At 69.9% G+C, this 228,401-nt stretch carries 214 protein-coding genes (2 of these 214 cut by a window edge); 116 read left to right on the top strand and 98 right to left on the bottom strand.

Translation table 11 applies throughout. The features are described 5' to 3' along the window. The 3 genes in view from KCQ71_RS10575 to KCQ71_RS10565 are tightly spaced (at most 37 nt apart) and all read left to right on the top strand, a layout consistent with a single transcriptional unit that may run on beyond the window. Window positions 1-345, top strand: partial view of a carbohydrate ABC transporter permease gene (locus KCQ71_RS10575; protein WP_223405592.1) — the final stretch only. It extends 627 nt beyond the left edge of the window; the window shows 345 of its 972 coding nt (coding positions 628-972); its start codon lies beyond the left edge, outside the window; the stop codon is at window positions 343-345. Next, a complete protein-coding gene (locus KCQ71_RS10570) occupies window positions 345-1,190 on the top strand; it encodes a carbohydrate ABC transporter permease (protein ID WP_223405590.1) in 846 nt (281 codons plus the stop codon). Before KCQ71_RS10575 ends, KCQ71_RS10570 begins: the two co-directional genes overlap by 1 nt. A 37-nt stretch (window positions 1,191-1,227) precedes the next feature. Then, window positions 1,228-2,496, top strand: a complete 1,269-nt coding sequence (locus KCQ71_RS10565) for an ABC transporter ATP-binding protein (protein WP_223405588.1) — start codon at window positions 1,228-1,230, stop codon at window positions 2,494-2,496. Window positions 2,497-2,551: 55 nt separating this feature from the next. On the opposite strand, the gene KCQ71_RS10560 is transcribed toward KCQ71_RS10565, so the two are convergent. The 4 genes from KCQ71_RS10560 to xseA are packed head-to-tail and all read right to left on the bottom strand — an operon-like array spanning window position 2,552 to window position 5,680. Then, window positions 2,552-3,211 (bottom strand): carbonic anhydrase, encoded by a 660-nt coding sequence (locus KCQ71_RS10560; protein ID WP_223405586.1) that lies wholly within the window; start codon window positions 3,209-3,211, stop codon window positions 2,552-2,554. Then, window positions 3,208-4,131, bottom strand: coding sequence for a PfkB family carbohydrate kinase (locus KCQ71_RS10555; RefSeq protein WP_223405584.1), 924 nt, complete (start codon window positions 4,129-4,131; stop codon window positions 3,208-3,210). The genes KCQ71_RS10560 and KCQ71_RS10555 overlap by 4 nt, the downstream gene beginning before the upstream one ends. Beyond that, window positions 4,128-4,403: an exodeoxyribonuclease VII small subunit gene (locus KCQ71_RS10550; RefSeq protein ID WP_223405582.1), complete on the bottom strand. Its 276-nt coding sequence runs from the start codon at window positions 4,401-4,403 to the stop codon at window positions 4,128-4,130. The genes KCQ71_RS10555 and KCQ71_RS10550 overlap by 4 nt, the downstream gene beginning before the upstream one ends. After that, window positions 4,400-5,680 carry an exodeoxyribonuclease VII large subunit gene (xseA, locus tag KCQ71_RS10545; protein ID WP_223405580.1) on the bottom strand — a complete coding sequence of 427 codons (1,281 nt, stop codon included), beginning with the start codon at window positions 5,678-5,680 and terminating at the stop codon, window positions 4,400-4,402. Before xseA ends, KCQ71_RS10550 begins: the two co-directional genes overlap by 4 nt. Before the next feature lie 111 nt (window positions 5,681-5,791). Here xseA and KCQ71_RS10540 point away from each other — a divergent pair, with 111 nt between their 5' ends. Continuing rightward, the gene (locus KCQ71_RS10540) at window positions 5,792-6,799 is read left to right on the top strand and encodes a 4-hydroxy-3-methylbut-2-enyl diphosphate reductase (protein ID WP_223405578.1); all 1,008 of its coding nucleotides are present in this window, start codon (window positions 5,792-5,794) and stop codon (window positions 6,797-6,799) included. Between the two features lie 30 nt (window positions 6,800-6,829). Here the strand turns inward: KCQ71_RS10540 and KCQ71_RS10535 are convergent, their stop codons facing one another. Next, complete coding sequence (locus KCQ71_RS10535) at window positions 6,830-7,765, bottom strand: sugar-binding transcriptional regulator (RefSeq protein ID WP_223405576.1); 936 nt, start codon at window positions 7,763-7,765, stop codon at window positions 6,830-6,832. A 140-nt stretch (window positions 7,766-7,905) separates the two neighbouring features. On the opposite strand from KCQ71_RS10535, the gene KCQ71_RS10530 reads away from it, so the two are divergent. After that, complete coding sequence (locus tag KCQ71_RS10530) at window positions 7,906-8,625, top strand: HAD-IA family hydrolase (protein WP_223405574.1); 720 nt, start codon at window positions 7,906-7,908, stop codon at window positions 8,623-8,625. Here KCQ71_RS10530 and KCQ71_RS10525 read toward each other — a convergent pair whose 3' ends face one another. The 5 genes from KCQ71_RS10525 to KCQ71_RS10505 all read right to left on the bottom strand — a co-directional run bounded on the left by KCQ71_RS10525 (window position 8,626) and on the right by KCQ71_RS10505 (window position 14,569). Next, a complete protein-coding gene (locus KCQ71_RS10525; RefSeq protein ID WP_223405572.1) occupies window positions 8,626-9,369 on the bottom strand; it encodes a glycerophosphodiester phosphodiesterase in 744 nt (247 codons plus the stop codon). Window position 9,370: 1 nt separating this feature from the next. Then, window positions 9,371-10,753, bottom strand: coding sequence for an ABC transporter substrate-binding protein (locus KCQ71_RS10520; RefSeq protein ID WP_223405571.1), 1,383 nt, complete (start codon window positions 10,751-10,753; stop codon window positions 9,371-9,373). A gap of 50 nt (window positions 10,754-10,803) precedes the next feature. Beyond that, window positions 10,804-11,730, bottom strand: coding sequence for a carbohydrate ABC transporter permease (locus KCQ71_RS10515; protein ID WP_223405569.1), 927 nt, complete (start codon window positions 11,728-11,730; stop codon window positions 10,804-10,806). Next, entirely contained in the window at window positions 11,730-12,662 is a 933-nt protein-coding gene (locus KCQ71_RS10510) for a carbohydrate ABC transporter permease (protein ID WP_223405567.1), read from the bottom strand. The genes KCQ71_RS10515 and KCQ71_RS10510 overlap by 1 nt, the downstream gene beginning before the upstream one ends. Window positions 12,663-12,862: 200 nt before the next feature. Beyond that, window positions 12,863-14,569 carry a DNA recombination protein RmuC gene (locus KCQ71_RS10505; protein ID WP_223405565.1) on the bottom strand — a complete coding sequence of 569 codons (1,707 nt, stop codon included), beginning with the start codon at window positions 14,567-14,569 and terminating at the stop codon, window positions 12,863-12,865. Window positions 14,570-14,671: 102 nt separating this feature from the next. On the opposite strand from KCQ71_RS10505, the gene KCQ71_RS10500 reads away from it, so the two are divergent. The 4 genes from KCQ71_RS10500 (at window position 14,672) to KCQ71_RS10485 (ending at window position 19,031) form a co-directional block, all read left to right on the top strand. Next, on the top strand, window positions 14,672-15,571 hold the full coding sequence (locus KCQ71_RS10500; protein WP_223405563.1) for an ABC transporter ATP-binding protein: 900 nt from the start codon (window positions 14,672-14,674) through the stop codon (window positions 15,569-15,571). Continuing rightward, a complete protein-coding gene (locus tag KCQ71_RS10495; protein ID WP_223405561.1) occupies window positions 15,553-17,142 on the top strand; it encodes a hypothetical protein in 1,590 nt (529 codons plus the stop codon). The genes KCQ71_RS10500 and KCQ71_RS10495 overlap by 19 nt, the downstream gene beginning before the upstream one ends. A gap of 22 nt (window positions 17,143-17,164) precedes the next feature. Further along, window positions 17,165-18,250 carry a redox-regulated ATPase YchF gene (gene ychF / locus KCQ71_RS10490; protein WP_223405559.1) on the top strand — a complete coding sequence of 362 codons (1,086 nt, stop codon included), beginning with the start codon at window positions 17,165-17,167 and terminating at the stop codon, window positions 18,248-18,250. A gap of 523 nt (window positions 18,251-18,773) precedes the next feature. After that, entirely contained in the window at window positions 18,774-19,031 is a 258-nt protein-coding gene (locus KCQ71_RS10485; protein WP_223405557.1) for a hypothetical protein, read from the top strand. Between the two features lie 205 nt (window positions 19,032-19,236). On the opposite strand, the gene KCQ71_RS10480 is transcribed toward KCQ71_RS10485, so the two are convergent. Beyond that, complete coding sequence (locus KCQ71_RS10480; RefSeq protein WP_223405555.1) at window positions 19,237-19,899, bottom strand: VOC family protein; 663 nt, start codon at window positions 19,897-19,899, stop codon at window positions 19,237-19,239. A 343-nt stretch (window positions 19,900-20,242) separates the two neighbouring features. Here KCQ71_RS10480 and KCQ71_RS10475 point away from each other — a divergent pair, with 343 nt between their 5' ends. Further along, complete coding sequence (locus tag KCQ71_RS10475; protein WP_223405553.1) at window positions 20,243-20,965, top strand: hypothetical protein; 723 nt, start codon at window positions 20,243-20,245, stop codon at window positions 20,963-20,965. A 63-nt stretch (window positions 20,966-21,028) separates the two neighbouring features. Here the strand turns inward: KCQ71_RS10475 and KCQ71_RS10470 are convergent, their stop codons facing one another. Further along, window positions 21,029-21,418, bottom strand: a complete 390-nt coding sequence (locus tag KCQ71_RS10470; protein WP_223405551.1) for a hypothetical protein — start codon at window positions 21,416-21,418, stop codon at window positions 21,029-21,031. Window positions 21,419-21,563: 145 nt separating this feature from the next. After that, complete coding sequence (locus KCQ71_RS10465; RefSeq protein ID WP_223405549.1) at window positions 21,564-21,950, bottom strand: hypothetical protein; 387 nt, start codon at window positions 21,948-21,950, stop codon at window positions 21,564-21,566. A gap of 18 nt (window positions 21,951-21,968) precedes the next feature. Between KCQ71_RS10465 and KCQ71_RS10460 the strand changes: the two genes are divergently transcribed. The 5 genes from KCQ71_RS10460 (at window position 21,969) to KCQ71_RS10440 (ending at window position 26,297) form a co-directional block, all read left to right on the top strand. Next, window positions 21,969-22,706, top strand: coding sequence for a hypothetical protein (locus KCQ71_RS10460; RefSeq protein ID WP_223405547.1), 738 nt, complete (start codon window positions 21,969-21,971; stop codon window positions 22,704-22,706). A 108-nt stretch (window positions 22,707-22,814) separates the two neighbouring features. Then, window positions 22,815-23,372: a type VII secretion system-associated protein gene (locus tag KCQ71_RS10455; RefSeq protein WP_223405545.1), complete on the top strand. Its 558-nt coding sequence runs from the start codon at window positions 22,815-22,817 to the stop codon at window positions 23,370-23,372. Between the two features lie 69 nt (window positions 23,373-23,441). After that, complete coding sequence (locus KCQ71_RS10450) at window positions 23,442-24,602, top strand: hypothetical protein (protein ID WP_223405543.1); 1,161 nt, start codon at window positions 23,442-23,444, stop codon at window positions 24,600-24,602. 58 nt (window positions 24,603-24,660) lie between these two features. Continuing rightward, window positions 24,661-25,206 (top strand): GNAT family N-acetyltransferase, encoded by a 546-nt coding sequence (locus KCQ71_RS10445; RefSeq protein WP_223405541.1) that lies wholly within the window; start codon window positions 24,661-24,663, stop codon window positions 25,204-25,206. Next, complete coding sequence (locus KCQ71_RS10440; protein ID WP_223405539.1) at window positions 25,203-26,297, top strand: hypothetical protein; 1,095 nt, start codon at window positions 25,203-25,205, stop codon at window positions 26,295-26,297. Before KCQ71_RS10445 ends, KCQ71_RS10440 begins: the two co-directional genes overlap by 4 nt. Before the next feature lie 23 nt (window positions 26,298-26,320). Here KCQ71_RS10440 and KCQ71_RS10435 read toward each other — a convergent pair whose 3' ends face one another. Then, complete coding sequence (locus KCQ71_RS10435) at window positions 26,321-26,959, bottom strand: hypothetical protein (RefSeq protein WP_223405537.1); 639 nt, start codon at window positions 26,957-26,959, stop codon at window positions 26,321-26,323. Window positions 26,960-27,050: 91 nt separating this feature from the next. Here KCQ71_RS10435 and KCQ71_RS10430 point away from each other — a divergent pair, with 91 nt between their 5' ends. Continuing rightward, the gene (locus KCQ71_RS10430) at window positions 27,051-27,620 is read left to right on the top strand and encodes a hypothetical protein (RefSeq protein ID WP_223405535.1); all 570 of its coding nucleotides are present in this window, start codon (window positions 27,051-27,053) and stop codon (window positions 27,618-27,620) included. Window positions 27,621-27,805: 185 nt separating this feature from the next. Here the strand turns inward: KCQ71_RS10430 and KCQ71_RS10425 are convergent, their stop codons facing one another. Continuing rightward, complete coding sequence (locus KCQ71_RS10425) at window positions 27,806-28,645, bottom strand: DUF4261 domain-containing protein (protein ID WP_223405534.1); 840 nt, start codon at window positions 28,643-28,645, stop codon at window positions 27,806-27,808. Window positions 28,646-28,904: 259 nt separating this feature from the next. Between KCQ71_RS10425 and KCQ71_RS10420 the strand changes: the two genes are divergently transcribed. Beyond that, window positions 28,905-29,768, top strand: a complete 864-nt coding sequence (locus KCQ71_RS10420; RefSeq protein ID WP_223405531.1) for an AraC family transcriptional regulator — start codon at window positions 28,905-28,907, stop codon at window positions 29,766-29,768. Window positions 29,769-29,851: 83 nt separating this feature from the next. Here KCQ71_RS10420 and KCQ71_RS10415 read toward each other — a convergent pair whose 3' ends face one another. Next, window positions 29,852-30,100: a metallophosphoesterase family protein gene (locus KCQ71_RS10415; protein WP_372453993.1), complete on the bottom strand. Its 249-nt coding sequence runs from the start codon at window positions 30,098-30,100 to the stop codon at window positions 29,852-29,854. Window positions 30,101-30,216: 116 nt separating this feature from the next. On the opposite strand from KCQ71_RS10415, the gene KCQ71_RS10410 reads away from it, so the two are divergent. From KCQ71_RS10410 to KCQ71_RS10395, 4 genes are all read left to right on the top strand, one after another. After that, complete coding sequence (locus KCQ71_RS10410; protein ID WP_223405529.1) at window positions 30,217-31,554, top strand: sensor histidine kinase; 1,338 nt, start codon at window positions 30,217-30,219, stop codon at window positions 31,552-31,554. 64 nt (window positions 31,555-31,618) lie between these two features. Continuing rightward, window positions 31,619-32,290, top strand: coding sequence for a response regulator (locus KCQ71_RS10405; protein ID WP_223405527.1), 672 nt, complete (start codon window positions 31,619-31,621; stop codon window positions 32,288-32,290). Window positions 32,291-32,374: 84 nt separating this feature from the next. Further along, window positions 32,375-33,502, top strand: a complete 1,128-nt coding sequence (locus KCQ71_RS10400; protein ID WP_223405525.1) for a fatty acid desaturase family protein — start codon at window positions 32,375-32,377, stop codon at window positions 33,500-33,502. A 168-nt stretch (window positions 33,503-33,670) separates the two neighbouring features. After that, window positions 33,671-33,832 (top strand): hypothetical protein, encoded by a 162-nt coding sequence (locus KCQ71_RS10395; RefSeq protein ID WP_223405523.1) that lies wholly within the window; start codon window positions 33,671-33,673, stop codon window positions 33,830-33,832. A 25-nt stretch (window positions 33,833-33,857) separates the two neighbouring features. Here KCQ71_RS10395 and KCQ71_RS10390 read toward each other — a convergent pair whose 3' ends face one another. After that, window positions 33,858-34,460, bottom strand: a complete 603-nt coding sequence (locus KCQ71_RS10390; RefSeq protein ID WP_223405521.1) for a TetR/AcrR family transcriptional regulator — start codon at window positions 34,458-34,460, stop codon at window positions 33,858-33,860. A 124-nt stretch (window positions 34,461-34,584) separates the two neighbouring features. Here KCQ71_RS10390 and KCQ71_RS10385 point away from each other — a divergent pair, with 124 nt between their 5' ends. The 3 genes from KCQ71_RS10385 to KCQ71_RS10375 all read left to right on the top strand — a co-directional run bounded on the left by KCQ71_RS10385 (window position 34,585) and on the right by KCQ71_RS10375 (window position 37,407). Continuing rightward, window positions 34,585-35,559, top strand: a complete 975-nt coding sequence (locus KCQ71_RS10385; protein WP_223405519.1) for an SDR family NAD(P)-dependent oxidoreductase — start codon at window positions 34,585-34,587, stop codon at window positions 35,557-35,559. A 97-nt stretch (window positions 35,560-35,656) separates the two neighbouring features. Continuing rightward, on the top strand, window positions 35,657-36,343 hold the full coding sequence (locus tag KCQ71_RS10380) for a nucleoside/nucleotide kinase family protein (RefSeq protein ID WP_223405517.1): 687 nt from the start codon (window positions 35,657-35,659) through the stop codon (window positions 36,341-36,343). A gap of 23 nt (window positions 36,344-36,366) precedes the next feature. Beyond that, window positions 36,367-37,407 carry a nitroreductase family protein gene (locus KCQ71_RS10375; protein WP_223405515.1) on the top strand — a complete coding sequence of 347 codons (1,041 nt, stop codon included), beginning with the start codon at window positions 36,367-36,369 and terminating at the stop codon, window positions 37,405-37,407. Window positions 37,408-37,413: 6 nt separating this feature from the next. On the opposite strand, the gene KCQ71_RS10370 is transcribed toward KCQ71_RS10375, so the two are convergent. After that, window positions 37,414-38,202, bottom strand: coding sequence for an alpha/beta fold hydrolase (locus KCQ71_RS10370; RefSeq protein WP_223405513.1), 789 nt, complete (start codon window positions 38,200-38,202; stop codon window positions 37,414-37,416). Between the two features lie 76 nt (window positions 38,203-38,278). Here KCQ71_RS10370 and KCQ71_RS10365 point away from each other — a divergent pair, with 76 nt between their 5' ends. Then, on the top strand, window positions 38,279-39,025 hold the full coding sequence (locus tag KCQ71_RS10365; RefSeq protein WP_223405511.1) for a nucleotidyltransferase domain-containing protein: 747 nt from the start codon (window positions 38,279-38,281) through the stop codon (window positions 39,023-39,025). Window positions 39,026-39,034: 9 nt separating this feature from the next. Continuing rightward, a complete protein-coding gene (locus KCQ71_RS10360; RefSeq protein WP_223405509.1) occupies window positions 39,035-39,424 on the top strand; it encodes a VOC family protein in 390 nt (129 codons plus the stop codon). Window positions 39,425-39,439: 15 nt separating this feature from the next. Here KCQ71_RS10360 and KCQ71_RS10355 read toward each other — a convergent pair whose 3' ends face one another. After that, a complete protein-coding gene (locus KCQ71_RS10355; protein WP_223405507.1) occupies window positions 39,440-39,838 on the bottom strand; it encodes a VOC family protein in 399 nt (132 codons plus the stop codon). Between the two features lie 51 nt (window positions 39,839-39,889). After that, window positions 39,890-40,501 (bottom strand): SHOCT domain-containing protein, encoded by a 612-nt coding sequence (locus tag KCQ71_RS27600; protein ID WP_223405505.1) that lies wholly within the window; start codon window positions 40,499-40,501, stop codon window positions 39,890-39,892. A 164-nt stretch (window positions 40,502-40,665) separates the two neighbouring features. Here KCQ71_RS27600 and KCQ71_RS10345 point away from each other — a divergent pair, with 164 nt between their 5' ends. The 4 genes from KCQ71_RS10345 to KCQ71_RS10330 all read left to right on the top strand — a co-directional run bounded on the left by KCQ71_RS10345 (window position 40,666) and on the right by KCQ71_RS10330 (window position 44,765). Continuing rightward, complete coding sequence (locus KCQ71_RS10345) at window positions 40,666-41,076, top strand: VOC family protein (RefSeq protein WP_223405503.1); 411 nt, start codon at window positions 40,666-40,668, stop codon at window positions 41,074-41,076. A 126-nt stretch (window positions 41,077-41,202) separates the two neighbouring features. Then, a complete protein-coding gene (locus KCQ71_RS10340) occupies window positions 41,203-42,213 on the top strand; it encodes a Gfo/Idh/MocA family protein (protein ID WP_223405501.1) in 1,011 nt (336 codons plus the stop codon). Next, complete coding sequence (locus tag KCQ71_RS10335; protein ID WP_223405499.1) at window positions 42,210-43,268, top strand: Gfo/Idh/MocA family protein; 1,059 nt, start codon at window positions 42,210-42,212, stop codon at window positions 43,266-43,268. The genes KCQ71_RS10340 and KCQ71_RS10335 overlap by 4 nt, the downstream gene beginning before the upstream one ends. A 90-nt stretch (window positions 43,269-43,358) precedes the next feature. After that, complete coding sequence (locus tag KCQ71_RS10330) at window positions 43,359-44,765, top strand: MFS transporter (RefSeq protein ID WP_223405497.1); 1,407 nt, start codon at window positions 43,359-43,361, stop codon at window positions 44,763-44,765. Here KCQ71_RS10330 and KCQ71_RS10325 read toward each other — a convergent pair. Continuing rightward, on the bottom strand, window positions 44,699-46,114 hold the full coding sequence (locus tag KCQ71_RS10325) for a glucose-6-phosphate dehydrogenase (RefSeq protein WP_223405495.1): 1,416 nt from the start codon (window positions 46,112-46,114) through the stop codon (window positions 44,699-44,701). The genes KCQ71_RS10330 and KCQ71_RS10325 overlap by 67 nt on opposite strands. Window positions 46,115-46,203: 89 nt before the next feature. On the opposite strand from KCQ71_RS10325, the gene KCQ71_RS10320 reads away from it, so the two are divergent. Beyond that, window positions 46,204-46,818 carry a DinB family protein gene (locus KCQ71_RS10320; protein ID WP_223405493.1) on the top strand — a complete coding sequence of 205 codons (615 nt, stop codon included), beginning with the start codon at window positions 46,204-46,206 and terminating at the stop codon, window positions 46,816-46,818. A 46-nt stretch (window positions 46,819-46,864) separates the two neighbouring features. Here the strand turns inward: KCQ71_RS10320 and KCQ71_RS10315 are convergent, their stop codons facing one another. After that, window positions 46,865-47,932: a hypothetical protein gene (locus tag KCQ71_RS10315; protein ID WP_223405491.1), complete on the bottom strand. Its 1,068-nt coding sequence runs from the start codon at window positions 47,930-47,932 to the stop codon at window positions 46,865-46,867. Window positions 47,933-47,967: 35 nt separating this feature from the next. Here KCQ71_RS10315 and KCQ71_RS10310 point away from each other — a divergent pair, with 35 nt between their 5' ends. Both KCQ71_RS10310 and KCQ71_RS10305 read left to right on the top strand, forming a co-directional pair. Continuing rightward, window positions 47,968-48,360 (top strand): mycothiol transferase, encoded by a 393-nt coding sequence (locus KCQ71_RS10310; RefSeq protein ID WP_223405489.1) that lies wholly within the window; start codon window positions 47,968-47,970, stop codon window positions 48,358-48,360. Window positions 48,361-48,452: 92 nt separating this feature from the next. Beyond that, the gene (locus KCQ71_RS10305) at window positions 48,453-49,643 is read left to right on the top strand and encodes an AI-2E family transporter (RefSeq protein WP_223405487.1); all 1,191 of its coding nucleotides are present in this window, start codon (window positions 48,453-48,455) and stop codon (window positions 49,641-49,643) included. Here KCQ71_RS10305 and KCQ71_RS10300 read toward each other — a convergent pair. Continuing rightward, complete coding sequence (locus KCQ71_RS10300; protein WP_223405486.1) at window positions 49,640-50,428, bottom strand: helix-turn-helix domain-containing protein; 789 nt, start codon at window positions 50,426-50,428, stop codon at window positions 49,640-49,642. The genes KCQ71_RS10305 and KCQ71_RS10300 overlap by 4 nt on opposite strands. A 165-nt stretch (window positions 50,429-50,593) precedes the next feature. On the opposite strand from KCQ71_RS10300, the gene KCQ71_RS10295 reads away from it, so the two are divergent. Then, on the top strand, window positions 50,594-51,001 hold the full coding sequence (locus KCQ71_RS10295) for an isomerase (protein WP_223405484.1): 408 nt from the start codon (window positions 50,594-50,596) through the stop codon (window positions 50,999-51,001). 68 nt (window positions 51,002-51,069) lie between these two features. Here KCQ71_RS10295 and KCQ71_RS10290 read toward each other — a convergent pair whose 3' ends face one another. Both KCQ71_RS10290 and KCQ71_RS10285 read right to left on the bottom strand, forming a co-directional pair. Next, window positions 51,070-53,289, bottom strand: a complete 2,220-nt coding sequence (locus KCQ71_RS10290; protein ID WP_223405482.1) for an NADP-dependent isocitrate dehydrogenase — start codon at window positions 53,287-53,289, stop codon at window positions 51,070-51,072. 178 nt (window positions 53,290-53,467) lie between these two features. Continuing rightward, a complete protein-coding gene (locus tag KCQ71_RS10285) occupies window positions 53,468-53,653 on the bottom strand; it encodes a hypothetical protein (protein ID WP_223405480.1) in 186 nt (61 codons plus the stop codon). A 200-nt stretch (window positions 53,654-53,853) separates the two neighbouring features. Between KCQ71_RS10285 and KCQ71_RS10280 the strand changes: the two genes are divergently transcribed. The 3 genes from KCQ71_RS10280 (at window position 53,854) to KCQ71_RS10270 (ending at window position 58,528) form a co-directional block, all read left to right on the top strand. Then, window positions 53,854-55,722, top strand: coding sequence for an ABC transporter family substrate-binding protein (locus KCQ71_RS10280; RefSeq protein WP_223405478.1), 1,869 nt, complete (start codon window positions 53,854-53,856; stop codon window positions 55,720-55,722). A gap of 197 nt (window positions 55,723-55,919) precedes the next feature. Further along, on the top strand, window positions 55,920-57,455 hold the full coding sequence (locus KCQ71_RS10275) for an ABC transporter permease (RefSeq protein WP_223405476.1): 1,536 nt from the start codon (window positions 55,920-55,922) through the stop codon (window positions 57,453-57,455). Next, entirely contained in the window at window positions 57,452-58,528 is a 1,077-nt protein-coding gene (locus tag KCQ71_RS10270; RefSeq protein WP_223405474.1) for an ABC transporter permease, read from the top strand. The genes KCQ71_RS10275 and KCQ71_RS10270 overlap by 4 nt, the downstream gene beginning before the upstream one ends. Before the next feature lie 17 nt (window positions 58,529-58,545). On the opposite strand, the gene KCQ71_RS10265 is transcribed toward KCQ71_RS10270, so the two are convergent. Continuing rightward, window positions 58,546-59,172, bottom strand: a complete 627-nt coding sequence (locus KCQ71_RS10265) for a PH domain-containing protein (RefSeq protein ID WP_223405472.1) — start codon at window positions 59,170-59,172, stop codon at window positions 58,546-58,548. A gap of 86 nt (window positions 59,173-59,258) precedes the next feature. Here KCQ71_RS10265 and KCQ71_RS10260 point away from each other — a divergent pair, with 86 nt between their 5' ends. The 5 genes from KCQ71_RS10260 to KCQ71_RS10240 all read left to right on the top strand — a co-directional run bounded on the left by KCQ71_RS10260 (window position 59,259) and on the right by KCQ71_RS10240 (window position 67,474). After that, on the top strand, window positions 59,259-61,076 hold the full coding sequence (locus KCQ71_RS10260) for an ABC transporter ATP-binding protein (RefSeq protein WP_223405470.1): 1,818 nt from the start codon (window positions 59,259-59,261) through the stop codon (window positions 61,074-61,076). A gap of 200 nt (window positions 61,077-61,276) precedes the next feature. Then, the gene (gene typA, locus KCQ71_RS10255) at window positions 61,277-63,205 is read left to right on the top strand and encodes a translational GTPase TypA (RefSeq protein ID WP_223405468.1); all 1,929 of its coding nucleotides are present in this window, start codon (window positions 61,277-61,279) and stop codon (window positions 63,203-63,205) included. 103 nt (window positions 63,206-63,308) lie between these two features. Beyond that, entirely contained in the window at window positions 63,309-64,751 is a 1,443-nt protein-coding gene (locus KCQ71_RS10250) for a PIG-L family deacetylase (RefSeq protein ID WP_223405466.1), read from the top strand. Continuing rightward, window positions 64,738-65,256: a flavin reductase family protein gene (locus tag KCQ71_RS10245; protein ID WP_223405464.1), complete on the top strand. Its 519-nt coding sequence runs from the start codon at window positions 64,738-64,740 to the stop codon at window positions 65,254-65,256. The genes KCQ71_RS10250 and KCQ71_RS10245 overlap by 14 nt, the downstream gene beginning before the upstream one ends. Window positions 65,257-65,365: 109 nt before the next feature. Continuing rightward, window positions 65,366-67,474 (top strand): VanW family protein, encoded by a 2,109-nt coding sequence (locus tag KCQ71_RS10240; RefSeq protein ID WP_223405462.1) that lies wholly within the window; start codon window positions 65,366-65,368, stop codon window positions 67,472-67,474. Window positions 67,475-67,483: 9 nt separating this feature from the next. Here KCQ71_RS10240 and KCQ71_RS10235 read toward each other — a convergent pair whose 3' ends face one another. Next, entirely contained in the window at window positions 67,484-67,726 is a 243-nt protein-coding gene (locus KCQ71_RS10235) for a putative acetyltransferase (protein WP_223405460.1), read from the bottom strand. 129 nt (window positions 67,727-67,855) lie between these two features. On the opposite strand from KCQ71_RS10235, the gene fdxA reads away from it, so the two are divergent. The 3 genes from fdxA (at window position 67,856) to KCQ71_RS10220 (ending at window position 70,727) form a co-directional block, all read left to right on the top strand. Further along, complete coding sequence (gene fdxA / locus KCQ71_RS10230; protein ID WP_223405458.1) at window positions 67,856-68,176, top strand: ferredoxin; 321 nt, start codon at window positions 67,856-67,858, stop codon at window positions 68,174-68,176. A 3-nt stretch (window positions 68,177-68,179) separates the two neighbouring features. Continuing rightward, window positions 68,180-69,307, top strand: coding sequence for a succinyldiaminopimelate transaminase (dapC, locus tag KCQ71_RS10225; protein ID WP_223405457.1), 1,128 nt, complete (start codon window positions 68,180-68,182; stop codon window positions 69,305-69,307). 121 nt (window positions 69,308-69,428) lie between these two features. Further along, window positions 69,429-70,727, top strand: a complete 1,299-nt coding sequence (locus KCQ71_RS10220; protein ID WP_223405454.1) for a citrate synthase — start codon at window positions 69,429-69,431, stop codon at window positions 70,725-70,727. 73 nt (window positions 70,728-70,800) lie between these two features. Here KCQ71_RS10220 and KCQ71_RS10215 read toward each other — a convergent pair whose 3' ends face one another. The 8 genes from KCQ71_RS10215 to KCQ71_RS10180 form a co-directional block, all read right to left on the bottom strand. Then, the gene (locus KCQ71_RS10215) at window positions 70,801-71,592 is read right to left on the bottom strand and encodes a hypothetical protein (protein ID WP_223405452.1); all 792 of its coding nucleotides are present in this window, start codon (window positions 71,590-71,592) and stop codon (window positions 70,801-70,803) included. 3 nt (window positions 71,593-71,595) lie between these two features. Further along, window positions 71,596-72,390, bottom strand: a complete 795-nt coding sequence (locus tag KCQ71_RS10210; protein ID WP_223405450.1) for a hypothetical protein — start codon at window positions 72,388-72,390, stop codon at window positions 71,596-71,598. A gap of 57 nt (window positions 72,391-72,447) precedes the next feature. Next, window positions 72,448-73,350, bottom strand: a complete 903-nt coding sequence (locus tag KCQ71_RS10205; RefSeq protein ID WP_223405448.1) for a hypothetical protein — start codon at window positions 73,348-73,350, stop codon at window positions 72,448-72,450. Between the two features lie 8 nt (window positions 73,351-73,358). Then, window positions 73,359-74,342 (bottom strand): 2,3,4,5-tetrahydropyridine-2,6-dicarboxylate N-succinyltransferase, encoded by a 984-nt coding sequence (gene dapD, locus KCQ71_RS10200; protein ID WP_223405446.1) that lies wholly within the window; start codon window positions 74,340-74,342, stop codon window positions 73,359-73,361. Window positions 74,343-74,482: 140 nt separating this feature from the next. Next, the gene (locus tag KCQ71_RS10195) at window positions 74,483-75,463 is read right to left on the bottom strand and encodes an NUDIX domain-containing protein (protein WP_223405444.1); all 981 of its coding nucleotides are present in this window, start codon (window positions 75,461-75,463) and stop codon (window positions 74,483-74,485) included. 88 nt (window positions 75,464-75,551) lie between these two features. Continuing rightward, window positions 75,552-77,396 carry an acetyl/propionyl/methylcrotonyl-CoA carboxylase subunit alpha gene (locus tag KCQ71_RS10190; protein ID WP_223405443.1) on the bottom strand — a complete coding sequence of 615 codons (1,845 nt, stop codon included), beginning with the start codon at window positions 77,394-77,396 and terminating at the stop codon, window positions 75,552-75,554. Between the two features lie 263 nt (window positions 77,397-77,659). Continuing rightward, complete coding sequence (locus KCQ71_RS10185) at window positions 77,660-78,301, bottom strand: Maf family protein (protein ID WP_223405441.1); 642 nt, start codon at window positions 78,299-78,301, stop codon at window positions 77,660-77,662. Window positions 78,302-78,352: 51 nt separating this feature from the next. After that, a complete protein-coding gene (locus tag KCQ71_RS10180) occupies window positions 78,353-79,186 on the bottom strand; it encodes a TetR/AcrR family transcriptional regulator (RefSeq protein WP_223405439.1) in 834 nt (277 codons plus the stop codon). Window positions 79,187-79,248: 62 nt separating this feature from the next. On the opposite strand from KCQ71_RS10180, the gene KCQ71_RS10175 reads away from it, so the two are divergent. Both KCQ71_RS10175 and KCQ71_RS10170 read left to right on the top strand, forming a co-directional pair. Then, complete coding sequence (locus KCQ71_RS10175) at window positions 79,249-80,244, top strand: NAD-dependent epimerase/dehydratase family protein (protein ID WP_223405437.1); 996 nt, start codon at window positions 79,249-79,251, stop codon at window positions 80,242-80,244. A 91-nt stretch (window positions 80,245-80,335) separates the two neighbouring features. After that, window positions 80,336-80,881 carry a hypothetical protein gene (locus KCQ71_RS10170; RefSeq protein WP_223405435.1) on the top strand — a complete coding sequence of 182 codons (546 nt, stop codon included), beginning with the start codon at window positions 80,336-80,338 and terminating at the stop codon, window positions 80,879-80,881. Window positions 80,882-80,921: 40 nt separating this feature from the next. Here the strand turns inward: KCQ71_RS10170 and KCQ71_RS10165 are convergent, their stop codons facing one another. Continuing rightward, window positions 80,922-81,533 (bottom strand): hypothetical protein, encoded by a 612-nt coding sequence (locus KCQ71_RS10165; protein WP_223405433.1) that lies wholly within the window; start codon window positions 81,531-81,533, stop codon window positions 80,922-80,924. Continuing rightward, on the bottom strand, window positions 81,530-83,212 hold the full coding sequence (locus tag KCQ71_RS10160; RefSeq protein ID WP_223405431.1) for a DUF885 domain-containing protein: 1,683 nt from the start codon (window positions 83,210-83,212) through the stop codon (window positions 81,530-81,532). Before KCQ71_RS10160 ends, KCQ71_RS10165 begins: the two co-directional genes overlap by 4 nt. Before the next feature lie 151 nt (window positions 83,213-83,363). On the opposite strand from KCQ71_RS10160, the gene KCQ71_RS10155 reads away from it, so the two are divergent. Genes KCQ71_RS10155 through KCQ71_RS10135 form a run of 5 tightly spaced genes read left to right on the top strand, consistent with a single transcriptional unit; the run spans window position 83,364 to window position 86,057 of the window. After that, complete coding sequence (locus KCQ71_RS10155) at window positions 83,364-83,825, top strand: YbaB/EbfC family nucleoid-associated protein (protein ID WP_223405429.1); 462 nt, start codon at window positions 83,364-83,366, stop codon at window positions 83,823-83,825. Between the two features lie 23 nt (window positions 83,826-83,848). Then, window positions 83,849-84,154, top strand: a complete 306-nt coding sequence (locus KCQ71_RS10150; RefSeq protein WP_223405427.1) for a hypothetical protein — start codon at window positions 83,849-83,851, stop codon at window positions 84,152-84,154. After that, the gene (locus KCQ71_RS10145; RefSeq protein WP_223405425.1) at window positions 84,151-84,972 is read left to right on the top strand and encodes a WXG100 family type VII secretion target; all 822 of its coding nucleotides are present in this window, start codon (window positions 84,151-84,153) and stop codon (window positions 84,970-84,972) included. Before KCQ71_RS10150 ends, KCQ71_RS10145 begins: the two co-directional genes overlap by 4 nt. Continuing rightward, the gene (locus KCQ71_RS10140; protein WP_223405423.1) at window positions 84,972-85,358 is read left to right on the top strand and encodes a YbaB/EbfC family nucleoid-associated protein; all 387 of its coding nucleotides are present in this window, start codon (window positions 84,972-84,974) and stop codon (window positions 85,356-85,358) included. Before KCQ71_RS10145 ends, KCQ71_RS10140 begins: the two co-directional genes overlap by 1 nt. A gap of 45 nt (window positions 85,359-85,403) precedes the next feature. After that, entirely contained in the window at window positions 85,404-86,057 is a 654-nt protein-coding gene (locus KCQ71_RS10135) for a hypothetical protein (protein WP_223405421.1), read from the top strand. A 36-nt stretch (window positions 86,058-86,093) separates the two neighbouring features. Here the strand turns inward: KCQ71_RS10135 and KCQ71_RS10130 are convergent, their stop codons facing one another. Then, window positions 86,094-88,739, bottom strand: coding sequence for a golvesin C-terminal-like domain-containing protein (locus tag KCQ71_RS10130; protein WP_223405419.1), 2,646 nt, complete (start codon window positions 88,737-88,739; stop codon window positions 86,094-86,096). A 215-nt stretch (window positions 88,740-88,954) separates the two neighbouring features. Between KCQ71_RS10130 and KCQ71_RS10125 the strand changes: the two genes are divergently transcribed. Genes KCQ71_RS10125 through KCQ71_RS10105 form a run of 5 tightly spaced genes read left to right on the top strand, consistent with a single transcriptional unit; the run spans window position 88,955 to window position 91,732 of the window. Further along, window positions 88,955-89,317, top strand: a complete 363-nt coding sequence (locus tag KCQ71_RS10125) for a hypothetical protein (RefSeq protein ID WP_223405418.1) — start codon at window positions 88,955-88,957, stop codon at window positions 89,315-89,317. Window positions 89,318-89,320: 3 nt separating this feature from the next. Beyond that, window positions 89,321-89,638, top strand: a complete 318-nt coding sequence (locus KCQ71_RS10120) for a type VII secretion target (protein WP_223405415.1) — start codon at window positions 89,321-89,323, stop codon at window positions 89,636-89,638. Continuing rightward, window positions 89,635-90,489 carry a hypothetical protein gene (locus KCQ71_RS10115; protein ID WP_223405413.1) on the top strand — a complete coding sequence of 285 codons (855 nt, stop codon included), beginning with the start codon at window positions 89,635-89,637 and terminating at the stop codon, window positions 90,487-90,489. Before KCQ71_RS10120 ends, KCQ71_RS10115 begins: the two co-directional genes overlap by 4 nt. Beyond that, window positions 90,489-90,884 (top strand): YbaB/EbfC family nucleoid-associated protein, encoded by a 396-nt coding sequence (locus KCQ71_RS10110; RefSeq protein WP_223405411.1) that lies wholly within the window; start codon window positions 90,489-90,491, stop codon window positions 90,882-90,884. Before KCQ71_RS10115 ends, KCQ71_RS10110 begins: the two co-directional genes overlap by 1 nt. Further along, window positions 90,881-91,732, top strand: coding sequence for a hypothetical protein (locus KCQ71_RS10105; protein ID WP_223405409.1), 852 nt, complete (start codon window positions 90,881-90,883; stop codon window positions 91,730-91,732). Before KCQ71_RS10110 ends, KCQ71_RS10105 begins: the two co-directional genes overlap by 4 nt. A 44-nt stretch (window positions 91,733-91,776) precedes the next feature. Here the strand turns inward: KCQ71_RS10105 and KCQ71_RS10100 are convergent, their stop codons facing one another. From KCQ71_RS10100 to KCQ71_RS10085, 4 genes are all read right to left on the bottom strand, one after another. Continuing rightward, the gene (locus tag KCQ71_RS10100; RefSeq protein WP_223405407.1) at window positions 91,777-92,040 is read right to left on the bottom strand and encodes an acyl-CoA carboxylase subunit epsilon; all 264 of its coding nucleotides are present in this window, start codon (window positions 92,038-92,040) and stop codon (window positions 91,777-91,779) included. Next, a complete protein-coding gene (locus KCQ71_RS10095) occupies window positions 92,037-93,632 on the bottom strand; it encodes an acyl-CoA carboxylase subunit beta (RefSeq protein ID WP_372453991.1) in 1,596 nt (531 codons plus the stop codon). Before KCQ71_RS10095 ends, KCQ71_RS10100 begins: the two co-directional genes overlap by 4 nt. A gap of 116 nt (window positions 93,633-93,748) precedes the next feature. Continuing rightward, window positions 93,749-94,153 (bottom strand): DUF4345 domain-containing protein, encoded by a 405-nt coding sequence (locus tag KCQ71_RS10090; protein WP_223405405.1) that lies wholly within the window; start codon window positions 94,151-94,153, stop codon window positions 93,749-93,751. 76 nt (window positions 94,154-94,229) lie between these two features. Next, complete coding sequence (locus KCQ71_RS10085) at window positions 94,230-95,678, bottom strand: NAD-dependent succinate-semialdehyde dehydrogenase (RefSeq protein WP_223405403.1); 1,449 nt, start codon at window positions 95,676-95,678, stop codon at window positions 94,230-94,232. A gap of 77 nt (window positions 95,679-95,755) precedes the next feature. Here KCQ71_RS10085 and KCQ71_RS10080 point away from each other — a divergent pair, with 77 nt between their 5' ends. Next, a complete protein-coding gene (locus tag KCQ71_RS10080) occupies window positions 95,756-96,997 on the top strand; it encodes an aspartate aminotransferase family protein (RefSeq protein ID WP_223405402.1) in 1,242 nt (413 codons plus the stop codon). Next, window positions 96,994-97,539, top strand: a complete 546-nt coding sequence (locus KCQ71_RS10075) for a DUF3830 family protein (protein WP_443683101.1) — start codon at window positions 96,994-96,996, stop codon at window positions 97,537-97,539. The genes KCQ71_RS10080 and KCQ71_RS10075 overlap by 4 nt, the downstream gene beginning before the upstream one ends. A 9-nt stretch (window positions 97,540-97,548) precedes the next feature. Here KCQ71_RS10075 and KCQ71_RS10070 read toward each other — a convergent pair whose 3' ends face one another. Then, on the bottom strand, window positions 97,549-98,916 hold the full coding sequence (locus tag KCQ71_RS10070; protein WP_223405400.1) for an amidase: 1,368 nt from the start codon (window positions 98,914-98,916) through the stop codon (window positions 97,549-97,551). Further along, window positions 98,913-99,899, bottom strand: a complete 987-nt coding sequence (locus tag KCQ71_RS10065) for a D-2-hydroxyacid dehydrogenase (RefSeq protein ID WP_223405398.1) — start codon at window positions 99,897-99,899, stop codon at window positions 98,913-98,915. Before KCQ71_RS10065 ends, KCQ71_RS10070 begins: the two co-directional genes overlap by 4 nt. Before the next feature lie 83 nt (window positions 99,900-99,982). Here KCQ71_RS10065 and KCQ71_RS10060 point away from each other — a divergent pair, with 83 nt between their 5' ends. The 3 genes from KCQ71_RS10060 to KCQ71_RS10050 are packed head-to-tail and all read left to right on the top strand — an operon-like array spanning window position 99,983 to window position 102,176. Then, entirely contained in the window at window positions 99,983-100,738 is a 756-nt protein-coding gene (locus KCQ71_RS10060; RefSeq protein WP_223405396.1) for a maleate cis-trans isomerase family protein, read from the top strand. Further along, a complete protein-coding gene (locus KCQ71_RS10055) occupies window positions 100,735-101,445 on the top strand; it encodes a maleate cis-trans isomerase family protein (RefSeq protein ID WP_223405395.1) in 711 nt (236 codons plus the stop codon). The genes KCQ71_RS10060 and KCQ71_RS10055 overlap by 4 nt, the downstream gene beginning before the upstream one ends. Window positions 101,446-101,495: 50 nt before the next feature. Then, complete coding sequence (locus KCQ71_RS10050) at window positions 101,496-102,176, top strand: GntR family transcriptional regulator (RefSeq protein WP_223405394.1); 681 nt, start codon at window positions 101,496-101,498, stop codon at window positions 102,174-102,176. A 60-nt stretch (window positions 102,177-102,236) separates the two neighbouring features. On the opposite strand, the gene KCQ71_RS10045 is transcribed toward KCQ71_RS10050, so the two are convergent. The 3 genes from KCQ71_RS10045 to KCQ71_RS10035 all read right to left on the bottom strand — a co-directional run bounded on the left by KCQ71_RS10045 (window position 102,237) and on the right by KCQ71_RS10035 (window position 104,154). Continuing rightward, entirely contained in the window at window positions 102,237-102,716 is a 480-nt protein-coding gene (locus tag KCQ71_RS10045) for a DUF421 domain-containing protein (RefSeq protein WP_223405393.1), read from the bottom strand. A gap of 39 nt (window positions 102,717-102,755) precedes the next feature. Then, a complete protein-coding gene (locus KCQ71_RS10040; RefSeq protein WP_223405392.1) occupies window positions 102,756-103,271 on the bottom strand; it encodes a hypothetical protein in 516 nt (171 codons plus the stop codon). A gap of 76 nt (window positions 103,272-103,347) precedes the next feature. Beyond that, complete coding sequence (locus tag KCQ71_RS10035) at window positions 103,348-104,154, bottom strand: helix-turn-helix transcriptional regulator (protein WP_223405391.1); 807 nt, start codon at window positions 104,152-104,154, stop codon at window positions 103,348-103,350. A gap of 170 nt (window positions 104,155-104,324) precedes the next feature. On the opposite strand from KCQ71_RS10035, the gene KCQ71_RS10030 reads away from it, so the two are divergent. The 4 genes from KCQ71_RS10030 to KCQ71_RS10015 all read left to right on the top strand — a co-directional run bounded on the left by KCQ71_RS10030 (window position 104,325) and on the right by KCQ71_RS10015 (window position 108,267). Further along, window positions 104,325-105,161: a biotin--[acetyl-CoA-carboxylase] ligase gene (locus KCQ71_RS10030; protein WP_223405390.1), complete on the top strand. Its 837-nt coding sequence runs from the start codon at window positions 104,325-104,327 to the stop codon at window positions 105,159-105,161. A 17-nt stretch (window positions 105,162-105,178) separates the two neighbouring features. Next, window positions 105,179-106,216 (top strand): adenylate/guanylate cyclase domain-containing protein, encoded by a 1,038-nt coding sequence (locus tag KCQ71_RS10025; RefSeq protein WP_223405389.1) that lies wholly within the window; start codon window positions 105,179-105,181, stop codon window positions 106,214-106,216. A gap of 34 nt (window positions 106,217-106,250) precedes the next feature. Continuing rightward, window positions 106,251-106,934, top strand: a complete 684-nt coding sequence (locus KCQ71_RS10020) for a response regulator transcription factor (RefSeq protein ID WP_223405387.1) — start codon at window positions 106,251-106,253, stop codon at window positions 106,932-106,934. Between the two features lie 70 nt (window positions 106,935-107,004). Continuing rightward, window positions 107,005-108,267 (top strand): ATP-binding protein, encoded by a 1,263-nt coding sequence (locus KCQ71_RS10015; protein ID WP_308116626.1) that lies wholly within the window; start codon window positions 107,005-107,007, stop codon window positions 108,265-108,267. Window positions 108,268-108,349: 82 nt separating this feature from the next. Here the strand turns inward: KCQ71_RS10015 and KCQ71_RS10010 are convergent, their stop codons facing one another. Beyond that, window positions 108,350-108,919, bottom strand: a complete 570-nt coding sequence (locus tag KCQ71_RS10010; protein WP_223405385.1) for a GtrA family protein — start codon at window positions 108,917-108,919, stop codon at window positions 108,350-108,352. Window positions 108,920-108,953: 34 nt separating this feature from the next. Between KCQ71_RS10010 and KCQ71_RS10005 the strand changes: the two genes are divergently transcribed. From KCQ71_RS10005 to KCQ71_RS09995, 3 genes are read left to right on the top strand one after another with little or no spacing between them, the layout of a single operon-like run. Further along, window positions 108,954-110,087, top strand: a complete 1,134-nt coding sequence (locus tag KCQ71_RS10005) for a 5-(carboxyamino)imidazole ribonucleotide synthase (protein ID WP_223405383.1) — start codon at window positions 108,954-108,956, stop codon at window positions 110,085-110,087. Beyond that, the gene (gene purE, locus KCQ71_RS10000; protein ID WP_223405381.1) at window positions 110,084-110,608 is read left to right on the top strand and encodes a 5-(carboxyamino)imidazole ribonucleotide mutase; all 525 of its coding nucleotides are present in this window, start codon (window positions 110,084-110,086) and stop codon (window positions 110,606-110,608) included. The genes KCQ71_RS10005 and purE overlap by 4 nt, the downstream gene beginning before the upstream one ends. A 33-nt stretch (window positions 110,609-110,641) precedes the next feature. Beyond that, the gene (locus KCQ71_RS09995) at window positions 110,642-111,358 is read left to right on the top strand and encodes a DUF1361 domain-containing protein (RefSeq protein ID WP_223405379.1); all 717 of its coding nucleotides are present in this window, start codon (window positions 110,642-110,644) and stop codon (window positions 111,356-111,358) included. Between the two features lie 7 nt (window positions 111,359-111,365). Here KCQ71_RS09995 and KCQ71_RS09990 read toward each other — a convergent pair whose 3' ends face one another. After that, window positions 111,366-112,154, bottom strand: coding sequence for a DUF8692 domain-containing protein (locus KCQ71_RS09990; protein WP_223405377.1), 789 nt, complete (start codon window positions 112,152-112,154; stop codon window positions 111,366-111,368). Between the two features lie 89 nt (window positions 112,155-112,243). Continuing rightward, window positions 112,244-112,690, bottom strand: coding sequence for a vWA domain-containing protein (locus KCQ71_RS09985; RefSeq protein WP_223405375.1), 447 nt, complete (start codon window positions 112,688-112,690; stop codon window positions 112,244-112,246). 112 nt (window positions 112,691-112,802) lie between these two features. Between KCQ71_RS09985 and KCQ71_RS09980 the strand changes: the two genes are divergently transcribed. Further along, the gene (locus KCQ71_RS09980) at window positions 112,803-113,513 is read left to right on the top strand and encodes a hypothetical protein (protein ID WP_223405373.1); all 711 of its coding nucleotides are present in this window, start codon (window positions 112,803-112,805) and stop codon (window positions 113,511-113,513) included. A 24-nt stretch (window positions 113,514-113,537) separates the two neighbouring features. Here KCQ71_RS09980 and KCQ71_RS09975 read toward each other — a convergent pair whose 3' ends face one another. The 7 genes from KCQ71_RS09975 to KCQ71_RS09945 all read right to left on the bottom strand — a co-directional run bounded on the left by KCQ71_RS09975 (window position 113,538) and on the right by KCQ71_RS09945 (window position 121,394). Further along, window positions 113,538-113,957, bottom strand: coding sequence for a CoA-binding protein (locus KCQ71_RS09975; RefSeq protein ID WP_223405371.1), 420 nt, complete (start codon window positions 113,955-113,957; stop codon window positions 113,538-113,540). A 50-nt stretch (window positions 113,958-114,007) separates the two neighbouring features. Further along, window positions 114,008-115,480: an LCP family protein gene (locus tag KCQ71_RS27595; RefSeq protein ID WP_223405369.1), complete on the bottom strand. Its 1,473-nt coding sequence runs from the start codon at window positions 115,478-115,480 to the stop codon at window positions 114,008-114,010. Next, window positions 115,477-116,898: an LCP family protein gene (locus KCQ71_RS09965; protein WP_223405367.1), complete on the bottom strand. Its 1,422-nt coding sequence runs from the start codon at window positions 116,896-116,898 to the stop codon at window positions 115,477-115,479. Before KCQ71_RS09965 ends, KCQ71_RS27595 begins: the two co-directional genes overlap by 4 nt. A gap of 82 nt (window positions 116,899-116,980) precedes the next feature. Then, on the bottom strand, window positions 116,981-118,162 hold the full coding sequence (locus tag KCQ71_RS09960; protein ID WP_223405365.1) for an LCP family protein: 1,182 nt from the start codon (window positions 118,160-118,162) through the stop codon (window positions 116,981-116,983). A gap of 89 nt (window positions 118,163-118,251) precedes the next feature. Further along, entirely contained in the window at window positions 118,252-120,234 is a 1,983-nt protein-coding gene (locus KCQ71_RS09955) for a DUF6541 family protein (protein ID WP_223405363.1), read from the bottom strand. A 4-nt stretch (window positions 120,235-120,238) separates the two neighbouring features. After that, complete coding sequence (locus tag KCQ71_RS09950; RefSeq protein ID WP_223405361.1) at window positions 120,239-120,691, bottom strand: DUF2304 domain-containing protein; 453 nt, start codon at window positions 120,689-120,691, stop codon at window positions 120,239-120,241. Window positions 120,692-120,719: 28 nt separating this feature from the next. Next, window positions 120,720-121,394, bottom strand: coding sequence for a glycosyltransferase family 2 protein (locus tag KCQ71_RS09945; RefSeq protein ID WP_223405359.1), 675 nt, complete (start codon window positions 121,392-121,394; stop codon window positions 120,720-120,722). 231 nt (window positions 121,395-121,625) lie between these two features. Between KCQ71_RS09945 and KCQ71_RS09940 the strand changes: the two genes are divergently transcribed. Next, window positions 121,626-124,559 carry an FG-GAP-like repeat-containing protein gene (locus tag KCQ71_RS09940; RefSeq protein WP_223405357.1) on the top strand — a complete coding sequence of 978 codons (2,934 nt, stop codon included), beginning with the start codon at window positions 121,626-121,628 and terminating at the stop codon, window positions 124,557-124,559. Next, window positions 124,556-125,725, top strand: a complete 1,170-nt coding sequence (locus KCQ71_RS09935) for a glycosyltransferase (RefSeq protein WP_223405355.1) — start codon at window positions 124,556-124,558, stop codon at window positions 125,723-125,725. The genes KCQ71_RS09940 and KCQ71_RS09935 overlap by 4 nt, the downstream gene beginning before the upstream one ends. A 1-nt stretch (window position 125,726) precedes the next feature. Here KCQ71_RS09935 and KCQ71_RS09930 read toward each other — a convergent pair whose 3' ends face one another. Continuing rightward, a complete protein-coding gene (locus KCQ71_RS09930; RefSeq protein WP_223405353.1) occupies window positions 125,727-126,683 on the bottom strand; it encodes an SGNH hydrolase domain-containing protein in 957 nt (318 codons plus the stop codon). A gap of 240 nt (window positions 126,684-126,923) precedes the next feature. Between KCQ71_RS09930 and KCQ71_RS09925 the strand changes: the two genes are divergently transcribed. The 4 genes from KCQ71_RS09925 to KCQ71_RS09910 all read left to right on the top strand — a co-directional run bounded on the left by KCQ71_RS09925 (window position 126,924) and on the right by KCQ71_RS09910 (window position 132,930). After that, window positions 126,924-128,732: an ABC transporter ATP-binding protein gene (locus KCQ71_RS09925; protein ID WP_223405351.1), complete on the top strand. Its 1,809-nt coding sequence runs from the start codon at window positions 126,924-126,926 to the stop codon at window positions 128,730-128,732. Next, the gene (locus KCQ71_RS09920) at window positions 128,729-130,213 is read left to right on the top strand and encodes a glycosyltransferase (RefSeq protein ID WP_223405349.1); all 1,485 of its coding nucleotides are present in this window, start codon (window positions 128,729-128,731) and stop codon (window positions 130,211-130,213) included. Before KCQ71_RS09925 ends, KCQ71_RS09920 begins: the two co-directional genes overlap by 4 nt. Beyond that, window positions 130,210-131,340: a glycosyltransferase family protein gene (locus tag KCQ71_RS09915; RefSeq protein ID WP_223405347.1), complete on the top strand. Its 1,131-nt coding sequence runs from the start codon at window positions 130,210-130,212 to the stop codon at window positions 131,338-131,340. The genes KCQ71_RS09920 and KCQ71_RS09915 overlap by 4 nt, the downstream gene beginning before the upstream one ends. Window positions 131,341-131,511: 171 nt before the next feature. Continuing rightward, a complete protein-coding gene (locus KCQ71_RS09910) occupies window positions 131,512-132,930 on the top strand; it encodes a glycosyltransferase (protein WP_223405344.1) in 1,419 nt (472 codons plus the stop codon). On the opposite strand, the gene KCQ71_RS09905 is transcribed toward KCQ71_RS09910, so the two are convergent. Together KCQ71_RS09905 and KCQ71_RS09900 are read right to left on the bottom strand one after the other, a co-directional pair. Continuing rightward, window positions 132,909-134,258 carry a D-glucuronyl C5-epimerase family protein gene (locus tag KCQ71_RS09905; RefSeq protein ID WP_223405342.1) on the bottom strand — a complete coding sequence of 450 codons (1,350 nt, stop codon included), beginning with the start codon at window positions 134,256-134,258 and terminating at the stop codon, window positions 132,909-132,911. The genes KCQ71_RS09910 and KCQ71_RS09905 overlap by 22 nt on opposite strands. 133 nt (window positions 134,259-134,391) lie before the next feature. Beyond that, complete coding sequence (locus tag KCQ71_RS09900) at window positions 134,392-135,477, bottom strand: prenyltransferase/squalene oxidase repeat-containing protein (RefSeq protein ID WP_223405340.1); 1,086 nt, start codon at window positions 135,475-135,477, stop codon at window positions 134,392-134,394. A gap of 118 nt (window positions 135,478-135,595) precedes the next feature. On the opposite strand from KCQ71_RS09900, the gene KCQ71_RS09895 reads away from it, so the two are divergent. Both KCQ71_RS09895 and KCQ71_RS09890 read left to right on the top strand, forming a co-directional pair. Then, entirely contained in the window at window positions 135,596-136,711 is a 1,116-nt protein-coding gene (locus KCQ71_RS09895) for a glycosyltransferase (protein ID WP_223405338.1), read from the top strand. Next, window positions 136,704-137,807 (top strand): glycosyltransferase, encoded by a 1,104-nt coding sequence (locus KCQ71_RS09890; protein ID WP_223405335.1) that lies wholly within the window; start codon window positions 136,704-136,706, stop codon window positions 137,805-137,807. Before KCQ71_RS09895 ends, KCQ71_RS09890 begins: the two co-directional genes overlap by 8 nt. 7 nt (window positions 137,808-137,814) lie before the next feature. Here the strand turns inward: KCQ71_RS09890 and KCQ71_RS09885 are convergent, their stop codons facing one another. The 7 genes from KCQ71_RS09885 to KCQ71_RS09855 form a co-directional block, all read right to left on the bottom strand. Then, entirely contained in the window at window positions 137,815-139,632 is a 1,818-nt protein-coding gene (locus KCQ71_RS09885) for a glycosyltransferase family 4 protein (RefSeq protein ID WP_223405334.1), read from the bottom strand. Beyond that, window positions 139,629-140,846: a glycosyltransferase gene (locus KCQ71_RS09880; protein ID WP_223405332.1), complete on the bottom strand. Its 1,218-nt coding sequence runs from the start codon at window positions 140,844-140,846 to the stop codon at window positions 139,629-139,631. Before KCQ71_RS09880 ends, KCQ71_RS09885 begins: the two co-directional genes overlap by 4 nt. A gap of 103 nt (window positions 140,847-140,949) precedes the next feature. After that, on the bottom strand, window positions 140,950-142,929 hold the full coding sequence (locus tag KCQ71_RS09875; RefSeq protein WP_223405329.1) for a SpoIID/LytB domain-containing protein: 1,980 nt from the start codon (window positions 142,927-142,929) through the stop codon (window positions 140,950-140,952). Between the two features lie 75 nt (window positions 142,930-143,004). Next, entirely contained in the window at window positions 143,005-144,423 is a 1,419-nt protein-coding gene (locus tag KCQ71_RS09870) for a glycosyltransferase family 4 protein (RefSeq protein ID WP_223405328.1), read from the bottom strand. After that, complete coding sequence (locus KCQ71_RS09865; protein WP_223405326.1) at window positions 144,420-146,003, bottom strand: glycosyltransferase family 4 protein; 1,584 nt, start codon at window positions 146,001-146,003, stop codon at window positions 144,420-144,422. The genes KCQ71_RS09870 and KCQ71_RS09865 overlap by 4 nt, the downstream gene beginning before the upstream one ends. Next, entirely contained in the window at window positions 146,000-147,106 is a 1,107-nt protein-coding gene (locus KCQ71_RS09860) for a glycosyltransferase (RefSeq protein WP_223405324.1), read from the bottom strand. The genes KCQ71_RS09865 and KCQ71_RS09860 overlap by 4 nt, the downstream gene beginning before the upstream one ends. Before the next feature lie 149 nt (window positions 147,107-147,255). Further along, a complete protein-coding gene (locus KCQ71_RS09855; protein ID WP_223405322.1) occupies window positions 147,256-148,413 on the bottom strand; it encodes a glycosyltransferase family protein in 1,158 nt (385 codons plus the stop codon). A 339-nt stretch (window positions 148,414-148,752) separates the two neighbouring features. Between KCQ71_RS09855 and KCQ71_RS09850 the strand changes: the two genes are divergently transcribed. Beyond that, window positions 148,753-150,000, top strand: coding sequence for a glycosyltransferase (locus KCQ71_RS09850; RefSeq protein WP_372453988.1), 1,248 nt, complete (start codon window positions 148,753-148,755; stop codon window positions 149,998-150,000). Beyond that, window positions 149,997-150,413: a hypothetical protein gene (locus KCQ71_RS09845; RefSeq protein ID WP_223405318.1), complete on the top strand. Its 417-nt coding sequence runs from the start codon at window positions 149,997-149,999 to the stop codon at window positions 150,411-150,413. Before KCQ71_RS09850 ends, KCQ71_RS09845 begins: the two co-directional genes overlap by 4 nt. Here the strand turns inward: KCQ71_RS09845 and KCQ71_RS09840 are convergent. The 4 genes from KCQ71_RS09840 to KCQ71_RS09825 all read right to left on the bottom strand — a co-directional run bounded on the left by KCQ71_RS09840 (window position 150,357) and on the right by KCQ71_RS09825 (window position 154,896). Next, the gene (locus tag KCQ71_RS09840; protein ID WP_223405316.1) at window positions 150,357-152,033 is read right to left on the bottom strand and encodes a glycosyltransferase family 4 protein; all 1,677 of its coding nucleotides are present in this window, start codon (window positions 152,031-152,033) and stop codon (window positions 150,357-150,359) included. The genes KCQ71_RS09845 and KCQ71_RS09840 overlap by 57 nt on opposite strands. Next, complete coding sequence (locus KCQ71_RS09835) at window positions 152,030-153,145, bottom strand: glycosyltransferase family protein (protein ID WP_223405314.1); 1,116 nt, start codon at window positions 153,143-153,145, stop codon at window positions 152,030-152,032. The genes KCQ71_RS09840 and KCQ71_RS09835 overlap by 4 nt, the downstream gene beginning before the upstream one ends. Before the next feature lie 7 nt (window positions 153,146-153,152). After that, window positions 153,153-153,908: an ABC transporter ATP-binding protein gene (locus tag KCQ71_RS09830; protein ID WP_223405312.1), complete on the bottom strand. Its 756-nt coding sequence runs from the start codon at window positions 153,906-153,908 to the stop codon at window positions 153,153-153,155. A 130-nt stretch (window positions 153,909-154,038) separates the two neighbouring features. Continuing rightward, window positions 154,039-154,896 carry an ABC transporter permease gene (locus KCQ71_RS09825; RefSeq protein WP_223405310.1) on the bottom strand — a complete coding sequence of 286 codons (858 nt, stop codon included), beginning with the start codon at window positions 154,894-154,896 and terminating at the stop codon, window positions 154,039-154,041. Window positions 154,897-155,131: 235 nt separating this feature from the next. On the opposite strand from KCQ71_RS09825, the gene KCQ71_RS09820 reads away from it, so the two are divergent. From KCQ71_RS09820 to KCQ71_RS09805, 4 genes are all read left to right on the top strand, one after another. Continuing rightward, window positions 155,132-157,156 (top strand): acyltransferase family protein, encoded by a 2,025-nt coding sequence (locus KCQ71_RS09820; RefSeq protein WP_249422797.1) that lies wholly within the window; start codon window positions 155,132-155,134, stop codon window positions 157,154-157,156. Window positions 157,157-157,283: 127 nt separating this feature from the next. Then, window positions 157,284-157,898: an acyltransferase gene (locus tag KCQ71_RS09815; protein WP_223405306.1), complete on the top strand. Its 615-nt coding sequence runs from the start codon at window positions 157,284-157,286 to the stop codon at window positions 157,896-157,898. Continuing rightward, complete coding sequence (locus tag KCQ71_RS09810; RefSeq protein WP_223405304.1) at window positions 157,895-158,995, top strand: DegT/DnrJ/EryC1/StrS family aminotransferase; 1,101 nt, start codon at window positions 157,895-157,897, stop codon at window positions 158,993-158,995. The genes KCQ71_RS09815 and KCQ71_RS09810 overlap by 4 nt, the downstream gene beginning before the upstream one ends. Further along, window positions 158,995-159,987, top strand: coding sequence for a Gfo/Idh/MocA family protein (locus KCQ71_RS09805; protein ID WP_223405302.1), 993 nt, complete (start codon window positions 158,995-158,997; stop codon window positions 159,985-159,987). Before KCQ71_RS09810 ends, KCQ71_RS09805 begins: the two co-directional genes overlap by 1 nt. Before the next feature lie 62 nt (window positions 159,988-160,049). Here the strand turns inward: KCQ71_RS09805 and wecB are convergent, their stop codons facing one another. Beyond that, window positions 160,050-161,114 carry a non-hydrolyzing UDP-N-acetylglucosamine 2-epimerase gene (gene wecB / locus KCQ71_RS09800; protein WP_223405300.1) on the bottom strand — a complete coding sequence of 355 codons (1,065 nt, stop codon included), beginning with the start codon at window positions 161,112-161,114 and terminating at the stop codon, window positions 160,050-160,052. A 100-nt stretch (window positions 161,115-161,214) separates the two neighbouring features. Here wecB and KCQ71_RS09795 point away from each other — a divergent pair, with 100 nt between their 5' ends. Continuing rightward, window positions 161,215-162,507: a nucleotide sugar dehydrogenase gene (locus KCQ71_RS09795; RefSeq protein WP_223405297.1), complete on the top strand. Its 1,293-nt coding sequence runs from the start codon at window positions 161,215-161,217 to the stop codon at window positions 162,505-162,507. A gap of 48 nt (window positions 162,508-162,555) precedes the next feature. On the opposite strand, the gene KCQ71_RS09790 is transcribed toward KCQ71_RS09795, so the two are convergent. Continuing rightward, on the bottom strand, window positions 162,556-163,308 hold the full coding sequence (locus tag KCQ71_RS09790; protein ID WP_223405295.1) for a glycosyltransferase family 2 protein: 753 nt from the start codon (window positions 163,306-163,308) through the stop codon (window positions 162,556-162,558). 182 nt (window positions 163,309-163,490) lie between these two features. Between KCQ71_RS09790 and KCQ71_RS09785 the strand changes: the two genes are divergently transcribed. Continuing rightward, window positions 163,491-164,555 carry an NAD-dependent epimerase/dehydratase family protein gene (locus tag KCQ71_RS09785; RefSeq protein ID WP_223405293.1) on the top strand — a complete coding sequence of 355 codons (1,065 nt, stop codon included), beginning with the start codon at window positions 163,491-163,493 and terminating at the stop codon, window positions 164,553-164,555. Next, window positions 164,552-165,739 carry a mannose-6-phosphate isomerase, class I gene (manA, locus tag KCQ71_RS09780; protein WP_223405292.1) on the top strand — a complete coding sequence of 396 codons (1,188 nt, stop codon included), beginning with the start codon at window positions 164,552-164,554 and terminating at the stop codon, window positions 165,737-165,739. Before KCQ71_RS09785 ends, manA begins: the two co-directional genes overlap by 4 nt. Window positions 165,740-165,762: 23 nt before the next feature. Here manA and KCQ71_RS09775 read toward each other — a convergent pair whose 3' ends face one another. Further along, window positions 165,763-166,572 carry a TIGR03089 family protein gene (locus KCQ71_RS09775; RefSeq protein WP_223405289.1) on the bottom strand — a complete coding sequence of 270 codons (810 nt, stop codon included), beginning with the start codon at window positions 166,570-166,572 and terminating at the stop codon, window positions 165,763-165,765. Between the two features lie 238 nt (window positions 166,573-166,810). Between KCQ71_RS09775 and KCQ71_RS09770 the strand changes: the two genes are divergently transcribed. Genes KCQ71_RS09770 through KCQ71_RS09760 form a run of 3 tightly spaced genes read left to right on the top strand, consistent with a single transcriptional unit; the run spans window position 166,811 to window position 172,392 of the window. Beyond that, window positions 166,811-167,056, top strand: a complete 246-nt coding sequence (locus tag KCQ71_RS09770; RefSeq protein ID WP_308116625.1) for a WhiB family transcriptional regulator — start codon at window positions 166,811-166,813, stop codon at window positions 167,054-167,056. Between the two features lie 31 nt (window positions 167,057-167,087). Continuing rightward, a complete protein-coding gene (locus KCQ71_RS09765; protein WP_223405287.1) occupies window positions 167,088-170,837 on the top strand; it encodes a glycosyltransferase in 3,750 nt (1,249 codons plus the stop codon). 1 nt (window position 170,838) lies between these two features. Next, complete coding sequence (locus tag KCQ71_RS09760) at window positions 170,839-172,392, top strand: DUF5719 family protein (protein ID WP_223405285.1); 1,554 nt, start codon at window positions 170,839-170,841, stop codon at window positions 172,390-172,392. 30 nt (window positions 172,393-172,422) lie between these two features. On the opposite strand, the gene KCQ71_RS09755 is transcribed toward KCQ71_RS09760, so the two are convergent. Beyond that, window positions 172,423-172,899 carry a metallopeptidase family protein gene (locus KCQ71_RS09755; protein ID WP_223405283.1) on the bottom strand — a complete coding sequence of 159 codons (477 nt, stop codon included), beginning with the start codon at window positions 172,897-172,899 and terminating at the stop codon, window positions 172,423-172,425. 73 nt (window positions 172,900-172,972) lie between these two features. On the opposite strand from KCQ71_RS09755, the gene KCQ71_RS09750 reads away from it, so the two are divergent. From KCQ71_RS09750 to KCQ71_RS09725, 6 genes are all read left to right on the top strand, one after another. Next, on the top strand, window positions 172,973-173,374 hold the full coding sequence (locus tag KCQ71_RS09750) for a DUF3499 domain-containing protein (RefSeq protein ID WP_223405281.1): 402 nt from the start codon (window positions 172,973-172,975) through the stop codon (window positions 173,372-173,374). Between the two features lie 23 nt (window positions 173,375-173,397). Then, window positions 173,398-174,882: a phosphomannomutase/phosphoglucomutase gene (locus KCQ71_RS09745; protein WP_372453987.1), complete on the top strand. Its 1,485-nt coding sequence runs from the start codon at window positions 173,398-173,400 to the stop codon at window positions 174,880-174,882. Then, entirely contained in the window at window positions 174,875-175,087 is a 213-nt protein-coding gene (locus KCQ71_RS09740) for a Trm112 family protein (protein ID WP_223405279.1), read from the top strand. The genes KCQ71_RS09745 and KCQ71_RS09740 overlap by 8 nt, the downstream gene beginning before the upstream one ends. A 45-nt stretch (window positions 175,088-175,132) precedes the next feature. Further along, complete coding sequence (locus KCQ71_RS09735) at window positions 175,133-176,056, top strand: cation diffusion facilitator family transporter (RefSeq protein WP_223405277.1); 924 nt, start codon at window positions 175,133-175,135, stop codon at window positions 176,054-176,056. A gap of 98 nt (window positions 176,057-176,154) precedes the next feature. Continuing rightward, window positions 176,155-177,114 (top strand): cation diffusion facilitator family transporter, encoded by a 960-nt coding sequence (locus tag KCQ71_RS09730; protein ID WP_223405275.1) that lies wholly within the window; start codon window positions 176,155-176,157, stop codon window positions 177,112-177,114. Beyond that, a complete protein-coding gene (locus KCQ71_RS09725; protein WP_223405274.1) occupies window positions 177,111-177,968 on the top strand; it encodes a glycosyltransferase in 858 nt (285 codons plus the stop codon). The genes KCQ71_RS09730 and KCQ71_RS09725 overlap by 4 nt, the downstream gene beginning before the upstream one ends. A gap of 36 nt (window positions 177,969-178,004) precedes the next feature. Here the strand turns inward: KCQ71_RS09725 and rfbB are convergent, their stop codons facing one another. Then, window positions 178,005-179,000 (bottom strand): dTDP-glucose 4,6-dehydratase, encoded by a 996-nt coding sequence (gene rfbB, locus KCQ71_RS09720; RefSeq protein WP_223405272.1) that lies wholly within the window; start codon window positions 178,998-179,000, stop codon window positions 178,005-178,007. 155 nt (window positions 179,001-179,155) lie between these two features. Between rfbB and KCQ71_RS09715 the strand changes: the two genes are divergently transcribed. From KCQ71_RS09715 to KCQ71_RS09695, 5 genes are read left to right on the top strand one after another with little or no spacing between them, the layout of a single operon-like run. Continuing rightward, a complete protein-coding gene (locus KCQ71_RS09715; protein ID WP_223405270.1) occupies window positions 179,156-179,989 on the top strand; it encodes an ABC transporter permease in 834 nt (277 codons plus the stop codon). Continuing rightward, window positions 179,986-181,251 (top strand): ABC transporter ATP-binding protein, encoded by a 1,266-nt coding sequence (locus KCQ71_RS09710; RefSeq protein ID WP_223405268.1) that lies wholly within the window; start codon window positions 179,986-179,988, stop codon window positions 181,249-181,251. The genes KCQ71_RS09715 and KCQ71_RS09710 overlap by 4 nt, the downstream gene beginning before the upstream one ends. Then, a complete protein-coding gene (locus KCQ71_RS09705; protein ID WP_223405266.1) occupies window positions 181,248-182,537 on the top strand; it encodes a class I SAM-dependent methyltransferase in 1,290 nt (429 codons plus the stop codon). Before KCQ71_RS09710 ends, KCQ71_RS09705 begins: the two co-directional genes overlap by 4 nt. A gap of 2 nt (window positions 182,538-182,539) precedes the next feature. Beyond that, window positions 182,540-183,370, top strand: a complete 831-nt coding sequence (locus KCQ71_RS09700; RefSeq protein WP_223405264.1) for a rhamnan synthesis F family protein — start codon at window positions 182,540-182,542, stop codon at window positions 183,368-183,370. A 10-nt stretch (window positions 183,371-183,380) separates the two neighbouring features. Beyond that, the gene (locus tag KCQ71_RS09695; RefSeq protein ID WP_223405261.1) at window positions 183,381-185,441 is read left to right on the top strand and encodes a glycoside hydrolase family 99-like domain-containing protein; all 2,061 of its coding nucleotides are present in this window, start codon (window positions 183,381-183,383) and stop codon (window positions 185,439-185,441) included. Here KCQ71_RS09695 and KCQ71_RS09690 read toward each other — a convergent pair. The 4 genes from KCQ71_RS09690 to KCQ71_RS09675 all read right to left on the bottom strand — a co-directional run bounded on the left by KCQ71_RS09690 (window position 185,438) and on the right by KCQ71_RS09675 (window position 190,212). Further along, window positions 185,438-186,163: a class I SAM-dependent methyltransferase gene (locus KCQ71_RS09690; RefSeq protein WP_223405259.1), complete on the bottom strand. Its 726-nt coding sequence runs from the start codon at window positions 186,161-186,163 to the stop codon at window positions 185,438-185,440. The two genes, KCQ71_RS09695 and KCQ71_RS09690, sit on opposite strands and share 4 nt — an antisense overlap. Next, on the bottom strand, window positions 186,156-187,070 hold the full coding sequence (locus KCQ71_RS09685; RefSeq protein ID WP_223405257.1) for a lysylphosphatidylglycerol synthase domain-containing protein: 915 nt from the start codon (window positions 187,068-187,070) through the stop codon (window positions 186,156-186,158). The genes KCQ71_RS09690 and KCQ71_RS09685 overlap by 8 nt, the downstream gene beginning before the upstream one ends. 101 nt (window positions 187,071-187,171) lie before the next feature. Further along, window positions 187,172-188,611, bottom strand: a complete 1,440-nt coding sequence (locus KCQ71_RS09680; RefSeq protein WP_223405255.1) for a glycosyltransferase family protein — start codon at window positions 188,609-188,611, stop codon at window positions 187,172-187,174. Continuing rightward, the gene (locus tag KCQ71_RS09675) at window positions 188,608-190,212 is read right to left on the bottom strand and encodes a DUF2142 domain-containing protein (RefSeq protein WP_223405879.1); all 1,605 of its coding nucleotides are present in this window, start codon (window positions 190,210-190,212) and stop codon (window positions 188,608-188,610) included. The genes KCQ71_RS09680 and KCQ71_RS09675 overlap by 4 nt, the downstream gene beginning before the upstream one ends. Window positions 190,213-190,327: 115 nt before the next feature. On the opposite strand from KCQ71_RS09675, the gene KCQ71_RS09670 reads away from it, so the two are divergent. Further along, window positions 190,328-191,470, top strand: a complete 1,143-nt coding sequence (locus KCQ71_RS09670; protein ID WP_223405252.1) for a glycosyltransferase family 2 protein — start codon at window positions 190,328-190,330, stop codon at window positions 191,468-191,470. On the opposite strand, the gene KCQ71_RS09665 is transcribed toward KCQ71_RS09670, so the two are convergent. From KCQ71_RS09665 to KCQ71_RS09640, 6 genes are all read right to left on the bottom strand, one after another. Continuing rightward, the gene (locus KCQ71_RS09665; protein ID WP_223405250.1) at window positions 191,448-192,356 is read right to left on the bottom strand and encodes a glycosyltransferase family 2 protein; all 909 of its coding nucleotides are present in this window, start codon (window positions 192,354-192,356) and stop codon (window positions 191,448-191,450) included. The two genes, KCQ71_RS09670 and KCQ71_RS09665, sit on opposite strands and share 23 nt — an antisense overlap. Window position 192,357: 1 nt before the next feature. Further along, on the bottom strand, window positions 192,358-192,975 hold the full coding sequence (locus KCQ71_RS09660) for a dTDP-4-dehydrorhamnose 3,5-epimerase family protein (RefSeq protein WP_223405248.1): 618 nt from the start codon (window positions 192,973-192,975) through the stop codon (window positions 192,358-192,360). A gap of 120 nt (window positions 192,976-193,095) precedes the next feature. After that, window positions 193,096-193,986, bottom strand: coding sequence for a glucose-1-phosphate thymidylyltransferase RfbA (rfbA, locus tag KCQ71_RS09655; RefSeq protein ID WP_223405246.1), 891 nt, complete (start codon window positions 193,984-193,986; stop codon window positions 193,096-193,098). A 122-nt stretch (window positions 193,987-194,108) separates the two neighbouring features. Then, window positions 194,109-195,032 (bottom strand): glycine betaine ABC transporter substrate-binding protein, encoded by a 924-nt coding sequence (locus KCQ71_RS09650; RefSeq protein ID WP_223405244.1) that lies wholly within the window; start codon window positions 195,030-195,032, stop codon window positions 194,109-194,111. A 71-nt stretch (window positions 195,033-195,103) separates the two neighbouring features. Beyond that, window positions 195,104-195,970, bottom strand: a complete 867-nt coding sequence (locus KCQ71_RS09645) for an ABC transporter permease (RefSeq protein WP_223405242.1) — start codon at window positions 195,968-195,970, stop codon at window positions 195,104-195,106. Continuing rightward, window positions 195,967-197,253, bottom strand: a complete 1,287-nt coding sequence (locus tag KCQ71_RS09640) for a quaternary amine ABC transporter ATP-binding protein (RefSeq protein WP_372453985.1) — start codon at window positions 197,251-197,253, stop codon at window positions 195,967-195,969. Before KCQ71_RS09640 ends, KCQ71_RS09645 begins: the two co-directional genes overlap by 4 nt. Before the next feature lie 412 nt (window positions 197,254-197,665). Here KCQ71_RS09640 and ahcY point away from each other — a divergent pair, with 412 nt between their 5' ends. Next, window positions 197,666-199,141, top strand: coding sequence for an adenosylhomocysteinase (gene ahcY, locus KCQ71_RS09635; protein ID WP_223405238.1), 1,476 nt, complete (start codon window positions 197,666-197,668; stop codon window positions 199,139-199,141). A 111-nt stretch (window positions 199,142-199,252) separates the two neighbouring features. Next, window positions 199,253-200,551, top strand: a complete 1,299-nt coding sequence (gene nhaA, locus KCQ71_RS09630) for a Na+/H+ antiporter NhaA (protein WP_372453984.1) — start codon at window positions 199,253-199,255, stop codon at window positions 200,549-200,551. A gap of 106 nt (window positions 200,552-200,657) precedes the next feature. On the opposite strand, the gene KCQ71_RS09625 is transcribed toward nhaA, so the two are convergent. Then, window positions 200,658-201,695, bottom strand: a complete 1,038-nt coding sequence (locus tag KCQ71_RS09625) for an RDD family protein (protein WP_223405234.1) — start codon at window positions 201,693-201,695, stop codon at window positions 200,658-200,660. A gap of 19 nt (window positions 201,696-201,714) precedes the next feature. Here KCQ71_RS09625 and KCQ71_RS09620 point away from each other — a divergent pair, with 19 nt between their 5' ends. Next, window positions 201,715-202,710, top strand: coding sequence for a stage II sporulation protein M (locus KCQ71_RS09620; RefSeq protein ID WP_223405232.1), 996 nt, complete (start codon window positions 201,715-201,717; stop codon window positions 202,708-202,710). Window positions 202,711-202,773: 63 nt separating this feature from the next. Here the strand turns inward: KCQ71_RS09620 and KCQ71_RS09615 are convergent, their stop codons facing one another. Then, window positions 202,774-203,895, bottom strand: coding sequence for an acetylxylan esterase (locus KCQ71_RS09615; RefSeq protein WP_223405230.1), 1,122 nt, complete (start codon window positions 203,893-203,895; stop codon window positions 202,774-202,776). Window positions 203,896-204,087: 192 nt separating this feature from the next. Between KCQ71_RS09615 and KCQ71_RS09610 the strand changes: the two genes are divergently transcribed. The 3 genes from KCQ71_RS09610 to KCQ71_RS09600 are packed head-to-tail and all read left to right on the top strand — an operon-like array spanning window position 204,088 to window position 207,297. Next, entirely contained in the window at window positions 204,088-205,416 is a 1,329-nt protein-coding gene (locus KCQ71_RS09610; RefSeq protein WP_223405229.1) for an ABC transporter substrate-binding protein, read from the top strand. A 49-nt stretch (window positions 205,417-205,465) separates the two neighbouring features. After that, window positions 205,466-206,395: a carbohydrate ABC transporter permease gene (locus KCQ71_RS09605; protein ID WP_223405226.1), complete on the top strand. Its 930-nt coding sequence runs from the start codon at window positions 205,466-205,468 to the stop codon at window positions 206,393-206,395. Further along, window positions 206,392-207,297: a carbohydrate ABC transporter permease gene (locus tag KCQ71_RS09600; RefSeq protein WP_223405224.1), complete on the top strand. Its 906-nt coding sequence runs from the start codon at window positions 206,392-206,394 to the stop codon at window positions 207,295-207,297. The genes KCQ71_RS09605 and KCQ71_RS09600 overlap by 4 nt, the downstream gene beginning before the upstream one ends. A gap of 24 nt (window positions 207,298-207,321) precedes the next feature. Here the strand turns inward: KCQ71_RS09600 and KCQ71_RS09595 are convergent, their stop codons facing one another. The 8 genes from KCQ71_RS09595 to KCQ71_RS09560 form a co-directional block, all read right to left on the bottom strand. Then, on the bottom strand, window positions 207,322-208,038 hold the full coding sequence (locus KCQ71_RS09595; RefSeq protein ID WP_223405221.1) for a FadR/GntR family transcriptional regulator: 717 nt from the start codon (window positions 208,036-208,038) through the stop codon (window positions 207,322-207,324). Between the two features lie 11 nt (window positions 208,039-208,049). Continuing rightward, a complete protein-coding gene (locus tag KCQ71_RS09590; RefSeq protein ID WP_223405877.1) occupies window positions 208,050-209,162 on the bottom strand; it encodes an L-talarate/galactarate dehydratase in 1,113 nt (370 codons plus the stop codon). Between the two features lie 385 nt (window positions 209,163-209,547). Continuing rightward, the gene (locus KCQ71_RS09585) at window positions 209,548-209,727 is read right to left on the bottom strand and encodes a hypothetical protein (protein WP_223405219.1); all 180 of its coding nucleotides are present in this window, start codon (window positions 209,725-209,727) and stop codon (window positions 209,548-209,550) included. 252 nt (window positions 209,728-209,979) lie between these two features. Next, window positions 209,980-211,272 carry a DUF58 domain-containing protein gene (locus KCQ71_RS09580; protein ID WP_223405216.1) on the bottom strand — a complete coding sequence of 431 codons (1,293 nt, stop codon included), beginning with the start codon at window positions 211,270-211,272 and terminating at the stop codon, window positions 209,980-209,982. Then, window positions 211,272-212,228, bottom strand: a complete 957-nt coding sequence (locus tag KCQ71_RS09575) for an AAA family ATPase (RefSeq protein WP_223405875.1) — start codon at window positions 212,226-212,228, stop codon at window positions 211,272-211,274. Before KCQ71_RS09575 ends, KCQ71_RS09580 begins: the two co-directional genes overlap by 1 nt. Before the next feature lie 971 nt (window positions 212,229-213,199). Next, window positions 213,200-214,426 carry a DUF4350 domain-containing protein gene (locus KCQ71_RS09570; protein WP_223405214.1) on the bottom strand — a complete coding sequence of 409 codons (1,227 nt, stop codon included), beginning with the start codon at window positions 214,424-214,426 and terminating at the stop codon, window positions 213,200-213,202. Beyond that, complete coding sequence (locus KCQ71_RS09565) at window positions 214,423-215,127, bottom strand: DUF4129 domain-containing protein (RefSeq protein WP_223405212.1); 705 nt, start codon at window positions 215,125-215,127, stop codon at window positions 214,423-214,425. Before KCQ71_RS09565 ends, KCQ71_RS09570 begins: the two co-directional genes overlap by 4 nt. Beyond that, window positions 215,124-216,359: a DUF7847 domain-containing protein gene (locus KCQ71_RS09560; RefSeq protein ID WP_223405210.1), complete on the bottom strand. Its 1,236-nt coding sequence runs from the start codon at window positions 216,357-216,359 to the stop codon at window positions 215,124-215,126. Before KCQ71_RS09560 ends, KCQ71_RS09565 begins: the two co-directional genes overlap by 4 nt. A 97-nt stretch (window positions 216,360-216,456) precedes the next feature. On the opposite strand from KCQ71_RS09560, the gene mtrA reads away from it, so the two are divergent. From mtrA to KCQ71_RS09520, 8 genes are all read left to right on the top strand, one after another. Continuing rightward, window positions 216,457-217,140: an MtrAB system response regulator MtrA gene (gene mtrA / locus KCQ71_RS09555; protein ID WP_223405208.1), complete on the top strand. Its 684-nt coding sequence runs from the start codon at window positions 216,457-216,459 to the stop codon at window positions 217,138-217,140. After that, window positions 217,137-218,876 carry an MtrAB system histidine kinase MtrB gene (gene mtrB, locus KCQ71_RS09550; RefSeq protein ID WP_223405207.1) on the top strand — a complete coding sequence of 580 codons (1,740 nt, stop codon included), beginning with the start codon at window positions 217,137-217,139 and terminating at the stop codon, window positions 218,874-218,876. The genes mtrA and mtrB overlap by 4 nt, the downstream gene beginning before the upstream one ends. Continuing rightward, a complete protein-coding gene (locus KCQ71_RS09545) occupies window positions 218,873-220,573 on the top strand; it encodes an LpqB family beta-propeller domain-containing protein (protein WP_223405205.1) in 1,701 nt (566 codons plus the stop codon). Before mtrB ends, KCQ71_RS09545 begins: the two co-directional genes overlap by 4 nt. A gap of 107 nt (window positions 220,574-220,680) precedes the next feature. Continuing rightward, complete coding sequence (locus KCQ71_RS09540) at window positions 220,681-221,463, top strand: ComF family protein (RefSeq protein ID WP_223405203.1); 783 nt, start codon at window positions 220,681-220,683, stop codon at window positions 221,461-221,463. Window positions 221,464-221,702: 239 nt separating this feature from the next. After that, entirely contained in the window at window positions 221,703-222,353 is a 651-nt protein-coding gene (gene hpf, locus KCQ71_RS09535) for a ribosome hibernation-promoting factor, HPF/YfiA family (protein WP_223405201.1), read from the top strand. A 156-nt stretch (window positions 222,354-222,509) separates the two neighbouring features. Then, a complete protein-coding gene (locus KCQ71_RS09530; protein ID WP_223405199.1) occupies window positions 222,510-223,748 on the top strand; it encodes a winged helix-turn-helix domain-containing protein in 1,239 nt (412 codons plus the stop codon). Window positions 223,749-223,867: 119 nt separating this feature from the next. After that, window positions 223,868-226,846: a preprotein translocase subunit SecA gene (gene secA / locus KCQ71_RS09525; protein ID WP_223405197.1), complete on the top strand. Its 2,979-nt coding sequence runs from the start codon at window positions 223,868-223,870 to the stop codon at window positions 226,844-226,846. A gap of 4 nt (window positions 226,847-226,850) precedes the next feature. Continuing rightward, entirely contained in the window at window positions 226,851-227,360 is a 510-nt protein-coding gene (locus KCQ71_RS09520; RefSeq protein WP_223405195.1) for a hypothetical protein, read from the top strand. Between the two features lie 17 nt (window positions 227,361-227,377). Here KCQ71_RS09520 and KCQ71_RS09515 read toward each other — a convergent pair whose 3' ends face one another. Together KCQ71_RS09515 and KCQ71_RS09510 are read right to left on the bottom strand one after the other, a co-directional pair. Further along, window positions 227,378-227,917: an Rv3235 family protein gene (locus KCQ71_RS09515; RefSeq protein ID WP_223405194.1), complete on the bottom strand. Its 540-nt coding sequence runs from the start codon at window positions 227,915-227,917 to the stop codon at window positions 227,378-227,380. Between the two features lie 10 nt (window positions 227,918-227,927). Further along, window positions 227,928-228,401, bottom strand: the 3' end of a protein-coding gene (locus KCQ71_RS09510) for a LysM peptidoglycan-binding domain-containing protein (protein WP_223405192.1). 549 nt of this gene lie beyond the right edge of the window; 474 of the gene's 1,023 nt are visible here — the last part of the coding sequence; the start codon falls outside the window, past its right edge; the stop codon is at window positions 227,928-227,930.

Below are 228,401 nucleotides of genomic sequence, written 5' to 3'. Positions count from 1 at the left end.
CAGGTCCCGGGGGAGCTGGAGGAGGCCGCGAAGGTGGACGGGGCCACCAGCTGGCAGGTGTTCAAGCGGGTGATCGTGCCGAACATGAAGGCCGCGATCATGGTGGCCGTGCTGTTCCGGGCACTGGACGCGTTCCGCATCTTCGACAACGTGTTCGTCATGACGAACGGCGCGAACGGCACCACCGTGCTCTCACTGCTCGCCTATCGAACGTCCATCGGGCGCCTCGAGATCGGACTCGGCTCCGCCGTCTCGGTGCTGCTGTTCCTGTCCGTGGTCGTCATCTGCTTCGTGGCGATCAAGCTGTTCAAAGTGGACCTCTCGAGCGCGCGAGGAGGCAACTGATGGCTCTCACCGGACGCCAGAAGATGTGGTGGGCCGTCATCACGGTGCTGGTGCTCGTCTATGCGCTGTTCCCGGTGTTCTCGATCCTGGCGACGTCGTTCAAGCTGCCGGGCGACCTCACCTCCGGCAGATTCCTGCCGACCACGTGGACGTGGGAGAACTACACGCAGATCCTCGGCCCGGACGGTTCCGCCCGCGACCTGTTCCTGCCGGCCCTGCGCAACTCCATCGGCATCTCGCTGATCGCGACGCTGATCGCCGTGGTGCTGGCCACCGTTGCGGCGTATGCGATCGCCCGGCTGGACTTCCCCGGCAAGCGGCTCGTGCTGACCACCGCCCTCGGGGTGTCGATCTTCCCGGTGATCTCGATCGTGACGCCGCTGTTCAACATCTGGCGCTCGATCGGGCTGTACGACACCTGGGCCGGGCTGATCATCCCGTACCTGTCGCTGACCCTGCCGATCTCGATGTGGACGCTGGCGGCCTTCTTCCGTCAGATCCCCTGGGAGCTGGAGCAGGCCGCGCAGGTCGACGGGGCCACCCCGATGCAGGCGTTCCGCAAGGCGATCGTCCCGCTGGCCGCGCCCGGGGTGTTCACCACGGCCCTGATCGCGTTCTTCATCGCGTGGAACGACTTCGTCTACGGGATCTCACTGACCTCCACCAGCGCCGCTCGACCGGTACCCGCCGCACTGGCGTTCTTCACCGGTGAGTCCTACTTCGAGGATCCCACGGGTGCCATCTCGGCGGCCGCGGTGGTGGTGACCATTCCGGTGATCGTGCTGGTGCTGCTGTTCCAACGACAGATCGTGGCCGGACTGACCCAGGGAGCCGTCAAGGGCTGACTGCCCTGACGCGAACGAGTAGAAGGAGACATCGGAGATGGCTTCGATCACCTTGAACCACATCGTGAAGAAGTACGGCGACGGGTTCCCGGCCGTGAACGACGTGAGCCTGGACATCGCGGACGGTGAGTTCGTGATCCTGGTGGGCCCGTCCGGATGTGGGAAGTCGACCCTGCTGCGCATGATCGTGGGCCTCGAGGACATCACCTCCGGCGACCTGGAGATCGGCGGGAAGCGGGTCAACGACCTCGCCCCGCGCCACCGGGACCTCGCCATGGTGTTCCAGAACTACGCGCTCTACCCGCACCTGACCGTCTACGAGAACATCGCGTTCCCGTTACGGCTGACCAAGGGTCAGTACACGGACACCGAGATCGACAGCAGGGTCCGCAACGCCTCCACGCTGCTCGAGCTGGACGAGCACCTCGAGCGCAAGCCGGCCAACCTCTCCGGCGGCCAGCGCCAGCGGGTCGCGATGGGACGCGCCATCGTGCGCCAGGCGCAGGCGTTCCTCTTCGATGAGCCGCTCTCCAACCTGGACGCCAAGCTGCGCGGGCAGATGCGCACCGAGATCGCCCGGCTGCAGCGGCGGTTGGCCACCACCACCGTGTACGTCACGCACGACCAGACCGAGGCCATGACGCTCGGTGACCGGGTCGCCGTGCTCCGGCGCGGGGTGCTGCAGCAGGTGGCCAGCCCGCGCGCCCTGTACGACCAGCCCGTGAACCTGTTCGTGGCCGGGTTCATCGGTTCACCCCCGATGAACTTCCTACCCGGGCGCGTCGAGGGTACCGATCTGGTGCTGCCGTTCGTGCGGGTGCCACTGGACGCCCGGCTCCGCGCCGCCATCGGGGACCGGGAACTGGTCATCGTCGGGATCCGACCGGACGCGTTCGAGGACGCCGACGTGGTCGCGCAGGACAAGCGCGGCAGCGGGGTGACCTTCGATGCCGACGTGGACGTCACCGAGTGGCTCGGGTCCGAGTTGTACGCCTACGTGCCGTTCGAGACCGACCCGGCGGTGCAGCAGCAGCTCGAGGAGCTCGACCGGGAGCTCGACGGCGAGGGCATGCGGACCCAGCTCGTGGTGGCGCTGGACTCGCTGAGCACCATCCGTGACGGCGACGCCGCCACGCTCTGGTTCGACCCGGCGTCGGTGCACGTGTTCGACCCGGAGAGCCAGGACAGCCTCACTCGCGACGACGAGAAGGCGGCCGCGATCGATGCCGAGGCCGCGCAGGCACGCCAGCGTGCGACCGCGCGGGCGAAGGAGCGCGCTGCACGCGAGGACGCGAAGGCTTCCTGAGCCGAGCTGAGCCGAGGGTGAGCAGGATCGGACGGCGACCGGCCGCCGTCGGGCGTCAGATCTTGCCGATCGTCTCCACCACGGACGCGCGGCCGTCCGCGAGGGTGTACTCGACGCCGACGATCGCGCACCGACCCTGACGCACGCCCTCGGCGAGGCTCGCCGAGTAACCCTGCAGCATCCGGACCGTGGCGCGCACGTGCTCACGGCGCAGTTCATCGGCGTCCGGGATCCGCATGGTCCGATCGTCGTCACGGAAGAACGAGGAGATCGACCAGGACGGGTCGGAGCGGGTGACCAGGCTCGGGATCACCCGGTCCACGATCGCGCGGACGAAGCCGGACGGCAGCTCCCCGGTGGCCAGGGCGTGGCTGGCTGCGGCGACCGCTCCACAGTGGTCGTGGCCGAGGACCACCACGAGCGGGGCGCCGAGGATGTCCACCCCGTACTCGATGGACCCGAGCACGGTGGTGTCCACCACGTGCCCGGCCGTGCGGACCACGAACATGTCACCGAGCCCGCGGTCGAAGATGATCTCCGCAGCTACCCGCGAGTCCGAGCACCCGAACAGCACCGCGAACGGGTGCTGTTCGGTGGAGACCTCGGCGCGCCGCTCGACGCCCTGACTGGGATGCTGCATCCGCCCTTCGACGAAGCGCGTGTTCCCGGCCATGAGTTCGGCCCAGGCCTGGGCAGGGGTGGGACGTCGGTTCATCGGGCACCATTCTCGAGTTCGCTGCGGGTCGGTGGGTTCGCGCCGGCCCGGGAGACGGTGACCGCCGCGATCGCAGCCGCGTGTGCCATCACCGCCCGCAGGGTATCGGCGTCGATGGCGTGCAGGGCCGGCCGCCGGGCCGCGCCGAGCAGGCCGGCGGTCCAGAGCCCGTCGATGAGCCCACCCATGTAGGAGTCGCCCGCGCCGACGGTGTCCACCACCTGCACCCGGGGCGAGGCGATGATGACCTCGACCCCAGCGCTGGTGACCGCGAACGACCCCTCGCCGCCGCGGGTCAGCACGACGACCGCGGGTCCCGACGTGGCCCAGTCGCGGACCACCTCCTCGGCGTCGTGGCCCGGCCGGAGCCAGGCCACGTCCTCGTCGGAGACCTTGACCAGGTCCGCGCCGGCGACGAGTGCGGTGATCGTGGGCAGCACCTGCTCCGCGGTGCCCATGATCGAGGGCCGGGCGTTCGGGTCGTAGCTGACGGTCGCGAACTCGCGGGCCGCCGCCGCGAGCTCGGCGACCGCCGCGCCTCCGGGCTGCAGGGTGGCGCCGATGGAGCCGACGTGCAGCGCGACCATGTCCGCGTCGAGCAGGACCTCGGGCACCCGCCAGTCGAGGTCGAACGTGTAGGTGGCGGCGCCGTCGGCGTCGAGCGTGGCGACGGCGGTCGACGTGCGTTCGGCGCGGTCGGAGCGCGGCACCAGGCGCACCCCGTTGCCGGTGAGGTGGTCGCGGATCAGGGCGCCGTGGGCGTCGTCACCGAACCAGGTGGCCAGCTCGGCGTCCCGGCCGAGCCGGGCCAGGCCGAGCGCGACGTTCGCGGGCGAGCCGCCAGGGTGCTCGCTCACCGTGCCGTCGGCCGCGTGCACGACGTCGACGAGGGCCTCGCCGATCACCAGCGCGTGCGTCATGACTCGGTCTCCTCATCGGCGTCCGCGCCGGCGTCGGCGGGGGATTCGACGAGCGAGACCGTCGCGTCGCCCTTGGCCGCGGCGAGCCGGTCCCGGGCGGCGTCCAGCCACCGCTGGCAGCGGTCCGCCAGAGCCTCGCCGCGCTCCCAGAGGGCAAGCGAGTCCTCGAGGTTCGCAGCGCCGGACTCGAGGCGGCCGACGACCTCGACGAGCTCGTTCCGTGCTTGTTCGTAGCTGAGTTCGGCAACGTCCGGGTTGTTCACGGCGTTCATCCAATCACCTCTTCGCCGGTGCGTGTGTCAGCGGTCCGCACCGTGACCCCCAGCCGCCCGGCGGCGACCAGCGCGGAGAGGTCCTGCCCGACGGTGACCTCGTCCGGCGAACGCACCACCACGCCGTCGTCGGTGCGCAGCACGGCGTAGCCGCGCTCCAGGGTCGCCTGTGGCGAGAGGGTGCGCAGCGCCGTCCGGAGGTTCGTCAGGTCCGCCTCGGCGCTGCCGAGGCGGCGCTCGATGGCGGCCCGCCCGGCCGTGCGGGCCTGTTCCAGCGCGCGCAGCCGGGGCGTCACGATCGAGGCGGGGTCGGCCAGCACCGGGCGGTTGCGGAGCAAGGTCAGGCGCTCGCCCTCGGTGCGCAGGCGCCGGGTCAGCGCGTTCGTCATCCGCTCACGAGCCTGGGCGATCCGGGCCAGTTCCTGGCCGACGTCCGGCACGATCCGCTTCGCGGCATCGGTGGGGGTCGAGGCGCGATAGTCGGCGACGAGATCGAGCAGCGGGGCATCGGTCTCGTGACCGATCGCCGAGACGAGCGGGGTGGTGCACTTCGCGGCGGCGCGGACCAGAGCCTCGTTGGAGAACGGCAGAAGGTCCTCCACGGAGCCACCGCCGCGGGCGATCACGATCACCTCGACGTCGGGTTCGGAGTCCAGGTCGGCGATCGCCCGGCTCACCTCGGGAACACAGTGCGGGCCCTGGACGGCGACCTCGCGGATCTCGAAGTGCACCTGGGGCCAGCGGGCCCGAGCGTTCACGAGCACGTCGTGCTTGGCCTTCGCATTAGCGCCGCAGATCAGCCCGATCCGCCCGGGCAGGAACGGCAGCGGGCGCTTGCGCTCGGCGTCGAAGAGACCCTCGGCGGCCAGGACCCGCTTGAGATGCTCGATCCGGGCCAGGAGTTCGCCGAGTCCGAGGGCCCGGATGTCGCTCGCGCGCAGGCTGAGCGTGCCGCGCTTGGTCCAGAAGCTCGGCTTGGCGTGCACCACCACGTGGGCGCCCTCGCTGATGGCCTCCCCGCGGGCCGCGAGGAGCCGCTTCAGCATGGTCACGGACAGCGACATGTCCACGTCGGTGTCCCGCAGCGTCAGATAGGCGCTGGCCGAGGCGTTGTGGCTGTTCACCTGGACGAGTTGGCCCTCGACCCAGACCGGGGCCATCTTGTCCACGTAGTCGGCGATCTTCGCGGCGAGCAGCCGCACCGGCCAGGGTTGCTCCGCAGTGGTGTCCAGCGCCTTGGCGGGGAACCCGCCGGGGCCGTTCGGGGGACTGCTCATCCCCCTAGGGTGCCTTACGGCGGGGACATCGGAGTCACACGGGTGGGTGCCGCCCGCCGGGGCTCGGCCGGGCCCGGCCGCTGCCGTCGCCCGGAACGTAGACTCGCTCGGGTGACCTCCTCTCCTGGACGCATCCTGCTCGCCGCCCCGCGGGGCTACTGCGCCGGCGTGGACCGGGCCGTCGAGGCGGTCGAGCGGGCGCTCGAGCACTACGGGGCTCCGGTGTACGTACGCAAGGAGATCGTGCACAACACGTTCGTCGTCGAGAGCCTCAGCGCCCGCGGCGCCGTCTTCGTCTCCGAGACCGACGAGGTGCCGGTGGGGGAGCGGGTCATCTTCTCCGCCCACGGCGTCTCACCGGCCGTGCACGCCGAGGCGGCGCAGCGCCACCTGGACACGATCGACGCCACCTGCCCGCTGGTGACCAAGGTGCACAAGGAGGCCGTGCGCTTCGCCGCCCGGGACATCGAGATCCTGCTCATCGGACACGAGGGTCATGAGGAGGTCGAGGGCACCGCGGGGGAGGCGCCCGATCACGTCCACCTGGTGACCGGCCCGGACGCCGTGGACGACGTCACCGTGCGGGACCCGGAGAAACTGGTCTGGCTGTCCCAGACCACGCTGTCCGTCGACGAGACCATGGAGACGGTCCGGCGCCTGCGCGAGCGGTTCCCCAAACTCGCGGACCCGCCGAGCGACGACATCTGCTACGCCACGCAGAACCGTCAGGTCGCGGTGAAGAAGATCGCCCCCGACGCGGACGTGTTCATCGTCGTCGGCTCCGCGAACTCCTCGAACTCGGTCCGCCTGGTGGAGGTGGCCCTCGAGTCCGGTGCGCGCGCCGCGCACCGCGTGGACACCGCCGCCGAGTTGGACCCGGCTTGGTTCGACGGGGCCGGCACGGTCGGCCTGAGCTCCGGGGCGTCGGTGCCGGAGATCCTGGTCCGCGACGTCATCGCCCGGCTCGGCGAGTGGGGCTTCGGCGACGTGCAGGAGGTGCGCACCGCCACCGAGGACCTGATCTTCTCCCTACCCCGGGAGCTGCGGGCCGAGCTGAAGAGCGCCGGGCAGAGCCACACGAGGGGGCGGAGCACGAGTCTGGACGTAGCCCCGCACTGATCGGGGCCGACCGGCCCACGGCGGGCTGCCTCAGGCGGCGAGAGCGGCCTTGGCGCAGCGGATGTCGGTGATCATGTGATTCACCACGCCTGCCCGTAGGGTCGCGAGCACCGCGTGCTCCTTGCCGGGACCGCCACCGATCGCCACTCGCATCTCGACGTTGCGGAGCTGCTCCTCGGAGATCCCGACGATCCGCTCCTCCAGGCCGTCCACCGTGTTGCCGTCGGCGTCCAGCAGCATCGTCCCGATCTCGGCGACGACGCCTTTCTCCTCGTACTCCTCGCGCTCACCCAGATCGAGCAACTGGCGTGCCATCCACGAAGCCTCCGGCCAGCCGCCGATGGTCAGGAACGCCTTCTGCATGTGGTCGAACCGGCGCAGTGTCCGCTGGATCGACGGGTGCTTGAGCAACAGCGTGGCTTCCGGGTCCTTCATCAGCACGGCCGGTGCGTAAAGCGGGTGGGTCGCCCCGCCGGTGAGGCGCCCGATGTTGGAGATGACCTCGATCCCGTCCTCCAGCCGCGGCGCACCGACCCCGGTCAGCTGGACGACGTCGGCGGAAGGGAGCCGCTCGATCAGGCGGGAGGCGAGCACCAGGGTCCGACCAGGCGCGAAGCCGAGGATGTCGTCCTCCGCGACGTTGTCGACGATGAAGCGAGCCGCGATCCGGGCGATCGCATCCCGGGACTCGACGACGTCGGAGGAATGCGTGGCCACGACCAGCGCCGCGCGCAGACCGTAGCGTTGGGTCAGTTGCGCCGACAACCCGACGTCCACCGGCGCGGACACCGTAGGGCGCACCTCGATCAGACCGAGGGCGCGGGCGCGCTTGACCATACGTGCGGTCGCGAACCGCGACTTGCCGATGTCGGCGGCGATGTCGTTCACGGATCGACCGTGCGCGAGGTTCTGCATGGCGACATGGACGTGCAGAACCTGCTGGTCGATGGTCAGCTGCCTGCTCATAAGAGCACCGTAGGGCACGGCTGAGCGTGCCATTTAGGCTCGGGCGATCCGCATCGATCCGACACAGGGAGATCCCACGCCATGCAGTGCTCCATGGACCGACCTTCGCTACGAACCTCCTGGCACGGGCGGGTGGGGGCGTGAGCGGGCCGGTCGTGACCGAGGAAGAACTTGACGCGCTGGCTACGGAGCTGCTCGCGGGTCGGGAGATCGCTGCGGCCGGGGCGTTGTTCGACATGGACGGCACGCTGGTGGACTCGGTCCCGGCGGTGGAGGCCTCCTGGCGGATGGTGGCCGACGAGTTCGGTGTGCCGCGGTTGCCGGCATCCCTGCACGGCATGACCGCCCAGGCCGTCGTCGTCGCTGCGGGGATCCACCCGGACCACCGGGAGCGGGCGGCGGCGCGCCTGGTCGAGATCGAGTCCCGGCCCGGCCAGGAGTTGGAGGCCCTGCCGGGGGTACGGCACTTCATCGAGTCGCTGCCCGAGGGGCACTGGGGTGTGGTCACGTCCGCGCCGCGTGAGGTTGCCCGCGCGCGCTACGGAGCAGCACGCCTGCCGCGGCCGGTGTTCTTCGTCACCGGTGACGACGTGACGGCAGGCAAGCCCGATCCCGAGCCGTTCCGCAGGGGCCTGGCCGCCCTCCGGGCCCGTGGCTGCGCGGGTGTCGTGGTCGCCGTGGAGGACACGGTTGCGGGCCTGCAGTCCGCCCGCGGCGCCGGCTGTCTTGCCCTCGGGGTCCCGGGTACCTGTACCGCGGCGGAACTGGCGCCTCATGCTCATCTGGTGATCGACTCCTTCGAGGTGCTTCGGACCCGGGCGACGGACCCCGGGTTCGGCCTGCAGGTCACGCTCCGCTGATCAGACCTTGGCCTTCCGCTCGTCGAGCACCTGCCGGTACCACTGCTGCGCCTGCGCCGGGTCGTCCGACGTGGTGCCGTCGGCACCGAGGGCGACGGCGGCGCGCATGTCCTCGAGGGTGCGCAGCATCCACACGTGCACATCGAGACCCCGGGCCTGGATCGCCTCGACCGTCTCCTTGGTCAGACCGGGGAACCCGCACGCGAACCTGGTCGAGCCGGTGTGTTCGAGCAGGCCGACGAGGCCGCCGACGAAGCGCTCGGCGTCGGCCAGCGTCTTGACGATGATGCACCGGCCGATCTGTGGCATCCGTTCGGCCGCCTGCCGGATCGCGTCCGGGTCGAAGCCGGTGACGATCGTGCGTGCGGCGTCATCGGGTCGTGCGGCGAAGAACTCTGCCAGGAACGGCACCGTCGCCGGGTCCTTGACCTCGAGCTGGATGAAGGTGGAGGTGGCGTCGTACATCTCGGCGAGGCTGACCACCCCGCGTCCGGAGTCGAGGACGACCCCCTGCAACTCGGCCAGGGTCATCTCGGCGGCGGGGCCACGCCCGCGCGCGGAGTCGTCGCCGGCGGTGCGGTCGAGGGTCGCATCGTGCAGCAGGAAGAGTTGCTGGTCCTTGCTCAGCCGCACGTCAAGCTCGATCTCGTCGACACCCACCTCCTCGGCCAGGGCATAGGACTCGAGGCTGTTCTCGGGCTTGTGGGCCATCGCACCGCGATGGCCGACGATCAGCAGGGTCATCTCAACCTTCCACTCGTTCTTCGTACTGGCTACGGATTCTGTCGATGGCCGACTCCAGATTGCTCTGCATGGTCGTCAGCGCGGACTCCGGGTCGTTGCCGCCGGAGTAGACGGCCTGAATGACGCCGTTGGCCTCCGGCACGCACTCGGGCACGTAGCGTCGGACCACGTCGGGCCCCTGAGCGATGTCCAGCTGGTCGATCGCCACCTGGTAGTTCGGGTTCTCCGCCGCCTTCTGGCGTACCTGGTCGGACTCCAGCGCCGCCTTCGTGGTCGGCAGGTAGCCGGTGCCGAGGGTCCAGTCGACCGACGCCGCACCGGTGCAGAGGAACTTCAGCACCTCCCAGGCGGCCTGCTTTCGTTCGTCCGACGCGTACCGCAGGATCGACAGCCCACCGCCGCCAGTGGGCACGCCGGTGGTCGCCTGCTGCGGCAGGAAGCCGCAGCCGTACTCGAACTCGGCGGCTTCGTCGATGCCGGTCAGTGCACCGGTGGACTGCAGCATCGAGGCCGCGGCACCGGAGATGAAATCCCCGGTGGGGTCGGCGGCCAGGTAACCCAGGCCCTCGTCGTGGATGAAGGCCCGGTCGAACTCCAGCGCGGCGATCGTCTCCTCGCTGGTGAAGAGCATGTCAAGGCCGTTGGAGTAGCCACCGCCGAACGCCCAGGACGAGCCCTGGAAGTACCAGTCGTCGGTGCCGGTGTAGGCCCGCATCGCCACGTCGGTGCTGTTCCTGCGGTAGCCCTTGAGCTCCATGCCCCAGTCGCGGTACTCCTCGTAGGTCTCCGGCGCGCGGTCCGGCAGGCCCACGTCGGCGAAGATGTCGCGGTTGAAGTAGAACAGCGGCGTCGAGCGGCCGAACGGAACCCACCAGACGTCGTTCTTCACCGTGCCCTCGGTGATGAACTTCTCGTGGAACGCGTCGGTACCGAAGTTCTCGTCGAAGTATCCGGTCAGTGGTTCCAGGGCTTGGTTGAGATAGAACCTGTTCCACACGACGTCGCTGAGTACCGAGATGTCCGGGACCTGCTTTGCCTGCAGGCTCGCGGCGAGCTTCGACTCGACGTTGTCGTAACCCTCGAAGATCTGGATCTCGCAGAAGATGTCCGCCTGGGCCTCATGGAAGGCGTCGATGTTGCGCTGCAGCACCTCTGCGTTGTGCGAGGTCCAGTTGCTCCACAGCACGACGCGCTGGCGGTCACTGAACTCGTCCGGGATGTCACCGCTGGGCTGGCCGTAGACGGTGTCCTCGGCGGCACCGGTGCCGCCGTTGAAGCAGGCCGCGAGGGCGGGTGTGGATGCTGCCACGAGGCCGGCGCCGAGCAGTTGGCGGCGGGTGAGCCCTGATCGGGCGCGGTCACGGCGGTGTGGTCGGGGGTGCATGGGGTCTCCTAAATGGTGGGGTCGGACGTTCAGGGCGTGCCGCGTGTGCGTCAGCGGCCTCCACCGGCTGCCGCCCCGGTGAGCCCGGTGACGATGTAGCGCTGCGCGAACAGGAAGACGAGCAGCATGGGCAGGACGACGATCAGCGTCCCGGACATGAGCACACCCCAGGCGGTGACGCCGTCGTTGGCCTTGAGGTACATCAGGCCGATCGGCAGCGTGCGCATGTTCACGGAGTTCGTGATGATCAGCGGCCAGACGAAGCTGTTCCACTCGTCGATGACGGCGACGAGTGCGACGGTCGCGATGGCGGGCACCGACATGGGCACCACCAGCGAGCGGAGGGTGCGAAAGTGCCCGGCGCCGTCGAGCTCGGCGGCCTCGAACACCTCGCCCGGCAGGGACATGAAGTGTTGCCGGAGCAGGAAGGTACCGAACGCCGACGCGACGCCGGGCAGGATCAGGCCCGCATACGTGTTGATCAGGCCAAGGTTCCCGATCGTGATGTAGTTCACCAGCAGGGTCACGTGGCCGGGCACCATCAGGGCGCCGAGCATCACCAGGAACAGGCCCTTCTTCCCAGGAAAGGGCAGGAAGGCGAAGGCGTAGGCGGTGAAGACCGCCAGGATCACCTTGGCGACCGAGCCGATCAACGTCACCAGCACCGAGTTCTTGATGAACGCGTCGAACGGCGCGACCTCCCACGCGGTGCGGAGGTTGCTCCAGGTGAACTCGGACGGGAAGAACCTCATCGGCCATGCGTAGATCTCCGCGTTCGTCTTGAACGCCGTCGTCACCAGCATGTACAGCGGGATGATGAACGCCAGCGCTGCCGCGACGAGCAGGAGTAGGCCCCACCAGGTGCGGCTCAGTTTCCCCAGGCGGCGCCCGCGCCCTCTTCGCTTCACGACGCCCCCGGACGGCGCCGCGACGTCGGCACGGCGCGGAGGGCTGGTCGTGGTGGTCGGCGCCGACATCAGTAGTGCACCTTCCTCTCGACGAACCGGAACTGCAGGATGGTGATGGCCATCAGGAGCACGAACATCACGGTGCCGGCAGCCGCCGAGTAGCCCACGTTCGACCGGTTGAAGGCCTGGTCGTAGATGAACCAGCTCAACGTGGTGGTTGCCGAGGCCGGTCCTCCGCCGGTCATCACGGCGATGACGTCGAAGGCCTGGAACGCGCCGATGGTCTGCGTGATGACCAGGAAGAACGTCGTCGGGGACAACAGCGGCAGGATGATGCGGCGGAACAACTGCCACCGGTTGGCGCCGTCCAGCCGGGCGGCCTCGAGCACGTCCGAAGGCATACCCTGCATTCCGGCCAGGTAGACGATCGAGACGAACCCGACCCCCTTCCAGATCGAGACGATGAGCAATGCGGGCAACGCCCACTTGGCATCGGTGATCCAGGAGGGTGAGCTCAGGCCGACGGCGTTGAAGAGCACTCGGGCCAGACCGTAGTTCGGGTCGAAGATGAACAGCCAGACGGCAGCGATCGCGGCACCGGCGATCACGTGCGGCGCGAACACGATGCCGGTGACCAGCGTCGTGCCCGGAAGCTTCATCGAGAACAGCGACGCGAGGGCGATGCCGAGGACAAGGCTGACGCCCACGACGACCACCACCCAGATCAGGGTGATCCTCAGGACGTCCACGAACGTGGCGGAGGTGAACAACTGGGCGTAGTTCTCCAGGCCGACGAAGAGCGGCGCCGGACCGATGAAGTCCCAGCGGGTGAGGCTGAGATAGAGGTTCTCCAGCACCGGCCAATACGCGAAGACGCCGATGAGCGCCAGGTTCGGGAAGGCGAACAGCGCGAACAGGGCGACGCCCCGTCTGTGTCGTTTCCGGTAGGTGGCCGACATCCGAGGTGTCGAGTGTGCCGTGGACGTCGCGAGTCCTGTCATCCGGAGCCTTCCTTCCACATAGCACCATCGCCCTCGAACCGAGGCGGGAGAGGCAAACCGCAAGGAACGCTAGTTGCGGGCAGGAAGGCGCCAGCGACCGCGCTCATATGTGCGGGCACCGGCCACGGAAACGAGCACGCGGCAACGGCCGCCGGCCGAGAGGCAGGCGGCCGTGGGCGCTCCGGATCGACGTCGGCGGGTTATGACCCCGTGGCTCGCCGGCCGCGGCCGAACTCGTCCGCCTCGTCCGTGGAACCGGACTCGAACAGGTCGAGCAGGCCGTCGCTGTCGGCGGCGAGCACGAGGTCGCGTTCGGCTCGCGCGCGAGCGTCGGTGGACCCGGCACGCCGCCTCGGCCCGCTGGTCAGCTCGGGGGCGTCGTAGGCGTCGGCCTTCTGCGCCGGCACCGCGAGGATCTCCAGCGGCGGCGGCACGTCCAGGGCCGGCTCGAGACCCTGCAGGGCGCTGAACCGCCGCGCCTGGGTGACCACCTGGGAGTCCAGCGAGGCGTTGAGCTTGTTGAACGCGTCCACGGTGGAGTTCAGTTTCTTGGACACGCTCTCCAGGTGCTTGCCCATGGTGCCGAGCCGCTTGTGGAGCTCCCGGCCCACGGTGAACACCTGCTGGGCCTCGGCGGCGAGCAGCTCCTGGCGCCACGTGTAGGCCACGGTGCGCAGCAGCGCGACCAGGGTGGCCGGGGTGGCCAGCACCACGTTCCGCTCGAACGCGTACTCCTGGATCGTGGCGTCCTGCTCCAGGGCCGCGTTGAGGAACGTCTCGGCGGGCAGGAACATGACCACGAACTCCGGTGTGTGCTCGAAGTGCTCCCAGTACGCCTTCGCGCCGAGGCTCTCGATGTGGGCGCGCACGTGCCGGGCGTGCGCCTGCAGGCGCTTGGCCCGGACAGTGTCGTCCTTGGCCTCCATCGCCTCGAGGTAGCCGCTGAAGGCCACCTTCGCGTCCACGATCACCTGCTTGCCGCCGGGCAGCTTCACCACGAGGTCCGGGCGGAGCGCGCCGTCATCGGTCGTGACGGTCTCCTGCTCCTCGAAGTCCACGTGCTCGACCATCCCGGCGGCTTCGACCACCCGGCGCAGCTGGAGCTCACCCCAGCGGCCCCGCACCTGCGGCGCCCGCAGCGCCGTCACGAGCTGGCTGGTCTCGCTGCGCAACGAGTCCGAGGACGTGCGCATCTGGTGGACCTGCTCGGACAGCACGGTGTGTGCCTCCAGCCGGGCCTTCTCCGCGCTGGTCATCTCCGCCTTGACCTCGCCGAGGGTTCGGCTGAGGGGCTCGACGAGGGCCTTGACCGCCTCCTCGCGCTTGGCCAGCTCGGCGTCCCCGGCCTGCTGGGCGCGCTTGAACCGCTCCTCGGCCTGGGCCAGGAACACCTGGGTGTTCGCGTCCAGTGCCTTGCGGGACAGCGCCTCGAAATCGTCCGAGAGCCGCTTGGTGTCCGCGCGCATCTCGTCGAGCCGCTCCTTCGTGACCGCCTGCTCGGCCTCGAGCCGTTCCCGGGCGGCCGCGCGCTCCGCCTCGAGTCGGGACTGGGCGTCGGCCCGCTCGGCATCCAACCGTTCCCGCGCGGCCACGGACTCCTGCTCCAGCCGCTGGGCGAAGTGCTCCTGCTGGGCAGCGAGCCGCTCGGCGAACCCGGTCCGCTCGTCCTCCAGGCGGGCGGCATGGGCACGCTCCAGCGTGGCGACCTGCTCGGCACCGGCGCGCTCGAGTGCCTCGACCCGCTCGGCGTGGGTGCGTTCCAGGGTGGCCGCGTGCGCATCCGCGGACCGGCGCTCCGAGGCGAGCCGCTCGCGCAGACCCGCGCCGCCGGCCCGGCCAGCGAACCATCCCGCCACCGCTCCCACGAGCAGTGCCGCGATGACCAGAAGAACCCCGATGACGTCCATGCGCACCACTCTCGCATCGGTCACCGACAAAGCGCGGAACTGACGCGCTCGCCAGCGAACACGCGGTGCGCCGTCGGGCCCGGACCCCATACCGTGGACGCCATGTCAGCCCACCTGCCGCCCGAAGGGCCGGCCCGACCGAACCCCTTCGCGCCGCCGCAGCCCGGCGCGGCAACCCCGCCGGCCGCGCCGTATCCGCACCCGGGAACGGTCCCGCAGGCCGCCGCGCCCCAGCAACCACCCGACCCGAGCGCCGCGTTCTCGATCCGCGGCCTCTGGAAGCGATTCGGTGACAAGGCCGCCGTCGCCGGCGTCGACCTCGACGTCCCGAGTGGCTCGTTCTACGGGATCGTCGGCCCCAACGGTGCCGGCAAGACGACCATGCTCTCGATGGCCACCGGCCTGCTGCGCCCCGACTTCGGCACGGTCAGCGTGCACGGCGGCGACTTCTGGTCCGACCCGGTCGCGGGCAAGAGGTCGCTCGGCGTCCTACCCGACGGTGTGCGCCTGTTCGACCGGCTCACCGGCGAGCAGCTGATCACCTACGCCGGCCTGCTCCGGGGGATGGACCGGGCCGTGGTGGCCGAGCGCACCGCGGACCTGCTGCGCGCCCTCGACCTCGCGGCGGACGCGAAGACGTTCGTGGTCGACTACTCGGCCGGCATGACCAAGAAGGTCGCGCTGGCGTCCGCGCTCATCCACGCGCCCCGGATCCTCGTGCTCGACGAACCGTTCGAGGCCGTCGACCCGGTTTCGGCAGCGAACATCCGGGACATCCTCGGCGAGTACGTGCGCAGTGGCGGCACGGTCGTGGTGTCCTCGCACGTGATGGACCTGGTGCAGCGCATGTGCGACCACGTCGCCATCATCGCGGCCGGGCGCATCCTGGCCGCCGGGACCGTGGATGAGGTCCGGGCGGGGCAGAGCCTCGAGGACCGGTTCGTGGCCCTGGTCGGTGGCCGCCAGTCGGCGGAGGGGCTGTCATGGTTGCGCTCTTCGTAAGGCTCCGGCTGACGCTGATGGCGAACAGTTTCAAGCGCAGCGTCTGGCAGCTGATCGGGTTCATCGTCGCGGTCCTGTATGCGGTCTGGATCGTGGGCGCGGCGATCTTCGGCACGGTCACCGGAGTCGACGCCGACCCGCGCATCACCGCGGACGTCGTCACGATCGTCGGTGCCGTGCTCGTGCTCGCCTGGTGGGTGATCCCGCTCTTCGCGTTCGGCGTGGACGCCACTCTCGACCCGCAGCGGTTCGTGACCTACGGGGTGCCCAGGCGCACGCTGCTCGCCGGGCTGGCCGCGGCCGGGCTGACGTCGGTTCCGGGCTTCTCGATGGTGGTCCTGGTCCTCGGCATGGCGCTGGCCTGGGTGGGCGAACCGCTGACCCTGCTCGCGGCGCTGGTCGGTGGGGTGCTCGCGGTCGCGCTCTGCGTGGTCGGTTCCCGGGCCATCACGACGGCGTTGGGCCCGTTGCTGGAGTCGCGCCGCTACCGGGAGGTGCTGACGATCGCGGCGTTCGTACCGATCGTGCTGGTCGGCCCCGCGGTCGCGTGGGGTGCCGCTCGCCTGGAGGAGTCCGGCGCGGACTTCGATGCGGTCCCGGCGCTGCTCGACCAGGTCGCGTCGGTCGTTGCGTGGACGCCGCTCGGCGCCCCGTGGGGGCTCGCCGGAGCCGTGCACGACGGCGTGTGGCCGCTGGTGCTGGTCAGGTTGCTGATCGCCGGGGTCACCCTTGGCCTGCTGTGGTGGCTCTGGGACGTATCGCTGGCCAGGTCCCTGGTCACCCCACCGACGTCGGGCGCGGGCAAGGGCCGGTCGAAGGGGCTCGGCTGGTTCGACCGGATGCCCGCCACGCCCGCTGGCGCCGTCGCCGCCCGGGCGCTGACCTACTGGTTCCGCGACCCCCGTTACGCGGCGTCGATCGCGGTACTCCCGCTGCTGCCCGTGATCCTGCTCGTCGCCGGCGGCGGCACGGCGTCGGAGATCCTGCTGATCCTGGCCCCACTGACCGCCTGGATCCTCGGCTACTCGGTCTCCGCCGACATCGCCTACGACAGCAGCGCGTTCGCGCTGCACGTCTCGACCGGGGTGTCAGGGCGAGACGACCGCACGGGCCGGGCACTCGCCGTCGGGCCTCCCGCCGTGGCGGTCGTGGCGATCTTCGCGGCGTTCTCACTCGGCTTCATGGGCCGGTGGGACCTGGCCCCGGTCGTGCTGGGGGTGAGCCTCGGCGCGCTCGGGGTCTCGCTCGGGGTGTCGAGCGTGACGTCGGCCCGGTTGCTGTACCCGGTGCCCAAGCCGGGCGACAGCCCGTTCAAGCAACCCCAGGGTGCGGCGATGGCCACGATCGTGTCGCAGCTGGTCGGGTCGCTGGCGACCGTGGTGCTGTCCCTGCCGTTCGTCGCCCTCGCGATCGCGGCGCTGATCACCTCGAGCGCGCTGCTGGGCTGGCTGACGTTGCTGGTCGGCGTGGTCGAGGGCGTGGTCATGTTACTGCTCGGCATCCGCTGGGGTGCCCGGATCTTCGACCGCCGTGGGCCCGAGCTGCTGCAGCAGGTCATGTCCTACGCGTGAGCGGCCCGTACACTGCTATTCCGTGGCTCTCACTATTGGCATCGCCGGCCTGCCCAACGTCGGCAAGTCCACCCTGTTCAATGCGCTGACCCGCGCGACCGTGCTCGCGGCGAACTACCCGTTCGCGACGATCGAGCCGAACATCGGGGTGGTCCCGCTCCCGGACGAGCGGCTGAAGGTCCTCGCCGGGATCTTCGGCAGCGAGCGGATCCTGCCGGCGACCGTGTCCTTCGTGGACATCGCCGGCATCGTGAAGGGCGCCAGCGAGGGTGAGGGGCTGGGCAACAAGTTCCTCGCGAACATTCGCGAGGCGGACGCCATCTGCCAGGTAACGCGGGCGTTCGCGGACCCGGACGTGGTCCACGTGGACGGCAAGGTGTCCCCGAAGGATGACATCGAGACCGTCAACACCGAGCTGATCCTGGCCGACCTGCAGACCCTCGAGAAGGCGATCCCGCGGCTCGAGAAGGAGGTCAAGGGCAGGAAGACCGACGCCAAGGTGCTCGAGACCGCGAAGGGTGCGCTCGCCCTGCTCGAGGCGGGCACCACGATCTCCGCCGGCGGCGCCGCCGCGGGTCTCGACCCGGAGATCGTCGCCGACCTCGGCCTGATGACCGCGAAGCCGTTCATCTACGTGTTCAACACCGACGACGACGGCCTCGCCGACGAGGCCATGCAGGCCGAGCTGCGCGCGCTCGTCGCACCCGCCGAGGCCATCTTCCTGGACGCCAAGTTCGAGGCTGAGCTGGTCGAGCTGGAGCCGGACGAAGCGGCCGAGATGCTCGCCGAGAACGGCCAGGACGAGGCCGGCCTCGACCAGCTCGCCCGCGTCGGGTTCGACACCCTCGGCCTGCAGACCTACCTCACCGCCGGCCCCAAGGAGTCCCGGGCCTGGACGATCCACAAGGGTTGGACGGCCCCGCAGGCAGCCGGTGTGATCCACACCGACTTCCAGCGTGGCTTCATCAAGGCCGAGGTGGTCTCGTTCGCGGACCTGGTGGACGCGGGGTCGATGGCCGAGGCCAAGGCGCGGGGCCGAGTGCGGATCGAGGGCAAGGACTACGTGATGGCCGACGGCGACGTGGTTGAGTTCAGGTTCAACGTCTGACGATCACTCTGATGGCGTCGCTCGGCAGGGCTCCCTGGGCGTCGCAGCTACTCTGGTGTTCATGATCCGTCGCGACATCGACGATGCAGCCACGGTGATGACGTTGCTGCACCGAACGGGGCGATCGACAGGGCTGAGGTCCCTGGTGTCCGGATGGGACATGCTGCAGGCGGATGTCCCCGATCGGGAACGCATGGAGACGGCATGGTCGATCCTGGTCGGGTCGGGCCTCGCCGAGGTCGACTCGGCCTGGTGTCTGAGTCTCACAGGGGAGGGCGGCCGCCTCCGTGGTGCGGTGAGAAGCCGCGGCGGGATGCGGACCATCCAGGCTGAGATCGCCGGCCGGTTGGCGCACTGTCATCTGGCCAGGACTTCGCTGCATCTTCCTCCCGAGGCGTTCGATCGTGCAGTTCGGGCCTACCGCGGGAGCGCCGGACACACGATGAGTGGCCGCAAACAGCGGTGGTGGTGGCCGGCTCCTTCCGTGGCCCCATCGACGTCCCGGGCGGAACGGACACACGTGGTGGCCGAGCGGATCGACGTGATCGCGCACGGTCTGCGGCAGCTCGGCCACCCGGAGACGGCCGTCGTGTTCACCCGGCTCGCCGAGCAGGTGCGCAACACGCCATCCCGAGCTCAGCGCAAGGTCGTCAAGAGGGAACTGGCGAGGCTCCTGCAGGCCGGCATTGGCCAGATCTCGGACCAGTGCCCAGGCTCACCGCAGGACAGCCGCGAGTATCGTGACGCGGTGGTGTGGCTGCAGACGTACGCACGCTCTTAGTGGTGACGCGCCCGTTCTCACACGCAGGGAGGGCCTTCCTGGAAGGACGAATGCCCATGCTGGGGGCGTGTCGGTGGGCGACCGGATCCTCACCTCAGCCTCGCGGTGGCAAATACGCTATGACCATCGGAATGCGGTCGAGTTCCGGTCCAACGTGTGACGTCGCCCCTACTCGAGACTCGTGGTCGAAGCTTCAGTGTGTGGATCACCGTCGGGACGGCTGGGCCGACGGCGTCCCGAAGAGGATGAGATTGCCGTCTGGGTCGCGGACGACGAACTCGTTGGCTCCCCATGGCTTCAGCTGCAGTCTCTCCTGAAAGTCGACGCCCGCAGCCTGGAACTCGAGGAAGAGGTCCTTGGCGTTGGTGGTCGCGACGTATGCCGACAGCAACTGCTCCTGCTCTCGCACATCTGCCACGAAAGGTGACTTGTCGACGTGGCGCACGTTGAAGCAGGCATCGCCGCGGCGGAGCTCGCCATAGAAGGGAGGCTCGCCATAGGTGAAGGCGATCTCGAATCCGAGAAGGGTGCGGTAGAAGGTCATTGCTCGCGGGAAGTCGGTGACGAACACCTGCGCGTTCGCTCGCTGAAGCCGGGGCGCGGACGTATCGGTGACGGGCATCGGTGGGTGCTCCTTCAGGTCGGACCAAGACGTGAACCCGAGTTCGGACGCGACGACCTCCTGCGCCTCGTGCAGAGCAAACTCCGCAGCGAGCACCTCGCGATCGGTCAGACCCGCAAACCGAGGCAACGAGAGGCGCAGGCGTGCGGCCACCGTATAGACGCCGGCACGGTGCTGGCGTACGAGGTGTTTCGCGCGCTTCCTGAGGTTCTCGAGTTCACCCATGATCGATGAACGAGTGGGCATGGCCCTTTCCGGACTCTCCAGTTGCGCCTCGGCCGCGCTGAGTTGACGCTACCGGTTCTGTGCTCAGGAGACAACGGATGCCGACAGTGAGGATGCACGACGCTCTACGGCGGATGGGGCGACGGTGCTCGAAGGTCAGTTCCTGTGGTGTCTCGACGAGGGGATACGCCACCGCGGTCGACGACGCGAGCCGGTGGACGCCGGGTCGGGTTTGCAGATGCCCGCCCACTCTGCCGAGAGCACCTGGTGTCAACAATCGCGGTTGAGTCTTCGAGTCAAGCACCGCAGGGATCGCCTCAGGTGGTTGCGGTTACAATCGGTCGACCCGTGGGCGCGGGGAGCAATGCGAGAGGTGCTGATGGGCGAGAGACGGCTTGTATTCCGGGATGCGCAAGGACACAAGCGCTCCTTCGCAATGGGCGATCATGACCATCTCAAGTTCTGGACTGCGTTCAGCAACTTTGTCAAGAAGCACCTGAGTGAAGAGAATTCGACATTTCGTCTTGAACGCGTGCTCACCGATGAGACGCTGATCATCGAGACCGCGCACGGCATCGTCGGACGTGTGCGCAATGGCGCGAGCCCCGAGGTCAGCTACCGCCGATACGAGCGGCGCACCGACGGCACCGACCTGCAGCTGCGCTTCGCCCATAGCGGTTACGCCGCTCTCGACGACCATGGTCCGTGGACGTCCGATCGTGAGAGTCTGCTGCCGGACGACTCGTTCGAGAACCTCGAGCTCGCGTGGGTGCGAGAAATGCGTGAAAGCGAACTGAGACGCCGCGAGATTGCCGCGCTGCCAAAACTCGACAAGAAGGCCCTGAATCAGTTCTGCAAGACTTGGGCGGACACCGGGCACAACGAGTACATCGGCGATTCGGACGAGTACTACGTGCTCTTCCACAGCCGGACGGTTGCCGAGGCGGGCGCGGCCCGAGACGAATTGCTGAAGACGGTTGGGGCTCTGGGTCTTCATCTGGTCGAGGCCCCGGCCAGTGCTCCTTCAGGTGAGGTGTGGGTGCGCTGTGACCCTCGCGTCGACCTCGAGCTCGAAAAGTGGGCGTGATGCGAGGCGGGGACTGGGGCTCCGTGCGACAGCGTCGGCGGGACCGTGGTGGGGCAGTGACCTTCAGCGCTCCGCTGAGAGTTCTCGGGTGAGGTCGAGTTCTCGGAGCACGTAGGGCGGGGAGACGATGTCGGTGAGGTAGTACGTGTAGAAGATCACGGCCGCCTCGTCAGCGGTGAACACTCCGTTCGAGAGCACCCGCACGGCTCGGGTGTCACTGATCGGTATCAGGATCGTGGTGCCGTCCACGGGCTCCGGGCGACTTACCGCATACAGATGGCCCTCTCCATCGGGGCCAGGAAGCCGCACCTCCACCGTCATCGCGTCAGCGGTACCGGCTGCCTGCATGAGCGACTCGCCCGCGTGATCGCGAAACCCGACGATGCTCTCCGGATCGGCACCCCGCCAGATGCTGTACGTATACCTCTCGTCACCGTTCAGGTGCCCCAGCATCAAACGCAGATGATCCGGAACCGGACGGCGTCGATCGTCGAGCCACCCTGTTTGCCCACGCGGAGTCGTTTCTGCGAACGGTCCGTAGCGTGTCATGGCCCCTCCGGGTGGCGACGTGGCCAGGTTGTCAGTCGAGCGGCCCGGATCACACGTGGAGGAACTGGGCGACGGGTTCGGCGCGATGGTACTCGGCGAGGGATCCGCCGAGGTCTCGCTCAGTGCGGTTCGGGTCCGCGCCGTGTGCCATGAGGCTATCGAAGACGCGGGTGAGATCGTCGACGAGTTCCGGGTTCAGAGGCTTCGGGTCCGCCCACTCGGGGTCGTTGTGGCGGTGCCGGGGGAGAACCTGTCGTGCGTCCAACACGGCGCGTCCGAGTGACGAGTTGCCGTACGAGTCGAGGGCCTGGACGTCGGCCCCGGACTCGAGGAGCAGGTGGAGCGCGTCGTAGGCGGCGTCGGCTCGTTCGGCGGTGTTGCGCGGCTGCCATGGCTCTTCCTCACGCAAGGTCTGTCGTAGCCAGCGAGAGCGCATCACGGCTGCCTTGATCGCGTGGTGGAGGACCGGCATCGCCCATGGTTCTCGGTCGCCGTGTTCGATGAAGTTCGGGTCTGCGCCCTGTGCCAGCAGGAGCGCCGCCGGACCGAGTCGATATCGCCAGCAATGATGTCCTTGAACACGATCTGCATGCTGCTTCCGTTTCTCTTGCGCCCCGCACTGTCGTCCACACACGAAGCCGTAGCGTTGCACGTTCAGCGCCCACCTGGCGACGTTCACTCCGGTCACACAGGCGGTCATGGTTCAATCTGCTGGAACGCCGAGCCGGACCCGAGGAGGACCATGTCGAATGACGTCACCATCGATCTCATCCGGTCGTTGATCGAGGCCATGAACGGGCCGTCCTTGGCCCGCGAGATGCGCGGGCCCGTCGAGGAAGACTGGGACTCGCTGGCGATGATCCTGGAGTTCGGCGACGGCTATCGCAGTGTGCACGGATACGCCTACTCGCCCGGCGGCGTCATCACAGCCGTGGCCTGCGACTGGTCGAGCATCGAATCGGCAGTCGATGCGTACTTGGGGAACCAGTACAAGGTCGGTGACCCGCTGCCTGTGAAGATCCTCGTGCAGTTCGACCGGACGACCGGCGAGTACCAGGTGACGTTCGAGGACACGGATGAGGAACGTTGGGCTGTGAAGCCGGCGAACTACCGGCAGATGCGCGAAGAGCTGCGCCCGAAGTTCGACGGACACAACCGTGACGGTGGGCTGACGTCTTCAGGTCCCCTCTGATCGTCGGTCATCACGTCGTCTGGTTGCGACAGTTCGCAGATCCGGTACTGACCAACCCGCAATACGGTGGCTGAAACTGACCGATCTCGCCATGGATGGGGACCACACATGACCAACCCGCCGGCCACACCGCCCATCACGGACGCACTCCGAGCCGAGGCCCGTGCGAACCCTGGCGCGTGGGTCTACGCGGTCGATCCCGAGTTCGATCCGGCCGGCCGTGTCCCGCCGCAGGGCATCGTAGGAGCATGGCGTGCGGACGAGAACGGTGAACTGAGCGAGGAGTTCACCCCCAATCCTCGGTATGTCCCGTCTCCGCTGGCGCGTGGGTGGGCCACGCCGGCCACCAAACTGGAGCGCGTCCTGCAGCTGGTGCTGGCCGGACACGCGCCGGGCGAGCAGATGGACCGCGAGTTCGCCTCGGCTGAAGTCGTCATCTTCAGTCGTCCTGAGGGCGGGATCTTCCTCGCTCCAGCCGGCGATGGCAGTCGCCTCGCCTATGCCTTCACCGACGCCGACAAGGCGACGGCGTCGGGCCACGCCGAACACAGCGTGATCCTCGGCAGCCAGCTGGCCGCGGCGCTGCCCGAGGGGGTGCGGATCGCGCTCAACCCTGGATCCGAGGTCTCGGCGATCATCGATCCGGCCGACATCAGGAGCACATGATCGGAGTCCGCGGGCGCCCGCCGTGGTCCGGCCCGCCTTCGGTGTCGGCAGCCGTGAGACAGTGAGATCGTGGCGAAGCGATCACCAGCAGCCCAGGCGTGGCTGGACGCTCTCCGTCCCGCGAGCCGTCGCCGCGGGATGCGGTTCGTCAGCGGGACCGCGTTCATTCTCGACGACGTCTACATCACCTCCGTCGAGGCGCACGTGGTCCACCCGGACCGGGACCGCGAACGGCTGCGGATCAACTGGGTCGTCGACGTCAAGCCGCTCGCTGTCGACGAGATCCTCTGGGCCGCGTTCCTACCCGATGTGGTGATGGGTCCGCAGAAACGGATCGACCACCGCATCGCCGGTGCCTTCCAGGTCCGGCCCTTGCGGATCGCCAGCGGCTCCCTGGACGTGGACGTGGGCGGCGCTCCCGACTGGGATCCGGTGCTTGACGAGTTCGACCGGGTCCGCAACGGCTTCATCACCGCCCATCCCGCGGTCGCCGACTTCGTGGCAGCGCTGGAGCAGGACCGCGGAAGTCGTGCATCGGGACAGGAACTGGTGCGCACGATCACCGCCCTGATCGCCGCCGACCGCGCGGCGGACGCCGCCCGCATCGCCGATGACGCGACCGCTCGCGGCGAGCGCGGTCCGATGTCGTCGACGGTCGATGTGCTGAAGTACTTGTCCGCGTACGCCAAGGGCCCGGATGCCTATGCGACGTTCACCGCGAGTTTGAGCCCCACGCACAACCTGCAGGTTCATCACGAGTCGCAGCGCAGCACCTCAACCGATCTGGCCCGTGAGCATCACCCCGGGAGAATCGGCCACCACCTCTCGTCCTTGGACGGCTCCAACCCGTGGGCAGTGGTCCTGGCTGCTCACCCGCCTACGGGGGCGCCGGACGATCACTCGACGTCGTTGTACATGCAGGCCGCCGGGACCGCCGAGGCCATGGTGCTCGAGTTCTGCCATCCGGGAGGAGCCGAGCTCGGGGCAGTATCCGTGCGCTCGGTCGTTGGCCGCCCGAACACCGACCAGGATCTGTCCGAAGTCGAGATCGTGCTGCCGCGCAGCACGGAGAGGATCGGCCCGCACGAGGTGTTCACCGCGGACGAAGCAGCCGAGTTGTTCGAGTTGTTCTACCGGACCGACACGATCGCCGACGGCTACACGCTTCGGCCGGTCGAGGGATACACCCCCAACGGCAGCAGCTTCGACCCGCACGACACGACGATCTGAGCCGACTCGATGGCGTGCTCGCCGACGACAGCGTCCACGGCTGTGCCACGGTGATCTCATGAACCTGTCGACCCCGACCTTGGAGACCGAGCGACTGCGCTTGCGTCCGTTCACCGACGCAGACGCCGACGACCTCTTCGCATTGCAGAGCGATGCCCACGTGCTGCGCTACTGGGACTCTCCGCCGTGGACCGACCGGACCTCGGTCACGCGCTTCATCGCCGGATGCCGACGGATGGCGGAGGACGGCAGCGGCGTGCGCGTGGCGATCGAGCGCAGATCCGACCGGGCTTTCGTCGGCTGGTGCACCTTCAACAGCTGGAACCCCGACTTTCGAAGCGCCTCCCTGGGCTACTGCCTCACTGAGGCTGCCTGGGATCACGGCTATGCGACCGAGGCGGCGCGCGTCCTGCTCCAATGGGCCTTCGACACCCTCGACCTCAACCGAATCCAGTCCGAGACCGATACCCGCAACGTGGCATCGGCCCGCGTGCTCGAGAAGCTCGGCTTCGTGCGTGAGGGGACGTTGCGCGAGGACTGCATCGTCAACGGTGGCGTGTCCGACTCATGGGTGTACGGCCTACTGCGGCGGGATCGGGCATGACCGCCGCCGCCGGGGCCGACGTCTGCGAGACCGGGATCCGCGCGCTGTCCTTTCGCTGGTCGGAGACCGACCGCCAACAGTTCCGGTCCCCGCCGTACCCGTTGCCGGCCGGGTTGGCACTCTTGATCGGGCGGCTGGATGCCGCGCTGCCCGCTGAGCATGAGGCCTTCCGGCAGGGACTGCTCCGGTCCGCTGACCTGACGCCTGGAGCAGATGTTCCCTCATCGGCCCACCGAGGGGTGTATGTCCCGTGGTCGGCCGGCGGAGGCTCCAGGGTGATGGCGCGCAGCGGTCTGCCGAGGGTGCTGCTGGACCTCCTGCTCTACGGCGTCCTCACTCCGGCCGACGGAGGCCGGCTGGTCGAGGCGGCCGAGTTGACGGACCTGTCAGCAGCGGACCGCGGGCTCGTTGTCCGGGACCTGCTGCTCCGGCTCGTCGAGGTGAACCTGATGTCGGGCGACGTGACATCCGCCGAGCAGGTTGCGGCACGCATGGCGCCCGAGTGGGAGTACCTGGGATGGCGTGAGATCGCCTCCTGCCACGCCGCGAACGGCGATGCCGGCCCGTTCTTCGGCGGCTGGAGCCGCTACGACGCGCGCCGGGACCGCGCCCAGATGCAGAGTCTGAAGACGCAGCTCGTCCAGGGTGTCGCCGTCCGAGAGGGCTGGCAGGCCGCCGTCGGTGTATGCGGCGACAAGAGGATAGGTGACAGCTTCCTCCGCCACGCCTTCGAGCCCCCGGCGTACGGATACGACGAACTGGTGACTGTCTTCGGCGGGGACGCCGCCGGCGTGCTCACCGAGGTCGACGAGTTGCACTGCCTGGTAGCGGCCGCCGTCGCGGAGTCGCGGCCTCGGCCGCTGGCGGACCATCGCGGCGCCGAAGACCTGCTCGCCCGGATAGGCGCGCTGAACCCGAACGAGAGCCGGCAGGCGATGCGTGCCCGCGACCACCTCCTGAGCACGCTGTACTTGGCGATCGGCAGCGAGGACACCCTCGCCCGCCTCCGCAAGCAACTCCGCACGCCACGCCTGCGCAGCGAAGCGAGGCGCCTGTTCACCGGACCGCCGGACAGCGGAACTCGTCCGTGAGTACGAGCGGTTCCGCGTCGATCTCACGCTGACGGCGGACGGCGTTGCCGTGCGAGCCAGGTGTAGTTGACGACTGCGGCGGTCACCGCTGTGCGGTACTTCTTGCTGTCCGGGCCGCGGAACAGGTCCCTCGGGGAGAATGGGGATCCCTGCCTGTGCGGGCCGTTGTTCTGGATGCGCCCGGCTAGGTCCGACAGGTAATCGTGGCCACCGTCCTGGTAGGCCACGAGCTCGGACCCGGCGAGGCGGATCAGGGCGGAATCGTCGGCGATGGAGTTGATGGTGTACCTGGCGTCGAGATAGAAGGTGCCCTGCTGCTCGACGAGGAACCAGGCCCCGGGCTCGTGGTCCACGTAGTGCATGGCGTCGCGTTCCTGCGCGATCCTGGTCGCGTCGCCCCACTGCTCGCCGGGTGGGATCGCATCGAGCGGTCGTTGCATCGCGTCGTTCATGACGTAGTACGCGAAGGTCGGGGGCGAGTCGCGGAACAGAGTGAAGCAGATGATCCGCTTGCAGGTGGTGCACGCGAGCTGGCTCTCGACCCACTCCATGAGCCCGGAGGCGTGAAGTGGCCGCAGATCGGTGAGCCTGACCCAGTGGGCATCCTGGGTGAGGAGACCGGCCGCGAGAGCCGCGGCGAGGGATCGGGTGGAGCCGTCCACGTCGACTCCGCCGTCCGAGTCGGACCTGCGAACGAGGAGATCGCTGCAGGACGGGCAGTCGTCGTCCTCGGGGAGGCAGGCAAGACCGGGCTTGTCCACGGTGATGGTGACGCTGACGAGGTTTCCCGCATCGTTCCAGCCGCGGTTGTCCCCGTGCGTATCCGCCGTCGACCGTGAAGTACGGGGTTCCGATCCCCGCGAAGTGGAGCGGAACGCCCATGGCTTCCTTGAGTTCGTCGAGGGTGGCGTCGTTGTCGACACCGGCGATCCACTCGGACAGGTCGAGCCCGGGCGGACCGAGCACCGTCGGGGCGAGGTGCAGGAGCACGGCTACGACCGAGTCGTCGTGCAGGATGATCTCCCCGCCGGAGGCGAACAGCAGCCGTCGCGACCGAAGGGCGGGTTCGCCGACGGTCCGCTCGCTGACCGCGACCGGAGTGCCTCCGAGCGCGTCGACCAACCGATGTGTCACTGGATCGGTTTCGGCCAGGCTCAGCGCGTCAAGTACCACCGGAAACCGGGTAGCCGTTCGCCATCGTTCCACCCGACCATATCCGTCCGTCGAGCCACGGCGGTCAGCGCGGTCAGACGGCCGATGGACCGTAGTCTCGGTGGCGTGGAGTTGACGACGTTCGAGGTTCGGCCCCGCGGTCGATCGTGATCGGGCCTCCGTCTGGGCGTTGGTCCAGCAGTTCGCGGTGTCCTGCCGGCCGCACCGCGAGCCCTTCGACGCGGCGTTCTCTGCTGTTCTGAGTGGTTGCGCTTGTCGCGGTCGGCGACGGTCGAACGACGGGGTACCTCCTGGCGAAACGCCATCAGATGGGCGGGTGGGTTTGGGCCGCCGCGTCAGCGCCGGCGAAACAGGCCCTTCTTCCGAGCCGGCGACTGGTTCGACACGAAGCTCAACGAGAGGACGGTCCGTTCGTCGCCGATGGCCGATGGTGCGTGGTGGGCGATGATCTGCGCCTCGGCGACCGACCCGATCGTGTCCGCGTTGCCGATCACGGGCCCGTTCTGCAATTGATAGTCGGCAATGCCGACGAGACGGTCCAGGAGGCCCGACGCATCTTCCGGGCTGTTCGGGATCTCGATGTCCATCACTCCGAGCTGGTCCAGGCCGAGCGTGTGCCCGGTCAGGACGCCGTCGGGCCGGGTGCCGACGTTCATCGCCACCCAGGCGAGTAGCAGCGGTGTCGGAAGTGTGTTCAGGGCCAGGTCGCGGAAGAGCACAGGCAGGATGACATGCTCAGCGGACCCCCAGTAGACGGCACGGATGCCGCCGCTGAGGCCGATCAGGGAGGCGATCACTTTCGATAGCAGGACGGCCTGATCGGTCGCCGCGCGATGTCCGGTGGCTTCGGCTGCGAACACACTCACGATCGAGTGAGCGGTGTAGTCGACCGGGACCGGCGCGTCATTCGGCCAGAGCCGGCTGTGTTGTGCGATATCGGCGAGGTCGTCGCCGATGGGGGAGCGCACCGACATGACGGCGATCATCGTCCCGCCGTAGTGGAGGAGAATCGGGGCAGGTTCACCAGCGTGTGCGGTCCGACTCGCGGAGTCATCGGTGCTGAGCAGGGCCGGATCGAGGTCCGGCCAATCGGTGAGCAGCTGCCTGCTCAGTGACTCCTCGGTGATCGAATCATCGGGTGCGTCCTGCATGAGGAAAGCGAGTTGCGCGGCCATCTGATCCCTTCGTCTCGCGGGCATCCTAGCCGGGCGAGGTAGCGCGGAAACCACGCCCGGGAATCACGCGGCCAGGGCCTCGGGAGAGGCCGGCAATCGGGTTGCGCGGCGCCTGGATGCGGTGGAGTCCTCGGCTCCCACCTCTGGTGTCATTGAGGTATCCCGTGACTTCGGGCCCTCGCCGCTGATCGAACCGGACCACGATGATCGGGTGCGGTTCACAGTGGCTGTGGAGGATGGTCACCGAAAGGAGGACCACATGATCGGCACACTCAACGCCCTGGTCGACCTGGTCGAGCGGAGCGTTGGCGAGGCGATCGACGTCGCCGGGTTCGCCCGCGAGCACGGCACCACCGAGTACCACCTGCGCAGGATGTTCTCGGCGCTGGCGCGGATGCCGCTGTCGGAGTACGCACGCCGACGTCGGATGACCCTCGCCGGCGCCGACCTCGCGGCGGGCGCTCCGGACCTGCTCGCAGTCGCGGTGCGATACGGCTACGGATCGGTCGAGGCGTTCGGGCGAGCGTTCCGGGCGGTGCACGGCACGAGTCCGGCCGATGTGCTCCGGCACGGTGGTCCGCTCAGCACACAACCCACGCTCAGGTTCCGCCTGAGCGTCGAAGGGAGCACTCCGATGGACGTCACCATCACAGCCCGACCCGAGTTCTTCCTCGCCGGACACGCGGCGCAGGTCCCGCTCATCCACGAGGGCGTCAACCCACGCATCCAGGAGCACATCGCCGTCATCGCACCTGACGAACACGGACGACTCAAGGCGCTCGGGAACACCGAGCCCTCCGGCATCCTGGCGGTCACGTCCGGTTCCGAACCGGACGCACCGGAGGGGTCGATGCTCACCTACCTCCACGGGGTCGCACTCGGCGCGGCCACCGTGCCGCCGGACGACCTCGACGTCATGGCGGTCGAGGCAGGGACCTGGGCCGTATTCTCCTCCAGCGGTCCGTTCCCCGAAGCGCTGCAGCGACTCTGGGCGGCGACCGCGACGGAGTGGTTCCCCTCCAACCCATGGCGACTGCGTCCGGGACCGTCGATCCTGCGCTACCTCGAGCTCACCGAGACCCATGCCACCTGCGAACTCTGGCTGCCCGTCGAGAAGGCCTGAGGCGAGCCGTGTGGTCGTGGGCGCACAATCGCCATTGGCAGGTGCTGTCGGACGCTCTGCAGGTCCCGGCGCAGCCGTGACGGTCATCGTCGCGGCGGCAGCCGGTGCAGAACGACCCCCTCGACCCCGCCCGCCCGAAGCGTGACCGTCAGAAAGGTGCAGTGCGGCTGGCGGCGCCGGTCAGTCGGCGAACCCGGGTTGAGCAGACGCAGCCCGTCGGCCTCGGTGTCCCACGGGATTTGGCTCTGCCCGAACACCAGCAGGTCGAGGTCCGGGTACGCAGCCCGCATCCGGGCCTCTCGTCCGGTGCGCGGCCCGCTCTCGTGGACCACGCCGATCCGCACCTCGCCGCTCTTGGCGCACCAGGTGGCTTGCCGTACTTGCTGTGACGACCGTCCGGCGGGCCCGCCAGGTGACGAGCCCGCCCGATGTGCGAGACCGTAAGCCCATGAGGGCACGTGGGCAGACGGCGGTGGGCACGCCGGAACGGGCAGCGTTCCCGGCCAACGTGCTCGAGCGCATCGACCGACTGCTGCATCGGATCGGAGTGCGGCTGCTGTCGCAGAGCTGGATCCGCGCGCTCGTGTGGCTGTCGATGATCGCCGTACTGATCGTCAATGCCTCGACCATGCCGGCGATGTACGGAGCGGTGGTCGCGATCGCGATCGTGGTCGCCGTGCTGCATGCGGCGACCCTCGTGTGGGCGCTGGGGAGGCCGTGGTTCGCGGTCGGTGCTGCCACGGTGGCGGTGGCTGCGACGACCCTGCTCACGGCCATGGGGCACGGGGATCGGCCGTGGCCGATGCCGGTCATCACGACGGTGACCTGTGCGCTGATGGTGTTCATCCTCGCGGTGCGGGAGAAGTGGCTGTTGCCGGTGGCAGGGGCGGTGCTCCCCGTGCTGGCGGCCACGTTCGCCGCGCTGCCGTGGCACACCGGAGGCTGGGGGCGGTTCGCGACCAATGTGATCACGGCGACCTCGGTCTGCGCGCTCGTGGTCGTCTTCGGGATTCTCATCCACCAGTGGCAGCAGAGCCGTGCTGAGCTGCTCAAGCAGCAGGAGATCGCGGCCACCGCACAGGAGCGTCGACTGCTGATGGAGGAGCGGAACCGGATCGCCCGGGAGCTCCACGACGTGGTGGCGCACGGGTTGTCGGTGATCTCCATCCAGGCCTCCACGTTGCAGTACCGGATCGAGGACGTCCCCGCTGAGGTCGTCGCGGAGCTCGACGACATCACCGACTCCGCGCGGAGCGCGCTGGTCGAGATGCGCGGGCTGCTGGCCGTGCTGCGGCAGGAGGACGGCGAGAACCTGCTCGCTCCGCAGCCGACGATGAGCTTCGTCCCGACCCTCATCGAGAGCACACGCCGAGGCGCGGAGTCGGTGCGCCTGCACGTCGAGGGTGAGCTAGACGACCCGCGCGTCTCCGAGGCGACCTCGCTGAGCGTCTACCGAATCGTGCAGGAGGCGCTGAGCAATGCGCTGCGGCACGCACCTGGCAGCGATATCGAGGTCAGCATCGCGGTCGCGCCGGAGCATGTGTTCGTCGAGGTGCTGAACTCGGCGCCGACCGCAGCGGTCCGTGCCACCGAGGGCCATGGGTTCGGCCTCCGCGGCATGCACGAGCGCGCCAGCTTCGTCCGGGGCTCGCTGACCGCCGAGCCCACGCCGGAGGGCGGCTTCGTGGTCCACGCGGTGCTGCCATGCTGGCTGGCGGAGGAGCCCGACCGACAGAGCGAGCCCGACGACGGAGCCCCGGCTCCGCCGTCGGACATCGAGGGCTGAGTTCGGTCCGGAGGCCCGAAAGGTGAGATCCTCGTCCTGAGCCCCCGATCAGAACGGAACACACGTGTACCACGAGGAGACCCGGGTTGCGATCGTCGACGACCAGGCGATGGTCCGGGCTGGGTTCGGCGCGCTGCTCAACGCCCAGGACGGCATCACGGTGGTGGGGGACGGCTCCGACGGGTCGGAGGCCGTGGAGCTGGTGACCCGCACTCGGCCGGACGTGGTGCTCATGGACATCCGTATGCCCGAGGTCGACGGGATCGAGGCGACCAGGCGGATCGCGGCGCTGAAGGACGTCGAGCCCCGAATCATCATCCTCACCACGTTCGACCTCGACTCCTACGTGTTCCAGGCACTGCGGGCAGGTGCGAGCGGATTCCTCCTCAAGGACGCGCCCGCCGCCGACCTCATCCACGCGGTGCGCGTGGTGGCCGGCGGGGACGCGCTGCTCAGCCCTTCGATCACGCGATCGGTCATCGCGGAGTTCGTGTCGCAGCCGGCACGCACGCACGCCGACGCCGCTCGGTTCAGGGAGTTGACCGACCGGGAGCTGGCGGTGGCGAAGCTGGTCGCGAGAGGCCTGTCGAACGCCGAGATCGCGGCCGAGCTGGTGCTCGCAGAGCAGACGGTCAAGACCCACGTCAGCCGGGTGCTGATGAAGCTCGGGCTGCGGGATCGGACCCAGATCGTCGTCGCGGCGTATGAGAGCGGGCTGATCGCCGTCGGGTCCTGAGACGGCTGCGTCACTCTTGGGTACTACTCAAGGTCGAACCGTGCGGGTGACGACACCGGGGCCTTGAGACCCGACGATGGATATATGACTGACACCATGGTCTCGGACGCGCCGGCGGATCAGGCCATCCCGGCCGCGGCTCCGCGCGTGCGCAAGGAGCGGAACACCCGGCACCTCAGCGACTTCACGGATCTGACCAAGCGGGTCAAGGCCGAGGGGCTGATGGCCCGCTCGCACGGGTGGTACATCTCCCGGATGGTTGCGTACCCGCTGCTGCTGGGCGGTCTGGCCTGGGCCTCGGTCATGATCGGCGACAGCTGGTGGCAGCTGGGCATGGCGTTCCTGGTTGCGGTGCTGATGACGCAGATCGCTTTCCTCGGTCACGACGCCGCGCACCGTCAGATCTTCACCTCCCCGAAGCTGAACGAGTGGACCTCACTCGTGGTGATCAACCTGTTCGTCGGTATGGGCCTCGGTTGGTGGCAGATCAAGCACAGCAAGCACCACGCGGCGCCGAACCAGGCCGGCCGCGACCCCGACGTCCGTCGTGGCACCGTCGCCTACACGCCCGAGGATGCCCGCAACCGCTCGACGGCGTTCCAGCGCTGGCTCTCTCGTTACCAGGGTGTGTGGTTCTTCCCGATCATGACGCTGGCGGGACTGCAGCTACACCTGGCCGGGTTCCAGCGGTTGCTGAGCCGCGAGCCCGTTGACCGCCGCTGGACCGAGATCGCGTTCATCGTGATCCGGCAGGCGACGCTGGTCACGTTCGCGTTCCTCGTGATGTCGTGGCCGATCGCCCTCGCGTTCATCGCTGTCGAGGTGATGGTGTTTGGTTTCTACCTGGGCATGTCCTTCGCCCCCAACCACATCGGGATGCCGATGGTGCCCAAGGAGGTCCGCATCGACTTCCTCCGCCGTCAGGTGCTCATGAGCCGGAACGTCAGTGGTGGCCGTCTCGTCGACGTCCTGCTGGGCGGACTGAACTACCAGATCGAGCACCACCTGTTCCCCTCGATGTCGCGCCCCAACCTCCGCAAGGTCGCCCCCATGGTCCGCGAGCACTGCGAGAAGCTCGACATCAAATACCACGAGACCTCGCTTGCCCGGTCCTACGTGGAGGTCGGGCGGTACATCAACCGTGTCGGCCGCGGGAACATCGACGTCTGGGCCTGCCCGCTCGCCGGCTCCCTCAGGGCCGGGTTGGTCTAGGGGTTGCTGTCCCGTCACGGCACACATTGGTGTGAGCAGGCCCGTGTGTTCGCGTGTGCTCGGCGAGCTTCCGCCCGATCGCGGGCAGCGTCGTCATCACGGTTCTCATGACCGCCAAGGCGGAGTGGACGACGGCGTAGCCCGGGTCACCCAGGCCCGTCGCCCTGGGTGGTCGCACTCGTCGCCGCCCTGTCCGTCTTGCTGCCCCGCCTGCGCCGGTCCGACGAACCCACCAGTCGCCTGGTGGGACCCGTCATGGGCGTCTCGCTGCTGGCGTTCGCGGTGCTCTCCGCCGTGGTGTTCCTCGTGCGCATCGGATCGCCCTGGTGAGGGTGCTTCCGCGGAAGCGCCAGGCTCATGAACCGCTCCCGATGGCGCGCAATGCGCCGGGAGCGACAGTCTCCAGATACCACCTGGCCACCTGCTCCGGAGGGTCGCGCGGGTCCTGCTCGAGCCACCAGGTCAGCGACCCGAGTCCCGCCGCGGCCAGGATCATCGCCACGACCCGGGGCGGCACCCGCGCGCCGTCCTGCGGAACCGCGGCCCGGCCGATCCGCTGCTCGAGCAGGCCCGCGAAGTAGGTGCGCAGGTCGGTGCGCAGCCGCTCGGAGCCGCCCTCGCCGAGCACCCCACGGTAGAACGGAGCGTCCCGATCGAGGTCGGCGAGGAAGGCGATCAGCCAGGCGGGCGGCGCCATCCCAGGTCGCCACGGGTCGGCCGCATCCTGCAGCAAGGGGTACTCGCGGACCGGCCGGAACGTCTCGCCGACGACCTCGAGGAGCAGGTCGTACTTGCTGCGGTAGTGGGCGTAGAACGTCGTCCGGTTGACCAGGGCCCGCTGGGTGAGGGCCGTGATGGAGACGGCCTCATAGCCGCGCTCCGCGACGAGGTCCGCCAACGCGTCGCGCAGCATCCGCCGGGTGCGGCGGACCCGCAGATCCCCGTCGTTGCCCGACATTCCGGCCCCTTCCGTCGTGGTACCCGACACTGCGCGGCTGCTCCTCTTGAGGTCGCGCAGCCTGCCCGTCACGGTGGTCCGAGCATCGCAGAGCGGTGCCGAGGGAGCCAACGAGGGAGCGGACATGGGAAGTCTGGACGGGCGGGTGGCGGTGGTCACGGGAGCCGGCCGCGGGATCGGCCGGGAGGAGGCGCGGTACCTCGCCGCGGCGGGCGCCGCCGTGGTGGTCAACGATCCCGGTGTGGCGCCGGACGGCAGCGGTGGCGACCGGTCGGTGGCCCAGCAGGTCGCCGACGAGATCGTCGCCGCCGGCGGTCGGGCCGTGGCGAATACCGACAGCGTCGCCGACTGGTCCGGTGCCGCACGGGTGGTGGAGACCGCCGTCGGGGCCTTCGGCGATCTGCATGTGGTCGTCAACAATGCCGGGATCGAGCGGGGCGGCGCGCTCGGTCACCTGAGCGAGGCCGCGTTCGACGATGTCATCGCGGTGAAGCTGAAGGGCACGTTCGCGATCAGCCATTGGGCGGCGAGGTACTTCCGTGAGCGGGATGCGGCGGGCGCCCGGGAGGACCGGAGCATCATCAACACCGCCTCCGGATCGGGGCTGCTCAACCCGCTGCCGACGCAGAGCAACTACGCCCCCGCCAACGCAGGGGTAGCGGCGATGACGATCGTGCACGCGCTCGAACTGGGCGTCCTGGGCGTGCGGGTGAACTGCCTGTCGCCCTCGATGGTCCGCACGCGGCTGACCGCCGGCGTCCCCGGCATGCCTGCCGCGCCGACGGCCACGGGTGAGTTCGACCCGAACCATCCCGCGGTGATCGCGCCCGTCGCCGCGTATCTCGCGGGTGCGGACTGTCCGCTCACCGGCCAGGTGCTGAGCGTGCGCGGGACCGCGGTGACGATCAACCGCGGTTGGTCCGCGGGAGAGACCATCAGCTCCGGCACCGAGCCGTGGACGGTCGGCCGGCTGGCCACTGCGGCTCGCGAACTGCCGGTCACCGACCCGTACGAGGACCTGGCCGCCTCGCTCAGCGGTGCCCTCGGTCCCATGAGCGCGGCACAGGTCCGCGCGCTGGTGGCTGCACAGGTCGGCTGAGCGAGCCGGACCGCACGGCGCGGCCTGCCTGGGGAGACCTCCGAGGGCTACGGATGCGCAGACCCGGGCGGACGGAGGGCCCTGGGATAGTGGCGACATGGACTCCTTCGTGCGGTGGCTCGCGGATGACCTCCTTGGTCGGGTCGGCGTAGGGCGCCGACTGGTCGCCATCGACGGTGTCGACGGAAGCGGCAAGACCTCGTTCGCCACCCTGCTCGCTTCGCACATCGAAGAACGGCGGCCAGCGGTCCTCATCCACGTCGATGCCTTCCTCAACCCTGCGCCCGTCAGACACGCCAAGGGGCGCACGTCACCGGAGGGCTACTGGCTGGACAGCTACGACTACCCCGCGCTCATCGAGCGCGTGCTGGGTCCCCTGAGCCCCGGAGGTACCGGCTGGTACTGCCCGGCCGTATACGACCTCGACTCCGAACGGTCGATCACGGTCGAGCCAACCTTCGCTCCGCCCGACGCCGTCATCGTCGTGGAGGGCCTGTTCCTGCACCGGGACGAACTCGCCCCGGTGTGGGATGCCTCGGCCTTCCTCGATGTGCCCTTCACGGTGACGGCCGCGCGGATGGCGGTTCGCGACGGCAGCCATCCGGATCCGGAGCACCCGACGATGCGGCGCTACGTCGGTGGTCAGCGCCTCTACTTCGCCGCCGCGCGCCCGTGGGAGCGCGCCACGTATGTCGTCGACAACTCCGACCACGCAGCGCCACGGAGGATCCAGCCCGAGATGGCCACAGCCGCTCGGTCACCTCGACCTCCTGGACAGCCGTGATGTCCTCCACCGAGAGTGAGTCGATGAACATCGACGAGCTCCCGACGGCGGAGCTCGCCTCTCCCGGTCCGTTGCGGGAGTCGCTGGTCGCCGCCGTCCTGGCGGGGACGAAGACGGCGACGAGCTCCCTGAGAGTCTCCTACGCCGTCGCCGGTGAGGCGGTGCCGGCGGTCGGCGCCCACCGGGCGCTCGTGGATTCTTCAGGTGAGCGGGTCGCGATCCTGGAGACCACCGAGGTCCGTGTGGTGCGCCTGGCGGATGTGGACGATGACTTCGCGCGGGCCGAGGGGGAGGGTTTCACGTCGAGGGCGCACTGGCGTGACGCACACGCGGACTTCTGGGACAGCCCCGAGGCACGGGCCGAGCTGCCTGCTGGGTTCGTCGTCGACGACGAAGCGCTGGTGGTGCAGGAGTACTTCCGCGTGCTCGGACTGCTCTCCTTGGGGCAGCTGAGCGATCGGGACGGACGATCCCCGCTGCATTCCCTGTTGGGGCGGCGCCGGACCAGCCGCCGATTCGGCGCGGACCCGGTGCGCGTGGCGCACCTGGGACGCCTCCTCCTGGCCGCTCAGGGACCGGTCGGAGCAGGGCGTCGCAGCGTGCCCTCGGCCCATGCCCGGTACCCACTCTCGCTGACCGTGGTCGCGGGCAACGTCGACGAACTCCCATCGGGTGTGTACCGGTACCAACCCGACACCGACTCGTTGACGCTGCGCGTGGCGGGGGACCACCGGTGGGCGTTCGCCGATGCGACCCTCGTCGACCGGGACTGGGTCGCCGGGGCCGCAGCCATCGTGGTGATCGGGGCTGATCTCGACGCCTCCGCACGGCACTTCGCCGACCAGTCGCCCGCCGGGGACCGCGGCGCGCGGTACGTGTGGCTGGAGGCCGGCCACGTCAGCCAGGACCTGTACCTACAGGCGACCGAGGATGGGCTCGGAGCCGCCCTCGTCGCCGGGGTCGACGACGACCGGCTGCATGCCGCGGCCGACGGTGTGCTTCCGGGCGGGCACCGTCCGCTCGTGCTGTTCACCGTCGGATCCATGATGGCGCCGGATCGGTGAGGCGGATCAGCCCACCCGTCGCAGGAAATCGCCGAGGATCCGATTGAACTCCTCCGGTCGGCACAGCGGCGTGGGGTCGCCCGAGTCCGGGACGTGGACCAGTTCGGTCCGCGGTACGGCGTGCTTCAACTCGTCCATGAACGTCGATGAGCGCGGCCAGGAGTCGGTTCCGACGACGGCGAGGAGCGGGTAGTCGGCCGCCGCGTGCGCCGGCAGGTAGTTGACCAGGTTGATCGCGATGCGGGTCTTGAAGCCGTCCCAGGCCCGCAGCCGACTCACCGCTTCGGCGAGGTACGCCGCCGCCGCCGGCCATCGTGCGTACTGCTGCCGCATGATGTCGGCCAGCAGCGTCCCGGGCAGCAGGTTGGAGACCGACCCGAGGTAGACGGAGGCGAGCCAGGCCGCCTTGCCCACCGTCGTCGGCCGGCTGTCGGAGTAGGTGTCGACGATGGCCAGGGCCTGGATCCGGTCCGGATGGCGGGCCGCGACGTGCTGGGCGATCACCCCACCGAAACTGACCCCGCAGACGGCGGCACGTGCAATGCCCAGGTGATCGAGCAGGGCGGCGACGTCGCCGGCGATGCGGGAGCGGATGTGGCGCCATCCGGTGATCGGGCCCGAGCGGTGCACACCGCGAGCGTCGAACACCACAACGCGGTGGCTGGCCGAGAAGTGCTCCACCTGCGCCCGCCACATATCGGCTCCCGAACTGATCGCGTGGATCAGCACGAGTGCCGGTCCATCGCCGTGGGTCTCGTAGTAGATTCCAGTGCCGTCGCTGTCCAGATAGGGCATGCCACGCCTTCATCGGGGACCTCGAGCCTACCGGCCCCGGCTCGGCGGGCCGCGCATGGGCCTACCATCGGCTCCCATGTTCACGACACGGTTCCGGGACGAGTTGGGCCAGCTCCTGGGTGAACGGGCCCGCTCCGATCCCCGGGTCGTCGGAGCGGCCCTGGTCGGCTCCGCGGCGACCGGTGGCCAGGACCGGTGGTCCGACATCGACCTGGCCCTGCAGATCGCCGACGGCGTGGACCCGGACGACGTCGCGGACGAGTGGACGGCGTGGCTGCGCGCGGAACAGGACGTCGCGGACACTCTCGACGTCCATGGCGCCGGCACCCTGTTCCGGGTGTTCCTGCTCGCGAACTCCCTCCAGGTGGACCTCTCGTTCTGGCGCCGCGACTCGTTCCGGGCCACCGAGCCCGGGTTCCGGGTGCTGTTCGGCGTGCCCAACCAGCCCACGGAGCCCAACCTGCCGGACCCGGTCGACCTGATCGCAATGGCCTGGCTGCACGCGCTGCACTCCCGCTCCGCCGTCGCCCGCGGCCGGCTCTGGCAGGCGACGATCATGCTCGACGGGATCCGCGAACGCCTGATCTCACTCGCGTGCCTGCGCCACGGACTCAACCCCCACCAGGGTCGCGGCGCCGACCGACTGCCTGCCTGCGAACTGGACGCGCTCGCCGCGACCCGGCCCTGCGCCGTCGAACCGGAGGAACTGCGCCGAGCGCACACAGCCAGCCTGGCTGCGTTGGCCGAGGAGGCCGCCCGTCATGACGAGGGACTTGCCGATCGGCTCGCCCCCGCCCTTCAGCCGCTCGCGCTCACGCAGTAGCGTCGAGGTATGGAGTTCTACGACCCGCAGGTGATCCTGTTCGTCGCCGACTGCGAGCGCGCCGCCGCGTTCTACGCGAACTTCTCCTTCGCGGAGACGTTCCGGTCCGGCCCGACGGCGCCCGTCAAGATCGAGATGACGCTCGGTGGGTTCGGGCTCGGGCTGGCGCTGCCCGACCCAGCCGCGAGCAGCCACGGGCTCACCCCGGTGACCGCAGGGCACCGGGCATGCGTGACGATCTGGACCGACGACGTCGACGGCGCATACGCGCTCGCTCTCGCCGCGGGCGCCGCCGACCACGAGGGCCCGCACCCGTTCCTGGACGGGCAGCTTCGGGTGGCCTTCGTCGAGGACCCGGACGGCCACCCGATCCAGCTCGTCCAGCGCGTCGCCGCCTGACGCGACAGTCCCTCGTCAGGCGACGCAGAACTCGTTGCCCTCCGGGTCCGTCATCACTACGTGCCCGAGGATGGCCCGGCCGTCGTCGTCGCGGTACTGCTCGTCGCGGACCCGGGTGGCGCCCGCGGTGGTCAGTTCCGACACCTTCGCACGGATCAGCTCCGCCCGCCGGACCCAGTCCCATGGCGGCTCACCGGCTACCCGGATGTCGATGTGCAGCCGGTTCTTCGCGCTCTTGCCCTCGGGCACGCGCAGCCATCCGATCGCGGGGCCGTGCCCGTCCGGGTCGATGATCGAGGCGCCGTCGGGATCGTCGTAGCCCGGCTCGGCGACGTAGCCGAGGGCCACCGACCAGAAGTCCGCGAGAAGCCGCGGGTCGTTCGCGTCACCACCGAGGGTCCAGTGCACGGCCATGATCGCGAGACTAGGGACCGTTCCGGTCGTTCTCCACCCGGATTCTCGGCATCATTCGAGCAGTTGCCGCTTGGCCGCCGCGAACTCGGCCTCGCTCAGGCTGCCGTCCGCCCGCAACCGGGCGAGGACCGCGAGCTGATCGCCGATTCCGACCGGGGCCGCCACCGGCTCGGAGCCGGCCGGCGCCCCCGCGGCCAGTTGCATCACGACCACGGCGCCATCCGTGCCCAACCACAGGTGCACGCGGCTACCGACCGGCGGCACCTCGGTCTGGAGCAGGCGCGTATTGGCGTCCGCCACGGTGCGCCGGGCCCGCCGGTGCCAGGCGAACTCGACGGCTGCCACGACGCCGGTGATCGTGCCCTCGGAGGTGCCGACCGCCACCTCACGCAGGATCCCCTCGACGTGGGTGGTGCCTCGGCGGAGCACGTCGTAGTCCGCGGCGAAGGCGTTGGACCGGCGCGAGCGGGCCAGGAATGACCAGTGCCGTGCCAAGGACCGCGGCGACCGCGGCCCCGCGGCTCCACGCACCGGCGCGAGGTCGTGCGGGTCCTCGGGCAGCACGGCCGCGTCGCCTCGGGTGACCACGCGCATCCTGATGCTCGGGTCGGCGAGCCGGCGGGCGTCGAGGTACGAGCGGGGCAGGGGCTCGGTGGTGGTCACGACGCCCAGATTAGGCCGTGGGCTCGGCTACCGATCCCAGAGGATCCGGGCTCAGGTGTAGGTCGTGATCATGACGGCGGTGTGCTGGTCTGGCTCACCCGGCGGCCGGAGACGAGCGGGCATCCGGACGGACATCGTCCGGAGCCGCGGCTACCGTCGCCGGCATGACTGACGTACCGATCGCGAAGCCGGTCCTCGACCTGATCATCCTCGACTGCCCCGACGCGCTCGAGCTCGGGGGCTTCTACTCCGAGCTGCTCGGCTGGCCCATGGAGCCGGGCGCGGACCGGGACTGGGTCAACCTGGTTCCGCCCGGCGGCGGGGTGAGCCCGGAGCGCCCGGACGGGCGCCCGACCCTCGCCTTCCAGCGGATCGAGGACTGGGTCACGCCGACCTGGCCCGGGGGCGCCCACCCCCAGCAGGTCCACCTCGACCTCACCGTCGCGAACATCGATGCCTCCGAACCCTCGGTGCTCGCCCTCGGCGCCCGGCGCCACGAGCACCAGCCCTCGAAGGACGGCGGCTTCCGGGTCTACCTCGATCCGGCGGGCCACCCTTTCTGTCTCATCCAGTGACCCGCGGGCGCTCACGGTTCGATACGGTGGCTCCGTGAGCCTTGTGCGCCAGACCCTTCTCGACCTGTCCGCAACCACCCGGGACGCTGCCCACCAGATCGGCCGCGTGCCGGCGGCGAGGAAGGCGTGAGCGCGCCACGCGTCGGCCTCATCGGTGCCGGCGGGATCTCCGGGGTGCACGCCGCCGGCTGGCGAGCCCTGGGCGCGGACGTCGTGGTGCACTCCGAGCATGGTGCGCAGGCCCTCGCCGACCGGTTCGGCTTCCGGACCGCGGACACTCTCGCGGACCTCTGGCCGCAAGTGGATCTGGTGGACATCGTCACCCCCACCGCCACCCACGCCGAGCTGGCCCTCGCGGCGATCGCCGCCGGCAGGCACGTGGTCTGCGAGAAGCCGCTCGCGCGCACGTCCGTCGAGGCGGCGGCCGTCGTCGAGGCCGCGGAGTCGGCCGGAGTGCGGCTGTTCCCCGCCCATGTGGTGCGCTACTTCCCCGAATACGCCGCCGCCCGCGCCGCGATCCGCGGTGGGCGGATCGGCACCGTCGCGGTGGCCCGGTTCCGCCGGATGAGCGCGGCGCCGAAGGCGGACTGGTTCTTCGACGAGGCACGATCCGGCGGGATCGTGCTCGATCAGATGATCCACGACCTCGACCAGGCCGAATGGCTCGCCGGGCCGGTGGCCCGGGTCTTCGCCCGGTCGACGGCGAAGGCCGGCGACGGCGGTCGCGTCGCCAGTGCCGCGGTGACGCTCACCCATACCTCCGGCGCGATCAGCCAGGTCTACGGCGTCTGGGGGCATCCCGGCCTGCCGTTCACGTCCTCGTTCGAGATCGCCGGCGACGCCGGCCTGCTCCGGTACGACATGGCCCGGACGGACTCCGCCCGGATCCACCTCGCCGGCCCGGCCACCGCGGGTGGCTACCTTCCGGCGACGGACCCCTCCGACAGCCCGTACGCGGCCGAACTCGCCGACTTCTGGGCGGCCATCAGCACGAGCGCGGAAGCGTCCGTGAGAGGCGTCGACGGTGTCCGGGCCGTGGCCATCGCCGAGGCGGTGCTGGCGTCGGCCGCGAGCGGCGAGGTCGTGGAGCTGCCCCTGGAACCTACGGAACCGAGTACCGAGGGGAGCCTGCCATGACGACCGCACTCGGGCCGATCAGCACGAGCCCGACGACCGAGCCGACGACCGTGCCGCTCACCGTTGGCATCCTGTCGTTCGCACACACCCACGCGTCCTCCTACGCGCGGATCCTCGCCGCCACGCCGGGCGTCGAGGTGCTCGGCACCGACCCCGGGCCGTACGACCCGGGCACCGTGCGCGGCGCGGCGTTCGCCGCGGAACACGGCGTCACCTACGTCGAGGACGTGGCGACGCTCCTCGCGAAGGCGCCGGACGCCGTCGTCATCTGCGCGGAGAACACCTCGCACCGTGAGCTGACCGAACTGGCGACCGCCGCCGGCGCGCACGTGCTCTGCGAGAAGCCGCTGGCCACCTCCGACGCGGACGCTGCCGCCATGCTCGCCGCCGCGGACGCGGCCGGCGTGATCCTGATGACGGCGTACCCGGTGCGCTTCGCGAGCGCGTTCACCGACCTCGTGGCGCGGGTCCGGGCCGGTCAGCTCGGGGACATCTACTCCATCCTCGGTACCAACAACGGCAAGATGCCACTCGCACAGCGGTCCTGGTTCACCGACCCGGCCCGGTCCGGTGGCGGCGCGCTCCTTGACCACGTGGTGCACGTCGCGGACCTGATCGACGCCCTGCTGGGCGAGGGGGCCGAGGAGGTGCACGCCGTGACGAACCGCATCCTGCGGGCCGACGCAGGCGTGGACGTGGAGACCGGGGGCATGGTCTCGATCCGGTACCCCTCCGGCGTGATCGCCACGATCGACTGCTCGTGGAGCCACCCGGAGTCCGCACCGAACTGGGGCGGGCTCACCCTGGAGGTGCACGGCACCGCCGGGTCGGTGCGGATCGACCCGTTCGCGGCGCACGTGGCCGGGTACGACGCCGACGGCGAGCTCTGGGCCGGCTTCGGGGCCGACCTGGACGCCCGGATGCTCGGCGAGTTCCTCGACGCCGTGCGCACCGGCCGAACCCCGCAGCCCGACGGTGCCGTGGGGGCTCGCACGCTGGCGATCGTGACGGCGGCGCAGCGGTCGGTCGAGGCGGGTCAGCCGGTCACGCTCTGAACCTCGGTCACGCTCGGAACCGGGGCTGCTTGCGGCGGGGTGTCGCAATAGCCATGGACCGATGACGGTGGTCGGGACGACGATGGAGGCATGTCCACCCGTCCACCCGACGAACCCGGCACGCCGGACCCCGCCGACGACGTCGCCGCGAAGCCGACGTGGCGCCGGGACACCACGATCTTCCTGAGCGGCCAGACCGTCTCCCTGTTCGGGTCGATGCTGGTCCAGTACGCGATCATGTGGCACCTGACCCTCGAGACGAAGTCCGGCACCGTCATGGCGCTGGCCTCGGTGTTCGGCTTTCTGCCGCAGGCGATCGTCTCGATCTTCGGCGGCGTGTGGGCAGACCGGCTCGACCGCAAGCGGCTCATCATGGCCGCCGACGCATCGATCGCGGTGACCACCCTCGCGCTCGCACTCCTGATGCTGTCCGGGTTCGACCACCTCTGGCTCATCTACGGCACGCTGGCGATCCGCTCGGTGGGCGCCGGCATCCAGATGCCCGCGGTCTCGGCCCTGATCCCGCAGATCGTGCCGACCTCCAAGCTGATGCGCGTGAACGGCCTGAACGGCACGATCCAGTCGGCGATGATGCTCCTCGCACCTGCGGCCGCGGCGGCGGTGTACGCGAACTTCTCGATCGTGGCGATCTTCTTCGTCGATGTGACCACGGCCGCCATCGGCATCGGGTTCCTGCTCGCGCTCTCGGTGCCGCGCATCGTCCGCAGCGATTCCGACGGGCCGCTGCCGGGCTACTTCGACGACCTCGTCGGCGGTGTCCGGTACGTGGCGCACCACGCATTCATCCGTTGGCTCCTCGCGCTCTACGCGATCGTGTTCCTCCTGGTGGTGGCGCCCAGCTACCTCACCCCGCTGATGATCGTGCGGACGTTCGGGGAGGAGGTCTGGAAGCTCACCGCGAACGAACTCGCGTTCAGCATCGGGATGATGCTCGGGGGCGCGCTGATCGCGGCCTGGGGCGGGCTCAAGAACAAGATCGCGATGGTGGTCGCCTCCACGTTCGTGTTCGGCGGTCTCACCGCCGCACTCGGACTCGCCCCGAACCTGTGGGTGTTCTTCGCCTTCATGTTCGGGTTCGGCCTGTTCGTGCCGTTCTTCTCGACGCCGTCTTTCACCATCCTCCAGGAGACCGTCGAGCCGGAGCGTCAGGGCCGGGTGTTCGGATTCGTCGGCATCGTGATGGCGGTGTCGATGCCGCTCGGCATGGCGGTCTTCGGGCCACTCGCGGACATCTACAGCGTCGAGTCCCTGCTCGTCGCCGCCGGCGGGCTCCTGATCGCCGTGGCCGCGGTCGCGGTGCTGGTGCCGGTCGGGCGGCGCGCGATGCTCGCCGCCGGGGCGCAACTCAACAGCGCGCCGGTGCTCAAGGAGACGCAGGAACCCGAGAGCGGTCAGGAACCCGAGGCGGGTCAGGCGCCGGAGTCGCGAGCGGGCACCGAACCCCAGCCCTCGGGCCCTGCTGACCCGGCCGGGTAGTCCTGCATCGGTACCTCGCCGGCCCGCCACGCGGCGAGCACCGGCGTCACGATCCGCCAGCAATCCTCGGCGACGTCGCCGCGGATCGAGAGCAACGGGTCACCGTCGAGCATCCGGTCCAGAACCTCCCCGTACGGCAGCATCCGGGACACGCCGAGAGTCGCGCGCAGGTCCTTCTGCTCCAGCTCGAACGGGTCGCCCTCGGCGTTGACGGACATCGAGATGAGCATCTCGGCGGGCTTCAGCCCGAGGACGAGCATGTCCGGATGGCCGGTGCCGTGCAGGCCGGTCGGCACGTGGGCCGGTTCCCGGAAGAAGACCTCGATCTGCTTGACGGCCTCGCCCAGGGCCTTGCCGCTGCGCAACACGAACGGAGTCCCGCTCCAGCGCTCGTTGTCGATCTCGACGATCACCTCGGCGAGGGTCTCGGTGTCAAGGGCCGGGTCGACACCCTCCTCGTCGACGTAGTCCGGCACGCGGCGTTCGCCGATGGTGCCCCCGGTGTACCTGGCCCGCCGGGACGAGGCGGCCGGATCGTCGGCCCAGATCCTGGTGGCCCGCAGCACCTGCGCCTTGAGCGCGCGTACCTGCTCCGCGTCCAACGTCTGCGGCGCCTCCATGGCGAAGAACGCGAGCACCTGCAGCAGGTGGGACTGGATCATGTCCACGAGCGCGCCGGCCCGGTCGTAGTAGCCCGCCCGACCCTCCAGGGCCAGGTCCTCGTCGTAGCGGATGACCACCTTCTCGATGTGCTCGGACGTCCACACCGGCGCCAGCAGCCGGTTCGCGAACCGCACACCGAAGAGGTTCAGCACCGAGCTGAGGCCGAGGAAGTGGTCCACCCGGAAGATCCGGTTCTCCTCGACCACCTTGAGCAGCTGGGCGTTCAGCGCTTCCGCGGAGGCGAGGTCGGTGCCGAACGGCTTCTCCAGGGCGAGACGGGTCCCGGGGGCGACACCGCGCCGCTCGAGCAGCTCACAGACCTTGACCGAGATGCGTGGAGGGAGCGCGAAGTAGACGACGGTCGGTCCGTCGACGGAGTCCAACAGCCGACCGAGCGCGTCGGCGTCGAGGACGTCGGCCCGGACGTACCGGGTGTCTTCGACGATCGCGCCGGCGGCAGCGTCGGGCACCCCGGCGCCGCTCAGGCCGGACCGGACGCGCTCGGCCCAGTCCTGCTCGGAGAGATCGGCGATGTCCGCACCCACCACGCGGACCCGACGCCCCGGTTCGGCGGCCAGGAGGGAACCCAGACCCGGCAGCAGCAGCCGGTTCGTGAGGTCGCCCGAGGCGCCGAGGATGAGGAGGGTGTTGACACTGTCGATTCCAGGCGGCGTGGCATCGCTCATTTCGTCAGTGTCGCAGGAGTGTCGGGGCCCTGCGATCGGGGCGGGCATGGCCTGCCCAGGTGTCGTGCGCCCGCGCTAGCGTTCGGGGCATGGATGATCTGAAGCAGATTCTGGCCCACTACCTCGACGTGCAGCACGAGGCGTTGCTGTGGAAGCTGGACGGCTTGAGCGAGTACGACCTGCGGCGGCCGTTGACGTCCAGCGGCACGAATCTGCTCGGCCTCGTCAAGCACGTCTCCGGCGTGGAGGCCGACTACCTGGGCAGCGTCTTCGGGCGACCGTTCCCGGACCCGCTGCCCTGGATGGCCGAGGATGCCGAGGCGAACGCGGACATGTGGGTCACACCGCAGGAGTCCACGGCCTCGATCCTCGACGTGTTCGCCCGGGTGCGCGCCCACGGCGCCACAACGATCGCGGCGCTCGACCTCGACGCACCCGGCGTGGTGCCGTGGTGGGGCGAGCACGGCCAGGTCACGCTCGGTCGCATACTCGTCCACGTGGCCACGGAGGTCGCCCGGCACACCGGTCACGCGGACATCGTGCGCGAGCAGATCGACGGCGCCGCGGGCCTGCGCGCCGGCGCCACGAACCTGCCTGAGGACGGAAACAAGCCGTGGTGGGACGACTACACGGCCCGCGTGGAGGCGGCGGCCCAGGAGGCAGCCGCCCAGGAGGCAGCCGCCCAGGAGGAGGCAGCTCAGTAGCGAGCGGCCACGGGGCCGGCCTCCGGTGCGGGCACCGGAACCCCGCTCACTGGGCGCGGCGCTGCTTCTTCCTCAGGACGACGATCCCGTCGACGAGATCGTGCAGGAATCCGAGATGCAGCGTGTCCCGGCCGATGACGTACTCGAGAGTTCCGCGCGCACCCCATTTCGAGTACCCGGGTTCGCCGAGCGCCTCGACGACATCCCACGGCGTCGCGGCCGAGAAGTCGAAGCCGTGGATGAGGTCGCGCGAGCGCGGGTAGGGAGCGCCCCGCCGACCGCGCGGGAACAGCACGACGCGCTCGAGCCTGCCGTTCTTGAACCGTGCCTCGAATCCTTCATCCGGCGACGCGTGGGTCTCGAGCCGCTCGCGCTTCGTCTCCCGGGTCACCTCGATCTCGAGCGGCAGCGCCGCGAGTGCCAGCACCGCAGCGACGCGCTCGTCCTCGAGCGGCTTGCCGATGCCGGCGCGGATCACATCGAGATCGCCGGTGGGCTCGACCGGCCCGTCGTGCGCATCCCGGTGCCGCGCGAGCGCCTCGGCGATCCTGGCCTCGCGCTGAGCGGCGTGCTCGTCGGCCGCCCGCTGCCGCTGCTCGCGCTCGATCGTGGCTGCGTTCTGGTTCTCGGCGTGGAGCGCGCGCACGCGGGCGAGCCGCTCGGCCTCGGCGGCGGCGGCCGCCTCGTCGCTCTCGTGGACGGGCAACGTGACGGCGCTGAGCTCGGCCTGCTCGAGCCGGAAGGAGCGCAGCAGTTCGAGTGCGCGACCGCTGGCCATGAGCCCTGTCGCCGGCTCGGTCGCGAAGTCGTCCCCGTCGCGGCGCTTGCCGGTCGGCACGAGCCGCTCCCATCGCTCGGGCAGCTCGAACTCGTGCTTCATCAGACCCCAGTCGGGGTGTTTCGTGAGGTGCACGGGTGCGAGGTGGTAGCCGGTGAGGTCGGATGCGCGCAGCGCGTCGGCCAGACGCGCGGACACGATCCACCGGTCGACGAGGTCGAGCAGGTCGTCGCCGAGCCAGCCCTGGAACTCGACGTCGATGGCGCCGTCCGTGCTGCGTGCGCCACGACGCGACGCCGGGACCGCCGATGCCTCGCCCTCGATGTACGTGTACACGTGTGCCCCCAATTGTCGGCCGGTAGCGTTCGGTCATGAACGACCTCAAGGAGATTCTGGCGCACTACCTCGACGTGGAGAACCACGCGCTGCTTTCGAAGCTGGAGGGCTTGGGTGAGTACGACCTGCGCCGCCCGCTGACTCCGAGCGGCACGAACCTGCTCGACCTTGATGCGCCCGGTGCGGTGCCGCCCTGGGGCGAGCACGGCCAGGTCACGCTCGGCCGCATCCTCGTCCATGTGGCCACGGAGGTCGCACGGCACGCCGGTCATGCGGACATCGTGCGCGAGCAGATCGATGGCGCCGCGGGGCTGCGAGCCGGCGCCAGGAACCTGCCGGACCGGAATCAGCAGTGGTGGACCGACTACACGGCCCGTGTGGAGGTAGCGGCCCGGGTCGCCGCAGAGTCAGCCGCCTTCTCGGGGTGATCGACGACGGCTCGTCGGGTCGTCGGGGCACACCGCTGTTAGCGTGGCGAAGGCCGGACCGGCGAGGGTTCGGCCGGCACCCGGAGGCAGACATGACGATCCGTAGGCGGCGACGCAGACGCGAGGCGGGTGAGCCGGCGCGGGGGCGTACCGGGCACGAGGTCGTCCCGGAGCCGCTCGTCGTGGACGCGCACGCACCACGAGGCACCGCCCACCTCTGGACCGACCGACTCGGACGCTCGAGCATCCGCACGCTGCAGGTGATGATCCTGATCGCGGGCGCGGCGATCGTCGTCCTGGGCCTCATCCAGGTCAAGCTGGTCGTGATTCCGCTGATGGTCGCGCTGATCCTCGCCGCGGCGCTCACTCCGGTAGTGGCGTGGCTGCGCCGGCGGGGTGTCCCGGGCCTGCTCGCCACGTGGCTGACCCTGATCGGCGCGGTCGTGGTGATCGGCGGCGTGGTCACCGGCATCGTCTTCGCGGTGCGGAACCAGTGGGAGGAACTCGCCGTGGCCGCAGGGGAGGGCCTGGCCGAGCTCCAGGACATCCTGCAGCGGTTCCAGCTCTCGTTCGACCTCGACTGGGACGCCGTGCTCGATGCCGCGACCCAGTTCATGACGAGTGCGCAGTTCGGCTCCGGCGCCGTCGCGGGCCTGTCGGCCGTCGGCCAGGTCATCACGGGCCTGATCCTGATCGTCGTCGTCCTGTTCTTCTTCCTCAAGGACGGGGAGAAGATCTGGAACTTCTTCCTCACGCCGCTGCGCGGCGAGCCGCTGGCGCGGGGCGAGCGGATTGGCACCACTGCCGTCAAGGTGCTCGGCGGGTACGTGCGGGGCACGGCGCTGGTCGCCCTGGTGGACGCCGTCGCCATCGGTGTCGGCCTGGCGGTCCTGCGGGTCCCGCTCGCGCTGCCGCTCGCCGTCGTCGTGTTCTTTGGCGCGTTCATCCCACTCGTCGGCGCCACGGTGGCGGGCATCTTCGCCGCGCTCGTGGCCCTGGTCGCGAACGGACCGCTGACCGCACTCATCGTGGTCATCCTCGTGATCGCCGTGAACCAGCTCGAGGGCGACTTCCTCCAGCCTGTCGTGATGGGGCAGTCGCTCAAACTGCACCCACTGGTCATCCTGCTCTCGCTGACGATCGGCACCATCCTCGGTGGCATTCTTGGCGCCATCCTCGCCGTTCCTGTCACCGCGGTCGGCTGGGCGGTCGCCAAGATCGTGCTCGAACCCGAGCGCGAGCCGACGCCCGAGCAGCTGATCGGTCGCCGGGAGTCTGGCTAGGCGCCGCCGCCGGCCGCCACCAGGATTCTGCGGGTCGCGTCGTCGGCAGGGAAGAACGTCTCGATGGCGATCTCGTCGAGGGTCACGTCCCGCGGTGACCCGAACACGGTGACGGTGTACAGCAGCGCGAGGTCCCCGAACTCGGTGGTGAGCCGCATCGGAACGGCGATGTCGTCGCCGGTGGTCTCGACGTCCCCGCCGGGTGGGGGAGCGGGGTAGGACTCCAGCTCGGCGAGCAGGTCCGCAAGCGCCGGGTCGTCGGTGCGCTCCCACTGCCGGCGGACGCGCCGAAGCACGTGAGCGCGCCACTGCGCTGGGTTCTGCAGCAGGCTCGCGAGGCCGTCCGGGTGCATGGTCGCGCGCAGCATGTTCAGCGGCGGACCGGCGAGCTCGGCCGGGATATCCGTCAGGAACCGCCACATCGCGTCGTTGGCCGCGAGCAGGTCCCACCGGCTGTCGACGGCGACGGCGGGGTTCGGGCCGTGTCCGGCGAGCACGGCATCGATCGCCACGCGAGCCGCACCGAGATCGGCCAGCGGCCGGGCCCGGTGCGGGGGTGCCAGGCCGGCAGCGAGGTGGAACGCGTTCCGCTCCCGCAGCGGTACGTCGAGCTCGTCGCAGAGCCGCTCGATCATGTCCCGGCTGGGCGTGGACCGCCCGGTCTCGATGAAGCTCAGGTGCCGCGTCGAGACGTCGGCGGCGATGGACACATCGAGCTGGGACCGGTGGCGGCGTTCCCGCCATCGTCGCACCAGGGGTCCCACACCGTCCGCCGTCGTGGTCATGTCCGACAGCCTGCCTGCAACCGGCGACGCCCGGCAATGACGTCCGAGGTCATCGGCGCCGGCCCGGCATGACCTCCCGGGTCATCGACGCGGGGCGGGGCGGACCCGCACCGTGGAGCCGTCGGTTCCACCCCGGAGCCGACCGAACGAGAGGAAGACGAGAAAATGGGCACACCCACCATCACCACGGACAGGATCCTCGACGACTACGCACGCTTCTGGAACACGGCGGACCCCGCCGAACGCAGCCGGATCGCGGCGGGGGTGTTCTCCGGGGACGTCGACTACCACGCGGCCGTCGGCGTCCTCACCGGCGCGCAGGCGCTGGGCGGCTTCCGTGACGAGTTCATCGAGCACATGGGTGAAGCGACCCTGGTGCACCTCGGCGAACCGGACCGGCTCACCGACCGGGCCCGGCTGCGCTGGGAGATCGTTCTGGCCGACGGCACCTCGTTCGCGGCGGGCACCGATGTGCTGGTGCTCGCCGAGGACGGCCGGATCTCCTCCGTGACCGCGTTCCTGGACCGCGCACCGGAGGGGTTCGCGGACCACCATGACGAGCACGAAGGCTGAGGCGACCAACGGCGACGGCGACCGTCACCACCCGCGGTGACGGTCGCCGTCGTACCTCGCAGCGCTGCTCAGGCGAGCGTGGCGAGTACCTCGTTCAAGGTCACCGACGGGCGCATGATCGCCGACGCCTTCTTCTCGTCCGGCCGGTAGTAGCCGCCGAGGTCGACGGGCGAGCCCTGCACCGCGAGCAGCTCGGCCGTGATGGCCTCCTCGTTCTCGCTCAGGCCTGCCGCGACCGCCGCGAACGCGGCTGCCAGCTCCGCATCCTGGGTCTGCGCGGCCAGCTCCTGCGCCCAGTACTTCGCAAGGAAGAAGTGGCTGCCACGGTTGTCGATCTGCCCGGCCTTGCGGCTGGGCGACTTGTTCTCGTTCAGGAACGTGGCCGTCGCCCGGTCCAGGGTGTCCGCGAGGATCTGGGCGCGGGCGTTCCCGGTGGTGGTGGCCAGGTGCTCGAAGCTGACGGCCAGGGCGAGGAACTCACCGAGGCTGTCCCAGCGCAGGTGGTTCTCCTCGACCAGCTGCTGCACGTGCTTCGGCGCGGAGCCACCCGCCCCGGTCTCGAACAGGCCGCCACCGTTGATCAGCGGCACCACCGAGAGCATCTTGGCGCTGGTGCCGAGTTCGAGGATCGGGAACAGGTCGGTCAGGTAGTCACGCAGCACGTTGCCGGTCACCGAGATGGTGTCCTCGCCGCGACGGATGCGCTCCAGGGAGAACCGGGTGGCCTCGACCGGGGACATGATCTCGATCTGCAGGCCCTCGGTGTCGTGGTCGGCGAGGTAGGTGCGGACCTTGGCGGCCAGGTTCACGTCGTGGGCACGGGCCGGGTCCAGCCAGAACACGGCGGGGGAGCCGCTGGCGCGGGCGCGGGTCACGGCCAGCTTCACCCAGTCCTGGATCGGGACGTCCTTGGTCTGGCAGGCGCGCCAGATGTCGCCGGGGGAGACCTCGTGCTCGATCAGCACGGTGCCGGCGGAGTCGACCACCTGCACGGTGCCGGGCGTGGTGATCTCGAACGTCTTGTCGTGGCTGCCGTACTCCTCGGCCTTCTGGGCCATCAGACCGACGTTCGGAACCGAGCCCATCGTGGTCGGGTCGAAGGCGCCGTTCGCGCGGCAGTCGTCGATCACGGTCTGGTACACACCGGCGTAGGAGGAGTCCGGGATCACCGCGAGGGTGTCCGCCTCGGCGCCGTCCGGGCCCCACATGTGGCCGGAGGTCCGGATCATCGCGGGCATCGAGGCGTCCACGATCACGTCGCTGGGCACGTGCAGGTTGGTGATGCCCTTGTCCGAGTTCACCATCGCCAGCGCCGGGCCGTGGGCGAAGCCCTCGGTGATCGCGGCCTGCACGCCGGCGCGGGTGGCCGGGTCCAGCGCTTCAAGGCCGGCGAGGATGGAACCGAGCCCGTTGTTCGGGCTGAGGCCGGCCGCGGCGAGCTGCTCGCCGTGGACCGCGAACAGGTCCGGGAAGAACGCGCGCACCACGCGGCCGAAGATGATCGGGTCCGAGACCTTCATCATGGTGGCCTTCAGGTGCACGGAGAACAGGACGTCGTCCGTCTTGGCATGCGCGATCTGCTCGGCCAGGAACGCGTCCAGCGCGGCGGCCCGCATGACCGTGCCGTCCACGACCTCACCGGCGAGGACCGGCAGCGAGTCCTTCAGGACGGTGGTGGCGCCGTTCGCGGCGACGTGGCGGATCTGCAGGGTGTCATCGGCGGCGAGCACCACGGACTTCTCGTTGGAACGGAAGTCGTCCGCATCCATGGTGGCGACGTTCGTCTTGGAGTCCGAGGTCCAGGCGCCCATCGAGTGCGGGTGCGAGCGCGCGTAGCCCTTCACCGACGCGGGCGCGCGGCGGTCGGAGTTGCCCTCGCGCAGGACCGGGTTGACCGCGCTGCCCTTGACCTTGTCGTAGCGGGCGCGGACTTCCTTCTCCTCGTCCGTGGCCGGCTCGTCCGGGTAGTTCGGGAGCGCGTAGCCCTGGCCCTGCAGCTCGGTGATGGCTGCCTTCAGCTGCGGCACGGAGGCGCTGATGTTCGGCAGCTTGATGATGTTCGCCTCGGGCCGCTTGGCGAGCTCGCCGAGCTCGGTCAGGGCGTCGGGCAGCCGCTGGTCCTCGGCGAGGTACTCGCCGAACAACGCGATGATGCGACCCGAGAGCGAGATGTCCCGGGTCTGCACCTCGACGCCTGCCGTCGATGCGTAGGCCTCGATGATCGGCAGGAACGAGTACGTCGCGAGCAGCGGCGCCTCGTCGGTGTGGGTGTAGATGATGGTGGACATACGAAGAAGTTCCTCTGCTGGTCGGGGAATCGCTCGACATCAAGATATCTGGTGTCCGGCGCGTGGGTCACGCCGGTGTGAGGGCCGCCGACGACTGCCACTCGAGGTAGCGGCACCCCTCGAGCGAGGCGGCCCACTCCCGAACCGCAGCGAACGGCGCGGTGGCGACGCACCGCCGTCAGGCCTGGGCACTACATAGAGGTCGTGCAGCGATGAGGCGGGACTGGTCGGTCAGTACGCCCGCGATCCGTGCCGCGACGGCGGCGGGCGCGTCCACCTCGGGAGGTACCCCGCTCGGTGCCACGTCGGTTGTGGTCGCGGCAGCGGGGATGACCCGGGCATAGCCGAGACGTTTCCGTCTCATTACCACTTCCTGGAGAGGGGCGAATTCGTGTCTCACTTGGATAACGATGCGGCCACAACCTTGTGACCAAAGGGCGAGATGGCAACTGAGCGTGTGTACAGTTCCCGTGTCCATGGCGGACGCTCTGCCTCGTCAGACCCATCAGGTCTTTCCGGAACCGGTCCGGGACAGGGGGCTCCATGCCATCCATAGGAGGAACATTGAAGATCCGGCGCATATCCGCCCTGGCTGCGACCGTCGCAGCAGGTGCGCTCGTGCTCAGTGCTTGCACCCCGCCCGGGGATGAAGGCACCGATGGTGACGGCGGCGGTAACGCCGGCATCGACGAGGGCACTTCCATCAACATCGGCTGGAACCAGCCGTTCTACGAGTACAACTCGAACTCGGCGACCGGTAACGCGACGGCCAACGCGATCGTCCTGTACCTGATGAACAGCAGTTTCAACTATTACGACAAGGACCTGAACCTCGTCACCGACGAGTCGTTCGGCACCTACGAGAAGGTCAGCGACGACCCGCTCACCGTGACCTACACGATCAACGATGACGTGACCTGGTCCGACGGCACGCCCGTCGACGCCGCGGACATGCTGCTCACCTGGGCGGCCACCAGTGGCCACATGAACACCGTGGAGGCCGAGGAGGACGAGGAGGGCAACGTCACCAACCAGGACGAGGTCGACGCCGGCGTCTTCTTCAACAACACCAGCGCAGGTCTCGCTCTGGTCGAGGAGACGCCCGAGATCTCCGAGGACGGGCAGAGCATCACGCTCGTCTACACCAAGCCGTTCGCTGACTGGGAGGTCAACTTCGGTGTGGGCGTGCCCGCGCACGTCGTGGCCAGCCACGCCCTCGACATCGAGGACGCGCAGGAAGCCAAGGACGCGCTGATCGCGGCCGTCAACGACCGCGACGCGGCGGCGCTCAGCCCGATCTCGCAGTTCTGGAACACCGGCTTCCAGTTCGGGAACGCACTCCCGGACGACGAGTCCCTGTACCTGTCCTCCGGCGCGTACCTGCTCGAGGAGTACGTGAACGAGCAGTACGTGACCCTGGTCGCGAACCCGGACTACACCGGTGACCACGCGCCGACGGTCGAGCGGGTCACCATCCGCTACAACGAGGACCCGATGGCCCAGGTCCAGGCGCTGGAGAACGGTGAGGTCGACGTGATCTCCCCGCAGTCCACCGCGGACGTGCTGGCCTCGCTCGAGGCTCTCGGCGACGGCTACAACATCATCACCCAGGACGAGGGCACCTACGAGCACGTCGACGTCATGTTCGACAACGGCGGCCCGTTCGACCCGGCCACCTACGGCGGCGACGAGGCGACGGCCCTGGCCGTGCGTCAGGCGTTCCTCAAGCTGATCCCGCGTCAGGACATCATCGACCGGCTCATCGTGTCGCTGAACCCCGAGGCCGAGATCCGCAACTCCTACACCTCGATCCCCGGCTCGCCGAACTACGACGTCGTCTCTGCCGTCAACGGCATGGCGGAGCAGTTCCCGGGTGCGACCGACCTCGACGCAGCCACCGCGCTGATCGAGGAGGCCGGGGTCGAGACCCCGATCGACGTGCGGTTCCTGTACGGAGCGAGCAACGTGCGTCGCCAGCAGGAGTACCAGCTGATCGCCGAGTCGGCGGGCCAGAACGGCCTGTTCAACGTGATCGACGGCGGTGACGACAACTGGGGCACCCTCCTCGAGGACAGCAGCGGTTACGACGCGTCGCTGTTCGGCTGGCAGTCCACCTCCACGGCCGTGTCGGAGTCCGACGCGAACTACCGCACCGGTGGTCTGAACAACTTCGGTGGGTACTCCAACGCCGAGGTTGACGCACTGTTCGACGAGCTGCAGGTCGAGACCGACACGACGCGCCAGGGCGAGATCCTGGCCGAGGTGGAGACCCACCTCGTCGACGACGCGTTCGGTGTCACGATCTTCCAGTTCCCGGGTGTGACGGCGAACAACACGGAGGTCGAGGGCATCGACCCGATCTCCATCTCGCCGACCATCTTCTGGAACTTCTGGGAGTGGAGCACGACCGCCACCGAAGAGGCCTCGAGCTGATTCGACCGCGGTCAGCGCTAGCCTCTGGCTGACAAGTAGTACGTGAGGGGCGCCGGGACGAGGTGTCCCGGCGCCCCTCACGCGACTACGATTCGGCTGATCCCCACCCCTAGAGGTTCGGGCAGCACCCTGTGTGGCGTCGGCGTAGACTCCACGGCCAAGTGCGGTCCGAGCCGGTTGCGAGGTATCTCTCCACGATGTTGACGTTCATCATCCGCAGAGTCCTGATCGGACTCGGCATTCTGCTCGTCTCGTCATTCCTTCTCTATCTGCTCGTCGACCTGACGATCGATCCGCTAGAGGACCTGGCCCAATCCACGGCCACGAACAAGGAATTCCTGATCGCCCAGCGGATCGAGCAGCTCGAGCTCGACAAGCCGGTCATCCAGCGCTACTTCGAGTGGATCGGTGGCATCTTCACCGGCGACCTCGGCACCGCGTGGCGTACGAACCGCCCCGTCGGCGACCTACTACAGGGCGCGATCATCTCCACGGTGCAGTTGGTCAGCGCCGCGACGGTGCTGTCCATTCTGCTCGGCGTGGCCGTCGGCATCGTCTCCGCGCTGCGTCAGTACAGCGGTTTCGACTACCTGATCACGTTCGTCTCGTTCCTGCTGTTCTCGCTGCCGTCCTTCTGGGTCGCCGTGCTGCTCAAGCAGTGGGGCGCGATCGGCTTCAACGACTTCCTGGCCAACCCATGGATCGCGTGGGGCATCGTGATCGGTCTGGGCATCATTGCCGGCTTCCTCTGGCAGCTCGCCATCGGTGGCGCCCTCAAACGCCGGCTGATCAACGGCGCGATCGGCGCCGCGGCCACCATCGGCGCGCTCGCGTTCCTGCAGCTGTCCGGTTGGTGGGAGACACCCAACATCGGTCCCGTGATCCTCGCGGTGACCTCCGTGGTGATCGCGTTCGCGGTCACCGCGCTGTCCACCGGCCTGAAGAACCGTCGTGCGCTCTACACCGCACTGACCTGTGCCGCGCTCGGGGTGGCGCTCTGGTACCCGGTCCGGTTCTACCTGTTCTACTACCTGACCGACTACATGAACTGGGGAGTCGTCGCCCTCCTGGGCCTGCTCGCGGCGGGTGTCGGGATCGGGATCGGGGTCCTGTACCGCGGACCGGACTGGAAGCAGTCCGCGCGCACCGGCGGCATCGTTGCCTTCCTGGTGGCCGGGCTGATCTTCATCGACCAGGTGATGAGCGTCTGGGGTCCGTACTACAACTCGAACGCCATCAACGGCCGGCCGATCCCGACCATCGGGGACCGGACGCCGAACCTCGGCGGGAACTGGTGGGTCGGCGTGCTCGACTCCTACACCCACCTGCTGCTGCCCACGCTTGCCCTGATGCTGATCTCGTTCGCCGGGTACACCCGCTACTCGCGCGGCAGCATGCTCGAGGTGATGAACCAGGACTACATCCGCACGGCCCGGGCGAAGGGACTCACCGAGCGCACCGTGGTGGTGCGGCACGGCTTCCGCAACTCGCTCATCCCGTTGGCGACGATCGTGCCGCTGGACGTGATCACGCTGATCGGTGGTGCGATCATCACCGAACGCATCTTCGGCAGACCCGGCATGGGCCAGCTCTTCCTGCAATCGTTGGACGGCGCCGAGATCGAGCCGGTGATGGCCTACCTGTTGATCGTGTCGTTCCTGGCGATCGTGGCCAACATCATCGCGGACCTGATCTACGCAGTCCTTGACCCACGAATCCGGGTGAACGCATGACCTCCAACAACATGACGGACCCGACCCCGGACGACGGCCGGATCGAGACGGCGGAGAACGCCATCGAGCTCAGAGAGGTCGAGGGCAAGTCGCAGGGCCAGATCGTCAGGTCCCGGTTCCTCCGCCACAAGGGCGCGATGACCGGCCTGATCGTGATGGCGTTCATCCTCGTCCTCGCGCTGACCTCGATCGGGTTCCCGGTGTTCACCGACTCCTGGTACATCTCCGGCTGGTGGGCCTACGGTCCGAATGAGACCAACCCGATCGTGAACCCCGGCGGCACGCCGACGCTGACCATGCCGTGGAGCCCGGAGGGGTTCGCGATCGGACCGCACCCGTTCGGTCAGGACGAGATCGGGCACGACATCTTCGCCCGCGTCATGCGCGGCGTGCAGACCTCGCTGCTCGTGATGTTCGTGGTGGGCCTGGTCTCCACTGCCGTCGGGGTCCTCGTCGGAGCCCTGTCCGGCTTCTTCCGGGGCTGGGCGGACACCGCGCTGATGCGGATGACCGACCTGGTCATCACGGTCCCGACGATCGTCATCGGCGCCGTGCTAGGGAAGCTGTTCGGTGGCGCGGACCCGCTGCCGCTGGCGATCGCGCTCGGTGCGGTGACCTGGACCGGCCTCGCCCGGCTCGTCCGCGGTGACTTCCTCTCGTTGCGCGAGCGGGAGTTCGTGGACGCCGCGCGCGTGGCGGGCGCGAGCAACTCTCGGATCATCTTCAAGCACATCCTGCCGAACGCGATCGGCGTCATCATCGTGTCCACCACGCTGCTGATGAGTTCGGCCATCCTGCTCGAGACCGCGCTCAGCTACCTCGGCTTCGGCATCACCCCGCCGAACGTCTCGCTCGGTCAGCTGATCAACCAGTACCAGTCGTCGTTCAACACCCGGCCCTGGCTGTTCTGGTGGCCCGGTCTGTTCATCATCGCGATCGCGCTGTGCGTGAACTTCATCGGTGACGGACTCCGGGACGCGTTCGACCCACGGCAGCGCCGGATTCCGTCGGCCCGGAAGATGGCTCGCGCGGCAGCCCGCGGCGAGGCCGAGGTCCAGGCCCACGCGTCATGACGGCGGACCTGACGATCTCAGCCGAACGTGAGGCCCAGCACACCGAGCGCGGCCAGCACCCCGAGTACGGCCAGGATCTGCCCGTTCCAGGTCACGGTCGGGCGTACCTCGCCGACGGTCGACCGCGATCCGGTCAGGTGTCCGGCCTCGGTCAGCGCCGTGAGTCGCTGGCCGATGGCCAGCGCCACGGCGTCCGCGCTGGCGCCGGAGATCCTGGTGCGGGAGTCGTCGGCCGCGCCACGTGCGGCCGCATCGTCGCGGCCGCCGGCGCGCTCCGGCCGGCGGGTCCGCGCCGCCATGCCACTGCTGGCGGGGACGGCCCAGGACGAGTAGTTGCCGCCGTCGTGGGTGCGTACCCGCAGCGCCCACTGGCTGTCCACGCTGGCGACCGTGGGCCACGGGATGTGCACGGTGCGCAGGACGTTCACGATGGTGACGCCGCCGTCGGACACCTCGACCAGAGGGTTCCAGAACAGCGCCCACACGGCCGCGACCACGAACAGGGTCACCGGGCCGGAGCGCGCCAGTTCCCGCCAGCCGCCGTCGAGGACGAAGAAGACCACGGCGCACGCCGCCACGACCGCGATCACGATGGTCAGCACGCGTGCGAACAGCGTGCGGAACGTCAGGGTCGGACCGATCATTGCTCAATGCTCCCACTCGCAGGTCCTGTGCCTGCTCGCCAGCGCCGTGAGATCCGCGCGCGCCGAAGGAAGGAAGGTGTGCGCGCGTGACCACGCAGACCACCGAAGACACACCCGCCCGCACCGGAGCGCCGATCCTGTCGGTGAACGGGCTCAACGTCGACTTCTACGTCGAGGGTGAGTGGTTCCCGGCCGCGATCGACATCAGTTACGACGTCTACCCGGGCGAGGTGCTCGCCATCGTCGGTGAGTCCGGCTCCGGTAAGAGCCAGTCCTCGATGTCACTGCTGGGCCTGCTGCCCCCGAACGGGCGAGCCACCGGCAGCGCCGAGATCGGTGGTCGCGAGCTCATCGGGCTCACCGGGCCCGCGATGCGGAAGATCCGGGGCAAGGAGATCTCGGTCATCTTCCAGGAGCCGATGACTGCCCTGAACCCGGTGTACACGGTCGGGTTCCAGATCGTGGAGACGCTCCGGACCCACTTCGACCTGGGGCCCTCCGCCGCGAAGGAGCGAGCCCTCGAGCTCCTCCGGCTCGTGGAGATGCCGAACCCCGAGGTGCGCTTCCACTCCTACCCGCACCAACTCTCCGGTGGCCAGCGCCAGCGCGCCATGATCGCGCAGTCGCTGTCCTGTGACCCGAAACTGCTGATCGCGGACGAGCCGACCACCGCCCTGGACGTGACGGTGCAGGCCGAGATCCTCAAGCTGATGCGAGACCTGCGGTCACGGATCGACTCGGGCATCGTGCTGATCACCCACGACATGGGCGTGGTGGCGGACATGGCCGACAAGATCATCGTGATGCGCCGCGGCCGCGTGGTCGAGCACGGCACCGCGGACAAGATCTTCAACCACCCCGAGCACGACTACACCAAGGAACTCCTGGCCGCGGTGCCGCACCTCGGTGCGCACAGCCAGGCCCAGGTGATCGAGCCTGCTCCCGTGACCACGGACGCACCTGCCGAGGCGCTGTTCGGTGAGCGGGTGATGGAGGCCGTGGGGATGGAGATCGAGTATCCCAAGCGAGGTCGGACGCCGGCGTTCCGGGCTGTCGACGGTGTGGACCTCACCATCGACCGCGGCGAGGTCGTCGGCCTGGTGGGGGAGTCCGGCTCCGGGAAGACCACCATCGGGCGTGCCGTGGTGGGGTTGCTGCCGGTGACCGGCGGCTCGCTGAGGATCAACGGCGCCGACATGGTCGGCATCGACCCCAAGGACCTGCGCACCCTGCGCAAGAGCATCGGCATCGTGTTCCAGGACCCGGGCTCGTCGCTGAATCCCCGGTTGCCGATCGGTGAGTCCATCGGGGAGCCGCTGATGCTGCACACCGGCATCAAGGGCCCCGAGCTCGCGAAGCGGGTCGAGGTGCTGCTGGACCAGGTCGAGCTGCCGCGGAGCATGCGCAACCGCTACCCCCACGAGCTGTCCGGCGGGCAGCGCCAGCGTGTCGGCATCGCCCGTGCACTCAGTCTCGAGCCCGCCCTGCTGGTCGCCGACGAGCCGACCTCCGCGCTCGACGTGTCGGTCCAGGCGCACGTGCTGGAACTGTTCACCGAGCTGCAGCGCGAACACGGGTTCGCCTGCCTGTTCATCAGCCACGACCTCGCGGTCGTGGAGATGCTGTCCAGCCGGATCGCCGTGATGCACCACGGCAAGCTCGTCGAGATCGGCTCGACCGCGCAGGTCGTGAACAACCCCCAGGACCCGTACACCCAACGGCTGATCGCGGCCGTGCCGGTGCCCAACCCCGAGGAGCAGCGGGTGCGCCGGGAGACTCGCGACGCCCTGCTCAGTGCTGCCGCCGCCGAACTCGCGGCGGAGGAGGAGTACGAGGCCGAGCACGCCGGTGGCGACCCGCTGGCCGGGTTGGACACGCAGCGCAGCTCCGGCACCGGGGTCTAGTCGCAGCCGCTGCGCCGGCACACCGGCGGGGCTCGAGCGGGGGTGACCCGCTCGGGCCCCGCCTGCATGTGTGGGCCAACTCACCGGCCCTGGAGCCCTCATCGCCTAGGCCTCCACTGGCGGGCACCGGTAGGATGATGACGGTGCCCCGTGATGAATTGGCGCCTCCCCCTTCCCCCTCCCGGAATTGAGTACTGCGGATGAGTGTGCCCACGACTGGCCTGCTGCAGCGCACCGATCTGCGCAATGTCGCGATCGTCGCGCACGTCGACCATGGCAAGACGACCCTGGTGGACGCGATGCTGTGGCAGTCCGGCGCGTTCGGCGCGCACGACCACGTGGACGAGCGTGCGATGGACTCCGGTGACCTCGAGCGCGAGAAGGGCATCACGATCCTCGCGAAGAACACCGCGGTGGAGTACGCCGGCCCGGCCGCCGCCGCCGCTGGTCACCCCGAGGGCGTGACCATCAACGTCATCGACACCCCGGGGCACGCCGACTTCGGCGGCGAGGTGGAGCGCGGGCTGTCCATGGTCGACGGCGTCGTGCTGCTCGTGGACGCCTCCGAGGGCCCGCTGCCGCAGACCCGGTTCGTGCTCCGCAAGGCGCTCGCGGCCAACCTGCCGGTGATCCTGGTGGTCAACAAGGTCGACCGACCGGACGCCCGGATCACCGAGGTCGTCGCGGAGGCCCAGGACCTGCTCCTCTCGCTCGCCTCCGACCTCTCCGACGAGGTGCCGGACCTGGACCTGGACGCGATCCTCGACGTCCCGGTCGTCTACGCCTCCGCGAAGGCCGGCCGCGCCAGCATCACCCAGCCCGCCGACGGCGAACTGCCGGATGCGGCGGACCTCGAGCCGCTGTTCAGCACCATCCTCGAGCGCATCCCCGCACCCGCCTACACCGAGAACGCGCCGCTGCAGGCGCACGTGACGAACCTGGATGCCTCCCCGTTCCTCGGCCGTCTCGCGCTGTTGCGGATCTACAACGGGACCCTGCGCAAGGGGCAGACGGTCGCCTGGGCGCGTCGCGACGGCAGCCTGCAGAACGTGCGAATCAGCGAGCTGCTGCGCACCAAGGCCCTCGACCGGGTGCCCACGGATGTCGCGAACCCCGGTGACATCGTCGCCGTCGCCGGCATCGAGGACATCACCATCGGTGAGACCCTGACCGATGCGGACGACCCGCGCCCGTTGCCGCTGATCACCGTGGACGACCCGGCGATCTCGATGACGATCGGGATCAACACCTCCCCGCTCGCCGGCCGGGAGAAGGGCTCCAAGGTCACGGCGCGCCAGGTCAAGTACCGCCTCGACCGCGAGCTCATCGGCAACGTCTCACTGAAGGTGCTGCCCACGGACCGCCCGGACTCCTGGGAGGTGCAGGGCCGTGGTGAGCTGGCGCTGGCCATCCTGGTCGAGCAGATGCGCCGGGAAGGCTTCGAGCTGACCGTCGGCAAGCCGCAGGTGGTCACCCGGGAGATCGACGGCAAGCTGCACGAGCCGGTCGAGCGGATGACCATCGACGTGCCCGAGGAGTACCTCGGCTCGGTCACCCAGTTGCTCGCCGCCCGCAAGGGCCGCATGGAGAACATGTCCAACCACGGCACCGGCTGGGTGCGGATGGAGTTCCTGGTTCCGGCCCGTGGCCTGATCGGGTTCCGGACCCGGTTCCTCACCGACACCCGCGGCACCGGGATCGCCTCGTCGATCGCGGAGGGGTACGAGCCGTGGGCCGGGCCGATCGAGTTCCGCACCACCGGGTCGCTGGTCGCCGACCGCGCCGGGGTTGCCACGCCGTTCGCGATGCTGAACCTGCAGGAGCGCGGCTCCTTCTTCATCGAGGCCACCTCCGAGGTGTACGAGGGCCAGATCGTCGGCGAGAACTCCCGCGGTGACGACATGGACGTGAACATCACCAAGGAGAAGAAGCTCAACAACATCCGGTCGGCCACGTCGGAGTCGTTCGAGAACGTCATCCCGCCGCGCAAGCTCACCCTTGAGGAGTCCCTCGAGTTCGCCCGCGACGACGAGTGCGTCGAGGTCACCCCGATCTCGGTGCGGATCCGCAAGGTGATCCTGAACCAGAACGACCGGAGCAAGGCGGTCTCACGCTCGCGCAAGGCCTGACCGGTCCGAGGAGCCCTGCAGAAGCTCTGCAAGGAGTTCTGCGGGTCCTCGGCGATCCCTGCCGGGTGCGTACGCGCCCGGCAGGTGATGCGAGGATGCTCCGGTGACAGATCCGATCAACGCCCGGCCGTTGCGGGTGTTCGCCACGTTCGCGCACCCCGACGACGAGACCCTCGGCGCCGGCGCGGTGCTGGCGACGCTCGCCCGGCGGGCCGAGGTGACCGTGGTGACCGCCACCCGCGGTGAGCGCGGCGAGGTGATCCCGCTCGACCTGAAGCATGTGGAGGGCGACGGGCCGGCCCTGGCAGCCGTGCGCGAGGAGGAGCTGTCCGCGGCGCTGGCCGCCCTCGGCGTGGGTCGCCACTTCTTCCTCGACTCCCTCGCCGAGCCCGGCACCGCCGGCTACACCGATTCCGGGATGGCGTGGGCACCCGGTTCGACGGTGCGCGCCGTGCCCGCCCCGGACGCCACGGCCGACGCGTTCTCACTCGCCGGCGTCGACGCACCGGCCCGGCTGCTGGCTGGGCTGATCCGGACGCTACGGCCCGACCTGGTGATCACCGAGGAGCCCGACGGCGGATACGGGCACCCCGATCACGTGCACATCCATCGGGTCACCATGCGCGCCGTCGAGCTGGCGGCCGACCCTGTGGAGGCGGGAGGCCCTGGTGCGGCCGTGGGCACCGGTTCGGCAGCCGGCGCCGAAGGGCCCGCGGGTCCGTGGTCGGTGCCGGTGGTCGCGTTCTCGGTGCGCGGCGCTGACGCGTCGCGTCGGGCCGCTGCGTGGCTGCAGGCGGCGCCGGACCGGCCGCTGACCGCGACCAGTGGGCGCGCCCTGAGCGTGCCGAACCCCGACGGCGAGATGGCCAGCCAGGTGGTGCCCGACGGCGACCTGGACCTCGAGGTCGACGTCGCCCAGGTGGCCGATCAACTCGTCGCCGCGATGGCGGCCCACCGCACCCAGGTCCAGCTGGCCACCCGGGTCGACGCCACGGACGCCGTCGGGTGGTTCGCACTCAGCAACGACATCCTGGTGCCCATCCCCGCACGGGCCGGGCTGCAGGTCGCCCCCGGTCACGGCACGTCCGAAGACCTGCACCGACTGGTGGCGCAGGCCACCGGGCCGAGCGGGACGGACGGCGCCGCGAGTGCCGCCGTGGACCCGGGCGACGGCGACGATGGCGCGGTGGAACCCCCGCCGTCCTGGTACCCACCGGTCATGGCGATCTTCTCCGTGTTGCTCGGGGTGATCCTCGGTGCCACCGGCACCGCGTTCCATCGCTGGTCCGAGCCCTGGGGTCTCGTCATCGGCCTAGTGGCCATCCTCGCCGCGGGGGTGCTGTCGCGGACCTTCGCGGACGGCCGCGGGCTGTTCGGCTACGGCATCGGCGTGGTCCTCACGGTGCTCGCGATGACGTATCTCGGCCCGGGCGGCGATGTGGTCGTGGTCGATGATGCGATCGGTGTCGCGTGGCTGCTCGGTTCCATGCTGGCGGTGCTCCTGGGGGCGTTCGCACCGCGGAGGTGGTTCCGTGACGACGTCTGAGCCGGATCCCGGGGTGAGCGAGGAGGCCCGGGAGGAGTTCCGCGCGACCATGTCCCGGCTCGCCTCCGGGGTGTGCGTGGTGGCGGCGCGCGAGCGCAACCAGGACCTCGCGATGACCGCGACGTCCCTGGTCTCGGTGTCCCTCGATCCGCCCACCGTGCTGTTCACCGTCCATTCGGACGCGCGGCTGCGGGAGGCCGTCGAGCCGGGCTCCCGGTGGGCCGTCAGCATCCTCGGCAGCGGTGCGTTGGCGGCGGCGGACTGGCTCGCTACGCCGGGCCGGCCGGCGTTCGGCCAGCTCGCGACGGTCGCCCACCACCGCGGCGAGCTGAGCGGCGCCGCGATCCTGGACGACGCGAGCGCCTGGCTCGAGTGTGAGACGCAATGGATCCGCCCGGCGGCGACCCATGACGTGGTGGTCGGGCGGGTGCTGGCGTCCGCGCGGGTGTCGGGCTCGGGCGGCGCGGTCCTGCATTTCCATGGACGGATGACCACGATTCCGTGATGCTTTTGTTGCCTTCCCGCGCGGACTCCGGTCCCGGGCGGGACCGTTCGGGCCGGTAGACTACCGCGCCAGGGGGCCACGTCGGGTGGCTGACACGAAGGACATCTGCTTGCGACGCGAACACGAGACGCCGGACACGGCCGCCGGGACCCACGGTCCCGACGGCCCCGAAGAGGCACCGCCGGGCGGCACGCCCGCCGAGCCATCGGATGCCGAGGCGACGCAGGTCATCGCTGAGCAGGTGCCAGAGCCCGCGGTGCCGGCCGAGCCCTCGGTTCCGGACGAGCCCCCGGTTCCGGACGAGCCATCGGACGCCGAGGCGACGCAGGTCATCGCCGACCCCGTCGCTGAGCCCGCGGCACCTGCCGAGCCGGCTGTCGCGGCCGAGCCGGCCCCCGATTTCGACGACGTGGTCGCCGGCGATTCCGCCGGTGGGCCGGATGAACCAGCAGGGGACGAGAGCGCAGTGGCAGCTGGCGGCAAGGGGCGCAAGCCGAAGGGCAAGCGCAAGAGGCGGGCCAGGAAGGTGCTGATCTGGGCGGCCGCCGTGATCGTCGTGCTCGCCGGCGCCTACGTGGCGTCGGCCTGGTTCCTCGGCGACCGGGTTCCCGGTGACACCCGGGTGGCCGGTGTGGACATCTCCGGCCTCCCGGTGGACGAAGCCGTCCGTACCCTCGACGAGGGCCTCGCCGAGGCCCGGACCGTGCCGGTTCCGGTGCATTTCGGCGACGTCTCCGGCGAGCTCGACCCGACCACGGCAGGCCTCGACGTGGACACCGAGGCGACCGTCGCGCGGATCACCGGATTCACCCTCGACCCGCGCGTGGTCCTCGGGCACGTGTTCGGCCTGGGCGACCAGCCCGCGGTCTCCGCGATCGACGAGGCCGCGCTCGACGGTGCCGTCGAGGCGCTCGCGGGGAGCCTGGACGTGCCGCCCACCGAGGGTGTCATCGAGTTCGTCGACGGCGCCCCCGTCGTCACCGAGCCCGCGGACGGGACCTCGCTCGACGTCGAGGGCGCGAGCGAACTCCTCGCCGACGAGTGGCTCACCGGCCAGCGCCCGCTCGAGCTGCCCTCCGACGCGGTGTCCCCGATGGTGGACTCCGACGTGATCGCCACGGCCATGAGCGAACAGGTCGAGCCGATGCTGAGCGGGCCGGTCACGGTCGCCCTCAACGACACGACGGCGGAACTCGCGCCCGCCGAGATCGCCTCGGCCGCGACCATGGCGATGGACGATGCGAGCGGATCCTTGGTCCTCGCCCTCGACGGGGCCGTGCTCGCCGACCTGGTGACGGCGAAGGTCCCGTCGATCGGAGAGGCGCCCCAGGACGCGCAGATCGTCCTCGGCGACAACGGGCCCACCATCGTCCCGGCCGTCACCGGCACCGGCCTGGACCCGGCCGCGCTCGCCGAGGGCGTGCGTGCCGCGGCCGTGAACACGGACCCGGCGGCCCGGACCGCAACGCTGGAGCTGACCCAGACCGAGGCGGAGTTCTCCACCGCGGACGCGGAGGCACTCGGGGTCACCGAGGTCATCGGCACCTTCGCGACCCCGTACCCGTACGACCCGACCCGGACGGAGAACCTGGTCGCCGGGACCGCACACATCAACGGCACCCTGGTGCTTCCGGGCGAGCAGTTCTCGCTGCTTGACGCCCTCCGGCCGATCACGGCCGCGAACGGGTACACCGTCTCCGGCGTGGTCGTGAACGGATTCGAGGGCGAGGCCATCGGCGGTGGGCTGTCACAGGTCTCGACCACCTCGTTCAACGCCGGGTTCGAGGCGGGTCTGACCGACGTCACCCACCAGCCGCACTCCCGGTGGTTCTCCCGGTACCCCGAGGGGCGCGAGGCCACCGTCTACGACCCGAGCATCGACATGGTCTGGGAGAACAACACCGGCTACGGCGTGCTCATCCAGGCCTACGTCACCGACTCCGAGGTCGTCGTGACCCTCTGGGGCACCGACGTGTTCGACGTGAGCATCGTCACCGGTGGCCGGTATGCGTTCACCTCGCCGCAGACCGTCTACAACACCTCCGCCAACTGCATCCCCGAGCGGGGCGGTTCGAACGGGTTCTCCGTGGACGTCACCCGGACCGTCACCCGTGACGGCGAGGTGGTCACCGACGACACCTACAGCCACCGCTACTCGGCCTGGAACCGGGTGGTCTGCGGACCGGCGCCGTCGGGTGACGACGCCGACGACGGCTGACCCGCCGGCTCAGCCGCGGGGCCGCCGCGGCATCGGCGCCGGCGGTACCCGCTTGCCCAACGCGATGTCACCGGCCGCGACCGCGACCAGGCCGCGCCGGGTGGCGACCTCGACCCCGGCATCGTCCACCCGGACGAGCTCACCGAGGGCGTCACTGACCCCACCGGCGTCGAGCCGGTACCGCACCACGACCCGCTCACCCACCTGCCAGTCGTGCCAGAACGGCTCAACGCACGCGCCGTCGTCGACCATGTCTCGTCCCCTCCGGGTGGCAGTACGCGACGAATCGCTGCCGGACCCTCTGATGGGAGATACTAGGCGGAGCAGCCCGCACGTCGGGCGAGTCGTGACGACACCAGCAAGGTTCAGGAGGGATCATCCATGACCTACGTGATCGCACAGCCGTGCGTGGACGTCAAGGACAAGGCCTGCATCGACGAGTGTCCCGTCGACTGCATCTACGAGGGCCAACGCTCGTTGTACATCCACCCGGACGAATGCGTGGACTGTGGGGCATGTGAGCCGGTCTGCCCGGTCGAGGCCATCTACTTCGAGGACGACGTGCCGACCCAGTGGTCGGAGTACTACCGCGCCAACGTCGACTTCTTCGACGACATCGGCTCGCCCGGAGGTGCCGCCAAGATGGGGCTGATCGAGAAGGACCACCCGCTCATCGCGGCACTCCCGCCGCAGGGCGAGTGACGCGTGGGCTTCGTCCAACTCACTGACGCCTACCCCTGGGACGCGCTGGCCCCGTACCTCGAGCGGGCCGGCCGGCATCCCGACGGTGTTGTGGACCTGTCCATCGGTACCCCGGTCGACCCGACGCCGCTCGTGGTCCAGGACGCGCTCGCCGACGCGGCCGACGCGCCCGGCTACCCGACGGCGCACGGCACGCCGGCCCTGCGGGCCGCGGTCGTGGACTGGTTCGCCCGGTGCCGCGGCGTGGCCGGACTGGACCCGGCGGGCGTGCTGCCCACGATCGGCTCCAAGGAGTTCGTGGCAGCCCTGCCGTCCCTGCTCGGGCTCGGCCCCGGGGACAAGGTCGTGGTGCCGAGTGCGGCCTACCCCACCTATGACGTGGGCGCCCGCCTGGCCGGGGCGCAGGTGGTCGTCGCCGATGATGCCGCCGCCTGGGCCGGCGACGCCGCCGTGCGACTGGTCTGGGTGAACTCGCCGAGCAACCCCACCGGGGAGGTCCTCGGCGCCGAGCGCTTGCGCGCCGTGGTGCGGGCCGCCCGGGAGATCGGTGCCGTGGTCGCTTCGGACGAGTGCTACGCGCAGTTGCCGTGGGCCTCGCCATGGACGGACGACGGCGTCCCATGCCTTCTGCAGGAATCGGTCGCCGAGGGCGACCGTTCCGGGCTCCTGGTCGTCTACTCCCTGTCGAAGCAGTCCAACGTCGCCGGGTACCGGGCCGCGTTCGCGGCCGGGGACCCGGACCTGATCGAACGGATCCTGCTGCTGCGCCGGCACATGGGGATGATGATTCCGGCGCCGGTCCAGGCTGCGATGATCGCCGCGCTCGGTGACGACGCCCACGTCGACGCCCAGCGCGAGACCTACCGGGCCCGCCGCGAGCTGATGGTGAGCGCCCTGACCACGGCGGGCTACGCCGTCGACCATTCCGAAGCGGGCCTGTACCTGTGGGTGCGGCCGGCCGCCGGGGGCGGCGACTGCTGGTCGACGCTCGGCGACCTCGCCGACGCGGGCATCATCGCCGGGCCAGGGGCGTTCTACGGCGAGGCGGCGGCGTCCCACGTGCGAATCGCGCTGACCGCCACCGACGAACGGATCCGGGCGGCCGCACAGCGGTTGTCCAGCATGCGGTAGGACAGCGGCCGCGACCAGTGGGCGTTTGGGAAACACGCGGATCGGCGAGTACGTTGGTCTGGAAGTTCTTCAGCCCGGGCACTGTCGGCCCGAAGGCAACCAGAATCAAGGAAGGGACATGATGTCCGACGCCACACTGAGCCCCGCGACGTTCCGGGTCGATGACCATGAACTCGAGTTCGCGCGGGTGCCGGCGGTCGAGGGGAACGACGGCGTCGTCATCTCGAACCTGCTGAAGGAGACGGGTCTGGTGACCCTGGACTCCGGCTTCATGAACACGGCGAGCTGCGAGTCGAAGATCACCTACATCGACGGCGACGAGGGCATCCTGCGCTACCGCGGATACCCGATCGAGCAGCTCGCTGCGCAGTCCTCGTTCCTCGAGGTCGCCTACCTGCTGATCCACGGCGACCTGCCCAGCTCCGAGGAGTTGAGCCAGTTCACGGAGCGGGTCGAGCGGCACACCCACCTGCACGACAACTTCAAGAACCTGATCGGGGCGTTCCCGACCGACGCGCACCCGATGGCCGTGCTGTCCTCCGCCGTCTCGGCACTGCCCGGGTACTACCCGGAGAGCGTGGACCCGTTCGACTCCCACGCCGTCGAGCTCGCCACCGTGCTGCTGCTCGCGAAGCTGCCGACCATCGCGGCCTACGCGTTCCGGCAGTCCCGCGGCCAGGAGATGATCGGCCCGGACCCCTCGCTCGGCTACGTGCCGGACTTCCTGCGGATGAGCTTCTCCACCAACGGCGAGCCCTACGAGGTCGACGACGCCCTCGTGCAGGCGCTGAACCTGCTGCTGATCCTGCACGCGGACCACGAGCAGAACTGCTCCACGTCGACCGTGCGGATCGTCGGTTCGGCCCACGCGAACCTCTACGCGAGCGTCTCGGCCGGGATCGGCGCGCTCTCCGGCCCGCTGCACGGTGGCGCCAACGAGGCCGTGCTCGCGATGCTCAGCGAGATCCAGGCCAGCGACGATGACGTGGACACGTACATGGACCGGGTCAAGAACAAGGAGAAGGGCGTACGCCTGATGGGCTTCGGCCACCGGGTGTACAAGAACTACGACCCGCGCGCCGCCATCGTGAAGAAGGTCGCCGACAAGGTCCTGGCCCGCCTCGGCCAGAGCGACGAGCTCCTCGACATCGCCAAGCGGCTGGAGGAGATCGCCCTCTCCGACGACTACTTCATCCAGCGCAAACTCTACCCGAACGTGGACTTCTACACCGGGCTGATCTACAAGGCGATGGGCTTCCCCACCAACATGTTCACCCCGCTGTTCGCGGTGGGCCGCGCGCCCGGCTGGGTCGCCCAGTGGCGCGAGATGATGGAGGACCCGACCACGAAGATCGGCCGCCCTCGGCAGGTCTACACCGGCAGCCCGTCGCGCGACTACCTCGGCATCAACGAGCGCTGACGAGCGCTGAAGTCAGGCCCGCGGGGCCGGTCGATCACTGATCGACCGGCCCTGTCCCGTTCCATCGGCTGTCTCAGTTCACCGGCAGGGCGAGGGCGATCCGCTGCTCGTCCCAGGGCAGCACCCGCACCTGGACGACCCGCCCGACCTGGACCGCCGCGATTGCCGACTGCGGGACGAACGAGGTCTTCGTGGCCGGGTACTGGCTGCCGTCCGGGCGGTTCACGAGCAGCTGCACCTCCACCTCCGTGTGGTCCTGCCTGACCCGGCCGGTGGGCAGCAGCGCCGTGACGACGCCCGTGGTGGGCACCCCGCGCTCGGCGACCTCGATCGCCTCCGGCGCCGTCAGCCCGCGACGCACCATGACGGCGTTGAACGCGGTCTGGATCTCGTCCGGGTCGGCGTCGACGGCGAACTCCACCGTGCTCAGGTCCTCCGGGCGGTACCGGACCGGGTAGTGCGCACCGACGGTGAGCTGCCCCAGTTCGTGGTGGGCGAACAGGGTCCTGGCCTCGGCGCGGAAGCGCTGGCCCTGCGGGGTCTCCACGTCCAGTACCAGATCCAGCTGGGGCATGTCGTTGACGGTCCAGCCGGTGTGCTCGGCGTCCACGAGGGTGCCGATCGCGACCGGGGCGTCCGCGAAGTCACGGGTGGCGCGCCCCCGTGCGGTCCGGAGCTGGCCGCCCACGCCGCCGCTGCTGGTGATGCTCAGGCACACGCCGGCCAGGATCACCACGGTGAGGACCACGCCGATCGGCCCGTCGAACCAGACGTCGAGGCCACCGCCGGCGCTCAGCGCACCGGCGACGTACCAGCCGACAGCGACGACGATCGCGAGGATCGAGACGATTCGGAGGATCCTCATGACTCAGACCGCCAGTCCGACGCTGACCCGCTGTTCGTCCTCGGGCAGGACGAATGTGGCCACCCGGGAGCCGACGTGCACCCGCGACAGCTGCGACGCCGGCACGAAGAGCCGTTGCGTGACCGGGTACTGGGATCCGTCCGGACGGGCCACCAGGACGTCGAGCTGAAGCTGGGTGTGCCCGTCGCGGACCTGCCCGGTGGGCGTGGCCGCCGTCACCACCGCGGACGTGCGCACGCCCCGGCGGGCGACGTCCAGGTCCTGGGGGGTGATGAGTCCCTTGCCGACCAGGTAGTCGTTCAGCGCCGCCTGGGCGGCGTCGGAGGAGTCGGCGATCAGGGAGACGGACCTGGTGCGCCCGGGCCGGTAGCGGACCGGGAGCAGGGCGCCGGGCTCGAAGGCGCCCAACTCGTGCTCGGGGATCAGCTGCGTCGCCTGGGAGCGGAACCGGCCGCCGTCCGGGGTCTCGACGTCGAGCACGAGGCGCTGCTGCGGGACGTCGTTGACGCTCAGGGCGGTCCGGTTGAGGGAGACCACCCGGCCGACGGCGATGCCCGAGTCGGCGGTGGCGTTCTCATCCCTCATGATCCAGCGCATGAGCGGCCCGCGCAGGGTGGCACCGAACACCGCGATCAGGACCGGGATCGCGACCCAGGCGAGCCGGCGGGCCCGGCGGGCCGAGGCAGGCAGGGCGTCGAAGAGCTGATCACCCCAGACGCCCATGACGACGACGAGGGCGAGCACCAGGACAACGATCACGCCGACGAGGACGAGGACCTTCTTCATCACGGAGTTCATGACCCAGATCCTCGCGACCGGGCCACTGCTACCGGTCCCAGGTACCGCCGGCGGACGTCAGCGGAGCCGGACGGTACCCACCGGGTCGTCGACGCCGACGGCGCCGTCGGGCAGCGGCGCCCAGGCGGCCCGGCCGCCGTCCGCGCGGACCCAGTGCTGCCCGGACACGACCACCTCACCGACACCGGTCTCGTGGGCGGTCGCGACGGCCCACTGGGCCACCGCCCAGGCGAGCCGGTCGAGGGAGTCCGCTCCGCCGTCGGGCGTCAGCGCCTGGACCTCGAGCAGGTGGTCGGTGCCGGAGGCGACCATGACGACGCTGGGCAGGTCCCGGGCGAGGCGGGTCGTCAGCGTCGCGGGCAGCGCGGCGGTCGTGGCTGCGTCGGGCTCGGCAAGACGGCACACCAGGGCGGCGGAGGAGTGCCCGGTCAACGAGGACGCGAACAGCCGCGCGAGCTGCTCGTGCTGGGCGTAAGCGTCCGGGAACCCCGAGCGCTGCACCTCCTGCGCGGCGACCGTGATCTCGAGGCTCTCGTAGTCCGGCACGCGGACGAGGGCGTCATAGAAGGCGTTCGTGGCGTGGACCGGGTCGGTCACCTGCTCGATCGTGCCCCAGCCCTGCGAGGGACGCTGCTGGAAGAGCCCGAGCGAGTCCCGGTCGCCGTAGTCGAGGTTCGCGAGCCGGGACTCCTGCATGGCGGTGGCCAGCCCGATCGTGACGGCGCGTGCCGGCAGGCCACGTTCGGTGGCGATCGCGGAGATCAGCGCCGCGTAGGCCGCCTGCTCGGGGTCGAGGGCGACCGAGTCCTGCCCATCGGTGGCGATGCAGCGCTGCACCAGCGGTGGGGTCGGGGTGCGCAGCACGGTCTGCACCACGTTCACGGCGGCGATGATCAGCCCGAGGGTGGCCAGGACGGCCAGGGCAACCCGCCACGGGCGGCGTCGACGGCGTTCGGGCACCGCCGGTCCTACTGCGTGTGCAGCGCGGCGTTGAGGGCGATGCCGGAGCCGGAGCGCTCGAAGGCCTCCACCGCGCCGGTGGTGGAGTTGCGCCGGAACAGCAGGTTGGAGGTGCCGGACAGCTCGCGGGCGCTGACGATCCGTGGGGCAGAGCCCGCAGAGCCGTCCGCGTCGGCAGTGTCGTCGATCAAGGTCACCTTCGTGCCAGCGGTGACGTACAGTCCGGCCTCGATGATGCAGTCGTCGCCGAGGGAGATGCCGAGCCCGGCGTTCGCGCCGAGCAGGCACCGGGCGCCGATGGACACGCGCACGGAGCCGCCGCCGGAGAGGGTACCCATGATCGAGGCGCCGCCACCGATGTCCGTCCCCTCGCCGACCACGACGCCCTGGGAGATGCGGCCCTCGACCATCGAGGTGCCGAGGGTGCCCGCGTTGAAGTTCACGAACCCCTCGTGCATCACCGTGGTGCCCTCGGCCAGGTGGGCGCCGAGCCGGACCCGGTCCGCGTCCGCGATCCGCACGCCGGCGGGCAGCACGTAGTCGGTCATCCGGGGGAACTTGTCCACGCCGTAGACCTGGATGTGGGCGCCCTTCGTGGCCGCTCGCAGCCGGAGCCGGGTCTGTTCGAAGTCGTCGACCGCGCACGGACCGGCCGACGTCCAGACGACGTTCGGCAGGACCCCGAAGATGCCGTCCAGGTTGATCGTGTTCGGCTCCACGAGCCGGTGCGAGAGCAGGTGCAGGCGCAGGTAGGCGTCCGCAGTGTCCGACGGCGGAGCATCCAGATCGGTGGTCACGTGGCGGATCACCTGGCGGGTGCCGCGGTCCGGGTCGATCACCGCGAGCGCCGCGAGGTTCGCAGGCACTCCGTACGGGCCCGAGCTCTGCGCAGGCGTCGGGCCAAGGCCCGGCGCCGGGTACCAGACATCCAGCACCTGGCCGCTCCCGGTCAGGGTTGCCAGTCCGATTCCCCAAGCGGTGCGTGTACTCATGGGGTCAGCCTACGGGGGACAGGCACCGGGGATACGAAGTCTCTCAGTCGGCGGAATCGGCGGTCGACGGGGCGCGGTCGGTGGTCGGGCCCGGTCGCCGGCTCAGTGTGCGGCTCGGTCGGCGGCGCTCAGTCGCCGGCTCAGCCGGCGGCGTCGAGCACCGCGCGCAGCGCGGACACGCCGACCCACCGTGCGCCGGCCGCGCTCACGCGCTCACGCAGCTCGCGGTCGGAGGTGACCACGGTGACGGCGGGGGTGCCGGGAATGGCCGTTGACGTCGCCCGGGCCGCGGTGGCCTGACGGACGATCTCGTCATCTCCCGAGCCGGGCGCGTCGACGATCCGCACCGCTGGGAACGTCGGGCCGGACCCCGGTGCCGAGGAGCGATCGCCGCCGTCCGTGGGCACCGCCACCCCACGCGCGGCGCCCTCGACCACCATGACGACGTCGGGCCACCAGTGGTCGGCCGGCAGGCCGAGCAGGTCGGCGGGCACGCCCCGGGCGGCCATCGCGCAGAGGCCCCGGGCGAGGCGTTCGGCGGCCCCGGCCCGGTCCCGCCACCAGCCGTCCGGACGGGAGCCGACCACGTTCGCGGCGTCCACGACGAGCACCGGCCGGACCCGCAGCAGCGGCGCCAGGCTCGGCCAGGCGTCCGCGAAGGCGGGCAGCAGCTCCCGGTCGGTGACGTCGTCGAGGTCGACCCAGGCGACGTCCGCGCTCTCGGCGTCCGTCGGGGCGGGGTCGACCGGGGCGACGGCCCGGCCCAGCACCGTGGTGTAGGACCAGTCCGGGTGCCGGAGCACCGACGTGGCCAGCGGAGCGACGGCGGCGGGGGCGATCCCGGCCTCCTCCTCGGCCTCGCGCAGCGCCCCGGTCAGGGAGTCCTCGTCGGGGTCCAGGGCGCCACCCGGCACGCCCCAGGTTCCGCCGTGGTGGGACCAGGCGGCTCGGAACTGCAGGACGACGCGGGTGGGCGGCGCGATCGAGGAGGCACCGCCGTCGGCGAGGAGCAGTCCGGCGGCGCCGGCGGTACCCCAGTGGCGCTGCCCGCAGCCGCACTCGACCCACGCGTCGGCGGGTCCGTGGGCACGGCGGCCGTCGGGGTTCAGCGCGTGGGTCACCCGGCCAGCCTATGGCGAGGGTTCGCGGCCGCCCGTGCGTCTCAGCGCTCGGGCACCTGGCCCGCTCGGGTGCGGTGCCACGGGCGGGTCAGGCGTTGTCGTCGAGTGTGTCGATCTGGCAGATCACGGTGCCGGAGCCGATGGTCTGGCCGACGGCGGCCGTGAGGCCGTGGACCCGGCCGGCGCGGTGGGCGACGAGCGGCTGCTCCATCTTCATGGCCTCGAGGACCACGACGAGGTCGCCCTCGTTGATGATCTCGCCGTCGGCCACCGCGACCTTCACGATCGTGCCCTGCATCGGGCTGGCGAGGGCGTTGCCGCCACTACCGACCGCGCTGCTCGCGCGACTCGCGGAACGGCGCGGCGGACGCTTCGGGTTGCGCGCGCGACCGCCGCCGCCGAAGCTGAGGCCGGCCGGCAACACCACCTCGAGCCGCTTGCCACCCACCTCGACGACCACCCGCTCGGTGGCCGCCTCGGTCGGGGCGGGTGCGGTCGGCGCCGCCGCCGGGATGGGGCGGTCGCCGTCGACCTGCGGGGTGAGGCGCTTGGCGAACTCGCTCTCGATCCAGGTGGTGTGGACGCGGAAGTCCTCGACGCGCTCCGCCGCGAAGTCGTCATCGGCGAGCACCGCGCGGAAGAACGGCAGGACCGTGGGGATGCCGGTGACCTCGGTCTCCGCGATGGCCCGGCGGGCTCGCTGCAGGGCCTGGGTCCGTGTCGCGCCGGTGACGATGACCTTCGCCAGCATGGAGTCGAAGGCGCCGGAGATGACGTCCCCGCCGACCACGCCGGAGTCCACCCGCACGCCCGGGCCGCTGGGCCAACGGAGCGTGTTGATGGTGCCGGGGGAGGGCAGGAAGTTGCCGAACGGGTCCTCGCCGTTGATGCGGAACTCGAACGAGTGGCCGCGCGTGCTCACCTCGGTGTAGCCCAGCGGCTCACCGGCCGCGATCCGGAACTGCTCGCGGACGAGGTCGATGCCGGCGATCTCCTCGGTGACGCAGTGCTCGACCTGCAGGCGGGTGTTCACCTCGAGGAAGGAGATGGTCCCGTCGGTGCCGATGAGGAACTCGCAGGTGCCGGCGCCGCGGTAGCCGGCCTCGCGGAGGATGTCGATGGACGCCCGCCGGAGCTCGGCGTCCTGCTCGGGGGTGAGGAACGGCGCGGGGGCCTCCTCGACGAGCTTCTGGTGGCGGCGCTGGAGGGTGCAGTCGCGGGTGGAGACCACGACGACGGTGCCGTGCTCGTCGGCCAGGCACTGGGTCTCGACGTGCCGGGGCCGGTCGAGGAACCGCTCCACGAAGCACTCACCGCGGCCGAACGCGGCGGTGGCCTCGCGGACCGCGGACTCGAACTGCTCGTCGATCTCCTCGACGGTTCGGGCCACCTTCAGCCCGCGGCCGCCACCGCCGAAGGCCGCCTTGATCGCGACCGGCAGGCCGTGCTCGGCGGCGAAGGCATGCACCTCGCTGGCGTCGGCCACCGGGTCGGGCGTGCCGGCCACGAGCGGTGCGCCGGCCCGCTGGGCGATGTGCCGGGCGCTGACCTTGTCCCCCAGGGCGTCGATCGCGGCGGGCGGCGGGCCGATCCAGGTCAGTCCCGCGGCGATCACCGCGCGGGCGAAATCGGGGTTCTCGGAGAGGAAGCCGTACCCGGGGTGGATCGCGTCCGCGCCGGATCGGCGTGCCACGTCGAGGATCTTGGCCGAGTCGAGGTAGGTCTCCGCGGCGCGGACCCCGTGCAGCGCGAACGCCTCGTCGGTGAGCAGGACGTGCTGGGCGTCGCGGTCGGAGTCGGCGTACACGCCGACGGATGCGATGCCGGCGTCCCGACATGCGCGGGCCACCCGGACCGCGATCTCACCACGGTTGGCGATGAGCACCTTGCGCAGCGGTTGGATCTGGGTGGTGGTCGCCGCGCTGGTCGACATGCACTCTCCTCGCTCGGTCGGCGCGCCGTCGCTACGCCTGTGGTCCAAGCCGGTCACCGCCCCTCGGGCGCACCAGCGTCGGTCCACGCTAGTCCTGCTGCAGCGATGTGCCCAATTGCGACCCCCGGGTGCCCAGAAGTCTGTCCTTCGACGCAACCCGCCTCCAAGTCGTTTGTGGAGTCTCTACAAACGGAGCCGTAGGTTGCGCCCCGGCTCGCGGATGGCGTAGTGCAAGAGGTACAAACTTCAGGTCCGGCGCCGGGCTACGCCCAGAAGTCCGTCCAGGTCAGCCCGAGCTCGGCCAGCATCGTCCGCAGCAGCGGCAGGCTGATCCCGACGACGCCGTGGTGATCGCCCTCGATCCCGGTGATGAAGGCGGCCCCGCGCCCGTCGATCGTGAAGGCGCCGGCCACCCGGAGCGGCTCGCCGGTACCCACGTAGGCCTCGATCTCGGCGTCGGTGATGTCGGCGAAGTGGACGGTGGTGCTCGAGACCTTCCCGACGCTGCGTCCGTCCGAGCCGACGAGCCAGTGGCCCGTGTGCAGCACGCCGGTCCGGCCGCGCATCCGGTGCCAGCGTCGCACCGCACGCTCGGCCGTGCCGGGCTTGCCCAGTGCGCGGCCGTCGAGGTCGAGCAGCGAGTCGCAGCCGAGGATCACGTCCGGCCGGTCGGCGGTGGTTGCTCCGGCGGACGCGCGGGCGACGTGCTCGGCCTTCGCGCGGGCGAGGATCAGGACGGCCTCGGCCACCGTGGCGGCGGGTTGGCCGGCCGGTCGGGACCGGGCGTGCTCGGCCAGGATCGCGTCCTCGTCGACGTCGGCGACTCGGATCAGGGGCTCGACGCCGGCGGCGCGCAGGGTCGCGGCGCGGGCCGGGGACGCGGAGGCAAGAAGCAGCGTGCTCACCCGGTGAGGGTAACCGCCGGGCGGGCCACCGCCGTCGAAGGTGTGCCCGCCTCAGTCCTGCTCGGGTAGCCCGACCTGACGGGCGGAGGCGGCAGCGAGCGTGTCGAGGTGCTCGGCGTGGCGGGTGATGCTGCGGACGTAGTGACCGAACAGCTCGAACGAGATGGCCCCGAACAGCTCACTCCAAGCGTTCACCACCCGCAGCGGGTCGGCCGGGTCCAGGTCGTCCGGGACGGCCACGCCGAGCTCACGGATCGTCGCCATGAGGGCCTCGGCGTCCGCCCGCAGGCCCGCGGTCGGCGCTGGGTCGCTGAGGTCGAGGCGCTCGGTGAGCAGTCCACGCCGTGCCGCGTGGAAGAGAATCTCGGCGAGGCGGACCACCACGCGGGTGGCCGGCTCGACCGTCTCCGGTGGCGCGGCGTACCCGATCACGGGCGTGCCGTAGAGCAGCGCGTACTCGTGCGGGTTGGCCACGGCCCAGTCCCGGGTGCTGTGCCAGACCCGGTGCCAGCGGGTGGTCACCCGATCCGGGGGGAGGGCGTCATCGGCGTCGGTCACGGCTGCGCCGAGGCGGGAGTAGCCCTCGACGAGCAGGGCCGTGAGGATGTGGTCGCGGCTCGCGAAGTACCGGTAGACGGCGGACGGCGAGATGCCCAGTTCCCGGGTGACCGACCGCACCGACAGCCCTGCCGCGCCGACCTCTCCGAGCTGGCGCCGAGCCACGGTGATGACGTCGTCGATCATCGCCCCGCGGGCCCGTTCGCGCGGTGTCGTGCCGCGTGGGCCGGTGCCGGCCGACGGCGTGGGTCCCGGCGGGCCGGACGGGGCGTGCTGCATGGGCGCGAGCTGCTTCCGGTCGAAGAGTGTGAACAGTGTTCTTGACATGCCAGCCTACCCGGGTGAACACTGTTCGCAACAGAGAACACTGTTCACAGAATGGAGGAATCATGGCTCAGATCGTTGTCCTCGGCGCCGGACCCATCGGTGCGACCACGGCCCGACTCTTCGCCGATCGTGGTGACCGGGTCACGGTCGTCACGCGGTCGGGGACCGGACCGCAGCGGCCCGGGATCACCCGCGTCGCGATGGACCTCTCGGCCGGTTCACGCTCCGCGGACTCGCTCAGCGACCTGACGGCTGACGCGTCCGTCATCGTCAACGCCGTCAACCTGCCGTACGCGCAGTGGGCGACGGGCTGGCCGCCGATCCACCAGGCGATCATGGCGGCCGCCGAGTCGAGCGGCGCCGTCCTGGCCGTCGCCGGCAACTTCTACCTCTACGCCGCGGGTTCCAGCCCGATGACGGCCCGGACCCCGATCGACCCGCCCACCCGCAAGGGTGCCGTTCGGGCTCGGATGTGGGCGGACCTCGTCCAGGCGTACGAGGCGGGCCGGATCCGGACCCTGGAGCTTCGTGCCTCGGACTACGTCGGTCCGCAGGTGGTCTCCACCGAGGGTGCCCACGCCGGCCCGCGCCTGGTCGACCCGGTCCTGCGGGGCAAGCGCGCCGCCGTCGTCGGCGATCCGGACGCCCCGCACACGTGGACCGCGGTCGACGACATCGCCCGGACCATCGTGACCCTCGCCGAGGACGACCGCGCCTGGGGCCGCGCCTGGCACGTGCCGAGCGCGCCCGCGCGATCGATCCGGCAGGTGGCCGACGACGTCGCGAAGGCCGCCGGTCTGCCCGGCGCACGGGTCTCCCGGATCCCACGCCTGGCACTGCGTGCCGTGGGGATGGTGCAACCGCAGATGCGGGAGATCATCGAGATGCTCTACCAGTTCGACGACACGTTCGTCGCCGCGCACGAGGAGACCACCGAGGTCTTCGGCCTCACGCCGACGCCGTGGACGCAGACCGTGGACGCCGTCGCCGCGGCGGCCCAGGCGCGGATCTCGCGTGCCGGTGCAACGGCGGCGGTGGGGGTGACACAAGCACGGTGACGGCAGACCACCCGCGGCGACCTGCCGCGAACGTGGTCACGGGCAGGACACGGGTGACATTGCGCCCGCGGAACCGGGGGGGAGCGGCGAGATGGACAGGGTCAACGCCCGACACAGGCTGGGCATCTGGGTTCTCGGTGTGCCGGCCGCGGCCGTCGTGGGGTTCGTGCTGGGCGGATGCGGGGTGGCGACGTCCGGTCCGGCGCCGATCGACTCGCCCTACTCCGCGTCCGAGCCCACCGACCCGGCCGTCTCCTCGGCGGCGCCGGAAAGCTCCGTGATCGGGGCTTCGCGAACCTCGGACGCCGCGCCCCCGGAGTTCCGGGACCGGGAACCGCTGCCGGGTTGCGGCGACGTGGTCTTCGAGCAGGGCGCGTTCGTGTGGCCCGCCGACGTCGTGACCTGCCTGAACGCGGCCGGTGGCCCGGACGGTCCGGGTGCCGAGGTCGCGGTCCAGGGCCCGACGACGGAGGGCGATCCGATCGTCACGTACTACCGCGTCGGCGCCGGCATCGACGGCGTCGAGATCTTCACCGACGCGACCCAGGACAGATACGGGTCGGGGACCTGGGGGTACCGGACCTGTGCGGACACGGCCGAGTTCGACGAGGCCGGCCCGCTCTGTGAGCGGGCCTGAGCCGGTCCGGCATCCGAGCGGCCGCGCCCGCCGAACCGGGTCACGCTGCGAGCGCCGTCGAGAACCGCAGCAGCACCACCGAGTGGTCCTGGCTGTGCCACACCGCCACGGGTGCGTACAGGGCGGGCGGCTCAACGCCCCCGGCCCGGGGCACGACGCCGCCGGGGATCGTGACGACGTGTTCGATGCCGGCGCCATCCCGGTAGGTCACCGACCCCTCGATGCCGAAACTCCGTGTGTTCCCCTCCTTCAGGGTCACGTCGCTCAGTCTGCCGATCGTGTACTCGGGGTCCGCCACCAGCCGGGGCCAGCCGGCCAGCCAGGCCTTCTCCTGGGCTGCCACCTTCCGCTCGGCCTGCCTGAAACGAAACGCGAGGAGTCCGGCGACCAGTCCCACGGCCACGAGGATGGGAGGGCCGGGGAGCTGCAGGATCGCGAGGATCACGCTGAGGATGAGCAGAACGGCACCGAGCCACACCAGCCGGACCGCGACGGAGGCCCGCGGGCCGGGGTCCTGCAGGTCCGCCGCCGCCGGCGGCGTATCGAAACCCTCCGCGGTCGGGTAGTAGACCGCGATCACCACAGGATCGGCGGCCGACCGGGCCACACCGCCGTCGGGCGTGGCGTCCGGCCCGCCGCCGGACTGGGTCACGCCAGCGCCTCGCGCAGGGTGTCCAGGCCGACGGAACCGACGTCCAGGGCGCGCCGGTGGAACGCCTTGAGGTCGAAGTCGGCGCCCTCGCGGGCGGCCGTCTCGTCCCGGATCTGCTCCCAGAGCCGCTGGCCCACCTTGTAGGCGGGCGCCTGCCCGGGCCAGCCGAGGTACCGGTTGAGCTCGAACCGCAGGAAGCCCTCGGCCATGTTGGCGTTCGCCGTCAGGAACGGCCATGCCTTCTCGGCGTTCCAGGTGCCGCCGCCCCACTCGTCCGGGCACGGCTTGCCCAGGTGCACGCCGAGGTCGATGACCACCCGTGCGGCCCGGAGCCGCTGACCGTCGAGCATGCCCATGCGGTCGCCCGGGTCGTCGAGGAAGCCGAGATCGGCCATCAGCCGCTCCGCGTACAGGGCCCAGCCCTCGCCGTGTCCGCTGACCCAGCAGGCCATCCGGCGCCAGCGGTTCAGCAGGGCGGAGCGGTAGACCGTCTGGCCGACCTGCAGGTGGTGACCGGGCACGCCCTCGTGGTAGACGGTGGTCTTCTCGACCCAGGTGTCGAACTCGGTCACGCCCGCCGGCACGGACCACCACATCCGGCCCGGCCTGGAGAAGTCCTCGCTCGGGCCGGTGTAGTAGATGCCACCGGACTGAGTCGGTGCGATGCGGCACTCCAGCCGACGGACCGGCTCGGGGATGTCGAACTGGGTGTCGGCGAGGGCGTCGAGGGCGGCGTCGGAGGTGGTCTGCATCCACTCCCGCAGCGCCTCCGTGCCGTGGAGTTTGCGGGCGGGATCGGCGCTCAGCGCGGCCATGGCGTCGCGGATGGCCGTGCCCGGACCGCCGATCTGGGCGGCCACCTGCTCCTGCTCGGCGACGATCCGCGCGAGCTCCTCCAGGCCCCACTCGTAGGTCTCGTCGAGGTCGATCGCGGCGCCGAGGAAGCGGCGCGAGAAGCGCGCGTAGCGCTCCCGCCCGACGGCGTCGTCGGCCGGGGCCTGGTCGGACAGTTCTCGCAGGGCCGAGGCGAGCGTGCCGTAGGCGGCCCGGGCCTGTTCGGCGCCGTCGGCCAGGTGGCCGGCGAGCGCGCTCGCGGGTGCGGCGCCGTCGGGCTGGGCGCCGGTCGCGAAGGTGGTCCAGAACGAGGTGTCCCCGGCGAGGTCGTCGGCCTCCTTGACGCATTCCTCAACCTGGCGAACGGCGGCGACGAGGCCACGGGAGGCGGCCAGTCGCAGCGACTCGATGTACCCCTCGACGGCGCCGGGCACGGCGTGCATGCGCTCGGCGATGGTCTCCCAGTCCGCGGCCGTGTCCGTGGGCATGAGGTCGAAGATCTCGCGGATCCCCTGGACCGGCGAGGCGATCACGTTGAGGTCGGCGAGGTGCTCGTTCGCCTCGGCGAGCTCGATGAGCAGCCCTTGGCGCTCCCGCATCGCGGACTGCGTGATGCGGTCGATGTCGTCGACCGGGTCGACGTCCGCCAGGTCGGCGAGCACCTTCCGGGCGGCGGCCACGCGGGCGTCCTCGCCCGCCGGGGAGAAGTCGTCGAGCAGGTGATCGTGGCCGGGAATGCCCATCGACGTCGCGGAGATCGGGCTCAGTTCGGCGATGGTGTCGACGAAGGCGTCCGCGATGGCGTCGGTCGGCGTGGAGGTGCGGGCGGTGGGGGCTTCGGTCATGAGGCCTCACGCTACCCGGCAGGTTCGGGCGGCGCCGGACTCCGGAGTGGCTGCCCATCGGCTCGAGCGGGCGGATGCGCGCCACGGATGGGGACCTCTGTCCGTTGCCGGCCACGAAGCGCCCTTGCTCCCACGGGTAACGTGCTGCCTTATGAGTTTCGACAGCCTTGAGTCCATCCAGGCCTTCGTGCAGCAGCGTGTGACGCAGGCGCTGGCCGAGGATGCCGCCTCGCGCGGTGCAGACGTTCCGCAGTCGGGCACCGGCGAGTCGGTCGAGGGCGAGATCACCGTCGACGTCGACGGAAAGGGCTTCGTCCGGCAGGTCCGGTACGACGACTCGATCGCCGAACTGGACGCCGACGAACTCCGCGAGGCCACCCTGCAGGCGATCCAGGCCGCGCACGCGGACCTGCGGCCGGGCGGCCGGCCGGCGAAGGACCCGACGGCGGCTCTCCACGACAACAGCGTGGATCAGGCCTACCGGGACTACTTCGACCAGCGGATGGCCGGCGGCGCGAGTGGTCCGTTCGGGGCGGGCGGCGCGTTCGGCGGTCCCCGGCCCGGTGGGACACCGGGACCCGGCCAGCCGGGCGGCACCCAGACCAGCATCTGAACCAGTACGGGGGAGTGTGAATCATGACGGAAGTAGTGGCCGATTTCGGCGCGATGGAGTCCTATTGCGGGCAGACGAGCTCGAACGCCGCACAGTTCGATGAGGCGGTCCAGGCGGCCCAGGTCGGGACGGCGTTGTCGCCCATCGCCTTCGGGATCCTCTGCCAGTTCCTGACGCCGGCCGCCGTCGCGGTCCAGGGCGCGGTGCTGGGCGCCATGACCATCACGAGCGCCGCGGTGCGCGCCGGTGAGGGTGGCGTGCGGGCATGTGCCACCTCCTATCGGGAGACGGACGAACGGATCGCCGTCGGGTTCAAGGGGATGGCATGAACGACCTCATCGCCGTCAACGCCGGCGACCTGTTCCACACCTACGAGGCGCTCGCGAACGATCCCTGGAGCATCGGCGACAACATCGCCGGGGTCGGTCCGCTCCGCAACTACGTGGGCGACCTCGCCAGCGGCGACTGGGCGGGCGCCGTCTGGAACGGCGCGCTGACCGTCGCCGCCGTCGCGTCCTGGGCCATCGACCCGTTCGGCACCCTGCTCTCCAGCGCGGCGGGCTTCCTGATGGACTACATGCCGCCACTACCCATGATGCTCGACGCGCTCGCGGGCAACCCGGCAATGGTCGAGGGCATCTCGGCCACCTGGTCCAACGTGGCCGGCCGGCTCAGCGAGGTCGCAGCGGCGCTCGAGACCGAGTTGGCGCAGCTCATGGCGCGCTGGACGGGCCCGGCCGCGCTCGCCTACGAGGCCTACATGCGGACCGTGATCACGGTCATCAAGGCGGAGGGCATCGCCGCCGTCGGGATCGGGGCCGGTATGGCGATCGCGAGCGTGATCGTCGCCATCGTGCGGGAGATCACGAAGCAGATCATCGCCGACCTGGTCGGTCGCCTGATCGCCTACATCATCGAGACGGGCGCGACCCTGGGCGTCGCCCTGCCGATCGTGATCGGCCAGGCCGTGACCGCGATCACCAACACGATCCTGCTCGTCACCGACTGGTCCGGCAAACTGGTCCGGTGCGCCGAGCAGGGGATGGAGTTGATGACCATGATCGGTGACGCCCTCGGTCAGCTCCAGGCGGCTATCTCCGTGATTCAGTCCGGCGTCAACCAAGGTCAATCAGCGGCAGGTGGATGATGACTCAGGACCCAGCGGCCATCCTGGCCCAGCTCGACCAGATCCGGGCCGGCGCCGAGCAGCGCGGCCGGGCCGCCCAGCGTGCCACCCAGCGGATGCAAGCGATCCGGGTCGAGGCGTACTCGCCGCGCCGGGAGGTGCGCGTCGTGCTGGGTGCGAGCGGACTGGTCGAGGACGTCGAGTACTCGCACGCGGCACCGACCTCGTCGCCGCTCGCCCTGGCCCGCGCCTTCCAGCGCGCCCACGACGACGCGATCGAGAAGTGGTCCGAGGCCATGGACGCGATCAACGACGAGGAGTTCGCGGGAGACCCGGTGCTGCACTCGGCCATGCGCACCGCGGCACACGAGTCACTGCCGCCGCGACTCAGCGAGCCGCCGGAGTGAGGCGAACCCGGTCCGGGGGCGACCCGACACGGACGGAGCGCCGCGATGGCTGATCTCCTCCTGGTCGTCGCGATCGCGGTGCCCGTCCTGATCGGCGTGGCGATCGTCGTCGCAGTGGCGAGCAGCCAGCGCAAGGTCGGCGGTTCGGTGGCCGTGGATCGCGAGCAGTCCGTCGGCGGCTGGCTGGTCGCCTCGGGCTGGCAGGCCGGCCCGACCGAGGGGGCGCAGTTCCCGCCCGCGCTGCGGGCGGAGGCTGCCGTCCCGCAGCGGTGTGCGCTCAATGCGTCCGGAACGGTCGACGGCGTACCCGTCACCGTTCAGCTGTGGTCGGCCCAGTACCGCCGCAAGACCAATCCGTGGCGGCACTCGCTGTTCCTGAGCCTGGTCATGGCCGGCGCCCCGGCCCAGGTCCCGCACGCCGCGCTCGCCGACGCCAACCAGTCACCCTGGGTGCTCATGCACCTGACCCCACCGCTGGCGCAGACCCGGATGCAGCGCAAGCTGGGCCTGCTCACCTGGAACGTGGACGACGGCCTCGCCGCTCGGCTCGCGCCCTTCGCCGGCGCACTCGCCGGCACCGGCGCCTGGCTGATCCTGAACCAGGGCCTGGTCGCCGTCGCCGGCCATGACCAACCGACACCGAGCGAACTCGAGTCACGCACGCGGCTGGCGGCCGCCGTCGCCCGTGCCTTGAACTGAAGGCACGCACGACGGCGACCGGTTGGGCCCGCCCGCCTACTCGACCGGAATGAACTTCGCCGCGCTGGTGCGCAGGTAGTTCGCGACGGCTCCGTTGGAGACCACCACGTTCCCACCGGTGCCCGCCTCGAACGGGTACCGCCCGAGCAGGATCCAGCGACTGCCGCCGGTGGTCTGGTCGATGTCGACGACGTCGGTGCCGCCCGAGAAGGAGACCGTGTAGCGGGCGCCGACGGTGCTGTTGGTGTGGTTCGGCACCCATACCCACACGTCGTAGGAGCCCGCGCCGGTCAGGTCCGGCGTCCACGTCGCGGTCGCGGAGGTCACGTTCGTGGTCCGGGTCGGCGCGCTCAACCATCCCGGCACGCTCGACGGCGTCCAGGTGCCCTGCTCGGCGTAGCCCGGGTCCGCCGGGGTGATGATCGTCATCGGCAGCGCCGTGATCGAAACGGTAGCGGCAGCGGACTCGTTGCCGGACAGGTCCACCGCGCGGACCTCGATGGCATGCTCGACGTTGTTCGCGAGCTCGTCGAGGGAGTACCCGAGCCGCGGGAAGTCCGGGTTCGCCGGGTGGCCCACCGGTCCGTCCGGGTTGGCGAGGGTGCCGTCCACGTAGACGTTGTAGCCGAGCAGGTCGACCTCGTCGTTCTGCGACCAGTACAGGATCCCTCGCTCGTTCGCCGCCTCGCCGACGAGGTCCGCGGGAGCAGCCGGGGCGAGGGAGTCGCTGGGGATCCGGACCCGGGCCGGTCGCGACGGCACCGATTCGTTGCCTGAGGCATCGACCGCGGTCACGGTGAGCATGACGGTCGTGCCGGCGCGCATCTCGCCCATCGTGAACGAGGTCCGGTGCACCGGGTTGCCGTTCACGCGCTGACCGTCGAGGTAGACGTGGTAGCCGACCACGTCCGCGGCCGCGCCGGCCCGCCACTGCCACGTGAGCGCGAGGTCGCCGTTGCCGGGATCGGCCTCGATATCGCCGTCGAGGCGCAGCGGGGCACTCGGCGCTGTGACGTCCGGCGTGGGCACCGGGACGAACCGCACCGCGTCTCCTCGCACATATCCGGGCGTCCCGTACGGCTTGCTGAGCTCCACGAAGCCGGTGCTGCCGGCCTCGAACGTGTAGGTGCCGAGCGGTGCCCAGCGATCGACGCTGGTCACCTCGACCGGGGTCGCGCCCGTCGCGTGGGTCACCGTGTACCGGGCGACGGCGGTGTTCAGCTCGTGCGAGGGCGTCCAGGCGTAGACGGCGTACGTCCCGCCGTCGGCCAGCGTGGGCGTCCAGCGGGCGGTGGACGCCGAGTCACTGGCGAACCGGGTCGCCGAGTCGAGCCATCCGGTGACCGCCGCAGAGGACGCCCAGTTGCCGGTCTCGGTGTAGCCCGGGCCGCCGTCGTCGACGACGACGGCCGGGGTGAACATCACGGCGTCCGTGCGCAACGTGCCCACACCGTCGGTGCCGGCGACCACCCGGACGCCCTGCCCCGTGCCCGGGGCGAAGCCGTAGGAGCCGAGGCTGACCCACTGCTGGCCGGCGGTGGACTGATCGATCACCACGTCGGAGGTCCCGCCGTCGTGGGTCACGGAGAAGTGCGCGGCGGTGGTGCCCGTGGACAGGAAGCTGGGGTTCCAGGCCAGCACCTCGTGGGATCCGGCCTCGGTCAGGTCCGGGACCCAGGTGGCGGAGGCGTCCGTCGACAGGGCGCGGCGGGTCTCGCGGTCCTGGAAGCCGAAGGCCTCCTGGTTGCCGCCGGTGACCGTGTCGGAGTCCTCCCAGTCACCCTGCTCGGAGTAGCCGGGGTCGCCGTTGTCCACGACCACGCTGCCCGGGGTGGCGCCGTTCGGGTCCGCGGTGGGTGCGTAGTAGCGGAAGTAGTCCCAGGTGGTCTCGCCGGGGAGGTTCGTCTCGTCGACCGGGGCGGTGTACCCCAGCGTGGTGAGCCAGATGCTCTGCAACCCGTGCGGGCCGGAGAACGCCTGGACCCGCGCCAGTTCGCCGTCGACGAAGTACCGGATCTGGTCCGGCAGCCACTCGAATCCGTAGGTGTGGTAGCCGTCGGAGGAGTCCGGGCCCGTGTAGAGGCCACCCTGGTTGCCCACGTGATGCGGCACGAACCAGTGCGAGTGGTGCGCGATCCGGTCGGGTGCGTGCGAGTCGATCTCGAACCCGTCGATCTCGTTGATCCGGTTGTTCGGGCCGCGGTAGTCCGGGGTGTCCGGCATCGCGTCGGACAGGCCCGTGGTCCAGAACGCCGAGTGGAAGCCCTGGTCGCCCCACAACTGCGCGCGGGTCTCGTAGTAGCCGTAGCCGAACCACTCCTGCGAGATCACGCCTCCGCAGGTGTAGTCCGGGCCGAAGCTGTCGTCGGCCACGAGCGCGATGTGCATCAGCCCGTCGGCGACCGAGACGTTCTCGGGCCGGTTCATGCACTCGGCCTTCTCGCCCTCGCGGTAGTACCAGGCCGACGTGTCGAGGCCGGTCCCGTCGGCCCGGGTGCCGTCGAACTCGTCCGCCCAGGCGAGCGCATAGCCGGGTGGGATGTCCGGTGCCGGTTCCGTGGGTGGCAGATCCGCATCGTCCGGCCCGACGGCGGTGGCGACGCCGGGCAGAGGCGTCAGCGTGAGCGTGGCGAGGACCAGGGCGAACGTGGTCGCCGACGTGAGGACAGGACGGACGCGCATGGCGATACCCCCGAGTGTGATGCCGCCCTTCGTCGGGCGGCGTTCTTCGATGCTCGTGGGATCACCCTAACTCTGTGTGGTCGTATCGTCCATCATGTAGGAGAGTGAGCGTGCATCTAGATGGAACATCCAGAAATGTCGAAGGGTGTGCACGGGGCACTTCTCCCCATGTCGACCGTTTGGAGGCGCCCCGCCCAGTCGTGCATCCTCGTACGGTGGAGTCACAATCCGAGATGCTCGAAGCCGTCCGCGCCCGGATCCGGGCCCAGCTCGAGGATGCGCAGGCGAAGGCGACGGCGCTCGCCGGTGAGGACCTTCCGGACCGTGGGATCGGTGAGTCGGACGACGGCATCGTGCAGGCGACGGTCGATCGTCAGGGCCTGCTGGTGGACGCACAGTTCGGGCCGCAGATCATCGAGCTCACACCCGAGGAACTGCGCGAGAATATGATGGGAGCCCTGGCTGCCGCCCGCCGCGATCTCACCGGTGGCGCGACGCCCCGCCGGCCGGACCCGAGCCTGCTGACGGACACCTCCACGATCGACGCGTTGGACGACATCATCAACGGGAGGCTCTGAGACATGGGATTCGACCTCGAGGTCGACACGGACGCGGTGCGCGCCCACGCGGCCGACGTCAGTGGGATCGCCGCACGGATCGGGGAGGCCACCTCGGCGGCCGGCACCGCAATGACCATGGGGCCCCACGCGTTCGGCATCCTGTGCAGCTTCCTCACCCTCCCGGCGAACGTCGTGCAGGGTGCCGGGCTGGCCGGGATCGCGGGCAGTCAGGCCGTCGTCGGCGGGCTCGGCACCACGCTGACGTCCATCGCGGACAACTACGACGCCGTCGACCAGGTCACGGCCGGCCGCCTCACGAAGTTCATCGAGTCGCTGTGAGTGAACTGGTAGCGTCCGCCGTCAACGACCGGCCCGAACTGGGCGAGTGGTACAAGAGCCTCAAGATCGTCGGGCCGATCGACCAGACCGTGACCTCGGTCCAGGACGGGAACTGGGCGGGAGCGCTGTTCGGGCTCGCGGGCGGTGTGACCGACCTCGCGGACGCCGTCCTCGACCCGATCGCCACGCTCGCCTCGAGCGTCGCCGGATTCCTGCTCGACTACATGCCGCCGCTTCCGGAGTTCCTCGACATCCTCGCCGGTGACCCAGCCGAGGTCACGGCGATCTCGGACACCTGGTCGAACATCTCCGGCCACCTCACCACGGTCGCCGCCGACTTCGATGCCGCCGTCGAGACGGCCCTGACCCCGTGGGTCGGCCTGACCGCGGACACCTACCGGGAGGTCGCGAACGTCACCAGCGGCACCATCTCCTCGATGGCGGGCGTCGCGACCGGCCTGAGCGTCGGGTTCGCCATCGCGAGCGGCATCGTCGCCGCGGTCCGCGCGATCGTCAGGGACCTGATCGCGGACCTGGTCGGCAAGCTCATCTCCTGGGTGGTCGAGTGCCTGGCCACGGTCGGCATCGGGCTGGCCTGGATCGGGGCGCAGGCCTCGGCGGCGATCGCGAAGTGGAGCACGAAGGCCGCGGACTGGATCCAGAAGGTCACCGAGGCCATCGAGAAGTTCGCCACGCTGGTCCAGAAGCTCGACGGTGCCCTCACCGAGTTGGTCCCGTCGCTGAAGAAGCTCGAGGGCATCCTCAACATGCCGGGCGGTCCGCAGTTCGGCGATGCCATCCCCGGCATCGCCGGGCTGGGCAATGCCGGGTACCAGGGAGCGACGAACTGATGTCCTGGCAAGCCGGCTACGAGGAATCACTGAGCAAGCTCAAGGCACTCACCGAGATCGCCACGACGCGAGCTTCTGCCATGCAGGGCGCCAACGCGCGCCTGGGCGGCGTCCGGATCGAGTCGTGGTCGCCGCAGCGGGACGTCAAGGTCGTGATCGACTCGACGGGGCTGATCCAGGACGTCGAGTTCACCGAGGCCGCGACCAGGTCCTCGCCCCTGGCGCTGAACCGTGGCCTGATGCGGGCGCACGACGACGCCCTGCGCGCCCTCGCGGCCCAGGTCGAGGAGATCGCCGCGGACGAGCTCGCGGACTCCCCGGAGCTGCGGGAGTCGCTGCAGAGCACGTACCGGAACGGGCTGCCGCAGCGGATCTTCGACGACGCCCCCGAATGAGCCGATCCGAGCACCAAGCACCCACCCCCTCGGGGCGCCCACAGCACGACCGGACCCGGCGCGGTCTGCCGATCGTGCTCGGCGCCGTCGTGGCGCCGGTCGTGGTCCTGGCGTTGTTGGCCGCCACGGGCGTGCTGGGCCGGATCGGGCAGCCCTGGACCACGATCATCGTCGTGGTCCTGCTGGTCGTCGCGTTCGGCGCCGGCGCCATGCTGTACGCCCGGGTCGCCGAGACGCGGGCGGTCGCCGAGGAGCAGGTCTACGACGGCGAGTGGTCGGGCTGGGCGCAGGCGAACGGCTGGCGTGTGCAGACGCAGGAGACGCCTCACCCGGGGCTCGTGCCGCTGGCGCTTCCGCGTGGTCACCGGCTGGTGGGGCCGCGCAGGGCGATGGCCGGCCGGGTCGACGGGCGTGACGCGCGGGTCGAGTCCTGGCGCAGCGAGGAGCCGCTGCACCGGGTCAACGCCTACGGCGAGGCCCGGCGCGAGCTCGTGGTGCTGGCCGCCCGCGCGCCGCTGCCGGTCTTCGCGGCCGGGGTGAACGCCGATCGCGGGTTCGATCGCTGGGAGCCGTTCCCGGGCATCGTGGGGGGCCACGGCATGACCCTGCACTCCGGTCCGGAACTGCCCGCGAAGGTGACCCTGATGGCGGCGCCGACTGATCTCCCGGCCGTGACGCCCGTCGTCGCGTTCCTGCTCGGCGAGCTGGTCGGGCACGTGGATGCCCCGGTGACCGTGGCCTCCGACGGCACCCGCGTGGTGGTCTCCGCGCCGGACGGCACGGGACCGGGCGACCGGGCCCAGCGGATCGGTCTGGCGCAGTCGTTCCTCGCCGCGTTCGGGGCCTGAGCGGCGTCGTAGGGGTCGCTGGGCCGGGCGCGCAGCCGGCTCGGTCAGGCCCGGTGGGAACTCCACCGCCAGGCCGCACGGCCCGGGCGGACCGGTAGGCCGAGGTGGTGCCCGGGGTCGCGCCACACCGAGGTGTGGGTGCCGTCGTCGATGTCGTCCGGCGTGCCCGCGCGGGCGGCCAGGATCCCGGCGACCAGTGCGGCCAGCTCGACGTCGTCGGGCTCACCGCGCATGACCCGGACCACGTCGTCAGGCACCTCGCCGACGGCGGCGTAGGTGCCGTTCCCGTTCCCGTTCGGCGCACTCATAGCGGGATGTTCCCGTGCTTCTTGGCGGGCAGCGATGCCCGTTTCGTCCGCAGCGCCCGCAGCCCGCGCACGATCTGCGTGCGGGTCTGGGACGGCTCGATGACGGCGTCGACGTAGCCGCGCTGCGCGGCGTCCCACGGGTTCACGATCGCCTCCTCGTACTCGGCGACCAGCCGGGCGCGCTCGGCCTCGACGTCGCCGCCGCTCTCGGCCACCTTCTTCAGTGCGCCCCGCTGGAGGATGTTCACGGCGCCGCCCGCGCCCATGACGGCGATCTGCGCCGTCGGCCAGGCCAGGTTGATGTCCGCGCCGAGCTGCTTGGACCCCATCACGATGTAGGCGCCGCCGTACGCCTTGCGGGTGATCACGGTGATCAGCGGGACGGTGGCCTCCGCGTAGGCGAAGATCAGCTTCGCGCCGCGGCGGATGATGCCGTTCCACTCCTGGTCGGTGCCGGGCAGGAACCCGGGCACGTCCACGAACGTGAGCACCGGGATGTTGAACGCGTCGCAGGTGCGCACGAACCGGGCGGCCTTCTCGGCGGCGTTGATGTCCAGCGTGCCGGCCATCGTCTGGGGCTGGTTCGCCACGATCCCCACGGGGTGGCCCTCGACGTGCCCGAACCCGATGATCACATTGCGTGCGTACAGGGCCTGGACCTCGAGGAACTCCTCGTCGTCGAGCACGTGCTCGATGACGGTGCGCATGTCGTAGGGCTGGTTGTCCGAGTCCGGGATCAGGGTGTCCAGCTCGAGGTCGGCGTCGCTGACGTCGAGGTCCGCCTCGACCGGGTACGTCTCCGGATCGGTCAGGTTGTTCGTGGGCAGGTAGTGCAGCAGTGCCTTGACGTAGTCGTAGGCGTCGTCCTCGTCGGCGGCGAGGTAGTGGGCCACCCCGGAACGCTCGTTGTGGGTGTGTGCGCCGCCGAGCTCCTCGAAGCCGACGTCCTCGCCGGTGACCGCGCGGATCACGTCCGGGCCGGTGATGAACATGTTCGAGGTCTGGTCCGCCATCACGATGAAGTCGGTGAGCGCGGGGGAGTAGACGGCGCCGCCGGCGCTCGGGCCGAGGATCAGCGAGATCTGCGGGATCACCCCGGACGCCGCCACGTTGCGGCGGAAGATCTCCGCGAACTGGGTCAGCGCCGCGACGCCCTCCTGGATGCGGGCGCCACCACCGTCGGAGATCCCGATCAGCGGCACCCCGGTGCGTAGGGCGAGGTCCATCACCTTCGTGATCTTCTGACCGTGCACCTCGCCGAGGGACCCACCGAACACGGAGAAGTCCTGGGAGTAGATGCACACCTGCCGGCCATCGATGGTGCCGTACCCGACCACGACGCCGTCGCCCGGGATCTTCTTGGCGTCCAGGCCGAAGTTGCTGGAGCGGTGGGTGGCGAAGGCGTCCAGCTCGACGAAGCTGTCCTCGTCCAGCAGGCCCTCGATGCGTTCCCGCGCGGACCGCTTGCCACGCGCCGCCTGCTTCTCGGACGCGACGGCCGCCAGGGACCGAGGACCCTTCTCGTTGCGCGCATCGAGATCGGCGATCTTGCCGGCAGTGGTGGTCAGATCGGGGGCGTCGGAAGAAGTCACATCAGGCACTGTAGTTGTCACAGATCGCCAACGCGGTTCGGGGAGGCGACGTGTCGGGGCCGGGCCCCGTTGTGGGATCCCTACAAGGTCAGCCGACGGGACGCGCAGTCAGTGACTCACGGACTGGGGCGAATCACCCGGCGATGCCAGCCGAGCACGAGCGGCACCACCACCAGCTCCAGCACCAACGCCCCCTGGAACACCGGGTGCGGACGGCCCACCTTGCGCACCGAGAGCAGCCTCGGTATCCCACCGACGGCCGCCAGACCGAGCACGGACCGGGTGACGGCGGACCGCTGCTCCGGGCGGCGCAACGACCACCACAGCGTTCCGCCGGCTGCGGCCCAGAAGAGGTTCACGAACCGGTACTCGCTGTCCACGCTGGCGGTGGTCGGCCCGCCGCCGGGTGCAGCCGCCGGCCCACCGATCATGGCGGACAGACCCGTGGCCACCGGCACCGCGCCCAGCGTGGCGATCGTGGCGAGCAGTGCCGTGCGTTCTGCTGGTGTGACCGGGCGCATGCGACCCACAGTAGGTGCCCGCCGGGCACTCCCGCACCGGCAGGCCCCGCGGTGCGGTGGCACACTCCCTCGGTGGTCAGGCCGGGACGCCGATGTACTTCGTCTCCAGGAACTCCTCGATGCCGACCCGGCCGCCCTCGCGGCCCAGCCCGGACTCCTTCACCCCACCGAACGGTGCGGCGGGGTTGGAGACCACCCCGAGGTTGAGGCCCACCATGCCGGCCTCCAGGGCCTCACTCACGCGCAGTCCGCGGGCCAGGCCCTCGGTGAACACGTAGGAGACCAGGCCGTACGGGGTGTTGTTGGCGCGGCGGACGGCCTCGGTCTCGGTGTCGAACTCCGAGATCGCCGCCACCGGGCCGAAGATCTCGGTGTGGCACAGCCGCGCATCGTCGGGAACACCGGTGAGCACCGTGGCCGGGTAGAAATTGCCGGCGCCCTCGGCGCGCGTACCGCCGGTGCGCACCTGTGCGCCGCGTCCGGTCGCATCGGCGACGAGCGCGGCGACCTTGTCCACGGCGGCCCGGTCGATGAGTGGGCCCACCACCACCCCGTCCGCCACGCCTCGACCCATCGGCAGCGCCGCCATCCGCTCGGTGAGCCGGCGGGTGAACTCCGCTGCCACCGTGCGGTGCACCAGGATGCGGTTCGCCGCCGTGCAGGCCTGGCCGATGTTGCGCATCTTCGCGGCCAGGGCACCGGCCACGGGGGCGTCGAGATCGGCGTCGTCGAAGACCAGGAACGGGGCATTGCCACCGAGTTCCATCGAGGTGCGCATCACGGTGCGGGCGCAGAGCTCGAGCAGGTGCTTGCCGACGGCGGTCGAGCCGGTGAAGGAGAGCTTGCGGGCCCGGCCGTCCAGGATGAGCGGCGTCATCACGTCCGCGGCGCGGCTGGTGGTGATCACGTTCACCACCCCGGCGGGTAGGCCGGCCTCGGTCAGCAGGTCCACCAGGGCCAGCGTGCACAGCGGAGTCTGCGGTGCCGGCTTGATCACGCAGGTGCAGCCCGCGGCCAGGGCCGGGCCGATCTTGCGGGCGCCCATCGCCAACGGGAAGTTCCACGGCGTCACGAGCAGGGACGGCCCCACGGGCTGGCGGGTGATCAGGAACCGGGACCCACCACCGGGCGCACTCATATAGCCGCCGTCGACGCGTACCGCCTCCTCGGCGAACCAGCGCAGGAACTCGGCGGCATAGACCACCTCGCCGCGGGCCTCGGTCAGCGGCTTGCCCATCTCCAGCGTCATGATCAGCGCCAGCCGATCCGCGTGTTCGAGCACCAGGGCGTGCGCGCGGGAGAGGATCTCACTACGTGCCCGCGGCGACGTGCTGGCCCATCCGGCCTGCGCGGCCACGGCGGCATCGAGCGCGCCGGCGGCCTCTCCCGGATCGGCGTCGGCCACGGTGCACAGCACCTCGCCGGTGGACGGGTCCTCCACATCCATCCGGCGAGCGGTGCGCTGCCACGCACCACCGATGAACAGATCCGTGGGTACGGACGCGATCGCGTCGGGCTCCAGCATCGCCTGCCTCCATTGCCTTCGACCAGCCACTCATGATAGACCTATTGTCGACAATCCGACAATGTTGGGATGGTGTCATGACTCAGCTCTCGCCTCGCCTGGCGCAGGCCACCCCCGTCATCGCCGAGCGCGGTGAGGGCTGTTACCTCTACGGGACGGACGGTCGGCGCTACCTGGATTTCACCGCGGGCATCGGCGTGACCAGCACCGGCCACTGCCACCCGCACGTGGTCCGTGCCGCCCAGCAGCAGGTGGCCACCCTGATCCATGGGCAGTACACGACGGTGCTGCATCAGCCGTTGCTGGAACTCACCAGCCGGCTGGGCGAGGTGCTGCCCGCGGGCCTGGACTCGGTGTTCTTCGCGAACTCCGGCAGCGAGGCCGTCGAAGCGTCCCTACGCCTCGCCCGGCAGGCCACCGGCCGGCCGAACGTGATCGTCTTCCACGGCGGCTTCCACGGCCGAACCGTGGCCGCAGCGTCCATGACCACGTCCGGCACCCGGTTCTCGGCAGGGTTCTCGCCACTGATGGCCGGTGTGCACGTGGCACCGTTCCCCACCGCGTTCCGGTACGGCTGGACCGAGCAGGAGGCCACCGACTTCGCGCTGCGCGAGCTCGACTACATCTTCGCGACCATCTGCGCCCCGGCGGAGACGGCGGCATTCGTGGTCGAGCCGGTGCTCGGCGAAGGGGGCTACGTGCCGGGCAACACCCGGTTCTTCCAGGGGCTGCGTGAGCGGGCCGACGCCCACGGGATCCTGCTGGTGATGGACGAGATCCAGACCGGGTTCGGGCGCACCGGGAAGTTCTTCGGCCACCAGCACTTCGGGGTGACACCGGACATCATCACGATGGCGAAGGGTTTGGCCAGCGGCTTCCCGCTGTCCGGCATCGCCGCATCGACGGAGCTGATGGCGAAGGCCTGGCCGGGCTCCCAGGGCGGCACCTACGGTGGCAACGCCGTCGCCTGCGCGGCGGCCATCGCCACCCTCGAGGTGATCGAGGACGAACATCTGGTCGCCAATGCCGCGGAGCGCGGGACCCAGCTGCTCGACGGTGCGCGCCGGACCGCCGGCGACGCCATCGGGGACGTCCGTGGACTCGGCCTCCTGGTCGGCTCCGAGTTCACCACGGATGACGGCAAGCCGGACCGGGAGCGAGCCACGGCCGCCCAGCAGCTCGCCGCCGTCAAGGGGCTGCTGTTGCTCACCTGCGGCGCCCACATGAACGTGGTCCGGATGATCCCGCCACTGGTGGTCTCCGCCGATCAGGTCGATACCGCACTGTCGATCTGGTCGGATGTCCTCACCGAGGTGTGAGCCGGCCCGACCCGACCACCCTGCTCGCCCCGTCCCGACCGGAGGTTCCCGTGGCCCGCTACATCACGATCACCCTGGAGGCCCGCGGCGCCAGCTGCCGGGCCCGACTGCTCGACGACGAGGCCCCCGGCACCAGCGCCGCGGTCTGGGACGCGCTGCCGCAGTCCGGCGACGCGTTCCATGCCAAGTACGCGCGCAACGAGGTCTACACCCTGATCCCACGCCTGAGCGCACCCCGGCGGGAGAATCCCACGGTCACCCCGATCCCGGGGGATGTCTGCCTGTTCGACTTCGAGCCCTGGGAGATCGGCAACGCGGCGTACGGCTACGAGCCCGGATCCGAGGCACACGCGGCCCAGGGGGCGACGGACCTGGCGATCTTCTACGGACGCAACAACCTGCTCCTCAACGGGGACGTCGGATGGGTGCCGGGCAACGTGTTCGCCACCATCGAGTCGGGCCTCGAGGACGTCGCGGCCGCTTGCAGCGACCTCTGGCTGCGGGGTGTGGAGGGGGAACGGCTGAGCTTCGCCCGGGGCTGACCCGGGGACTCAGCCCAACAGCCACTCGGTGAACCGCGCCACGGCCAGGACGAGGTCGTCGGAATGCCGCGGGCCGACGATCTGCAGGCCCACCGGCAGCCCCGCCGCGGTGGTGCCCACCGGGATGCTGATGGCCGGCTGCTGGGTCAGGTTGAACGGATAGCTGAACGGGGTCCACTGCGGCCAGCCGGTCAGTCCGCTGCCGGGCGGCACGTCATGCCCGGCTTCGAACGCGGGGATCGGCACGGTTGGCGTGAGCAGGAGGTTGTGGGTGCGGTGGAACGCGCCCATCCGGATCCCCAGCTCGGCCGCGACCGCGCGGGCGTCGACGTAGTCGACCGCGCTGAGGCTCCGGCCCCGCTGCCAGACCGCGGCCAGGCCAGGGTCGAGGGTCTCGGCAGCCCCGGGCATCCGGTTCAGCATCGCGGCGGCACCGGCGGCCCAGAGCACGTCGAACGCCTCGAGCGGGTCGGTGAACCCTGGGTCGATCGCCGTCACCGGCAGGCCGGCCTCGTCGAGCCGAGCGACCGCCCGATCGACGATCTCACCCACCTCCGGATCCACTCGGACGTAGCCGAGGTCCCGGGAGTAGGCCACGCCGATGCCGGTGACCTCACGATTGAACTCGCTGCGGTAGGTGGTGCGCGGCGGCGCGAGCGCGGTGGGGTCGCGATGGTCCGGCAGCACCATGATGTCCATCAGCAACGCGGCGTCCTCCACGGTGCGCGTGATCGGTCCCGCATGGGCGAGCGGACCGAACGGGCTGGCCGGGTACAACGGCACCCGGCCGTAGGTGGGCTTGAAGCCGACCACCCCGCAGAACGAGGCCGGGATCCGGATGCTGCCACCGCCGTCGGTCCCGATCGAGACGGGGCCCAGGCCGGCGGCGACGGCTGCCGCACTGCCGCCGGAGGAGCCGCCCGCGGTCCTCGAGGGATCCGCCGGGTTGCGCGTGATGCCGGTGAGGGCGCTGTCGGTGACCGCCTTCCAGGCGATCTCCGGGGTGTTGGTCTTGCCGAGGAGCACCATGCCGTCCTCGCGCAGCCGGGCCACGGCGGGGGAGTCCACCTCCCACGGACCGTCGGCAGCGATCGCACGTGATCCGCGCCGGGTCGGCCACGCCTTGGTGAGGAACACGTCTTTGATCGAGACCGGGACGCCGTCGAGCAGGCCCTTGGCGTGTCCGGAGCGCCACCGTTGCTCGGACTCGGCGGCCTGCGTGAGCGCGCGCTCGGGATCGACGAGGCAGTAGGCGTTCAGCTCCGGGTCCCGGGCTTCGATGGCGTCGAGTACGGCGCGGGTGGCCTCGACCGGGGACAGGTCACCGCTGGAGTAGGCGGTGGCCAGGCCGACGGCGGTCATCTCCACGGGATTCATGGTGCGGCTCCTTCGCTCGGCACGTATCCGAGGTTCTTGTCGACGACGTTCATCAGTGTTGCCCCGGTGATCCACCGCTGGAAGTTCAGGGCGAACAGGGCCACCAGTTCCTCCCGCCAGCCGAGCACGTCCCCCGACCGGTGAGCGGTGATCACCACGTTCGGTGCCTCCCAGAGCGGGTGCTCGCGCGGCAGTGGTTCGGGATCGAGCACGTCCAGCGCAGCGCCGGCGATGGTCCCGTTGCGGAGCGCCTCGAGGAGGTCCGGGGTGCGCACCAGTTCCCCGCGGCCCACGTTGATGAATCGGGCACCCGGGCGCATCGCCGCGAACGCGTCCGCGTCGAACAGGTGCCGGGTGAGGTCGGTCAGCGGGGCCGCCGCGATCACCCAGTCGGCTCGGGCGAGCTCGGTGGCGAGGTCCTCCGCCGCGGCCACGGCGGTGAAGTCCGGGTCGCCGGTCCGGGCGCGGCGGCCGGTGCCACGGACCTCGACGCCGACGGCTCCGAGCAGCCGCGCGATCGCTCGCCCGATCGGGCCGGTGCCGACCACCAGCGCCGTTGACCCGGCCAGTCGCTGCGAGTCGGTGTGTTGCCAGGTGTGGGAGCGTTGCCGGTGCCAGGACCCGGGCAGATCCTTGGCGAAGGAGAGCATCTGAGCCAGGACGTATTCGGCGATCGCGACGTCGAAGATGCCGCGTGAGTTCGTGACCACCACCTCACTGGCTCGAATCTCGGGAAACATCACCGGGTCCACGCCGGCGGCGGCGATGTGCAGCCACTGCAGCGAGTCGGCCGCGTGCCACGCGCCGGGCACCGCGTTGCTGAGGAAGTGATGGACGAACAGCACCTGCGCACCCACGAGCGAACCGGCCAGCTGGGACTCGTCGCAGTATCGGATCTCGGCATGTGCGGCCACCGGCGCCAGGGCCTCGGCGCGCGGGGCACGGCCGTCGTGGAGCACCACCACGACCGGGCGAATCGACATATTGACAACCTAGGGAAGGCTCGTAGTATTGTCAACAATCTGTCGATACTACCGAAGCGGCTGAACGAAGGTGAGGCCCGCTATTGGAACTGAGCAGCCTCGAGTTCGAGGGTCCGCTGCTACAACGCGGAATCGGGGTCATCGCGCCGTTCGACCTTGCCCTGGAGCGGGAGCTGTGGCGCTGGACACCACTCGAGGTGAGCCTCCACCTGGCTCGCACCCCGTATGAACCGGTGCCGGTGAGTCTGGCCATGGCCGAGCTGGTCTCGGACCGGCGGCACCTGATGAGTGCCACCCGGGATGTGCTGCACGTCGAGCCGGAGGTGGTGGCCTTCCTGTGCACCTCGGGCAGCTTCATCCACGGGGTGGCCTACGAGCAGGAGCTCTGCGCGGCGATCCTCGAGGCGGGCGCACCGAAGGCGCTGACCACGTCGGGAGCGTTGATGGAAGCGATCCGGGCGCTCGCTCTGACCCGGGTCTCGGTCCTCACCCCGTACGACGAGCCACTCACCGACCGGTTGCACGACTTCCTCGGCGAGCTCGGCACCGAGGTGGTTCGCTCCGACTTCCTCGGGCTCGGCGGCGGCATCTGGAAGGTGAACTACCGCACCGTCGCCGAGCGGATCATCGCCGCCGACGATCCCCGTTCGGAAGCGGTCTTCGTCAGCTGCACGAACCTGCCCACCTATGACCTGATCGCGCCCCTGGAACGCGACCTCGGCAAGCCCGTGCTGACCGCGAACCAACTGACGATCTGGGCCTGCCTCGGCCGGATGGGACTGCCGATGATGGGACCGGGCAACTGGCTCCGGGACGTCTTCAGACAGGAGAGTCCATGACCGTCGGCTTCATCTACCCCGACCACGCGGCCGAGGACGACTACCCGTTCGCGGCGGACCTGCTCGGCGTGCACCTGCCGGTGGCGCACGTCTACGGCACCGACCTGCACGCCGTCCCCGAGCTGCTGGACCTGGGCAGCCCGGCGAGGCTCGCCGAGGGAGCGCGGCAGCTCGAACGGGCGCAGCCCGACGCGGTGATCTGGGCCTGCACCTCCGGCAGCTTCGTGTTCGGACCCGACGGCGCCCGCGCACAGGCCGACGCGCTGGCCGCCGTGGCCGGGGTGCCGGCCTCGAGCACCAGCTTCGCGTTCGTGCACGCCCTTCAGGCGCTGGGGATCCGCCGGGTGACGGTGGTGGCGAGCTATCCGACGGACGTCGCGACCCTGTTCGGCCAGTTCCTGGCCGCGGCCGGGATCGAGATCGTGTCCATGTCCAGTGCCGGGATCCACACGGCAGCGGAGGTCGCCACGCTCACCGGGGACCAGGTCCTCGAGCTCGCGACGGACAACGACCACCCCGACGCCGAGGCCATGCTGATCCCGGACACGGCCATGCACACGCTCCGAGAGGTCATGGCCCTCGAACAGCGGATCGGCCGGCCGGTGCTGACGGCGAACCAGGTGAGCGTCTGGGAGGGTCTACGTCTGGCCGGCCTCGCCCGCTCCCACCCGCGGCTCGGTCGGTTGTTCAGGCGTGCGGTGGGTTGATGGCGGGCGTGCACCAGACAAATGCGGATGTTCACAGGAGAGGCGAGTCGATGGCGTTCGATCAGATGGAGCCGGTGAACAGCCGCTCGACCGCGGAGCTGATCGCCGAGCAGTTGCGCGCGGCCATCACCTCCGGCGCCCTCGCGCCGGGCCAGCAGCTCGGCGAGGCGGAGCTGGTCAGGCACTTCGCGGTATCGCGCGGACCGTTGCGTGAGGCCATGCAGCGGCTCGTCTCCGAAGGGATCCTGTACAGCATCCGCAATCGCGGCACGTTCGTACCGGAGCTGTCCCTCGAGGACATGATCGACGTCTATCGCAGCCGATCCATCATCGAGCGTGGCGCCGCGGAGCTGATCCTCGACGGCCGACGGGACGAGGCCTACACCGCCCTGGAGGCTCCGCTCGTGGCGATGCGCGCGGGCGCCGAGCGCACTGACGCCGCTGCCGTCTCCGATGCGGATCAGGCCTTTCACGAGACCCTGGTGCGCAGCGCCGGGAGCCCCCGGCTGATGCGCGCCCTGCGCACGCTGCTGGTCGAGACCCGGATGTGCCTGGGTGCCCTGCAGACCACCTACCCGGACCTGAGCGAGCAGGTGCGCGAGCACGTCGCGTTGCGTGAGGCCGTGCGCTCGGCTCCGCGCAAGGAACTGCTGGCGCTGCTGACGGAACACCTGGACGACGCCGTCGAACGCCTGCGACTGGGCCACGAACCCGTGGCGCCGAAGGGGTGACCGCGTCGGCCTCGAGGCCGCACCCGATCCAGTGCGGGCGCAGGGTGCGCATGGGCGTGCTCAGCCTGGCTGCGGCTCTTCGGGGGCGCCGGCCTCCGGTCCTTCGGCCGTGATGAACGAGAGCTGGCCGTTCGTCTCGAGCACGGCCAGCCGGATCTGCGCGAACGACGTGATCCCCTGGCCGCGCGCGGCGGCCATGAAGTCGTCGAGGCTGAGCCGTTCCCGCCGCATCACCGGCAGCGCCGGCTCGCCGTCGGCGAACACCACCACGGGCAGCCCGTGGGTGACCCGCGCGGCGGGGCGCCACCGTGCGTTCACCCAGGAGATCGCGATCGTCAGGATCGCGAAGGTGCCGACGGCGAGCACCGCGGCGGTCACCGAGTAGTCCTGCTGGGTCACGGCCTGCTGCACCAGGTCACCCATGGTGATGAACACGATGAGCTGGAACGAGCTCAGCTCACCCAGTGTCGAGCGACCCACCACCCGGGTGATGAACCACAGGAACAGGAAGATGACGGCGGCGCGGATCACGATGTCCATCTCGGGCGGCTCCTTACCGGTGGCTGAGCGGGACGAGGCTCAGGGAAACAGGACGGTGCGGATCGGCACCTCGGCGACCCGGGCGTCGCCGGTGACGAGCGCCACCACGCCGCTGCGGCCGACGTTCGCGTTCGGCTGGATGTAGGCGTCGTAGTCGAGCACGAACGTGGTGCCCGACGGCGTATCGAAGGTCAGGTAGAGCCACTCGCCGTCGCGCGTGGTCGCGCTGGGTTCGGGGTGGAACCCCTGGGTCTCGTAGATCTCGAGGTAGGCGGCGGTCACGGCGATGGTGAGTTCCGGGCCGAAGCCCTCGGGACTGCTCACCTGGACCCGCCACGGCACGTCCTGACCCGGTCGCGCGGCGGCGGCCGTGGTCACCGTGAGGGTGTAGCCCTCGGCCTGCGCGGAGGCGGTCGACTCGCGGTCGCCGAGGAAACCGCCCAGCGCCGCGAGCAGGACCAGCGCCAGGGCCGCGGTGCCGATCCGGCGCATCAGCACCGATCTGGGACCCGCGTCCAACGGGTGCACGTCCTCGAGCGTCGAACGGGCAGCCATGGATTGGGTCTAGCACCATCGGACCGCCCTCGCGAGCCAGGCGGGTGGGTCCGCTCACCGCCGCCTGTCCGGTCGCTCACCGCACATCCGGGTGCGCCCGCTGCGAACTCGCCGAGGCCCGTGCCAGGTGCTCCCGATGTCGCAGGATCGCGGCCGAGGTTCCGGACGTCCACACGCTAGCGGCCGCGACGCGCAGCCTGCGTTCCGCCGTTCGGATCACGCGTGCCTCAAGGCGGCGACAGGTGAGCACCCAGCGGCGCCGGGCGAGCTCGTCCACGGTGGGGTGGTCGATCTCGTCGGCGCGGACAGCGCGATAGCAGTCTCGCGTCGATCGGTGGTGGCACCAGGCCTTTGTCGGCATCCGGTCGTACCTCGGACGAGATATCCGGTGCGACGGCACCTGGTCCGGCGGGAACACATCCAGGTGGGCGGGAAACCGACGTCCGCCATTGTCCCTGACCTCCCGGGCCGACACCGGCTCGATCTCGGTTCCCGTCTCGTCGAGGACCGCCAGCCGAAGCCCTGCCTCGGCGAGCACCTGCGCGAACCGTCCCACCGCGAGGTCGGCGCCGGGCTGCTCGTAGCGGTTCACCGTGGACTGCGAGACCCCGAGCAGTATGGCGAGCTCACGCTGGCTCAGGTCCCCTCGCCGCCGAGCCCGCAGCACGTGTCCGGCCACGTCGAACTCCGGCCGCCCCGCCGCGCCGTCGGACTCCGCGGACCGCTCCTCAACGTCAACGTCGCCGAACCGAACCGGCCCGACCGCCGCCCAATCGAGCGCAGCCAGGCGTGCCCGCGCCTTCCAGACCTCGACACCCTCGGCCACCCACGCGGCCCGTTCCTGCACCGACTCCATCGTCGCCTCCCAGCTCGCTCGATTCACGATCGATCCTGCGCTGGCAGAGACCCTGCCACCGACTACCGACATCTCGGCGTGACCGGCCGAACGACAACTGCGTCCGCAGCGTTGCGTCACTGATCCGTCTGCCGGGTCAGTGACGCAACGGTGTGGGTGGATCGGCGACCGGCCACCTCCGATGGCAGGCTGGGCGGATGAACCAGCCGTACCTGAGGATCGTCGAGTCGACCGGCTCCACGAACGCCGACCTGCTCCAGGCCGCGACGGCCGAGCCCGAAGCCTGGCCGCACCTGTCCGGGATCCTGGCCCGGCACCAGCGGGGCGGCCGTGGCCGCACCGGCCGGTCCTGGGACACCGATGCCCATACGGCGCTCACGTTCTCGGTGGTGCTGCGCCCGGACCGGCCCCGCGAGCAGTGGTCGTGGCTGCCGCTGCTCGCCGGGGTCGCCGTGCTGCGCGCGGCAGCGGGGCAGCCGGTGGCCGGCGAGCCTGACGAGGCGGGAAAGGAGCAGGCGGTAGCAGCGGTCGGAGGGACGGTCACTGACGCTGCGCTGGGTAGCCGACTTGCCCTGAAGTGGCCGAACGACCTGGTCCACACGGATGGCGCGCAGGACCTGCCCGACTGGCACCGGCTCCGCAAGGTCGGCGGGCTGCTCGCCGAGGTGCTCCCGGACGGCACCGGGGTGGTACTCGGCATCGGTGTGAACCTCGCCGGTGCGTCCCTGCCGGTGCCGTGGGCCGGGACCCTCGCCGAGGTCGGCATCGAGACCGACGCGCAGACCCTCGCCGAGCGGATCGTCGCGTCGCTCGCGCACGTGCTCGCCGACCCGGCGATCACCACGGACCCACGCTCCGCCGTCGGGCCCCACGTGGTGACCCTCGGCACCCAGGTGCGCGTGGACCTGCCCACCGGGCCGGCCGTGCACGGGGAGGCGACCGGCCTCGCGGACGACGGCGCGCTGGTGGTGCGTACCGGGGACGGGGCACGGCACGTGCACGCCGGGGACGTCGCGCATGTTCGCCTGGGGTGAGGCGATAGCCTCGGGTCGTGACTGAGTCCACCGAGCCGCGCCCGGAGCGATCGACGATCCGCGACCAGGAGGAACGGCTGCTGGGCGGTCCGCCGACGCTCGACGTCGCGGAGATGGCGGCCGCCGTCGGGATCCCCACCCAGGTGCTGCGGGTCTACTGGCGTTCCCTCGGTTTCGCCGACGTGCCCGAGGGCGTCAAGCACTTCACCCAGGTGGACGTCGACGGGCTCAAGGCGATCGTGGACCTGGTCCTCACCGACGCCGTGAACCTGGAGACCGCGCAGGACCTGGTCCGTGCGCAGGGCCACTCGATGGACCGGCTGGTGCTGTGGCAGGTCGAGTCGCTCGTCGCCGACGCCCGGCACCGGTACCGCCTCGACGACACCAGCGCCCGTCTCGTGGTGCTCGACCGGCTCGCGGTGATCGGCCCCGTGCTGCGCGACCAACTGGGCTACGTGTGGCGCCGTCAGCTGGCTGCCCTGCTGGCCCGGATGGACAAGGACGTCGCCCTCAGCAAGGACACCGCAACCACCGACCGGCTCCCCCTGGAGCGTGCGATCGGGTTCATCGACATCATCTCCTACACCTCCCGCGCGGCCCGGTTGGCGCCCACCGAGCTCTCGTCACTGATGCAGGTCTTCGAGTCCGGGGCCCGGGACGTCATCGCAGCCCACGGCGCCCGGGTCGTCAAGACGATCGGGGACGCCGTGCTGTTCGTCGCCGACGACCTCGAGACCGGCGCGATGGTCGCGACCGGCCTGCTCGACGTGATGGACGCGCGGGGCCTGCCGATCCGGGGCTCGGTGGTGTGGGGCCGGGTCCTGTCCCGGTCCGGCGATGTGTTCGGCCCCGTCGTGAACCTCGCCTCCAGGCTCAGCGACCTCGCCGGGCCGGCCTCGATCCTGATGGACGACGTCAGCGCCGCACTGCTGGAGGGCATGGACTCCGCGTCGATGTTCTCGTTCGAGGAGTTGAAGCCCGTGGACGTGCACGGACTGGGTGAGGTGAGGCCGGTCCGGCTGGCGCGGCACGCCACATCCGACTGGGCACAATGAGCGCTTCGCCAGTTCGTGGCATTAGCATGGGCGAGTGACCCGAGTTCTATTAGCAGAAGATGACCCGGCCATTGCCGAGCCGTTGGCGAGGGCTCTGACTCGCGAGGGCTACACCGTCTCCGTGCACGGCACCGGACGCGGAGCGATCGACGAAGCGGCTCAGGCCGACCTGTTCGTCCTCGACCTCGGCCTACCCGACATGGACGGCCTCGACGTGGCCCGGTGGGTCCGCAACCAGGGGCTGACCACGCCGATCCTGGTGCTCACCGCGCGCGCGGACGAGGTCGACCTGGTGGTGGGCCTGGACGCCGGCGCCGACGACTACGTGACCAAGCCGTTCCGGCTGGCCGAGCTGCTCGCACGGGTGCGGGCGCTGCTGCGTCGGGCCGGGAGCGAGGGTGGCGAGGAGGACGAGATCGCCTCCCAGGACGTCCGCGTCGACATCGCCGCGCACCGGGCCTTCCAGGGCGAGCGGGAGCTCCAGCTGACCGCCAAGGAGTTCGAACTGCTCCGGGTACTTGTGCGGGAAGCCGGCGCCGTGGTGTCCCGGGACTCGCTGATGCGCGAGGTCTGGGCCTCGGACCCGAACGGTTCCACGAAGACGCTGGACATGCACGTGTCCTGGCTGCGCCGCAAGCTCGGCGACGACGCCAACGCGCCCCGGTACATCTCCACCGTGCGGGGCATGGGCTTCCGGTTCGAGAACGGGGAGCACTGACCTGCGAAGACGTGTCCTGACCGCGACCATCGCGGCGGTCACCGTCGCGGTGCTCCTGCTCGGCGGCCCGATGGCGGTCTTCGGAGCACTGATGGTCCGCGAGAGCGTGGCGCAGAACATGCAGCTGCGGACCCAGTCGGTCTCGCGCGCCGTGGAGACCCGGATCGCGTTCGAGACGCCTCTCGACGACGAGATGCTCGAGCGCTGGGTCGTCGACGAGGAGTCCGGGATCCCGGTCCGGATCACCGTGACGGACGTCGACGGCACCGTCTACAGTGCCGGGCCGGAGATCGACGACAAGACGTTCTCGGTCTCGCAGAACACACCTTCGGGCGCCCGGGTCGAGGTCGCGATCGCTGCGTCCGCCCTCTTCTGGCGCGGCGCCCAGGTGGTGATCCTCGTGATCATCGCCTCCGTGGTCGCGTTCGGCGTGGCCGCGCTGGTGGCGGTGTGGTCGGCCCGCCGGCTCGCCGCTCCACTGATCTACCTGGCCGCCTCCGCCGAGCAGATCGGGTCCGGCCAGGTGCGCCCCCGGATGGAGAAGTCCGGGGTCGAGGAGATCGACCTGGTCGCCGCCGAGCTCAGCCGCACCAGCGACCGGCTCGCCGGCCGGATCGCCGCCGAGCGCCAGTTCGCCGCGAACGTCAGTCACCAGCTGCGGACCCCGCTCACGGCCCTCTCGATGCGCCTCGAGGAGATCCAGATGCTCTCCGAGGACGAGGAGGTGCGGGAGGAGGCGCGGATCTCGCTCGACCAGGTGGAGCGCCTGGTGCACGTCGTGGACGACCTGCTCAAGTCCGCCCGCAAGGCCGACGGCGGCACCACCGAGGCCCTGCACGTCGCCGACATCTTCGCCCAGCAGCAGGAGGAATGGGTCCCGACGTTCAAGCGGGCCAGGCGCACCCTCACGTTCGGCGACCCGGGCGACGCCGCCGTGCTGGCCACCCCGGGCGCCCTCGCCCAGGTCCTGTCGACGCTGCTGGAGAACTCCCTCAAGTACGGCGCCGGTACCACCGAGGTCCGGGTCCGACCGACCCGGGACAGCGCCGAGAGCGGGGTGGTGATCGAGGTGGCCGACGACGGCCCGGGGGTCAGCGACGAGCTGGCGCCGAAGATCTTCGACAGGCACGTCACCTCCGGCAAGGGCACCGGCCTCGGGCTCGGCCTGGCCCGCACGCTCGTCACCGCCGACGGTGGGCGGCTGGAGCTCGCGCAGCGGCGCCCGCCGGTCTTCGCGATCTTCCTGAACGCGGTGCCGCCCCGGCTCGACCCCGACGTCGTGTTGCCGCCCGGCGCGCTCGTGGTGGTCGGCCGCCGGCGTCGACGCCGCTGAGGCGGGGCCGCGGCCGCTGAGACAGAGGGTTACGCCTGAGTCAGAACTTTGTACCCGTCTGTCTCAGGAACAAGGTTCTGTGTCAGCGGGGGAGGTCGGCCTGGGGGGCACGGGCAGCGGCCGGGATGTCCGCCTGCTCGGCGTCCGCGTCCGTCACGCTCGTGAACACCCAGTACCGGTAGGCGAGGTACCGGAAGATCGTGCCAAGCACGAGGCCGACCCCGTTGGCGGAGATGTTGTCCGCGAGCGGTGACGTGAACCCCAGCAGGTAGTGCGAGACGGCCAGGCAGCCGACGCCGATAGCCATGCCGGCCACGTTCACCAGGGCGAACTGCATGAGTTCGCGGCTGCGGGCAGCGGCGGTCTCCCGGCTGCGTTTGGCGGCGAACGTCCAGTACCGGTTGCCCAGCCACGCGACGAGCACCGCCACCGTGACGGAGACGACCTTCGCCGTCAGCGGCTTGTGCCCGAGCAGCTCGCCGGGGCCGAACCGGAGCAGGTTGAACAGCCCGGTGTCCACCACGAAGGCGATCAGCCCGACGGTCCCGAACCGCATCATCTCGCTGAACCAGGCCCACAGACGGGCCCGGTCGCGCCACATCGGCACGGCTCGGGGCGTCTCGTTCGGAGCCGCGGATGGGGACGAGGTCACCAGTCGAGGATACCCGCCATTACGCTGGACCCCCATGGGACCAGTGGTAGCCGTCGTCGGGGGCGGGCAGTTGGCACGCATGATGGCCGAGCCGGCGGGGGCGCTGCAGATCCATCTGCGCGCGCTCGTGGAAGCGGCCGACGGCGCGGCGGCGCAGGTCATTCCGGACGCTCCGGTGGGCGCGGCGGGGGACCTCGAGGCAGTCGCCGCGGTCGCGGCGGGCGCCGACGTGCTCACGTTCGAGCACGAGCACGTGCCGCAGGACCTGCTCACCCGGCTCATCGCCGACGGCGTGAACGTCCAGCCCGGCCCGGGGGCCCTCCGGCATGCCCAGGACAAGATCGTCATGCGCACCCGGCTCACCGAGCTCGGGGTGCCGTGCCCGCGATGGGCGGCGGTTGCCACCCCCGCGGAGCTGACCGCGTTCGGCGACCGCGTCGGCTGGCCGGTGATCGCGAAGATCCCGGTCGGCGGCTACGACGGCAAGGGCGTGCTCGTGGTGCACGACGCCGCCGAGGCGGCGCACTGGTTCGATACCGACCACGGGCAGATCCTCGTCGAGGAGCGCGTCGCCTTCCGCCGGGAGCTGGCCGCGCTCGTCGCGCGCCGGCCGAGCGGGCAGGTGGCCACCTGGCCGGTGGTGGAGACCATCCAGGCGAACGGGGTGTGTGCCGAGGTGATCGCCCCGGCGCCGGACCTGCCCGTCCACGTGGCCGAGGATGCGCTGGACATCGCCCGCACGATCGCCGAGGGCCTGGACGTGACCGGGGTACTCGCCGTCGAGATGTTCGAGGCTGCCGACGGCGTGCTGCTCGTCAACGAGCTCGCGATGCGCCCGCACAACAGCGGCCACTTCAGCCTCGACGGCTCCGTGACCAGCCAGTTCGAGCAGCACCTGCGGGCCGTGCTCGACCTGCCGCTCGGGGACACCAGCGCCACCGCGCCGTGGTCGGTCATGGTGAACCTGCTCGGCTCCGAGCTCGTGGACCCGGCCTCGGCCTACCCGGAGCTGATGGCGACCTTCCCGGACGCGAAGGTGCACCTCTACGGCAAGTCGGTCCGTCCGGGCCGCAAACTGGGCCACGTGACGGTGACCGGCACGGACCTGGCCGAGGTCCGCCGTCGGGCCCGTGCCGCAACCACGATCCTGGGAGGGACCCCCGCATGAATACCGTCGCCGTGGTGATGGGCTCCGATTCGGACTGGCCCGTGATGAAGGAGGCCGCCGATGCGCTCGCGGAGTTCGGTCTCGAACCCGAGGTGGACGTGATCTCGGCCCACCGGATGCCGCAGGACATGATCGCGTTCGGCCAGGAGGCCGCCGGGCGGGGGGTCGGCGTGATCATCGCCGGCGCCGGGGGAGCCGCGCACCTGCCCGGGATGCTCGCGTCCGTCACACCGCTGCCCGTGATCGGGGTGCCGGTGCCGCTCAAGCACCTGGACGGGATGGACTCGCTGCTGTCCATCGTGCAGATGCCGGCCGGGGTGCCGGTGGCGACCGTGTCCGTGGGTGGGGCCCGCAACGCCGGGCTGCTCGCCGTACGGATCCTCGCCGCCGGGGCCGACGACGGCGCCGCCGCGCTCCGCGAGAAGATGGTCACCTTCCAGGAGGGGTTGCGTCAGGCCGCCCTGGACAAGGGCGCGCGGCTGCGCGCCTCGCGCACGCAGCGCACCGGCTTCGGCGCCTGAGCCGGCCGGCCCGGTCGAAGGAGCAGGGCGCCCATGCTGACCAGCCTGCTCGTCGGTGTCGCGGGCATGAACGTGTTCGCGCTCGCCCTGATCCTGCTGCGCGGCCCGATGTTCCGGGCACGGCTCTACACGCCGATGCTGTGGAACGTGATGCTCTCGGTCGCGCCGGTGCTGCTGATGGGCGCGCTCGTGTTCGTGGTGCCGATCCTGGTCGCGCTGGTGCAGGGCTGGCTCGCGCTGGCCGTCGGTCTGGTCCTCGGGGTGGTCTGGCTGCTCCTGCTGCCGAACGCCGGCTACCTCATCACCGAGCTCAACATGTCCCACCGGCGCGAGCAGGAGAGCGTGCCGATGTGGTTCGACGTGGTGCAGGTGATCACGCTCGCGATGTCCGGGGTGCTGAACACCGTGCTCAACGTGTTCCTGGCCCAGCTGCTGTTCGTGCTGCTGGTCTACGGGGACGTGGCGGCGCCGCTGCAGGCCGCCGTGCCCAGGCTGATCGTGGTGGCGATCCTGCTCGCGGTCTCGTTCGGGATGTACCTGGGCCGGTACGTGCGGCTGAACAGCTGGGACGTGCGGCACCCGCCCGCGCTGGTGCGCAAGGTGGCCACGCACCTGCGTGAGCCCGGCCGGCTGCGCAGCAGTGTGGCCTTCGTCGTGCTGTACACGCTGTTCCTGGGGCTGATGTACCTGGCGGTCGCCGGCCCGGTGATCGAGGGTCTGATCCTGATCGAGCACGCCCGCGGGTCATGAGCGCGCACTAGGCGCCGGCGGCTACCGGGGCCGCCGCACCCGGGTCTGCCTCGGGGATGAAGAACGCCCGCGGCCCGGACTGCAGGTCCAGGACCCGGAGCATCCTCAGGGCGGCCACGACGGCAACGATGCAGGCGCTCATCTCCAGACCCTCCTCCAGGGCCGTCACCGCGGCATAGGCGGCACCGACCCCGTAGGCGCCCTCGATCCATCCGGAGAACGCCTCGACCACCACGGCTCCGAGGCCGTACAGGAGCACTGCGATCCGGAGCAGCCAGGACGTGTGGTGCGGTTTGCGGGCGGTCCACCACCAGACCAACGCGATTCCGCCGAGCGCCACCACCAGGCCGGGCAACACCCAGGAGTACGTGGGAAGGGAAGCCGGCGTGTTCTCGAGCAGCCAGGCGCCCACCGTGCGCAGCCGCTCGTGCAGCTTGAGCACCTCGTCGGTGGCCAGGGCCAGGCTGAGGACCGCCGCGACGATCCAGCCGGTCCGTCGCCGGCGTTGCTCCAGTCCCGCGACGAGCAGACACGCGGTCCCGACGCCGAGCAGCAGCGCAGCGTTCCACATCGTGGGGATGTTCGTCTCGAGGTTCACGTCGAACAGGCCCACGTACGGCGCCGGGCGCTCGGGCGTGGACAGCGCCTTCAGCACCAGGTTGATCGCGACGAGGGCGAGGGTGCCCGCCATCAGGATGACGATGAGGGCGCGCAGATCCAGGTCGCGGGCACCGTCGTCAGGAGCCGGCGACGCACCCCGGATCGAGCCGTGACCATCGTCGGTCTGACTGCTCATAACGGGCTCCTACAGGTGCTGCGGATCCTCCGACCTTAGCGGCGGCGAGTCGCGCCCGTGGCGATGCCACTCCGGTGATCCCGGCGCCCTCAGCCGACCGGCGTCACCACGTAGACCACCCGGGTGTCGGAGGCGATCAGTTTCACGTCGTGGGCGTCGGAGCTGAGCTGAGCGATGAGCCCGGCGTCGTGGGTGACCACGTTGTCGACCTCGAAGCCCGCGTCCTCCAGGGTGCTGCGCGCGACGGTGCCGGAGTCGGCCGCCGTCACCAGCGCCACCCAGGTGGTGACGCCGTCGGCGTCGGTGCGGGCCGCGCCACGGGCCGGGCCCTCCACCACGACGACCTCCGCGGGGAAGCCCTCGGGCAGCCCGTCGCTGAGGTCGAGGCCGTCCACGGCCTCCTCGATGGCGCGTTCGACGGCGTCCCCGGCGGCACCGGAGATCGCGTCGCAGCCGCTGAGGGCGCCTACGCCGACTCCTGCGAGCAGAGCCAGCAGCAGGGCGGCGATCCGGGACCGGAGCGGGGTGGTGGCCATGGACTCCACGATAGACGCGCCCGCCGTGGGTCATCGCCCCATGCGTGAGGGGCGGTCCTGTCCCTGGTACGTCCGAGCAGCGCCCGCGCGGCTTCCGCTACTCTCCCGAGCCATGTCGATCACCACCCTGCACCAGGAACTGAGCGATCCCAGGCAGTTCGCCAAGCGGGTCAAGATCAGCCGCGGCTCCACCGCCTTCGGGACCATGTGCCTGGTTCTCGGGGGCCTGCTCGCGCTGTGGAACCTGCGCTCCACGCTCCGCACCCTCGACAACGACCTCTCGACCATCGGCTCACCGCTGTTCTGGCGGGTGTTCTGGTCCACCAACGGTGAGGGCCAGGCGGTCTCCTACTGGCTGTACCTGGTCGTCTACGGGCCCGTTGTTCTCGTCACCCTCGGGCTGCTCGTGCTCGGGTACGCACTGATCTCGCGTCAGGCGGCACAGCGCAAGCTCTACGACGCGTTCCGCCGCCGCGGTTACGTGGCGATCGGCACCCCGATCGGGCTCAGCGTCCGCGCGGACCGCAAGTCCCCGCCGCGGCCCGTGCAGATCCTCACCCACCCCTCGCTCAGCGTGCAGGCGAATGCGGACCTGGCCCAGGCGATCCAGCGCCAGGTCGTCCAGGCCGGGCCTCAGGTCACCGAGTGGGAGAAGGCCGCGCGCAGGGCCGGGGTGGTCGGCGGCCTGGTGCCGCTGTCCCAGATCTTCCCTGGCACGCCCCAGGGACCGATGCTCGGCACCGGCACCGAGCTGAGCGACGGGGCCGTGGTGATCGATTCCGCGAAGCCCGGCGGGAAGCCGACCAGCTACCTGCTGCGCTGAGGGGCGGCTGGCCCGACCGAGCCGTCAGCCCAGCCCCAGCAGCGGTCCCTCGATCGCCGGACAGGTGTCCATCACGACGTCCAGCCCGGCATCGGCCGCGCGGCGGGCGGCCGCCTCGTCGATGATGTCCAGCTGCAGCCAGACCGCCTTGGCCCCGCGGGCGATCGCCTGGTCCACCACGTCACCGGCGAGCGAGGCGTTCACGAACACGTCGACGACGTCGATGTCGCCCGGTACGTCCGCGAGCGTCGCGTATCCGGGCTCGCCATGAACGGTCTCCGCCTTCGGGTGCACGGGCACGATCTGCTGCCCGAGATTCCCTTGCAGATAGCGGGCGACCCCGTACGCCGCGCGTACGGTGTTCGAGGACAGGCCCACGACGGCCCAGCGGCCGGGGGTGGTCAGCAACCGCCGCACGACGGCGGGATCGTTCACATGGGTCATGCCGACCAGCGAACCATAGAGCGTGTGTCCCGGCGCGCCGGTCCGGCTCGTTAGGAGTTCAGGTCCGCCGTGGTGACCGTGCCGTCGGCCACCGCGGCGAAGAACGCGTCCACCCGGTCCGGGTCGAGCAGGACGGTCTCGCCGATACCGCCCGGCCGGTAAGCAAGGTCGGAGATCGGTGGTGCGCCGCGGACGCCGTCGGGCCCGGTCGCCGCCCGGAACGCGAGCGCCATCTGGGCCATGTCGATGATGCCGGTGTTCTCGTCGACGAGCAGGGCAGCGAGGCCGGCGTCGGCCAGGCGCACCTGCTCACCGGGCTGGAACACCAAGGACGGCTGTGCGACGGCGGAGGTCACCGCCTGGATCACCTGCTGTTGGCGCTGGGTGCGGCCGATGTCGCCGAGCGGGTCGGCCTTGCGCATCCGGGCGAACGCGAGCGCGGTCTCACCGTCCACGACGTGGCAGCCGGCCGTCCACTCCAGGCCGCTGTCCGCGTCGCTCACGTCGTAGTCGAGGCACAGCTCCACGCCGCCGACGGCGTCCACGACGTTCGCGACCCCGCCCATCCCGATCTCCACGTAGTGGTCGACCTCGATGCCGGTGAGCCCCTCCACGGTCGAGACCAGTAGTTCCGGTCCTCCGAACGCGTACGCCGCGTTGAGCTTGTTCGCGCCGTAGCCCGGGATGTCGACGTAGGTGTCCCGGGGCAGCGAGATCATCGAGGTCGCGCCGCTCGGCGGCACCGTGATCAGGATCATCGTGTCGGTGCGCTGACCCTCGGTGGTGTCGCCCGAGAGCTGGCCGTCGGCACGCGAGTCCGAACCGGCCAGCAGGTACGTGGTGCCGGGGGTGCTCAGGGTGCTGGCTGCGAGGGCGTCGGTGTGCTGGATCTTCCCGTTCGCCCAGACCAGCATGCCGACCGGCCAGGCGAGCACGAGGATGAGCAGGACCGCGAGCACGGCCACGATCCGGCGCCCGCGCCGGCGCGGCTTGCGGGCCTTCGGCTCAGTCTGTGACGCTGGACCGTCCGGCGGGCGGGTGCTCCCCGGCGGGCGGGCGCCGCTCGCCCGCCGAGCCGGGTCGCCGGCGGGGCGCTGCGGGCGCCGCACCTGGGGTGTGCTCTCGCCACCCTGCACCGGCATCACCCGGGTCGCGTTCGCGGACGGGCGGGGTCCGGTGCCGCTCGGACGGTCGGTGCGTTCGCCCGAGCCGGGGGCGAAACTGGGCGGCGGCGCGTCGGCTCCGGCGGCCGGACGGGAAGCCTTGCCGGTGCCCGACGGCGTGCGGCGCACGCTGCGCTCCGGCACGCGCGCGGAACCTCCCGACGGCGCAGCGGACCGAGCGCTCGCGCGTTCGCCTCCGCGGGTGGCCGCCACGGGCTGCGCCGAGCCGCCGGTGCGGGCGCGGCTGGCGCCGCGGGCCGGCTTGCGGCCCGGAGCCGTGCGCCGAGGCGCATCCGCGAACGGGTCGCTGGAGGCGGCCTCGGGCTCCCGTTCGTTGTCGAACGGCTCGTCTCGGCTCACCCGCACTGGGCACTCCCGTCGTCGGCGGTGGTTCCCTCGAGGGTAGGTCCGGGGGTGGGTGTGGTCTGGGAGGACGCGGCGTCGGTCGCCGGTGCGCTCGGATCCGTCGCCGGGTCGGTGGCGTCCGTGCCGGTTCCGGCGGCCCCGTCCGTGGGCTGCGAGCCGGTGTCCGCATCGTCCGCGTCGGACTCGGCACCCTCGATCGTGAGCGGCTGGTCGGCGGCGACCGCCTCCCACATCTCGTCGGCCGCGTCGGTCCAGAGCACGTTCGCGCCGTCGCCGCGGTCCACGACCGGCACGGTCACGAACGAGATGTCGTCCGAGTCCAGGCCCCGCAGGGAGTACGCGAGGCCGGACATCGCGGCGATCGAGGCGTAGTTCGAGCTGGTGGTCAGGGACGCCGTCGCGGCGTCGAGGAACTGGTAGAGCCGGGGCGCGTCGGTGAGCACGTTCTGGTTCAGGACCTGGCGCACGGTGGCGCCCAGGAGCGCCTGCTGCCGGCCGATGCGCCCGATGTCGCTGCCGTCGCCGATCGACTTGCGGACCCGGGCGTAGCCGAGGGCCTGGGTGCCGTCCAGGACCTGTTCGCCCGCGCTGAGCTGGAGGTGGGCGTTGTCGTCGTCGATATCCTCCGGGATGCAGATCGGGATGCCCCCGATGGCGTCGACCATGTCCACGAACCCGCCGAAGTCCACGGCGACGAAGCCGTCGATGCGGACGTCGGTGAGGGACTCGATGGTGCGGATCGTGCAGGCCGCGGCGTACCCGACGTCGCCGGTCTGCCCGCCCTGGTGGAAGGCCTTGTTGAACTTCCCGGTGGTCGGTGCGGACATCGAGCCGTCGGGCAGTTCACAGGCGGGGATGTCCACCCAGGAGTCGCGGGGGATCGAGATCAGCTCCACCCGGGACCGGTCCGCCGAGATGTGCGCGACGATCACGGTGTCCGAGCGGATCCCGGACTCGACGTTGCCGCCGCCGATCGACTGGTTCTCCCCGGACCGGTCGTCGGAGCCGACCAGGAGCAGGTTCACCGCGGTGCCGGCGGAGCCGTCGACCGGTGGCGGCGCCGGCTCCGGCCGATCGGTGCCGAGCAGGGGCTCGACGTCCGTCCCGCCGATGTTGCGGTTCAGGTCGTCGTAGACCAGGCCCGCGCCGCTGATGGCGAACAGGGCCACTGCGAGCGCGGCCAGGGGAGCGGTGTGCCGGCGTGGGCGCCGACGCCTACGGGCGTGGCGCACCCCGGCGAGCGCGTGGTTGTTGGCCGGTGTGCGCCGCTGCGAGCCAACGATGTCGCGTTCGACGGTCGTGCCGGATGCGGTTGCGGCGGCGACTGGGGTGCGGGCACGGCCGACGTCGGCGCGGCGCCGTCCGCTTGGCGCGGCGTGGCGGGCGCGAGGCCTGCTGGGCTGCCGATTCATCGCTTCCATCGTCTCATCGCCGGCGCTTCGGTCGACGTGCCGGTCCGGGGATGTTGTGCCCCGGGACGGACGCAGCGGGCGCTCAACCCTGGCCGGTCTCGTCCCCGGTGCCACCGTCGGTCGCGGTGCCGTCGGTCCCGGAGCCGTCGGTCGCGGTGCCGTCGGTGGCCTCGGGGTCCGGCGGCAGCACCAGCGGCTGGTCGGCCACCACCGACTCCCAGAGCGCCTCGGAGTCGGCGTTCTGGAGGACCACGTTTCCGGACCAGTCGAACGGCACGGTGGCGAACGTGAAGTTGTCGATCCCGACGCCGTTGAGTGAGTACGCGAGCCCAGCCATCGAGGTGATGTTGCCGATGCCGTCACTGGTACTCAGCGACGCGGTCGCGGCCTGCAGGAACTGGTAGAGCGCGCTCGAGTCGGTGAGCAGGTTCTTCGCCATCACCTGTTCGACCATCGCCGTCAGGAGCTCCTGCTGGCGGCCGATCCGGCTGATGTCGCTGCCGTCGTCGACGCCCTTGCGGGCCCGAGCCACGGCGAGGGCGGTCTCGCCGTCGAGGGTCTGGCAGCCCGCGGCGATGTCCAGATTGGCCTCCGGGGAGACCATGGCCTCCTCGAAGCACATCTCCACGCCGCCGATGGCGTCCACCATGTCCTTGAATCCCTCCATGTCCACCACGACGAAGTCGTCGATGAACAGGCCGGTCATCTCCTCCACGGTCAGGATCGCGCAGGCTGCGGCATAGGCCGTGTCACCGGTCTGGCCGCCGTAGGCGAAGGCCGCGTTGAAGCGCTGGTCGGAGGACTCGCCGGTCGAGGAACCGTCCGGCAGGGGGCAGCTGGGGATGTCCACGATCAGGTCACGCGGGATCGAGATCACGTCCACCCGGGACCGGTCCGCGGAGATGTGCACCACGAGCGTGGTGTCCGAACGCTGCCCCTCGGCCTCGCCGTAGTCGGCGTTGTCGCCCACCCGGGTGTCCGAACCGAGGACCAGCAGGTTGTAGGCACGACCTTCGGCCGGGTCGCCCGGCTGCGCCGCCTCGCTCTCACGCTCGTCGCCGAGGATTGCGGAGAGGTCGTGCTGGTCGATGTTGCGTTGCAACGAGTTGTAGGCGAGGGCCGCCCCGGTGCCGGTGAACGCGACCACGCCGATGAGCGCGAGCAGCACCCCACGCAGCACGTGGGTGCGCCGAAGTCGCCGGCTGTGCCGCGGTGCGCGGCGCCGACCATGGGCAGGGCGCGGGGAGTTCTCGGTGGAAGGCATCGATCAACGATCGTACGGATTCCCGGCACCGGACCGGCGGACCAGCCGCGCCGTTCCAGGGGAGGTTCTGTGCAGGCCGGAGACCCCGGTCACATTTCCGCGCAGTCCGGCAGGCGCAGGATCCGGGCCGTGTCCGCCTCCGCGACGACTTCCGAACCGGGCACCTCGAGGTCGTCCAGCCGCTGATAGTCGCCGGACGCCTGGTACGGGCGGGAGTCCTGGTACAGGTACCGCACGCCGAGGTCCTCCAGCGCCGCACAGACCTCCGGGTCGGAGAGGTCGTCCAGACCGTCCATGATGGTCTGCTGGGCCGGGGACCACACCTGCCCGGCGATCGGGAACACCACCGGCACCCCGCGCAGTCCGTACAACAGCGGTGCACCGGAGAACGGGCTGCCGAGCACCGCGGCACCAGGCTCGAGGTCCAGGTCGGCGAGCATCTCCAACTCGGCGGCAGTCACGAACCGGGGCACGCCGGTGGCAGCCGGGTCGTAGAGCTTCGCGGTGCGCTCGGCCTTGTACACCGACGACGCGACAATCGCCGCGGCGAGCAGCACCACGAGGGCGCCGGCCGCGATCGCCCGGCTGCGTTCGGCCGGCCACCGGCGGGCAGCCGCGGCGCCCGCGTGCACCAGGGCGCCGACGGCCAGCACCACGGTCACCATTGCGGTGACCACGCTCACCCGCGCGGGGCTCGTGTACCAGAGCGCGGAGACCCCGGTCGGTCCGCCCATGGCGGCATCGACGTACAGCAGCCACACCACCGCGAGCATGCCTGCCGACCACGGCGCGCCACGACGCCACGCCAGCACCGCGCCGTACGGGGCCCCGATGACCACCGCTGCGGTCACCACGTGCGGCCACAGCTCGTACCAGCCGATCAGGACCGCCCCGACGGCGGCGCCGGGGCCGTCTGGTTCGTCACCGACGTAGCCGGTCACGGCGCCGGCCAGTGGGGATTTGACGAATGCGAGCGCGCCACCCACGGTGAGCACGGCCACCACAGCGGGCAGCACGACGGCCGCCGGGCGTCGTCCCGAGGCCCACGCCGTGCGGGATATCCGGTCCACGGCGACCACGGCCACCGGCAACGCCAGGGCCGCGAGGGCGAGGAAGGCGTTCGGGTGGGTCAGCCCCAGGCCGACGGCTCCGGCGGCGAGGACCACCACACCGGCGGCGTGCTGCTGCCAGCCGATGGTCACCCCGCCCGGGCCCGGGGAACCGGCTGGATCGACGCCGGACCCGAACCGAGCCGTCGCCGAGACGCCGGCCCGTTCCAGGACGCCGATCCCGAACGCGAGCACGCCGGGGGTCATCGCGAGCGCCGCCGCGTTCGGCAGGTGCCCCCACCCGACCCACAGGCTCATCGGGGTGGCCGTGATCAGCCCGGCGGCGAAACCCACCAGGGCCGGTGCGGGCGGCAGCTGCGGCCACACGCGGCGCGCCAGCGCCGCGCAGCCCAAGACCCACGCCGGACCGGCGGTGAGCGTCCCGGCAAGGTTCAGCACCGCCGTCGGGCTGGACAGCGGCAACAGGGACGCGAAGGCGTGCCACCCGGCCGGGTAGACGTGTGCCTGTCCGGTCCCGTAGGACAGGGCGCCGACGGTCAGCGACGATGCCGACCGGGTCTCCTCGATGAGTCGCAGTGCGCTCAGGTGATAGACGGCGTCCCAGCGTTGCAGCAGGGAGTCCACGCCGCCGGCTCCGACGGCGACCGGCACCACCGCGAGGATGAGGCCGGCCGCCAGGCCGACGACCAGGACCGTCTTGAACCTCCGGGCGCCAGGCACGTGCTCGGGGGTGAGCACGATGCCGAGGGCACGCAGCACCAGGGCCGCGCCGAACGTGGCGGCAAGGCCGATCGTGGCCGGCACCAGACCCCAGTCCTTCCCGGCGAACCGGGTCAGGATCGCCGTCAGGGACAGGGCCGCGATCGTCACCGGCGGAGCCAGCGCGGCGAGGCTCAGCCCGCGCAGGCCGACGAGGCGCAGGGTGAGGACCCCGGGGGCGTACAGCAGCAGGATCCCGAATCCGAACACTGCCAGCGCGAGGAAGGCGTTGGTGGTGGGCACGTGGTCAGGGCCGCCGCTCTGCGGGGTCGGTCCCGGTGGGGGTCGGCCCGGGGGCCGGCTCAAGGGCGGGCGGCGGTGCCGAATCGATGGTCTCGGTCGGGCCGGTCGGGTAGCCGGCCTGCTCCAGGCGCACCTTGGCGAGGGCGATCTCGCGGGTCAGCGCCGTGACCTGCCGGTCCATCATCTTCATCCGCCGGTACATCGTGGCCACGTAGGAGAGGAACGCGATGACGAGGGCGTAGAGCACGAGGTCGGTACCTCGGCCGACCCCGACCAGGCGGGCGAGCTGGCTCAGGAACGTCGGGTACAGGATCGCCGAGGCAGCCACCAGCACGAAGCCGACCAACAGCACCCGGCGCACCGCCTGGTGGCGTGCGTCCGCGGTGGATCGGGTCAGCGTCACCGCCACGACGGCGACGCCCACGAGCAGGATCAGCTGGATCCAGATCTTCTCCATGGCGCCTACCTCCTCACTTGACGACAGCTCACTTGAACACCAGGTCGACGAGGATGTTGACCGAGTTCAGGACGGACTGTCCCTTGCCCTTGGAGTATTCCGTGTACAGCACGTGCACGGGGTACTCACGCCAGGGCAGCCGCGTCCGACCCAACTGGAGGACGATCTCGCTGGCGTGCGCCATCCGGTTCTGGATGAGGTTCACCCGAGCGGCCGCGTCCCGGCGGATCACCCGCAGGCCGTTGTGGGCGTCGGTCAGGCGCAGCCCGGTGCTCTGGTTCGTCACCCACACGGCCGTCTTCAGGATGACCTTCTTCAGGAAACCGGCCTTCGTGCGGTCGTCGAGGAACCGTGAGCCGAACACGATCGCCAGGTCCTCCTCGCGGGCCAGGGCAACCATCGCCTCGGCGTCGGAGACCTGATGCTGGCCGTCCGCGTCGAAGGTGACCAGGTAGGCGGCGTCGGTCTGCGTGACCACGTAGGAGATGCCGGTCTGCAGGGCGGCACCCTGGCCCAGGTTGGTGGCGTGATGGACCACCAGCGCGCCCGCCGCGCGGGCCGCGGCCGCGGAGGAGTCCGTGGAGCCGTCGTCCACGCAGACGATGTTGGCGAACGTCGGCAGGGCCGCCCGGATCACGTCGCCGATCACGGTGGCCTCGTTGTACAACGGCACCACGAGCCAGGTGTCGTCGTTCGCGCGCATGCGGACATTGTGGCAGGGCCGCGACATCCGCCCAGCCCACGACTCAACGTTCTCCGCGCGTGGTTCGTCACAGGGGGTGGGGACGGGGATCGTGCCGGGGGCCGCGGAGGGCGGCCCTCGGCGCGGCGCCGAAGGTGCGCCGACCGCGCTTCTGGCACTCTGGACCCGAACCATCCCGTCATTGTGAGGTAGCTCATGCGCCCGGCCCGTCGTCGTACCTTGTCCGCAATCGTGGCAACCACCTCCACCTCCCTGGTCCTGGCACTCCTGGTCGGCGCACCCGCCCAGGCCGAACCCGACGACGCACCGGCCGACCAGCCGGCCGTCGAATCGGAAGACGTCCCGAGCGCCGAGGAGATCACCGCTGAGGTCTCCGACGACGCCCATCCGGTGGAGTCGGAGGTGGATCTCGTGACGTTCGCTCCGGCGGAGGAGAGTGACACGGCGGAGTCCGGTGGCGCCGTAGGGACCGACGAGGCGGCCACGAGCGACGAGCCTGCTGAGACCGATGAGGCGGCGCCGTTCGGGATCCAGTCGCAGGGCCTCACCGACGCCGAGGACGGCACCGACGACACGGTCGGAGGAGCTGAGGAGCTGACAGCGACCGACGGTGGCCAGACGCAGGCCCCGGAGAGTGAGGCACCGGCGGCAACCGAGGAGCCCGAGTCCACCGAGGAGCCGGAGACGACCGAGGCTCCGGCGGACGAGCCGACCGAGGCTCCCGAGACAGACTCCCCGGAGTCCACCGACACCGTCGTGATCGCCGCGGCCGACACCCCCGAGCTCGCCGTCGTCGGCGTGACCTGGGACGCCGGGGCGCCGGCCGACCTCGCCGTCGACGTGCGCACTCTGACCACCGACGGCTGGACGGAGTGGGAGGAGCTGGAGATCGACAACCGGCTCGCCGACGAGGACCTGACCGACCGTCAGGGCACCGAACCGCTCGCCGTCGTGGACGCGAGCCAGATCGAGGTCAGGCTCACGACCGCCGAGGCCGCGCCCACCGGTGCGAACCTCTCCGTCATCGACCCGGGCACCTCCACGGCCGACTCGGCTCCCGTGACCGCCGCCGCCATGTCCACGACCGCGACGGCGCGGCCGACGATCTACTCGCGAGCCCAGTGGGGCGCCGACGAGAGCATCCGGACCTGGGCACCGGAAGTGGGCCGAGTCACGGGGATCGATATCCACCACACTGCGGGCGTGAACGGCTACTCGTCCAGCCAGGTGCCCTCGATCCTGCGTGGCATCTACGCCTACCACGCGGAGGAATGGGGCCGGGACTGGGGGGACATCGGCTACAACGTCCTCGTCGACCGGTTCGGCCGAGCCTGGGAGGGACGCTACGGCGGCCTCGACCAGGCGATCATCGGCGCCCACGCCACGGGACTCAACGGCAACATGGCCGGCATCTCCCTGATCGGGAACTACGACACGGTTGCCGTGCCCACCGCGCTGTTCGACATGGTCGCCCGGGTGGCCGCGTGGAAGCTGTCGATCCACGGCACCACCCCGCACGGTACGACGACGTTCGACGGGAACACCTGGAACCGAATTGTGGGGCACCGGGACGCGAAACAGACGACCTGCCCCGGGCAGTACATGTATTCGCGGTTGGATGAGTTGAAGAATCGGATCGCGGCGTATCAGGGCTCGTTCTCGGACCGCGAGCTGAACAGGGACCTGGACGGGGACGGAGCCGCAGATCTTGTGGTGCGGCAGGGGACCAACGTCTCTCTCATGTCCACCGCGCCAACACTGGACTGGACCGTCGAGCGGATCGGCCATGGCTGGACACCATCGCGCACGACCATCGCCGGCGACTGGAACGGCGACGGCACGGTCGACATGATGCTGCGAACCGCCGACGGCAGCCTGCTCCTGTATGCAGGACGCCCCGACGGCAGCGTGAGCAACGGCGTCCGAGTCGGTTGGGGGTGGACCGCGTTCAACCTCCTCATCGGGGGTGACGATTGGAATGGGGACGGGCACCTCGACCTCCTGGCCCGGCACACGAACGGCACTCTGTGGCTCTACGCCTCTGACGGGCGGGGCAACTTCCACAGAGGTGTTCAGATCGGTTCCGGTTGGAACGGTATGGAGTCCATCTCGATGGCCGATGGATTCATCGGTGGTCGACCCACGATCCTCGGTGTCCACGGTTCGAACGGGCACCTCTATGCATACTCCTCCAACGGCCGCGGTGCGATAACTGGGACTGTGACTGTGAGTTCATCCTGGAACGGCGTGACGGCCACCGCTGGGGTCGCCGACCTGACCGGTGACGGCCGGTCCGACCTGGTCGCTGTCTCGCAGGCCGGCGAACTCCTGATCTATCCAGGCAGCGGCACCGGTACTGTCCGGCCGCGAGGCGTCCTCGACACGGGCTGGAACGGCACCACGATGATCCTGGATGCCGGTGCTCGATCCGCGGGCAGAATCTTCTATCGGTTGGACACCGGCGGGGTGCTGTACCGCGCCACGTACGGAGCGGTAGCGCCCGGATACGCCGAACTCACACCCACCGGGATCACCGTGGCCGCCAGTGACCTGGACGTGGTGCCCGTGGGCGACTGGAACGGAGATGGTCGGGCGGACCTGGTCGTCCGCCGCGCGAGCGGCGCTCTGATGCTCCACCTCGGCACCGGTGGCGGACGCTTCGCCGCCACCGGTACCCAGATCGGCAATGGGTGGCAGAGCTTCGACGCGATCGTCGGGGCGGGCAACTGGCGCGGTGATGGACTGCCGGGCATCGTGGCGTACAGCCGCGCCGACGCCAAGGCCTGGCTCTACTCGGCGACCCCGACCGGCACGTTCAGCCCGAGCGTCCTCGTCATGACGAACGCACCGAGCATCTACCAACTTGCCAACGTGGGCCAATGGAACGGTGCCGGTGCCGTGGACCTGATCGCCCGCGCTGGGACGCGGTTGCACTTCTACAACGGAACGGGCGCAGGCTTGGCGGTCGGACCGACCGAGATCGGTTCCGGCTGGGGCTCGTTCAACTCGCTCGTGGGGGTGAACGACGTCACATCCGACGGGGTCTCGGACCTCGTCGCGGTAACCACGTCCGGCCAGATCATGCTGTATCCCGGCAACGGTCTCGGCCGATTCCTGTCGGGACGACTGGTCGGGACGGTGCCGAGCGGTGCCGAGGTGAGTTGAGCCGCCGGTCCGGGGTAGCGATGGTCAGCCGGATCTTCGCACCGGAGGTCTCCGCTGCGTCGTTCCGGCTCTCCGCACTTGCGGCGGCGCTCGCCGAGGCCGTGGACGTCACGGTTCTGACGGTCATTCCACCGGAGGGCGCCGACCTGACCGACCCGGGTGGGACGCCAAGACTGCGGGTGCTCCGGTGGCCCGTGCGGCGCGACCGCACCGGGTACGTGCGTGGGTACCTGGAGTACATGAGCTTCGACCTCCCACTGCTGGTCCGCCTAGCATTGACACCGCGACCAGAGGTGGTGGTGGTCGAGCCGCCACCGACCACCGGCGCAGTGGTTCGTCTCGTGTGCGCACTGCGTCGGATCCCGTACGTGTACAATGCGGCGGACGTCTGGTCCGACGCCACCGAGTCGACCGGAGCGCCCCGGCTCGTGGTGGGGGTTGTGCGCGCTCTTGAGCGATCGGTGCTGCGGGGCGCGCGGGCCGTGCTGTCCGTGTCCGACGGCGTCACCGCCCGGGTGCGCGAGCTTGGCGCCCGCGAGGTGGTCACCGTGGGGAATGGCGTGGACACCACCGTGTTCACGCCCGAGGGCGAGTCCCGGGGCGAGGGCAGGTTCCTGTTGTACGCCGGCACGGCGTCGGAGTGGCAGGGCGCCGACATCTTCGTTCGGGCGATGCCGCAAGTGCTGGAGCAGCACCCTGATGCGCGCCTGGTGTTCCTTGGGCAGGGAAGTTCATGGCCGAGGTTGCAGGATCTGGCGCGCGACCTCGCGCCCAGGTCGGTTGACTTCCACTTGCTTGCACCCCCGGCGGAGTCTGCTGCGTGGCTGCGGGGGGCACGGGCCGCCGTCGTGTCGCTGCGACCTGGGCAGAAATACGACTTCGCGTTCCCGACAAAGGTGCTCGCCGCGCTGGGCACGGGCACGCCGGTGGTGTACGCAGGCCCGGGGGAAGCAGGCGAACTCCTCGAGAGCGAGGGAATGGGCTGGCGCTGCCGATATGACGTCGACGCCGTGGCTGAGGCGATGATCGCCGCACTGGACCACCAGCCCCCGGACAACGAGGGGAGCCGTCTAGCCCGCTGGGTCGAAGCCAATCGCTCCCTGCGAGCCGTGGCGCGCCGGAGCGCGGACGTTGTCCTGAGTGCGGGCGGAGCAGCGGCCGGCTGAGCTAGGAGGTCGCGAGGGCCGAGGTGATGGCCTCGCCGAGGACGTCCGCCATCGAGGCGCTGAAGGTCGCGGTCAGGTGGTGGTCGTCCCGGTACACGAGGATGTTCTGCTGGATGACAGGACAAGTGTCCGTGCAGAAGCGGTCCGTGAGGTCTGCATACGCGCCGCCAGCGGCCGTTGTCGCGGCCCGCTCCTCGGCGGCGTACTCGTCATTGATCGCGTCGGCCCGCAGCGGATCGCAGGCCCCATAGTCGTCCATGTTGGTGGACAGGCAAGCGACGGGGGCGACCTCGAAGTTCGGCGTGTCCGCGACCACCAGGACGGTGGTGACAACCGACAGTCTTCGGACGGTCGCGGTGATACCGGCGCTCCACTCCGGCAGCGGCACTTGGGCCGCCGTGCCCCGAGGGAGGCCGGACATCACCACGATGTCCGGCGGGTCCGCCTCGATCCTGGTGAGGACGCCCTCGCGCCAGGTTGCACACTCCGGATACGGCTCGGTCATGTAGTCGTCGGACACATGGTAGGCCGGGCAGCCACTCTTGGTGTGAGAGGTGACGTACATGTCCCCGCGCGCCGCGAGGGCTTCCAAAGCCGGGTGCCAGTTCGCCGCATGGGAGTCCCCGAACAGAGCGACGTCGAGTTGTGCCGATTGCGAGCCACTCGTGCACCCGACCGGAGCGGTCCCTGGAACCGGCAGGTGACAACCGGTGCCGTACGTGCTCGGTTGGTCGGCACCGGCCTCCTCGAGAGACGGCGTCAGGTCATTCGGCACACCCTGGCGTCCGACCTGTGTGACCGCGTGGCCAACGGCGGTGACCTGACCCGTTTTCACGCCCTCGGAGCCGAGGATCCGGTTCCCGGCGACGCAGGTCATCGCCAGGACAAGGCCCATGGCCACCACCCTGAGGATCGCACCGGTGCGGGTCCCCATCAACCTCCGGACGTCGACGGTCACTGGGCCACCCTATGCGGAGCGAACCCTGAGATCGTGTCACCGGAGCGACCAGACGGCCGTAAATTGCGTGCGAAGGACTCCCGAAAGCGCGTCCGCTGCCACGCAGGCGCCCCGGGTGCCGGAGCCTCCCCGGCATGTGTTCGTGCGATGGAGCCGTGCCGGCGTTCTAGGCTGGCGTCCCGAGGGTCCGTTGGTGCGGACTCCGATGCTCAGGTTCGGAGAAGGAGGCGGAGGTGAGGCATGGCCGCCCTGTGGCGCATCGTTCGTGACCTGCTCGCCGTGCTGCCGCGCGGGAGTTCTCGCTTCATCGTGACCTTCGCCGCACTGTCCGCGGCGCTGTCCATCCTCGACGTGGCGGCCCTAGGCCTGCTCGCGATCACCATGGCCCCGATGATCTCCGGCACCAAGCTGACCGTCCCGGTCCTCGATTGGACGCTCAGCGAGCCCGCCGACTTTCGGAACATGCTCGTGATCGTCGGGGCTCTGATCATCGCCAAGAGCGTGTGCGCGATCACCCTGCAGTACTTCGCCACCCGCCGGTTCGCCCGGTTCGAACAGGACCTCGGCAGCCAGCTCCTCAACGCGTTCTTCGAGTCACCGTGGACGGACCGCCTCGGGCGCAACTCCACGGATCTGGTCCGCTCCACGGACGTTGGGGTCGCCACCACCGTTTCCGGTGTCCTCATTCCGGCCGCCATGCTGTCCGGCGAGATCTTCACGTTCGTGGCCGTGCTGATGGTTCTCATCATCGCCCAGCCGGTGATCGCACTCGTGGCCATCGCGTACTTCGGCATCATCGGTGCGTTCCTGTACCTGTGGGTGCTCCGCAAGGCCGTGGAGGCCGGCCGCGTGAACCGGAACTACTCCACCCGTTCGGTCCGCCTGGTCAGCGAGATGGTGCACTCGCTCAAGGAGATCACCCTGCGCGGCAAGGGGCCCGAGGTGGCGGGCGTTGTGCGGAAAGTGCGTCTGAAGAGCTCGCAGGCCCGGGCGAACATGTCGTTCCTGGGCGTGGTGCCCCGCTACGTCCTCGAGGCCGGCCTCATCGGCGGCCTCGCGATCGGGGGCGGCGTCGGATATCTGCAGGACGGAGTCACGGGTGCCCTCAGCGCGGTCGCACTCTTCGGGGTGGCCGGGTTCCGGATCGTGCCGTCACTGACCCGATTCCAGTCGATCATGGCGCAGACCGGCGCCTCGATGCCGTTCGCCCAGCAGGTCCTCGACGAGATCCGCAAGGGCGATCAGCGCCGCGAGGGGAGGCCCGCCGCGGGTACGACCGCACCGATCCCCGCCGAGGCGGACCGACTCAGACTTGACGATGTGAGTTTCACCTACCCGAGCGGATCGACCGAGGCAGTCCGCGGGGTGAGCATGACGCTCCCGTTCGGGAGCTCATTGGCGCTCGTCGGTGCTTCGGGCTCGGGCAAGTCGACGCTTGTAGACCTGATGCTCGGTCTGCTCGAGCCGAGTTCGGGGCAGATCCTGGTCGGGCGGACCCCGATGGGCACCGTGCTCGACGACTGGCGATCCCGCGTGGGCTACGTGCCGCAGGAGGTCTCCCTGTTCGACTCCACCGTGGCGCAGAACGTGGCGCTGACATGGATCCCGGAGCAGGTGGACTCCGACCGGGTCCGCCGCGCGCTGGCCCGGGCGCAGATCCTTGACGTGATCGAGGCGCGCGAGGGCGGGATCCACGCCCGGATCGGCGAGCGCGGGCTGAACCTGTCCGGTGGCCAGCGGCAGCGGATCGGTATCGCACGGGCCCTGTACAACGATCCCCTCGTGCTGATCATGGACGAGGCCACCAGCGCCCTGGACACCTCCACCGAGGCGGCCGTGACCTCGGCGATCCGCGAACTGCGCGGCGACGTCACGATGGTCGTGGTCGCACACCGGCTCGCCACGATCCGGCACAGCGACATCGTGTGCTTCATGCGCGACGGGGAGCTCGTGGCACACGGCACGTTCGACGAGGTCGTCGCCGCCGAGGCGGACTTCGCCCAGCAGGCTGCTCTGGCCGGCCTGACCGGGGAGATCGAGCCACAGTGACGGCGCAGGACCTGCGGGTCGACGGCCGGCCCGCCCGCGTCGCCGTGCTCGTCTACAACGATGCGCACGCCGACTCCCGGGTGCTCAAGACCGCGGCGAGCCTGCACGCGGCCGGTGCAGTCGTGAAGATCTTTGCAGTGGCCCGGTCCCGCTCGGGCTACCCGGTCACGACCGAACGACTCGAGACCGGCGTGGAACTCGAGCGCCTGCCCGAGTTCGAGCTGGCCCGCTCCGCGCCGTGGTTGGCCGGTGCCCATCGCTGGGTGATGGCGCGGGTGAACCGCCTCGCCGAACGTGGCGAGGTACGCCCGGCAGAGGAGGCCGACGACGCCCTCGCGGCCGAGAGCGATGAGGCTTCTGCGACGGAGGTCCCCACGGCACGCGGCCCGTCTAGCACGGAGAGCACGATCGCGCCGGAATCTGCGTTCGCGGGGGCGCAGCCGCCGCTGGTTGAACCGACTGAGACCGCGCATTTGCGCGCCCGGGCGTTCGCTACGGTCTTCGATCTCTGGCTCAAGGTCTATCGGACCGTCAGTCTCGCCGTGTACTGGGCGGGGGCCGTCGGAGCCGTACCGCGCTGGCGACCGGACATCGTCCACGCCAACGACGGCAACACACTCGCTCCAGCGATGGTGATCGCCCGTCGCACCGGCGCACGCATGATCTACGACGCCCACGAACTGTGGCGCCATCGCAACGTCCGCAAGCGTCCGGTGGCACCCCACGTGGAGCATCTGATCGAGCGCCTCGCCATCCGCCGCGCCGCAGGGGTCATCACCGTGTCCCCGAGCATCGCCAGGTGGCTCCAGCGCACCTACGGACTGGACCGCTTCCCGGTGCTCGTCCGGAATATCCCCGCGGGCCGTGACCGGCCGAACGCGGCCGGCACCGGCCGTCTCCGTGACCTCGCCGGACTACCCGCGGACACCAAGGTCATCGCATACAGCGGCCGGCTCACGACGAACCGCGGTATCGAGGAGACGATCGAGGCCCTGACCCTGATGGACCGCGACGTCCACCTCGCGCTTCTCGGGTACGGCGAACCCGACTACGTCGAACCACTCGCCGCGCGCGCCCGCACAGCAGGGCTTGGCGATCGGGTCCATTTCGTCGGTAGGGTCCCGTCCGCCGAGGTCGCGGACGCGCTGGCCGACGGCGACCTTGCCGTCGTGTACGTGCGACCCACCTGCCTGAGCTACTACTACTCGCTGCCGAACAAGCTGTTCGAGTCGATCCACGCAGGCCTGCCGATCGCCGCCGCGGATCTCCCGGACACCGCAGGCATCGTCAATGAGTACGCCGTCGGCGTCGTCTTCGACTCTGACCGGCCCGAGGATCTCGCGGCGGCGATGACGAAGGTGCTCGCGAACCCCGAGCGGTACCGGGCGGCCTCGCGAGCAGCCGCCACCGACCTCAGTTGGGAACATGAGGTCGAGCACCTGCTCGGCCTCTATCGGCGCATCCTACAGGCGGGGCCGTGAGCCGACCGTCGCTCCTGATCATTGCCTTCTCGCCCATCCACGAGGACGCGCGGGTCCTCAAGCAGGTTCGTCTGTTCACGCAGACCTACGACGTGACCACGGTCGGGTACGGGCCTGCGCCCGACGGCGTTGCGGCCCACCATGAGATCCCCTCGCACCTGGTCGCCTGGCACAAGGACCGCCGTGCCCTCATCCTGCGCCACTATGGCGCCGTGCAGCGCACCAACGCGGTCATCGCGCACCTGCGGTCAGTTCTGCCGACGGGGGGCCACGACGTGGTCCTCGCCAACGACGCCGACACCGTGCCGCTGGCGCTGAGCCTGCGCCCGCGAGCCGGGGTGCACGTGGACCTGCACGAGTACGCACCCCGTGAGAACGAGGAGTCCTGGCGCTGGCGGCTGTTCGTGGCCCCCTACTACCGCTGGCTCTGCCGGGAGTACGTCGCTCGGGCGGCGTCGGTGACCACCGTGGGACAGGGACTGGCCGATGAGTACCTGCGGGAGTTCGGCATCGACGCGACCGTGGTGCCGAACGCCACCCCGTTCCACGACCTTGAGCCGACCCCGGTGCACACGCCACTGCGTCTCGTGCATTCCGGCAACGCCCGCCGCAACCGCGACCTCGGGCTGATGATCGATGCCGTGCGGTTGACACGGGCCGATGTGACGCTCGACCTGTACCTGATGCCGAACGACCCGACATACCTCGCAGAGATCCGGGCGCAGGCAGCGGGGGTGCCCGGCGTCACCGTGCACGACCCGGTGCCTTATGCCGATCTGGTCCGGACACTGAACGACTACGACGTCGGGGTGTTCGTGCTGCCGCCCGTCACGTTCAACTACGAGTGGACCCTGCCGAACAAGTTCTTCGACTACGTCCAGGCCCGCGTCGGGATCATGGTCGGACCATCGCCCGAGATGGCGGCGCTCGTGCGCGAGCACTCTCTGGGTGCGGTTACGGAGGGCTTCAACCCGCGTTCGTTGGCCGATGCGCTGGAGGGCCTCGATGAACGGCTGATCCGCGACTGGAAGTGGGCGTCGCATGGAGCCGCATCGGAGCTCTCCGCGGGCACTCAGGTGAGCGCATGGGAGTCTGCTCTGGCGTGCCTGACCCGGTCGGTGCAGTGACCTGGTGACGCACCCAACACCGTGAACGAGCGGGCCGGTGGCCGGCGTGGTAATGGACCGATTCGGCAGCACCTAGGATGACAATCGTTTCACTGAGACAACGGGGCGTGAACTGTGGCATTTGTACCGAAGGCTATGAGAGCCGAGCGGGGTGATCGGCGGAAGGTCGTGATGATCGTCAATCACGACATCGCTGCCGATGCGCGCGTTCGAAAGTCCGCGCAGTCCGTCCAGCAGCTCGGGTTTGATGTGACGTTGCTCTACGGCCTGCAAGGGATCACGGAGCCAGTTCGCGGCAGGCTCGGCGAGGTCACGACATTGGGCATTCCGCTGCCCTACGGGATGACGGCCACGAAGGCGAGGCTGGAGCGGGAGCGCCGGGCCTATCGGTCGGGTTTCCCCGGATTCATCTCGGAGTCCGATCTCGAATGGGCTCGCTACCAGAACACGCTGGCGGGGTTGCGCGCGTCTCGGTACCCGCGTCCCGTACGCGCGGTGCTCAGGTTGCGCCGGCTGTTCTTCGAATGGCGGGTTCGCTTCCAAGGGCGCAGGGAAGAGCGCATCCGCCGGTACTGGGAGCAGCAGTCCGATCCCGATGCCATTCCGCGGCGGCTGGACTGGCGTCACGAGGTGACCCAGTTCTCTGACCTGAGCCTGTCCTTCACGCGTGAGATCTGGCGGCAGAAGCCTGACATCATCCACGCTCACGACGCTCACGTCCTCAAGGCAGCGGTCAACGCCACCAACCACATGCGTGCACACAGAGCCCGGCCCACGTTGATCTACGACGCGCATGAGTTCGTGGTCGGTGCGGTGCGTACCTCCGAGCGGCAACGACGCGCGTGGGCCCAGATGGAAAGGCACTACATCAGGGCTGCTGATTCGGTCATCACAGTGAGTGAGTCGATCGCGGACGCTCTGCAACGGGTCTACCGACTACGGGACCGTCCGACGGTAGTTCTCAACGCCCCAGTGGTCGGGGATATCGCGGAGGCGCCGTCAGACATCCGCACGGATTGTGGTCTGGCCAGCGATGTGCCGCTCCTCGCGTACTCCGGTTCGACGGCACAGAAACGAGGCGTCGCAACCGTGGTCGAGGCACTGACCTTCATGCCGGAGATGCACCTTGCCATCGTCTGTGTCCCCAGCGTGACGCACAAGCTCTCACGCGAGTTGGCCAGACGAGCGGCCGAGCTCGGCGTTGCCGACCGGGTGCACCTGCTCGATCCTGTGAAGCCCGAGGAGGTGCTCAGCTATCTGCGTTCCGCCGATGTCGGGGTGCACCCGATGATCGGTGACATCCCGAACCACGAGATGGCCCTGCCGAACAAACTGTTCGACTACGTCTTCGCCGGGTTGCCGATCGTGGTCAGCGACCTTCAGGAGATGGGCGCCTTCGTGCGGCGGACCGGCGTGGGCGAGACATTCTCCTTCGGTGATTCCGCCGACTGCGCGAGGGCGCTCAAGGAGGTCTTCGGATCGCTGGACGAGTATCGCGCGACGATCACAAGGAGTTCGCTCGAGAACGGGTACTCCTGGGAGAGCCAAGAGGTCAAGCTGAGGGAGCTCTACTTGCGCGTGACTGGCTGATCAGTTCCCGACCCAGAACCACTCGGCTGCGGAAGCTGGTCCGTCACGGATCGTACCTTCCCACTGATCGGGTCCCGGAAGGCCAGCCCGGCGTACGTCGGCATCGTCGCCCAGTCGGTGATGTATCCGTGCCACTTGTCCGCCCACGTGCGGAGGTCGTCGACGCCGGTCCGACCGTGGAGCTGCCGTAGTCGCTGAATGTGGATGCTGTGGTAGACGTTGACGTTCTGCCCATCGATCCTCTTGGCGAAGTTGGTGGGATAGACAGTCGAGTCGACGACGGCTTGCGGGATATCGAGGATGCAGTGTGAGGTCCCTGAAGGAATCGTGGTCCTGCCGGCTTCCTTCCACTGAGCGTTCACGGGTGACGATGCAGTCGGCTCGTATGTGCCGAGCATCACCTCGAGAATCACCGTTGCCGGCTGGTCCGTCATGGCCGTGAAGCCGACCCGGTTGGGTTCTGGCGCACTCGCGAGCGAGAGGACTGCGTTGAACCGAACTGTCGTCGCCTTGGGAGTGGTGCCCACCATGTCCGCGGCAAAGACGTAGGGCTGCCAACGCGTGCCTGATCCGACTGGGAGTACGATGTCCCGCTCGCCGGCGATGTACAGGGTCACGTCCTGTAGGGACTGTGGGCGGTTTTCGAAGCGAAGGCGAAGGTACACGAAACCGGTCAGGCCGTATCGGCTGGTCCGCTTCACCGGTTCGTCATATAGGTGGAGAACGCGTGCCATGGTTCGAGTGCTGTCGTGGAGGAGGTCTCCGGCCTCCGCCAACCCAGTGATGTCGGAGAACTCCTGCACAGAAGCGAGCGCCGAGAGCCAACCGTTCAGGATCCAACTGTTCGGCGTCTGTGGGACTTCGGCGATCACTGGGCCAGCCGGCGTGCTGTGAAGCACGCCGCCGTCTTCGGCTGGGACCAGGAGGCTGCGGAACACGGACTCCGCTGCAGCGCGTACCGCAGCGTCCTCAAGAACCCTGCCGGCTCGGGCCAGTTGCACTGCGTAGTATGCCTGTGTCAATCCGGAGTAGTGGTCCGCATAGAGGCGGGCACCAATGCTCGGATTCGCCTCGTACCAGAACACAAGGGAGTTGTTGAACTCGCTCATGCGCGAGATTGCGGCGTGAGCGACGCGCGAAATTGCGTGCAGCAGTTCCGGTCGTGGCTCCCTCGCATACTGTTTCAGGTAGTCAATGAGTGCATAGGTGCCATAGATGGGGTGTGGAAAGACCGACCCATCAGGCTCTGCGCGACCGGGGTAGCCGTCAGGAAGGAACTCGAAACGGTAGAAGTCCTGCATCTTTGCGAAGTGGACGAACGGGGGCATGTCGGGCGAGCGATCCGGCTCGTATTCGACGGCGTCGATTCGACGATCCGCGGACGAGGCAGCAACCGACTCGCCAGGTCCTCGATGCATCGCCCCGGACGGGCGTCGGCGTGCCCGTAGCCAACGGCGAAGGTCAGGCCGCACGTCGGTCCTGATCCGCACGAAGGACGCGCAGTGTGCTCGCGAGGCCGTGCGCTATGTGCATCGAGTGTCGGAACCAGGTCTCTGGCAGTTGCTCGTCAATGGTCGATCGTGCCAACGGGCGCAATTGGGTCATCCAGTAGCGTCCCGTCGTGGGGCGAGCAGCCGCCTCGGAGATGACGACAAGGAGTTCGCCCATCGACCAAGACCGGGCGGGTGCATCGAAGCCGACCAGGGCGTTCCCATCTACCACGTGAACTGTTCGTTTGAGTCCTGGCACCTGACCCGTCAGGAGGTCGGAGAGGGCGTGTACATCGTAACGATCGACCCAGATGGGGGCACGGCTGAATCGCAGGATGTCCTCAAGGAGCATGCGGTCCAGCTCGTCGGTGCGGTCGGCGAGCGCCATCGTCAGCCCGACGCCGATGTAGCACGTGTGAAGGAGGTCTGCGCGGCTGGATCCGGGTCCGTAGGTCCAACCTCCCCCGGGGATGCGACGTCCCAGGAGGTCGCTCGCCACCTGTCGGATGCTGGCCGCGTCGGGGTGGCGCGGCCCGACGACCTGGGTGAGGACGCCACTCCACATCGCGGTGACGTTGTAGGTCGGGAGAGCATTGCCCGGAGAGTAGGCGATCAGGTCACCGTCCGAAGTCTCCAGTCGCGCTGCCCGGAGGAGGTAACCAGTGGCCGACCGCAGCAGCTCGTGCCATCCCGGAGGAGCCGCAGCGGGCGCGAACCTCACCACGCTGTGGAGTGCGTGGAGCACTAGTGCAGTCGTGATCACATACGTCTCATCGGCCGAACCGGCGTCGTAGGCGAAGCCGAGGCCCCACCCGGTAACACCGGCGTCGCACACCCGATGAGCCTCGAGGCGCGTCAACGACTCCACCATGCGAGTGGTCAGTTCGTCCTCACTCATGAGCGAGCTTCTGAACATTTCGACGCAGGCAAGGACGTACTTGGCCTCGGCCATAGGGTGTTGCTGAACTTCATCGTGGTGTTCGTCCGTCGAGAAACCATCCATACCTTGGTAGGTGTCCAGCAGCTCGCCGACCGTGGCGCGGATGGTTGCGGGCATGACGCTCCAGGAGGTTTGATGGCCGGGGGCACCGTAAGTCTCTCAGACACCGCGAGGTCGAATCGACACAGGCACGGGCTCGAGAGCCTCATCCTCGACGATCGGATAGTTTCAGCGTATGCGGATCGTCGCCGTCACAACCTGGTTCCCCACCGAACGCGCCACCAGCAGTGGCGCGTTCGTGGAGAAGGACGTGGCCGCGATCGCCGCGCGGCCGGGGATCGACTCGGTGGACGTGTTGCACCTCGTCCCGCCGCACCAGGACGACGGCTCTCGTGCATTCACGCACAACGGCATCCGGGTCCGGCGGGTGCCGATGTCCACCCGCTCCCCGCTCGATATCCTGACCGTCGCCCGTTCGTTAGGCGTACTCCTAGCCGGTGCGGACGTCGTCCACACGATGGCGTTCTCGTCGCTCCTGCCGTTCCGGATGCACCGCCCCGACGTGCCCTGGGTGCACACCGAGCACTGGTCCGGCCTCACCACGCCGGCGACGCTTCCACTGGCCGGGCGGGCGGCGCTGCCCCTGCTCAAGCCGCTGCTGCGGATGCCCGACGTCGTCACCGGGGTCTGTGAATACCTCGCCGCCCCGATCCGTGCCGTCCGCGGCGACGCGGCCACCGCCGTCGTGCCATGCATAGTGCCACCGCGCGAACACCTCACGCCACGACCGATGCGGCCACGTGCGCCGATGCGACTGGTCGCCGTCGGCGGCCTCGTCGAGCGCAAGGACCCGCTCCTCGCCGTCGACACGATCGCGGAGCTCGCGCGCCGGGGGGTGACGGCGGAGCTCACGTGGGTGGGCGGCGGCGAGTTGCACGACCAGGTCGTCCGGCGGGCTCGCAAGCGCAAGGTCGGCCACCTCATCCGACTCGCCGGGACCGCCGACTCGGCGGGCGTCTCGGCGGCGCTCGACGCCGCAGACCTGTTCTTCCTGCCCACGAGAGCGGACAACTTCTGCGTCTCGGCCGCAGAGGCACTGGTGCACGGACGGCCGGTGGTCGTGGGCGCCACCGGGGGGCAGGGGGAGTACATCCGCCCTGAGGTCGGCACCCTGGTGGACGTCCAGGATGCCGAGGCGTACGCGGACGCGATCGTCGAGACGGAGCGGCGGACCCGGCACCTGAACGCCTCCGACGTCGCCGGCACGATCGGTGACGCGTTCTCGGCTGCCCGCGTGGGAGCCGGATACGTCGCTGCCTACGCCGCGGCCGCAGCGGGTCATCGTGGTTGAACCGGACACCGTGGACGAACCGGCGGACGAGGTCGGGGTCGACGTCATCATCGCTGTCCACTCGAGGGAGCGGCCGATCGCGCGGGCCGTCAGATCCGTGCTCGACCGCAACGGCGAGGGTGTTCGCCTCACGGTGGTCTGTCACAACATCGGTGCCGACGAGATCCGCCCACTGCTCGACGCCCATCACCGCGACAAGGTCCGGTTCCTCGAACACACCGACGCCCACCGGAGCGCGTCAGGACCTTTCAACGCGGGAATCGACGCTGCGACCGCGGAGTACGTCTCCATCATGGGCTCGGACGACACCCTGCTGCCCGGGGCGATCGCGTCATGGTTCTGGCTCGCGCGGCGGACCGGCGCGGACGCTGTGATGGCTCGTCTCGTGCTGGGGTTGGAGCACAGGATCGTTCGGAGCCCACCAACCCGACCGCTCCGACGTAGGGACCTGGATCCGGTCGCCGACCGGCTCTCGTACCGGAGCGCGCCTCTCGGGCTGGTCTCCCGGGCCGCCATCATCCGACTCGGTCTGCGGCTCGAGGAGGGCGCCCAGGTGGGGGGCGACGTCGGCTTCGTGACCCGGCTGTGGTTCGGCGGGAAGACCGTGTTCGACCGGTGGGGGCCGGCGTACGTGATCGGGGAGGACGCGGGGGACCGGGTCACCTACGTCCAGCGTCCGATCAAGGCCGAGCTCAGATTCCTGCGGCATCTGGTGCGGCAGCCGTGGTTCGAGGAACTGTCGTTGGAGCAGCGACGCGCGGCATGCGTGAAGTACATCCGAATCCACCTGTTCGGTGCCGTTCACAATCGGACGGATCCGGAGTTCTGGACGCCTTCTGAGCGTGCCGCGCTCGCGAAAGTGGCACGCCGTCTGCTCAACGCCGCGCCGGGCGTCGAGGCGGTGCTCTCGATCACCGACCGCCGGCTCCTCGACGAGATCCTCGGACAACGCGACGACGCGGAACTGCTGATCTCGCTTGCACTCCAGCGACGCCGGCACGGCCGACCCGCGACGCTCGTGACACGGGACCTCACCCAACTCTTCGCGGCTGATGCGCCGCTGCGCATGATGGGGGCATCCATCCTGACCCGCTGAGCCGACCTCAGCCGACCGGCTCCGGTGGCGTCGGGCGGACGAGATCCCAGTAATCAATCGTCCGAGGTAGGCGCTCGACGCGAAGCCCCGGACGGTCGCGCGCCAGTCGCCAGGCGATCGCCAGCGACTCACTGTCCGCGTAGAAGACGTCGGTCGGGTCGAAGTCGTCGATGCCTGCTTGCCCGTGACGCATCACGAAGCGGGCGTTCGGGATGGGTTCGGTGACGGCGTAGATCATCGGGTGGAGCACTCGGTCATGAATGCGAGTGGCGAGTCCGGTGGTGGCAGCGCGTGCGTTGCCTACCCGCCGTTGGATGGCATGGGCCGCGCGCCCGGCACGGCCCGGTGCCCCGCCGGCGATCCCGGTCAGTCCCTCTAGGGCACCCAGTGCCAGTTGCGGGAGTGCGACAAGCATGGTCGACTCGAGGAGGTGGAGCGGCAGCCGGGACGTGGCCCGCTGAATATCGAGGACGCGCACCCGGCGGTCGAGGGCAACGGTCAGCGAAGACCGGTTCGTGATGACCATCAGGGCGGCGTCGCCGCGTAGGGTCGCCGGGACGAGGTCGCGCACCTTGCGACATCCGGAGGGGGAGTTCGCCAGGACCAGGACCCGAGGATCAGCGACGACAAGCCTTTCCGCCTCGCCGTCGGTGTCGGCTCCAGCGGGCTGAAGCATCTCGGTGACCCGATGCCCCCACGGACCAGCCGCGTAGCGTTCGTACAGATCCGCCAGGACTCGGGCCGCGTGTGGGTCGGGCGGCGACGATTCGAGTGAGTGGACCGCGGCGACAACGGCCTGTGGTTTCGCGCCGACGGGCACGAACCGGACGACCCCGGCAGCGGCAGCTTCGAGCAGGGTCTCCTCCGGGCCACCGCATCGCGTGACGACCACTGCCAGCCCGTTCAAGGCCGCCTCGACGGGAGTCAGCCCGAAGGTCTCGAACGCGGACAGGTGCACGAGCACGTCACCCCAGCTGGCCAGGTCGGCGAGGTCCTCGGGCTCCTGCGGCCCGGCGAACCTCACCCGCTCGGCGAGCCCGAGCTCGGCAGCACGCTCGCGCAAGGCGGTTTCGAGTGGACCACCGCCGACAAGGGTTAGGTGCGCGGTCGGGCGGTCAGTGTGGAACAGCGCGAACGACTCGAGCAACTCCTGCACGCCCTTGCGCGGGATCAGGTTACCGATATAGAGCCACCGGTCGAGTGCTCCAGGGCTCCGTGGCGCCACCGGGCGCCGTGGTCCTCGGACCGGGTTACCGACGGCGACCACCCGCGAGCCGTGTTGCGGATACAGGGACCGGACCCGCTCCGCCTCGGCCTCGCCCACCATCAGCAGTGCGGAGAGCCGCTCGAGAACCTGCCCGTACGACCTCCTGCCGGTGACGGTCCGAAGTTCCTCGCGCAGGTATGTGGCATGTTCGGTGACCACGAGGCGGACGCCGGCCGGAGCGGCGGCTGCCGCGGCCCATCCTGTCGGTAGACCCACATGCGCGTGGATGACCTCGGCGCCGGCGAGCGCGTCGTACCTGAGGAGCGCGTCGCGCTGCAGTCGGGCGACCTCCGAGCGTGCCGTGCTCGGTCGGATCGGGATACCGATCCGCAGGAGCTGACCCTCGGGTGTGTCGAGGATCTGTGTCGACTCGGCCGTGTCCGGCGCCAGACGGGTGAGGTGGACGATCCGGATCCGCGACGAGGGGATCCTGAGCGCCGCAACCGTGTCCCGGACGAAGACGCCGTGGTACGGATCGCCAGGCGTCGGGTACCAGGGCGTGACGATCACCACGTCTCGAGTCGGCGCCGGCGTCTGCTCGGTCGGCGCGGGCGTCATCGGATCAGCCCTCTGACTCGGGTCTCGAACGGTTCGAGGAGGACGTCCCGCCGGTACTGCTCGGCGTGCACGATGGCGGCCTCGTGGTCGTCGAGGGTCAACGTGCGGGCGCGCCTCGCCGCTGCCAGGAGGGCACTCGCCACGCTCGCCGGGCTGAGGTCTGTGCATGGGAAGGCGAGCGGATAACCGCGCATCGGGATCGCCGCCGCGGTCTGCGGGCTGTGGATGGCGACGATCGGTCTGCCGGTGGCCATGTACTCGTAGGTCTTGCCTGCCGTGACGTACCGGGAGCTGGGGATCATCATCACCAGGACGTCGAGTGAGGTGTAGACGCCCGTTAGGTCCGCCTTCGGCACCGGCCCTTCCCAGACAACGTGGCTCTGCGGCCCCGGAAGCATCGCCCTGATCGCCGGCGCCGCGCTCGGTGTGAAGCCCAGGTGACCGTACAGATGGAGGACGGCGCCGGCCAGCTCTGGCTCGGTGCGCACCAGGTCCCAACCCTGCCAGGCCTCATGCGGCCAGTGCTCGGTGATCGTGCCGATGCTGCCGAACCGCAGTGGCTCGTCACTCGGCGGGCGGAACGGTACCGCTCCCAGAAGGCCGGGGTCATAGCCGTTCTCAAGGATGGTCATCCGGTTCGCGGCGCCGGGATAGCGGTCCGCGTGCCACCCGCGCATCGGCTCGTTGACGAAGACGATCAGGTCGGCGGCGGCCATCACTCGCCCTTCGGCGGCCCGGGCCCGGTGGTCGGGTCCGTATGCATCACGCTCAGCGAACTGGTTGAGCGTCCAGGAGTCCCGGTAGTCGAGGACAAGGCGGGCCGACGTCAACCGCTTGATGATGCGTCCGGCCTCGAAGGCGCTCCAGGGATTGCCGGTCGCCAGTACGACGTCGATCGGTCGGCGCCGATTGACCCGGAACGCCCTGCGCACGACCCCGGGGATCCAGGCACTGTACTTCTCCGGGAACAGGGCGCGCTCCCGTGCCCTCGCCCAGGCACCGACGACCTTCGGGAGGTGAGCGCGCCGCCAACTCATGCGACGGATGTCGGTGACGAGATGATCCGACGGAAGACGCACTCGCTCCACCACGACCCGGGGGTCGACGTGCTTCAGGAGGTCGTCGTCCATGGACCCGGTGACGTCTTCGAAGAAGTCCCTCGTCGCGGTGACGACGGTGACATCCCAGCCGGTCGAGACGAGGTGGTTGGCCATCGCCAACGGTCGGAACACGCCGCTCGCGCGCGACGGTGGGAAATGCAGCGCGATCAGGAGGAGGTGGGGTCGATCCGACGACCGATCGAGTGTTGGCAATGGCTCAGCGAACCAGGTCGAAGCCTGTCCAACCGTGGCCCACCTGCTGGCGAGGACGGAAGGACCCGGCTCCATCGGAGGGATACAACCAGAGGGCGCCGGTGGCGGCATCGCGGGCCAGGATGTCCACCGTGCCGTCCTGATCCCAATCCGCGGCGCCCACCATGGCGTCCATGGTGCCCCACCCCGTACCGACCCTTGCCCCGGAGAGGAATCCACCCCGCCCGTTTCCGCGGTAGAGGTAGAGGTACCCGGTCGCGGCTTGCCTGGCCAGGAGGTCAGCATGGCCGTCACCGTCCCAGTCGCCGGCGGCGAAGATCATGTCCATCCCGTTCCAGCCCGTACCGATCTGGACGCCGGGGGACAGGCCTCCGGAGCCGTTCGCTGCGTAGTACAACAGCGTGCCGGAGGTACGGTTCCGCACGATCAGTCCGGTGCTGCCCGGCCCTGACCAGTCCTGGATACCGACGAACTGGTCGAAGCCGCGCCAGCCGCGTCCCATCACGCGTGGCGTGCCCCAACCGCCTCGGCCGTCACCGGGGTACACGAACAGCTGGGCGGTCGAGGGTTGGATTGCAATCAGTTCCGGGGTCCTGGTGCCGGAGAGGTTCCAGACCTGAGTCATGGCGCCCATGCTCTGCCAGCCACGTCCGATCGGGACCCGTGACCGCCAGCTCGCCGGACCGTTGCCGAGATAGGCGTAGAGAACTCCGTCGGGTCCGCGTGCGATCAGGTCCGGCTGCTGATCACCGTTCCAGTCGCGCTGGGGCGAACTCAGCGGCACACCGTCGAGCGTGACCGACAGCAGGGTGGAGCGCAGGCCGAACGCGGACCGGAACTGCGCCCCGGTGATCGTGACGGCACCCTGGCCGCCGGTCAGCGTGACCGAGGTGAGCCGGCCACCGTACGGGCCGCGACCGTCGCGCGCGACCGTCAGATCCCGGAACACTCCGATGCTCGGATACGCGGCCGTGATCTGGGCCCCGGTCAGCGTGACCCGCCACGGTGCATATCCGTCGTAAGGGTCCGCGGCCGCCGTCAGGTAGGGCCGAGACCCTTGCACCGAGTAGCCGCCGTTGGATGCGCTGAACTGGGTGAACGCGGGCGTCCCGCCGTAGAGCAGCACCACACCCGAGGTGTCCGACACAGCGCTGATGGTGCGTGGATGGGTATGGGTGCGTATGAGCGTCCCCGCGGCGGTGTAGTCCGCCAGTCCCTGAAAAACCTGGCATGACGTCGTATCGCAGGTGTCGTACCAAGCGGACGTGGGCTTGCTGGCCTGGTCGAACCGGGCGTAGGTACGGGCCGCCACCGCCTGCGCCCGAAGCGCCTGAATATGCCAGCTCGCCGGCATCTCCGAGGTGACCACCGACGGTAGATAGTTGGCATAGGTCGAGACCACAACTGTGCGCAGGTCCGTGGTCGAGCCGGGAACTCGAACCGCGCGTACGGCGCCGCGGTACTCGCGGTACGTCGAGGTGACCAGTTGCACGGTGCCGTCGCCGGCGACGAATTCTGCGGCGGTCGCACCGCTGAGAAGCGTGCTGAGGCCGGGCACACCGGGCGCGCGCCAGGTGTTGCTCACGTTCGCCTCGATCACCAGGGCACCGGAAACGAGCCTGAGCCGCCAGAGCGTGACCGTCCCGGCACTGATCGTTGTCGGGAGCGCGACCGACGAGGTTCCCACACGCAGCGAGAGGTTCGGCTCCGCCCTGACCCAGGTCTGTCGGTCGGTGTCTCCCTGGATCCAGACCCGGACGGACTGGGAGTCCGCCAGCGATCCGGTGGTCGTGCCGGGGTAGTAGGCAGCGAGGATCTGACTGTAGGCCTGGCCCGCTTCGGCCCGGCCGGCAGCGCCGTACTGGGACATGCCGATCCCGTGGCCGAATCCGCGTCCGTCGAGCGTGACTGTGACGGCTGCGACGGCCGACTGGCTGACGACGCCCGTGCCGGCCAGGAGCAGGCCGGTCAGGGCGGCAACCATCAGCCGCAGAAACCACCGTCGCTCGAACCGAGTTGGCCCGTCGACCACCGAGTGCATCATTGCGGAGCCCTCCTACTACAGCCCAGCGTACGTCTGGGCCAGGTGCTCCGCCTGGCGTTCCCAGGAGAATCGGGCCGTGAATTCCTCCGACCGTGCGGAACCGCCGTAGATGTCTGCATTGTCCAGGGCGTCCCGGATAGCTCTTGCGCAATCGCGGTGATCACTTGCCGTGAACGTCGTACCGATCCGGTTCTCACGGACGAAGGCGCCCATCAGTTTGAGATCGCTCACCACGATGGGTAGGCCGGCGAACAGGTAGTCGAACAGCTTGTTCGGGAGCGCCATCTCATGATTCGGGAGCCCAGCGATGAGCGGATGGATCCCGACGTCGGCCGTCCGCAGGTAGGCGAGGATCTCCTCGGGCGCAACCGGATCGATGAGGTGGACCCGATCTTCGACGCCCGCCTTGCGTGCTGCCTTCATCAGGAGGGCCGCACGCCAGTGGCTCGCATCCGGGACACAGACGACGGCGAAGTGGACCTCGGGCAGCAGGGAGAGGGCCTGGACCACCGTGGGCAGCCCGCGCTTCTCGTTCAGGACCCCGGAGTACACGACCAGCGGCGTTCCGGCTTCGACCCCGGACGCCGTGCGCACATCCGTGTCGCACGTTGACTCAACCGTCAGCGATGGGCTGTTCAGCACCACGCTCGGGGTGTCTGGGAGGGCATAACGGTCACGGAGAGCCTCTGCGATGGGCTCGCTCACCGTGATGACCGCGTCCGCTTCTTCGATGAGATCCGCCTCCATGGCCTTGAGCGCGTTCTCCTCGATCACCGTTCGCGCCACGGTGCCGGGGATGTATTCGTGGGCGTCGTAGACCAGGCTCACGCTTCGGCCGGCGCGGGCGCTGTCCTGCTTGACGCGAGCACCGGCACTGAGCAGGTGGATGTCGTGTACGTGCAGGATGTCCGGTGCCTCCGCGGCCATCCGGGCGGCGAACACCCGGTCAAGATCCGCAATGTTGGGCAGTTCGCTGCGCCAGATCCGGTCGACGAACCGTGCTCGCAAGCCGTCCACCTTGCCCCAGGCGGTCCGGAAGACGGGGTCCTGTGCGGCGCGGACCCTGCGGCGGGTCCAGTGGATGCCGCGACGGAACAGGATCTCGGGGGTGTCGCCGGTACGGGCCCGGCGGGTATTGAGCGCCGTCCGACCGAGTTCCTCCTGGTCGCCGTCGCGGTAGGCGGGCCAGGACGGCCGCCACGCGCGGCGTGCACGGCGGCGCTCGACCTGCTCGTCGCGGAGCGTGTACGCGACCGGCAGGCCGACTGTCCGGACCGGGCCGAGGGTGCCCTCCACCGGCGCGGTTGCCTCGAGTTCGCCGTACAGCAGGGTTACCCGGTGACCGAGGTCGGCCACGGCGACGGCGGTCTTGCGGACGCGCGCGTCGGACGCGATCCCGCTGGCCACCACCATCACTACATGTTTGCTGCTCACGGCTTCGTGGTCTCCCTCGGTTCGAGGTGGGTGATCTTCGTGGCGTCGGCGGTCCAGGCTTGCTCGGGCAGGGCACCGAGGAGGTCGGCGTACACGTCCCGGATGGTCTCCACCTGGGCGGCCCAGGAGAATTCGTGACGGAGCGCGGCGTCCCCGGCGATGCGGTCACGAACCTCGTTCACGCGCGGTAGCAGTTCCCGAACCGCTCGTACGAGGTCCTCGACGTCCCCCGCGATGTACACACCGCCGAGGCCACGGGCCGCGACGATGTCCGCCTGCGCGGGGGTGTCGCTGGTGATGATAGGGATTCCCGCGAGCAGGTACTCGCAGAACTTGTTCGTGAGTGCGACATCGTGGTTCGGCGCGTGCAGCAGGGTGCTCAGACCGATCGTGACCCGCCGGAAGTAGTGCGTCACGTACTCGGGCCGCACGAACGGGGCCACATGGAAGCGGTCCAGAACTCCGAGCGAGCGGGCTTGTGCGAGCAGTTCTCTCGTCACGGGGCCGTTCGGCCGATTGGTCACGAGGGCGAGGTGCATGTCGGGGAGTTCGGCGAGTGCTGCGACTGCGGTCTGAACCCCCCGGGCACGGTTCACACCGCCGCCATAGACCATGAGCGGAACGTCCGGCGCCAGCCCGACGACGTCGCGCAGGTCTCGGAAGCCGTCCGGTGGCACACCCACCATCGGGGCGTTCAGCACCACGTCCGGGGCGCGGTCGAGTCCGTAGTCACGCGTCAGCCAACCGGCCAGTGGTTCCGAGACCGTGATGACGCGGTCCATCCGCGGTACGAACTCACGCTCCAGATCGCAGTAGGCCCCGATGGTCAGCGCAGGTACCACGGCGACTCCGGCGATGTACTCGTGGGCGTCGTACACGAGCTTGACGTCGCGACCGCTCGCGGCGGCCCGGTCTGCTGCGTTCACCGCGACGCCGAGCATGAACACGTCATGGACGTGGATGATGTCCGGCCGCAGTTCGTCCAGGAGTCGTCCGAGCGACTCCTCGTCGGCCTGGGCGTTGGGCAGGACCTCGCGCCAGCGGCTCAGCTCGGGGTGCTTGCGGTAGTGCGCGATGGCTTGGTCCCGGTCGGTGATGTCCGCGACCGACACCGGTTCGGGAGTACCTCCGACCCGAATCCCGAGGACCTTGTTGTAGGCCCGCTCAAGCGCGATCTGACCCTGGTGGAAGACGGCCACCGGGTAGGCGAGCGCCCCGTGCTTGCGTTCGCGGACTGCGCGGGCGGCGCCGCGCCGACGCTTCGCGGTGGCACGGCGGCGGGCCTCCAGCCGGTCGTGGGTGTCGGCGTCGGGACGGATGAGGTCGCGTACCACGACGCCCAGCGATGGGCGCCCAGCGGGCGCGGTCGTGGCCGCAGTCTGCGGGATCGGCACCGGCTCCACCAAGATGTGGGCGTTGCCGAGGGCGAAACTGCGGTGGTACCCCTTGCGCACGACTCCGATCCCGGTGACCCGAAGCCCGAGGGAGTCCGCGCTGGCGATGTACTTCAGGACCCGGGCGTCGACGAGGACGTCGTTGCCGGGCATGTAGACGACGTGTGGCGGGCGATCCGAGGTCACTGCTGCCCTTCCTGGAGGAAGTCTTGAAGGATACCGGCCGAAGCGGCACCGTCATGTACGGCACGAACGAACCGGATTCCGGCGGCCGCCCGCTCCCGTGCGGCGGAAGGGTCGTCGAGAATGCTCTCGACGACACGGGCCAGGTCGGTCCCGTCCGCCTGGATGATCGGCAGCTCGGTCCCGCATGCGTCGGCGGCGTGATCGCGGACGAACTCGGAGACGTTCCCGATCACGACGCGGCCGGCCGCCATGGCCTCACACGCGGCCACGCCGTAACTGCCGAGGCGGAACTGGTCGAGCACGATGTCCGCCTCGGTGTACACCCTGGTCATCTCTGCCGCGGGCACGCCCTCGATCCGGCGATAGTCGATGAGGCCACGGGCCACGAGCCCCTCGAGCGCCGTCTCGACCAGATCGGTCCCCTTGACGTGACTCTTGCTCGGCGCATGCACCACCAACGGGATCCGGCGCTCCATCGGTGGGAGTGCCGTGTGCCAACGGTCCACGTCGACGACGACCGGACACCAGGTCGCGGACGGGAGGTCGAGAAGGAGGTCGGGCGTCGAGACGAACGCCGGTCCGGTGAAGGCTGCGATCCGGGCGAGGTTGCGCACCGCCCGATCCTCGAGCAGCGGTGTCTCAGGGACCAGATCTCCCCGGAACGGCGAGTGGGCGTAGGTTGCCGCATGCCGGCTGGGGAGCCGGACGTCGGTGCCGTGGGCGATGACGGCGACAGCCAGTCCGGCCTTGGTCAGCAGTTTCGACTCATTCAGGAAATTGAGACCATAGGAGCGCCCGAACAACGGCCGCGCAGCCTCGAAGAGCACGTGCGTGAACTCTCCACGCACGTACGCCAGGTGGCGTTCGTGGAACTCGAAATCGTCGAGGTAGGTCGCCTGCGGCACCCGGTAGTCGACCGGGAAGTCGAATGCTCCAGGCACATGGGGGGCGAACGAGACTGCGGACACCCCCGGAACGCATCGCTCGACGGCCCGCGCCCACAGATACCCCTGCCCGGCGAAGTTCGCCGGACCGACGAAGAGGCGGACCGGCGTGTCGGGCACCGCCGGTCGACCGTCCTCGCCATCCGCTGCGGTGCTCACACGTACCTCCCGGCCCATGGCACGCTCGACCGTGGTGCGGGGGAGCCGATCCTTGAGTGCCGTGATGAGCCGTCGAAGCGGCCCAGGCAGATGACGGCGCGAGTCTGCGACCGCGCGGGTCAACCTCGTGATCAACCGGTCGCGTCTGCTCATCGGCTCGTCCCGAGGAAGGCACCGAGCACCTCGGCCGATCGGGTGCCGTCGTGGACCTGGTCCACGAAGTTCACACCGTCCGCTGCCACGGTGGGCCAGCCCTCTCGCGCATCAAGGAGGTCGCGCAGCACCGTGGACAGGGTGTCCGGGTCGGCCTGGACTATCGGAACGTCGAGACCGGTGCTCTGCGCCACGTGTTCACGGACTGAGTCACGGATATTGCCGAGCACGACGCATCCGGCCGCCATCGCCTCGCAGGCGGCCACACCGTAACTGCCGATTCTGAACTGGTCCAGAACGATGTCGGCTGCCTGGTAGACGGCGGGCATCTTCGCCGATGGGATCTTCGTGATCCGCCGGTACTCGATGATGCCTTCGGCGTGGAGCTGTTCGAGCGTGGGCTCGATCAGGTCGGTCCCCTTGACCTCCGCACGGCTCGGTGCATGGACGACAACGGGTAGCGCATGCGTCGCCGGGCGTTCAGCCCGCCAGCGCCGAGGCTCGACGACCACCGGGCACCACGTGGCGGAAGGTAGGTCGTCCAGGAGATCCGGGGTGGACACGAACACTGGAGCCTCGAGCTCAGCCAGGCGGCGGGCGTTCAGGCGGGCCAGTACCTCGAGCTCCTTCGTCTTGCGGTAGCCAGGAACCAGGAACGGGGACCAGGGATTCTCCTGGATGTGTCGGCTGGGGAGTCGGATGTCGCTGCCGTGGCAGATCGTGGCGATGTGGACGCCACGATCTCGCAACAACCTTGCCTCGGTGCTGAAGTCCTCACGCATGAAGACCCCGAGCAGTGGTTGCTCGGCCTCGAAGACGACGTGGGTGAATGAATCGGTCAGGTACCCGAGTTGATCCCGCGCCCAGATCTCGTTGTCCCAATAGATGCCTACCGGCACCGTGTAGTCGACTTCGAAGGAGAACCCGGCCTCGCGCGTGGGAGCGAACGAGACCGCTGAGACATCCTCAGCCGTGCGTTCCAGGGCGCGTGCCCACTGGAACCCCTGCCCCGCATGGTTGGCCGGACCGATGAACACCCGGATGCCAGCCGATGAAGGGACCGGCCGTGGTTGGAGCCCTTCGGGGAGTGTGATCGGTCGTGGCTGCGGCGCCGCTTCGACGGTCGGCTCCGGCGGTGTGGGTGCGGCGGGCACAGCAGGCTTCTTGATGAGATCGCGCAGCGGCCGGAGCCGGTCACGGAGCGGTTTCGGTACCCGTCTCCACACACGGCGCAGTCCCTGCGCCCCCGAGTCGGTCACGGCCATTTCCCTTCCTGGTGATCAGGATGCGGCACGCTCCTGCTCTCACGGCCACGCTATTGTAACGATGGCCGGGAATCGAACCCACGCCGGGCCCGCCGACCGAAAGACCACGACGTGACGCAACCTCACCTTCTCTACGTTGCGTGGGGCTATCCGCCGTGCCGCGGCGGCGGCGTGTATCGGGCGCTGGCCACGGCGAACGAGTTCGCAAGGTCGGGCTGGCGGGTGACGGTGCTCACTGCAGGTCGGGACACGTTCGAGCAGTACACGGGTACCGATCCATCTCTGGAGTCCCAGATCGACCCGAGCATCGACGTGGTCCGGGTCCCGTTCGAGTGGCCGGCGCAGGATGCGGATATCCGCACCTACTCGTGGCTCCGTGCGCACCTGCCGCAGGTATGGCACCGGTGGCGCGCGGCCCTGGACACCGTGACGTTCCCCGAGCGTGGATACGGTCCGTGGCGTGCGCCGCTGGAGAGAGCCGCCCGCCGCATCCAGGAGACCGACCCGGTGGATCTGGTGCTGGCGACCGCGAACCCCTATGTGACCTTCGCTGCGGCGGACGCCCTCTTCGAGGAGGGGGTGCCCTATGTGCTCGACTATCGCGACGCATGGACCCTCGATGTGTTCTCGGGCGTGACCCTGGCGAGTCATCGCTCGAGAGTCGGGCGATGGGAGGATCGCCTCATCGCGCGGGCTCGTGAGATCTGGTTCGTGAACGCGCCGATCCGCGACTGGCATGCGGACCGCTATCGAGTGCACGCGGATCGGATGCACGTCGTCGCAAACGGCTGGGATCCCGAACTTCTCGGCGGCGACGAGCCGGGCACCGAGACTCGGGGTGCGGCAGTGTCGCCCATGACGGTCGGCGACGGCGACCGGTCGCATCCGCGGTTCGGGTACCTCGGCACCATGACCCGCATGGTGCCACTGGCGGCACTCATCGACGGTTGGGAGCTGGCGAAACGCCGTGGATCGCTGCCGCCGCACGCGACCCTCTCGCTGGCGGGCTATCTCGGGTACTTCGCGGTCCCGGATCCGGAGATGCTGGCAACGATCGAGCGCGGGCGTGCCATCGGGGTCTCGTACGACGGTCCCGTGCCCAAGCAGGACGTCGGCGACTACTACTCCCGGGTCGACGTGCTCGTCCTGGCGCTGGGCGCCGGCCGCTATGTGACCAGCGGCAAGGTGTTCGAGTACCTCGCCACCGGTAAACCGATCGTCTCCGTCCACGACGCCAGGAGTGCTGCGACGTCGGTCCTGGACGGCCATCCGTTGTGGACCGCCACCGAGTCGATCGACGCGTCCGCGATCGCGGCGGCGCTCGGGCGCGGCTGGCAGCTCTCCCAGACGGCTGACGCGACCCAGCGGGACGCCGCCCGGGCGTACGCCGACCGTTTCCGCCGGGACCGCCAGCTCGCACCGCGGCTCCGGGTGCTCCGGGATGTGGCCACGACGCCGTCGGAGTCACGCGGATGAGGTCGATCGTGCTCCTGGTCGGCGCAGTGGATGGTGCCGCCGCGGTGCCGGAGTTCGTGCGGCAGGCGCCCGACGACGTCCGCGTGTGCGTGGTGCTGGCCGGTTCGGCGCCCATCGAGGGCGTCGATGTCATCGTCGTCTCGGCGAGCCCGCTGCGACCACTGCGCAAGGTGACGGCCAAGCGGGCACCGCGTCATATTGTCGACGTGCTGCTCCGCCGAAGCAATGCCGCGGGATTCGAGCGGGCCGGCGCCCGGAACCCTGCAGCGCTTGGCGCTCTGGAGTCCGCCGATGTCATCGTCGCTCTGGACGCCGACGCCGTCCCGCTGGCGTGGCGGGCCGGTCGGCTGAATCGTTCAGCCGCGATCCTCAACGGCCTCCAGGCGGGGTTGCGCGCCCTCCGGGTGACGTAGGGCGTCGACCTCGTCGTCCGCATCGATCTCGTCGGCATCCGGGTCCGGATCGTCGACCGTCTCCGAGGCGGGCTGCGGATCGTGGACCGGCTCAAGGGCGGGCCACGGGTCGAGCGCACCGGTATCGGACTCGGACACCTCCCAGGGCGTCGGGTCCGTGGGCGCCTCCGGTTCGATCCCGCTGACGCTGGTGTAGAGGTCCAACAGCGTGGTGGCCTGGTGCTGCCACGAGAGTTCCTCGAGCAGCGGCCCGGTGATCGCTGCCCGGTAGGTCGCCAGGTCGGCGAGAAGGGCACTGACGGCACGGGAGAGGTCGGCGGCGTCCTCGGCGATGAACACCTCGCCGACGCCGTGCTCGCGCACGAACGCCGACGGTGTGGCCAAGTCGCTGACCAGGAGTGGCAGGCCCCCGTGGAGGTACTCGGTCAGTTTGGTCGGCAGTGATGCCTCGTAGTTCGGGTAGTGGATACCAGCGAACACTCCGATGTCGGCCGAGGACAGATACGCCGAGATCTGGAACGTCGGGACGTAGGGCGCGGTGTGCACCCGACCCCGGACACCGAGGGCCGCGGCGCTCTTCAGCAGATCACGCAACGGACCGGCGCTGGTCTCGGGCTCCCGCGTGACGATCGCCAGATGCACGTCCGGCAGGGTCGCCAACGCTTCGACGACGGTGTGAAGGCCGCGGCGAGGGTCGACGGACCCGCTGCTCACGATCAGTGGGACGCCCGCGGCCAGCCCGATTCGCTCGCGCAGGCTCGGTGCATCCTCGACGCTTACATCGGCGAGCGGGGCATTTCGGACGACTGCCGGTGGCTCATCGAGCCCGTACTCGTCGGCGAGCATCAGCGCGATCTCCGGGCTGACCGTGACCAGGGCGTCGGGTGCCTGGATGTACTCGCGCTCGTGGTCCACGTAGGCGGCTGTGATCCGCTCCGAGCCCCAGTCCACGGCGGAAACGTGTTCGTGAAGATCGTGGATCCAACCCACCGCGTGGCCACGGGCTCGGAGAGCGGAGACGGCCTCGTGCGCCACACCGATCATCGCAGGGTCGTTCGAGTGGATCAGATCAGGGGCCAGTGTCACCAGGGCCGGTGCGAACGCATCCCGCCAGTCGAGGAAGGCGGGCAGATCCTCCCGCCACGTGACCTCGTCGGCAGCCTTGACCGGGAGTGCGCTGTGATGGCTGCCGGCCCCCCAGGACCTGACCTTGTGGGTCAGGCGCGGAGCGACCAGGCGCGCCTCGAGCAGCGACCGCCGAAGGATCGCGGTGATCCCTCCGTCCTGGGGGAGCTGGTTGCGTTCCCGGCGGATCCGGCGGCTCAGCCTGCGGCCGGCGTTGGCCCGCTCGGACCAGTGACGATAGGCACCTGGAAATAGGGGCTCGCGGATCTCGAGCCACCGGGCAGCGTACGCGTCGCGGTGCGCGGTCCCGATCCCGCGCCGGATCACCCGAACGGGTCCGAGCCAGGATCTGGGCTCCCCGCCGATCCCGTCGAAGCCGAGCAGGGCGACCTCCCAGCCTGCCCGGGCTGCCGATAGCGCGGCCTTCTGCACGCGGGAATCACCGGTGATCTTGCTCTGTACGACGATGACCAGCCGTGGCTTGCGTGTGCTCACTCGTTGTCCCCCGAGGAATCAGTTCCGGATGTGTCGTTGACAAGGCTGGTGACGGTGCTGACGAAGTCCGCTGTGGGCTTGGCTCCGACGAGTTCGCTCGTGCGCCAGGCGAGTACCCGTTCGCGGGTTCGGGCCAGGTCGTCAGGCTCACCGGCCCAACGGCCGAGCACCTCGGCGGCCTCGGCCGCGCCGGTGACCACAGCCCCGGCACCGATGGAGCGGACGAGTTCGGCGGGCCGGGGGAGCGCGGAGGTGAGTACTGGAAGACCCGTGGCGAGGTATTCGAAGACCTTGGACGGCATGGCGGCCCGGAACGCCGGCGTGTCGTCCAGCAGCGACAACCCGACACTCGCACCAGCCGCCGCTGTCCAGGCCTCCTGTGGTGGGAGCCGGTCGTGCCATTGCACCCGCGAGGCAAGATCGGGGTCACTGGCGAGGCGATCCTCGTACCGGCTCCGGTCCGAATCGGCCATGGGACCGATGAGCTCGAGCCGCCAGCCGGGGGCGGCGGCGATTGCGTCGAGCATCGTGAACAGGCCGCGACTCGCGCGCACATCGCCGATGTAGAGCGCTCGCGGCGGCGCCTGCGGAACTGCCGGTTCTGGCAGCATGGCCAGGTCCGGGAGGTTGCGCAGGAGCACGCGGTTGTTCAATTCGGGTAACAGGTGGACATCGGCGACGATCACGGCGTCGGAGTGGCTTGCCGCGAAGATGCCCAGCCGGGCCCACACCGCAGCGGGGACTCGGCGGATACCCCGGGCCCAGACACGGTCCGAGAGGACGGCGCGATAGTCCTCATGAACGTCGCTGACAACCCGCCTCCGGGTGAGTCTCGCGGCCAACCAGGACGCGAACGATGAGTCGGGATCCAAGGCCATCACCACGCGGCCTCGCGACCGCCATGGCAGGGACATCGCGAACCAGGCACGTCGGAGGCCGTGTCGACGTGGCCAGACTCGCACCTGGGCGCCCTGGGGCCCGTCCGTCATGGCGCCGAGACCGAGGATCTCGACGCTGACTCCGGCGCGTCTAAGGGCGGCGACCTGACGGTGCAGCCGGGCGTCGGCAACGTCATGCGCCGAGGTGATGATGGACAGATCGAACTGGTGCACGTTTCCGTCAGAGGTCCTCGAAGGTATAGGCGTTCTCGCCCACCTTGAGGAAGTTGGTGTACGCGCGGATCGCCCGGCGCGGCGAGCCCTGCATGATCAGTTTGCCCTTGTGGATCCAGAGCACCTCGTTGCACATCTCGCGTATCGAACCGAGCGAGTGGGACACCAGGAACATCGCCCGGGCGTCCTCCATGAGTTCGGCCATCTTCGCGGTCGCCTTGACCTTGAAACTTGCGTCACCGGCCGAGAGTGCCTCGTCCACGAGCAGGATGTCGGGATCCATGTGCACCGATACCGAGAATGCCAGGCGTTGATACATACCCGAGGAGTACGTCCGCATCGGCATATCCATGAAGTCGCCGATCTCGGCGAACTCCGCGACCTCGGCAGCGCGTTCGTTGACTTGGCTTCGTGACAGTCCGGCCGCGAGGCCGCCCAGAATCACGTTCTCCCGTCCGGTGAGGTTCGGATTGAACCCGACGCCGAGGGCGAGGAGCGCGCTGATCCGACCCCGGACCTCGATGCGTCCCTGGCTGGGAGGCAAGACTCCGGCAAGTGCGCGCATCAGCGTCGACTTCCCGGCTCCGTTCGCCCCGATGATGCCCACCGACGTACCTGGCTTGATGTCGAACGACATGTCCTTGATCGCGTCGACGACCTTCACCTGCCGTTCCCCCCGGCCGAGGCGGACGATGGTGCTCTTGAGCGTGGGCGCGGCCTCGAACGTAGTCCTGTAGGTGATGGAGACGTTCTGAACGGACACGACCGGAGGCTCGGTGGGCGTCACCGATCGCTTGGCTGGGACCTCGGGCACCGGATCGGCTGTCACATCGGCAGGGATGATGGTTTCGGCCGGTGCCTCAGCGGTCGTCGATTCTGACGTCGATCGGGGATCAGAGACGGACAGTGAACTCACGCTCCCTAGACATGAACAGCAGTGATCCGCCCACGAACGCGACGACCGCCCAAGCCAGTGCGGCGAACCACATCTTCGGTTCGGGGATGATCCCGCGCAGCAGCAGGTCGGTCCAACTGCCGATCAGCGAATACAGCGGATTGAGCACCATGAGGTCTTTGAACTGCTCCGGGGCTTCGTCGGCGAACCAGAGCACCGGCGAGAGGTACAGCCAGATGCGCAGGAGGTAGGGCAGAAAGCTCGAGGTGTCCCGGAAGTAGACCTGGACGGTCGCGAAGATCGCGGCCATCCCGATGCAGAAGATGACGGTCAGCCCGAGGAACACGACCGCGAGCAGCATCTGCGGACTCCAAACCCCACCGGCGAGGATGTGGATGAGGAAGTAGACCGGCAGCGTCGGCAGGAACCGGAAGAACGCCGTCCGCACAGCCGCGAACGGCAGCAGCAACCTGGGGAAGTTCATGTTCATGATGAGCTTCCCGCCACCAGTCACGGACTGAGCTCCCTGGCTGATGCTGCCCGAGACGAAGTAGAAGAGGAAGAGCCCGCAGGTGATGTGTGCCAAGGTCTCGATCCCGCCGGCGTTCCGGCGGAGCACGCTCACGAGAACGTAATAGACCAGCGCGAGGAGCGTCGGGTTGAGGACCAGCCAGAGCTGACCGAAGAGAGTCTGCGTGTTCGCTGCGCGGATCCCCGCGCGGGAGAACTCGGCGGCGAACTGCCGGCGGGACCAGAGCTGCCTGAAGTAGGGGCCCAACTTCGGCAGGCCAGCTTTGTGCGGCTCGTAGACATGGAGTTCATCGGCCGGCGCGGTGGTCGCGGTGACACTCGCCATGGATGGCTCTCTCTCGGTGACGTCGGGATCCGGACTGCGGCGCTGCGGCCAGCACTCGACTAGCGGCGGCCAGCACTCAAGGATAGGACGAACCGAAGGCCCCGATGCCGCAGGCGGCTGGCCACGGTGTGCCGCGGGCTATGCTCGCCCAGGAATACGACAACGTGGAGGACAGCTGGGCGTGCAGGCGGAACGAGCCAAAGGCCGAGGCGGGTTCCGCCCTGAGATCCAGGGTTTGCGCGCAGTAGCGGTGGGCCTCGTCGTCGCCTATCACCTCTGGCCACTGCGCCTGCCAGGTGGATACGTCGGCGTCGATGTGTTCTTCGTCATATCCGGATTCCTGATCACCGCACACATCTATCGTGAGGTCGAGCGCAGCGGCACGCTCTCCTTGCTCAACTTTTGGGCCCGCCGGATCCGACGGCTGTTGCCCGCCTCTCTGCTCGTCCTCGCCGTCTCGGCGCTGGCGACGGTGCTGTGGGTGCCGGAGACCCTCTGGGGCCAGACCGCCAGACAGATCGGTGCCAGCGCGCTCTACGTACAGAACTGGGTGCTGGCCTCGGACGCAGTCGACTACATGGCCCAGGGCAACGTGCCAACCGTCGCGCAGCACTTCTGGTCGCTGTCCGTCGAGGAGCAGTTCTACGTGTTCTGGCCGTTGCTGGTGCTGCTCACGGTCGGCGTGCTCCGACACTCGAGTGCGACGGGATCGCCACGCAGGGTTCTCGCCACGGTGCTCGGGACGGTCGGGGTCGCCTCCTTGGTCTGGTCGGTGGTGCAGACGTCGCAGGACCAGTCCGCGGCCTACTTCGTGACGCCGACACGAGTCTGGGAGTTCGTGATCGGCGCATTGTTGGCACTCTTGCCGCTGCGGCTCCCGCGGCGGTGGGCCCCCGTGATCGGTCTCGTCGGACTTGCCGCGATCGTGTTCAGCGCTTTCGTCTACGACGGCGCCACGCAGTTTCCCGGGTGGCTCGCGGGAGTCCCGACCCTCGGGGCTGCCGCCGTGATGCTGGCCGGCGCCACGCCGCATTGGTGGAGTGCCGGGCGGTGGTTGTCACGGCGCCCGATGGAGTTCGTCGGCGACATCTCCTACTCGGTCTACCTGTGGCACTGGCCGATCATCGTCGTCGTACCGTACGTCACGGGGACGACTCTTGTGGCCTGGCAGAAGGTCGTCATCGCGGCGGTCACGATCGTGCTCGCGTGGGGGACGAAGACGCTCGTCGAGGACCGGTTCCGGGGTACTGGCTGGATGGCCGGGGCGAGGTCGCATGCCTATCAGTTCGCGGCGGTTGGGATGGTCGTCGTCGTTGCCATGGGACTCGGGATCAATTCGTCGCTGTCCGTGCGTGAGGAACAGGCCAGGATCCAGTTCCAGGAAGCGTCGGGTACGGACTGCTTCGGTCCCGCCGCGATCGGGACGGACAGCGGGTGCGCATCCGTCATCGGTGAGGGACCTGTGGTGCCGGCGCCGGAAGTGGTCTCCCAGCAGAACACTGATCCGCCCTACCGCGGATGCCAGCAAGGGCTGACGTCCGCCGCGATCGACACCTGCACGATCGGGAGCACGGACCCGAACCCAGAGCGGGTCATCGCGATCGTTGGAGACTCGCATGCGACCCAATGGTTCACGGCACTGGACACCATCGGCCAGGAGCGGAACTGGCGCGTGCACACGTACACCAAGACGAGCTGTCCCGCCTCCGAAGCTGTCCGGACACTGCCCAGCGAGCAAACGAACGAGGCTCGAGTTCTGTGTGAGGAATGGGTTGCCGCGGTCACGGCGGAGCTGGCCGCGCACCCGGAGATCACGGACATCGTCACGACCGCGTACTCCTCGGCGTACGAGTACGAGTCCCCTGCCGGAACGCCAATGGCAGATCCGGCCGTCGACGGGTTCGCCGCCGTCTGGGCCGGCTGGGTTGAGCAGGGTCACCAGGTCCATGTGATCGCGGCTGTCCCACGGACCCAGGGCGAGAACGTGCCCGATTGCCTCGCGCTGACCGATGATCCGCTGGACTGCGCGACCGACCGGGCGATCTCGCTGCCGCCGGACCCGCTCATGGCCGCGGCCGCGGGCGCGCCGCCGCCGGGAGTCAACCTGATCGACCTGTCTGATCGGTTCTGCGATGAGACGACGTGCTATCCCGTGATTGGTGACCTGATCGTCTACCGGGACTACAGCCACCTGTCGGCGGAGTACTCCGTGGCACTCATCCCCTACCTCACCGAACAGTTCGACGCCGGCGGCGCGTGACCGGCGGCGCTGACGTGGCGTCCCTCACACCTGCTCACCCGGGACCTTTGGTCCCGGGCGGGCAGCGGGTGGACGGTACCCTTGACGCGGCTCGGCCACATTCTTTCTGCTACCGGAGGACTCACCCTTGAACGTGCGCATCGTCGATACCGCGGACGTTGATGACCGCGCCACCATCGGTGACGGGTCATCCGTCTGGCACCTGGCCCAGGTCCGCGAGCACGCGGTTCTGGGTGAGAACTGCGTCGTCGGGCGCGGCGCCTACATCGGCACCGGAGTGCGGGTGGGCGATAACTGCAAGGTGCAGAACTACGCGCTGGTGTACGAGCCGGCCGTGCTGGAAGCTGGCGTGTTCGTAGGTCCGGCAGCGGTCCTGACGAACGACACGTTCCCGCGTTCGGTGAACCCGGACGGGTCGCTCAAGAGCGGCGCCGACTGGGAGGCCGTCGGGGTGACGCTGCGCGAGGGCGCCTCGGTCGGTGCCCGCGCCGTCTGCGTAGCACCTGTGACGGTCGGCCGCTGGGCGACCGTGGCGGCGGGTGCCGTCGTGACCAAGGATGTGCCGGACTTCGCCCTTGTCGCCGGCGTTCCGGCGCGGCGGATCAAGTGGGTCGGCCGGGCGGGTGTGCCGCTGGAAGACGTCGGCGACGGACAGTGGCGGTGCCCGACCACTGGCGAGATGTATCACGAATCCGGTGGCGTGCTCACGCTGGCCGGTCAGCACACGGAGGAGTCGAAGTGAACCAACCCATGATCCCAGCGGCGAAGCCGATCGTCGGCGACGAGGAGCGCGCCGCGGTAGATCGCGTGCTGCGTAGCGGCATGATCGCGCAGGGGCCCGAGGTTGCGGCGTTCGAGCAGGAGTTCGCCGCCCAGCTCGTGGGCGGGCGCACCAGCGTGGCCGTCAACTCAGGCACGTCCGGCCTGCACCTCGGGCTGCTCGCCGCCGGTGTCGGACCGGGCGATGAGGTCATCGTGCCCTCGTTCACGTTCGCAGCCACCGGCAACTCCGTGGCACTGACCGGCGCCACCCCGGTGTTCGCGGACATCGAAGGGACCTACTTCAATCTCGACCCGGCGAGCGTCCGGGCGTCGATCACGGAGCGCACCAAGGGCATCATGCCGGTGCACCTATACGGTCACCCGGCCGCGATGGCCGAACTGCGCGCCATCGCCGATGAGCACGGCTTGCGACTCTTCGAGGACGCGGCCCAGGCGCATGGGGCGACCCTGGGCGGGGCGCCGGTCGGGTCCTTCGGCGACTTCGCGATGTTCTCGCTGTACCCGACGAAGAACATGACCTCCGGCGAGGGTGGCATGGTCTCCTGCGCCACCGACGAGATCGCACGCAACGTGCGTCTCCTGCGCAACCAGGGCATGGAGAAGCAGTACGCGAACGAGCTCATCGGCTTCAACGCCCGGATGACTGACATCCACGCCGCGATCGGCCGGGTACAACTCACCAAGATCGCGGGCTGGACCAAGACCCGCCAGGACAACGCCGCGTTCTTGAACGAGAACCTCGAGGGTGTGCTCATCCCGGCCGTCGCCGAGGGGGCCACGCACGTCTACCACCAGTACACGATTCGCGTTTCAGGTGACCGGGACGCGTTCGCCACCGCGCTGCGCGAGGAGCACGCAGTGGGCTGCGGCGTCTACTACCCGATCCCGAACCACCGCCTCGAGTCGCTCAAGGGCTACGCACCCGGCCTCGACCTGCCGGAGACGGAGAAGGCGGCGCGCGAGGTCATCTCGCTGCCCGTGCACCCCTCCCTCTCGCAGGGAGACCTGGACCGCATCGTCACTGCCGTCAACGCGGTCGCGAAGGCGGGTGCGTGATGGCGAACCTGCGCGCCGGCCTCATCGGCCTCGGCATGATGGGCCGTCACCACGCCCGCGTCCTGCGCTCTCTGGAGGGCGTTGATCTGGTGGCCGTCGCCGATCCGGGCGGCGACCCCCATGGCGTGGCCGGGGACCTCGAGGTCCTTCCTGACGTCCATGCTCTGATCGCCGCGGGCGTTGACTACGCGATGGTGGCCGTGCCAACCCAGTTCCATACCGCGGCAGGGCTTGCGCTGGCCGAGGCCGGGGTGCACGCTCTCATCGAGAAGCCCCTCGCCAAGGACACCGAGGGGGCCCGCGCGCTCGCTGAGGCGTTCGAGAGCAAGGGCCTCGTGGGCGCCGTCGGGCACATCGAGCGGTACAACCCGGCGCTGCAGTCGCTACGGGCTCGACTTGAGGCCGGCGAGCTCGGTGACGTCTACCAGATCGCGACGCGGCGTCAGGGACCGTTTCCCGCCCGGATCGCGGACGTCGGCGTGGTCAAGGACCTAGGGACCCACGACATCGACCTGACGGCCTGGGTGGCGCAGCAGCCCTACACCTCGGTCGCGGCGCGGACCGCATTCAAGAGCGGGCGCGAGTTCGAGGATCTCGTGGCCATCACCGGCATGCTCTCCGGAGGCATTGTCACGAACCACCTCGTCAACTGGCTTTCCCCGATGAAGGAGCGGCTCACGGTCGTGACGGGGGAGAAGGGCACGTTCTTGGCGGACACACTGCTGGCGGACCTGACCTTCTACTCGAACGGGCTCGTCAAGACCCAGTGGGACGACGTCGCCCAGTTCCGCGGCGTCTCCGAGGGAGATGTGGTGCGGTTCGCGATCAGCAAGCCCGAGCCGCTCAAGACCGAGCACGAGGCTTTCCGTGACGCAGTCCTTGGCAAGCCTGCGGATATCGTCACCATGCAACAGGGTTACGCGACCGTCGCCGTGGCCGAAGCGGCCATCGAGTCGGCGAAGACGGGGCAGACTGTCCAGATCGAGGTCTGAGAACCCAGAGTACGACTGCGGCCCGGTCCTGCTGACGCAGGGCCGGGCCGTCGCGTGTTCGCTCAGACGTGGGCAGCCCGCAGGGCGTCGAGAACTGCGGAAGCCGCGTGACCGTCGCCGTAGGGGGACGACCGTGCGGCCGACGGCGCGGGCCGCGCGGCCAGGTCGGCCAGCCCTTCAAGTCCGGGCAGGAGCACGTTCCAACCGTCGGTCAGGGTCTCGACCCACTCGGTCTCGGTGCGCAGTGTCGTGCATGGCCGGCCGAGGAGGAAGGCCTCCTTCTGTAGCCCCCCGGAGTCGGTGATGACCCCCACGCTGTGGGTGACGGCTTGGACCATCTGCGGATACGGAAGGGGCGCTGCGGTATGGAGTGTCGCGCTCGCCTTGAGGTCGATGCCGAACTCGGCGCAGCGAGCGATGAGGCGGGGGTGCGCGAGCAACAGCACCGGGGTGCCGGCGTTGGCCAAGGCGCTGATGATCGCCCGCAGACGATCGGGGTCGTCGGTGTTTTCCGCCCGGTGGATCGTGGAGACGACGTATCCGCCGGCCCGGACGCCGTCGGGCAGGTCGGGCGCAGTGCTGGCGACCGCGTCGCGCACCCGGAAGCACACGTCGGTCATCACGTCACCGACGAGCACGCTACGCGCGGCGAGGCCCTCGCCGGCGAGGTGGCGCATGGCGACCGCTGTCGGCGCCAGCAACAGATCCGCCGCGTGGTCGGTGAGCACCCGGTTGTGCTCCTCCGGCATGGCGCGGTTGAAGGAGCGCAGGCCCGCCTCGAGGTGGGCGACCGGCAAGTGCATCTTCACGGCGGACAGTGCGCCGGCGATGGTTGAGTTCGTGTCTCCGTAAACGAGCACCCAGTCGGGTCGGTGTTCGTCCAGGACGGCGTCCATCGCGGAGAGCATTGTGCCTGTCTGCACGCCGTGGCTGCCCGAACCGACCCCCAGGTGCACGTCCGGGGCGGGGATCGCGAGATCGGCGAAAAACACGTCCGACATCGCAGCGTCGTAGTGCTGCCCGGTGTGGACGATGACGTGCTCGTCGCTCGAACCGGCGAATGCCTCCGCGATGGGGGCGAGCTTGACGAACTGGGGTCGTGCGCCGACCACGGACAGAACCTTCATGTGATGGTGACCTCACGTGCGGGGATGCGCCCACTCCGGGCGGCACCGGTAGCCTATACACCGGGCATTCAGACGCCTTCCCTACCGGATGAGGACACACGTGAAGATCACCGTCGTTGCGCTGGGCAAGATCGGACTCCCCCTCGCAGTGCAGTTCGCCAGCAAGGGCCACGAGGTCGTCGGGGTCGATGTCAACCAGAACGTGGTGGACCTCGTGAACGCCGGCACCGAGCCGTTCCCTGGGGAGGCGCACCTCGCCGGGAAGATCGCGGAGACGACCGCGGCCGGCACACTGCGGGCCACTACCGACTACGGCGACGCCGTGCCCGGGAGCGACGCCGTGGTCATCGTGGTGCCGCTGTTCGTCAACGACGAGACCTGGGAGCCTGACTTCGGCTGGATGGACTCCGCCACCCGGTCTCTGGCCGAGCACCTCACACCCGGCACGCTGGTCTCCTACGAGACCACGTTGCCCGTGGGCACGACGCGGACCAGGTGGAAGCCGCTGATCGAGGAGATCAGCGGTCTCACCGAGGGCAAGGACTTCCACCTCGTGTTCTCCCCGGAGCGTGTCCTCACCGGCCGTGTGTTCGAGGACCTCCGCAAGTACCCGAAGTTGGTCGGTGGGCTCTCCGAGGAGGGCGCACAGAAGGCGACCGAGTTCTACCGCGCGGTTCTGGACTTCGACGATCGGCCGGATCTGCCGCGCGGCAACGGTGTCTGGGACCTGGGCAGCGCCGAGGCCGCCGAGATGGCGAAGCTCGCCGAGACCACGTACCGCGACGTCAACATCGGCTTGGCGAACCAGTTCGGCCGGTTCGCGGCCGAGAACGGCATCGACGTCTACCAGGTCATCGAGGCGTCGAACTCCCAGCCGTATTCCCACATCCACCGGCCGGGCATCGCCGTCGGCGGACACTGCATCCCGGTGTACCCGCGGCTGTACCTGTGGACGGACCCGCAGGCTACCGTGGTCCGTGCGGCCCGCGAGGCGAACATGGATATGCCCGCGTACACGGTGGGACTGGCCGGCGGTGCCCTCGGTGGGCTGGCCGGAAAGACCGTCGTGGTGCTCGGCGCCTCCTACCGCGGCAAGGTCAAGGAAACGGCGTTCTCCGGCGTGTTCCCGACCGTCGCCGCGCTGCGCGAAGCCGGGGCCACCGTCCTCGTGCACGACCCGATGTACACGGCCGAGGAACTGGCCGGCTACGGCTTCGACGCCTACGAGTTCGGCGGCGCGGTGGACGCCGCGATCGTGCAGGCCGATCACCCCGAGTACGCCGGGCTCACCCCTTCTGATCTACCCGGCATCCAGGCGCTCGTGGACGGCCGGAACGTGACCGATCCCGCGAACTGGGACGATGTGCAGCGGATCGTCGTCGGCAAGTCCTGATCGTCGAGTCGTCTCCCGGACCCGCTGGGCCTCCCGGGAGACGACCGGTCAGATCCGGCCCTTGAGCACCGAACGCACCGTGGTCTGGCCGAGGGCCCATAGCGACCGGGGTAGCGAGAGCTTCTCCACGTCCCGGTAGAGTTGCCAGTTGTAGCGCACCAGGGAGAGCTTGTTGGCCGAGAGTGAGTCGGCGCGGGCGTCCCGGTAGAGGGCGAGTGGCTCCGCGAGCCCGCGGGCCTCGCCACCGTCGCGAAGGATCGAGAGCCAGAGGGCATAGTCCTGCCGTTTGCGCAGGTCGGGCATGTACCTGGTGCCGAGGGTTCGCCGGTCGTACATGGCGGTGAGGCACCCGATGTGGTTCTGCTGCAACATTGCCCGGTAGTCGAGCCGGTCACGGGCGCGGACGATCCGTCCGTTGGGCCGCCACCGCGCTGGGTCGTCGTCGAAGTCCGCGGCCACCTTGTAGTACGAGCTGAAGGTGAGGGGCACGTCCCCGGCCTCCGCGAACGCGAGTTGCCGCTCCAGCTTGGTGGGCAACCACAGGTCGTCGGCGTCGAGGAACGCGATGTAGTCGCCCGTCGCGCGGCCGATCGCCTCGTTGCGCGCTCCTGCGGCACCGGCGCGCCCAGCGGTCCGGCCCGGGCGGATCCGCTCGTCGGCGGCCGCGGCCTCGGCCAGTACCGCACCAGTGCCATCGCTCGACCCGTCGTCGGTGACCAGCAGTTCCCAGTCGGTGTGGGTCTGGGCGAGCACGGATCCGATGGCGGCGCCGACGGTGGCCTCGGCGTTGTACGCGGGCATCACGACCGAGACGAGAATCGGGTACCTCCAGGCTATCAGGGGGCCAGACGCACGGTTCGCGGCCACCATCACGATAGTCGCTGGACCCGCAGACATGGCACGGTCGGTCAGTTTGGGCCGATCCAACGTAGGAGCGGCGATAATGGTGGGGCCGATCGACCAACCGGAAGGATCCCGACCGCGTGGACAACGTCCTCACCTCCGCCGACCGCGTTCTCGTGCTGGGGGCCTCCGGCTTCGTGGGCTCGCACCTGGCGCCCATGTTCGCCGGACTCGGCGTCGAGTTCGTCCGGTTCGACCTGTTCGAGGGCCCGCACGACGGCGCCCCGACCACCATCGGTGACGTGCGCGACGTGGACGCCCTCATTGAAGCGATGGCGGGCTGTACCGCCGTGCTCAACCTCGCCGCCGCCCACCACGACTTCGGGATCAGCACCGCGACGTTCGAGTCCGTGAACGTCGGCGGTGCGCGTGCCGTGTGCGCCGCGATGGACCACCACGGCATCACGAACCTGTGCTTCTACTCCTCCGTGGCCGTCTACGGCGAACAGGACGCTCCGCCGTCGGAGAGCGCCACCCCGGCCCCGGTCAACGACTACGGTCGCTCCAAGCTCGCGGCCGAGGCGGTCTACCGGGAGTGGGAACGCTCCGCCCCAGGACGTCGCGCGCTGATCATCCGACCCGCGGTGGTGTTCGGTCCACGCAACTTCGCGAACGTCTACCGGTTGATCCATCAGATCGACCGGCGGCGGTTCCTGTCGGCGGGCGACGGGGCCAACCGCAAGAGCATGTGCTACGTCACGAACGTCGTCGACGCCATCGGTCATCTGTGGGCGGCGCCCCCGCAGGTGGCGGCTGGTCAGGACGAGGTCTACAACTATGTCGACAAGCCGGACCTCACCTCACGCGAGGTCGTCTCCGCCGTCTACGCCGCTCTCGGGCGCCGCGAGCCCGGCCTGCGGATCCCGCTGGCCCCCGCTCTCTGGGCGGCCAAGCCGTTCGACCTGATCGCCGCCGCCACCGGCCGCAATCTGCCGATCACATCGGCGCGCATCCACAAGCTCGCCAACGCCGAGACGTCGTTCCTCGCCGACCGGGTGGCGGCGACGGGCTTCGAGCCGTCCGTGACCCTGCCGGAAGGGCTGGAGGCGATGGTCCGGTGGTACCTCGATGTCGGCCGGGAGGCGACACCGGTGGTGCACCTGCCCCCGGCGGAGGTCGCGCGCCGGACGGACGGAACTTCGTGAGGGTCCTGGTCGGCTCGCCCGTCAACTCCGCCTGGGGTTCGACCACGGTGATCCCGCGGTTCCTGGGTTCCACGCCCACCGAGCAGCCGGTCGCCGAGCATTGGTTCGGTGCTCACCCGGCTGCGCCGTCGGTCCTCGCCGACGACGGTGAGCTGCTCACCCACCTGGCCGCTGACCCGGAGCGACTGCTCGGGTCCGACGTCGTGGCCCGGTTCGGCCCGACGCTGCCCTACCTGCTCAAGCTCATCGCGCCGGTGCGCCCGCTCTCCCTGCAGGTGCATCCGGATCTGCGCCAGGCGCGGGCCGGCCACGAGCGGGAGGAGGCGTCAGGCGTCGACCCCGTGCTGCGCAACTACTCCGACGCGAACCACAAGCCCGAACTCGTCTACGCGCTCACGGACTTCGAGGCGGTCAGCGGCTTCCGTGCTCCGCGTCGCGCCGCCGAACTGCTCGACGGTCTGGACACCCCGCTCGCCCGGGACATGCTCGGCCATCTCCAGGCCAGCCCGACGGCGTCCGGGGTGCGGGCCGCGTTCACGCACCTGCTCGTCAGCGGAGCCGACGGCGGCGCATCAGCCGTCGAGGAGACCGCGGCCGCGTGCGCGGCCCGGCTAGGGCACGGGCGGTCGCCGTCGGCGCGCACCGACACCATCGTGACCCACCTCGCCTCGGCCTATCCCGGGGACCCGGGCACCGTGGCAGCCCTGCTCCTCAACCCCGTGACGCTGCACCCGGGCGAGGCGATGTTCGTGCCGGCCGGCGGTGTGCACGCCTATCTCAGCGGCTTCGCCGTCGAGCTGATGGCGAACTCCGACAACGTGCTGCGGGCGGGCCTGACCCCCAAGCGCGTCGACATCCCCGAAGTCCTTGCGACCGTCGACTGGGTCGCCGCTCCGCCGATCCGGATCGCCCCGGAGATGTTCGACGAATGCACCGGCGTCTACTACGCACCGGTCGACGACTTCGAACTCTCCGTAGCCGCACTCCACGGTCAGCATGGCCGCCGATTCCCCGGCCGAGGGCCACGACTGCTGCTCGGACTCGATGGCGAGCTCGCCGTGACGTCCGACGGTGATCCCGACGGCGTGAGCCTGGCCCGGGGTCAGTGCGTGTTCGTGGCCGCGGACGAGGGCACAGTACGGCTCTCCGGGACCGGTCGGGTCGCTCAGGCCGGGGTGCCCTGAGCGACACGCCCGGCCTGCACGCGTCAGGCCGTGACAGCCTCGACCTGTGCGAGGTGGGCGAGGTCGGCCTCGGAACGCGGCTCCCCGACGAGCACGACCGAGCCACGCTCGGCCCAGACCGCCAACGCCGTGGCGAGCGCAAGGCGTGGGTCGGCCGCAGCCACCAGTACGCGAGGCGCGGTCGCCGTCGAACCGGTGGAATCCTTCGACGGCGGACGACCCGTTCCGGGCCTGGCGGCGTCGGCGGCCGTACGACGTGCCCAGGCGAGCAGGCCGGCATGCGTCGCGTCCTCGACCGCCGGAGCCTCCGGGTCCACGTCCGGGAGCATCGTGAGCACGTCGGGGTAGGTCATCAGGTCCGCTGCGCCGTCGATCACGCCCGAGCCGAGCGGACCGTCGAAGGATCTCGCGAGCGCCGGTAGGGCGACCGCGATGACGGCCCCACCTGCGCGAACGCGTCCGTGCGCGCCGGCGGGGCGGTCGGTGACGACGGTGTCCGCCTCCGGCCCGGCGCCGTCGGCCCGCGGAACCGGGTCGGTGCCGTTCCCGTCCCCGAGCGCGACCGCTGCCCCGGCCCGCAGGGCAGCCAGCGACCACACCAGACCACGCCAGTGCACGGGCAGTTCGACCCCGACGACCACGCCCGGTCCGGCGACCGCGTCCTCGGTGAGCAGATTGGTCGCCTTGATGACCCAGTTCGCCAGGACCCGGCCCGAGAGCTCCACCCGCTCGCCGTCCGGGCCGTACCAGGTCAGCCGCGGCGAAGTCGGATCGGTGGCCTGCCAGAACTCGACCAGATCGAGGACGGAGTCGAGGGAGGTATCGTGCGCCATACCTGCGAGCGTAGGCCGTGCACGACACGCCGGTGACCGCCATCAAAATCCGCTCTCGGCTTGACTCAGGCGGGTTACACGCGTGTAATTCAATGCAAGCGCCTCGTTCCCGGGGTGTCCGAGCAAGGGGCATGTACGACGATTGGGGTAAGCCGTGTGGAACATTCTGGGAGAGGGACCTCTCACCAACGGAATTCCGCATCCGGTCCCGGCCCCGCGTGTTGAACTCGCGTTCCCGGTGGACGGCTACGTCGATGATGACGGCGCGCTGTCCTGGCAGGAGCGCGCGCTCTGCGCGCAGACCGACCCGGAAGCGTTCTTCCCTGAGAAGGGTGGATCCACCCGTGAGGCCAAGCGGGTCTGCGTGTCATGCGAGGTCCGGGTGGAGTGCTTGGAGTACGCACTCGAGCATGACGAGCGGTTCGGAATCTGGGGTGGCCTGTCCGAGCGTGAGCGCCGCAAGCTCAAGCGCCGAGCGATTTGAGCGGGCCTCGGCGCCTGCCGAGTGAAGCAGTATGAAGGCAAACGCCGCTGATATTCACTCCGCTCCCACCTGGAACACGCTCGCCGTGGTGGTGGGCGCGGCGGACTCCCCGTACCTACCCACCACGCTCGCGGCGCTCGCGGCGCAGACCGTCGCGCCCGAGCACCTCCTGATCGCGGCACTCGGGCGCAAGCCCCGGGCGGCGGACCTGCGGCAGGTCGCGAGCGATGCCGGCCTGTCGCCCGAGAACATCACCATCGTCCCGACACCCGGGGCACGGACCTTCGGCGCGGCGGTTCGCCGCGCACTGACGCAGAGTGGGTTCGACCCGGCCGCCGACGACGACGTCGATGGTCGAGCCAGACGCTGGCTGTGGCTGCTCCACGATGACTCGGCGCCCGAGCCGGTTGCACTGGCCGAGCTGCTCGGCGCCGTCGAGGGGAGCAGGGCGATCGCGATCGCCGGTGCCAAGCAGGTCGACTGGGACGAACCGGACCGGCTGATCTCGGTGGGCATCAGCGCCACGTTCGACGGCCAGCGATTCACCGGCATCGAGGACGGTGAGATCGACCAGGGTCAGCATGATGGTCGAGAGGACGTCTACGCGGTCGGTACGGCGGGCATGCTGATCGATGCGACGCTGTGGCGTGCCCTGCGGGGCCCGGACCCGGCTCTCGGGCCGTTCCTGGACGGGCGGGACCTGTCCCGCCGGGCCCGCCTCGCTGGCCACCGGGTGGTCGTGGTGCCGCGCGCGGTCGTGCGGCATGCGCGCTCCGGCTACTTCGGACTCCGGGATGCCGACGGATCGCGTACCGAGGAGCCACGCGCACAGGAGCCGCGGCGCTCGTTCCGCGCCCGACGTCGGGCGATCCTGCACGTCCGGCTCGCCCAGGTCCCGGCCGTCCTGGTGCCGCTCGTTGCCCTCGCAGCGATCGTCGCGGCACCGGTGCGGGCGATCTGGAGGATCGCGACGAAGGAACTCGAGCTGGCTGGAGAGGAGTTCCTGGCCCTCGGCGTCCTCGCCCACCCGCGCGCGATCGCCTCGGCACGCCGTCAGGGCCGTGCGACCAGGAGGCTTCCGTACCGACGCCTGCGGCCGTTGCAGGCCTCCTGGTGGGACGTCTGGCGACTGCGCCGGGACCGTCGACTGCAGGCCGTGGCCGAACGACGGGCGGCGCGCGCCCCGAGCGAGTTGGAGATGGCCGAACGTGCCGCCGTGGCACTGCGGCGTCGGCTCACCCTAGGCTCCGTGCTCGTCGTGGTGGTCGCGCTCAGCCTGCTCACCATGGCACCGGTCGCCTTCTCCGGCGCGCTCACCGGAGGAGCGCTGTTGCCCGTCGACGGGACCTTCGCGCAGATCTGGGACGCCGCGCTTGCTCCGTGGATCGGGACCGGCGACGGCCACCCGGGTCCGCCGGACCCGTTCCTCGCGGTCCTCGGCCTGCTCTCGCTCGTGACCGGCGGACCTCTCGGCACACCGATGCGGCTCAGCATCGCCGTGCTGCTCGTGGCGGCCATGCCGCTGGCCGCGCTGGGCGGCTGGTTCGCCGCCGGCACCGCCTCCCGCTCCGTGCTGCTGCGGGCCTGGGCTGCGCTCGCGTGGGCGCTCGGCCCGCCCTTGCTGCTCGCGCTCGGCCACGGTCGCCTCGGGGCGGTGATCGCCCATCTGGCCCTGCCGTTCGTTGCCCTCGGCGTGATGCGGGCGCTCGGCCTGGACCGACGCGATGTGGTCATCTCGGGCATGATCGGCGCGCAGCGGGTCTCGCCTCGCTCGAGCGAACGCGATGGCGTCCTGTCCGGGGAGGCGAAGCGGGCCAGGCTGGCCGCACTCGCGGATCCCGAGGCGGCGGACCCGGGTGCCGAACGTGACGAGGACGAGAAGGCCACCACCGAGGGTGACAGTCCCGAGGACGTCACTGCCGTGGACGGCACGTCGGCCGCTGATGGACCCACCGACCGGTCCACGATCGACGAGGACGACTCCGACGCGACGAGCGATGCGAAGCCGACCACCGATGGGCCCGACCGCCGTTCGCCTTCACGTCTCGACGATTGGGACTCCGACGACCTCCCGGTCATCGTGTCGAACACCGCGGGCGACTACGTGCCGGAGGATGAGCCCGAAGCCGCGACGGTGATCACCCGGACGTCCAACATCGGATCGCTGGGTGCCGCCGCGGCGGCGGGTCTCGCGTTCACGATCGCGTGCGCCGGCGCACCGGTCCTCCTGCCCGCGGGCATCCTCGCGCTCGTCCTGCTGGCTCTCGCCCTGGGCCGCCGCAAGCGACTCGCCGTCGGCCGCAAGCGTTTGGTTCTCGTGGCTCTGCCTGCCCTGGTCGTGCTCGGCCCGCTGCTGTCCCACGCGGTGGCCACGGCCGCCGCCGGCGGGTGGCGGCTGATCTTCGCCGACCCCGGGGTGCCGTTCGCCTCCGATCCCGGCCCCGCGTGGCTCACGCTGCTCGCCTGGCCCGCGGCCCCGACCAGTGTGCCGTTCCTGGACGGGACCGCCGCCACCGTGCTGCCGCTGATCGCGTCCGGCACCGTGCTCGCGGCCGCGGTCCTCGCCCTGTTCCGTGGGGCCGGCCGGGCCCGCGCCATCCGGATCGCGTGGCTTCTGGTGGCGCTGGGTGTGCTCACAGCGGCCGTCTCTGTCCGGGTGCCGGTCGCGATCGGGCGAGCTCTCGGTACCGACACCGACGTCGTGGTGCAGGGCTGGGCCGGGCCGGGCACCTCGCTCGTGCTGCTCGGGTTGCTCGTCGCCACGCTCGCCGCCGCCGACGGTCTCAAGGGCAGCCTGGGCCAGGTGAGTTTTGGCTGGCGCCAACCCGCCGCAGTGGTGGCGACGGTGGTTGTGGTGGCCGGGTTGGTGTGCTCGGCGACCCTGTGGACCACTCGGGTGCTGGCCGAGCGCAGCGGCGCCGAACCCGCCGGACTCGTGCAGATCGCCGCGCGCACCGCCGAACCCGTGCCAGCTCTCGGGCTGGAGGTGCAGCGACCGCCCCAGGGTGCCCGGGTGCTCGCCCTGACACCCACGATGGACGGATTGGACGCCCAGCTCTGGCGTGGCGACGGGCCACAACTGACCGAGACCGCCACCGCTGTCGCACTCGGGGGCCTGGTGCGGGTCGAGTCCGCCGACGATCCTGCCGACCCGGAGGCCCTCGACGCCGCGGATGCCGACCTGGGCGAGTTGGTGGCCGCCCTCGGCACCGGCACCGCGACCGACGCGGCCGTGGCACTGGCGAGCCACGCCGTCGCCGTCGTGGTCGTTCCCAGCGTGGATGCCAACGCGAGCGGCGTTCTCGCCGATCCGACCGAGCGGAGCCGCCTGGTCGCGCTGCTCGACTCGGTGCGCGGGCTGGACCGTGTCACCGAGAACGACAGCGGCGTGATCTGGCGCGTCAATCTCGGCGAGGGTTCCACGGACACCTCGATCGCCCGCGCTCAGGTGACCGACGCGAACGGTGCCGTGCTGGCCACGGTGCCCTCCACCGGCGTGACCGCGGCAGGCCGGATCACGGCGGACGGGACCGGGCGCACGCTGGTCCTCGCCGAGCGGGCCGATCCCGCCTGGCGGGCCTGGCTCGGTGGGCAGCCGCTGCGCTCCGTCGACGCGGGCTGGCGGCAGGCGTTCAGCATCCCGGACGGTGCCCTGGGCACCATCGAGGTCCGCTACGAACCCGCCCTGCACATGCCCTGGCGAGTGGTCACCGGCGTCGTGCTCGCGCTCACGGCCCTGCTCGCCCTGCCGACCCGGCGGCGCCGGCTGGAGGACACCTGAGATGACCTCGACACCCCGACTGAACCCTCGCCTGCGGGCGGTCGCCCGCGGCGTGGGCGCAGCCACCACCGGCCTACTCGTCCTCGGTCTGACCGGGGCGGTCGTGGGGGCAGCCACGCTGGCTCCGCCGCCGGGGGCCACGACCGTCGCGCCCCCCGAGATCAGCGTCGGCGCCGCGCCCCTGTCCATGGTGTGTGCCGGGCCGCCGCGGCTGGCGACAGACGACGGATCGGACATCGACTACGACGACGAGTTCGGCTCCGGTTCCGCGGACCTCATGGCGGTCGCCGAGGCCGTGGTCCTCGGCCGCGATGACGGCGAAGCCCCGGCCGCGACATGGTCTCCCGTCGGCGGCGACCCGGCCGAGGTACCGGGTACCGGGGACATCCGCTACCTGAGTCAGAGCGACCCGACCGGGCCTTCGTTCCTGCGGGCCGAACCGGACGGCGAGGCCACCGCGTTCGCGGCAGGCGCCTCAGCGGCGCGGTTGGACGGCGGCGACCTGCGCGGTCTCGCTGCGGCCGAATGCCAGGCACCGTCCTCCAACATCTGGTTGGTGGGCGGGGCGACCGAGCTAGGTTCGAGTGCCCGGTTGACGCTGACGAACCCGGGGGATACCGCGGTCACGGCGAGCGTGGACATCTGGGGCGCGGCCGGCCAGGTCAGCGCCGGCAACCCTGTCCTGGTAGGCCCAGGTGCCACCGAGTCGATCCTGCTCGAGTCGCTCTCCCTCGAACCACGGATCGCGGTTCGGGTCAGCGCTGACGGCGGTCGGCTGACCGCCGAGATCCAGGACAGCGCACTCAACGGGGTGGTGCCGGCCGGCACCGACCTGGTCACAGCCACCGCCGACCCCGCCCTGGACCTGACGATCGGTCCAGTGCCGCTGTCGGAGACGGACGCCTCCGCCCCAGCACCGTCCGTGGTCCGCCTGGCGAACCCGAACACCGAGCCCACCACGGCGACCGTGTCCCTGCTCGGCGCGGACGGCGAGGAGATCCTCGCCGGCACCGAGGGGATGATCCTCGAGCCCGGGGCGGTCACCGACGTCTCGTTGGCGGGCGTCCCGGCCGGCTCGTGGACCGTGCGGGTGAGCGCCGACCAACCGGTCACCGGTGCGGTCATGCTGACCCGGCTCGGCGAGGCCGGTGAGCTGGACCCGGATGAGCCGGTCCTGGACCGGGCCTGGATGCCAGGGCGCGCCGCGGTCGACCACGGGCTACTCGCCATCCCCGGCCTCGGATCGGTCGTGGATGACGCCGGAGTGGCCATCACGAACCCACTCGAGGAGGACCAGACGGTCACGCTGCGGCCGGTGGACGCCGCAGGGCAGGTCGGCGAACCCGTGGAGATCGACCTCGCGGCAGGGACCACCGTGAGCGTCACAGACCGCCTCGACCTGTCGAACATGGTCGCCGTCGAGGTGAGCGGTACGGCCGTCCTCGCCAGCGTGGCCCTGAGCGCGGAGGCCGCAGACGGCCAACTCCTCAGCATGCTGCCGCTCACGCCGGACGCCGACGAGGACCAGAGTGTGGCGGTGCGGCTCGGTCCCTGACGCGGTGAGCCGGCCCGGGGCGGCCGGGGCTCAGTCCCGGTAGGTGGGGTCGATGTCCTCCGGGTCCCGGCCGAGCATCTGGGCGAGCTGCTCCACCAGCACGTCGCGGACCAGGGCCGCGATGTCTTCGGAGTCCGCGGACCGGCCCACCACGGGACGCCGGTAGACGACGATCCGGTGACTCAGGCCCGCGGCGGGGTCCGCGGGGAAGTACCGACCCAGCGGGACCGCACCGGTCTCCCAAGGGGCTGGGGCAGACGGGGGGACCTCCTCGACGGCGAACTCGACGCCGTCGAGATCGGAGCCCAGGTGCTTCTCCAACCGTTCGACGGTGCTGAGCAAGGTCTCGTCGAACCGTTCCCCCCGGGTGCGCCAGCCCGGCAGCGTCGGCGGTAGGAGGGGACCTCGCAGCCCACGCCCGCGCCGATCCCGGCGGGCCGAGCCACGTCGGGACGGCAACACCACGCGGCTCAGGTCGTGGCCGGCAGCAGGCGGTTCCTCGGTCATGTGATCAAGGGTGCCAGAGTCGGCGGCGTGGGATCGCCGAGGAGGGCCGGGGAAGGGGGTAGCCTCTCATCTCGTGAGAGCGACACGAGGCTGCACCCGTTCCGCGTGCACGGCGCCCGCCGTGGCGACGCTCACCTATGTGTACTCCGACTCCACGGCCGTGCTCGGACCGCTCGCAACCAATGCCGAGCCGCACACGTACGACCTGTGCGCACCGCACGCCGAACGCCTGACCGTGCCGCGCGGCTGGGACGTCGTGCGCCTGGCCACCGAGTTCGAGCCCGCACCGCCGAGTTCGGACGACCTCCTCGCGCTCGCCGACGCGGTCCGGGAGGCGTCCCGCGCCACCCCGCCGCCGTCCGTGCCGGCCGCCCGCGGCCAGTTCGCCGCACCCGCGCCGGTCACCCAGGCCCGTCCGACCCCGCAGGCGGGCCGGCGCGGTCACCTCCGGGTGGTCCGCGACGACGGTGAGTGAGCCGGCCGGTAGGCTCACGTTCCGTGTCTGATCTGCCCGAGTCTCCCAACCTGCCGGACTCACCCGAGTCGTCCCGTCTCGACGCCATCGTGAAGGCGTACGACGTCCGTGGGCTCGTCCCCGACGAACTCGACGAGGACACCGCCCGCGCGCTCGGTGCGGCCTTCGCGGACGTCGTGGCCGCCACCGCGCACAAACCGGCAGTGGTGATCGCCCACGACATGCGCGCGACCTCGCCAGGCTTGGTGGCCGCGTTCGCCGACGGCGTCACATGGCGCGGTGTGGACGTCATCCGCGTCGGGCTCGCCTCCACCGACGGGCTCTACTTCGCCTCCGGCAGCCTCGATCTGCCGGGGGCCATGTTCACCGCGAGCCACAACCCGGCGCAGTACAACGGCATCAAGATGTGCCACGCCGGTGCCCGGCCCGTGGGTCGTGACACTGGCCTGGCCGACGTCAAGACGCTCGCCGCCGCCTACCTCGCGGAGGGGATCCCCGCGGCCGAGCCGGCCGGCACGGTGACCGAACGGGACCTCCTTGCCGACTACGCCCGCCACCTGCGCACCCTGGTGCCGCTGGACGGGGTGCGACCGATGAAGGTCGTCATCGACGCCGGCAACGGGATGGCCGGTCTCACCGCCGGCGCTGTGCTGGGTACGGACGCGGACCTGGGCGACCTCGGCCTGGACCTGGTGCCGATGTACTTCGAGCTGGACGGTACGTTCCCCAACCACGAGGCGAACCCGCTCGAGCCGAAGAACTTGATCGACCTGCAGACCACGGTGGTCGCCGAGCAGGCCGACATCGGCTTGGCGTTCGACGGCGACGCGGACCGGTGCTTCGTGGTGGACGAGCGCGGCGTCAGCGTGAGCCCGTCCGCGATCACGGCGCTGGTGGGCCTGCGGGAGCTGGAGAAGGAGAAGGCGGCGGGCCGAACGGCCACGATCATCCACAACCTGATCACCTCACGTGCGGTGCCGGAGCTGGTGGAGGGCTCGGGTGGGCGCGCCGTGCGCACCCGCGTGGGGCACTCGTTCATCAAGGCCGAGATGGCCGCCGAGGACGCCGTGTTCGGCGGCGAGCACAGCGCCCATTACTACTTCCGGGACTTCTGGTTCGCCGACACCGGCATGCTCGCCGCGATGCACGTGCTGCAGGCACTCGGCGAGGCCGACGTGCCGCTGTCCGCCCTCGCCGAGATCTACACGCCGTACTCCGCCTCCGGGGAGATCAACTCCCGGGTGGCTGACGTGGACGCCGCCCGCGAGCGGGTGCTGCAGGCGTTCTCCGATGACATCGAGGCCGGTGTGGTCACGGTGGAGGAACTCGACGGGCTGACCTTCACCCACTGGGACCAGACCCCGCGGTGGTGGTTCAACCTGCGCAGCTCCAACACCGAGCCTCTGCTGCGGCTCAATGTCGAGGCACAGGACGAGGACATCATGATCAAGATCCGTGACGGCGTGCTCGCGCTCGTGCGCGAGGGAGAAGAGGCCACCCATGACTGAGTCCCACCCCGAGAGCGACACGCTGCCGATCGAGGCCTGGCTACGGGCGATCGTGCGGTGCCCGGTCACCGGATCCGAACTTGTCGACGGCGTCGGACCGGACGGTGAGCCGGAACTCGTCAACACCAGCGGAGCCCCACGGCTGGCCTACCCGATCCGTGGCGGCGTGCCGGTACTGCTGGCCCACGAGGCGCGCCAGGTCTGAGCCTGCGCCTTTCGGCAGTAGCCCGAGGGACAACAAGGAGCGCCGATGTCCGTTGGTGGAGGCACGAAGGCCGTCGTGGCAGCCCTGGCAGCGAACCTGGGGATCGCCGTCACCAAGTTCGTGGCGTACGCGCTGACCGGCTCGAGTTCGATGCTGGCCGAGGGCGTGCACTCCGTTGCCGACTCGGGCAACCAGGCGCTGCTGCTGCTCGGCGGCAAGCGTGCCAGGCGCAAGGCCTCGGCGGTGCACCAGTTCGGCTACGGCCGGGCCCGCTACGTCTACGCGTTCCTCGTCTCGATCGTCCTGTTCAGCCTTGGTGGCTGCTTCGCCCTGTACGAGGCATGGCACAAGTTCTCCGACCCGCACCCGATCGAGGAGTGGCGCTGGGTGCCCGTGGCGGTCCTGCTGCTGGGCCTCGTGATGGAAGGGCTCTCGTTCCGCACGGCGGTCAGGGAGGCCAATCACGCCCGGGGTGCCACGAAGCTGACGAGGTTCGTGCGCCAGTCGCGCGCCCCGGAGCTGCCGGTGATCCTGCTGGAGGACTTCGGCGCGCTGATCGGTCTCGTGTTCGCGTTGTTCGGGGTGGGCATGACCCTCGGCACCGGGGACGGGCGCTGGGACGCGATCGGTTCCGGGGCGATCGGCCTGCTGCTGGTGGCCATCGCGGTCTTCCTCGCGATCGAGATGAGCTCGCTGCTCATCGGTGAGTCCGCGCTGCCCGAGCACCAGGCTGCGATCGAGGCTGCCATCCCCGGTGCCGGTGTGCTCTCCGTCATCCACATGCGCACCCTGCACCTCGGCCCGGAGGAACTCCTGGTTGCCGCGAAGGTCGAGGTCGCGCCGGACGCGGATGCCCGCGCCGTCGCCACCGCCATCGACGCGGCCGAGGTGCGGATCAGGGCAGCCGTGCCGCTCGATACCCAGATCTACCTCGAGGCGGACCTGCGCCGCCATCTCGCGCAGGACTGAGGTCGCGCCACACCGCGGTGCGCCCGTGGCCGCGTGCCGGGACGCCTTCGGTACGATTCCCTCCGACACACCTCACCGACGGACGGATACGGACTCACATGGCCGCAAGCGGGGGCACCAAGGCAGTCATCACGGCACTGTTCGCGAATCTTGGCATCGCGATCGCGAAGTTCGTGGGCTGGCTGCTGACCGGCTCCAGTTCGATGCTGGCCGAGTCCGTGCACTCGGTGGCCGACACCAGCAACCAGGCGTTGCTGCTGCTCGGAGGTAAGCGTGCGCAGCGCAAGGCCTCCGAGGTGCACCAGTTCGGCTATGGCCGGATCCGGTACGTGTACGCGTTCATCGTCGCGATCATTCTGTTCTCCCTCGGTGGGCTGTTCGCCCTCTACGAGGCGTGGCACAAGTTCTCCGACCCGCACCCGATCACCGAGTGGCAGTGGGTGCCGATCGTGGTGCTTCTGATCGCGATGGTCCTCGAGGCCACGGCGCTACGGACCGCGGTCATCGAGGCGAACCACGTGCGCGGCCGCACGCCGATCTTCAAGTTCGTCAAGACCTCCCGTTCCCCGGAGATCCCGGTGATCCTGCTCGAGGACACCGGCGCCCTGCTCGGCCTCGTGTTCGGCTTGTTCGGGGTCTCGATGACCCTGATCACCGGCGACGGCCGCTGGGACGCGGTCGGCTCCGCGGCGATCGGTCTACTGCTCGTGGTGATCGCGGTCTTCCTGGCCATCGAGATGAAGTCCATGCTCGTGGGCGAGTCGGCATTGCCCGAGCATCAGGACGCCATCGAGGCCGCCGTGGTGGGTGCGGGTATCACCTCGGTGATCCATATGCGCACCCTGCACCTGGGCCCGGACGAGCTGCTCGTGGCCGCGAAGGTTGAGGTCGACAGCGATGACCATGCCGAAGAGGTCGCGCGTGCCATCGACGCGGCCGAGGTGCGCATTCGTGAGTCGGTGCCGCTGAAGCTGACGATCTACATCGAGCCGGACCTGCGCCGCCCGGCGACCGCCGGTCCCGAATCCGACCTGTCGGGCGGCCCGACGATCGCATGAGTGCCGACGTCCCCGACATCCGCGTCGTCTGCGTGACGTTCCATCCCGGCGCGGAACTCGAGGACTTCGTGACAACGCTCTCGGCGGCGAGCTCGGCGCCGGTGGAGCTGGTGTTCGTCGAGAACGGAACGGACTCGACGGTCGCCCGTAGGGTGGCCGCCGACCACGGAGGAACCGTGGTGGAGACCGGGGCGAACCTCGGCTACGGGGGTGCGGCGAACCGCGGCGCGGCGGGGGCGCGCGGTGAATGGCTGGTGCTGGCCAACCCGGACGTCCAGTGGGGCCCGGGTTCGCTTGACGAACTCATCCTGGCGGCACGCCGGCACCCCCGGGCGGGCGCGCTCGGACCGGCGATCCTGAACATGGACGGGACCGTGTATTCGTCCGCGCGAGCCCTGCCATCGCTTCGGACCGGCACCGGACATGCGTTGCTGGTCCACGTGTGGCCGGGCAACCCATGGACGAAGGCCTACCTCACGACCCAGGAGAGCACCGAAGGTGTGGAGCGCGAGGCAGGCTGGTTGTCCGGCGCCTGTCTGCTCCTGCGACGACGCGCGTTCGAGGACGTCGGCGGGTTCGACGAGTCCTACTTCATGTTCTTCGAGGATGTGGATCTCGGCGACCGCCTGGCTCGGGCCGGCTGGACGAACGTCTACGTGCCGACCGCTCGAGTGGGCCACGATCAGGGCTCGTCATGGCGGGACAAGCCGGCCGCGATGATCCATGCCCACCACGTCAGCGCCGAGCAGTACCTGCGGCGCCGCTACTCGGCCTGGTACCTGTTCCCGCTCCGGTGGGCGCTCGCTGCCGGGCTTCGGGCGCGGTCCTGGCTCCAGATCCGCGCGTCCCGCTGAGCCGATCCGTGCGCAGCGGGCGGCGCCGCAGAGAGTTCATTGCCCTGCGGCGGCGTACCTTGCCTCGGTGGAGTCCTTCTGGGGGCGCCACCAGGCCTCGTTGTCCCGGTACCAGGCGATCGTCTCGGCCAGTCCGGACCGGAACTCGGCGAAGCGCGGTTCCCAGCCCAGTTCGGTGCGTAGCCGGGTCGAGTCGATGGCGTAGCGCAGGTCGTGTCCCGGCCGGTCCGTGACCAGGTCGTAGGCGTCGGCATCCTGTCCGAGGAGTTCGAGGACCAGTTCGACGACGCGCTTGTTGTTCTCCTCGCCGTCGGCGCCGATGAGGTAGGTCTCACCCGGTGTGCCCTTCTCGAGGATGGTCCAGACCGCGCGGTTGTGGTCCTCCACGTGGATCCAGTCGCGCACGTTGAGTCCCTGGCCGTACAGCTTGGGTCGCACACCAGTCAGGACGTTCGTGATCTGTCGCGGGATGAACTTCTCCACATGCTGGAACGGGCCGTAGTTGTTGGAGCAGTTCGAGATGGTCGCCTCGACGCCGAAGGACCGCACCCACGCGCGCACGAGCAGGTCCGACCCCGCCTTCGTCGAGGAGTACGGGCTGGACGGGTTGTAGGGCGTGCTCTCCGTGAACCGCGCAGGATCGTCGAGTTCGAGGTCTCCGTAGACCTCGTCGGTGGAGATGTGGTGGTACCGGACCGCGTGGCGACGGACACTCTCCAGGAGCGTGAAGGTCCCGATCAGGTTCGTCCGGACGAACGGCCACGGGTTCGCCAGCGAGTTGTCGTTGTGGGACTCGGCGGCGAAGTGGACGACGACGTCACTGGCCTCGACGAGGGGATCGACGACTTCGGCATCCGCGACGTCTCCCTCGACGACCGTGATCCGGTCGCGCGCGGCGGACAGGGAGTCGACGTTGCCCGCATAGGTCATGGCATCCAGAACGGTGACCTCGACGTCCGGCCGCTCGCGCACCGTCAGGTGCACGAAGTTGGCACCGATGAAACCGGCTCCGCCGGTGATGAGCATGCGCAAGGTGTACTCCTCGGAGTGGTCGGTCCGTTCGTCCGGTGGCCGGTGGCGGTGGACTCCATGGTAGGTCCAGCCCACTGTCCGCAACGGGGTCTTCTCGCTGGGATATGAGGCCGCCGCGAGCGGGAACTTCAAGGCTCGGCTGGTAGTGTGCACCGGTGACCTCTGAGTCCGCTCGGGAAATCCGACCGTCGGTGCCCATCTGGCGACAATGGAATCTGATCAGCAACTTCAGTCGCCGCGACCTGAAGGCGAAGTTCAACGGGACTCTGTTGGGCTGGGCGTGGTCCTTGGTGGTCCCGCTCGCAACGCTTGCGATCTATACGCTCGTCTTCTCTGTCGTGTTCCGGATGGTCCCGCCACCGATGGGCAACGGCAACGACGGGGTATTCGTCGTCTGGCTGTTCTGCGGCCTCGTGCTCTGGTCCTACTTCTCCTCGTGCGTGAACGGCGGCATCGGCGCGCTCCTCGGTAGTGGCCCGCTCCTGCAGAAGATCTACTTCCCGGCGTACGCGCCGGTGCTGGGTGCCGGGCTGGCGGTGGGGATCCAGAGCCTGATCGAACTCGGCATCCTTGCCATCGTGCTCGTCATCCTGTTGAACGTGTCCTGGACCTGGTTGTTGGTGCCGTTCGTCCTCGCCCTCTTCGTCATATTCACGGGGTCCGTGGCGACAATTGTTGCGGTGATGAACGTCTATTACCGAGACCTGGCCCATCTGGTATCGGTCGCATTGCAGCTCCTCTTCTATCTCACGCCGATCATCTACAATCCGGACATAGTTCCGGAGTCATGGAACGGGATTCCTTTACGGGCGATCGTCGAACTCAGCCCCTTGTCACAATTTGTCGGGTTGTTCCGTGCCGTGATCTACGACCTGACTGCCGGCGACCTCGGCTCCTGGGTGGCCGTCGCCATCTGGACGTTGGTGGCACTCGGGGGCGCGATGCTCGTGATGAAGCGCCGTGGCGGCGACCTGAGCGAGGCGCTGTGACCGACATCGCCATCAAGGTCGACCACCTCAGCAAGACGTTCCGGCTCCAGACCGAGCGGCGCAACTCGATCAAGGAGATGTTCGTCAGGGGCAAGGCAACCGGCGTCCATGACTTCCACGCCCTGCGGGATGTCTCGTTCGAGGTTCCTCGCGGCTCGACGTTCGGGCTTGTCGGACACAACGGTTCGGGCAAATCGACGCTGTTGAAGATCCTGGCCGGCGTGTACCGTCCATCCGCCGGGCAGGTCCTCGTGGATGGACGGGTCTCGGCCCTGCTCGAACTCGGTGCGGGGTTCCACGGTGAACTCACCGGACGGGAGAACGTCTACCTGAACGGCGCGATCCTCGGGCTCTCCAAGAAGCAGATCGACCGGTCGATCGACCAGATCATCGATTTCGCGGGGATCGGCGAGTTCATCGACTCACCGGTGAAGGTCTACTCCTCGGGCATGTACGTCCGGCTCGGTTTCAGCGTCGCGGTGACACTGGACCCGGAGATCCTGATCGTCGACGAGATCATCGCCGTGGGCGACGAGGAGTTCCAGCGCAAGTGCTTCGACCACCTGTTCGAACTCCGGCGTCGCGGGACCACGATCGTCCTCGTCACCCATTCGCTCACGCTCGCGGCCGAGCTCTGCGATCAGGGCATCTGGCTCGACCACGGACGGCCGCAGGCTCTCGGCGATGTGGCTGATGTGATCGACGGGTACCTGCTCGACGTCAACGCCAGGGAGTCGGCGTCGCGGGCCGAGGCCGAGGCGGCCGGTGGCGAGCAGGTAGGCGCTGGGGCCGTGGTTGCGCCCCCGGTGCCTCGGCAAGGTTCCGGCGAGATCCGGATGACGAAGGTGACCCTGCACGACGCAGCCGGGGCCGAGGTGGGGTTCGTCACGCCGGGCGAGGAGTGCACGGTCCGGGTGCACTACCGGAGCGCTCAGTCCTTGCGGGAGGTGGGGTTCGGGCTGGCCTTCATCCATGAGTCGGGCATCACGGTCGCGGGGCCGAACTCGATGCAGGACGACCGCCGGTACGACATCGAACCGGGGGAGGGCTTCGTCGACTTCTACAGCGATTCGCTGCCGCTGCAGCCGGGAGCGTTCAACATCAGCACTGCGATCGTGGACAAGGGCCACACCTACGACTACTCGGATCGCGAGACGGAGCTCCGGGTCCGCGCCGACCACGCCGTGCGTGAGCCCGGTCTCACACGGATGCTCGGACGATGGAGTGCCGAGCCGTCGACACCGGTGAGAGGAAGAGCATGACCGGAAGCATTGAACTGGCTGATGTCTCGCGCGCGTTGTTCATGCTCTCGATGGACGAGGCTGACCGGGCGATGGCGGCGCTGACCGCGAACTGGGCGCCGGCCGATGACGTGATGGCCGATCTGACCGCCGCCCTCGCCACGGCGACGGCGTCGGATCGGGCGCGTGCGCTCGGTGACGTGTTCCGCGATCACGAACTGCCTCACGACCACGCGAACGAGTGTTACCGGGCAGCGTTCTACTTCTCCGGCGAGGCCGAGGAGCTGTCGTCGAACCCGCTGTACGCCCACTACCTCGCACACCGGTCGGGCGCCATGATCGACAAATGGATCCACTACTTCCCCGTGTACCACCGCCACCTCGAGCGCTATCGGGGTGCGCCGGTTCGTGTCCTTGAGATCGGTGTCTACCGGGGCGGCGGCCTCGACATGTGGCAGCGGTACTTCGGGCCCGACGCGACCGTGGTCGGGCTCGACGTCGACGAGGCCGCGGTGCGCGCCGTCGGCGGCCGGTACGTCGTGGAACTGGGCGATCAGGAGGACCCGGAGGTGCTTCGTCGGATCAACGCCGAGCACGGACCGTTCGACGTCATCATCGATGACGGCGGTCACACGATGGCACAGCAGATCGTCACGGCCGAGACCATGTTCCCGCTACTGCGCGACGGCGGCACCTTCATCGTCGAGGACTGTCACACGTCCTACTGGGACTACTACCAGGGCGGTCTGAAGCGTCCGGGTACGTTCATCGAGTGGGTCAAGGACCGCCTCGACGACGAGCACTCGCGCTACCACGTGGCCATCGACCGTGCCTCGATCTGGGCTACGCACCTGGACGGCGCGCATGTCTACGACTCCGTCGTGGTGCTCGACAAGGCGGAGCGTTTCCGCCCGTTCAGCGAGGTCGGCGGAAGTTCGTCCTACCTTCGCTCGGACCGGGTCTCCGAGTCGTACCTGGCGGACGCCCTCGCAGCAAGGGATCAGCTCCAGGCGGAGCTGGACGCCATTCGCGGCGAGGTATCCGCACTCCGTGACGAGATGGACCGGAGCACGGACCGGTCCGCCACGGAGGTCATCGAGAACGACCGCAGCGCTCGGCTCGCTCTGCAGCGGATGCGACGCGAGTCCGTCGAGAACAACGCGGAACTCGAGAGACTGCAGGCGGATCTGGCGTCGGCCAACGGTCGGCTCCTGGAGAGCTGGGAACAGATCCGTCTCATGCGTGGGTCGGTCTCGTGGCGGTTGACCGGTCCGATCCGAGCCGTTCGACGCCTGATGAGTCGCTGAGCATGGGCCTGTTCAGGGAGAAGAGGCCGCGGGTTCTGGACGGTCCCGGTGCCGAGTTGCGACTGGATGCGGGGGACCCTGAGATCCTCGCCGCGGCGACGAAGGTCGCGATCGTGGCCCAGTACAGTCCGGACGGACGGGTGAGCCGCTCGCTGACCGAGTACCTGCGCGAGTTCGCGGAGAACGGATACGCGTGCCTGGTCATCTCGACCGCACCGGAAGCTGCGGGGCTGGCCTGGGCGGTGCCGCCGCCCGATCGCGTCGTCGTCATGCGTCGCGCCAACCTCGGCTACGACTTCGGCTCCTGGTCGGCCGGGCTGAACGCGTTTCCGTACTTGGCGGGACTCGACCACGTGGTCCTGACGAACGACTCGATGGTCGGCCCGTTCGCACCGATCAGTTCCCTGCTCGTCGACTTCGAGGCGACGAGGGCGGACGTGTGGGCGATGACCGACTCGTGGCAGATCGGGCACCACTTCCAGAGCTATTTCGTGGGTTTCCGACGCGGTGTCCTGGCTGAGGCGCCGCTGCGCTCCTTCTTCCGCGGGATCCGAGTGGAGCCGACCAAGATGGACGTCGTCATGCGATACGAACTCGGGCTGAGCCGAGCGTGCGTGGCCGGTGGATATGCACCGACGTGCCGGTTCCGTTCCCATGACCTCACGCCGGACGCCGTCAACCCCACGCTCGCGGCGTGGCAACCGCTCCTGCGGAGCGGATTCCCGTTCGTCAAGCGGACCCTGATCACCGCCCCTTCGACCGGAGCCGACACGGACCGGATCGTCGACGTCGTGCGGGCGACCTACGGTCAGGAGATCAACGAGTGGCTGTAGAGGAGAGCCGATGAGACGGATCACGGTGGCCGGTGTGCGCCGCAGGCTGGCCCGCTACCGCGGGATCGCGAAGGGGGCGATGGTCACCTTCCTGCAGGACGGAACCTTGCCTGGCCGGGACGAGTCGCGCGCCGCCGTCGACTTCGGCGCCTGGCTGCGCCGCGGCGCGGGCCGCAAGGCCTCCGGTCATCCGGACAGCTGGCGCGTGGACCCGCAACTGCCGCTCGACGAGCCCTCCCGGGTGGCCGTACTCGTCCACGTCTTCTACCCGGAGCTCCTCCCCGAACTCCTGGGCAAGCTGGAGGCCATGCCCGTCGAGTTCGATCTTGTGGTGACCAACAGTTCAGGCCGATCACTGGACCTCGGCACTTTCGCTGCCCCGATGCTGCGCAACACGGTCTCGTTCGACACCGAGAACCGCGGCCGGGACATCTTCCCGCTGGTGCAGGTCGTCAACGCGGGCATCCTGGATCCGTACGAGGTCGTCCTGAAGGTCCACACCAAGAAGAGCGCCTGGCGCACCGATCGGACGGATCTCGACGGCTCGGGCGACGCGTGGCGAGCCGGTTTCGTCGAGGAACTCGTGGGGAACGGCGAACGGATCAGGGCGATCCTCGGCGCCTTCGCGGACCACCCGAACCTGGGCCTGGTGACGGCTGCGGGGAATGTCATGGGTCCGGAGCACTGGGGCGCGGACGAACCACTCACCCGCGAACTGCTGCGGCGGCTCGAGCTCGACGTCGTCCATGACGACCTCCAGTTCGCCGCCGGTTCGATGTACTGGGTGAAGGCGTTCGTGCTGCAGGGCCTGCGGGCGCTGAACCTGACGGCCGTCGACTTCGAGGACGAGCGTGCCGCCCACATCGACGGCACCACCGCGCACGCCATGGAGCGCTCGATCGGGATCCTCACCCGGGAGGCCGGCCTCACGATCGAGGACACCGGACGGCTGCCGGAACACCCGGCCGCAGATGGGGCCTGGAAACGTTTCGCCCTGAGTTCGCCGCGCAAGCCGGCAGCGCGGTTCGTCCCGTTCTACCTGCCCCAGTTCCATCCCACCGCGGAGAACGACCTCTGGTGGGGCAAGGGCTTCACCGAGTGGACGAATGTCACCGCTGCGCGGCCCGTGTACCGCGGCCAGCACCAACCCCGGTTTCCCACCGAGCTGGGTTTCTATGATCTGCGGCTCGACGCCGTCCGGGAACAGCAACGCGAGCTGGCCACCGAGCACGACATCGCCGGTTTCATGTACTACCACTACTGGTTCGCCGGCCGGCAACTTCTGGAGCTGCCGGTGAACAAGCTCGTGGCCAGTGACGTCGAACAGCCCTTCTGCCTGATGTGGGCGAACGAGAACTGGACCAGGCGCTGGGACGGTCGTTCGAGCGACATCCTGATCGGCCAGGACTATGACGAGGTGCCCGCGGAGGGGTTCATCGACGACGTCGCACCGCTGTTGAGCGATCGCCGCTACCTGCGCGTGAATGGAAAGGCGGTCCTCGCCATCTATCGACCGGGACAGATCCCGGATTTCCCGACGGTGGCCGCGAACTGGCGCGAGCGCGCGCGTGCCGCCGGCATCGGCGAACTGTTCCTCCTCTCGGTCAGCGTGGCCGAGGAGTTCGACGGGCTGACGTCCCACCCCTCGGAGTACGGGCTCGACGGCACGCTCGGCTTCCCACCGCATAACCTCTCCTGGGTGGCGGGCCCCTCGGAGCGCCTCTCGCTGGATCCGGCTTTCCGGGGCAACCTGATGAGCTACGGAGCACTCGTGACGGAGGCGATCAAGAAGCTGCGGACGATGCCGGACGACTTCTACCCAGGTGTCATGGTCACGTTCGACAACACGGCGCGCCGACAGTGGCGGCCGGACATCTGGTACGGATCCAACCCGTACACGTTCCGTCGCTGGCTCGCGGAGTGCTTGCACGCCGTCGCCCACCGGCCGGCTGACGAACGAATCGTGTTCATCAACGCGTGGAACGAGTGGGCCGAGGGTGCCATCCTCGAGCCCACAGACAGGTTCGGGCGCACCTACCTCCAGGCCGTTCGGGACGTTGCCCGGTCCTAGTTCCGGGCCGCGTTGGTCAGCACCGACGTCTGCTCCGGATAGGGCAACGTCGGAGTGAGGCCCTTGAATCGCGACTCGTGCAGGCCGGACCGCTCGATGGCCGTGCGATACCGGCGACGCCGGGAGTTGTCGAAGACGATGATGCCGTCGTCCGCCAGATGCGAAATGGCAGCCTCAAGACAACCAGCACGCGCACGGCCGTCGATCACCACCACGTCGAAGAGGCCCCCGACCGTGTCAATGGTTGCCACGTAGGCCTTGAAGTCCAACCCCGCGTTGCCGGACTTCGACGAGCCGATCGCTGGATGCTGCGACGGCGAAGGCTCCACCACGTGGAAGGTGACGTTGTCGAGTGTTGCCAGTTCGGGACCGATGGTCTCGGCGAAACCGACGTGGTGCTCGACGGAGTGGATCTCGCGGGCCCGATCGGCCAGCCAGAACGTACTGGCACCGGAGCCGTACTCGAAGACCCGGACATCACCATCGCGCGCAGTCAGAAGCCGTTCGATGTGGTCGATCGCGTCATAGGTCCACCACGGCACCCCGAGCTCGACGATGGCCAACGAGTCATGGACCCGGGTGAGGCTGTACGCCCAGTGTTTCAGGCGGTGGCTGCGCTCCGGTGGCTCGGCGCTGAGGACTCTCGCACGCGTCAACAACCGCCCCGAGGCGCGCATGGCCTTCGCATAAGTGCTCTTGACCAGATAGGGCAAGTTACCCAAGCGAGCCGCCTTCCGGGGGAGTAGGAGTCCGCAGCCCGCGCGCTGCCCGGAGCCAAAGCAGGCCCAGAATACCGCCTCCTGCGTCGACAACCATCAGCAGCAGTCGCGCGATCGCGGCCACGGCGACCGCAGGTCCAGGTTCCAGACCCGAGACCGCCACGAACAGGATCTCGCGGACCCCTGCTCCCGCAGGGACCGGAACCGCAAGAAATCCGACGATCCATGCGGCGATCGCCGCGAAAGCGATCCGAGCCGGCAGTTGTTCATATCCCAAGGCGTGCGTCACCGCCACCGAGGCTCCGCCGACGAGGAGCCACGTGGGGACCGCACCCAGAATCAGCGAGAGCATCGTCCCGAACGGCGGTGCGGCGATCCGTACCCGACCCTTCGTGAACCGATCGAGCACGGATAGCAGGCGCGCTGAGATAGACGGATGGGCGCAAACCACGCCGATAGGCACGAGCGCCAACAGTGCCATCTCCGGCCCGACCCGACCTCCGTCGGCCGTCAGGAAAGGAGCCAACAGTCCGCAGGCCAGGGCGGCGCCGACGCACATCAGCGCCAGTGAGAGCAGCGTGCTGGTATAGGCGAGACCCCGCGACACGCCGCCACGGGCAGCCAGTTCACCCCGACCTACCACCGGCCAGATGCCACCGGGGATGTACTTACCGAGTTCGCCGACGAAGTACCAGCTCGAGACCTCACGGATCGGGTGCACGGCGTCGAACGTAGCCAGCGTGCGCTTCCACAGCACGGCCAGACCGAACATCGCGCCCGCGCTGGCGAGCAGCGCCAGCGCGAGCCAGCGCGGATCAGCGGTTGCGATCGCCGTCGAGACCGTGGACCACGAGTCGATCAGTGCCTTGGCGCACAGTGCCAGTGCCGCGACCGCCGCCACGATCCCCACGATTCGCACGATGGCCCTGCGCCGAGCGTGGGTGACCTGACCTGGTCCCTTGGGAGCCTCGGATCCAGCGTCAGGCGATGGGGGCGTCATTTGCCATCACCTTAGCCACCCGGCTCGGCCGGTCGCAGGTTCCGTCGGTCCGGACCGTGCCGGGGGAAACGGAGTCGGTCCGCAGCGACCACCGCGACGACGATCGCGGCGAGGGCGAGACCGGCAGCCGCCGCGGCGGCACCGGGCAGGGTCGGAGCCACGCGGGGCTCCGGAAGTGCCGTGATGACGCCTCGCAGCCAGTCGTAGAACTGGAGGTTCACGACGACGAGCCATGCCGCCGTCGGCAGCCACCGGGCGCGTAGAGCCGCCGTGAGCCCGTGGGCGACGAGCACGAACGGCACGGTCGCGACCGGCAGCAGGTATCTCGGGCTGAGCTGGCCGCCGCCCGAGGCGTAGCCGAACTGCTGGGCGAGGGCTGCCAGGACCAGAGCCGTTGCCAGGCCGGCCACCACGGCGTCGGCCGGAATCGTCGTCCGGAGCCGGCGGAGGAACACCAGACCGACGGCCACCGGGAGAAGCAGACACGCTGTCGTCATGAGTTCGACCGGGAACGTGCCGTACCGGCCGTGCCCGAAGAACCGCGTCAGCTGCCACCAGGCATCCGGATCGGCGACGAGTTCGAGGACCGGGCGCTCGACTCGGCCCAGGCGGGCACGGAACCACTCGATGTTCCCCCCGGTCAGCGTTCCCGTGCTCTCGAGGAGGTGTAGGTAGAACCAGAGTGCGGACGCGAGCACCACGCAGCCCGCGATCGTGGCGTGCAGCAGTGAGCGACCGACGCGCCGTGCACGTCCGGGCGCCGGCCCGAGCGCAGCCCCGATGACCAGCGCGGCCAGGCACAGCGCGAGCACGATCGCGGCGGAGGCCCGGCTCAGCATCCCGAGGGAGCCGAGTACTGCGAGCAGAGTCGTGTCCTGCCGCGTCAGCCCCGAACGGATCGACCGCGCGGTCACACCGAGCAGCAGGGCGCAGAAGAACGCGGCAAGGATGTCGTTGTACACAGCGCCGCCGACACCACTGACCCACGCGGAGGAGGCGGCCACGATCCCTGTGGTGACGGCGAGCCGTGGGCGCCCCGGAGTCAGCTTCCGGGACGCCCAGATCACGGCGGCCACGAACGCGACCGTGATCGCGATATTCACGGCGCGCGCGGCGTACCCGGCCCGCAGCATGTGTTCGGCGTCGACCAGCGGCCCGACCACGGGCGCGAGGATCAGGTAGAACAGCGGTGGATGCTGCGATACCCACTGGACCGGGGGCACGGAGCCGAACGGCGGCCGGATCACCAGGCCCCCTTCGAACGTGGGCAACGTGCCGTGCCAGACCTGGTAGGCGTAGTCGAAGTGGGCCGATTCGTCGGCCGTGCCGAACATCGGCACGGCCAGTGCCACGGACGCCGAGAAGCCTGCGGTAGCGACCAGGACGGCCAGGACGCCCAGGCGCTCCCAGTTGAACCGGGAACGGACGTGGGCGAGGCGGGGGTGGCTCAAGCGGCCACCTCTGACGGGCGGCGACGGGCACTCGGGCGGCGCCCGAGCGCCACCCCGAGCACCCCGAGCAGAACGATCGAAGCGACGGCTGGAGCCAGCGTCGCGACGACGACCCCCGCCCGCCCGGCGATCGACCAGAGAGCCCACCGGTTCAGTCCGACGATCACGGACTCGGTGGGCAGCTGGTAGCAGGCCTGGAAGAACGTGATGAGCCCGACGGCCGCCAACGTCACCGAAACGAGCGTCGCGACCACCGGGAGCCAGTGCGCCCGGCGCCGCCCGAGTCGGCGTGCGATCGCGTCGATCCCGAGCCACACGGCCGCCGCGAGCACGGCGATCGAGGAGTACAGGTAGCGGCCCTGCAACTGTCCGAACAGCCCGTTGATTTCGTACGAGGCGTACGCACCCCCAAGAACGACGACAACGGTGCCGACCGGGAGGATCAGGAGGACAGCGAGCCGAAGCCGCTGCCGGCACGCGAGGACGCCGAGCACTACCGCGGCCAGGCACAGGATGGTCAGGGTGATCCAGAGCGGCCCCGGCAGCGGCACCTCGAGCCACCCGAAATTCCCCCAGAACGAGGTGGACAACCGAGTGAACGCCTGCGGGAGGAACTCGCCGAGCGTCGGCGTGTCATCCCCCCAGCCCGGCGCGAACAGGGGCATCCCGCTCGGCTGCAGGGTGTGATGGACGAGGAGGTTCCGCAGCCACCACCAGCCGCCGATCGCGAACGCGATGACGAGGGCCACGAACGCCTGCCACAGCCGCATCTTGGGCAGGGCGGTCCGGGCGCCGATGATGACGGCGAGGGCCACCATCGGGATCGCGGCGAGCAGGAACCCCTTGGTCAGCAATCCGAGCCCGAGGAGGACGCCGAGTGCGACGATGCGGGCCCAGGTCGGCCGGACCGCCATCGTGGCCGCGGACAGCGCGAGGAGTGCTGCGCCGAGCAGATTCGTCAGGGAGTCGTTCGAGACGGAAGCTCCGATATGGGCGAACTGGGGGACCGCGACGATCGAGACGGCGGCGGCCACTGCCACCGTCCGGTTCCCGGTGAGCAGGCGGGTGGTGACTGCCGCCAGTGGCACGACCCAGACGGTCAGAGCGACGCAGAACATCCGCAGGAGCAGAAGCTGCTGATCCCAGCGCCAGTCGAGCGCGCCGACGATCTGAACGAGGCCGGCACCGAACGCGTAGAAGAGCGGTGGATGCTGCGTCATCTGATCGAGTGTCGGCGGGGCATCCAGCAGTTCGGCGGTGTGATCGAGGACGGAGCGGTCCTCGGGAGCGAGTGGTGTCACATCGACGAACTGTTGTCCCCACCCCTCCAGCGTTCCCCCGGGGAGGATCGAGAACTCGAAGATGGACATGCTGCCGCTCGCCCCGGTGAGGCCTGCTTCATGCGTCGCGATGTGCGTGGCGTCGCTCATCCACGCGGTCCCCGGGGCCGGCCAGCCGCCGCCCGTCGCCACCCGCATCACGCTGTTGAAGTGCTGCGGTTCGTCCGGAGCCCGGAATCCCGGGGTCAGCACCGCCCAGAGCGTCAGAATCGTTCCGAAGAGCACCGAGACGACGACGATTACCAGCCGGTACGTTCGCATGGTCACGGCCTGAGGCTACCGCCCGACCCATCCATGCCGACCGACCCAGGCCGCGCGTCCGACCCTGTGGCGGAGTCGCTTGTACACTGGCCGGGTCCAGGCCAAGAGGGATGTCATGAAGCTGTTCGTCCAAGTGCCCTGCCTCAACGAGGAAGCGACGCTGCCGCTCGTGTTGTCCTCGATCCCGCGGGAGATCCCGGGCATCGACAGCGTCGAGATCCTTATCATCGACGACGGGTCGACCGACCGGACCATCGCGGTGGCCCAGGCACACGGCGTCGTGCACGTCGTGCGGCACACGCGCAACATGGGGCTGGCCCGCTCGTTCCGGGACGGGGTCGACTATGCGCTCGCCCACGGTGCGGACATCGTGGTGAACACCGACGGCGACAACCAGTACCCGCAGGAGCGGATCGCCGACCTGGTCCAGCCGATCGTCCGGGGTGAGGCGGATATCGTCATCGCGGACCGTCAGACCTCCAAGATCGCTCATTTCTCGCCATTCAAGAAGCTCATGCAGCGGGTCGGGTCGCATGTGGTCAACCAGGCCGCGGGTACCGAGCTCCCGGACGCGGCGAGCGGGTTCCGGGCCTACTCCAAGGCCGCGCTCTTCCGACTGAACGTGGTCACCCGGTTCAGCTACTGCATGGAGACCATCATCCAGGCGGGCAACAAGCACCTCCGGATCGAGAGCCTGCCGATCACGACGAACCCGAAGACGCGTGAGTCCCGGCTCTTCAAGAACATCGGCCAGCACATGCTCAGGTCCGGCTCGGCCATCACCCGCTCCTATCTGATGTTCAAGCCGCACGTGATCCTCGGGACCCTCGGGGCGGTCCTGCTGGTCGCGGGCATCATTCCCTTCGTCCGCTTCCTCGTGTTCATGATCCAGGGCGAGGCCGGCGGCCACGTCCAGTCGCTGATCTTCGGTTCCTCGATGTTGGTCGGCGGCCTGCTCTGCTTTGCGCTGCTCGTCATCGCGGATCTGCAACGGACGAACCGGGTGCTCCTCGAGGAGACGCTGGAGCGGCTCAAGGTCATCCAGTACGGCGGTTCGCCGGTGGTCGACGCGGACGGCACCGCTCCGGTCCCGCAGGTGCTGGAGGTGCGGTTGGCCCCGCCCGAGCACCCGACGGCGACCGACCACCGTGAGCCGGGTCCGGCACCGGTCGCAGTCACGGAACGCGTCCGAGCCCAGTCGCGCCCGGTGACCGAGCGCACCGGTCGAGGCAACGTCAGCGGTGCAACGGGCCGGTGACGCCTCGGATGCCGTCGGCCACCCCGTGCGACATCAGGCGGATCCGTTCCCATCGTGGCGCGACGAACACGGAGTTGAACGCGAGGTACTTCGCGAGCCAGACCAGGTACCCGAGCCGCCACGCCGGGCGGAGCAGTCCGGATCGCACGAGCAGGACCGTGTTCCTGGTCATGTAGTAGGTACGCGGGACCGACTGGACGTGGACGAGCTGGGAGCGGCCCGGAACCTTCGTCACCCGCTCGCCGAGCTGATGGCTCAGGTGCGCCGCCGGCGCCGCGAACAGCCGGTAGCCGGCCCTGCGCGCCCGCAGGCCCCATTCGAGATCGATGTGGTCGATGAACCAGCCGCCGTTCATGGTCCCGACCCGTTCGAGGACGTCCGCCGGGATGAGGCATCCCGATGCGATCAGGAACGCGACCTCTACGAGCCCGTCCGTGCGCGTGTCCTGCGGCCCCGCTCGCCGTGGGCCCCACCTCCGCGCGACATAGACCATCTCACCGGATGCGGCACGACTGTCGGCCGAGGCGGGTCCGACCCCGGCGACCGGTGCGTCGGAGGCGGATGCGGTCGCGTACCCCTCGAGCAGTCGGGCGACCATATCGTCGGCCGGAAGCGAGTCCTGGTCGGAGAGCAGGACGAAGTCCGCGGCGAGGTCGACCGAGCGTGCGATCCCACGGTTCTGAGCGGCCGCGATGCCCTCGTTCGTGGGGAGCGCGATCAGCTCGGCGCCGGCGCGCTCACAGGCGTCGACCGGCCGGGCCGCCGAACCGTTGTCCACCACCACGACGGCGGTGCACTGCTCACCGAGTCGCTCGAGCAGGGCCCACAGCGGCTCGTCGTCGGGCTCGTAGGTGACGACGACCGCCACGACCCGCGGTGTGGTCACGTCAGGCCTTCAGGGAGGCAACGAACTCCTGGACGGCGGCGTGGTCAGGCAGGAGGCCCTGCTCCTGCGCCTGCGCCAACGTCGGAGCGGCGGCGTCCTTGTCGGACAGCAGCGGCGTCAGCGCTGCACCGCCACGGGTGGTCGTGGGCCACTCGATCCCGATTGCCGCGTCGAGCGGGTCGATGCCGTGTTCGCGTCCGGGCGCGTAGCCGGCGGAGCAGAGGTAGAGCACGGTGGAGTCGTCCTCGAGGGACATGAACGCGTGGCCGAGACCCTCGCTCAGGTAGATGGCGCGCCGGTCCACGTCGTCGAGGAGGACCGAGTCCCACTGTCCGAAGGTCGGCGAGCCGACCCGGATGTCGACGACGACGTCGAGGACGGCGCCGCGCGCACAGGTGACGTACTTGGCTTGTGACGGCGGTACATCCGCGAAGTGGATCCCGCGCAGCACACCGGCAGCGGAAACGGAGCAGTTCGCCTGCTCGAGGTCGAGGGAGTGCCCGACAGCCTCGACGAACTGCTCGTCCTTGAACCACTCGAGGAAGACACCGCGCGGGTCACCCAACAGCTTCGGCGTGATCTCCCACGCGCCCGGTACGGACAACTCGCGAAACGACACCGTTGGTCTCCAACTCGATCGAGGGTGGCATGCCGATGCTATCGGTGCCCTCGATGACGTGCCGCGCCCCTGAGACGACGAGATGCGAGGGCTTGGGGCGGTGGGCCGCGGATCTGAGGATCAACCCTCCACGTGACGCTCGTCCCTTGGGACTTCGAGCAGACCGAGCAGATAGTCGCCGTAACCGGACTTCCGCAGCGCCTCGGCGCGCTCCCGCAGCTCGTCGTCGGTGAGGAACCCGCGGCGCCACGCGATCTCCTCCGGGGCGCCGATCTTCAGGCCCTGCCGGTTCTCGATCGTGCGCACGAAGTCGGACGCCTCGAGCAGGGACGCGAACGTGCCGGTGTCCAACCAGGCGGTGCCACGCGGGAGGACCTCCACCTGGAGGCGATGCTGATCGAGGTACGTCCGGTTCACGTCGGTGATCTCGTACTCCCCGCGGGCCGACGGCGTCAGATTGGCGGCGATCTCGAGGACGTCGTTGTCGTAGAAGTACAGGCCCGGCACCGCGTAGTTCGACCGCGGCCGCGCGGGCTTCTCCTCAAGGGAGAGCGCCCGACCGTCGGCGTCGAACTCGACGACGCCGTACGCCGTCGGATCCGAGACGCGGTACGCGAAGATCGCGCCGCCGTCGACATCGGTGAACCGGCTCAACCGGGTACCGAGCCCGGGCCCGTAGAAGATGTTGTCGCCGAGGACGAGCGCGACCGACTCGGTGCCGACGAAGTCCGCGCCGAGAACGAAAGCCTGGGCGAGACCGTTCGGGACCTCCTGAACCGTGTAGGAGATCGAGATCCCGAACTGCGAGCCGTCGCCGAGGAGGCGGTGGAACTGCTCGGCGTCGTGTGGGGTGGTGATCACCAGTACGTCGCGGATCCCGGCCAGCATCAGCGTGGACAGTGGGTAGTAGATCATCGGTTTGTCGTAGACCGGCACGAGCTGCTTGCTGGTTCCGAGCGTGATGGGGTGCAGCCGGGTGCCGGAGCCGCCGGCGAGGATGATGCCACGCATGAGTGCCAGTCTTGCCTACTCGGTGGCGTGGCGGGGGTATTTGGGCCAGGCAGCCCGGAACCCCGTCCCTATCGATCGGGGCGGGGCTCCGGGGCCGCAGCTACTGTGTTGCGGGCGCTGGATCAGGCGCCGGTCACGGACTCCACGAAGTCCGGGTTGTCCTCGAGCCACTGCTGCGCGGATGCGTCGTTGTCGGTGCCGCCGTTCTCGTTCAGCATGAGGTTCTCGAGCGAGGCGAGCTGCTCGTCGGTCAGCGTGAAGTTCTCCAGCCAGCCGGCGAACTGCGGGAAGTCCTCGCCGAAGCCGAGCCGCCCGAACGTGTGGATCTCCTCGGAGTCACCAAGGGTGGCCTCGGGGTCCTCGAGGTCGCGGATCGGGTAGGCGTCGTACGCCCAGTGCGGACGCCACAGGGTGACCGCGATGTTGTCGCCGGAGTCGGTGGCCCCCTGCAGCTCGGCGAGCATCGCCGCGGTGGAGGAGATCACGAACTCCATGCCCTCCAGTTCGTAGGTGGGAATCACCTCTTCCTGGGTGATGCGGGTGAGACCGGCGCCGGCGTCGATCCCGACGAGGCGGTTGCCGTACTCGTCGGACATGCTGGCCAGGTCCGCGATGGACTGGGCGGGGGAGTCCTCGTTGACCGCGATGGTCAGCGCGGCGCCCTCGTACCAGCTGCCGAGGTCCTCCAGCTGCTCGCCGTACTCGGCCACGAGGTCCTCGTGCGTGACGGGCAGCCAGGCGTCGAACATCAGGTCGTAACCGCCGCCAGCCACGGATGTGAACACCACGCCGATGTCGGCGTCCTCCACCTCCACGGTGTAGCCGTTGTTCTCCAGGACCGCCTTCCAGAGGTAGGAGACGGCGACCCCCTCGTCCCAGCCGGCCGGGATGCCGATGGTGACGGTGTCGAGATCGTCGCCCGTGCCGGCGCCGTCGTCGGAGTCGCCGCCGGCATCGGTACCGCCGCCGCCGCAGGCCGCCAGGCCCAGGCTCAGCGCCGTGATCCCGGCGAGGACGGTGGTGGTGCGTCGCAGTGTGGAACGCATGTATTCCTTTCGGTGGGGCAAGCGCCCCACGGGTCGGTGGGCGGTGCCCACATGGTTGATGACAGGAAGACTCAGGCGACGGTCGTGCGCAGGGCACGCGCCACGGGGGAGCGGTCGGAGAGTGCCGCGGTGATCCGGTCGAGGTACATCGCGAGGATCACGACGGCCAGGCCGGCCTCGAACCCCAGGCCCACGTTCACCCGGGAGAGGGCCGCGACCACATCCCGGCCGAGGCCGCCGGCGCCGACCATGCCGGCGATGACCACCATGGACAGAGACAGCATGATCACCTGGTTGACACCGGCCATGATGGTCGGCAGGGCGAGCGGGAGCTGGATCTCGCGCAGGATGCGGCGGGGGTGGGAACCGAACGCGTGGCCGGCCTCCACGACCTCCTTGTCCACCTGCCGGATTCCGAGCTCCGTGAACCGGACCCCCGGTGCGAGCGCGAACACGATCGTGGCCACCAGGCCGGGCACCGCGCCGGTCAGGAAGATGACGACGGTCGGGATCAGATAGACGAACGCGGGCATCGTCTGCATGAAGTCCAGGACCGGGCGGACCACCGCGGAGACACTGTCGTTGCGGGCCGCCCAGATGCCCAGCGGAATGCCGATCAGCAGCGCGATGAACGAGGCCAGGATCACGAGGGCGAGGGTGTCCATGGCGTTACCCCACTGACCCACCCCCTCGATCACGAGGAAGCCGATGGCGGTGCCCAGGGCGAGCTTCCAGCCCTTGACCAGGAACGCCAGGATCACCAGCACGAGCGCCACCGCCACGAACGGCGGTTCGCCGAGGACGGCCGCGATCAGGTCGTAGATGCCCTCCAGGATGGTCTTGATGAAGTCGAAGACGGGTTTGAAGGTCGAAGTCATCCACCGGACGAACGAGGCGACCCATTCGCCCAGGGGCAGGGTGAAGAGCGGGCCGTTCATCGGGGGCCTCCAGAGACCAGCGTCGCGCCGTCATCGGGGCCCACATCGGTGGGCTCGGCCTCCCATGGCAGGTTCACGGTGGGGTCGGTCGCGTCCGGGGCGGACTCGTTGGGGGCCATCGCCTTGAGGATGCTCACCCGGGGGATGACGCCGACGAGTCGATGGCGCTCGTCGACCACCGGCAGCGGCAGTTGCGACTCGGCGGCCGGAGCGAACAGTTCGGAGAGGTTGGCGTCGGTGGAGACCGGCAACGGGCCGGGCTTCACGATGCCGCTCAGGTCGCTCGCGCCGGTCCGCTGGGCCTCGAGCACGTCGGAGTCATGGACCAGGCCGAGGAACCGGCGCTCACGGTCCACCACGAAACTCGCGGGCATCTGGGCCTCGCTGAGTTCATGCAGGGCCCGGCGGGGGCCGGAGGAGACCGGCAGCATCACGGTCGGCGGACGCATCAGGGAGGAAGCCTGGAGCACCCGGGTCCGGTCGACGTCGGCGATGAACCGAGCGACGTAGTCATCGGCAGGGTCCGCCAGGATCTCCTCCGCGCTGCCGATCTGCACGATCCGCCCGGCCCGCATCACGGCGATCCGGTCACCGAGGTGCATGGCCTCGTTCAGGTCGTGAGTGATGAAGATGACTGTCTTGCCGAGGCGCTGTTGTAGGTCGATCAGCTGTTCCTGCATGTCTCGCCGGATCAGCGGGTCGAGCGCCGAGAACGCCTCGTCCATGAGCAGGATGTCGGTATCCGCGGTGAGCGCGCGGGCGAGGCCGACGCGCTGGCGCATGCCACCCGAGAGCTCGGACGGTAGCTTGTCGCCCCAGCCTTCCAGGCCCACCATCTGGAGCGACTCCTCGGCCTTGGCGCGGCGTTCGGTACGTCCGACGCCCTGCACCTGCAGCGGGTAGGCAGCGTTGTCCAGCACCGACCGGTGGGGCAGGAGCGCGAAATGTTGGAACACCATGGAGACCCGCTGCTGCCGGATGTCCCGCAGCGCCGCGGGACCCACAGTGGCGAGGTCGTCCTCGCCGAGGTAGATGTGCCCGGCCGTGGGCCGCAGCAGGCCGTTGAGCATCCGGATGAGGGTGGACTTCCCGGAACCGGACAGGCCCATCACCACGAAGATCTCACCGGGCTGCACATCGAAGGACGCGTCGATCACCGCGGCTGTGCCCAGCGGGGCGACGTCCTCGCGGCTGGCCCCCTGATCGAGTCGTCGGACGGCCTCGGGGCCGCGGCGGCCAAATACCTTATAGATGTTCTCCACGCGTAGTGCGCTCACGCTCACCTGCCGTTTCGTATGTGGTCTGCGGTTTCGTAGTCTGATCGGTAGTCATTGCTCTTGGACTCGACGCTGCGCGGGCGCACAGCAACAGTGGGTCACGGCGCATCTGGGGAAGCGCTGGGGCGCGCGGCTGAGCACTCGACGAGCGCGGAGTCGCTGTCCATCCTGACGTGCTCGGACGAGAACACCAACGGAGAGGGGCCGATCGGGGCCTCGTTCTGGCCCCGCAGGCGCCGCGAGTATGCACCTGACCTGCGCAGACGCCGCAAATGTGATCGTTACTGCTTTGTTACGCCGCGACGGCGCAATTCGGCCCGAGACCTCGGTCGCGAGGAGGGGTGTGACGTAAAGGTGGACTGCAGCGGCTGCCACAATCCGGCCCATCGCGGAGAGGCTGGCGGATAGCATGACCGCCATGACCTTCTCCTTCAAGCCCGGTGTGTACAAGGTCCGCGACCTCAGCCTCGCGGAGGCCGGGCGGCATCAGATCCGACTCGCTGAGCACGAGATGCCCGGCCTGATGGCGCTTCGCGCCGAGTACGCCGAGTCCCAGCCGCTGCGCGGCGCACGGGTGGCCGGCTCCCTGCACATGACCGTCCAGACCGCCGTCCTGATCGAGACCCTGACGGCGCTCGGCGCCGAGGTCCGCTGGGCCAGCTGCAACATCTTCTCCACCCAGGACGAGGCCGCCGCCGCGGTCGTCGTCGGCCCGAACGGGACCGTCGAGGAACCGGCCGGGGTGCCCGTGTTCGCCTGGAAGGGCGAGTCCCTCGAGGAGTACTGGGACTGCACCGAGCAGATCCTGCTCTGGCCGGGCGAGGGTCCGAACCTCATCCTCGACGACGGTGGCGACGCCACCATGCTCGTGCATGAGGCAGCCCGGTACGCGGCCTCCGGCGTGGTGCCGGCGAACCCCGAGCCGGGCGACCACGGCTACTCCGAGGAGCGGGTCGTCTTCCTGAACCTGGTGCGCCGCTCCCTGGGCGAGGACTCCCAGCGCTGGACCAAGGTCGCGGCCGACATCAAGGGCGTGAGCGAGGAGACCACCACCGGGGTGCTGCGCCTCTACCAGCTCGCCTCCGCCGGGGAGCTGCTGTTCCCCGCGATCAACGTCAACGACTCGGTGACGAAGTCCAAGTTCGACAACCGGTACGGCATCCGCCACTCCCTCCCGGACGGCATCAACCGTGCGACCGACACCCTGATCGGGGGCAAGGTCGCCGTCGTGGCCGGCTACGGCGACGTCGGCAAGGGCGCCGCCGAGTCTCTGCGCGGCCAGGGCGCGCGGGTCATCGTGACCGAGATCGACCCGATCTGTGCGCTGCAGGCCGCCATGGACGGCTACCAGGTGGCCCGCCTCGAGGACGTGCTGGGCGTCGGTGACTTCTTCATCACCACCACCGGCAACGTCGACGTCATCACCGCCGAGCACCTGGCCGGGATGAAGGACAAGGCCGTGGTCGGCAACATCGGCCACTTCGACAACGAGATCGACATCGCCGGGATGGCCCGCATCCCGGGCGTCGTGCGCACCGAGATCAAGCCGCAGGTGCACGAGTGGACGTTCCCGGCCAGCGAGGAGCGCGCCGAGCACTCTATCATCGTGCTCTCCGAGGGCCGCCTGCTGAACCTCGGCAACGCGACCGGGCACCCCTCGTTCGTGATGAGCAACTCGTTCACGAACCAGGTCATGGCCCAGATCGAGCTCTGGGAGGCCGACGCCGATTACGAGCTCGGCGTGCACCGGCTGCCCAAGATCCTCGACGAGAAGGTCGCGCGCCTGCACCTCGAGGCACTCGGCGTCGACCTGACCGAGCTCACCAAGGAGCAGGCCGAGTACATCGACGTGGACGTGGCCGGGCCGTACAAGTCCGAGCACTACCGGTACTGAGTCTCGCGGACCACGCGTCCTCGGTAAGGTGTGTGGCAGCCCGGGCATCCGGGCTGTCACGGTGTGCCGGGAAGTCTGGTCGGCGACCCACATCACCGACCCCTCAGGAGCATGCCCGTGAGCCACAAGGAACCAGCCGAGCCGTTGTTCAGCGGGCTGACCGAGGGTGGGCTGCGCAACTACCTCGACACCCTCCGCGGGGAGGCGATCGGCGGGATCCTACTGATCGTCGGCGCCGCGGTCGCGCTGATCTGGGCGAACTCGCCGTGGAGCGAGAGCTACGTGGCGATCCGCGACTTCCGGTTCGGCATCGAGGCCTGGCACCTGGACCTGACCGTCGGCCAGTGGGCCGCTGACGGCCTGCTCGCCATCTTCTTCTTCGTCGTCGGCGTCGAGCTCAAACGCGAGATCGTCACCGGGGAGCTACGGCGGCCGTCCACCGCGATCGTGCCGGTCGCGGCCGCCGTCGGCGGCATGGCCGCACCCGCCCTGATCTACCTGGCCATCAACCTGAGCGCGGACGGCGGCGCACCCCACGGCTGGGCGATCCCGACCGCGACCGACATCGCGTTCGCCGTCGCCATCCTCTCGATCGTCGGCCGCAGGCTGCCGACGGCGTTGCGCGCCTTCCTGCTCACGCTCGCCGTGGTCGATGACCTCCTCGCGATCGTGATCATCGCCGTCGCCTACACCGACGGGCTCACCCTGGCCTGGCTCGTTGCCGCGGCCGCCTGCGTGCTGGTCTTCGCCCTGCTGCTGCGCCGTGGGATCACGTCCTGGTACCTGCTCATCCCGCTGGGCGTGGCGACCTGGTTCTTCATGCACTCCTCCGGGATCCACGCCACGATCGCCGGCGTGGCACTCGGCATGGTGGTGCCGGCCCTGCCGCTGAAGGGCAGGGCTGCGGCACGTCGACCGGCGAACCTTCGCGACGGTGCGTCGATGGCGGAGGTCTTCGAGTACCGCTGGCGCCCGGTCTCGGCGGGGTTCGCCGTGCCGGTCTTCGCGCTCTTCACCGCCGGTGTGGCCGTCGATCCGACGTCGCTCGGCGAGGCTTTGCGGGACCCGGTGGCGCAGGGTGTCGCGCTCGGTCTCGTGATCGGCAAACCGATCGGGATCACCGTGGCCACGTGGCTGATCTCCCGGCTCCGGCACGTGAATCTGGCGCCCGGGCTCGGCTGGGCGGACGTGATCGGCGTGGGTGTGCTCGCCGGCATCGGGTTCACCGTGTCCCTGCTCGTGGCCGAGCTGGCCTTCGGCGTGGGTGCCCCCGAGGACGAGCATGCGAAGATCGCGGTCCTGGGCGCGTCCCTGGTGGCCGCGGTCCTCGGCGCGATCCTGCTGCTCTGGCGGGGCCGGGTGCACGCGGCCCGGGAGGAGCCGGCGGGGACTGAGCAGTCGGCAGCGTGACTCGCACCTGCGGCGGTGACTTCGCACGCCCTGCGGGAGCGAGGTCGGCGCAGCGGGTACTAGGTCGACGCAGGCGGGCTCGCCCTGCGCTACACCTCCGAGGCGGTCAGGCGTAGTCGGTGACCCCGTACGGCAACCGCCGGATGTGCTCGCTCTCGTCCAGCCGGCGGGCCTGACCCTCGAGGCCGGCGGCGTACTCGCGGTCTCGGCGCTCCACCAGCACGGCGGCGACGAACCGCTCCGGGTTCGTGCCCCACGGCGGCGGCGGCGAGACATACGGCTCGATCGCGGCGGCCAGCGCCCGGCCCAGCTGCAGCCGCGTGTACGGCGCCAGGGTGCCGGTCCGGGACAGGAACACCCGCGCGTGCAGGGCCAGGTTGTCCGGGAGGCGACGGATGTCCGCGCGCTCGGCCCAGGCACCCAGGTCCGGCGGCATCAGCAGCGGCGCGACGGCGAGCTCCGTGCCCCGCTCCCGCACGGCATAGGTCCCGGCGAGGAAGTCGCCGAGCCGTTTGCTGCGGTTGTTGAAGATCGCGGTCAGCACCGCGATGCTGCCGAGGCAGAACCAGATCTCGCCGACCGCGGTCAGGGCCCGGACGAACGCCTGCCGGAACCGCACCGGGCCGCCGTCGTCGCGCACCACGCGCAGGCCCATGGCAACCTTGCCGGCGGACAGACCGCGGGTGATCGTCTCCACCGCGGTGGGCACGATGACCATCATCACGGCCATCGTGGACACGATCAGGACGCCGGCCTGGGAGTCGTTCACGATGAACCGCAGGCAGAGCAGGATGATGGCGACGCCGATGATGCCGTAGACGGCCAGGTCGACGACTCCCGAGCCGATCCGGGACATCAGCCCGGCCGGGCGCAGTTCGAGCGCGACCGCCTCGCCGGTGACGATCAGGTCGGCCGGATTGCCCGACGGCGTAGCCGGGTTCGACGAGGACGGCTGCGGTACCGGGGCGCTCGGGTTGGGGGCGGGGCCGCGCCGCGGCGGCACCGGTTGCCGGGGCGGGTGGTTGCCGCGCTGCTGCGGCGCCGCGTACGGGTCGGCCGACGCACCTGGAACGCTGCCGGCGCCGGCCGGCCCCGGCCCGCCGGCCGGCGGCGACGCGTACGGGCTGGGCGCGACGGAGGACATATATGGCAGGGTAGCGGTCGTGGATGTGGATGCGTTCGTCGCCGTGAACTCGCCCCGGTGGGAGCGACTCGACGCACTCGTGAAGCAACGCCGCCTGACCGGCGCCGAGAGCGACGAACTGGTCAACCTCTACCAGAGCACCGCGACCCACCTGTCCCAGGTACGCACGTCGGCCCCGGACCCGAGCCTGGTCTCCCGGCTCTCCGGCACACTGGCCCGCGCTCGCGGGCACATCGCAGGCGCCCATGAACCAGCCCTGGCGGACCTGCAGCGGTTCGTCCTGATCTCAGTGCCGGCCGCGTTCTACCGGGTCCGGTGGTGGACCGTCGCGATGATGCTGCTGTTCATCGTGGTGGCCGTGGGCAACGGGATCTTCACCTACAACAGCCCGGAGGCGCTGGCCGCGTTCGGGACCCCGAGCCAGCGGCAGATCTACGCCGAGCAGCTGTTCGAGGCTTATTACTCCAACAACCCCGCGCCGGACTTCGCCGCCCAGGTGTGGACGAACAACGCGTGGATCGCGGCCCGGTCCATCGGCCTGGGCATCACCGGCTACTTCCCGGTCCAGATCCTCGTCTCGAACGCGGCCGCGATCGGCTCGGCCGCGGCGGTGATGGCGGAGTTCGGGCTGCTCGACCTGTTCTTCGCCCTGATCCTGCCGCACGGGCTCATGGAGCTGACGGCGATCTTCATCGCCTGCGGGGCCGGGCTGAAGATCTTCTGGACCGTGGTCGCACCGGGTCGGCGTACCCGCACCCGGGCGCTCGCGGAGGAGGGCCGGGCCCTCTTCACGGTGGCCATCGGCCTGGTGTTCGTGCTCGCGGTGAGCGGTCTCGTCGAGGGGTTCGTGACGCCGTCGTCCCTGCCCACCGGCGTGAAGATCACCATCGGAGCACTCGTCCTCGCCGGGTACTGGGCCTACACGATCATCCTCGGCCGGATCGCCGTGCGGGACGGCGAGACCGGAGACGTGCGCGCCGAGCACGCCGAGGACACCGTCGCGATGGCCGCCTGAGCCGTCGGTCGCACGGCCGAGAGCGCGCCGCCCCCGGCCACCGACGTCAGCAGCGTCGAGGAGTCAGAGGCTGGCGGCGAGGAAGTCGGCGGCCTCGTGCTGCATGGCGCGGGTCATCGCGTGGTCGGAGTCGAACCACGACGAGGAGTACCGCAGGCGCTCCGATCGGTGCGCCTGCAGCAGCGCGTCGGCCTCGCGCATGCCATCCAGCGGGAACAGACGATCATGCGCGGCGAACTGGACATGCATGGCCTGTGGAGCGGGCGCGTGCAGCGGGATCAGTGGCCAGTCGGACAATGCCCAGATGCCGGGTGTGTACATCAGCCAGGAGTGGCCGTCCAGGTAGGCGGGCAGCAACGAATCGAAGGTTGCCATCATGCAGCAGACCAGGTGGGCCCGCACGTGCCCGCTCAGCGACGCGAGCATCATCGCCCGCCCACCACCACCGGACGCGCCCAGGGTGCCGATCCGCTCGGGGTCCACGTCCGGCAGCCCTCGCAGGACGTCCAGAGCCGCCAGGTCGTCGTGGGCCACCATGCCCGCGAAGCTGGTGCCCAGGAGCCCGGCCACCTTGGCCACCGTGTTCTCATGATCCGCGGCGGCGGCGTTGTAGACCATCTCCTCGGTGGCCTCGATGCCGTCGGCCTGCCACCTGGCCTGCCAACCGTGTAGGTGCCGGGCGGTGCGGGCGGGGGTCGGGTCGAGTCGGAAACGCCGACTGCCCCACGCGAACGTGTCATGGGCGAGCACGGCGAAGCCCCGCGCCGCGAGCAGATTGGCGATCGCCTGCCCCTCGTACATGCTCGACCGGAGCGCTCGGGCCTCGGGAGAGTCCTCAGCGCCGAGATCCACGAGTCGCTCCGCACCCAGCCACTTGTTCCCCGAGTGGCAGTGCATCAGCAGGACGGCGGGGAGCGGGCCGCGGGACTTCTCCGGGCGCAGGAAGTGAGCCGCGGTGGGTGGGCCGTAGCCGAGTTGCCACGTGAGAGGGCTGATCCGGACGCCGTCCAGGACCCGTTCGCGACCGAAGGTGACGCGGGGATCCGCATCGCGAGCGGGCGGTCGCAACACCGAGGCCAGCGGCGACTCGGCGGCCTCCGAGGCGGGGGTCGCGGCACTGGCCCGAACGTACTCGGGCCAGTCCTCGTAGTCGCCGATCGCGCTCGGCAGCGAGTTCGTTGCCACAGTTCTCCCTTGCTGCCCGAGCCTACGGCGGCCCGGAATGATGGTCGGTCGTGTTCCGGAGAGAGTGCTTGACTTAAGTCATCGTACCAGTATCGTAGTTGTCATACGACTGAGTCACGATGTGGCTACCCGGTCGACGGAGTTGTCGAACTCGGCCTGCCCAGCAGGCGGGAAAGTGTGGAGGGAACTCGTATGAAGATCGTTCACAGCAGGAAGTCCCGATCCGCGGCCATCGCTGCGGCTACCGCGCTGGTCCTGGTGCCGCTGGCCGCGTGTGGCGGCGGCGATGGCTCGGGCGATGCCGACGGTGTCGTCGAGATCCAGTTCTGGGACACGCAGGCGACGCCGGCGCGAACCGAGTCGCTCAACGAGATCATCGACCTGTTCGAGGCGCAGAACCCGGACATCCGGGTCTCCTATGTGGGACTGCCCTCGGACTCGTACGAGCAGAAGGTCGACACGGCGATCGCGACCGGCTCGACGCCGGATGTGATCACCGCCAGCATCACGGACAGCGCGAACTGGGTCGCGCAGGGTGCGTTGGCGCCGTTGGACGACAGGTTCGAGGAGGGCGGCTGGCCCGACCTCATCTCCGCATCCATGGTCGAGACGGCCCGCAGCGTGGTGCCCGACCACCAGCTCTACTTCGCGCCGGACACCGGGCTGGCCAACACGATGTGGCTGAACCTCGGCATTCTCGAGGCCGAGGGTGTGGCCGTACCGACCACCTGGGACGAGTTCTACGACGCCGCGGAACAGTTGACGCATCCGGAGCGGAACCAGTTCGGGTACATCTTCCGTGGTGGCGCCGGGATGTTCCCGCAGGTCCTGGACGCCATGTACGGGCAGTCCGGAGTGTCGAGCTTCTTCGACGATGACGGGAACTCGACCCTGAACGACCCGCGCAACGTGGCCGCGCTGGAGCGCTACGTCGGCCTGTTCGGCAACCAGACCGCCTCGGCGGACCTGACCAACGAGTACACGAACATGGTGGCGCAGTTCGCCTCCGGCAGCGGCGTGCTCATGAACCACAACATCGGCTCCTATCAGGACCACGTCGAGGCCCTCGGTGCCGAGAACGTCCTCGGTCTGCAGCCGTTCCCGTCCGCCGGAGGGCCCGTGACCGTCTCCGGCGCGACCGTGCTCGGGCAGGCCATGTTCGCCGAGAGTGAGCACCCGGACGAGGCCTGGCGTTTCATCGAGTTCTTCCTCGCCCCTGAAGGAAACGCCATCTGGGCCGAGCAATCGGGAAAGATCCCCTCGAACCTCGAGGTGGCCGAGCAGGACTGGATCGTCGAGGCGCAGCCGCTCCAGGCGGCCATCGCCGCGCTGAACGACCCGGCCACCCAGGTTCTGCGGGAGCCGTTCTACCTGCCGGAGTACAACGCGATCGCCAAGACGCAGCTCGAGCCGATGTGGCAGGCGGTCCTGCAGGGGGACATGACCGTCCAGGAGTTCCTGGACACGGCGGCGGCCGCATACACCGAGGCGGAGGCCTCCTACCGGGAACGCGTCTCCTAGCCGGCCCGAGCCAGAGTCATCGACGCCAGACTGGAGTCCTACCGTGGCAATGAGCGTGAAGTCGAGCGATCCGCTCGTCAACCGACATGGGCTGCTCGCCCGGATGCGCCGGGGATCGACCCCGTACCTTCTCCTTGCACCGACCATGGTGTTGCTGCTCGTGTTCCTGTTGTACCCCCTGCTGAGCATCGGCTACTTCAGCCTTCAGCAGTACAACGTGTCCCAGCCGTGGGACAACGGGTTCATCGGGCTCGACAACTTCCGCGCCATGCTGGCGGACGACCTGTTCTGGTCCAGCCTGGTGGTCACCGCCAAGTGGGTGGTCGTGCAGGTGGGCCTCCAACTGGTGTTCGGTCTCGTGCTCGCGCTCATCGTCAACGAGGCGTTCCGTGGGCGCGGATTGGCCCGCGCGGTGCTGTTCTCGCCGTGGGCGGTCTCGGGGGTGCTGACCACGACCATCTGGCTCCTGCTGTACAACCCCGCGGTCGGAGTCAACCGGTATCTGGCGGACCTCGGTCTGGGGGAGTACGGCACCTCGTTGTTGGCGAGCGGGGACACGGCCTTCTGGGCCGCAGTCCTGGCGGAGCTGTGGCGCGGAGTGCCGTTCTTCACGATCCTCATCCTGGCCGATCTGCAGTCGGCGCCCGGGGAGCTGTACGAGGCGGCGCAGGTTGACGGCGCCGGCCGGATCCGGCGGTTCTGGAGCATCACGCTGCCGCACCTGAGGAACTCGATCATCCTCGCGACGCTGCTGCGCGGTGTGTGGGAGTTCAACAACGTGGACCTGCTGTACACCCTCACCGGGGGCGGGCCGGCCAACGCCACCACGACGCTTCCGTTGTATGTGGCGAGAGTGGCCATCGACTCCAAGGAGTTCGGGTATGGCTCGGCCCTCACGATCGCCGCGTTCGTCATCCTTGGCCTCGTCACGGTGCTGTACCTGAAGCTGACCAACTTCGGAAGGGAACCGAACGAATGAGCACCGTCCCCACCGTGACCGAGCGACCCGCCGCCGCGGGGCCGTTGGCGACGGCGGCCCCCGTCCGGCGCCCGACCGCCGAGCGCCGCCGCCGAGAACTGCGCGACCGGGTCATCCTGTACGTGCCACTGTCGCTGTACGTGATCTTCACCGCAGTGCCGTTCTACTGGATGCTGATGTTCGCGCTCCGGCCGGCGGGCTCCACGTCGCTGGTGCCCTGGCCGATCACCTTCGAGCACTTCCACACCGTCTGGGTCGGCGCGGGCTTCGCCATCTTCTTCAAGAACAGTGTGTTCGTCGCGGTCATGAGTCTGATCCTGACGACGTTCGTGGCGCTGCTCGGGGGATACGCGATCGCCCGGTACCGCTTCCGCGGGAAGGCGCTCTTCCTGATCATCATGCTCTGCACCCAGTTCATCCCCGGTGCCATGATGCTCATCCCGCTGTTCGACATCTTCCGCACCGTCGGGCTGATCAACTCCTTGGGCAGCCTGATCGTGGCGGACACGGTGTTCCAGCTGCCGTTGTCGATCATCCTGATGTTCGGATTCATCCGTAATGTCCCGGTGGAACTGGAGGAGGCAGCCTGGATGGATGGATGCAGCCGACTGCGTGGCTTCCGCCTCATCATGCTGCCGCTGATGCGCCCTGCGATCGTCGCGGTCGGTTCCTTCGCGTTCATCAATGCGTGGAACAACTTCCTGTTCGCCCTGATGTTCCTCAACATCCAGGACCGATTCACCGTGCCGGTCGGACTCGGCTACATGCTGGGTGAGTTCAGCGTCGACTTCGGCGCCCTGGCCGCCGGGGGCGTGGTGGCCGCGTTGCCGGTGGTACTGGTCTTCGCCTACGTCCAGAAGTTCCTGGTCCAGGGACTCAGTGCCGGGGCGGTCAAGGGCTGAAGGTGCGCCCTGACCGGCACGGGATCAGCCCTTCAGCCGTGCCCTGGAGTTGGCCAGGTGCAGCCGAATGGCCGCGCGGGCCGTCTCCGGCTCCTGACGGGCGATGGCCTGGACGATCGAGCCGTGCTCGACGGCGGCCAGCCGCACGTTGTCGGGACGGTCCGCGTCATCGCCCGTGAGCAGCCGGAACTTCGGCATCACGATCATCATCGGGCCCATCGACTTCAGCAGCGCGAGGTAGTGCCGGTTCTGGGCGGCGCGGGCGATGGCCAGATGGAGGGCGAAGTCCGCCTCGACCGCCTCGCTCGGGCGAGCCTCGCACTCCAGGAATGTCTGCGTCAGACGCTCGAGTTCCGCGAGCTGCTGATCCGTGCGACGGGTCGCAGCGAGCGCGGCCGCCTCGGACTCGACGCCGAGTCGGAAGTCCAGCAGGTCCCACACATCATCGATCGTATGGATCCCGTTGTTGTCGATCGCGAAGCTGCCCTGGCTCGGCACGTTGAGGACGAACGAACCCCGGCCCTGCTGCGTCTCGACCAGACCGGCCGCCTGGAGCTGGGAGATCGCCTCGCGCACCACGGTTCGGCTGACCTTGTAGGACTCCATCATGGCGCTCTCGGTGGGAAGCTTCTCGCCGCGGCGGATCGTGCCGTCCTGGATCAATGCGGTCAGCCGCAGTGTCAACTCATGGCTGAGGCCTCGAGCGCTCTCACGGTTGATGGGTTCCGGCGCCGGGTCCATGGCCACGAATCCTAGCGGGCCATGAGTTCGGTGGCCTCGACGGTCCAGGCCAGAGCCTGGTCGCTGAGGGTGACACCGAGCCCGGGGCGATCGGGAACGATCATTCGTCCGTCGCGGATCTCGAGGCGTTCGTTGAACAGCGGGTCCAGCCACTCGAAGTGCTCGACCCACGGCTCGCGCGGATAGGCGGCGGCCAGATGGAGGTGGATCTCCATGGCGAAGTGGGGAGCGAGGTCGAGCCCGCTCAGGTCGGCGAGCGTGGCCAATCGCAGGAACGGTGTGATGCCGCCGACGCGTGGGGCATCCGGCTGGAGGATGTCACAGGCGCGGGCATCGATCAGGGCACGGTGCTCGCTGATGCTGGAGAGCATCTCTCCCGTGGCGATCGGCGTATCGAGGGCGGCCGCGAGGGCGGCGTGGCCCTCAGCGTCGTAGGCGTCCAGGGGTTCCTCGATCCAGGTGAGGGAGAACTCCTCCAGCCGCCGCCCCATGCGCAGCGCCGTAGCGCGATCCCACTGTTGGTTGGCGTCGACCATGAGCGGAATGTCGGGGCCGAGGTATTCGCGCATCGCCTGCACCCGGCTGAGGTCCTCGCGAGTGTCCGGGAGGCCGACCTTCAGTTTGATGCCGCCGATCCCGGACGCGAGTGCGCGCGAGGCGTTCTCCTGGACCTCGGCGATGGAACTGTGCAGGAAGCCGCCCGAGGTGTTGTACGTGCGAACCGAGTCGCGGTATGCGCCGAGCAACTTGGCCAGCGGCAGGCAGGCACGCTTCGCCTTGAGGTCCCAGAGCGCGATGTCCAACGCCGCGATCGCCTGGGTCGCGATGCCGCTGCGCCCGACCGAGGCGCCCGCCCAGAGCACCTTCTCGTAGAGGCGCCCGATGTCATTGGGGTCCTCGCCGAGCAGGCAATCGGCGACCTCGCGGGCGTGCGCGTACTGCGCCGGACCACCGGCTCGCTTGGAGTAGCTGAAGCCGATGCCCTCATGGCCCGAACTGCTGCGGATCTCGGCGAACAGCATCATGATCTCGGTCATCGCCCGCTGGCGTCCGGTGAAGACCTTCGCGTCGCTGATCGGCTGTGCCAACGGGAGCCGCACGGAGGAGAGCCGGACCCACTCGATCCGTTCGCCCGACCCGCTCGCTACCTGCGGCGCCGCGGGCGCCGTGGCGGGTGTGGCTGTCACGGTGATCGGTCGCTGACCTTGATCCATTGCGCTGGTGTCCCCTCGGTCGGTGCCGTGTCTGGCGAAGTGTCGATGTCATCATATAAATATGTAAGTCATCGTACAAGTGCTGCGACGGTGCGCCTGGCAGCCCTGAACACACGGTAGGTGCCGGCGGGAGCGAGATCGTCGGCGCGGCAATCGACCACCCGGCGAGCACTGCGCTTCATGAGAGAGCGGAAGTGGCAGCCCCATCTGCACTGTCGAGGGCCGCCGCGATGGCCACGGCGGGCCTCGATCGCCCTCACCAACTGCTCGACGTCGAACAGGGACCTGCTGGTGACTAAGCCCAGAGTCCTTCGGCTTCACCGGCGGGGAAGCGGGCCAGACAGTCGACGATCGTGCGTTCCAGCGTGGTGACCCGAAGCCCCAACCGCTCCCGGATCTCGATCTCGGAATCGGCGAGCCGGCCACGGATCGGCACCAGGTGCCGAGTGGGTTGCCGGGCGACGGTGGTGTACACCCTCGACTCGATCGCCGCGCGCCACCGGCAACTTGTGCCATCCCGCTGCGGTGCGGACGCCGACCACGCACTCGGGCCAGGTACGTACGGCGGCGATGGCTCGCTCGATGTCATCGACCGTTCGCGACCGATCGAGCAGCACACGACCGACCACTGGCTGCCACTAACCGGACTGGCGTCGATACCGGATCGTTGCGCGGGTGTGCTGTGGCGGCTGCCGACTTCCGCGCTCTCGCGGCGGATCTGGGCGGGTCAGAGCCGGCCGGCGGCCTTGAGTGCGAGATAGGTGTCCGCGAGGGCGGGCGCGAGGTCGTCGGGCAGGCGCTCGACCACCTCGGCGCCGACGCGGCGCATCCGGGTGGCGACGGCGCGACGCTCGAGCTCGCCGCGCTCGGCGGCGGCGGCGTCGAACAGGTCCGCAGAGGACTCCCGGGCCTGCCGGAGCAGGTCGGTGTCGGGATCCGTGGCAGAGGCGAGGACCACCTGGTGATCCTTGGACAAGGCCGCGACCACGGGTGCCAGGCCGGAGTCGATGGCGCCGGGCTCGAGCGCGGTCAGGAGCACCACGAGCGAGCGCTGGGAGAGCCGGTCCCGGATGACCTGGGTCACCGCGGTCCAGTCCGGCTCGACCAGGGTCGGGTGCACCGGGGCGAGGGCATCGGCCATCTTCGCCATGATCGCCGGTCCGTGGGTGCCGCTCACCCGGGCCCGGACGGCGCGGTCGATGGCTACGAGTTCCACCCGGTCACCGGCCTTGGAGGCGAGGGCCGCGAGGAGTAGGGCGGCCTCGATGCTGGCGTCCAGCCGGGGCGCCTCGCCGAGTCGCACGGCCGAGAGTCGGGACAGGTCCAGGACCATGAACACGCGACGGTCCCGTTCGGGACGCCAGGTCCGCACCACGACGTCGGCCCGGCGGGCGGTCGCCCGCCAGTCGATGGCCCGGACGTCGTCGCCGATCACATATTCGCGCAGTGAGTCGAACTCGGTGCCGGGTCCGCGGACATTGACGGCCGAGCGCCCGTCCATTTCCCGTAGGCGTGCCAGGCGCGAGGGCAGGTGCCGCCGGGACCGGAACTCCGGAAGCACCCGCAGGTGCCCGGGCACGGTGATCGAGGCCTGCCGGGCGGCCAGCCCGAGCGGGCCGACGGAGCGCACGGTGACCAGGTCCGCCTGCAGGTCCCCGCGGCGCGTGGGCAGCAATGCAGTCCGGGTCCGGCGGGCCTCCCCGGAGGGGATCGTCACCCGGTGCCGGTTCTGGCCATTGCCCGCCGTCGGCTGCCAGGCGTCCCGGATCAAGGCCCGCATCGTCCGCCCGGACGGGTTCGTGACGGTCAGCACCGACTCCGCGGGCTCGGTCAGCCGGACCGAGCCGAGCGGGCGCCGTTCGATCTCCAGCCCTCTCGGCGGTGCCGCGATGACCAGGTCGACGACCACGAGCACCACGACCAGGCCCAACCAGGTCAGCACCGTGCCCACCTCGGGCAGCAGCAGGACCGGGATCAGGCCCAGCGCAAGGAGCGCGACCGTGCGGACGGAGATCGCCATCAGCGTGGTACCGGGACCGACCCCAGGATCCCGTCGAGGACGGTCTCCGCGCTGACTCCCTCGAGCTCGGCCTCGGCACGCAGCTGAACGCGGTGCCGCAATGTCGGGTGCACGAGCGACTTCACGTCGTCCGGGGTGACGAACGTGCGGCCGGACAGCCACGCCCACGCGCGGGAGGTGGCCAGCAGCGCCGTCGCGCCACGGGGCGAGACCCCGAGCGAGAGGGACGGGGAGGTCCGTGTCGCCCGGCAGATGTCGACGATGTACGCGAGCACCTCCGGCCCCACCTGCACCTTCGCGACCTCCGCTCGGGCAGCCTCCAGATCGTCGGCGTCGGCGACCTCGGTGACGCCGGCGGCCTTGAGGTCACGGGGGTCGAAGGCGTGCGCGTGCCGGTTGATGATCTCGATCTCCTCGCTGCGGCCCGGCAGCGGCAGGATCAGCTTGAGCAGGAAGCGGTCGAGCTGCGCCTCGGGCAGCGGATAGGTGCCCTCGTACTCGACCGGGTTCTGCGTGGCGATCACCACGAACGGGTCCGGCAGCGGCCGCGGGTCACCGTCCACGGTGACCTGCCGTTCCTCCATCGCCTCGAGCAGGGAGGCCTGGGTCTTCGGCGGGGTCCTGTTGATCTCGTCCGCGAGCATCAGGTTCGTGAACACCGGGCCCTCCCGGAAGGAGAACTCGGCGGTGCGTGCGTCGTAGATCAGCGAGCCGGTGATGTCGCCGGGCATCAGGTCAGGCGTGAACTGGACCCGCTTCATCTCCAGGTCCAGGGCCGCACCGAGGGTTCGGGTGAGCAGTGTCTTGGCCACCCCGGGCACGCCCTCGAGCAGCACGTGGCCGCGGCACAGCAGCGCGATGACGAGACCGGTCACCGCCGCCTCCTGACCGACCACCGACTTCGCGACCTCCGCGCGCACACCGGCGAGCTTCCTGCGGGCCGGGGACTCCACGATCGGCTCGGCCGTCGGTACGGGCGCACCGGGCTGCTGCGCCGGCTCGCCGTAGCCAGGGGCCTGGACCGGAGCCGCGTGTCCGGGCGCGCCCTGGTACGCGGGGTTCAGCTGCCCGTACTGGCCCGGGGTCTGGCCCTGACCCGGCACCGTGTACTGACCCTGACCCTGACCCTGACCCTGACCCTGACCCTGACCCTGACCCTGACCCTGACCCTGCTGGTAGCCCTGGCCCTGCGGGGAGTTCTGGCCTGCCTGCACCGCCTGTGCGTAGCCGGCGCCGGCTTGGGCCGGACCAGCCTGGTCGTAGCCCGGGCTGGCCGGCGCCTGGCCGCCGGTCTGGCCGTAGCCGAGCGACTGACCGTACTGTCCGGCCGACTGACTGGCTTGGCCGTAGCTCGGGTCCTGTGCCTGGCTGGCGTGGCCATAGCTCGGGTTCGCCTGTGCCTGGTTGGCGTGGCCGTAGCTCGGGTCCGCCTGCGCCTGAGGGGCTTGGCCGTGGCCCGGACCCGCCGGTGCCTGGCCGGTCTGGCCGTAGCCGAGCGACTGCCCGTACTGACCGGGTGCCTGGCTGGCCTGACCGTAGCCGGGCTGCTGCGTGGCGGCCGCGGCGCTCTCGCGGGCGGCGCGCAGTTCCTCGGGGGAGACGACCTGCGTCGCGTCGGCGACCGGCCGCTCAACCAGTGGTGCTTGCGAGGATGCACCGGCCCCAGCCGCGTCCGTCGCAGCCTCGGCCCGCTCGCGGGCGGCACGCAGCTCCTCCCGCGAGACGACCTGCGTCGCGTCGCCCGGCTCACCGCCGGAACCCGCTGAGACACGGGGTTCCGGCTGAGGCAGAACCTCAGGACCCTCTGCCTCGGCCGGAACCCTGTGCCTCGACCCGGCGGCCGCCTCCGCGGAAGCGCCGGCGGCCGCCTCGGTGGGGTCGGGTGCTTCGCTGGGCGGAGTTGGTTCGTTCGGCCCGGTGGGGTTGCTCATGCGCGATGAACCTCGCTTTCCATGGTGTCCAGGGCTTGGGTGAGAGCGACGAGAGATGCGTCGTCGGTCGGTGGTGGTCCGTACAGGAGATGTTCGAGCTCGTCGGGGCTCCGGCCGGTGGCCCGGACCAGTGACTCGATGACCTGGTCGGGGGCGGCGGAGGTCGGCAGCCCGATCCGGGCGCCGACCCGGGCGAGGGCTCCGGCCCGCAGGGCCGCGCCGGCGTGGGCGTGCGCACCGGCGCGCCGGTACAGCCGGCCGCGCCCGCGGGTGGTCTCAGCGGCGCGGACCACGACGGGCAGCGGCTCGACGACCACGCGCCCGAGGCGGCGGCCGCGCCAGAGCACCACGGCCAGTGCCACGACGAGGAGCTGGTAGACGACGGCGTCGGGCAGGAAGAACGTCTGCGGCGCCGACGCCTCGTCGCCCAGCGTGAACGGGTCGTTCGGGTCCGGCACGTACCAGAGCAGCTGCTCGTGCTGGCCGAGGGCTCGTAGCACGAGGGCGGCGTTGCCCTCCAGGGCGAGCCCTTCGTTCGAGGCCGCGAACCCGTTCGGCAGCGCGCGCCAGGTGCGACCCGCCTCCTCCCAGACGGCGTAGGCGCCGGCCCCGTCCTCGAACGGGAAGCAGATCTCGACGCGGCTGAGGCCGGTGATCCCGGGCCCGGCCGTATCGATGGTGCCCGCGGCCTCGGCGTCCGGGTCCGCGCACTCGGCCGGGCGCGCTGCCCGGGTCCCGCCGGCCTCGACCTCGACGGCCGAGGTCAGGTCCTCGAATGAGGCGTACCCGAGCCCGAGCAGGACCACGTCGGCCCGGGTCTCGGCTAGGGCGGTCATCTGGTCCGAGTTCAGTTCGTCGGCGCCGACGATCACGAGGGTGGTGTCCGCCGCGTCCTGCGCGAGCACGGCCGACGTCCGGGTCACGAGGGTGACATCGACGCCGTGTTCACCGAGGATCTGCGCGGCGGCCCGCGCTCCCTCGGGTTCGGGGTTGTTCGGGGCCAGCGGGATGTCGGAGCGGGACTGGCCACCGCGCCCGAGCGCCACGGCCGCGAGGATCAGGACCACGACGGCGAGCACGACGACGATCACGGTGCGCCGGTTCGTCCGCTCGGGCGCGGAGTCCGCAGGTTCCGGTGCGTCCACGCGCCGGCCGAGCGCGAGGATCGAAGGGCCGGGCGCGCCCGCGGCGGGCGCACCCCGGTCGGTGGCCGTGCCGCTCATCGGGCCGCCGCCCAGGCGTCGGCGGGGCCGGTGGCGGAGGCCCGGGTCGGCCTGGTGGCCGCGACCGTGCGATCCACCTCGCGCAGCCAGGTGTCCTCGCGCGCGGTCGGCTCGATGTGGCCGTAGCAGACCTCGTCGAACAGGTCCGCGGCGCGGTGCAGGTCGTCGGAGCAGCTCGGCAGGCGCTCCGAGGCCGCGGCCGCGGCCTCGCGAGCGGTCCGGCCGAGCCGGTCCTCGAGGATCGTCCGCTCGTCCAGGGACCGCACGATCGCCCGGAAGCGTTCCAGCACGGCCAACGCATGGTCACCGGCGGCGGCCGCCGCGTCCGCCGCGGCGCGCAGCGCCCTGGCGTCGCGGACGTCCCCGTCGAGCACGTCGAAACTGGTGCGTTCGGCAGAACGCAACCTCCGCCGTCGGACCGGCCCGCCGACGAGCAGCACAACGGCGACGATCACGCCGATGATGAGCAGGATCAGCAACGGCAGGAAGATCGGACCGAGCGCCGTGTTGGCGGAGGTGATCGCCTCCCACAGGTCGCCCAGCCAGCGCAGGAACCGGTCCCACAGGCTCGGCTGGTCGTTGTAGATCACCTTGGCGAGCTCGGCCTCCGCCCAGTCCCGGGCCTCGTCCGCCGATGGGTCGAGCGGGACCTCGCGCGGGAGAATCGCCAGTCGGGCCCCCGCCGCCGGCGCAGCCGTCATGGTGCCTCGGCCGCCGCGGCGAGGTCCACGTCCAGGGCCTCGGTGCGGATCCGGATGTCGATGTACAGCAGAGCCACCACCGCGGCCAGGAACGGCGTGGTCAGGGCGGACGCGATCACGCCGCCGGCGAGGGTGAGGATGGTCGTGAGGGTGCCGAAGCCACCGATCGCCTGCCCGATCAGCTGCAGCGGGTAGGTGATGACCTGGGCCAGGATCCCGATCAGGATCGTCGTGAGCAGGTAGATGCCGAACACCCGCCAGAACGTCGGCAGGGTGAGCTTCCAGGACCGCTTCAGCGCGGCGAGGACGCCGGACCGCTCGAGGACCAGTACGGGCGTCGCCAGCACCGTGACGGTGATGACGAAGGCCAGTGCCGCGAGGAGCCCCAGCACCCCGAGGATCCCCGCGATCGCGATCACGCTGAGCGACCCGGACGCGGCCGCCAGCACGATGATGCCGACGAACACGAAGGTCACCAGCGCCACGAGCAGCAGGATCACGAGGGTGAGCAGCAGCAGGCGTCCGATCTGCGGCTTGACCGCCTGCCACACGTCGGCGAGGCTCATCTTCCGGCCGATCACCGACTGGCTCACCGAGTGGATCAGCACCCCGGTCAGGATCGTCGAGACCACGAACGAGAGCAGCCCGGACACCCCGGTGGCGAGCAGCTGCGACTGCAGCGTCGCGGTGATGTTGTCGAGGGCCTCGGAGTCGGACACCATCGGGTCGAAGTTGCGGAGCGTCTCGTTCAGCTGCTCGAAGGTGCCCCAGGTGGCGATCGCCTGGATCACGCCGAGGACCGCGACCACGATGGCGGCGAGCACGAACATCACGGTGGGGTTGGCCCGGATCGAGCGGAACGCGCCGTCGTAGATCTCGCCGAGGGTGAGCGGCCGCAGCGGGATGATGCCAGGCTGCGGCGCCGGCCCCAACGGGGTCATGTTCGCGCTCGGGTCGACTGGCCCGTACTGACCGTAGGAGCCCGACGGCGGAGGTCCGGCCGGTCCGGGCGGTGGCGTGCCGTACTGGCCGGGTTGGTGCGGGGGCTGCTGCTGGCCCTGCGGGTAGCCGCCCGGCTGACCCTGTGGGTACCCCCCGGGCTGCCCCTGGTCATACTCGCCGGGCTGCCCCGGCGTGGTCCCGTAGCCGCCGGGGCTGACATCGCCCCAGCCCGTCGGCCCGGTCCCGTTCGGGTCCGGCCGGGGCGGTGTGGGCTCTCCACGCTCGGTCATGGGATGGTCTTTCTCCTTCGTCGGCGGTGCGCCGCGTTCATCTTTGCATGAGCGTGGTCGCGCCCCCTCCTCGCGCGAAGGTGTCACGATAGGGCGCATGAATGCACGTGTGCTCGTGGTCGATGATGACGCCGCCCTCTCGGAGATGATCGGGATCGTCCTGCAGTCGGAGAACTTCGAGGCCTCCTTCTGCGCCGACGGCGCGAAGGCGGTGGATGCGTTCCGGACCGTGGAGCCGGATCTGGTGCTGCTGGACCTGATGCTGCCCGGCATGGACGGCATCGAGATCTGCCGGCGGATCCGCGCCGAGTCCGGTGTGCCGATCGTGATGCTGACCGCCAAGAGCGACACCACCGATGTGGTCAAGGGCTTGGAGGCCGGCGCCGACGACTACATCGCGAAGCCGTTCAAGCCCACCGAGCTCGTCGCCCGGATCCGCGCGCGGCTACGCCACGGCGAGACCCAGGGCACCGAGCAGCTGCTGATCGCGGACCTGGCCATCGACGTCCCCGGGCACCGGGTCACGCGTGACAGCGAGGCCATCAACCTCACCCCGCTCGAGTTCGACCTGATCGTGGCGTTGGCGCGCAAGCCCTGGCAGGTGTTCTCCCGCGAGGTACTCCTCGAGCAGGTCTGGGGCTACCGGCACCAGGCGGACACCCGGCTCGTCAACGTGCACGTCCAGCGGCTGCGCGCGAAGGTGGAGAAGGACCCGGAGAACCCGGAGGTCGTGGTGACCGTGCGTGGCGTCGGATACCGGGCCGGCACCCCCGTGCGATGACCGACGCGGCGGGTGGGGCGGACCCGCCCCCGCGCGCCGACGCCTTCGCGGGAGTGCGGCGGCGCGCCGAGCGTTGGCGCCGGCTGCTCCGGGTCCGGGCCCGGCTCGCGCTCCTGGCCTGGCGGCGCTCGCTGCGCCTGCGCGTGGCCAGCACCACGGTCGCCGTCGGCGTGATCGCACTGGCGCTGCTCGGTCTGCTGCTGTCCGCGCAGATCCGCGACGGGCTCTTCGACGACCGCCGCGACCAGGTCCTCGCCGACGCCGCGACCCGGGCGGACCTGGCCCAGCAGCAGTTCGACGCCTCGACGGTCTCCTCCACCCAGGAGGTCCAGCAGCTCGCGACCGACATGGTGGCGGGACTGCAGGAGACCTCGGCGGGCAGCTCCGGTGTGTTCCTGATGCGCTCCCCGAACACTCCGGCGCTCATCCTTGACCCGTCCACGAACGACTCGCTGCGGCCCCTGATCTCCCCGGAACTGCGCGAGCGCGTCCAGGCCGACCACTTCCAGGCCTGGCAGTCGGTCGCGATCCCGCGCTCCGACGGCGGCGTCACCCCCGGGATCGCGGTCGGCTCGGCGGTCACCCTTCCGCTGGCCGGTGAGTACGAGCTGTACCTCATCTACAGCCTCGGCGCGGAGCAGCAGAACCTGGACCTGCTGCAGGGGGTCCTCACCGTCGGTGCGGTGAGTCTGCTGGTGCTGTTGCTCGCGATGGCCTGGTACCTGACCCGGCAGGTCCTCGACCCGGTCCAGCAGGCGGCCCGGACGGCGGAGCGACTCGCCCACGGTCACCTCACCGAACGCATGCAGGTGCGCGGCGACGACGAGCTCGCGCTGCTCGGGCGCTCCTTCAACGAGATGGCCGAGAGCCTGCAGCACCAGATCGAGCGGCTCGCGAACCTGTCCCTGATGCAGCAGCGCTTCGTCTCCGACGTCTCGCACGAACTGCGCACGCCGCTGACCACCGTGCGGATGGCCTCCGAGGTCCTCTACCACGCCCGCGACGAGTTCACCCCGGTGCAGGCCCGATCGGCCGAACTGTTGCAGACCCAGCTGGACCGGTTCGAGGCACTCCTCGCCGACCTCCTGGAGATCTCGCGGTTCGACGCCGGCGCCGCGACCCTCGAGGCCGAGGAGGCGGACGTGCGCGAGGTGGTCCGCCGGGTCGTGGACCTGACCGCGCCACTCGCGGCGAACCGCGGCTCCGAGCTCGTCATGCACCTGGCCTCGAGCTCCTGCACCGCGGACATCGATCAGCGGCGCGTCGAGCGGGTGCTCCGCAACCTGATCGTCAACGCCATCGAGCACGGCGAGGGAGGGCCGATCGACGTCCTCGTCGGCGTGGACGCCCGCGTCGTGGACGTGGTGGTCCGCGACCACGGCATCGGGATGACCGCGATGGAGGCCGAGCACGTGTTCGACCGGTTCTGGCGCGCCGACCCGGCCCGGGCACGCACTCTCGGCGGCACCGGCCTCGGCCTGGCGATCTCCCTCGAGGACGCCCGGCTGCACGGCGGCGACCTGGAGGCCTGGGGGAGCCCGGGCGAGGGGGCCGCGTTCCGGCTCTCCCTGCCCCGCCGGGCCGGCCAGTCGATCACCACGCACCCGCTCGCGCTGCGTCCGGTGCGGTCCGACCCGAACCTGGAGCCGCCCGACGACACCTCCGCCGCGAACCCGGCCGCGCTGCCCGACCTGCACCCGGAATCGCCCACCAGCCACGAGGAGGTCAACGGATGACCGCGAACGCAACCATGACCCGGAAGGCGCGGGCCGCCGTCGTCATCCTCGCGCTCGCCGCGATCGCGGGCTGCGCGAGCCTGCCGACGGACGGCGCGGTGCAACGCGGGGTGGAGGCGGCACCGGACACCAGCGGCATTGTGCTCTCCGCCGAGGACCCGAGACCGGACGCGTCCCCGAGCGAGATCGTGCGGGGGTTCCTGGCCGGGAGCGCCGGCGGGCTGAACGACAACTTCGCGGTCGCCCGCAAGTTCCTCACGACCGAGGGCAGCGACCAGTGGGACCCGGCCGGCGGCGTCGTCATCTACTCCGGCAGCGCCGCCCTCGAGGTCGTCGAGGGCGACGACGGCGTCGTGGAGGTGCGGGTCACGGTCGCGGGCACGGTCGACCCGAACGGGGTGCGCACCGAGGCCCGGCCGGGCACCGAGACCACCCAGGAGTTCCGGCTGACGCAGGACGCCGACGCGCAGTGGCGCATCGAGAGCCTGCCCGACGGCGTCCTCATCTCCGACGTCAACTTCGGCTCGCAGTACCGCGGTACCCCGCTGTACTTCCTGTCCCCGGACGCCACCATGCTGGTACCGGACATGCGGTTCTACCCGGCCCGCAACACCGCCACCTACGCCATGAACGGCCTCCTCGGCGGGCCCGTCGAGTGGCTGAGCACCGGGGTGATCAGCGCGATCCCGAGCGGCACCTCGCTCACCCTGGACACCGTGCCCGTCTCCGCGGGGACCGCGACAGTGGACGTGACCGAGGAGATCTCCGCCGCCGGGGCGACCGACCGCGCCCGCCTCCAGGCGCAGATCCAGGCCACCCTCACCGCGCTGCCCCAGGTCCAGGACGTGGAGATCCTCGTCGACTCGAGGCCGTTCAACATCTCGGACGTCGACCTCGATCTCACCCTGAACCCCGGGGTCGGCACGTCGCCGACCATGCTCTCCGGCGACGCCCTGGTGCGGTTCAACGGGACCATGCTCTCGCCCGCGCCGAACACGGCCCCGTTGACCGGCATCGACGCGTCCGACCCGGCGCTGCCCCACGGCGACGACTTCGCCGTCGCGCTCGCGGACGACCGGTTCCTGATCACGGTGCCGACCCCGGAGACCGCCTCGGTGACGCTGCTCGAGGGCGCCGCGCTGCTCGATCCCTCCTTCGACCGGTTCGGGTGGGTCTGGACCGGGGAACGCACCAACGCCGGGCGGTTGCTCCTGGCCCGGACGGACGGGTCCACGGCCACGCTGGAGGCACCGGCGCTCGCCGGGGCCCAGGTCGCCTCGATCCGGGTCAGCCGGGACGGCACCCGGATGGCCGTCGTGTACACCGGCGGTGGCGCGATGCGCGTGGAGGTGGTCGCCATCACCCGGGACGCCGACGGGGTGCCGATCCGGCTCGGTCCGCCGCTGAGCCTCGCACCGTCGATGACGTCGGCCACCCAGGTGGTCTGGGTCGATGAGTCCACCCTCGCGGTGCTCGGCGCGAGCGGTGGGTCCATCAGCGTGCACCTGGTGACCGTCGGCGGTCAGCCGACGAGGTCCCTGCCCACCGTGGTCGACTCCGCCTCGATCGCGGCCGCCCGGGGCGAGCGTGAGCTCTACCTGGTCACCTCCGACGGGCATCTATACGCCCGCTCGGGGAACGGGTGGCGGCCGGTGTCCGGCCTGGATCCGGTGCGGGACCCGACCTTCCCCGGCTGAGGCCGTCGCGGCTGTGTCCCTGCGCCGTCCACGCGCCGATGCCCCCTTGTCCACAGGCAGCGCCCGACGGCGGAGGTCGCCCCGGGTGCGTGCGTTCTGCTGGGTAGGTGTTCTCGCGGGCGTGGGCGCGGGTGGTGCGCACGGTGCTGGCCGACGTGCTCGACCTCGTGCTGCCGGTCGAGTGTCCGGGCTGCGGCGCGCACGGGGCGCACCTGTGTGCGGACTGCCGCGACGTGCTGACCGCGCCGCCGCGGCGCTGCGAGGATGACACCGTGTTCCTCGCGGCCCGGGACGCGGGCGGGATCGTGCCGGCGGAACTGGGGCTGCCGACCTGGGCCGTCGCGCCGTACGCGTCCGGGTCCCGACGCGTCGTGCTCGCCTGGAAGACCGGTGTGCGCCCCGATCTGGCCGCCGAAATCGCCGGCGTCGGGACCGCGGCCGGCCGCGGGCTCGCCGAGCACCTGATCGAGGCGCCCGGGACGGGGCCGATCCTGCTCGTCCCCGCCCCGTCGGGCTGGCGGCGGCGCCTGGCCCGCCGGTTCGTGGTGGGGGACCTGGCGGACGCCGTCGCCGCCGGGCTGAGCTCGGGCCTCGCGCGGCAGGGCCGGGGCCGCCCGGTGTGGGTGGTGGATGTGCTGCGCCGGCGTGGCGGCAGCTCCCACCGGCTCGGCGCGGCGGCCCGCGGACGGTCCGGCCGAGCGGCGGTGCGTCTGGTCGCGGACCTGCCGCCCGAGGCGTCCTGCGTGCTCGTCGACGACGTGGTCACCACCGGCGCCACTCTGGCCGCGGCACGGGATGCACTGACCGCGGCCGGTGGGCAGGTGCTGTGCGCGTTCGCCCTGCTGGCGACCCCGCGGCCGGGTAGCACGACGTGGCGCGCCGACCCATGACCTTTCGCCTATCGGATCCGCGAGGAGTGGACTAGCGTCAGGTCATGGAGCACAACACAGGCGAGGGGCGCACAGCGCAACCCTCGCCTTCTGTGTTCGCGGACCGGCGTGAGGGGGAGGTGAGGCCCGCCTGCAGACTGCGCCCCGACCGCTGAGAAAGGCCGGGTGAGCGCTCAAGCCCTGGCCGGGGACCCCCAGGAAAGAGGTCTCGGCCGCACTCTCTCGAACCGGAGGACGTCATGGAGATCGTTGTAGTCAGCCGCCACACCGAGGTGCCCGAACGATTCAGGCAGCACGTGGAGGACAAGCTCTCGAAGGTGGGGCAGTTCTCGCCCTACGCGCAGAGGGTCGACGTCGAGGTGACGCACGAGAACAACCCCCGTCTGGCCGACCGGTCCGAGCGGGTCGAACTGACCGTCCGCGCGAAGGGCCCCGTGGTCCGCGCCGAGGCGAGCGCGCCGGACCGGTACGCCGCGCTTGATCTCGCGGCCGGCAAGCTCTTCGAGCGACTCCGCCGGGCCAGGGACCGGCGCAAGTCCCACCACGGCCGCGCCGAGGCGCCGCCGGTGCCGGAGCCGGTCGAGCTCGCTCCCGAACCGGTCGAGGACGACGAGATCTCGATGACCCCGACGCCGCCCACCGAGACCGGTGTGGCCGTGGAGGCACAGCTCGGGGACTCCCCGGTTGTGATCCGGCAGAAGGTGCACGACACCGATCCGATGACGGTGGACCAGGCCCTCGCCGAGATGGAACTCGTCGGGCACCCGTTCTACCTCTTCGTGGACGCCGAGACCAAGCAGCCCTGCGTCGTGTACAACCGGCGCGGCTGGACCTATGGCGTGATCCGCCTGAACTACGAGGCCGAGGCCCTGATGCACGCGACCGCCTGACGACAACGACGACCGCCGGACATCAGCGGCGGCACCGACGCCCGACCGTGGCGGGTCCGAGGACACCCTCGGGCCCGCCCGGATGGGCGTTCGAGGTAGGTCGGGGAGTGTGGGTGGGCCGGGGGAGTGTCGGTGTCGGGCCCTAGGGTCTGACGCATGCCTCGCACGCTCACGCTCGCCCAGGCCCGCCGGATCGCCGTCGCCGCGCAGGGACTCGCAGGGGAACCCGCACAGACCCGCCCGCCCGTCGTCACGATGGCGCACCTGCAGCGGATGATCGACCGGGTCGGACTGTTGCAGATCGACTCGGTGAACGTGCTCGCCCGGGCACATCTGCTGCCCGTGGTCGCGCGGCTCGGCCCCTACGACGTCGCCCTGCTGGAGCGGGCCACCACGGGGACCCCGGCCCGGCCACGGCGGCTCGTCGAGTACCGCGCCCACGAGGCCGCGTTCGTACCCCCGCGCACGTTCCAGCTGCTGCGGTGGCGGATGGAGGGACCGCGGGCGCTCCGCTGGTACGACGGCGTGGCCGCGAAGGACCCGGAAACCGTGGCAGCCGTGCTGGACATCGTCGCCGAGCACGGACCTGTCACGGCGGCGCAGGTGCACGACCTGCTCGGGCACGAGCGCCCGGAGAAGGTGAACTGGGGTTGGAACTGGACCGCCGCCAAGCACTCCCTGGAGGCGATGCTCGCCGTCGGGCGGGTGGCCTCCGCGTACCGGAACGCCTCCTTCGAGCGGGCCTACGACCTCCCCGAGCGGGTGCTGCCGGCGGAGGTCCTCGCCGAGGACGTCCTGCCGCAGGACGAGGCCGTCCGCGCGCTCGTGGACATCTCCGCCCGCGCCCACGGGGTGGCAACCGTCCGGGGTCTCGCGGACTACTTCCGGCTTTCCATCGCGCAGACGTCGGCCGCCGTCGCCCAGCTCGTTGGCGCGGGGGACCTGGAGGAGGTGGCGGTGGCCGGGTGGCGCCGCCCGGCCTACCTGCACCCGGAGGCCCGCCGGCCGCGCGCCACGAACGCCCGTGCCCTGCTCGCCCCGTTCGACCCGCTCGTGTTCGAACGGGAGCGCACCCTGGAGCTGTTCGGGATGCACTACCGGATCGAGATCTACACGCCGGCGGCCCAGCGCCAGTTCGGCTACTACGTGCTCCCGTTCCTGCTCGGCGACGAGCTCGTGGCGCGCGTCGACCTCAAGGCCGACCGGGCCGCCGGAGTGCTGCGGCTACGCAGCGCGTTCGCCCAGCCCGAGGCTCCCACCGCCGTCGGGCATGAGCTTGCGCAGGAACTGCGCGTCATGGCGGACTGGCTCGACCTGCCGGACGTCACGGTCGACGCCGACGCCGCCGGAGACCTCATCGGCGACGTGGCGCGCGCCCTGCCCGGGGTGCGCTGAGAGCGAACCTGTGCCGTGATCGGCGGTCCGGACCGGTACCGCCGTCGGAGCTCTCGCATACGATGGACGGTGCACCGGTGTCGAACGACACCGGATGATCCGATCCACCGGGAGTGTCAGTGCCTTCGATCCTCGACAAGATCCTGCGCATGGGCGAGGGCAAGATCCTCAAGCAGCTCAACGCGGAGAAGGATCAGGTCAACGCTCTCGAGGACTCCATGAGCGACCTCACGGACGCGGAGTTGCGTGAGGAGACGGACGTCTTCAAGAAGCGGGTCGCCGACGGGGAGTCCCTCGAGGACCTGCTGCCCGAGGCGTTCGCCGCGGTCCGCGAGGCTGCCAAGCGCACCCTCGGCCAGCGGCACTTCGACGTGCAGATCATGGGTGGTGCGGCGCTGCACCACGGCAACATCGCCGAGATGAAGACCGGTGAGGGCAAGACCCTGGTCGCCACCCTGCCGGCCTATCTGAACGCGCTGTCCGGCAAGGGCGTGCACGTGGTCACGGTGAACGACTACCTGGCCAGCTACCAGAGCGATCTGATGGGCCGGGTGTTCCGGTTCCTCGGCCTGACCACCGGCGTGATCCTGTCCGGGCAGAAGCCCGACGAGCGCCGCCGGATGTACGCCGCGGACATCACCTACGGCACGAACAACGAGTTCGGGTTCGACTACCTGCGCGACAACATGGCCTGGTCCTCCGCCGAGCTCGTCCAGCGCGGCCACAACATGGCCATCGTCGACGAGGTCGACTCGATCCTCATCGACGAGGCCCGGACCCCGCTGATCATCTCCGGGCCGGCCTCGGGTGACGTGAACAAGTGGTACGCCGAGTTCGCCCGCGTCGCCAAGCGGCTGCGCCGCGAGAGCGACTACGAGGTCGACGAGAAGAAGAAGAACGTCGGCGTGCTCGAGCCGGGCATCGAGAAGGTCGAGGACTACCTCGGCATCGACAACCTCTACGAGTCCCTGAACACCCCGCTGATCGGGTTCCTGAACAACGCGATCAAGGCGAAGGAGCTGTTCACGCGGGACAAGGACTACGTGGTCATGAAGGGTGAGGTCCTCATCGTCGACCAGCACACCGGGCGGATGCTGCCCGGGCGTCGCTACAACGAGGGCATGCACCAGGCGATCGAGGCCAAGGAGGGGGTGGCCATCAAGGCCGAGAACCAGACTCTGGCCACCATCACCCTGCAGAACTACTTCCGGCTCTACGACAAGCTCGCCGGGATGACCGGTACCGCGATGACCGAGGCCGCGGAGTTCCAGAACACCTACACGATCGGCGTGGTGCCGATCCCGCCGAACCGGCCGATGGCGCGGATCGACCAGTCCGACTACGTGTACAAGAACGAGCAGGCGAAGTTCGAGGCGGTCGTCGCCGACCTCGTCGAGCGGCACGCCGCCGGGCAGCCCGTCCTCGTCGGAACCACCAGCGTCGAGAAGTCCGAGCTGCTCTCGAAGATGCTGAAGAAGCAGGGCGTCCCGCACGACGTCCTGAACGCGAAGCAGCACGCACGCGAGGCGGAGATCGTCGCGATGGCCGGCCGCAAGGGTGCCGTCACCGTCGCCACGAACATGGCCGGCCGTGGTACCGACATCATGCTCGGCGGCAACGCCGAGCACCTCGCGATCGCGAACCTGCGCGAGCGTGGCCTGGACCCCCAGGAGACCCCGGAGGAGTACGAGGCGGCCTGGCCCGAAGCCCTCAACGAGGCCAAGGAGTCCGTGGCCGCCGAGCACGACGAGGTCACGGAGCTGGGCGGCCTGTACGTGCTGGGCACCGAGCGGCACGAGTCCCGCCGGATCGACAACCAGCTGCGTGGGCGCGCCGGCCGTCAGGGCGACCCCGGCGAGTCCCGGTTCTACCTGTCCCTCGGTGACGACCTGATGCGGCTCTTCAACGCCGCCCTCGCCGAGCGGTTCATGAACTCCTCTGGCTTCCCCGACGACATGCCCATCGAGTCCAAGATGGTCACCCGCGGGATCGCCAGCGCACAGGGCCAGGTCGAGGCACGCAACTTCGAGATCCGCAAGAACGTCCTCAAGTACGACGACGTGCTCTCCCGCCAGCGCACGGTCGTCTACGACGAGCGCCGCCGCGTGCTCGACGGAGAGGACCTCGAGGCCCAGGTGCAGACGTTCCTCGAGGACGTGATCACCGGTGTGGTCACCGAGGCGACCAGCTCCGGCCCGCCGGAGGAGTGGGACCTCGAGCAGCTCTGGACCGACCTGAAGACCGTCTACCCGGTCTCGATCACCATCGAGGACGTGATCGCCGACGCCGGTCACGAGACCCGGGTGACCACCGAGCAGCTCGTCGCCGAGCTGAAGTCCGACGCCAAGCTCGCCTACGAGAAGCGGGAGCAGGAGATCACCCCGGACCTCATGCGTCAGCTGGAGCGGCGCGTGGTGCTGTCCGTGCTCGACCGCAAGTGGCGTGAGCACCTCTACGAGATGGACTACCTCAAGGAGGGCATCGGGCTGCGCGCGATGGCCCAGCGTGACCCGCTGGTCGAGTACCAGCGCGAGGGCTTCCAGCTGTTCCAGGCGATGAACGAGTCCATCAAGGAGGAGGCCGTCGGCTTCCTCTTCAACGTCGAGGTGCGCAGGCCCGAGCAGCCGGCCGAGACCGACGGCGTGGCCGTGGTGGAGGGCTCCGAGACACCCGTGCTCGAGGCGGCAGCCGAGCCGGGCGCCGGCGGCACCGACGGCCCCACGGCCGGCGACGCGGACGCGGCGAGCGGCGCCAGCGCGAAGCCTTCCGGGCCGGCGGGCGCGAACAGCCCCCGCACCCCGGGCAAGCGGGCCGGCCGCAAGTCGATCCCGGCGAAGCCGGTCGTCGCGGCCGGCGCTACCGGTGCGGACCCGGACGACCCGCTCGGGCTCGGGGCGCCACAGCGCGCCACGAACCTGCGCTACTCCGCGCCGAGCGAGGACGGCTCGATGGGCTCGACGGTGCGCGCGGCACAGGCGGGCGTGACCCCGGCCGAGCAGGCCGCTGGGACCGGCGGTGCGAACGCGGCCGGTGGCGGGGGCGCGGCGAACCGGGAGCAGCGGCGCCGGGCCGCGAAGCAGGCGAAGAAGCGTCGCTGACGAGATGCGTCGGCTGCACGGTGAGCGGGACCATCACTCGCCGCTGCTCGAATTCGCGGTGCTGGAGAGACGCCTGCACGATATGAACGGCGACCTCGGAGCGATCGGTGGCGCGGTGGGCGGTATGGCCGGAGGCGGGGCTCCCGGAGCGATCGGTGGCGCTTCGGGAGGGCGGGTCGGCGGGCGGCTCGGGGCCAAGCTCTTCACACGTACCCTCGGCCAAACCGTCCGCCTCGACGTGGCCTACAGCGACGCAGCCTTCACATTCGTCGGTCGGTGGCTGGGTCTCGGGGACCACCGGGGTGGGACGGCTGGGCGAACCCTCGTCGGCGTGCGGATGGTCGGGGCGGCATCGTTGCTGCCCGCGATCTTGCAGGTGCAGTGGTATGACGACCACTTGGTCGCAACCGCCCACGCGATCGAGGGCCTCATCAAGCAGCACGGCGCCGTGACAGCACTCGAACGCCTCGCCGAGGCGCTCGGCGTCGGCATCCGGCATCCCGCCGGGGCGTAGCGTGCACTGCGTCGGGGTCAGCCGATCTCGAGCGCGGTGGCGCGCCACCGGCCACGACGGGTCTCGAGCCGGATCGCGGCGGCCCTGACCCGGTTCCCGTCGTGCACCACCACGGACGACTCCCAGGTGCCCGCGGCGATCTCGCACGGGTGCACCCGGCGGATCGTGACCATCGGCGGGTGACTCGGTCGGCCGGCGATCTCCATGCCGAGGCTGGCGCGCCGGTTCAGCGCGGTCCACAGGTCCGCGTCCAGCCAGCGGGAGAGCTGGGCCGCCGGGCGTGATCCGAGCAGGGCCTCGACACACGCCCGGACGAGGGTGGCGCTCCAGGTGCCGGCGTCCGGGAGCTCGGGGACGGCCCCGCGGGACCAGACCAGGCGTGGACCGGTGTCGTCGGCCACGTCCTCGGCCGGTGCCTCGGCGGGCGCCGGCGGGCCGGAGAAGCGCACCCGGTCCCAGGTCCGCCGGTCCGGGGCGTTCGGATCGACCAGGAGCCGCGGCACCGTGTCCGGCGGCTCCGGTGCCGTGCGCGGCCGGGCGATCGGCTGAACGCTCATGGTGGACTCCTCAGGGGTTGGTGGGCGGGACGAGTTCCTGCCCGGGCTGGATGAGGTCGGGGTTCGGGCCGATGGTTGCGGCGTTCACCGCGTACCAGTGCGGCCACGCGGCGGCGATGTCGGCGTCGGTGACGGTCGAGGCGTCACGGGCGAGTTCGGCGGCCGCGATGGACCAGAGCGTTTCGCCGGACTCGACCAGGTGAGGTGCCCCGGTGGCGGTGCCAGCCGCGTCACGCGGGGTGGGCGTCCCGCTCGGGGCGACGGCCTCGGTTTGGCTGGTGGTGGCGGTCGTGGGCGTGGCGTCGAGTTGGGTGGTCGCGTCGTTCGTGGCGCTCGGGCCACTCGGGGTGGCGGCCTCGGGCTGCGTGGTCGGGCCACTCGTGGGGGCGGTCTCGGGCCGGGGGGAGGCGTCGTCGGTGGCGGCCTCGCTCGGGCTCGCGGTGGTCTCGGAGTCCGTGCGCTCAGGCGTCGGGTCGGCCGGGCC

Source organism: Occultella gossypii, from assembly GCF_019947135.1.
Lineage (GTDB): Bacteria > Actinomycetota > Actinomycetes > Actinomycetales > Beutenbergiaceae > Occultella > Occultella gossypii.
This window is presented reverse-complemented; position numbering and strand designations above follow the sequence as displayed.

Bases quoted from the DNA above. Each gene is read 5' to 3' on its own strand.
- KCQ71_RS10570 (WP_223405590.1), top strand. From the start codon at position 345: ATGGCTCTCACCGGACGCCAGAAGATGTGGTGGGCCGTCATCACGGTG.
- KCQ71_RS10565 (WP_223405588.1), top strand. From the start codon at position 1,228: ATGGCTTCGATCACCTTGAACCACATCGTGAAGAAGTACGGCGACGGG.
- KCQ71_RS10560 (WP_223405586.1), bottom strand. From the start codon at position 3,211: ATGAACCGACGTCCCACCCCTGCCCAGGCCTGGGCCGAACTCATGGCC.
- KCQ71_RS10555 (WP_223405584.1), bottom strand. From the start codon at position 4,131: ATGACGCACGCGCTGGTGATCGGCGAGGCCCTCGTCGACGTCGTGCAC.
- KCQ71_RS10550 (WP_223405582.1), bottom strand. From the start codon at position 4,403: ATGAACGCCGTGAACAACCCGGACGTTGCCGAACTCAGCTACGAACAA.
- xseA (WP_223405580.1), bottom strand. From the start codon at position 5,680: ATGAGCAGTCCCCCGAACGGCCCCGGCGGGTTCCCCGCCAAGGCGCTG.
- KCQ71_RS10535 (WP_223405576.1), bottom strand. From the start codon at position 7,765: ATGAGCAGGCAGCTGACCATCGACCAGCAGGTTCTGCACGTCCATGTC.
- KCQ71_RS10525 (WP_223405572.1), bottom strand. From the start codon at position 9,369: ATGACCCTGCTGATCGTCGGCCATCGCGGTGCGATGGCCCACAAGCCC.
- KCQ71_RS10520 (WP_223405571.1), bottom strand. From the start codon at position 10,753: ATGCACCCCCGACCACACCGCCGTGACCGCGCCCGATCAGGGCTCACC.
- KCQ71_RS10515 (WP_223405569.1), bottom strand. From the start codon at position 11,730: ATGTCGGCGCCGACCACCACGACCAGCCCTCCGCGCCGTGCCGACGTC.
- KCQ71_RS10510 (WP_223405567.1), bottom strand. From the start codon at position 12,662: ATGACAGGACTCGCGACGTCCACGGCACACTCGACACCTCGGATGTCG.
- KCQ71_RS10505 (WP_223405565.1), bottom strand. From the start codon at position 14,569: ATGGACGTCATCGGGGTTCTTCTGGTCATCGCGGCACTGCTCGTGGGA.
- KCQ71_RS10500 (WP_223405563.1), top strand. From the start codon at position 14,672: ATGTCAGCCCACCTGCCGCCCGAAGGGCCGGCCCGACCGAACCCCTTC.
- KCQ71_RS10495 (WP_223405561.1), top strand. From the start codon at position 15,553: ATGGTTGCGCTCTTCGTAAGGCTCCGGCTGACGCTGATGGCGAACAGT.
- KCQ71_RS10480 (WP_223405555.1), bottom strand. From the start codon at position 19,899: ATGCCCACTCGTTCATCGATCATGGGTGAACTCGAGAACCTCAGGAAG.
- KCQ71_RS10475 (WP_223405553.1), top strand. From the start codon at position 20,243: ATGCGAGAGGTGCTGATGGGCGAGAGACGGCTTGTATTCCGGGATGCG.
- KCQ71_RS10470 (WP_223405551.1), bottom strand. From the start codon at position 21,418: ATGCTGGGGCACCTGAACGGTGACGAGAGGTATACGTACAGCATCTGG.
- KCQ71_RS10465 (WP_223405549.1), bottom strand. From the start codon at position 21,950: ATGCGCTCTCGCTGGCTACGACAGACCTTGCGTGAGGAAGAGCCATGG.
- KCQ71_RS10455 (WP_223405545.1), top strand. From the start codon at position 22,815: ATGACCAACCCGCCGGCCACACCGCCCATCACGGACGCACTCCGAGCC.
- KCQ71_RS10445 (WP_223405541.1), top strand. From the start codon at position 24,661: ATGAACCTGTCGACCCCGACCTTGGAGACCGAGCGACTGCGCTTGCGT.
- KCQ71_RS10440 (WP_223405539.1), top strand. From the start codon at position 25,203: ATGACCGCCGCCGCCGGGGCCGACGTCTGCGAGACCGGGATCCGCGCG.
- KCQ71_RS10425 (WP_223405534.1), bottom strand. From the start codon at position 28,645: ATGGCCGCGCAACTCGCTTTCCTCATGCAGGACGCACCCGATGATTCG.
- KCQ71_RS10420 (WP_223405531.1), top strand. From the start codon at position 28,905: ATGATCGGCACACTCAACGCCCTGGTCGACCTGGTCGAGCGGAGCGTT.
- KCQ71_RS10410 (WP_223405529.1), top strand. From the start codon at position 30,217: ATGAGGGCACGTGGGCAGACGGCGGTGGGCACGCCGGAACGGGCAGCG.
- KCQ71_RS10400 (WP_223405525.1), top strand. From the start codon at position 32,375: ATGACTGACACCATGGTCTCGGACGCGCCGGCGGATCAGGCCATCCCG.
- KCQ71_RS10390 (WP_223405521.1), bottom strand. From the start codon at position 34,460: ATGTCGGGCAACGACGGGGATCTGCGGGTCCGCCGCACCCGGCGGATG.
- KCQ71_RS10385 (WP_223405519.1), top strand. From the start codon at position 34,585: ATGGGAAGTCTGGACGGGCGGGTGGCGGTGGTCACGGGAGCCGGCCGC.
- KCQ71_RS10380 (WP_223405517.1), top strand. From the start codon at position 35,657: ATGGACTCCTTCGTGCGGTGGCTCGCGGATGACCTCCTTGGTCGGGTC.
- KCQ71_RS10375 (WP_223405515.1), top strand. From the start codon at position 36,367: ATGAACATCGACGAGCTCCCGACGGCGGAGCTCGCCTCTCCCGGTCCG.
- KCQ71_RS10370 (WP_223405513.1), bottom strand. From the start codon at position 38,202: ATGCCCTATCTGGACAGCGACGGCACTGGAATCTACTACGAGACCCAC.
- KCQ71_RS10365 (WP_223405511.1), top strand. From the start codon at position 38,279: ATGTTCACGACACGGTTCCGGGACGAGTTGGGCCAGCTCCTGGGTGAA.
- KCQ71_RS10360 (WP_223405509.1), top strand. From the start codon at position 39,035: ATGGAGTTCTACGACCCGCAGGTGATCCTGTTCGTCGCCGACTGCGAG.
- KCQ71_RS10355 (WP_223405507.1), bottom strand. From the start codon at position 39,838: ATGGCCGTGCACTGGACCCTCGGTGGTGACGCGAACGACCCGCGGCTT.
- KCQ71_RS10345 (WP_223405503.1), top strand. From the start codon at position 40,666: ATGACTGACGTACCGATCGCGAAGCCGGTCCTCGACCTGATCATCCTC.
- KCQ71_RS10335 (WP_223405499.1), top strand. From the start codon at position 42,210: ATGACGACCGCACTCGGGCCGATCAGCACGAGCCCGACGACCGAGCCG.
- KCQ71_RS10330 (WP_223405497.1), top strand. From the start codon at position 43,359: ATGTCCACCCGTCCACCCGACGAACCCGGCACGCCGGACCCCGCCGAC.
- KCQ71_RS10325 (WP_223405495.1), bottom strand. From the start codon at position 46,114: ATGAGCGATGCCACGCCGCCTGGAATCGACAGTGTCAACACCCTCCTC.
- KCQ71_RS10320 (WP_223405493.1), top strand. From the start codon at position 46,204: ATGGATGATCTGAAGCAGATTCTGGCCCACTACCTCGACGTGCAGCAC.
- KCQ71_RS10310 (WP_223405489.1), top strand. From the start codon at position 47,968: ATGAACGACCTCAAGGAGATTCTGGCGCACTACCTCGACGTGGAGAAC.
- KCQ71_RS10305 (WP_223405487.1), top strand. From the start codon at position 48,453: ATGACGATCCGTAGGCGGCGACGCAGACGCGAGGCGGGTGAGCCGGCG.
- KCQ71_RS10300 (WP_223405486.1), bottom strand. From the start codon at position 50,428: ATGACCACGACGGCGGACGGTGTGGGACCCCTGGTGCGACGATGGCGG.
- KCQ71_RS10295 (WP_223405484.1), top strand. From the start codon at position 50,594: ATGGGCACACCCACCATCACCACGGACAGGATCCTCGACGACTACGCA.
- KCQ71_RS10290 (WP_223405482.1), bottom strand. From the start codon at position 53,289: ATGTCCACCATCATCTACACCCACACCGACGAGGCGCCGCTGCTCGCG.
- KCQ71_RS10285 (WP_223405480.1), bottom strand. From the start codon at position 53,653: ATGAGACGGAAACGTCTCGGCTATGCCCGGGTCATCCCCGCTGCCGCG.
- KCQ71_RS10275 (WP_223405476.1), top strand. From the start codon at position 55,920: ATGTTGACGTTCATCATCCGCAGAGTCCTGATCGGACTCGGCATTCTG.
- KCQ71_RS10270 (WP_223405474.1), top strand. From the start codon at position 57,452: ATGACCTCCAACAACATGACGGACCCGACCCCGGACGACGGCCGGATC.
- KCQ71_RS10265 (WP_223405472.1), bottom strand. From the start codon at position 59,172: ATGATCGGTCCGACCCTGACGTTCCGCACGCTGTTCGCACGCGTGCTG.
- typA (WP_223405468.1), top strand. From the start codon at position 61,277: ATGAGTGTGCCCACGACTGGCCTGCTGCAGCGCACCGATCTGCGCAAT.
- KCQ71_RS10235 (WP_223405460.1), bottom strand. From the start codon at position 67,726: ATGGTCGACGACGGCGCGTGCGTTGAGCCGTTCTGGCACGACTGGCAG.
- fdxA (WP_223405458.1), top strand. From the start codon at position 67,856: ATGACCTACGTGATCGCACAGCCGTGCGTGGACGTCAAGGACAAGGCC.
- KCQ71_RS10220 (WP_223405454.1), top strand. From the start codon at position 69,429: ATGTCCGACGCCACACTGAGCCCCGCGACGTTCCGGGTCGATGACCAT.
- KCQ71_RS10215 (WP_223405452.1), bottom strand. From the start codon at position 71,592: ATGAGGATCCTCCGAATCGTCTCGATCCTCGCGATCGTCGTCGCTGTC.
- KCQ71_RS10210 (WP_223405450.1), bottom strand. From the start codon at position 72,390: ATGAACTCCGTGATGAAGAAGGTCCTCGTCCTCGTCGGCGTGATCGTT.
- dapD (WP_223405446.1), bottom strand. From the start codon at position 74,342: ATGAGTACACGCACCGCTTGGGGAATCGGACTGGCAACCCTGACCGGG.
- KCQ71_RS10190 (WP_223405443.1), bottom strand. From the start codon at position 77,396: ATGTCGACCAGCGCGGCGACCACCACCCAGATCCAACCGCTGCGCAAG.
- KCQ71_RS10180 (WP_223405439.1), bottom strand. From the start codon at position 79,186: ATGTCAAGAACACTGTTCACACTCTTCGACCGGAAGCAGCTCGCGCCC.
- KCQ71_RS10175 (WP_223405437.1), top strand. From the start codon at position 79,249: ATGGCTCAGATCGTTGTCCTCGGCGCCGGACCCATCGGTGCGACCACG.
- KCQ71_RS10170 (WP_223405435.1), top strand. From the start codon at position 80,336: ATGGACAGGGTCAACGCCCGACACAGGCTGGGCATCTGGGTTCTCGGT.
- KCQ71_RS10160 (WP_223405431.1), bottom strand. From the start codon at position 83,212: ATGACCGAAGCCCCCACCGCCCGCACCTCCACGCCGACCGACGCCATC.
- KCQ71_RS10155 (WP_223405429.1), top strand. From the start codon at position 83,364: ATGAGTTTCGACAGCCTTGAGTCCATCCAGGCCTTCGTGCAGCAGCGT.
- KCQ71_RS10150 (WP_223405427.1), top strand. From the start codon at position 83,849: ATGACGGAAGTAGTGGCCGATTTCGGCGCGATGGAGTCCTATTGCGGG.
- KCQ71_RS10145 (WP_223405425.1), top strand. From the start codon at position 84,151: ATGAACGACCTCATCGCCGTCAACGCCGGCGACCTGTTCCACACCTAC.
- KCQ71_RS10140 (WP_223405423.1), top strand. From the start codon at position 84,972: ATGACTCAGGACCCAGCGGCCATCCTGGCCCAGCTCGACCAGATCCGG.
- KCQ71_RS10135 (WP_223405421.1), top strand. From the start codon at position 85,404: ATGGCTGATCTCCTCCTGGTCGTCGCGATCGCGGTGCCCGTCCTGATC.
- KCQ71_RS10130 (WP_223405419.1), bottom strand. From the start codon at position 88,739: ATGCGCGTCCGTCCTGTCCTCACGTCGGCGACCACGTTCGCCCTGGTC.
- KCQ71_RS10120 (WP_223405415.1), top strand. From the start codon at position 89,321: ATGGGATTCGACCTCGAGGTCGACACGGACGCGGTGCGCGCCCACGCG.
- KCQ71_RS10110 (WP_223405411.1), top strand. From the start codon at position 90,489: ATGTCCTGGCAAGCCGGCTACGAGGAATCACTGAGCAAGCTCAAGGCA.
- KCQ71_RS10105 (WP_223405409.1), top strand. From the start codon at position 90,881: ATGAGCCGATCCGAGCACCAAGCACCCACCCCCTCGGGGCGCCCACAG.
- KCQ71_RS10100 (WP_223405407.1), bottom strand. From the start codon at position 92,040: ATGAGTGCGCCGAACGGGAACGGGAACGGCACCTACGCCGCCGTCGGC.
- KCQ71_RS10090 (WP_223405405.1), bottom strand. From the start codon at position 94,153: ATGCGCCCGGTCACACCAGCAGAACGCACGGCACTGCTCGCCACGATC.
- KCQ71_RS10085 (WP_223405403.1), bottom strand. From the start codon at position 95,678: ATGCTGGAGCCCGACGCGATCGCGTCCGTACCCACGGATCTGTTCATC.
- KCQ71_RS10080 (WP_223405402.1), top strand. From the start codon at position 95,756: ATGACTCAGCTCTCGCCTCGCCTGGCGCAGGCCACCCCCGTCATCGCC.
- KCQ71_RS10070 (WP_223405400.1), bottom strand. From the start codon at position 98,916: ATGAATCCCGTGGAGATGACCGCCGTCGGCCTGGCCACCGCCTACTCC.
- KCQ71_RS10065 (WP_223405398.1), bottom strand. From the start codon at position 99,899: ATGTCGATTCGCCCGGTCGTGGTGGTGCTCCACGACGGCCGTGCCCCG.
- KCQ71_RS10055 (WP_223405395.1), top strand. From the start codon at position 100,735: ATGACCGTCGGCTTCATCTACCCCGACCACGCGGCCGAGGACGACTAC.
- KCQ71_RS10050 (WP_223405394.1), top strand. From the start codon at position 101,496: ATGGCGTTCGATCAGATGGAGCCGGTGAACAGCCGCTCGACCGCGGAG.
- KCQ71_RS10045 (WP_223405393.1), bottom strand. From the start codon at position 102,716: ATGGACATCGTGATCCGCGCCGCCGTCATCTTCCTGTTCCTGTGGTTC.
- KCQ71_RS10040 (WP_223405392.1), bottom strand. From the start codon at position 103,271: ATGGCTGCCCGTTCGACGCTCGAGGACGTGCACCCGTTGGACGCGGGT.
- KCQ71_RS10030 (WP_223405390.1), top strand. From the start codon at position 104,325: ATGAACCAGCCGTACCTGAGGATCGTCGAGTCGACCGGCTCCACGAAC.
- KCQ71_RS10015 (WP_308116626.1), top strand. From the start codon at position 107,005: ATGGCGGTCTTCGGAGCACTGATGGTCCGCGAGAGCGTGGCGCAGAAC.
- KCQ71_RS10005 (WP_223405383.1), top strand. From the start codon at position 108,954: ATGGGACCAGTGGTAGCCGTCGTCGGGGGCGGGCAGTTGGCACGCATG.
- purE (WP_223405381.1), top strand. From the start codon at position 110,084: ATGAATACCGTCGCCGTGGTGATGGGCTCCGATTCGGACTGGCCCGTG.
- KCQ71_RS09995 (WP_223405379.1), top strand. From the start codon at position 110,642: ATGCTGACCAGCCTGCTCGTCGGTGTCGCGGGCATGAACGTGTTCGCG.
- KCQ71_RS09990 (WP_223405377.1), bottom strand. From the start codon at position 112,154: ATGAGCAGTCAGACCGACGATGGTCACGGCTCGATCCGGGGTGCGTCG.
- KCQ71_RS09985 (WP_223405375.1), bottom strand. From the start codon at position 112,690: ATGGCCACCACCCCGCTCCGGTCCCGGATCGCCGCCCTGCTGCTGGCT.
- KCQ71_RS09980 (WP_223405373.1), top strand. From the start codon at position 112,803: ATGTCGATCACCACCCTGCACCAGGAACTGAGCGATCCCAGGCAGTTC.
- KCQ71_RS09975 (WP_223405371.1), bottom strand. From the start codon at position 113,957: ATGACCCATGTGAACGATCCCGCCGTCGTGCGGCGGTTGCTGACCACC.
- KCQ71_RS09965 (WP_223405367.1), bottom strand. From the start codon at position 116,898: ATGAATCGGCAGCCCAGCAGGCCTCGCGCCCGCCACGCCGCGCCAAGC.
- KCQ71_RS09960 (WP_223405365.1), bottom strand. From the start codon at position 118,162: ATGCCTTCCACCGAGAACTCCCCGCGCCCTGCCCATGGTCGGCGCCGC.
- KCQ71_RS09950 (WP_223405361.1), bottom strand. From the start codon at position 120,691: ATGGAGAAGATCTGGATCCAGCTGATCCTGCTCGTGGGCGTCGCCGTC.
- KCQ71_RS09945 (WP_223405359.1), bottom strand. From the start codon at position 121,394: ATGCGCGCGAACGACGACACCTGGCTCGTGGTGCCGTTGTACAACGAG.
- KCQ71_RS09925 (WP_223405351.1), top strand. From the start codon at position 126,924: ATGGCCGCCCTGTGGCGCATCGTTCGTGACCTGCTCGCCGTGCTGCCG.
- KCQ71_RS09910 (WP_223405344.1), top strand. From the start codon at position 131,512: ATGATCGTCAATCACGACATCGCTGCCGATGCGCGCGTTCGAAAGTCC.
- KCQ71_RS09905 (WP_223405342.1), bottom strand. From the start codon at position 134,258: ATGCCCCCGTTCGTCCACTTCGCAAAGATGCAGGACTTCTACCGTTTC.
- KCQ71_RS09900 (WP_223405340.1), bottom strand. From the start codon at position 135,477: ATGCCCGCAACCATCCGCGCCACGGTCGGCGAGCTGCTGGACACCTAC.
- KCQ71_RS09895 (WP_223405338.1), top strand. From the start codon at position 135,596: ATGCGGATCGTCGCCGTCACAACCTGGTTCCCCACCGAACGCGCCACC.
- KCQ71_RS09885 (WP_223405334.1), bottom strand. From the start codon at position 139,632: ATGACGCCCGCGCCGACCGAGCAGACGCCGGCGCCGACTCGAGACGTG.
- KCQ71_RS09880 (WP_223405332.1), bottom strand. From the start codon at position 140,846: ATGGCCAACCACCTCGTCTCGACCGGCTGGGATGTCACCGTCGTCACC.
- KCQ71_RS09875 (WP_223405329.1), bottom strand. From the start codon at position 142,929: ATGGTTGCCGCCCTGACCGGCCTGCTCCTGGCCGGCACGGGCGTCGTC.
- KCQ71_RS09845 (WP_223405318.1), top strand. From the start codon at position 149,997: ATGAGGTCGATCGTGCTCCTGGTCGGCGCAGTGGATGGTGCCGCCGCG.
- KCQ71_RS09825 (WP_223405310.1), bottom strand. From the start codon at position 154,896: ATGGCGAGTGTCACCGCGACCACCGCGCCGGCCGATGAACTCCATGTC.
- KCQ71_RS09805 (WP_223405302.1), top strand. From the start codon at position 158,995: ATGGCGAACCTGCGCGCCGGCCTCATCGGCCTCGGCATGATGGGCCGT.
- wecB (WP_223405300.1), bottom strand. From the start codon at position 161,114: ATGAAGGTTCTGTCCGTGGTCGGCGCACGACCCCAGTTCGTCAAGCTC.
- KCQ71_RS09790 (WP_223405295.1), bottom strand. From the start codon at position 163,308: ATGCCCGCGTACAACGCCGAGGCCACCGTCGGCGCCGCCATCGGATCC.
- KCQ71_RS09775 (WP_223405289.1), bottom strand. From the start codon at position 166,572: ATGGCGCACGATACCTCCCTCGACTCCGTCCTCGATCTGGTCGAGTTC.
- KCQ71_RS09765 (WP_223405287.1), top strand. From the start codon at position 167,088: ATGAAGGCAAACGCCGCTGATATTCACTCCGCTCCCACCTGGAACACG.
- KCQ71_RS09760 (WP_223405285.1), top strand. From the start codon at position 170,839: ATGACCTCGACACCCCGACTGAACCCTCGCCTGCGGGCGGTCGCCCGC.
- KCQ71_RS09755 (WP_223405283.1), bottom strand. From the start codon at position 172,899: ATGACCGAGGAACCGCCTGCTGCCGGCCACGACCTGAGCCGCGTGGTG.
- KCQ71_RS09740 (WP_223405279.1), top strand. From the start codon at position 174,875: ATGACTGAGTCCCACCCCGAGAGCGACACGCTGCCGATCGAGGCCTGG.
- KCQ71_RS09735 (WP_223405277.1), top strand. From the start codon at position 175,133: ATGTCCGTTGGTGGAGGCACGAAGGCCGTCGTGGCAGCCCTGGCAGCG.
- KCQ71_RS09730 (WP_223405275.1), top strand. From the start codon at position 176,155: ATGGCCGCAAGCGGGGGCACCAAGGCAGTCATCACGGCACTGTTCGCG.
- KCQ71_RS09725 (WP_223405274.1), top strand. From the start codon at position 177,111: ATGAGTGCCGACGTCCCCGACATCCGCGTCGTCTGCGTGACGTTCCAT.
- KCQ71_RS09705 (WP_223405266.1), top strand. From the start codon at position 181,248: ATGACCGGAAGCATTGAACTGGCTGATGTCTCGCGCGCGTTGTTCATG.
- KCQ71_RS09700 (WP_223405264.1), top strand. From the start codon at position 182,540: ATGGGCCTGTTCAGGGAGAAGAGGCCGCGGGTTCTGGACGGTCCCGGT.
- KCQ71_RS09695 (WP_223405261.1), top strand. From the start codon at position 183,381: ATGAGACGGATCACGGTGGCCGGTGTGCGCCGCAGGCTGGCCCGCTAC.
- KCQ71_RS09675 (WP_223405879.1), bottom strand. From the start codon at position 190,212: ATGCGAACGTACCGGCTGGTAATCGTCGTCGTCTCGGTGCTCTTCGGA.
- KCQ71_RS09670 (WP_223405252.1), top strand. From the start codon at position 190,328: ATGAAGCTGTTCGTCCAAGTGCCCTGCCTCAACGAGGAAGCGACGCTG.
- rfbA (WP_223405246.1), bottom strand. From the start codon at position 193,986: ATGCGTGGCATCATCCTCGCCGGCGGCTCCGGCACCCGGCTGCACCCC.
- KCQ71_RS09650 (WP_223405244.1), bottom strand. From the start codon at position 195,032: ATGCGTTCCACACTGCGACGCACCACCACCGTCCTCGCCGGGATCACG.
- KCQ71_RS09645 (WP_223405242.1), bottom strand. From the start codon at position 195,970: ATGAACGGCCCGCTCTTCACCCTGCCCCTGGGCGAATGGGTCGCCTCG.
- ahcY (WP_223405238.1), top strand. From the start codon at position 197,666: ATGACCTTCTCCTTCAAGCCCGGTGTGTACAAGGTCCGCGACCTCAGC.
- nhaA (WP_372453984.1), top strand. From the start codon at position 199,253: ATGCCCGTGAGCCACAAGGAACCAGCCGAGCCGTTGTTCAGCGGGCTG.
- KCQ71_RS09625 (WP_223405234.1), bottom strand. From the start codon at position 201,695: ATGTCCTCCGTCGCGCCCAGCCCGTACGCGTCGCCGCCGGCCGGCGGG.
- KCQ71_RS09610 (WP_223405229.1), top strand. From the start codon at position 204,088: ATGAAGATCGTTCACAGCAGGAAGTCCCGATCCGCGGCCATCGCTGCG.
- KCQ71_RS09605 (WP_223405226.1), top strand. From the start codon at position 205,466: ATGAGCGTGAAGTCGAGCGATCCGCTCGTCAACCGACATGGGCTGCTC.
- KCQ71_RS09600 (WP_223405224.1), top strand. From the start codon at position 206,392: ATGAGCACCGTCCCCACCGTGACCGAGCGACCCGCCGCCGCGGGGCCG.
- KCQ71_RS09595 (WP_223405221.1), bottom strand. From the start codon at position 208,038: ATGGACCCGGCGCCGGAACCCATCAACCGTGAGAGCGCTCGAGGCCTC.
- KCQ71_RS09580 (WP_223405216.1), bottom strand. From the start codon at position 211,272: ATGGCGATCTCCGTCCGCACGGTCGCGCTCCTTGCGCTGGGCCTGATC.
- KCQ71_RS09570 (WP_223405214.1), bottom strand. From the start codon at position 214,426: ATGAGCGGCACGGCCACCGACCGGGGTGCGCCCGCCGCGGGCGCGCCC.
- KCQ71_RS09565 (WP_223405212.1), bottom strand. From the start codon at position 215,127: ATGACGGCTGCGCCGGCGGCGGGGGCCCGACTGGCGATTCTCCCGCGC.
- KCQ71_RS09560 (WP_223405210.1), bottom strand. From the start codon at position 216,359: ATGACCGAGCGTGGAGAGCCCACACCGCCCCGGCCGGACCCGAACGGG.
- mtrA (WP_223405208.1), top strand. From the start codon at position 216,457: ATGAATGCACGTGTGCTCGTGGTCGATGATGACGCCGCCCTCTCGGAG.
- mtrB (WP_223405207.1), top strand. From the start codon at position 217,137: ATGACCGACGCGGCGGGTGGGGCGGACCCGCCCCCGCGCGCCGACGCC.
- KCQ71_RS09545 (WP_223405205.1), top strand. From the start codon at position 218,873: ATGACCGCGAACGCAACCATGACCCGGAAGGCGCGGGCCGCCGTCGTC.
- hpf (WP_223405201.1), top strand. From the start codon at position 221,703: ATGGAGATCGTTGTAGTCAGCCGCCACACCGAGGTGCCCGAACGATTC.
- KCQ71_RS09530 (WP_223405199.1), top strand. From the start codon at position 222,510: ATGCCTCGCACGCTCACGCTCGCCCAGGCCCGCCGGATCGCCGTCGCC.
- KCQ71_RS09520 (WP_223405195.1), top strand. From the start codon at position 226,851: ATGCGTCGGCTGCACGGTGAGCGGGACCATCACTCGCCGCTGCTCGAA.
- KCQ71_RS09515 (WP_223405194.1), bottom strand. From the start codon at position 227,917: ATGAGCGTTCAGCCGATCGCCCGGCCGCGCACGGCACCGGAGCCGCCG.